The following is a 220,870-nucleotide window of genomic DNA, read 5'->3' as shown; positions in this document are numbered from 1 at the left end:
TGCCGGCCACGCTGGTCGCGAGGGGCAGGGCTGGGGCGATCGCGACGGTCGTGACCAGCGCGGCGGCGCCGACCGCGACGGCGACCGGGGTGGATGAGCGTCGGGGGATTCCGGATGGCGGCGTGCCGTGAAGTGGAAGAGGAGGAGGACGGTGACGCCGAAGAGCACGAACCAGACGACGTTGGTCTCGCCCAGCGTGACGATCATCGGCACGGCGCCGATGCTGCCGGTGAGCAGGGCGGCCAGCACCGCAGAGCGATGCGCCACCAGGTGATCCATCAGGATCGCGACGACGGCGAAGCCGACGCTCATGGCGGCCGCGAGTGCGGGCGAGGCGTCCAGGGGGCGGAGCCGAAGACGACCGCTTCGACCGCCGCCGCGCCGAGCGCTCCGAACAGGGCGATCGTCGTCGAGGTCGGGATGATCCCCAGGAAGGCGGTGTCACCGGCGATGAGCAGCGTCACGACGGCGACCGCGACCACGATCTGTCCGGCGAACGTGCCGACGTCGCGGAGCCAGGGGGCGCGTCGGCGCAGCAGGCGGCGCAGCAGCATTCCGGTACCGGCGACGGCGATCACGACGAGCAGGACGTCGAACGACCATGCGCCAGGAGAGATCACCGAGGTGTAGGGCCACATCGCCACCATGGTGGCCACGGCGGCCAGCGCGGCCGGGGCGACGACACCGTACCGTTCCTCGCGGTCGCGGTGCCATCGCGGCGACCCCACGGCGGGCGCTGCCGCTGCCGGTGCGGACTGCTCAGCGCGGAACATCGCCCACCCCGATCCGTGCCGAGACGGCCTCTTCCCAGGCCTCGGCGACGTCGGGCCCGAGCGGCACCACCGTCCAGCCGTGCGGAGACGACGCCTCGGCCGCTCCGGGGAGCAGCTCGGTGCTGAACAGCATCGGGGCAGCGGCGCCGGCCGGACGCAGCAGAGCGGCATCCTCTTCGTCGAGTCGGCCCGTGATGAAGACGAGCGGCCCGGGCGGGGAACCTCCGATCAGCGTCGCCAGGTCGCGGCTCTCGCCGCGGGGAGCGACCATCGCGAGGGCCACGAGCAGACCGTCGCGGTCGTCCTCATGCCCGCGCAGCGCCCCCAGCAGCATCCCGGCGCTGTCGATCACATCGACGCTGTAGCCCTCCGCTGCGAGATGCACGGCCGCGGAGGCGCACAGCGATACGGCTGCTTCGAACGCGGGGTCGGCGTCGGCGCCCGGCGCGTCCCAGTGGCGGCTGCTGCGGTCGAGCACGACGACGGCGTCGGGGCTGGACTCCTCTTCCTCCTGGCGCACCATGAGCTGGCCGCGGTGTGCGGTGGCCCGCCAGTGGATGCGACGCATCGAGTCGCCGGGGATGTAGCCGCGCGGCGACAGGTTGTCGCTGCCCTGCCCGAGCCGTGTCGACGAGGTGTGCGCCGTCCCGCCCGCCGCACCGACCCGCACGGCCAGGGGCGCCAGGGCGAAGACCTCCGGTACGACCGTGATGCTCCGCGTGTCGCCGAACGCCTGCTCGCGCTGCGCGAGCCCGAACGGATCGACGGTGCGCAGCAGCAGCGGACCCAGGGGCCAGACCCCACGGCGGACGCCGGTGATCGGATAGCTGAGCTGCCCGGTCTCGGAGGGGTACTCTCCGCCGGAGTCTCCCGAGACGGCCGGGGGCAGCACGTCGTGCCACAGTCCCCGCGGCACCCGCAGGGCCCGCAGTGAGCCGCACGGTCACCCGTGAGGTCTCCGACACCGTGAGCAGATCGGTGGATATCTGGCGGGTGACTTTTCCGGAGCGCCGGGGGAGACGGACGGCGAGGAGCGAGAACAGCGTCAGGGCGGCCAGCAGCACGCCGATGTACAGCAGGATGCGGGTGCCGAGGATGTTGGCCGCGATCAGGCAGCCGAGGGCGGCGATGAGCGCACCGGTTCCGCGGAGGGTGAGGGATCGGCGTCGTCGCATGGGGTCCTCGGTCAGGAGCGCGTGGCGACGGGCACCCGCACCCGTTCGACGATCTGGGTCAGCGCGGCCTCGACCGGCTGCGCCCCGGCGCGGTGGGCCCCGCGCGCCGGCAGTAGGCGATGCGCGAGCACGGGGATGAGCAGGGCGGTGATGTCGTCGGGGATGACGAAGTCGCGCCCGTCCAGGGCGGCCCAGACCTTCGCTGCTCTGATCAGCTGCAACGTCGCCCGCGGGCTCGCGCCGAGGTGCAGGTTCGGGTCGGAGCGTGTGGCCTGTGCGAGAGCGACCGTGTAGTCCTCGAGCGCGGGGGCGACGTGGACCGAGCGCGCCCACGCGATGAGCTGCGAGATGGACGCCGCATCGGCGACGGGCGACACGGCTGCGAGCGGATTCACGACATCGCGCTGCCGGAGCATGAGCGCCTCGGCAGCGGCATCCGGGTACCCCATGGAGATGCGCATCATGAACCTGTCGCGCTGCGCTTCGGGAAGAGCGTACGTGCCCTCCATCTCGAGCGGGTTCTGGGTCGCCACCACGAGGAAGGGCGTCGGGAGCATATGGGTCGCGCCGTCGACCGTGACCTGTCCCTCTTCCATCGCCTCGAGCAGCGCGGACTGCGTCTTGGGCGAGGAGCGGTTGATCTCGTCGGCGATCACGATGTGGGCGAACACCGCGCCGCGCTTGAACTCGAACTCCCGGTCGACCGGGTTGTACACCGAGACGCCGGTCACGTCACCGGGGAGCAGGTCGGGGGTGAACTGGATGCGGCGCACCGTCGCGTCCACGCTGGCGGCGAGGGCCCTGGCGAGCATCGTCTTGCCCACACCGGGGACGTCTTCGATCAGCAGGTGCCCCTCGGCGAGAAGGCACACGAGGGCGCTGCGCACGGCATCGGGCTTCCCGTCGATCACCTGACCGATGGAGCCGAGGATCGCAGACGTCTGCGCGGCGAAGGTGTCGGCGTCGATCATCACCGGGTTCAGGGGGGCGTTCTCTGGCATGCGTTCCCTCTCGCGTCGGCGCTGCGATGCGCGTTACTCGATCGTAACCCGGTGCGGCGGCCGCCGCTCTGGCAGGTTCCTTTGAGGTTCCGGGGCCGGACCGGGTGCTGTGCGAAAGCACCGGACGCATCGGGTTAGGATAGGAGACGGCTCTCCGCGTGGCGGCATCCAGGCCAATTCCCCCAGGGCGGAAACGCAGCAAGGGTAACCGGGCTCTGCTGGGTGCGCGGAGAGTCATTTTCTTTGCCCGGACGAGGGCGCGCGACACGCAGCTTCCTCCGGGGCGCACCTGCGACAATCGTCCGGTGACCGCCACCCCCACTCCGAGACCGGCGCATCCTCTCGGCCGATTCGCCTCGCCGGTGCTCCTGCTCGTCGCGATGTGGGGCGTGCAGTTCGCCGATGCGATCCTGCCGGGCTCTTTCACCGGTTTCGGACTGCGGTCGTGGGATGTGTCCGGTCTCGGGGGCATCGTGCTCGGTCCGCTCCTGCACGCGAACTGGCAGCACCTGATCGCCAACTCGGTGCCGTTCCTGGTGCTCGGGTGCCTGGTCGCGGTCGAGGGCGCCCGCCGATTCTGGGCCGTCACCGCGATCGTCGCGGTCGTCGGCGGCCTCGGCACCTGGATCGTCAATGCGCCGGGCACGCTGACGGTCGGCGCGTCGGGGCTGGTGTTCGGGTACTTCGGCTACGTCGTGATGCGCGTGTTCGCGCCGGGGCGTGTGGCACACCGCATCCTGTACGCCGTGATCGCCGTGGTCGTCGTCGCCCTCTACGGCGGCTCGATGATCGCCGGGGTGTTCGGCGTCGCGGAGGGGATCTCCTGGCAGGGGCACCTGTTCGGAGCGGTCGGCGGGGGCTCGCCGCGCTGATCGGCCGCCGCCCCCGCGTCGATCGTGGAGCGCCGGCACCATGACGACGGGACGCGCTGCTCCACGGGCGACGCGCGCCACCGGGGCGAAGAAGGGCGCAGCGAAGAAGCCGGCAGCGCGCCGCCGGAGCACCGCACGACGGAGGAGTCCGAGCGCACGGCAGCGGGCCGCGATCCGCGCGCGCCGCAGGAAGACCCTGCAGCGCGTGCTCTTGTCGATCGGCGCCGTCGCCGTGCTCGGCGGCCTGCTGGTGCTCATCCCGCGGGGGCTCGCGCACGATCCGGCACCCGTGTGCGTCGATGAGCCGCAGACGCTCCCTGAGGCGGGCATCGAGGGCTGGAGCGGCGCACAGCTCGACAACGCGGCGACCATCGTCCGCACGGCGGCGGCGCTCGGGTACTCCCGGGAGGGGCAGGTCCTCGGGGTGATGACGGCGATGGGCGAGAGCAGCCTCCGCAACATCGACTACGGCGACTGGGAGACGCGCGGGTTCACGAACCCCGACGGATCGCGTACGTCCAGCATCGGGCTGTTCCAACAGCAGGACTGGTGGGGGAGCGTCGAGCAGCGGATGGATCCCGCGACGGCGACGACCCTGTTCTTCGAACGGCTGGGGCGGGTGCCGGCCTGGCAGTCGATGGAACCCTCGCACGCGATCCACCGGGTGCAGGTCAACACCGATCGCGACTACTACGCGCGATTCCAGGCGGATGCGACGGCGGTCGTCGCCGCGCTCTCGGGGCCGTGCGAGTGACGGTCGAGCAATAGTCCCGGTGACGTCGGGTTGGGGCCGAGGCTGCCGCGCCTAAGCTGAAGCCGTGGCGCAGAGCATCTACATCACCTCGGCCGAAGGCCATACCGGCAAGTCCACGATCGCCCTCGGGGCGCTCGACGCCCTGATGCGCGTATCGCCGCGGGTCGGGGTGTTCCGCCCGATCGCGAGATCCGTCACCGATCGCGACGAGATCCTCGAGCTCATGCTCGCCCACGACGGCGTTCACCTCGACTACGAGGACTGCATCGGCGTGACCTACGACGACGTGCGAACCGACCCGGAGGCCGCGCTGGCGACCATCGTGGCGAGGTACAAGGCGGTCGAAGCGCAGTGCGACTCGGTCGTCATCATCGGGAGCGACTACACGGATGTCGCGAGTCCCGCCGAGCTCGGGTTCAACGCGAGGATCGCCGCGAACCTCGGCTCGCCCGTGCTCCTCGTGCTCAGCGGCCGCGACCAGCAGCGCCAGGCCGAGCAGCTCGGCACCACGACGGCTCGCTCCGCCGCTGCCGTCGCGCAGATCGCCGCGCTCGCCCTGCCCGAGCTCACGCAGGAACGTGCGGAGCTGTTCGCCGTGGCCGTGAACCGCGCAGACCCCGACGCCCTCGACGCCATCATCGAGACCGTCGGGGCCGCCCTCCCGCACGAGCGCACCCCGGTGTGGGCCATCCCGGAGGACCGCGCGCTGGTCGCCCCCTCGATCCGCGGCATCCTGGCCGCCGTCGACGGAACGCTGCTCAAGGGCGACGATGACCGGCTGACGCGAGAGGCGCTGACGATCGTCGTCGCGGGGATGTCGATGGTGAACGTGCTGCCGCGGCTCACGGAAGAAGCGGTCGTCGTGATTCCGGCGGATCGCACCGAGGTCCTTCTCGCCGCACTCCTGGCCGATTCGTCGGGGACGTTCCCGCGCATCGCCGGCATCATCCTCAACGGCCCCTTCCCCTTGCCGGAGCCGATCGTGAAGCTGCTCGACGGGTTCGCATCCTCGGTGCCGATCATCACGACCGACCTCGGCACCTACGACACGGCCGTGCGCGTCATGAGCACCCGTGGGCGCATCTCGGCCGACTCGCGCAGTCGCTACGACCGGGCGCTGGGCCTTTTCCAGGCGCACGTCGACATCGCCGAGTTCACGGAACAGCTCGGGCTCGCCGAGGCGCACGTCGTCACGCCGCTGATGTTCCAGTACGGGCTCATCGAGCGGGCCAGAGCCGACCGTCGTCGCATCGTGCTGCCGGAGGGAGAGGACGATCGCATCCTGCGCGCCGCTGCCACGGTGCTCGCGCGCGAGGTGGCCGACCTGACGATCCTCGGCGACGAGGCATCCGTCCGCGCGCGTGCCGCGGAGCTCGGCCTCGACATCGGCGCGGCGCAGGTGCTCAGCCCGACCGACCCTGAGCTGGTCGAGCGCTTCGCCGCCGAGTATGCGCGGCTGCGCGCACACAAGGGCATCACTCTCGCCCAGGCCGCGGACACCGTGACCGACGTGTCGTACTTCGGCACGATGATGGTGCACCTCGGGTTGGCCGACGGCATGGTGTCGGGCGCCGTGCACACGACCGCGCACACGATCCGGCCGTCGTTCGAGATCATCAAGACCAAGCCGGGCGTGAACGTGGTCTCCAGCGTCTTCCTGATGGCGCTCGCCGACCGGGTCCTCGTGTACGGCGACTGCGCGGTGATCCCCGACCCCACGAGCGAGCAGCTGGCTGACATCGCGATCTCGTCGGCGACGACCGCCCGCCAGTTCGGCATCGATCCGCGCGTGGCGATGCTGTCGTACTCGACAGGGAATCCGGGTCAGGCGCCGACGTCGACAAGGTCCGCGCCGCGACCGCCCTCGTCCGCGAGCGCGCGCCCGAACTGCCTGTCGAAGGCCCGATCCAGTACGACGCGGCGGCGGATGCCGCGGTCGCCAAGGCCAAGCTCCCCGACTCCGCCGTGGCGGGGAGGGCGACCGTCTTCGTCTTCCCGGACCTGAACACCGGCAACAACACCTACAAGGCCGTGCAGCGCTCCGCGGGAGCGGTCGCGATCGGACCCGTGCTGCAGGGACTCAACAAGCCCATCAACGACCTGTCCCGCGGCGCTCTCGTCGACGACATCGTCAACACGGTCGCGATCACGGCGATCCAGGCGCAGGGAGATGCGGCGTGAGTGCGATCCTCGTCATCAACAGCGGGTCCTCCTCGCTGAAGTACAGCCTGATCGACATCGAGCAGGAGGATCTCCTCGCGAGCGGACTGATCGAGCGCATCGGTCAGGAAGCGAGCCCGGTCGCCCACACCGTGCGGCCGGCGGGCGGGGCGGAGGCCGCGCCGACCATGCTCGACGCGACCTATCGGAGCGAGCGTCCGGTCCCCGATCACGCCACGGCGTTCGAGGTCATGCGGGAGCAGTTCGCCGAGCGCGGACCCTCGCTCGACGAACATCCTCCGGTCGCGGTCGGGCATCGCGTGGTCCACGGCGGGGCCCGCTTCTACGCGCCGACGCCGATCGACGCCGATGTGGAGCGGCAGATCGACGAGCTGGCGGTGCTCGCGCCGCTGCACAACCCCGCGAACCTGGCCGGGATCCGCGCGGCGCGCGCCGTGTTCGACCGGGTGCCGCATGTCGCGGTGTTCGACACGGCGTTCCACCAGACGCTCCCGCCCGCGGCATACACGTACGCGATCGACGCAGCGCTCGCCGCAGAGCACCGGGTGCGACGCTACGGCTTCCACGGCACCAGCCACCAGTACGTGAGCGAGGCGGCCGCAGGGTTCCTCGGCCGCGACCTCGCCGGGCTCAAGCAGATCGTGTTCCACCTCGGCAACGGCGCGTCCGTGACCGCCATCGACGGCGGTCGGTCGGTGGAGACCTCGATGGGACTCACCCCGCTGGAGGGACTCGTGATGGGGACCAGGTCGGGCGACATCGACCCCGCAGCGCTCGTGCACCTCTCGCGCCGTGCCGGCCTCTCGATCGACGACCTCGACGCGCTCCTGAACACGCGCAGCGGTCTGGCGGGCCTCGCCGGTCGCAGCGACATGCGCGACATCCTCGCGGGCATCGAGGCGGAAGACGACGCCGCGACACTCGCGTTCGATGTGTATGTGCATCGACTGCGCGCCTATGCGGGCGCGTACATCGCGCAGCTCGGGGGAGTGGACGTCATCTCCTTCACGGCCGGTGTCGGCGAGAATGCGGCCCCCGTGCGGGCGGCCGCCATGGCGACGCTCGGGTTCGCCGGCATCGAGATCGACCAGGCGAGGAACGAAGCCCGTGAGCGCGGCATCCGCCGGATCTCCTCCGACGCGTCGGCCGTGACGGTCCTCGTCGTGCCGACCGATGAGGAGCTGCAGATCGCACGCCAGACCGCTGCGATGCTCTGACCCTCCCGCGGGGTTACCCCATGGCGTGCGACCGCATTACGCTGGCACAGTGGCACGGAGAGGTGCCGGCCCGCTGATCGCCCTTCTCCCTGGAGGCTCTGTGCCAGAAGCACTGCCCGACCTGTTCCACGCCGACGGCGTGCTCTTCGATCTCGACGGCGTCCTCACCCCGACGGCCGAGGTCCACATGCGGGCGTGGCAGGCCGTGTTCGACGACGTGTTCGCGCGATGGGGCATCACCCCGCCGTACACCGATGCCGACTACTACGACTACGTCGACGGCAAGAAGCGCTACGACGGCGTCGCGAGTCTGCTGCGCAGCCGCAACGTCGAAGTGCCGTGGGGTCAGGTCGACGATGAGCCGTCGGCCGAGACGGTGTGCGGCATCGGCAACCGCAAGAACGCTGCGTTCGCGGCGTCGCTGCGCGGTCAGGGCATCGCCCCGTACCCCGGCTCGCTCGCGCTCGTCGAGAGCCTGCACGCCGCCGGCATCCCGCTGGGCGTCGTGTCGAGCTCCAAGAACGCCGAAGAGGTTCTGGGCGCCGCGGGCATCCGCTCCTTCTTCCGGATCGTCGTGGACGGGGTCGTCGCCGAGCGCGACGGTCTCGCATCCAAGCCCGCCGCCGACATGTTCGCCGCCGGAGCCGTCGCCCTCGGCGTCGACCCCTCGCGCTCCGTCGCCGTGGAAGACGCCACCTCGGGCGCCGCATCCGCCGCGGCAGCCGGCTTCGCTGATGTCGTCGGCGTCGACCGCGGCGCCGGTGCCGACGCCCTCCACTCGGCAGGCGCCACCGTGGTCGTCGACGACCTCGCCGTCCTCCTCCCCGCTTCCCGCACCGACATCCCGGAGACCGCATGATCGATCGCGACCGCTTCCCCGTCGACCCGTGGCGCCTGATCGACACGCACTACTCGGAGGAGGGCGTCGGCGAGACGCTGTTCTCCGTCGGCAACGGCTACCTCGGCCTTCGGGGCAATCACATCGAGGGTCGCGGCGCCCAGGAGCACGGCACGTTCATCAACGGGTTGCATGAGACCTGGCCGATTCGGCACGCCGAGCAGGCCTACGGCTTCGCGGAGGTCGGCCAGACGATCGTCAACGCCCCCGATGCCAAGGTCATGCGCGTGTACGTCGACGACGAACCGATCTCGCTCGACGACGCCGACGTGCGGGAGTACCGGCGCACCCTCGATCTGCGCACCGGCGTCCTGGAGCGCCATGTGGTGTGGGAGACGCCGTCGGGCAAGCGGGTGCGGATGCGCGACGAGCGCATCGTGAGCTTCGAGGAGCGCCACCTCGCCGTCCTCCGGCTCGAGGTCGTCGTGGAGAACTCCGACGCACCGGTCACGATCAGCTGTCAGCTGCTGAACCGGCAGGACGGCGCCGGGGTGTACGCGGGCACGCCGATCGGCACGAAGGCGGCGGCGTTCGACCCTCGCAAGGCCGAGAAGATCGCCGACCGCGTGCTGGAACCGGCCGAGCACTGGCAGGACGGATTGCGCTCCGCGCTGTCGTATCGCGTCGCGGATTCCGGGATGACGGTCGCCGTCGTCGCCGACCACATCGTCGAGACCGAGAACGCGTACAACGCCCGCACGCTCGTCGAGCCCGACATCGCGAAGAACGTGTTCCGCGTGCAGGCGAAGGCGGGCGTGCCGATCACGGTCACCAAGCTCGTGAGCTATCACACCTCGCGCGGCGTGCCTCCGCGGGAGCTCGTCGACCGCTGCCGTCGTTCGCTCGACCGGGCTGCCGACGAGGGCGTCGAGACGGTCTTCACGCGGCAGCGGGAGTGGCTCGACGCGTTCTGGGAGCGCAGCGATGTGCAGATCGGCGGGCGCGACGACCTGCAGCAGGCCACACGGTGGTGCCTGTTCCAGCTCGCGCAGGCATCCGCCCGTGCCGATGGCGCCGGCGTGCCGGCCAAGGGCGTGTCCGGCTCGGGCTACAGCGGCCACTACTTCTGGGACACCGAGATCTACGTGCTCCCCTTCCTCACCTACACCTCGCCCCGGTGGGCGTACAACGCGCTGCGCGCGCGGGTGAAGATGCTGCCGGCCGCTCGTCGTCGTGCCGCGCAGCTCAACGAGGCCGGGGCGCTCTTCCCATGGCGCACGATCAACGGCGAGGAGGCCTCGGCGTACTATGCCGCAGGCACCGCGCAGTACCACATCAACGCCGACATTAGCTTCGCACTGGGCAAGTACGTGCGCGCAACGGGCGACGAGGAGTTCCTCCGCCGCGAGGGTGCCGACATCGCGATCGAGACGGCGCGGCTGTGGGCGACGCTCGGCTTCTGGCGTGCGACACGCCTGGTGGAGGAGACGGATGCCGGTGACGGCATCGAGACGTTCCACATCCACGGCGTCACAGGGCCCGACGAGTACACGACCGTCGTGAACGACAACCTCTACACGAACGTCATGGCGCGCTACAACCTCCGCTACGCGGCCAAGGTCGTGCGCGAGATCCGGGAGAGCTACCCCGACGACTACGTGAAGCTGGTCGACCGCACCGGACTCGGCGTCGGCGAGGCCGAGGCGTGGGAGCGCGCGGCCGAGGCCATGTACATCCCCTACAGCGAGGGTCTGGGCATCCATCCGCAGGACTCGCTGTTCCTCGAACGGGAGGTGTGGGACCTCGCCAACACGCCTGCCGAGCAGCGGCCTCTGCTGCTGCACTTCCACCCGCTGGTCATCTACCGCTTCCAGGTGCTCAAGCAGGCGGATGTCGTGCTCGCGCTGTTCCTGCAGGGCAACCACTTCACGCCCGAGGAGAAGAAGGCGGACTTCGACTACTACGATCCGCTGACCACGGGCGACTCGACCCTGTCGGCGGTCGTCCAGTCGATCCTCGCCGCCGAGGTCGGCTACCAGGACCTCGCGCAGAAGTACTTCGAGCAGTCGCTGTTCGTCGACCTGCACGACCTGCACCACAACGCGGCGGACGGCGTGCACGTGGCTTCTGCGGGCGGGGTGTGGACCGCGCTGGTGTGCGGCTTCGGCGGCATGCGCGACTACGCGGGCGACCTGAGCTTCGACCCTCGGCTTCCTGCGGACTGGCCGTCGTTGTCGTTCCCGCTGCAGTGGCAGGGATCGACGCTCCAGGTGACCGTCACCAAGGACGAGCTGCGCGTGCAGGTGCGCAGCGGCCCCCTGTGCCGTTCAGCGTGCGCGACACCGCCTACTTCGCGACGGAGGAGGATGAGGTGGTCGTGCCGCTCGCCGACCAGGGCCCGCGCATCCCCGGACGCCCGACGCTGCGGCAGTTCGCCGACGCCCGCCGCGAGGACGGGACGCGCATGTCCGCATCCGTCCCCGTGATCACGACGGCGATCCCGGTGATCGAGCCGATCGACTGACCGCTCGGCCCGCCGAAGGTCGGTGGCACGCCTTAGGCTGTTGTAGTGACCACAGCCCTCTACCGCCGCTACCGACCCGAGACGTTCGGCGAGATGATCGGGCAGTCGCAGGTGACCGATCCGCTCATGACGGCGCTGCGCGGCGACCGGGTCGGCCACGCCTATCTGTTCTCCGGCCCCCGTGGCTGCGGCAAGACGACGTCGGCGCGCATCCTCGCGCGCTGCCTGAACTGCGCCGAGGGCCCGACCGACGTCCCGTGCGGCACCTGCCCGAGCTGTGTCGAGCTCTCCCGTGCGGGCGGCGGCTCCCTCGACGTTGTCGAGATCGATGCGGCCAGCCACAACGGCGTCGACGACGCGCGTGACCTGCGCGAGCGGGCGACCTTCGCACCCAGCCGCGACCGCTTCAAGATCTTCATCCTCGACGAGGCGCACATGGTCACCCCGCAGGGGTTCAACGCGCTGCTCAAGCTCGTCGAAGAGCCGCCGGAGCACGTCAAGTTCATCTTCGCGACGACCGAGCCCGAGAAGGTTCTCGGCACGATCCGCTCCCGCACTCACCACTACCCGTTCCGACTCGTGCCGCCTGCCGCGATGCTCGAGTACGTCGCCAAGCTGTGCGCCGAAGAGGGCGTGATCGTCGAGCAGGGTGTGCTGCCGCTCGTGGTCCGCGCCGGGGAGGATCCCCCGAGACACGCTCTCGCTGCTCGACCAGCTGATCGCCGGTTCCGATGCGCCGGCCGGTTCCGAGACCGTCACGGTCGGCTACGCCCGCGCCGTCTCCCCTCCTCGGGTACACGCACGCCGCCCTGCTCGACGAGATCGTCGACGCGCTCGCCGCGGGAGATGCGGCCTCCGCTTTCCCGGCCATCGACCGCGTCGTGCAGACCGGTCAGGACCCTCGCCGCTTCGTCGACGACCTGCTCGAGCGCCTGCGCGACCTCATCGTCATCGCCGCCGTCGGCGCGGGGGCCTCGGCCGTCCTGCGCGGCATCGCCGAAGACGACCTCGAGCGTATGCGCGGCCAGGCTCAGGCCTTCGGCTCCGCGCGGCTCTCGCGCACGGCCGATGTCGTCAGCGCCGCCCTCGACGACATGTCGGGTGCCACATCCCCGCGCCTGCACCTCGAGCTCATGGTGGCTCGAGTGCTCGCCGGGGCATCGGACGCTGCGGCCCCGGCTGCTGCGACCCCGGCTGTTGCGACCCCGGTGCTCGACGGTGGTGCCGCCCCGGCGCGTGCTGCCGCCGCTGCTGCGACAGCGGCTGCTCCGGCATCCGCTGCCGGCGCTGCTCCGGCTCCGGCGCCCGCTGCGGTCCCGGCACCTGCTGCGACGGACGCGGCACCTGCTGCTGCGCCGACACCTGCTCCTGGCCCGGCACCTGTCGCCGCTCCGGCACCTTCTGCCGCTCCTGCGGCCTCCCCTGCTGCGGATCAGGGGCAGCCCGCTGAGCGCTCCGAGACGCCGACCCCCGACCCCGTCGCGGAGCCGAGCGTCCCCCAGGGGCCGGTGACGTTCGAGCGCATCACCGCGTCGTGGCCTGCGGTGCTCACGCGCCTCGAGGGCATCAGCCGCACGTCGTGGCTGCTGGCGACCGCTGTGCAGCCGCTGGCCTACGTCACCGAGACCGAGGTGCTGACCCTCGGGTTCACGAGCCAGCACGACGTCGCGAAGTTCAAGGGCACGACACCGGGATCAGGGCCGTCCGACCACCTCCGCTCCGCGATCGAACATGAGCTCGGTGTGCGGGTCAAGTACCTCCCCGCGCCGATGCCGACCGGAGGTGCACCGCGGCAGTCCGCCGCCTCCGGACCCTCAGCGCCCGCCGATTCCGCTCCTGCATCGGAGCCTGCGTCAGCGGGGTCCTCCCTCCCGCGAGTCCGCGGCGCGTCGGCATCCCCGGTGACGGAATGGGCGGTGGCACCCATTCCCACGGCTCCCGCCGAAGCATCGAGCAGCCCGCCCGTTCCCTCGTCGCCGCTTCCGGTCGACGAGGAGCCGGAAGAGGTCGAGGCGGCGGCGTCGGCTCCGGTCCCGCCCTCCGACGGCGCGGTCGACAGCGACGAGCCCCCGCTCCCCGGAGACGACGAGGCGCCGGTGTTCGACGACGAGCCGCCGTACGACCCCTCGTATGAGCCGCCGCTGACATCTCGGCCGGCTCCCGAGCGTGCGGCTCCGCAGGCGCAGCGCGCGTCGGCCTCCGCACCGGTCGTCGTCGATCGTGCTCCCTCGGTCGGGGGAGTCCAGCGCTACGGGGAGGCCGTGATCCGCCAGGTGCTCGGCGCGACGTTCCTTCGCGAAGAGCCCTACGAGCCCCCCACGAGGTTCTCCTGATGTACGACGGCATCGTTCAAGAGCTGATCGACGAGTTCGGTCGGCTCCCCGGCATCGGTCCCAAGTCCGCGCAGCGGATCGCGTTCCACATCCTCCAGACGCCGACGTTCGACGTCGCGCGTCTCGCGGAGCTGCTCAGCGAGATCCGCACCAGGGTGCGGTTCTGCGAGATCTGCGGAAACGTCGCCGAACAGGAGCGCTGCGCGATCTGCCGAGACCCTCGACGCAGCCAGGCGCTGATCTGTGTCGTCGAAGACGCGAAAGACGTCGCGGCCATCGAACGGACGCGCGAGTTCCGCGGGCTCTATCACGTGCTCGGCGGCGCCATCAGCCCGATCGCGGGTATCGGGCCCGACGACCTTCGCATCGCCCAGCTCATGACGCGGCTGGCCGACGGCACCGTGCAAGAGGTGATCCTCGCCACGAACCCCAACCTCGAGGGTGAGGCGACCGCGAGCTACCTGAGCCGTCTGCTGACCACGATGCAGATCACGGTGTCACGGCTCGCGTCCGGGCTGCCTGTCGGCGGCGACCTCGAGTACGCCGACGAGGTCACACTCGGGCGGGCGTTCGAGGGCCGGCGCATCCTGTGACCCCGAACGCGGGCTTCTCGCGTCGCGGCTGGCTGCTGTTCGGGGCCATGGCCCTGCTCTGGGGCGTGCCGTATCTGTTCATCAGCGTCGCTGTGGAGTCGTTCTCGCCACCGGCGATCGTCGCGGGGCGCACGCTCATCGCGGCACTCCTGCTGCTGCCCTTCGCGATCCGGAGCGGGGCGCTGCGTGCGGCGCTGAAGCACTGGCCGTGGGTTCTGGCCTTCGGTGCGGTGGAGATGGCCGGACCGTTCCTGTTGCTCGGCCATGCCGAGATGACGCTCCCGTCCGGGATGACGGGTCTGCTCGTGGCGACCGTTCCGCTGTTCGCGGCGTTGATCGCTCTCGGTGGGGGCGACCGCGGGGTCCTCCGTCCCGCTCGAGGGATCGGCCTGCTCGTCGGGTTCATCGGCGTCGCGATCGTGGTGGCGGGTCCTGGGCTCTTCGGTGGAGAGGTCAGTCTGCTCGCCGCTGGTGAGGTTCTGCTGGTCGCCGTGCTCTACGCGATCGCCCCTTTCATCGTGGCGCGCAAGCTGAACGACGTTCCCTCGCTGGGCACCATCACCCTGTCGCTGCTGATGATCGGGGTGTTCTACCTGCCGTTCGGTGCGCTGACCCAACACCAGCTCCCCACGCTCCCGTCCATCGTCGCGCTCCTCGCTCTCGCGGTGATCTGCACGGCGGTGGCGTTCCTGGCGTTCTTCGCTCTCATCCGCGAGGTGGGGCCGGTCCGCGCCCCGCTGTTCACCTACGTCAACCCGGTGGTCGCGATCGTTCTCGGCGCGATCGTGCTCGCCGAACCCCTGACTCCGGGGCTGCTCATCGGGTTCCCGCTGATCATCATCGGATGCTGGTTCGCGGCCACCGGCGGGCGTCTCCGCCCTGTCGCCCCCCAGGCTCTCCCTCCCACCCCCTGATCGCCGCGCGCTCCCGCTCGGCACCGGCCGCATGCGTCACATGCACAACGGGGCATACGCCTGCTCCGTAGAATGAGCGTGGGCGGATCCGCCCGACATCCCAGGGAGTGAACGTGGCCCTCATCGTGCAGAAGTACGGCGGCTCGTCGGTCGCCGACGCAGAGAGCATCAAGCGCGTCGCCAAGCGCATCGTCGACACGCGCCGCGCCGGACACGACGTCGTCGTCGCGGTCAGCGCCATGGGCGACACGACCGACGAGCTGCTCGAACTCGCCAATGAGGTCGCGCCCATCCCCGCGCCGCGCGAGCTCGACATGCTCCTCTCCAGCGGGGAGCGCATCTCGATGGCGTTGCTGGCCATGGCGATCCACTCGATGGGATTCGAGGCGCGGTCGTTCACCGGCAGCCAGGCGGGCATGATCACCGACTCGCAGCACGGCGCGGCCCGCATCGTCGATGTCACTCCCATCCGTCTGCGCGAAGCGCTCGATGAGGGCGCGATCGTGATCGTCGCCGGATTCCAGGGTTTCAACCGCGACACCCGCGACATCACCACGCTCGGTCGCGGCGGCTCCGACACGACCGCCGTCGCCCTCGCGGCTGCGCTCGACGCCGACGTGTGCGAGATCTACAGCGATGTAGACGGCATCTTCACCGCTGACCCGCGCGTCATCCCGAAGGCGCAGAAGCTCGATCACGTCTCGAGCGAGGAGATGCTCGAGCTCGCGGCCAACGGCGCCAAGGTGCTGTACATCCGCGCCGTCGAGTACGCACGCCGTCACGGCGTCCTGATTCACGCTCGGTCGACGTTCTCGTCGGCCGAGGGCACGTACGTTCTGGGCGAGGGCATGAAGAACCCTCGCGAAGCCGAGGGAGCAGTCATGGAAGAACCGATCGTCGCCGGCGTCGCCACCGATTTCAGCCAGGCCAAGATCACGGTCGCCGGCGTGCCGGACGTTCCGGGCAAGGCCGCCGAGATCTTCAAGATCGTCGCCAAGTCCGGCGCCAACGTCGACATGATCGTGCAGAACGTGTCGGCCACCGGACGCACCGACATCTCCTTCACCGTGCCGAAGGCGGATGCCGCGGCAGCGCTCAAGGCCCTCGCGGGCGACCAGTCCGAGGTCGGCTTCCAGAACCTCATCCACGACGACCAGATCGGCAAGCTCTCGGTGGTCGGTGCGGGGATGCGCACGCACTCCGGCGTCTCGGCGACCCTGTTCGAGGCGCTGTCGGCCGGCGGCATCAACATCGAGATGATCTCCACGTCGGAGATCCGCATCTCGGTGGTGCTCCGCGACACCGACCTGACCGAAGCTGCGCGCACCGTGCACACCGCCTACGGCCTCGACGGCGAGGCGGAAGCGACCGTCCACGCCGGTACCGGTCGCTGATCCGACCCGTCGGATCCCGACGCTTCGCCGAGGAAGAGACGTTTCGCCGAGGGATTCTGTGAAACCCTCGGCGGATCGTCTTCCGCTCGGCGAATCGACTTCGAGTCCGGGAATCGTCTCCCCGGCATCCGACCGCGATAGACTCACCGAAACCCTGACACCGGCGCCAGGCGCAGCTTCCGCATCCCGACGCCGCGCCCGAAGCCTCGTACGCAGTACCGCACGACGCCAAGGAACATCATGACCCGCATCTCCGAATCAGGACTCTCCGTCGCCATCGTCGGCGCCACCGGCCAGGTGGGCACCGTGATGCGCGAGATTCTCGCCGAGCGGTCGTTCCCGATCCGCGATCTGCGCCTGTTCTCCTCGGCGCGCTCCGCAGGCACCGCGATCGAGTTCGGCGGCGCGACCGTGATCGTCGAAGACGTCGAGACGGCCGATGCCACGGGCATCGACATCGCCCTGTTCTCCGCCGGTGCCACCGCGAGCCGGGCCTACGCACCGCGCTTCGCCGCCGCCGGCGCCGTGGTCGTCGACAACTCCAGCGCGTGGCGGATGGACCCCGAGGTGCCGCTCGTGGTCAGCGAGGTCAACCCGCACGCGATCGACGATCGACCCAAGGGCATCATCGCCAACCCGAACTGCACCACGATGGCCGCGATGCCGGTGCTCAAGGTGCTCGATGCGGAGGCCGGCCTCGAACGTCTGATCGTGTCCACCTACCAGGCCGTGTCCGGCTCCGGTCTCGCCGGCGCCCAGGAGCTGCTCGGTCAGGTCGAGGGCGTCCTCGCGCAGGGCGACACCCTGCGCCTGGTGCACGACGGCTCCGCGATCGATTTCCCGGAGCCCGAGAAGTACGTGGCCCCGATCGCGTTCGACGTGATCCCGCTCGCCGGCAACCTCGTCGACGACGGCGACAACGAGACCGACGAGGAGAAGAAGCTCCGCAACGAGAGCCGCAAGATCCTCGAACTCCCTGATCTTCGTGTCGCGGGTACATGCGTGCGCGTCCCGGTCTTCACCGGCCATTCGCTCTCGATCCACGTCGAGTTCGCGCGCGACATCACGCCAGAGCGCGCTCGCGAGGTCTTGAGCGCGGCGCCCGGCGTCATGCTCGACGAGGTGCCGACGCCGCTGCAGGCCGCAGGCAAGGACCCGAGCTTCGTCGGCCGCATCCGCGCCGATCAGTCCGCGCCCGAGGGCAAGGGGCTCGTGCTCTTCGTCAGCAACGACAACCTCCGCAAGGGTGCAGCGCTGAATGCCGTGCAGATCGCCGAGGTGCTCGCGGAGCGTCTCGCGCCGGTGAGCTGAGTCCCGCGTTCCGATGCCGTCGCATGGTCTGCGGCGGCGCGCCCGCGAACTAGACTGGTTCGGTGACTGAAAACGTCGATGTCGTCCTGATCGGCGGTGGCATCATGAGCGCCACCCTGGGTACTCTGCTGCACGAGCTGCAGCCGGAGTGGAAGATCGTCGCGTTCGAGCGACTCTCGGATGTGGCCCAGGAGAGCTCGAACCCGTGGAACAACGCCGGCACGGGTCACGCCGCCCTGTGCGAACTGAACTACATGCCGCAGCAGGGCGATGCCCCGCTCGATCCCGCCAAGGCGGTGTCGATCAACGAGCAGTTCCAGCAGAGCCGTCAGTTCTGGTCGTCGCTGGTGGAGAAGGGTGTGCTCGACGCGCCGTCCACGTTCATCAACGCCACCCCGCACATGACGTTCGTGCGCGGCGAGAAAGACGTGGCCTACCTCAAGGCACGCTACGAGGTGCTCAAGGAGCAGCCGTTGTTCGCGGGCATCGAGTACAGCGAGGACTCCCGCGTCATCAACACCTGGGCGCCTCTGCTGATGCAGCATCGGCGCAAGGGTGAGCCGTTCGCCGCGACCCGGGTGCCGGCCGGAACCGACGTCGACTTCGGCGCGCTCACCCACCAGCTCTTCGACCACCTCACCGACTCCGGCGTCACGCTGCGCACGAACCACGAGGTGCGCAGCCTGAAGAAGCAGAAGGACGGCACCTGGCTGGTCAAGTACCGCAACAGCATCGGGCACACCCCGAACGAGGTCAGGGCGCGCTTCGTGTTCGTCGGCGCCGGTGGCTGGGCCCTCAAGCTGCTGCAGAACTCCGGCATCCCCGAGATCAAGGGCTACGGCGTCTTCCCTATCGGCGGCCAGTTCCTCAAGACGAGCAACCCGAAGATCGTCGCGCAGCACAAGGCGAAGGTCTACTCCCAGGCGTCGGTCGGCGCGCCGCCGATGTCGGTGCCGCACCTCGACACGCGTGTCGTCGACGGTGAGTCCTCGCTCATGTTCGGGCCGTTCGCGACGTTCAGCCCCAAGTTCCTGAAGAACGGCTCGATGCTCGACATCGTGTCGCAGGTGCGCGCGCACAACCTGCTGCCGATGCTGCAGGTCGCCGTCAAGAACCCCGACCTCATCACCTACCTGGTCGGCGAGCTGCTGAAGAATCACGCCAAGAAGGTCGACAGCCTGCGCACGTTCATGCCCACGGCGAAGGATGAGGACTGGACGCTCATCGACGCGGGACAACGTGCCCAGGTCATGAAGAAGGACCCGAAGAAGGGTGGCATCCTCCAGTTCGGCACCGAGGTCGTCGCGGCCTCCGACGGGTCGATCGCCGGTCTTCTCGGAGCCTCGCCCGGTGCATCGACGGCCGTGCCGATCATGCTCGATCTGCTCAAGAAGTGCTTCCCGGCGGAGTATCCCGGGTGGGAGCCCGAGCTTCGTGCGCTCATCCCCACCTTCGGCAAGAAGCTGAACGATGATGCGGCGCTGGCGGAGGAGTCGACCGAAGCGACCGCCGCGGCCCTCGGCATCAACGTCTGAGGTCGCACCGTGGCGAAGCTTTACTTCCGCTACGGCGCGATGAACTCGGGCAAATCGACCGCCCTGCTCCAGGCGGCGTACAACTATGAGGAGCGCGGGCAGCACGTGCTGCTGGCGAAGCCGGCGATCGACACCAAGGGCGCGTCGGAGATCGAGAGCAGGCTCGGCGTCACCCGCCCTGTCGACTTCCTGATCGCTCCCGGCGACGACGCGCGCGTGCTGTTCGCGGAGCACCGGCAGCGGTTGCAGCATGCGTCGGACGACGCGCTGCTCCCCGGGAGGCCGAGCGATGTGGCCTGTCTGCTCATCGACGAGGCGCAGTTCCTCACGCCGAGCCAGGTCGACGACCTCTTCCGTATCGCCGTGGAAGACGGTATCCCGGTCATGGCGTACGGCATCCGCAACGACTTCCTCACGCATGCGTTCCCCGGGTCCGCGCGTCTGCTGGCGATCGCGCACTCGCTGGAGGAGCTCAAGACGATCTGCCGTTGCGGGCGGAAGGCCGTGTTCAACGGCCGAGTCGTCGGCGGACGGTTCGTGTTCGACGGCGATCAGGTCGCGATCGACGAGGGTGCGGTCGGCACCGCGTCGCCGGAGCTGACCACCTACGAGTCGCTGTGCGGCACCTGTTACCTCGAGGAGTCCGGCGGCCGCCTGGGCTGACCCCTTCGACGTCGTCCGAGCGCATCCCGTCTGCGGGGTGCGCTCGTTTGCGTGGTCTGACCACACGCGGTACCCTGTGGTCAGACCACAGGAGGACGCATGGCCGACCAGCCGACGCGCGCATGGCAGCTCGTGCTCGAGCACATCGAGCGCGACCTCCACGACGGTCGCCTCGGGCCGGGTGACCGTCTCCCCTCGGAGCGCGATCTCGCCACCGCTCTCGGCGTCGGCCGATCGAGCGTGCGTGAGGCATTCCGCGTGCTCGAGGTCATGGGTCTCATCCGCACCGCGACCGGGTCGGGCCCACAGTCCGGCGCGATCGTCATCGCCACGCCGACCGGGGGCATGTCGGCCCTGCTCCGATTGCAGGTCGCCGCGAAGGGCTTCCCCCTCGACCATGTCGTGCGCACGCGTCTTGTGCTCGAAGACGCCGTCGTCGCCGAGATGGCCGCGGCCCCGCAGCGCGACACCGCGCATGCTCACCAGCTGCTCCAGGCGATGGACGCCCCGGAACTCGCGCCGGCGGAGTTCCTCGCGCTCGACGCCCAGCTGCATCTCTCCCTCGCCGAGGCGAGCGGCAACACGGTCATCGCCGCGATGATGGCCGGGCTGCGGTCCTCTATCGAGTCGTACGTGCAGGCGGGCGTCTCCGCGATCCCCGAGTGGGAGGCGATGGCAGCGAGCCTGCGTGCGGAGCATCGCGCACTGGTGTCCGCGATCGATGACGGCGATGTCGACGTCGCTCGGGCCCTCGTGCGCACGCACATCACCGGCTACTACACAGCTGCGGGCCTCACCCGCGACATCCCATCCCCGAACCGAGAGGCAGACCATGGTGCAGCGCCAGCTCCCCAACCCCGCTGAGCTCCTGGAGCTCATGAAGTTCAAGAAGCCCGAACTCGATGGCCGGAAGCGCCGCCTCGACGCCGCGCTCACGATCGGCGATCTGCGGACGATCGCCAAGCGCCGCACCCCGAAGGCGGCGTTCGACTACACCGACGGTGCGGCCGAAGGGGAGCTCTCCCTCACGCGGGCACGTCAGGCGTTCCAGGATGTGGAGTTCCACCCGGGGATCCTGCGCCCTGCGCCCGACGTCGACACGAGCGTGGAGATCCTCGGCGGTCCATCGGCGTTGCCGTTCGGCATCGCGCCGACGGGTTTCACCCGCCTGATGCAGACCGAGGGCGAGGTCGCCGGAGCCGGTGCGGCGGCGGCCGCCGGCATCCCGTTCACCCTCTCCACCCTCGGCACCACGTCGATCGAGGGCGTGAAGGCCGCCAACCCGCACGGACGCAACTGGTTCCAGCTCTACGTCATGCGTGATCGTGAGATCTCGTACGAGCTCACGCGTCGTGCCGCGGCTGCCGGCTTCGACACGCTCCAGTTCACCGTCGACACGCCCGTCGCCGGAGCCCGACTGCGCGACAAGCGCAACGGATTCAGCATCCCGCCGCAGCTCACGCTCGGCACGATCATCAACGCGATCCCGCGCCCCTGGTGGTGGTTCGACTTCCTCACGACGCCGAAGCTGGAGTTCGCCTCGCTCAGCACGACGGGCGGCACGGTCGGCGAGCTTCTGGACGCGGCGATGGACCCGACGATCAGCTATGACGACCTCGCGGTCATCCGCGACATCTGGCCAGGCAAGATCATCATCAAGGGCGTGCAGAACGTGGAGGACTCCGTCCGCTTGCGCGACGAGGGGGTCGACGGCATCGTGCTGTCGAACCACGGCGGCCGCCAGCTCGACCGCGCCCCCATCCCGTTCCACCTGCTGCCCGAGGTCCGCAAGGCGGTGGGCGACGACTTCACGGTCATGATCGACACCGGCATCATGAACGGCGCAGACGTCGTCGCGGCGGTCGCGCTCGGGGCGGACTTCACGCTGATCGGGCGCGCCTACCTCTACGGCCTGATGGCCGGCGGTCGTCAGGGCGTCGACCGGACGATCGCGATCCTGCGCAGCGAGATCGAGCGGACGATGCGCCTGCTGGGCGTGTCTTCCCTCGCCGAGCTCGAACCCGGTCACGTCACTCAGCTGACGCGCCTGGTCCCCGTCTCACGCGCGGCCTCCGAGGCTCACGTCCACTGAGCGTGAGACCCGGCGGTGGCCTCGTGGTCAGGACTGCGGGGCCACCGCTGGGGTGCGGGGTGGCAGCGGCACCAGCATGGACGTCGTCCGGCGATACTCGGCGTAGGCCGGGTACTTCGACGCCGTGATCGATTCGGTGAAGATCGTCGAACCGATGAACAGCAGGGTCAGCAGCGCCGGACCGATGATCGTGGGATTCACCGCACCGCCGATCACGCCTGCACCGCCTGCGACGGCAGCCGTCGCTCCGATCGCGTAGAACGCCCACCACTGTGCCTGTTCGAAGAAGAAGTTGGGGTGTCGGCTGTAGCGGAACAGCCCGGTGGTCGCGAACCCGGGTTCGAGGGTGCCACCGGCCTGCTTCTTGCGCTGATGGAATCGCCACTGCTGCTGGTCGGCGACGGTCTCACCGACCAGGAACGCCAGGAACGCGGCCACGAACACCGCGTCCCATACCGTGAGGGCGGAGGGGTTCTCCGCCGCGACCATCGCGGGGAGGGTGATCAGCACGAGCAGCGTCATCTGATAGACGATGATGAACAGCACGTTGAAGACCTGGAACTGCCACGGTCGCATGCGGCCGCGCAGGATCGCCCAGCGGTAGTCCTCCATGCCCGTGTAGCCGCCCTTGCGCGCGAAGTTGAATGTCAGGCGCGCCCCCCAGGCCGTGGCGAGCACGCCCATGATCACCACGCGGGCGGAACCCTCGCCGTCGGCGAAGGCGCCCACCACGAAGATCCAGACGTAGACGACGGGCACGATCGACCAGGCGCGGTCGACCCAGGACGTGTCTCGCGTGATCAGGGACAGGACCCAGCACACGGCGCTCGCGGCCGCGGCGACGACGATGACGATCAGCAGCGCATCCATGACGCCATGCTAGGGCCCCGCGATGCGCGCGGCGCGACATGGCGCGAGGTCAGAGCGTGCGGAGCAGCACCTCGAGCTTGTCGGCCGTATCCTCCCAGCCGTCCACCGCCACAGACGGCACCCCGATGGCCAGCACCGGGTAGTCGTTGCCGCCCTCGTCGAGGCGGTCGCCGTAGAACAGCATGTCGGTCAGGGCGATCCCCGTGTGCGCGGCGAGCTGCCGCATGCCGAACGCCTTGTCGATGCCGGCCTGGGTGATGTCGATCGACGTGGATCCCCCGAGCGCACTTCGAGTCCAGGAAGGCGGGCGGCGACGGCGTCGCGCAGAGCGCCGCGCTTGCTCCCCGTGGGGTCCCACTCGTGCTTGGCCTCGCGCGGGGCGCGCTGCCCCAGGGCCGAGAAGGTGATTTGCGAGCCGCGGTCCTCGAGGATCTCGCCCCAGGGCTCCGCCTCCCACAGCCCGAGACGCTCGGCCTCTTCGCGGAGCGCCGTCAGCGCGACCTGCTTCTCGTCATCGCTGAGGTCGTGCGCGTAGACCGACGTGAAGTCGGTGCCGTCGTGGCGGAGATAGCGCGTGCCGCAGGTGGGCAGCAGGTGCAGGCGTGCGAGAGCTGTGGCGTCCGCACCGCCGAGACGTGCGACGACCTGCGAACGGAACTGCGCCTCGTTGCCGCCCGAGATGATGGCGACGTCGACCGTGCGGAGGAGGGCGCGGAGAAGGTCGGCGATCCGCGGGTCGATCACACCCTTCGAGGGGGCGAGCGTGTCATCGAGGTCGAAGGCGACGAGTGCGGGCGCGTTCATGATGCCTCCAGCCTAGAAGGTGAATCCTGTGAGTCGCGTCGGGCGATCAGGACTGTGCAGAGCACCGCCAGCGCGACGCCCGCGACCGCTCCTGCGGAGTTGGCCAGGACGTCCGTCACGGTCGCCGCGCGGTGCGGCAATGCGACGCGCTGCGCGGTCTCGATCGCGACGGACAACACGGGGCCCGCCAGCAGGGCGAGCAGCCAGACGCGCCGGGGGAGCAGCACGAACGCCAGGATGCCGACCGGGACGAACACCAGGATGTTCGCGATGATCTCGAGACGTGTGAAGTCGAGCGAGGACCAGCCGAGGCGGTGGGCCACGCCAAGGACCACGTCGAGCAGGTTCGGCATCGTCTGCTCGATCCGCGACGGGGTGAGCGTGAGGGCGGCGAGACCGGCGAGGAACGGGACGGCCAGCACGAGTGCCCAGACTCGCGTGAAACGGCGCGGCGGGGGGAGCAGAGAGCCCATGCGTTCCCTTCGTGCGCGAACCCGATACAGAGAAGGCCGCCCCTGGGGGCGGCCTTCCGGTGTCACTGGTCGGGGTGACAGGATTTGAACCTGCGACCTCTTCGTCCCGAACGAAGCGCGCTACCAAGCTGCGCCACACCCCGTTTGCAACCCTCCGAGTCTACAGGGAAATGCTCTGCACGCCGAATCGAGGCGGGCGATCAGTTCCGTGCGGTCAGGGTGAGCAGCGTCGCCTCGGGGCGGCAGGCGAAACGGACAGGTGCGTAGATGGAGTGCCCGCACCCGGCGCTGACGTTGAGCGGCACGGAGCGGCCGTCGTGCGTCCAGGTGCTGAGCCCCTTCGCCTGCTTCAACGGGATGTCGCAGTTCGCCACGAGGGCGCCGTAGCCGGGGAGGCAGACCTGCCCGCCGTGGGTGTGCCCGCCCAGGATCGCGTCCGCGCCGAGGTCCGTGAATCCGTTGAGCACCCGCTGGTAGGGCGCATGCGTGACCCCCAGCATCGGAGTCGTGGCCTCCCGCTGCCCGAGGGCTGCGATCGCGGCGGGGAGCACGTCGAGGCGGTCCCAGTCCCGATGCGCGTCGTTCACGCCGAAGAGGTCGAGTGCGGCTCCGGCGATCGTGAGCCGCGCTGCAGCGTTGTTCAGATCGGTCCACCCGAGCTCGTCCGCGAAGTAGCGGTCCATCGCCTCGGTGTCGAGGTGCGCGGGCTCGTGATGCTTCTTCGACGGTCCGAGGAAGTACCGCAGAGGGTTCCTGGGGGAGGGAGCCGTGACATCGTTCGATCCGTGCACGAACACGCCGGGGATGCCGGCGAGCGGGTCGAACGCGCGGCGGATGCCGTCGAGACCGTTCACGTGCCCGAGGTTGTCGCCGGTGTTGACGACGAGATCGGGCTTCAGCGCGGCGAGCGAGCCCAGCCAGTCCTGCTTGCGGTGCTGCCACGGTGCCATGTGCGCGTCGGAGAGGTGCAGGATCCGCAGCGGCCTCGACCCCGCGGGAAGCGCGGGCGCGGTGACGTCGCGCACCGTGAAGAGGTAACGCTCGATGCCGATGCCCCAGACCGCCGCGGCCGCACCGACGGCCCCCACCGCGCCGAGCGCGATGAGGGCCGGGTGCGCCGTCCGGCCGGTGCCTACTGACACGTCACGGTGATGCCGGTGGTCTTACTCGTCGCCGTGCCCGGTGGGGGATTCGTGGACGCCACGACCGCGCTCGGAGGGTTGCAGGAGTTGTCGATGTCGATCGACGTGAACCCCGCGCTTCGGAGGGCCGCCGTCGCCTCGGTGGGCGATTTCCCGACCAGGTCCGCCGGCACGGTCGTGCCCTGACCGTTGCTCGGCGAGATGGTGATGGTCGCGCCACCCGCCGCCTGCCCGGACGGATCCTGAGCAGCGACGATGTTGGTCGGCTTGTCGCTCTCGACGGGCGCGCCGTTGGTGACCGAGAAGCCGCGGCTCTCCAGCGTCGATCTCGCCTCATCCATCGTCATGCCGACGACGTCCGGTACCTCGGTGACCACGCGACGCGTCAGGTTGCGGTCCGCGTCGGGGAACCTGTCGCCCCCGTACGCGGCGTTGGCGGCCGCCTGTGCAGCCCTGGCCAGCGGATACCGCATGGCGTTGAGCTGGTAGTTGCCCGCCCACTTCTGATAGATGTCGGCCTGGCCCTTCCAACGGCCCGCCCACACGGCGGTGGTGACCTTCGTGCTCGACTCGATCATCATCGTGGACCAGCGGTCGTGTGTTCCGGTCTTGCCGATGAGGGGCGTGCCGTCGTAGGGGTTCGCCTGGTTGCCGGTGCCGCCGTTCATCACACTTTGCAGGGCGTACGCCGCGGTCGCCGCGACCTCCTTGGAGATGACGCCCTCGGTGCACGCCGCCGCCGGCAGCTCTCGCTCCTTGCCGTCGGGGCCGACGACGCGGTCGATCGCTCGCGGCGTGCAGTACGTGCCACCGCTCGCCACCGTGGCGTAGGCGCCGGCCATGGCGATCGGCGAGATGTTCTTCGGGCCGAGCACGTCGTACGGCACGTTCTCGTCGGTGACCTTCTTGCCGTTGGCGAGTGTGACGCCCATGCGGTCGGCGACCTTGTTGATGTCGCAGATGTCGAGCTTCGACGCCATGGCGAAGTACCCGCTGTTGAGCGAGTTGCGCGTGAAGTTCATGACCGACCCCGTGGAGCCGCCGCCCCCACCGAAGTTGCCGATCTCCTTGGTGTTCGTCGACTGCGGAACGGTGCAGACGGGGATCTTCAGGTTGGTCTGCACGCGGCCGTTGAGCACCTCGTTGACGGAATGGCCCTTCTCGAGCCAGTCGATCAGGGTGAAGAGCTTGTACACCGATCCGACTTGGAAGCCGCCGGAATTGCCGTGCAACTGGTCACCCGCGAAGACGAGGGACGTCTTGGCGAGGTCGTCGGTCGGGGTCTCCACGAACTGCGTGTTCTGCGTCATCGAGAGGATGCGGCCGGTGCCGACCTCGATCGAGACCCCGGCGGCGCCGAAGTAGTTGTTGTCGTAGTTCGCGGGGACGATCTCGCCCATCGTGCGGGCGGCGTCGTTCTGGATGCGGAAGTCGAGCGACGTGTAGATCTTGAGCCCGCCGCGGCGCAGCAGATCGCGTCGATCCTGCTCCGTCGCCCCGAAGGCCTCGTCGTTCTCGACGATGGACTTCACGTACTGGCAGAAGTACGCGTTCGGGCCCGCGCCGCCGCAGCCCTGCGTCGGAACCTTGATCGCGGGCGTGATCGGAGCGGCCTTGGCCTCGTCGTACTGCGCCTGAGTGATCTTGCCGTCGGCGAGCATCCGGCCGAGCACGTAGTCGCGGCGATCCTTCGTCCCTGCGTACCCGTCGGCCTCGCTGTTCTGCGCGACACCTTCCTTGTTGGTCCAGGTGCCTTCCTTCTTGTCGATCCGGTACGTGTTCGGGTTCTGCACGATGCCGGCGAGGGTCGCGGCCTGTGCCACGGTCAGGTTCGCCGCCGTCGTCGAGAAGTAGTAGCGCGACGCGGCCTCGATGCCGTAGACGGTGCCGCCGAAGTTCGCGATGTTGAGGTAACCGAGAAGGATGTCGTTCTTCGAGTAGTCCTTCTCGATCTGGATGGCGTAGCGCATCTCCTGCAGCTTGCGCTCGATGCCGTCGGCGCCCGTCGCCTCGGTCGCATCCCGCCAGCACTGCTGCAGCTCTTCGGAATACGTGTCGGAGGTGGTGTCGACGTTCTGCTCGCACTCCTGGATGCGGACGTTCTTGACGAACTGCTGGCTGATCGTCGACGCGCCGCGACTGGAGGTTCCGCGGACGTTGTCGATCAGCGCCTTCATGGTGGCGCCCACGTTGACGCCGCCGTGGCTGTAGAAGCTCTTGTCCTCACTGGAGAGGATCGCGTCGTACAGCACAGGGGAGACCTGGTCGTACTTGACGGGGACGCGGTTCTGCTCGTAGAACGAGGCGAGGGCGATGTCCTTGCCGTCCTGATCGGTCGCGTAGATCGTGGACTGCTCCATGGGGTTGTCCACCTGCAGGACCTCGGGGAGCTCGTCGAAGAGCGTGAGCGCCTGGGCGCCGGCGAGTCCGGACATCGTCAAGACGGGGGTGACGCTGGCGGCGACCAGGAGTCCGGCGACGGCGCTCAGACCGACGAGCCCGACGAGACCGCCGAGGACGCCTCTCACCGTGCGATTCTTTTGGGGCATACGCTTGATCGTAGGGGAGTTCCCTGAATACCACCTTTGACGAGCCCGGCCCCGGATCAGGGTGTCGCGCCCCGATCGACAGGAGTGCCATGACCACGTGGGAGTACCTCACCACGCCGCTGCTGATCCACAACACCGCTGCGATCCTCAACAACTGGGGCAAGCAGGGCTGGGAGCTGGTGCAGGTCGTGCAGGGCCCCGAGGGAGGGCTCGTCGCCTACCTGAAGCGCCCCGTGACCACCGACGCCTCGGCGAACGCGGGACTCGCCGCCGCGGAGCAGGCTGCCCGCCAGTTCGAGGGAGGGCAGGCGTGAGCGTCGCCGCCCGGCTCGCCGAGCTCGGCATCGAGCTTCCCGCCGTCGCGGCACCTGTCGCGGCCTACGTCCCGGCCGTCGTCCACGGCGGGCTGGTCTACACCTCGGGTCAACTGCCCTTCGTCGACGGCACGCTGCCTGCTGTGGGCAAGGTGGGCACGCAGGTCTCGGCGGAAGACGCCAAGGCCTATGCGCGCACCTGTGCGCTGAACGCGCTCGCCGCGGCCGCCGACGCGGCGGGTGGCGTCGATCGCATCGCCGGTGTGCTCCGCGTCGGTGGATTCGTCGCCTCCGCTGCCGCATTCATCGGTCAGCCCGGCGTCGTCAACGGTGCGAGCGAGGTGCTCGGCGAGATCTTCGGCGACGCCGGACGCCACGCTCGCGCGGCCGTCGGAGTCGCCGAGCTTCCCCTCGGAAGCCCCGTCGAGGTCGAGGTGACCTTCATCCTCGCCTGACGCGCCGTGACGGCATCCGTGTCGATCGCGGAACGACGAACGCGCCTCCCCGTGTCGGGGAGGCGCGTTCGTCGTCTGCGGCGACGGACCTACTTCACCTGCGCCGAGATGATGCTCATCACCGCGGTGTCCGCGAGCGTCGTGGTGTCGCCGACCTCGCGCCCCTCGGCGACATCGCGCAGCAGACGTCGCATGATCTTCCCCGAGCGGGTCTTGGGCAGCTCGCCGACGATGTACACGTCGCGGGGACGGGCGATGGCGCCGATCTGCTCGCCGACCCACAGGCGCAGCTGCTGGGCGAGACCTGCGGGCTCGTGTTCTGCGAGGTAGCTCTCCTTGATGATGACGAAGGCGACGACGGCCTGGCCGGTCGTCTCGTCGGATGCGCCGACCACCGCGGCCTCGGCCGTCGCCTCGTGCGCTACCAGCGACGACTCGATCTCGGCGGTGGAGAGACGGTGCCCTGAGACGTTCATGACGTCGTCGACGCGGCCGAGCAGCCACAGGTCGCCGTCCTCGTCGAGGCGTGCTCCGTCGCCGGCGAAGTAGTAGCCCTGGTCCTCGAACTTCTCCCAATAGGTCTCGCGGTAGCGCTCCGGATCGCCCCAGATGCCACGCAGCATGCTCGGCCACGGCTCGGTGATCACCAGCAGTCCGCCGTTGCCGTTGCCCACCTCGACGCCCTGCTCGTCGACGACGTCGATCGAGATGCCGGGGAGGGGGACCTGTGCGGATCCGGGCTTGGTCTCGGTGACGCCGGGAAGTGCCGACACCATGATCGCGCCGGTCTCGGTCTGCCACCAGGTGTCGACGATCGGGGTCTTGCCGGCGCCGATCACCTCGCGGTACCACATCCATGCCTCGGGGTTGATGGGCTCGCCCACCGATCCCAGCAGACGCAAGGATGACAGGTCGAACTTCTTCGGGACGCTGCGGCCGATCTTCATGAACGAGCGGATGGCGGTCGGGGCGGTGTAGAAGATCGAGACCTTGTACTTCTCGATGATCTCCCACCAGCGTCCGGGGTGCGGCGTGTCCGGTGTGCCTTCGTAGAGGACCTGGGTCGCGCCGTTCGCCAGGGGGCCGTACGTGACGTAGCTGTGGCCGGTGATCCACCCGATGTCGGCTGTGCACCAGAACACATCGGTCTCCGGGTGCAGGTCGAACACGTACTTGTGGGAGTACGCGGCCTGGGTGAGATAGCCGCCGGAGGTGTGCAGGATGCCCTTGGGCTTCCCCGTGGTCCCCGAGGTGTAGAGGATGAAGAGCGGGTTCTCCGCGGGGAAGGCCTGCGCGGTGTGCTCGGCCGATGCCTCGGGCACCACATCGTGCCACCACAGGTCGCGGCCTTCGATCCAGTCGACGTCGTTCTCGCCGCGCTTGACGACCAGGACGTGCTCGACGGTCTGCTGCTCGCCCTCACCGCGGTCGGCCAGCGCCTGGTCGACCGCGGGCTTGAGCGCCGAGACGCGACCCTTGCGGTAGCCGCCGTCGGCGGTGATCACGAGCTTCGCTCCCGCGTCGTCGATGCGCGAGCGCAGACTGTCGGCGCTGAACCCGCCGAAGACGACCGAGTGGATGGCGCCGAGGCGCGCGACCGCGAGCATCGAGGCGATCGCCTCGGGGATCATCGGCAGATAGATCGCCACGCGGTCGCCCTGTCCGATGCCGAGTCCGGACAACACGTTCGCGACGCGCTTGACCTCGTCGGTGAGCTCCGCGTAGGTGATACGGCGGGAGTCGCCGGGCTCGCCCTCCCAGTGCAGGGCGACGCGATCGCCGTTGCCGGCTTCGACATGGCGGTCGAGGCAGTTGTAGGCGACGTTGATCTCGCCATCGTCGAACCACTTGGCGAACGGCGGGTTCGTCCAGTCGAGGACCTGTGTGAACGGCTTGTGCCAGTGCACGAGCTCACGGGACTGCTCGCCCCAGAAGGTCTCGCGATCAGTGGCAGCGCGCTCATACAGTGCGGGCGACGAGATGGTCTGGGCGACGAACTCCTCCGATGGCGCGAACCGCCGGGTCTCGTCGAGAAGGTGGTCGATCTGGCTGCTCATCGGCAGGCGCTCCTTTGCGGCATTCGGGTCGTTCGAGCGTGGTCGCGGGGGTGGTCGACCAGGTCACGGCGAATCTATCCTCGTGACTCGGGAGCGCATACTGCCGAAAGTCGGTAGTCGCGTCGGTTTTGTCAGGACGGTTGCCTTGCGTACACTCGACGACAGCCGAAATCTCATTCCGGCCTTGGCGTGCCCGATTCCCCCAATCGTGGTCCGCCGTGGGCGGCATCTCATTCCCCCCGTGAGATGCCGCCCATTCCGTTGGGAGCGCTCCCGCCTGTGCCCGCCCGCTCGCCCCGAATTCCTGCACCGGCTGTGGGGAGATGCGGCTTGTGCACAGTCCTCGAGCCATCGATGAGCGCCTGGAGACAGGGCTCATCGCCGCCGCCTAGCGTCGCGGTATGACAGATTCCTTCGTCATCCAGCCCAGGGAAGACTCGCGTGTCGCCCTCTCGACGGACGCCGCCTGCGAGCCGCTGCGCCTCGATCACGCCTTCGGTCCCCTTCGCGCTCACATCGACGAGACCGTCACCGACGTGTTCGTCAACGGAACATGCGGTCTGTTCGTCGATCGGGGGCATGGGGCCGAAGCCGTAGCCGGCTGGCGCGCATCGGAGCGGGAGGTCCGTGAGCTCGCCGTCGCCCTCGTCGGCCTCGGCGGCCGCCATCTCGACGATCAGGCGCCGTGCGTCGACGTTCGCCTGAACTCCGGAATCCGCGTGCACGCCGTCCTCGCACCCGTCGCGACCGCGGGAACCGCTCTGTCGATCCGCATCCCCAGGGTGCGCGCCGCGGATCTCGACGCTCTCGCGGCCCTCGGCGCGTTCGGAGCGCGCCAGCAGGCGTGGTTGCTCGACCTTGTCGCGAAGCGGGCGAACATCCTCATCACGGGCGGGACCGGAACCGGCAAGACCACGCTGCTCTCCGCACTGCTGTCGGCGGTGCCCCCGACCGAGCGCATCGTCACCATCGAAGACGTGGCCGAGCTGCGCCCTCGCCATCCGCATCACGTCGCACTCGAGGCGCGTCAGGCCAATTTGGAAGGCGCAGGAGGGATCTCCCTTTCCCGCCTCGTGCGGGAATCCCTCCGGATGCGGCCGGATCGGCTGGTGGTCGGCGAATGCCGAGGCGAAGAGGTCCGAGAACTGCTCACAGCGTTGAACACCGGGCATGACGGAGGGGCGGGCACGCTGCACGCCAGTGGACTCCGGGATGTTCCCGCTCGTCTCGAAGCACTCGGCGCCCTGGCGGGCATGGACGCCGTCGCACTCGCGCGTCAGTGCGTCAGTGCCTTCACCGTGGTGCTCCACCTCGACCGCGCTCCGGGCGGAGTTCGACGGATCCGAAACGCAGGACGCCTCGTGATCACCGGCGACCGGCTCGACATCCAGGAGGTGAGTCCATGGTGATCCGCCTGCGCGGAGGCGGGGAACGCTCGAGCGGGGGTGCTGACGTGGCTGCGTCCGTGCAGACGTTGGCGGTGCTTCTGCAGGCGGGAGCCGTGCCGCTGATCGCCTGGCGTCACGTCGCCGGAACCGGAGACCGGCACGCCGCTGCCGTGGTCGATCGGGTCGACCGTGGCGTCCCCCTTCTGCCGGCGATCGAGGCCGAGGGTGGCGCGTGGGTCGACCTGGCAGCGGCATGGGAGATCGCGACGACGGTCGGTGCTCCGCTCGCGGAAGTTCTCCGGATCATCGCCGAGTCGTTGCGAGACGCCTCCGCCGCCGACGACGACGTGCGCATCGCCCTCGCCGAGCCCGCGGGGACCGCACGACTGCTGCTCTGGATGCCCTTCGCCGGACTCGTCCTCGGCTTCGCTCTCGGGTTCGACACCCTCGGGGTCGTGATCGGGAATCCGCTCGGCGCCCTCTGCGTGATCGCCGGGCTCCTCCTCGTGCTCGCAGCACGTGTGTGGACGGGCCGGCTTCTGCGTCGCGCGCGACCGGCACCGGGAATCCCGGGCATGCAGGCGGAGCTGATGGCCGTGGCGCTCGCGGGCGGGGTATCCATCGACCGTGCGCGACGGCTGGTCGCCGAGAGTTCCGCATCCGTCGGAGCCGATCATCGGATCGACACCGTGCTCGATCTGTCGCGCGCCGCGGGCGTACCCGCTGCCGAACTCCTCAGGGCATCCGCCGCACAAGACCGCCACTCCGCCAGAGTGCAGGGGCGTCTGCGTGCGGCGAAACTCTCGACGCGGCTGTTGATCCCTCTGGGCGTGTGCACGTTGCCGGCGTTCCTGCTGCTCGGCGTTGCGCCTCTTCTGCTCAGCGTCCTGTCCTCGACACCCTTGCCGGTGTGACCGGCATCAGATCACCCGATGCGCAGGCATCCCAGAGAAAGAAGAACATCATGAAGAGCATTCCCCGATTGGACCGACGCCGTGCGGCAGGACTCTTCGGCGACGACACCGGCGCAGCGACCGCCGAGTACGCGATCACCACGATGGCTGCTGTGGCCTTCGCCGGTCTCCTTGTCGCGATCATGAGATCCGACGAGGTCCGCGGCATCCTGACCAACCTCGTGCGGCGAGCTCTGACGGTGTCGTGATGCGCGCGAGGGGAAGGTCCAGCGGTGGACGCCGATGCCGCGCGCTGTCGCGCATCGAGCCCGACGACCGCGAGCGCGGATCGGTCGCTGCCGAACTCGCGCTCGCGCTACCCGCGGTGGTGCTCGCGCTCCTGCTCGGAGCGGGCGCGCTCAGTGCGGCAGCGCGCCAGGTCGCCCTTCAAGACGCATCAGCCGACGCTGCTCGTCTCCTCGGGCGCGGTGAAGGGGCCGCGGCTGCCGCACGGGTGGTGAACGTGGCGGTCCCCGCGGCGCATGTCTCCTCCTCCCGTTCGGGCGACCTGGTCTGCGTCACCGCGACCACAGAGGCGATGATCGGCAGCCTCGTCCGGGTGCCGCAGCGAGCGTCGAGCTGTGCGCTCGACGGCGGCCTCTGATGGCGGGCACGGCGCTTGCCGCCGGCGTCCTCACGGTCGCCGCTGCGCTGTCCCTCGGGCTGGCGGCTGTCGGGGGAGCGTGCGTCACCGCGCAGCGGGTGGCAGGCGCCGCCGATGCCGCGGCGCTCGCGGCAGCCGATACCGCGAGCGGCGCCGTGCCGGGCACGGACGCGCCGTGCACGGTCGCGGGGCGGGTGGCGACGGCAGCAGGAGCCGCACTCACCGGCTGCACCCTCGAAGGCTTCGTGGCGACCGTGGAGGTCCAGGCGGCGTACGCTGGTCTCGCAGCCGTCTCCCGAGCCCGTGCCGGGCCACCCGAGGGATGATGACGGCCGTGCGACCTCGCTCACTGTGAACAACCCCACACAGTGGTGTGTATGGTGTGCTTCGAAGAAAGGACGCCCCTTGGCTGAAGGCAAGAAGCTCGTCATCGTCGAGTCCCCGACGAAGATGCGGTCTATTCAGGGATACCTCGGCGACGGCTACGAGGTGCTCAGCTCCGTCGGCCACATCCGCGATCTCGCCGACAAGAAGGACATCCCCGCCGACGACAAGCAGGCGTACGGGAAGTACTCGATCGACATCGAGAACGGCTTCGACCCCTACTACGTCGTCTCCGACCGCAAGACCAAGACCGTGGCCGAGCTCAAGCGCGCGCTCAAGAGTGCGGACGAACTCCTGCTCGCCACTGATGAGGACCGCGAGGGGGAGGCGATCGCCTGGCATCTGCTCGAGACGCTCAAGCCCAAGGTCCCCGTCAAGCGCATGGTCTTCCATGAGATCACGAAGGACGCGATCCAGGCTGCTGTGGGGAACACCCGCGAGCTCGACCACGACCTGGTCGATGCCCAGGAGACCCGACGCATCCTCGACCGGCTCTACGGCTGGGACGTGTCGCCCGTGCTCTGGTACAAGGTCAAGACCGGGATCTCCGCCGGCCGTGTGCAGTCCGCGGCGACCCGGCTCATCGTCGACCGCGAGCGCGAGCGCATGGCGTTCACGTCCGCGGAGTACTGGGACGTCGACGCCGCAGCGGCGGCGACGGGCACCTCGTTCAAGATCCGACTCGTCCGCGTCGACGGTGGTCAGCTCGCCCGTGGAACCGACTTCGACGACGACGGGAAGCTCAAGAAGGCCGTCGTCATCCTCGACGAGGCAGCGGCCACCGCGCTCGCCGAGGCCATCGACGCCGTCGGTGCCGGCACCGTCACCAAGGTCGAGGCCAAGCCGGGCACCCGCAGCCCGTACGCGCCGTTCACGACATCCACGATGCAGCAGGAGGCCGGCCGCAAGCTCTCCATGGGAGCGAAGCAGGCGATGGGTGTCGCCCAGCGGCTGTATGAGAAGGGGTACATCACCTATATGCGTACCGACTCCACGTCGCTGAGCACCCAGGCGGTGCAGGCGGCGCGGAGCCAGGCGGTGGCCCTCTACGGCGATGCGGCAGTGCCGCTGAAGCCGCGCGTCTACAAGTCGAAGAGCAAGAACGCCCAGGAGGCACACGAGGCGATCCGCCCCTCCGGTGACACCTTCCGCACACCGGCCTCGCTGTCGTCCGAGCTCGACCGTGACGAGCAGCGCCTCTACGACCTCATCTGGAAGCGGACGGTCGCCAGCCAGATGTCCGACGCGAAGTACGAGACCACCACGGTGACGATCGCCGTCGATGCCGCGGGTAAGAAGGCGGAGTTCACCGCGTCGGGAACCGTGTACACCTTCAAGGGCTTCCTCGAGGCGTACGAAGAAGGTCGCGACGAGAAGCGCAGCGATGCCGATGCTGCGGAGAACCAGTCGCTCCCCGCCGTGGCGGTCGGCGACGAGCTCGTGGTGTCGGATGCCGAGGCCAAGGGGCACCGCACCACGCCGAAGCCGCGATACACCGAGGCGTCCCTCGTGAAGGTGCTCGAGGAGAAGGGCATCGGGCGTCCGTCGACCTTCGCCTCGATCCCCGAGACCATCCTCGACCGCGGATACGCCGTCAAGCGCGGTCAGGCCCTCGTGCCGACGTGGCTCGCGTTCAGCGTGGTCCGACTGCTCGAGGAGCATTTCGCCGAGCTCGTGGACTACGACTTCACCGCAGCGCTCGAAGACGACCTCGACACGATCGCTCGCGGCGAGCAGAACCGCGTCGAATGGCTCAAGTCGTTCTACTTCGGCTCCGACTCCCACGTCGGACTCCGTCAGGTCGTCGACAACCTCGGCGAGATCGACGCACGTGCTCTGAATTCCACGCCGATCACCGACACGGCCACGCTTCGCTTCGGCAAGTACGGCCCCTACCTCGAGGTCGCCGACCCGGAGAACCCCGAGGCCAAGCCGCGCATCGTCAACGTGCCGGAAGATCTCGCCCCCGACGAGCTGACCGCCGAGAAGGCGCAGGAGCTCATCGACGCTCCGGTGGCCGGCGACCGGGTGCTGGGCGAGAACCCCGAGAACGGGAAGATCGTCGTGGTCAAGGACGGTCGGTTCGGACCGTACGTCCAGGAGAACGACCCGGTGTCCGAAGACGCCGCCGTCGACGAGGCGACCGGTGAGGTGGTCGAGGCGCCGAAGGCGAAGCGCGGCGCGAAGAAGAAGGACGCCGCTCCCAAGCCGCGCACGGCGTCGCTGTTCCGCTCGATGTCGGTCGACACGATCGAACTCGACACCGCGCTCAAGCTGCTCAGTCTGCCGCGCGTGGTGGGCGTCGACCCGGAGACCGGCGACGAGATCACGGCGCAGAACGGTCGGTTCGGACCGTACCTCAAGAAGGGCACCGACTCCCGCTCGCTCGAGAACGAGTCGCAGATCTTCGACGTCACGCTCGAGCAGGCGCTGGAGATCTACGCTCAGCCGAAGTACGGGGCAGGGCGACGCGCGTCCAGCGCGCTCGCCGAGTTCGACGCCGACCCCGTCAGCGGCAAGCCGATCCGCATCCGCGACGGGCGCTTCGGCGCGTACGTCACCGACGGGGAGACCAACGTGACGATCCCGCGCGGGCAGAAGGTCGAGGACATCACGTTCGAGATCGCGGTGCAGATGCTCGCGGACAAGCGGGCGAAGGGTCCGGCTCCGAAACGGGGCGCAGCGAAGAAGGCCCCGGCGAAGAAGGCCCCGGCGAAGAAGGCTGCGACCACGACGACCGCGAAGAAGCCCGCGGCCAAGAAGCCTGCGGCGAAGAAGACGACCGCGGCGACATCCGCTGCTCGGTCGGCGGCGGCGAAGAAGGCGGCGGCGACTCGGGCCGCGAACGCTGCGGCGAAGGCCGCAGAGAAGGCGGACTCGTGACCTCGGGTCACGGGGTGTGGATCACGCTCGAGGGCGGAGACGGGTCGGGCAAGACGACGCAGTCGAATCTGCTCGCCGAATGGCTCGAGGGCACCGGTCGCACCGTGGTGCGCACGCGCGAGCCCGGCGGTTCCGAGGTCGGGCACCTGATCCGCGACATCGTGCTGCACCATCGCGGTGACATCGCGCCGCGCGCGGAGGCGTTGCTGTACGCGGCAGACCGGGCGCACCATGTCGCGACGGTCGTGCGGCCGGCGCTCGACCGGGGCGAGATCGTCCTGCAGGATCGCTACCTCGACTCCTCCGTGGCATATCAGGGTGCGGGGCGCATCCTCGATGCGACCGAGATCCGCGAGCTGTCGCTGTGGGCGGCCGAAGGCGCACTCCCGGATCTGACCCTCCTGCTCGACCTGGACCCCGGCGCTGCTCGTGCGCGGCTCGACTCGGCCGACAAGCCGTTCGACCGGCTGGAGGCCGAGCAGGCGGAGTTCCACGGCCGCGTCCGAGACGCCTACCTCGCGCTCGCCGCAGCGGAACCCGACCGGTTCCTCGTGCTCGATGCCGCTGCGCCGGCGGAGGAGATCGCCACGCAGATCCGCGGACGAGTGGCCGCGCTGCTCGGCTGACATACGAGGCGGGCTGCGGTCCGTGGGCGCTCGTGCATGCGCGTCGGTGGTCACGATTAGGCTGAGTGCATGCCCCAGACTGTTCCCGCTCCGTTCCCGTGGGCGGATGTGTGGGGCCAGGACGCGGCCGTCGACACGCTCCGAACCGCGGCATCCGATCCTGCAGCGCTCTCGCACGCGTGGTTGATCACCGGTCCTCCCGGCTCGGGTCGTTCGACCCTCGCATATGCTTTCGCCGCAGCCCTCGTCGCCGATCACCCCGACGATGAAACCGTGATGCGTCAGGTGCTCGCGGGCACCCACCCCGATGTCACGGCTCTGCGCACCGACAAGGTCATCATCACGATCGCCGAGGCGCGCAGCCTGGTCGAGCGCTCCTACTTCGCGCCGTCGGCTGGTCGCTACCGGGTCATCGTGGTCGAAGATGCCGACCGCATGGTCGAACGCACCTCGAACGTGCTGCTGAAGGCGCTGGAAGAGCCGCCCGAGCAGACAGTGTGGATCTTGTGCGCGCCCAGCGAGGCCGATCTGCTGCCCACGATCCGCTCGCGGGTGCGTTCGCTGCGTCTGAGCGAGCCCGACGTGACCGACGTCGCCCGACTGATCAGTCTGCGCACCGGAGTCGACGAGAACGTCGCCGAACAGGCCGCTCGCCACGCTCAACGTCACATCGGCATGGCGCAGCGACTCGCGACCGACGACTCCGCTCGTCGGCGGCGCGACGAGACCCTGAGATCGGTCATCGCGGTGCGCGGGGTCGGCGATGCGGTCGAGGTCGCCGGGCGGATCATCCAGGCGGCGACCGAGGATGCGAAGTCTCTCACGGCCGAACGTGACGCGAACGAGAGGGCCTCGCTCCTGCGCACGATCGGGATCGCCGAGGGACAGGCGGTGCCCCCGGCATTGCGCACGCAACTGTCCGCTCTGGAAGACGATCAGAAGAAGCGCGCGACCCGTAGCCTGCGAGACGGCATCGATCGCGTGCTCACCGACCTGCAGTCCCTGTTCCGTGATGTCGTCATGCTCCAGTTCGGACGCGGGGACGATCTGATCAACAGCGAGCTGCGTTCCGAACTGGAGGGTCTCGCAGACGCCTGGTCGGAGACCCGTACGCTTGTCGTACTTGACCACCTTGCCGAGACGCGGCAGTCGTTGGAGCGCAACGTCGCTCCGCTGCTCGCCCTGGAGAGCTTGCTCGTGACGATCACGAGCGGGAGGAAACCGTGACGAACCGATCGACTTCCCGCTTCCGTCGCGCCGCTGCGGTGATCGCCGGTATCGCCGCAGCCTCCGTCGCGCTCTCCGGGTGCCTGTACGCGATGATCCCCGAGCAGACGTCTCGTCCGTCGACGACGAGCGCGCCCGACACCGAGGGTGTGTCCGAAGACCTGCTGCCCTTCTACTCGCAGGAACTCGAATGGACGGACTGCGGCCCCGGTTTCGACTGCACGGATGTCACGGCGCCGCTCGACTGGGAGAACCCGAGCGCCGGCGACATCACCCTGTCGGTGGTCCGGCATCGCGCCCAGGGGACCCCCGTCGGTTCGCTGCTGACCAACCCGGGCGGTCCGGGTGCGAGTGGCGTCGACCTCGTGCAGAACAACCTCACGTTCGCGGTCGGCGCCGACCTCATCGAGAACTACGACGTGATCGGGTTCGACCCGCGCGGCGTCGGCGCCTCCACCGCCGTGACCTGTTACGACGCCCCCGAGATGGACGAGTACCTCTACGGAATCCCTGCCGCGGCCCGTGGCACGGCGGAGTGGGAGGCCGAACTCCTCGAGGCGCACAAGGGCTTCGCCGAGGCGTGCGATGCGAACAGCGGCGGCATCCTGCCGTACATCACGACGGTCAACGCCGCTCGCGACATGGATCTGATCCGTGCCGTCCTCGGCGACACGCAGCTGAACTACCTCGGCTACTCGTACGGCACGTTCCTCGGCGCGACCTACGCGAAGCTCTACCCCGAGAAGGCCGGTCGTCTGGTGCTCGACGGTGCGATCGATCCCGCCGTCCCCGGGCTCGAGGTGGGTGCCACGCAGGCTCTCGGCTTCGAATCCGCACTGCGGGCCTACATGCAGGACTGCCTCGATTCCGGGGAGTGCCCGTTCAACGGCAGCGTCGACGAAGCGATGACCGACCTCGGGGCTCTGCTGGCGAGCGTCGACCGCACCCCGCTGAAGAACGGTGACGGCCGCCTGATGGGAGCCGACTCGTTGATGACGGGCATCATCGCCGCCCTGTACTCGCAGGACAACTGGGGATACCTCACGCAGGCGCTCGACGAGGCGCTCCAGGGCGACCCGGGTTCTGCCTTCTTCCTCGCCGACTTCTACAACGGTCGTGAGGACGGCGTCTACATCGACAACTCCACCGAGGCGTTCCGCGCGTACAACTGCATGGACTACCCGGTGGAAGACGACCCGGCAGCCGAAGCCGCTATCGACGACAAGATCGCCGAGGGGGCTCCCACCATCGCCCCCTACTGGAGCGGTCCGGACTCGTGCGAGGTGTGGCCGTACCCGCCGACCGGCACGCGCGGCGAGATCACCGCTGAGGGCGCTGGTCCCATCCTGGTGATCGGCACGACGAACGACCCCGCGACGCCGTACGAGTGGTCCGAGTCGCTTGCCGACCAGTTGGAGGAGGGTGTCCTCATCACTCGCGTCGGCGAAGGGCACACCGGTTACAACAAGGGCAACACCTGCGTGGACGACGCCGTGGAGGCGTTCCTGCTCGACGACGTGGTGCCCGAGGACGGCCTCCGCTGCGAGTGAGTCGGGCTCGATTCGCGAGCGGGCGCGAGACAGGGTAATATCGGTGATCGCGCCGCTCACGCGTCGCACGCCGCTTTAGCTCAGTCGGCAGAGCATTTCACTCGTAATGAAAAGGTCGTCAGTTCGATTCTGACAAGCGGCTCCGAAGGCCCCGTGATGCGAAGAACATCACGGGGCCTTTCCCGTCTCGTGCGGCGTACCCTCGACGTATGAGCAGAGCGCTTCTCATCGTCGACGTGCAGAACGACTTCACCGAGGGCGGCGCCCTCGCCGTCGCGGGAGGCGATGTCGTGGCTGCCGCGATCACGACCTTTCTCGCCTCGCATTCCGGGGAGTATCAGGTGATCATCGCGTCTCGTGACTGGCATGACGCCGAGGGTGACAACGGAGGCCACTTCGCGGAGGCGCCTGACTTCGTCGACACCTGGCCTGTGCACTGTGTCGCAGGCACGGAGGGCGCCGAGTACGATCCGCTGCTGGTGACCGAGGCCGTGACGCACCACGTCCGCAAGGGCCAGGGCAAGCCGGCGTATTCGATGTTCGAGGGGGAGACGCCCGAGGGGGAGACCGTCGGGGCGATCCTGAGTGCGGCAGGGGTGCTCAGCGCCGACGTCGTCGGCCTCGCGACCGACCACTGCGTCCGGGCATCGGCACTCGATGCCATCGCGCACGGCGTGCGCGTCCGGGTGCTCACCGACCTGGTCGCGGGCGTCGCTCCGGAACCCAGCGAAGCGGCACTCGCCGAACTCGTCCATGCCGGTGCGGAGCTGGTCGAGAGCGCCGACGCGTGACCCGCAGCGTCCTGCTGCTGCGAGCCGTGAACGTCAGCGGACGCAACAGCGTCCCCATGGCGCGCCTCCGGGAGGTCCTGGCGGCGGAGACCGACCTCGAAGACCTCTCGACCTACATCGCGAGCGGCAACATCATCTGCGCGACGCCCGCCCACCCGGATGCCGCGTGCGCAGCCGTGCGCGCCGCGATCCACAGCGAGTTCGGCGTCGACACCCCGGTCATCCATCGGACCAACGCGCAGCTCGTCGCATCCGAGGGCGAGCAGCCGTTCCCGGAAGGCGATGTGAAGTTCGTGCACGCGATGTTCCTCGAGGGGCCTCCGACGCCGGGCGCGGTGGAGGCCCTGGAGCAGCGACGTCGGCCAGCGGAGCGCCTCGCTCTGATCGGGAACGACCTGTGGATCGACTACGGACAGGGTGGCGTGCACTCCACGAGACTCACGAAGACCGTGCTCGATCGCGCTCTCGCCGTCGCGGGGACCGCCCGCAATCTCCGCACGACCCGCCGACTCATCGACCTGACCGGGTGAACCCTCGCGGCGCGGCGGCGAATCGTGGGTGCCGCGCAACGGCGAGATCGTGGAGGCGAGAGGTCAGCTGCGCGGGCGTCCGAGGTCCCCGCTCACGGCGACCGGCGGCGTGTGCGGATGCGCCTGCAGGTCGACGCGGCGGGAGCCGCATTCCCCGCAGCGCACGTAGAGGACGGTGCCGTCACTCGTGGGATGCCGTGACTCGGTGTACCACGCGTGTTCATGCGTCTCCGGGGTCAGCGGGACGCGGGGGATCGGGAGCGTGTCGAGGGAGCTCATGCATCCAGCGTGATGTAATGGTCTTATGCATCTCAACCCTTACGGCGAATATGCGGTACTGCTGGCGGCGTCTCTGGCCAACGACTGGCCGACCGACCGCGCGGGGATCGAGCAACGCACGCTCGAACTGGGCATGACGCAGACCTTCCCGCCCGCCGCAGACGATCACGCGAAGGTCAGGGCGGTCGTCGACGACTGGCTCGCCATCGTCGACGAACCCGACCCCGACGCGCGGGCCGTGCTGTTGAACGCGCAATTGGCGATCGCCGCCGCATACCCGCGACTGACCAACCACGACGGCGAGGGCTGGCACCTGCACTACCGCGACGACGTGCCCTCGCTGCCGTACGTGCTCCGCGCCATCATCAGCCTCGGTACTTCGCTGCACCTCGTCACGCGGGGGATGGGCAGGCTCGGGCGCTGCCAGGCCGCTCCGTGCACCAACGTCGTCGCCGACGTGACACGGAACGGCCGGCAGCGCTTCTGCTCCGTGCGCTGCGCCAACCGTGCTGCCGTGCGTCGCCACCGCGCCCGAGGCTGAGCGCCCGAGAGGACGATCTCCTCAGGCCGTCTGGCCGGAGTGCTTCCCCTCGCCGATCTCCTCCACGAGCTTCGCGTTGAAGGCGGGCAGATCGTCGGGAGTGCGGCTCGAGACCAGGCCCTCATCGACGACGACCTCTTCATCGACCCAGGTCGCGCCCGCATTGCGGAGATCGGTGGTCAGGCTGGGGTAGCTCGTGAGGGTGCGGCCGTCGACGACGCCGGCCTCGATCAGGATCCAGGCGCCGTGACAGATGACGCCGACGGGCTTGTGCTGCTCGAAGAACGAACGGGCCAGTGCGATCGACGGCTCGTCGAGGCGCAGGTGGTCGGCGTTGACGACACCGCCGGGGAGCACGAGCGCGTCGAACTGGTCGGCCGTCGTGTCGGCGGAGAGCAGATCGACGGCCTGCTCATGGCCGTTCTTGCCGGTGATCGCGGCTCCTGCGGGAGCGATCAGCGTCGCACTCGCGCCTTCGGCGGTGACCGCATCCCACGGGCTGGTGAGCTCGCTGTCCTCGAATCCGTCCGTCGCCAGGAATGCCACGCGGCTGCCGGTGAGAGTCATGGATCGTCCTTTCGTCGAGAGTCGTCCGCCGTTCGGGGACGCTTCGACTCTCTCGCGGGGGAACGCGGTGCGGAAGGGGGTGGTCGCTGCGCCACGGCGGTGATACAGGAGAACCGCGATGCGTCGGAGTGCGCGACCGCGAAACCGGTACCGGGTCGATAGCATCCAGACATGCGTCTTCGTCCTGCTCTCGTCCTTCTGCCGGCGCTCATCCTGCTCGCGGGCTGTGCTCCCGAGCCCGCACCGAGCCCCACGCCGGTCGAGACGTCGAACTCGCCGTCGCCGTCCCCTTCGCCGTCGTCGTCGTCTTCCGCGACGCCCGACCCTGTCGAGACGGGCGCAGAATTCACCGGCGCCGAGCTCGTCACGCTCTGCACGGACAAGACCAGGCCGCTCGCACCGGATGCGACGTACTTCAGCGACATGGCGACGACCGAGTACCTGGGAGAGAAGTCGCTCTGGTTCGTCGTGATCCCGAAGACGCTGGACGATCAGGACACGGTCGCGGTGTGCGCGATCGGCGGGACGCCGGACGCGCCGGTGTTCGAGCTCGAGGGCGAGTCGCTGCCGAGCGGTGTGGCGGAGATCCGCGATGAGCTCCTCGCGGGCACGCACGACGGCGAATCCTGAGACGGACGCCGCGAGGCGGCGTGTGCGGTGGGCCCCGTGGGGCTCGAACCCACGACCCGCGGATTAAAAGTCCGATGCTCTGCCGACTGAGCTAGAGGCCCCTGCGTCCAGTCTAGTGCGCACGACGAGGGGCCGTCAGCGATCCATGTCCGCCGACGGCCCCACTCCTTCACGGGGGATCCTCCCCCTGCTCCCCGCGAAGGGTGCCTACCGGGTCCTCCTCCCGGCCATCCCGTGCTTACTCAGCCGGGGGCATGAGGACCGTGTCGATCAGGTACACGGTCGCGTTCGCGGTCTGGACTCCACCGCAGACGATGTTGGCGTCGTTGACCATCCACTCGTCACCGCTGCCGGTGACCTCGAGGTCTGCACCCTGAACGGTCGTGTGCATGCCCTCGATGTCGGCGGGCTCGATCTGGCCGGGAACCACGTGGTACGTCAGGATCGAGCTGAGCGTCGCGCTGTCGGTCTTGAGCGCCTCGATGGTCGCCGGGTCGATCTTCGCGAAGGCGTCATCCACGGGTGCGAACACCGTGAACTCGTCGCCGTTGAGCGTGTCGACGAGGTTGACATCCGGGTTGAGCTGTCCGCTCACCGCGGCGACCAGCGTCGTCAGCAGCGGGTTGTTGGACGCGGCGACGGCGACGGGATCCTGGGACATGCCCTGGATCGATCCTGCGCCGTCCGGCACGGCGTCCGCGTACGCGGCGCATCCGGGACCGACGAGGTTCGCCGCCGGGTCCATCTCCATCGGCGTCGACTCCGACGTCTCCGGTGCCTTGGGCTCGGTGGACTCCTCCGTGGTGCTGCCGCTGCCCATCGAACAGGCGGAGAGCAGGAACGCGCTCGCCAGTCCGAGAGTGACTGCTGCGGTGACCTTCTTCTTGGTGCTGAACATGTCGAGCTCCTTCAGAACTGAGCCACGGCCTCTCCGTGGCGTCGAGTGCTGTTCGGAACCCCCTCCGGATCGGATGGGAGAAATCTCAGAAAAGTTCCGGAGCGCCCGGATCCAATCCGTTCACGCCCCCGGAGCGAACAGGTCCTGACAGAAGTGGGGACCTCATGGACCTGATCATCATCGGCCTGCTCGGCGGGCTCATCACCGGCATCTCGCCGTGCATCCTGCCCGTGCTTCCCGTGATCTTCCTCACCGGAGGCGCACAGTCCGCGAAGTACGACGACGAAGTGGTGCCGGCACGGCGGAGCAGACCGTACTTCGTGATCGCGGGCCTCGTGCTGAGCTTCACGCTCGTGACCCTGGGTGGCTCCCTGCTCCTCGGGCTGCTGAATCTGCCGCAGGACATCATCCGATGGGTCGGCATCGCGGTGCTCGTCATCATCGGAGTCGGTCTCATCGTGCCGAGGTTCCAGCACATCCTCGAGCGCCCGTTCCAGCGGTTCGGCCAGCGCGAGGTGAAGAACCGGGGGAGCGGCTTCGGGGTCGGACTCGCCCTCGGAGCGGTCTTCGTGCCGTGCGCCGGCCCGGTGCTGGCCGCCATCATCGTCGCAGGGTCCACCGGGCAGATCGGCATCGGAACCGTGCTGCTGACGGTGTCGTTCGCGATCGGGGTCGCCGTTCCCCTGCTGATCTTCGCGCTCGCGGGCCGCAGCGTCGTGGAGCGCATCCGCTCGTTCCGGTCGAAGGAGCGCGGGCTGCGCATCGCCGCGGGCATCGCCATGATCGCGCTCGCCGTCGGTCTGGTGTTCAACGTGCCGCAGGCACTGCAGCGGCTGCTGCCCGACTACACGGCTCCGCTGCAGGAGCAGATCGCCGATTCCGAACAGGTGCAGGACGCCCTCGATCTGGGCGGACTCGTGAACGAGGAGAACAAGGACCTCGACAAGTGCACCAACGGCGCCGAGGAACTCGAGTCCTGCGGGACCGCCCCCTCGATCAAGGGCATCCAGGAATGGCTCAACACCCCCGACGGGGAGGCCCTCGACCTGAAGGACCTGCGCGGCCAGGTGGTGCTGATCGACTTCTGGGCGTACTCGTGCATCAACTGCCAGCGGTCGATCCCGCACGTCGTCGCCTGGGATGAGACCTATCGCGATGCGGGTCTCCAGGTGATCGGCATCCACTCTCCGGAGTACGCCTTCGAGAAGAACCCGGGGAACGTGGCGGCCGGGGCACGCGATTTCGGCATCGAGTATCCCGTCGCCCTCGACAACAACCTGTCGACGTGGACGAACTACCGCAACCGGTACTGGCCTGCGCACTACCTGATCGACGCGGAGGGCACCGTCCGGCACATCTCCTTCGGTGAGGGCAACTACGCCGCAACCGAGTCCATGATCCGGGAGTTGCTGAAAGACGCCGATCCCGGGGTGCAGCTGCCGGCGGCCACCGATGTCGAGGATGACACCCCGGATGTGGGATCGACCACCAGGGAGACGTTCCTCGGCTCCTCGAAGGACGTGAACTACGGCGGAGACGGCGAGTACCGCCGGGGCACGAACACGTACGAATTCCCGAAGGATCAGCCGGCGGACAGCTTCGCGCTGGACGGCGACTGGACCATCGAGACGCAGTATGCGACGCCGGAGGGGGACGCGGGAGAGATCAGCCTCGAGTACCACGCCGCCGAAGTGCGGATCGTGGTGGCCGGGTCGGGCGACATCGTGGTCCGCCGCGACGACGGCTCGTCCGAGACCGTGGCGGTCGACGGGACTCCGCGGTCGTACGAACTCGTGAAGCAGGACGACATCGCCGAAGGCACGCTCACACTCGATGTGCCTCCCGGTGTCGAGGTCTATTCCTTCACGTTCGGGTGACGTCTGCGCGGGAACGGAGAGGAGATACGGCATGCTTGTGGAGATGGTCATCGACGGAATGGACGTCCCGGAGGACGGCGCGACGCAGGATGCTGTCGGCGACCTCCTCGTGCGCGTCGCCGGCGGTGACCAGGCTGCCTTCGCGGATCTCTACGATGCCCTCTCTCCCCGCGCGTTCGGCCTCATCCTCCGCGTCCTGGTGAACCGCGCACAGAGCGAAGAGGTGCTTCAGGAGGTCTTTCTGGAGATCTGGCAATCCGCTTCCCGCTTCGCTCCGAACAGAGGTCAGGGACGAGCATGGGTCATGACGATCGCGCATCGTCGGGCCGTCGACCGGGTGCGGGCTTCGCAGTCGAGCGCCGACCGTGATGTGCGCGCCGGGTTCAAGGACATCGGCGTGGCTCACGACAGCGTCGCAGAGCAGGTGGAATTGGGGATCGAAGGCGAGAAGGTCGTCGGCGCACTCTCGGAGCTTCCTGAGGTGCAGCGCGAAGCGCTCGTCCTGGCGTATTACGGCGGTTACAGTCAGAACGAGATCGCGGCCCTCGTGGGTGCGCCGCTGGGGACCATAAAGACACGGATGCGAGACGGGCTCACCCGACTGCGCACGGCGATGGGGGTGACGGCATGAACGAGAAGGACTTCGCAGAGCTCGCGGCAGGCGCCGCCCTGCACACGCTCACCGCAGAAGACGAGCGACGTTTCCGCGCTGCCCTCCTCGAGCACCCGGAGTGGCAGACGATCGTCGACGCGGACGCCGCATCGGCAGGCATGCTCGCCGAGACCACGGCGACCGTCGATCCTCCCGCGAGCATCCGGTCGGCGCTGCTCGCGCAGATCGCCCTGACGCCGCAGAACGAGGTCGCGGGACCGGATGACGCCGGACGGAGCGATGCCGCCGCCCCGGTGCGCACTTCGCCGGACGCGCCGTCCGCCGAAGACGTGCCGTCCGCCGGGTCCGCAGAGGTCGCGCACGACCCGACGCCGGCGAAACCGCGGCGGTGGGTGCGCGCGGTGTTCGCGCTCGCCGCATGCCTCGCCGTCCTGGTCGGGGTGGGAGTCGGCGCGGTCGCCCCTGAACGATCAGCTCAACCGTCCAGCGAGCGTCGTGGCGCTGCAGGAGATCGAGGCGGCGGGAGATGCCGAGCAGGCCACGGTCGCCCTCGACGACGGAGGAACCGCGACGGCGCACTGGTCGGCCTCGGTCGGCAAGGCGGTGCTCGTCGCAGACGGCATCCCGACACCGGCGGAGGGCGAGACCTACGAGCTCTGGTTCGTGCGCGGAGACGCTCCCGTCTCGGCCGGGGTGTTCGACGTCGACGGCGGAGACGCCACGGCGCTTCTCGCGGGTGATATGCAGGCGGGCGACGCCATCGCTGTGACCGTCGAGCAGGCCGGGGGATCGCCGACCGGGCAGCCCACCACAGACCCGGTGATCGTGATCCCCACGGCCTGAGTGTCGCCGATCGCGCGTACCCTGGAGGGATGCCCGAGCAGCACCACCGCCCTGTGCGTCGACCGACCGCCGCGTTCGAGAACATCGTCGGCGCGCACGATCCCGCCGAGGAGACGCGGGTCGCGCACGCCACCGCATCGGCTCTGCTGACCCGCGTGCGCGCAGACGAGAGCGGGGCGAGCGCAGAACGTCTCGTCGCCTTCACCGCCGAGCACGGCATAGACGAGATCGCCGAGTTGTGGTCGAAGGCGCCGTCGCGCACGCTGCCCGGCGCGCTGTGGCGTCTGTACGTGCTGCAGCTGGCGATCCACGCCGACCCTCGCACCGCAGCACTGCTCTACGACCGCGGGCGGGTCGAACTGCCCTCGGCCGACGTCGTGATCGCGGGTGCCCCGGTACCGGCGAGCCCGGACGAACTCGTCGCACTCATCGACACGATTCTGCGCGGGGCGTTCCGCGGCGACTTCGCGGTCGCGCTGGACCGCGCCGGGGCGTTCTGTCGGGTGCAGGCCTCGGGGGCCACGCACACGGCAGACGACTACGAGCAGACCGAACCGGCGCGTGCCAGCGAGCTGACCAGACGCGCTCTTCGACTGAGCAGCTATGCCCAGGACCTGACGGCGGCTGCGGTGCTGTGGCGCATGGGCGCCCTCGCCTGAGGCGTCGCGCCGCGGCGCGGAGGCGGCCCGGACAGAGAAAGACCGGGCCGCAAGAACGCCTCTCGGCGGAAGGCCGCTCGAAGCGGCAAAAAATGGAGCCCGGGGTTATGCGGCCCGGCCGTTCCATTGTAACGCGATGAGGCCCGAGGTATTCCCGCCCTCTAGGCTCGGACCATGACCGGGCGCTTCGCACTCATGATCGATCCCGTCGCTGCCGACGAGCAGCGCTCCGACTACGGCGACACCTTCACGCAGGTGGATGCGGCAGCGCCCGCGCTGAGCGTGGGAGAGCTGAGCACACAGCGCGGAGACGGCGTGTTCGAGTCGATCGGCGTCATCGACGGGCACGCGCAGGAGGTCGTTCCGCACCTGGAGCGCCTCGCGCACTCCGCCCGTCTGTGCGATCTGCCCGTTCCGAACCTCATGCAGTGGCGGCAGGCTGTCGAGCGTGCGGCCGCACAGCTCGGGGCGGGGGAGTCCGTGATCAAGCTGATCCTTAGTCGCGGTGTCGAGCACGGTCCCACGCCGACCGCATGGGTGACGGCTGCGCCCGCCGCCGACTTCTCGGCGGTACGCGCGAACGGGGTGCGCGTGGTCACGCTCGACCGCGGATACGACCTCGGGGCGGCCGAGCGGGCGCCGTGGCTGCTGCTGGGCGCCAAGACGCTGTCCTACGCGGTGAACATGGCCGCTCTGCGGGAGGCCCACCGCCGCGGCGCCGACGATGCGATCTTCCTCTCGAGCGACGGCTTCGTGCTCGAGGCGCCGACCGCATCGCTCATCCTCCGCTTCGGCGACCGCTTCGTGACCCCGGCGCCGAACGGCGGCATCCTGCACGGCACCACCCAGCTGAGCGTCTACGAGCACCTCGCGGCCCAGGGCTTCGAGACGGACTACGAACGCATCCCCGCGTCCGACCTGCCTCGCGCGGATGCCGCCTGGCTGGTATCCAGTGTGCGCCTCGCCGCGGCGATCACGGCGATCGACGGCGCCTCCCTCTCCGTGGACGTGTCGCTGACGGACGAGCTCAACGCCTACCTGCTCTCGCCCCGCGACTGAAGCCCGTACGCTCTGCGACCTCGCCGAGCGGGCCGGAGCTCTTCCGGCTCCGGCCCGCGGCGTTCACGCGTGCGGGGTGACGACAGCGCGTCCGCTGAGCTTTCCGTCGTGCAGATCGCGGTACGCGTCCAGCGCCTGGCTCATCGGGTAGGTCTTGATCTGCGGCGTGATCTTCCCGCTGCGGTACAGGTCGACGACCTCGTAGAGCTCCTCGATCGTCCCCCAGTAGGTGTTCGTCAGCTCCGCCTCGTACGGGTTGGTGTAGAAGCTCCAGTCGGTGGGGCCTCCGGCGACGCCGACGACCGTGATGCGACCGCGGCGAGCCACGACCTGCTGTGCGAGTTTGATCGTCGGCGTCACGCCGACGAAGTCGAACACCGCGTCGACGCCCTGACCCCCGTCGCCTCCCGGATCCGCTCCGCCTGTCCCTCGCCGCCCTCGATCGGGATGGCGCCCGACTTCTGCGCCTCGGCCATCGCCTCGGGCTTCATGTCGGTGGCGTAGATGTCGGCGCCCGTCAGGGCTGCGAGGATCTGGACGGCGATCTGCCCGAGTCCGCCGAGTCCGATCACCAGGGCGGACTTCCCGCCACCGGCCAGTTTCGGGAGGGCGAGCTTGATCGCGTGGTACGGCGTGAGCCCGGCATCGGAGAGCGGTGCCGCCGTGATGGGGTCCGCGTCTCCGAGCGGAACGAGGTTGCGCGCCGGAACCGTCATGTACTCGGCCATCCGCCGTCGCGGCCGAGGCCGGTGGCGAGGTAGGGCTGGGTCGCGGCGTTGTAGCAGTACGTGTCCTGTCCGCGGGAGCAGGCCGGACAGTGCTGGCAGCCGATCGGACCGTACGACAGGAAGGCGTCCCCCACCTTCACGCCGGTCACCCCGGGGCCGACCTCTTCGATCCACCCCGAGTTCTCGTGCCCGAGCGTGTAGGCCGGAGCGAGCTGCTCGCCCATGCTCTCGTCGAACTGCTCGAACACGGCCACATCGGAGTGGCACGCACCCGCACCGGCGATCTTGAGCAGCACCTCGCCGGGACCGGGGACAGGTCGCGGCACCTCCTCGATCGAGGGGAACGTCTTCCAAGCAGTGAACCGGACAGCCTTCATGGTGACTCCTTCTCAGAGCGCCGGGCCGACGCCTCGCTGCGAGGGACAGGGATCCGGCATGTGCGTTCCATCCAGCCTAGCCATCCGCACCGGCCGGGCAGCGGCCGCGTGTGCTGCCGAAAAGGGCGCCGCTTCCGGCACAGTGGTCACCCGAAGCGTCCGGAGACGTAGTCCTCCGTGGCCTGGACGCTCGGCGTCGTGAAGATGCTGGTCGTGTCGTCGTACTCGATGAGCTTGCCGGGCTTTCCGGTGCCGGCGATGTTGAAGAACGCGGTCTTGTCGGAGACACGGCTCGCCTGCTGCATGTTGTGCGTGACGATCACGATCGTGAACTCGTTCTTGAGCTCGCCGATCAGCTCCTCGATCGCATAGGTCGAGATGGGGTCGAGGGCAGAGCAGGGCTCGTCCATCAGCAGCACCTGCGGCGACACGGCGATGGCGCGAGCGATGCACAGACGCTGCTGCTGGCCGCCGGAGAGGCCGGAGCCCGGCTTGTCGAGGCGGTCCTTGACCTCGTTCCACAGGTTCGCGCCGGTGAGCGACTTCTCGACCAGGGCGTCCTGATCGCTCTTCGACATGCGGCTGTTGTTGAGCTTCACACCCGCGAGCACGTTCTCCTTGATCGACATCGTCGGGAACGGGTTCGGGCGCTGGAACACCATGCCCACCTGACGGCGCACGAGCACAGGGTCGATCCCGGGGCCGTAGAGGTCCTTGCCGTCGAGAAGCACCTCGCCCTCGACGCGGGCCCCGGGGATGACCTCGTGCATGCGGTTGAGCGTGCGCAGGAACGTGGACTTGCCGCAGCCGGAAGGGCCGATGAAGGCCGTGACGCTGCGCGGCTGGATGTCGAGGGAGACGCCCTCCACAGCGAGGAAGTCGCTGTAGTAGACGTTCAGGTCGTTGACTTCGATGCTCTTGGACACTGCTGTTCCTTGCTTGTCGGGTGAGGGCTCAGCGGCCGGTCTTGGGGGCGAAGATCTTCGCGACGAGGCGCGCGATCAGGTTGAGCAGCATGACGATGATGATGAGCGTCAGGGCGGCTGCCCATGCCCGCTCCACGTATGCCTCCGCGGGGATGCCCTGGTACGCGTACTGCGAGTACGTGAACACGGGGAGGGTCTGCATGCGGCCGCTGAAGAGGTTGTAGTTCATGGCGTCGGTGAAGCCGGCCGTGAGGAGCAGCGGGGCGGTCTCGCCGATCACGCGGGAGATGGCGAGCATCACACCCGTCGTGATGCCGGCGATCGAGGTCGGAAGGACCACCTTGACGATCGTGAGCCACTTCGGCACACCGAGGGCGTATGAGGCCTCACGCAGCTCGTTCGGGACGAGGCGCAGCATCTCCTCGGTCGACCGCACGACGACCGGGATCATGAGCACGGCGAGGGCCACGGACCCCGCGATGCCCATGCGGACGCCAGGGCCGAAGATGAGGGCGAACACCGCGTAGGCGAACAGACCGGCGACGATCGACGGGATGCCCGTCATCACGTCGACGAGGAACGTGATGGTGCGGGCCATGCGCCCGCCCTTGCCGTACTCGACCAGGTAGACCGCCGTCATCAGGCCGATCGGGATCGAGATGATCGCCGCGGCGAGCGTCACCAGCAGCGTGCCGATGATGGCGTGCAGGGCGCCTCCGCCCTCGCCGAGGACGCCGCGCATCGAGGACGAGAAGAACAGTCCGTCGAAGCGGGCGACGCCGTTGGCGACCACCGTGATGGCGACCGAGACGAGGGGCACCATCGCGATCGCGAACGCCGAGGTGACGATACCCGTGACCAGGCGGTCGAGCGCCTTCCGGGAGCCCTCGATGATGCGCGACATCACGTAGATGAGCACGAGGTAGATGACGGCGCCGAGGACCACGGAGCCCGCGATGTTGAGGTCGGTGCCGCTGGCCAGGGATTCCAGGGCGAACGGCGTGAAGCCGATCAGCAGCGAGACCGCGAGGAGCGCCCAGGGTGCCCAGCGGGGGAGGTGCCCCGAGCTGAGCGACAGGCTCGAAGGTGCGGCGCTGGCCGTGCGGGCCGATTCGGGGGCGGTAACGGTCATGTCAGTTCGCTCCCGAGAATTCCTTGCGGCGGTTCACGAACCAGCGTGCGAGAGCGTTCACCGCGAACGTCACGACGAACAGGATCAGACCGGTCGCGATGAGGATGTTGATGTTGACCTGATAGGCCTCGGGGAACGTCAGCGCGATGTTCGCTGCGATCGTGGAGGGGTTCGTCGAGGTGAGCAGTTCGAAGGTCACGGCCTTGCTCACCGAGAGGACCATCGCGACGGCCATGGTCTCTCCGAGTGCTCGGCCGAGGCCCAGCATGGAGGCGGAGACGATGCCGGAGCGGCCGAAGGGCAGCACGGCCATGCGCACCATCTCCCAGCGGGTGGCGCCGAGCGCGAGGGCCGCCTCTTCGTGGAGGCGAGGGGTCTGCAGGAAGATCTCGCGGCAGATGGCCGTGATGATCGGGACGACCATGACCGCGAGCACCATGGCGGCGGTGAGGATCGTGCGCCCGGTGGGTGAGACGACACCGCCGAAGAGCGGGATCCATGAGGCGTTCGTGTTCAGCCAGACGTAGATCGGCTGGACGGCCGGCGCCAGGACCAGGATGCCCCAGAGGCCGAACACGACCGAGGGGACGGCGGCCAGCAGGTCGACGATGTAACCCAGGCCCTGCGCGAGGCGGCGGGGGGCGTAGTGGGTGATGAAGAGCGCGACCCCGAGCGACAGCGGCACCGCGAGAAGCAGCGCGAGGAACGCGGCCCAGACGGTGCCGAAAAGCAGCGGGCCGACGTAGTCCCAGAAGTTGGTCTTGAGCAGGGAGGCATCTTCCGACGTTGCGGTGAATGCCGGTATGGACTGCACGATGAGGAAGATCGCGACCGCGGCCAGCGTGATCATGATCATGGATCCGGCGGCGACCGCCGTGCCGGAGAACCAGAGGTCGCCGGCGCGCTTCTTCGCGACGATGCGCGTCGACGCCGGCGAGGTCGTGGCTGTCATGGGAGCTGCTTCCTGCTCAGTGGAGATCGGGTGTCTGACGCGAGCAGACGGTCTCCGGGATGCCGCATGGCATCCCGGAGACCGTCACTGACTCACTTGATGAGGTCGATCGCAGCCTGGGCCTGCGTGCGCAGGTCGTCCGAGATCGGGGCGCTGCCCGCGTTGGTCGCGGCGACGTCCTGGCCCTCGGCGCTGATCGCCGTGGTGAAGAACGCCTTGGTCAGCGCGGCGATGTTCTCGTCCTCGTACTCGGCGCAGCCGATGAGGTAGCTGACGAGCAGCACCGGGTACGCGCCGTCGGCGGTCGTGGTGCGGTCGATCGCGAAGGCGAGGTCGCCGTCGGTGCGGCCGTCCTCGATCTTCGAGGCGTCGAGCGCGGCAGCGGCGCCCTCGGCCGAGTGCGGCACGAAGTTGTCGCCGACCTTGACGTTGACGGCCGAGAAGTCCGCGGCCTGCGAGGAGTCGATGTAGCCGATGAGGCCCTGTCCGCCCTTGACGGCGTTGGCGACGCCGGACGTCTTCTCCGCGGACTCGCCGCCGAGGTCGGCCGGCCACTCCTCGACGCTGCCTGCCGTCCACACGTCACCCGCGGTCTGCGCGAGGTAGTCGGTGAAGTTGCCGGTGGTGCCCGACTTGTCCGAGCGGTGCACGGGCGTGATGGCGAGGTCGGGGAGCGTGGCGTCGGGGTTGTCCTTCGCGATCGCCGGGTCGTTCCAGTTGGTGATCTTGCCGGCGAAGATCGACGCGATGGTCGCGGCGTCGAGGTTCAGTTCGTCCACGCCGTCGAGCGAGAAGACGATGGCGATCGGGGACACGTAGGCGGGGACCTCGATCAGGTCGGAGCCGTCGACGCACGCGCCGAAGCCGCCCGCGGCGATCTCGTCGGTCTTGAACGCACGGTCGGAACCGGCGAAGTTGACCGCGCCCTGCTGGAACGACTCACGGCCGCCGCCCGAACCCTGCGGGTCGTACTCGACCTGGGCGTCGGGGTTGGTCTTCTGGAACTCGGCGGTCCATGCCTGGATGGCGACCTGCTGCGACGACGCACCAGCGCCGACCAGGGAGCCGCTGACGGCGGCGACATCGGAGGTGGGAGCTTCGGTGGAACCGGTGCCGCCTTCGTTCGCGGCGCAGCCGGCGAGAGCGAGAGCGGCGACGGCGCCGATGGCGCCGATTCGTGCGATTCGGGAGATCTTCACTGTGGATCCTTCGATCTTGGATGGGTGGGGCCCGGTGCAGGGCACACAGTGACGCTATGGGCGACGGTTAACGAGACTCTCCCGAGCAGGTGAACGGCAGGTGAACGACGAGCGACTCTCTGGGGTGCTCCCGCGAGAATCCGGGGGTCGTCAGACCTTGGGGATGTGCGTCTCGATCGCGATGATGCCGGAGCCGGGATTCGTGGCCGAGAGGTGCACGACAGAGAAGGCGGCGGGTTCGAGGTCCGCCGCGCTTCCGAGGTAGGACCCGTGGAGGGTGCCGGTGGCCAGAGCGATCTCCGACAGCAGGCCGGGGAGCACGGGGCCGTGGCTGCACAGCACCGCCGGCTTCCCGGAGCGTACGCGTCGACCCACGACCGCGCGGAGATCGGCGGTGCCGTCCTCCCACGCATCCTGACTGATCTTCTCGGTCTTCACGGGCTTGCGCGCGAGTGCCTTGGCCAGCGGGGTGATGGTCTCCACGCAGCGGACGGCATCGCTGGTGACGATCTTGCGCACGCCGAAGGCGCGCAGCGGTCCGACGATGGACTTGGCCTGCGTACGTCCGCGCTCGGTCAGTGGTCGCGCCGCATCCGCACGGTCCCAACTCGATCGCGAGAGCGCCTTCGCATGCCGGAGCGCGATCACGGGGAAGGTGCGGAGCACGCCGTCGTCCACGAGGTTCGAGAAGAAGTCCAGGATCTCGAGATCCACGGGGTAGCTCAGACGCGAACGGGCCTTCTTGACGCTGACCCATTCGACCGCTGCGATCTCGCGGTTCGGCACGAACGTCGACGCGCGGATCGCCTCTTCCGTCGCCTCGGCTGCCCAGTAATGCACGATCTTCTGCTTCTGCGACGCCAGGTGATACCGACTCACACCGACCGGAACGCCGAGCGAGACCCGGATGCCGGTCTCCTCGTGCACCTCGCGCACGGCCGTCTCGGCGAGCATCTCGCCGGGATCGACCTTGCCCTTGGGCAGCGTGACGTCGCGGTACTTCGTGCGGTGGATGAGGAGGATCCGGAGCTTGCCGTCGACGATGCGCCAGACCACGGCACCCGCGGCGTACACGGCCTTCTCCGCCCACTTCGCCGTCGTGACGGCGTCTGGCGGGAGCTGCAGCTGCCGCCCGGTCATCGCACCGCCCGCGCGCGACGACGCCGCTGGATCAACCCCATGGTCTTATCCTGCAGGTCGATCAGGGGCTTCCCCTCCGCGTCGACGGCGTGGCGTTCCCAGACGCCGCCGGCGCCGAGGTGCCACGACGTGGTCCCTGCGTCCATGGCCAGGTCGAAGAACGTCTGCAGCTCCTTGAGGTGAGCGGGGTCGGTGACCCGCACGAGCGCCTCGACGCGGCGGTCGAGGTTGCGGTGCATCATGTCGGCGCTGCCGATGTACACCTGCGGGTCGCCGCCGTTCTCGAAGGCGAAGATGCGCGAATGCTCGAGGTACCGGCCGAGGATGCTGCGCACGGTGATGTTGTCGCTGATGCCCTCCAGGTCGGTGCGCAGACTGCAGATGCCGCGGACCCAGACGTCGACCTTCACTCCGGCCGCGCTGGCGCGGTAGAGCGCGTCGATGATCTCCTCGTCGACCATCGAGTTCACCTTGATGCGGATGTGCGCGGGGGTCCCGGCCTCCGCGTTCTTGCGTTCGGCGTCGATCTGCCGGATGAGTCCCTTGCGGAGGTGGAGCGGGGCGACGAGAAGCCGCTTGAATTTCTTCTCGATCGCGTAGCCGCTGAGCTCGTTGAACAGTCGCGTCAGGTCCTTCCCGACCTGTGCGTCGGCGGTGAACAGCCCGAAGTCTTCGTAGATGCGGCTGGTCTTGGGGTTGTAGTTGCCGGTGCCGACGTGTGAGTAGTGGCGCAGCATCCCGTCTTCCTCGCGGATCACGAGGGCGAGCTTGCAGTGCGTCTTGAGCCCGACGAGACCGTAGACCACGTGCACGCCGGCCTTCTCGAGCTTGCGCGCCCACACGATGTTGTTGGCCTCGTCGAACCGGGCCTTCACCTCGACGAGGGCGAGCACCTGCTTTCCGGCTTCGGCAGCGTCGATCAGAGCCTGCACGATGGGGCTGTCACCCGAGGTGCGGTACAGCGTCTGCTTGATCGCGAGCACGTGCGGGTCGCGTGCAGCCTGCTCGAGGAACGCCTGCACGCTGGTCGTGAACGACTCGTACGGGTGGTGCACGAGCACGTCCGACTTGCGGATCGCCTTGAAGATGTCGGCGCGCGTGCTCGAACCGGCGGGCTGGAACGCCACGGCGGTGGTGGGCAGATGGGGCGGGTAGCGCAGGTCGGGGCGGTCGATGCGCGAGAGGTCGAACAGGCCTCGGAGGTCGAGCGGACCAGGGAGGCGGTAGACCTCGAGGTCGGTGATGTCGAGTTCGCGGACCAGGAGATCCATCGTGACATCGTCCATGTCGTCGGTGATCTCGAGGCGGATCGGCGGACCGAAGCGGCGACGCAGCAGTTCGGCCTCGAGCGCCTGGATCAGGTTCTCGCTCTCGTCTTCCTCGATCTCGACGTCTTCGTTCCGGGTGAGGCGGAACGCGTGGTGGTCGAGCACCTCCATGCCCGGGAACAGGTCGCCGAGGTGGTTCGCGATGAGTTCCTCGAGGCGCAGGAAGCGCTTGATCTCGCCGCCACCGGGAACCTCCACGAAGCGGGGGAGCATCGGCGGAACCTTGAGACGTGCGAACTCCTGCCGGCCGGTGCGGGCGTTGCGGATGCGGATCGCGAGGTTCAGCGACAGGCCGGAGATGTACGGGAACGGGTGCGCAGGATCGACGGCGAGTGGCATGAGGACCGGGAACACCTGGGCCTGGAAATAGTCGGACAGCCCGGATCGCTCCTCGTCGGTGAGTTCGGACCAGTCGGTGATCTCGATGCCGGAATCGGCGAGGGCGGGGCGCACGAGGGTGTTCCACGCGTCGGCGTGGCGAAGCTGGAGCGCGTGCGCCTCGCGCGAGATGTCGGCGAGCGCGTCGACAGGGGAGCGGCCGATGTTCGTCGGCACGGCGAGACCCGTCATGATGCGTCGCTTGAGTCCGGCGACGCGCACCATGAAGAACTCGTCGAGGTTGCTGGCGAAGATCGCCAGGAAGTTCGCCCGCTCGAGCTCGGGCAGCGACGGATCCTCGGCGAGTTCCAGCACGCGCTGGTTGAACGCGAGCCAGCTCAGCTCGCGATCCAGGTAGCGATGGTCGGGAAGCTGGGAGTCGGGCGACTCGATGGCGTCGAAGTCGTCGTCTTCGGCGTCACCGAGGCCGGCGTCGGCGAGTGCGGGATCGATCATGGGGTACATCTAAGCACCGCCAGGTGACGCCCGTGTGAACGAGCGCTCCCTCTCACCGGGCCGCGACGACGCTGTCGTCCTCGTTGACGTTGAAGCGGTAGCCGACATTGCGCACGGTGCCGATGATCTGCTCCTGGTCGCCGAGCTTCGCCCTGAGCCGTCGTACGTGCACGTCGACCGTGCGGGTGCCGCCGAAGTAGTCGTAGCCCCAGACCTCGCTCAGCAGCTGCTCCCGCGTGAACACGCGTGAAGGGTGGGTGGCGAGGAAGTGCAGCAGCTGGAACTCCTTGTACGTGAGGTCCAACGGCCTGCCGCGCAGCTTCGCGGAGTAGGACTGCTCGTCGATCGTGACGCCGGATGCCTGCACGCGTGCGGGCTCGGCGACCTCGTCGCGTCGAGCCAGCGCCAACCGGAGACGCGCGTCGATCTCGGCGGGCCCCGCGGTCACGAGCAGCACGTCGTCGATCCCCCAGTCGCCGGAGAGGGCGCTCATGCCTCCCTCTGTGACGACGAGCAGCAGCGGCGCATCCTGACCTGTCGCGCGCAGAAGACGGCAGAGCGACTTCGCCGCGACCAGGTCGTGGCGCCCGTCGACCATGACGACGTCGTAGTCGGGGGCGTTGACCAGTTGCGCAGGCTCAGCCGGAATCTGGCGCGCCTTATGGCTCAGCAGCTCCAGAGCGGGCAGGACCTGCTCCGAGAGCGGAGCATTGGTCAGAACCAGGACCAGGGCCACGCGCACTCCTCACCGACGTGGGATCGACGCCGTGCCGCCATGATACCGGGAGCGGATGCGCAACAATGGTGTCATGACGGAACCAGCACTCGCACCGCGCAACGCGTTCGTCGGTGTGATCGTCGTGTGGGCGGCGGCGTTCGTCGCGACCGTGGCGATCGGGATCTTCGTGCCGGAGGAGTGGCGCGTCCCGTGGATGCTGGTCGGCTTCGGCGGTGTCGTGCTGCTGTCCTTCGCCGTGCAGCTCTGGTACGGGCGAACGCAGGGCTTCATCTTCCGCGTGGCGAGCAGCGTCGTCGGCGCTCTGCTGCTGATGGGCGTCATCTCCGTGGGCTTCGGCGTCGCCGCGCTGATCCCGACCTGACCTCGGCGCGGCGCGGTAAGGTGGATCGCATGGACCTCATGGCGCTCGAAATCTTCTTCATCGGCCTGCTGGGCCTCGCGAGCCTCGCTATCGTTTTCGTCTCGGCAGTGGTGCTCCGCAACCTCTTCCGCGGCCAGCGCTGACGCGATCGTGATCGAACTTCCCACCGACCTCCCCGCCGACCTCGCGCCGTTCGCGTGGTTGATCGGCGTGTGGGAGGGGACCGGAGTCATCGACTACCCCGTCGGCGACGAACGTCTGCAGGGCGAGTTCACGCACCGCGTCAGCTTCAGCCACGACGGCGGGCCCTTCCTGAACTATTCGGGCACGGCCACGTTCCTCTCCGAGGATGGCGCCCCGGCGACGGCACTGCTCGCAGAGACGGGCTTCTGGCGACTCGCCCGCCCTGCGACGGCCGCGGATCCCGGCCCGGCGCTGCTCCCGCCGACGGCGCCGGCTGTGCGACGCACGGTCGATGACGTCGAGACACTGCGCGCGCCGAGCGGCGGCTTCCCGATCGAGGTGTCCCTCGCGCACGCCGACGGCGCTCTGGAGCTGTACATCGGCGAGATCAACGGCCCCCGCATCGACATCGGCTCCGATGCCGTCGTCCGCAGTGCGGGGGCGAAGGTGCACACCGCGTCGTCGCGGATGTACGGACTCGTCGACGGGCATCTGCTGTGGGCGTGGGACATCGCCGCGCTCGGCACCCCGTTGCGCTCGCACGCGTCGGCGCGACTGGCGAAGGTGTGACGTGGGCGGTTTCGGCGCCCTGCACGGTGCGATCTCCGACGGCGAGGTGATCGCGCATTTCGGCGACGCCTTCCGCGAGCAGCGCCGTCTCGCCGAGGGTGCCGCGCTCGCGCCCCTGGGCGACCGCACGGTGATCGAGGTCGCCGGCCCCGAGCGGTTGATCTGGCTCGACTCGATCACCTCGCAGGCCGTCGGGCGCCTCGCGCCGGGTGAGAGCACCGAGCTGTTGGTGCTCGATCCGCAGGGACGCGTCGAGCACGCCGCCGGAGTGCTCGACGATGGGGCCTCGACCTGGCTCATCGCCGATGCAGGAGACGCCGAGGCGCTCGCCGCGTGGCTGACCCGCATGAAGTTCCGTACGCAGGCGACGGTCGATGTCCGCGCCGATCTCGAGCTGGTCGGCTTCCTGGACGCCGGCTCGATCGCAGCGACGGCCTCCGCAGCCGCGTTCGCCCCGAACGGCGTCCCTCTCGTGTGGGCGGATCCGTGGCAGCGGATCAGCGTCGGAGGACACCAGTACTCCGAGGTCGCCGAGCACCCCGGCGCCGACTACGCCTGGCGCGTCGCGGTGCTGACCGCTGCGTCGGCGGATGCTCTGGCGGCGGCAGTCGATCGCGATGCCCTCGCCGGGATCCTCGCCGCGGAGGCGCTGCGGATCGCCGCGTGGCGTCCGCGCTGGGCCGCCGAGGTCGACGATCGCTCGCTCCCTCACGAGTCGGACTGGATCCGCAGCGCGGTTCATCTGAACAAGGGGTGCTACCGCGGGCAGGAGACCGTCGCCAAGGTGCACAACCTCGGGCATCCGCCGCGTCGCCTCGCCGCCCTCCATCTCGACGGGAGCGATGCCGTGCTCCCGCAGCCGGGTGACCCGGTGTTCGCGGGGGACGACGAGGTGGGTCGCCTCACCTCCGTGGCCCGTCACCACGAGGACGGCCCCATCGCTCTGGCGATCCTGTCGCGGCGCGCACCGGTCGGCGATCTGGTAGTGCGGTCCGAGGGCGTCGACATCGCGGCGTCCCAGCAGGTCATCGTCCCCGCGGATGCGGGAGCCACAGCGGACATCCCGCGCCTGACCCGGCTCTCCCGGCGTCCCTCCGCACCGGACCCTCGCAGCTCCGGCGTCAGCTGAGGTCAGACGGAGCGGGGAGCGACCGCTTCCCAGGGCAGCGTGAGTTCGCCCAGGCGCCAGCGACTCCGCCCGCCGCGCACCGGCCACCCCTGATCGCGCAGGGCGGTCACCGCTGCGAGGAACCGCTGAGTGGCCCCGAACGTCGACAGCGGCGCCGCGCGATCCCATTCGCGATCGAGATCGACGAGCAGGGCGTGTATCCGCTCTCCGGTCACGTTGCGGTGGATCAGCGCCTTCGGCAGGCGTTCCGCGACGATGCTCGGCCGTTCGAGATCGGCGAGCCGCAGGGAGATCGTGAAGCGCAGGGGGACGGCGTGCGCGTCGACGTCGATCCAGCTCGAGACGCGGCCGATCTCGTCGCAGGTGCCCTCGAACAGGAGACCGCCGGGGCGAGCCTGCCCGCCATGCGGGACCAGGCATCGGGCACATCCTGCTCGTCGTACTGCCGCAGCACGTTCATGGCGCGGATGACGGCGGCTTCGCGTCCTGCGGGAAGCGGCACCTCGAACCCGCCGCGGGCGAACGACACCGGGAGGTCTGACGCGAACGGCGTGCGTCCAGCCCGCACCTCGGCCAACTGCGCGTCGGCGGTGGCCACTCGTGCGGTGTCGATCTCGAGGCCATGCACCTCGACGTCGTCCCGCACTCGCACGAGTCGAGTCGCGAGCTCGAAAACGGTGACGCCGCTCGCGCCGTAGCCGAGGTCGACGACCAGCGGGTCGGACGCGCGTCGCAGGGCGTCGCTCGCCGCGATCCAGCGATCGTTGCGCCGCAGTCGGTTCGTCCCCGTCGTGCCGCGGGTCGGCCGACCGAGGGGAGATGACGCCATGTCTCCATCCTCCCAGCATCCGGCTCGGTCACCGGGCCGTGCGCGGATAAACTGGCGGCATGACTGCGACGCGTACCCTCATCCTGCTCCGCCACGGCCGAAGCGAGTGGAACGAGCTCAACCTCTTCACCGGCTGGGTGGATGTCCGCCTCAACGAGCAGGGTGAGAAGGAGGCACGTCGCGGCGGAGAGCTGCTGGCCGAGTCCGGCATCCTCCCCGATGTGCTGCACACCTCGCTGCTGAGTCGTGCGATCCAGACCGCGAACATCGCCCTGGATGCTGCGGACCGCCTGTGGATCCCCGTCACCCGCTCCTGGCGTTTGAACGAGCGGCACTACGGGGCGCTGCAGGGCAAGGACAAGGCGCAGACGCTCGAGGAGTTCGGCCCGGAGCAGTTCCAGCTGTGGCGCCGCTCGTTCGACGTGCCGCCGCCTGTGCTCGACGACGAGAGCGAGTTCAGCCAGGTGAACGACGTCCGTTACGCGGACATCGACGGCGAGGTTCCCCGCACCGAGTCGCTCAAGCTCGTCATCGATCGTCTGCTTCCGTACTGGGAGAGCGCGATCGTCCCCGATCTCGAGGCAGGCAAGACCGTCCTCGTCACGGCGCACGGTAACTCGCTGCGCGGTCTCGTGAAGCACCTCGAGGGGATCAGCGACGACGCCATCGCCGAGCTCAACATCCCCACCGGCATCCCGCTGGTCTACGAACTGGATGAGAACAACATCCCCACCGGTCCCGGTCGCTACCTCGATCCCGAAGCCGCCGCCGCCGGTGCCGCCGCCGTGGCCGCTCAGGGCAAGAAGTAGGTCGTCTCCGGAAACGCCGGAAGCCCCCGATGCGAAGGCATCGGGGGCTTCCTCGTTCGCGCCGTGTGCGTCAGGCGTGTCCGAATTCCTGCTGCTCGAGTCCCTGCTGCTCCACGGCGAGGGGGATGTCCTCCTCCTCGACCGCCCAGTCGCCGGTCGCGAGGTAGACGACCTTCTTCGCGACCGCGACCGCGTGGTCGGCGAATCGCTCGTGGTAACGACTGGCGAGCGTGGCATCGACGGTCGCCGTCGCCTCGCCCTTCCAGTTGTCGCTGAGGACCTTCTCGAACACCGTGGCGTGCAGTTCGTCGACGTCGTCGTCCGCGTTGCGGATCGCATCCGCGAAGCGCAGGTCCTGCGTGCGCAGCAGCTCGGAGAGCGTGCGAGCCACCTCGACGTCGAGTTCGCCCATCTTCACGAACGTGCCCTTGAGGCCCTTGGGGATGGCGCGCTCTGGGAAGCGGAGGCGGGCGAGCTGAGCGATGTGCTCCGACATGTCGCCCATGCGCTCGAGCGAGGCGCTCACCCGGAGCGCCGTCACGACGATGCGCAGATCGCGGGCGACCGGCTGCTGGCGGGCGAGGATCTCGATCGCCTGCTCGTCGAGAGCGACGGCCAGTTCGTCGATCTTCGCGTCGTCGGCGATGACCTCCTCGGCGAGGGCGACGTCGCTGGTCGCGAAAGCTCTGGTCGCCTTGTCGATCGAGACCGTGACGAGGTCGGCGATCTCGACGAGACGGGACTGGAGGTCCTCGAGGGACTGGTGGAAGACTTCGCGCATGTTGGGGCGCAACCTTTCATTCGGATCTCGGCTGTGTCGTCAGCACGAGACGGCGGGTCGTCCGCACGAGAGCAGGTCTGTGCACCCGCACAGGCCCGAAGCGATTGTCTGCTTCGAAGGTTAACGAACGGTGCCCAGCACGTGAATAGTACTTCTCCGGTTCCCGCCAGGGCGCGGAAACCCGCCGGACGGACGGTGAACGCACTCTACGCTTATGACATGACCTTGCCGCAGCTCGCGCTGTCTTCGCTCGCCATCGGGCTGATCATCGGCGTCGGCCTCTCGCTGCTCGTGGCGTGGGCCTATCGCGCTCGGGCACGGGTGCAGGAGGAGACTTCGCTGGCGATTCCGGCCGGCATGACCGAGGTGCTGCACAGCATGGACGATGCGGCGGGGTGGTCGACTCCTCCGGACTCGTGCTCGCCGCGTCGCAGGCCGCGAGCCGCTTCGGCATCGACGTCGGGTCCACGCTCGACAACCCGGAGCTCCGACAGCTCGTCCGCGGGGTCAGGGCCGACGGCGGTACCGCAACGGAGTCGATGCGGATCACCCGGGGCGGTCTGAGCCTGGACCCTCGGCTCGTCTCCGCCCGCGCCAGCGCCATCGGCTCCCGCTTCGTGCTGCTGATCATCCGCGACGTGACCGAGCAGGAGCGGCTCGACCAGATGCGTCGTGACTTCGTGGCCAACACGAGCCACGAGCTGAAGACGCCGGTGGGGGCGGTGAGTCTGCTCGCCGAGGCCATCGAGTCCGCCGCGGACGACCCGGCCCAGGTGCGGATCTTCGCGGCACGGATCTCGGCTGAGGCGGGGCGTCTCGGCCAGCTGACGGGACGCATCATGAGCCTGTCCCGCCTCCAGGCGGAGGACGGCCTGACGAAGGTCGGGCCTGTCGCGATCGACGAGGTCATCGCCGCCTCCATCGAGGCGCACGTCGTGCAGGCCGATTCCGCGGGCGTCGACCTCGCCAGGGGCGGAGACCGCGGTGTCTGGGTGCGCGGCGATGCGCAGATCCTGATCGAAGCGGTCGGCAACCTGATAGCCAACGCCATCGTCTACTCGCCGCGCGGATCCCGCGTCGGCGTGGGGGTGCGCGCGGAAGACGGCGTGGTCGAGATCGCGGTGTCCGACCAGGGCATCGGCATCGCCGAGGCTGATCGCGAGCGGATCTTCGAACGCTTCTACCGGGCGGACGAAGCCCGTTCGAGGCGTACCGGCGGCACGGGGCTGGGACTGTCCATCGTCAAGCACGCCACACAGCGTCACGGTGGTGAGGTGCGACTGTGGTCCCGGCCGGGGCGCGGGTCCACCTTCACGGTCCGGCTTCCTCGCATCGACGCCCCCGAGTACGGCGATGCGGGCAAGAAGAGCAAGAAGAAGCGCGCGCGCAAGGCCGCCAAGGCCTCGGCGCGCGTTCGAAACGGAGAGAGAGCATGACCCGAATCCTTCTCGTCGAAGACGAGCCCGACCTCGCCGACCCGCTCGCGTATCTGCTGCGACGCGAAGGGTACGAGGTGGAGATCGCAGAGGACGGCCCCGGTGCGCTCACGGCGTTCCGGGAGCGCGGCGCCGACATCGTGCTGCTCGATCTGATGCTGCCGGGGATGCCGGGCACCGAGGTCTGTCGGCAGATCCGGTCGACGTCCGCCGTGCCCATCATCATGCTCACGGCCAAGGACTCGGAGGTCGACATCGTCGTGGGCCTCGAGCTCGGGGCCGACGACTACATCACGAAGCCGTACTCTTCTCGGGAGCTGCTCGCCCGGATGCGTGCGGTGCTCCGCAGGGTGGTGCAGGCCGACAGCGAGCTCGACGAGCGCGTGCTCGAGGGCGGGCGGGTCTCGCTCGACATCGACCGGCACACGGTCTCGGTCGCGGGCGCGCAGATCAACATGCCGCTCAAGGAGTTCGAGCTGCTCGAGGTCCTGATGCGCAACTCGGGGCGAGTGCTCACCCGCGGTCAGCTCATCGATCGGGTGTGGGGAAGCGACTACTTCGGCGATACGAAGACGCTCGACGTGCACATCAAGCGCATCCGGTCACGCATCGAGGAGAACCCCGGTGAGCCGGTGATGCTCGTCACCGTGCGCGGTCTGGGATACCGGTTCGAGGGCTGAATACGCAAGAGGCCGGCGCCCCGAGGGGTGCCGGCCTCTTGCCTGCGTCAGCGAGCGATCACTCGGCGGGCGCCGGAGCTGCCGTGTCGGTCGGAGTCGGCGTCGGCGTCGACGTGCGCACCGATTCCGAGGGCACGAGGTCGGAGTAGTAGGGGAGCGAGCCGTCGAGGACCGGGACCTCGGCCTTGACGCCCGTGGAGTCACCCGACTGGAAGTGCATCTCGACGGTCGCGCCGGGCTTCGTGTCGAGGTCGAGGATCCGCAACGGCTCCTCGTCGGCGCCGAGGCTCACGGTGCCGCCGCCCGGGACGGTGATGCTGAACGGCTCGCTGCCCGCGAGCGCGATCGTGAGCGTGGCGCTCTCCTCGGTGGGGTTGACGATCCCGGCGATGAAGTTGCCGATCGTGCCGTCGTCGTTCGCGATGATGAGAGCGTTTCGCACGTCGATGGGTCCGTCGGCATCCGAGATGTTCACGCCGTCGGACGCCGCGTACTCGGTCTTCGTCGACTGCGGGGTGATGAACGTGCACCCCGTCGCGCCGAGCAGAACGATGGCGCTGAGGGCTGCAGACGCAACAAGGCGCGATTTCACGGGTCCTCCTGAGGTCCGGCGGGATATCCGCATCCATTCTATGGGTAAGACGCGACCGCTCCCGGCCTGGGGAGCGCGAACCTTAGCGCATCTCCCCTGTGGTATCCTTGAGGTTGCCGAAAGGACACGTTTTTATGCTTTTTGAGGTTGGCGAAACCGTCGTCTATCCCCACCATGGCGCTGCGACCATCATCGAGGTCAAGGAGCGCATCATCAAGGGTGAGGCGAAGAAATATCTGAAGCTCAACGTCACCCAGGGCGATCTCATCATCGAGGTTCCTGCTGAGAATGTCGACCTGGTCGGCGTTCGCGACGTGATCGGAAAAGAAGGTCTCGATCATGTCTTCGAGGTGCTGCGTGCACCCTTCACCGAAGAGCCCACCAACTGGTCTCGTCGGTACAAGGCGAACCTCGAGAAGCTCGCCTCCGGAGACGTCATCAAGGTGAGCGAGGTCGTGCGCGACCTGTGGCGCCGCGATCAGGATCGCGGCCTGTCCGCGGGCGAGAAGCGGATGCTGGCGAAGGCTCGTCAGATCCTCATCTCCGAGCTCGCGCTGGCCGAGAAGACCGACGAGGACAAGGCGGGCGCACTGCTCGACGAGGTCCTCGCCTCCTGAGTCCTCTGCGAAGGGGCGGATGCTTCGGCATCCGCCCCTTCGGCGTTCCCGCCACGCGGTAGCGTGAGACGGTGACTCTGCTTCCCGTACCCGACATCGCGATCATCGTCGTCGCCGCCGGTTCCGGCACGCGCCTGGAGGCTGGCGCGCCGAAGGCCCTGGTCGGGATCGATGCGCACACGATCCTGCGCCATGCGCTCGACGGCGTCTTCGCGGCCGCTCCGGCCCAGGTGATCGTCGTGGCCCCGTCCGGCTATGAGGGGGACGCCCTCGCTGAACTCGAGGCCGCGGCGGGGGATCGGCGCGACCTCGGTCGTGTCGTCACGGGGGCGCCACCCGCCAGCAGTCCGTCGCGGCGGGACTCGCAACACTCTGGGGTGACGTGAAGACGGTGCTCGTGCACGACGCCGCTCGCGCCCTCACACCGCCGTCGCAGATCGACAAGGTCGCCCGATCAGTCACCGCCGACGACGGCGTGCTCCCCGTGCTCCCGGTCGTCGACACCCTCAAGAAGGTGGCAGACGGCGTCGTCGTGGCGGCCGTCGACCGCTCCGAGCTCGCCGCGGCGCAGACGCCTCAGGGATTCCCGCGCCGGCTGCTCGAAGCCGCCTACGCCGAGGCGCTCGCGTCCGGGATCGAGTACACCGACGACGCCGCCCTGTTCGCCGCAGCAGGCCACGCGGTGCGTCATATCCCCGGCTCGGAGCGCGCCTTCAAGATCACCACGCCGGACGACCTCGAGCGCGCCAGGCACCTGCTCGCCCCGGAGCGGCCGCGCCACGGGGCACCGCGCGTCGGCGTCGGCACCGATGTGCACGCCTTCGGCGGCGAGGGGAACCTCTGGCTCGCCGGACTCGAATGGCCGGGGAGCAGCCGCTCTCGGGGCACTCCGACGGCGATGCGGTCGCGCACGCGATCGTGGATGCGTTGCTGGGCGCCGCGGGACTCGGTGACATCGGAGAGCATTTCGGCACCTCTCACCCCGAATACGCAGGCGCGCACGCCGAGGTCTTCCTGGCGCGGACGCGCGAACGGCTCGTCGAAGCGGGCTTCGCGATCGGCAACGTCTCGGTCCAGTTCCAGGGCAACCGGCCGAAGTTCAGCCCGCGACGGGCGGAGGCGCAGTCCCGCCTCGCAGAGATACTCGGGGCGCCGGTGTCCATCACTGCCACGACCACCGACGGCCTCGGCTTCCCCGGCCGCTCGGAGGGCATCGCCGTCACCGCTGTCGCGATCGTCTTCCCGGTCTGACGCGATAGCGTGAAGACGACCCGAATGGGTTGCGTGATCACGCGGGCAGGACGGAAGGAGCCGGAGTGAAGATCCTCATCATCGGTGCGAGCGGGCACGTCGGTCGCGCGGCCGCATCGGCGCTCGACGGGCACGAGATCGTCGCCGCCTCGCGGAACGGGCAACCCTCGGTGGACGTGACCGACCCCCGCTCCATCGAGCGCCTGTTCGAGCAGGTCGGGGACGTCGACGCCGTCGTCGCCGCCGTCGGGAGCGTGCCGTTCGCACCGCTCTCCGAACTCGGCCGCGACGACTACGAGGCCGCGCTCCGGGGCAAGGTGCTCTCGCAACTCGACGTCGTCCGCATCGGAACGCGCTTCGTCCGCGATGGCGGCTCCTTCACGCTCACCTCCGGCATCCTCGCCCGCGAGCCGATCGCCACCGGAGCGGCGGCGTCCCTCGCCAACGGCGCTCTCGAGGCGTTCGTGCTCGGGGCGGCACCAGAGCTGCCCCGCGGCATCCGCATCAACGCCGTCAGCCCCTCGGTGCTCGAGGACGCACCCTCGTATCACTCCTCCTTCCCCGGCTTCGTGCCGGTCTCGTCGTACCGGGTCGGGATGGCCTACGCCAAGAGCGTCCTCGGGGTGCAGACCGGCGAGGTGCTGCCGGTCGACTGAGCCGGCGCGCCGACATGAGGCCGCTCGGCGCGCCCAGACTCGCGGAGACCGCGCCCGGTAGGCTTGAGCGGTGACTCTCCGCCTCTACGACACCCGCGCCGCGGTGTTGCGTGACTTCGTGCCTCTCGATCCCGAGAACATCACGATGTACGTGTGCGGACCCACGGTGCAGTCCGGGCCCCACATCGGTCACGTCAGGGCGGCACTCAGCTTCGATCTGCTGCGGCGCTGGCTCGAGCACCGCTACGGTCGCGTCACGTTCGTGCGCAATGTCACCGACATCGACGACAAGGTGCTCGCCAATGCGACGGACGCCGAGCCGTGGTGGGCGCTCGCCTACCGGATGGAGCAGGAGTTCACCGCGGCCTATGCGACCGTCGGCATCCTTCCGCCGACGTACGAGCCCCGAGCCACGGCTTCGGTCCCGCAGATGCAGGAGTTGATCGCAGTGCTGATCGACCGCGGTCATGCGTACCCGGCGCCGGACGGCTCCGGCGATGTGTACTTCGATGTGCGCTCCTGGTCCGAGTACGGTGCGCTCACGCACCAGTCGCTCGACGACATGGAGGCGGCGGAGGACGCGGATCCTCGGGGAAAGCGGAACCCGCAGGACTTCGCGCTGTGGAAGGGCGCCAAGGCCGATGAGCCGGCGGATGCGACCTGGCAGTCCCCCTGGGGCGCCGGGCGTCCCGGGTGGCACATCGAGTGCTCCGCCATGTCGAAGCGGTATCTCGGCGCGGAGTTCGACATCCACGGCGGCGGACTCGACCTGCGCTTTCCGCACCACGAGAACGAGCTCGCGCAGTCGACGGCGGCCGGCGACGGTTTCGCCCGATACTGGGTGCACAACGGACTCGTGACCGTCGACGGACAGAAGATGTCCAAATCGCTCGGCAACTTCACGCTGGCCGCCGACGTGCTTGCTCTGCAGGATGCACTGGTGGTGCGTTACGCGCTCGCCGCCGCGCACTACCGTTCGAGCCTCGACCTCAGCGAATCGTCGTGGACCGAGGCAGAGGCGGCTCTCGCGCGCATCGGAACGTTCATCGCCCGTGTCCGCCGTGCGCTGCCCGGTGCGCCGGACGAGACGCGGATCGGCGAGATCCCCGAGGCGTTCGCGGTCGCGATGGATGATGATCTCGGCGTTCCTCAGGCACTCGCCGTGCTGCATGAGACGGTGCGACGCGGCAACACGGCGATCGACGCCGGCGCGAACGACGCGGCCTGGGCCGCCTTCGTCCAGGTGGACGCGATGGTCCGGCTCCTCGGCTTCGACGAACTCATGTCCAGCGGGGGAGACCTCGCTGAACACCGCACTCTGGACGCCCTCGTCCAGACGATGATCACCCAGCGCGCGCAGGCACGCGCTGACAAGGACTGGGCGGCGGCGGATCGCATCCGAGACGCGATCGCCGCCGCAGGAATCACGCTGGAGGACACTCCGGCCGGAACTCATTGGAGTATCGATGGCTAAGCCACAGCGCCCCGGCGCGAGCAACGGCAAGAAGAAGGGCCCCACCAAGGGCACCGGTGGACTCGGGCGCAAGGCGCTCGAAGGGCGCGGACCGACCCCGAAGGCCGAGGACCGCGCCTGGCACCCGGCAGGCAAGCGCAAGGCCGCCGCCGAGCGCTATGCCGCGTCCGGAGGCAAGGGCAAGCCGGGGACGAGGCAGACATCCGGCGGAAACCCGAACCGCTCCGCCCGCGCGAAGGACAACACCACCGACACCGAGACGGTGACCGGGCGCAACTCGGTGCTCGAGGCGCTGCGGGCGAAGATCCCTGCCACGGCGTTCTACATCGCGCAGCGGGTCGAGATGGACGACCGCGTCAAGGAGATGCTGTCGATCGCCACGCACCGCGGCATCCCGGTGCTCGAGGTGACGCGCCAGGAACTCGACCGGATGGCCGGCTTCGACGGCGTGCACCAGGGAGTGGCCGTCAAGGTGCCGCCGTACGAGTACGCGCATCCGCAGGACCTCCTGGAGCAGGTCATCGACAACGGAGAGGTGCCGTTGTTCGTGGCGCTCGACGGGGTCACCGACCCGCGGAACCTCGGCGCGATCATCCGGTCGACCGCGGCATTCGGCGGACACGGCATCATCCTGCCGCAGCGGCGTTCCGCCGGCGTGAACTCCGCCGCGTGGAAGACGAGTGCCGGAGCCGCGGCCCGGATCCCGGTGGCGCTCGCGACGAACCTCACCACGCAGCTCAAGGAGTTCAAGAAGCAGGGTGTCTTCGTGCTGGGGCTCGACGGCGACGGCGACGTCTCGCTCCCCGACCTGCAGCTCGCCGACCGCCCTGTCGTGATCGTCGTGGGCTCGGAGGGCAAGGGGCTGTCGCGGCTCGTCACCGAGACGTGTGACCAGATCGTCTCGATCCCGATCTCGGCTGCGACCGAGTCCCTGAACGCGGGGATCGCCACCTCCGTCGCCCTGTACCAGGTGGCGACGGTACGCGCCCTCAAGAAGTAACGGCTCGAGGAAAGGCAGACCATGGCTCGCATCGTCGTACTCGGAGGTACCGGCTACGCCGGTCGTCACATCGTCGCGGAGGCGGTGAGTCGCGGCCATGCGGTGATCGCGATCTCGCGTTCGACGGCGGCCGATCCGGTGGCGGGAGCGGCCTACGTGCAGGGGTCCGCGCTCGACCTGGCGCCGTTGGCTGATGCCTTCGTGGGCGCGGATGCGGTGGTCTCCGCGCTTTCGCCGCGTGGTGACATGGAGGATCGTGCGCTCGAAGCTCTGTCGAACGTTGTCGACCGGCTCGTCGGGACCGAGACGCGTCTCGGCGTGGTCGGCGGTGCCGGTGGCAGCCTCGTCGCCCCGGGTGGGCCGCGGCTGTTCGACCAGGACTTCCCCGAGGAGTACAAGCACGAGGCACAGGTCGGTATCGATTCCCTCGCCCTCCTGGAGACGACGGATGCCGGACTCGACTGGTTCTTCATCCACCCCGCCGAGGTGTTCGGCCCGTGGGCGGAGGGCGAGCGCACCGGGCAGTACCGGGACGGCGGCGACGTGCTCGTCCGTGATGCCGACGGGAAGTCCTTCATCTCCGGTGCCGACTTCGCGGTCGCTGTGGTCGACGAGATCGAGCAGGGCAACCACCACCGCGAGCGTTTCACCGTCGGCTACTGACCCCGCAGGGTCTGACGGCGCCCCCGCTGACGTCGAGCGCGCGGCCTCGTGCCGCGTGGGTCAGACCAGGTCGCGCCAGTCGACGTCCTCGTCCTCGTCGGACACGGGCGTCACGCCGGTGACGACGGGCAGGCTCATGGTCTCGGTCGGTGGGCCCATGATGGTGGCCTCGTCGCGGCGATGGCGCAGCACCTCGTTGATGTAGCTCGTCAGCACCTCGGCCAGCGGGACGGAGCGTCCCTGAGCCTGCGACAGGTACCACCGGTGCTCGAGCACCTGATGGAAGACCTCGGCGGGCTCGAGCTTGGCCCGCAGCTCGTACGGGATCGCGCGCACGACGGGCTCGAACACGCGGGTGAGCCATTCGTGCGCGTACATCTCCTCGTCGGCCCACTGCTTCGTCGATCGGGCGCGGAACTCGTCGAGGTCGTTGAGCAGCCGCCGCGCCTGGTTCTCCTCCACGTCGAGGCCGGTCAGCCGGATGAGGCGGCGCTGGTGGTGACCTGCGTCCACCACCTTCGGTTGGATCTCCACGACTCGACCGTCTGCCGTCGTCGACAGCGACATCTCGTCGATGTCGAAGCCGAGCGCGTTGAGGCGCTCGACCCGTTCCGTGATGCGCCAGGTCTCGGCGGCCGAGAACGATTCCTGGGCGGTGAGCTCCGCCCACAGGGACCGGTACGAGGAGACGATGCCGTCGGCGATCGCGACGGCGTCGACGCCGTGCTCGAGGCGGCCGCCTGCGGCGAGGTCCATGATCTCTCCGGCGATGTTCGTGCGTGCCAGGTCGAGGTCGTAGGCGCGCTGCCCGTCTGTGAGGCCTTCTTCATGCAGCTCGCCGGTCTCGGCATCGACCAGGTAGGCGGCGAACGCGCCCGCATCGCGGCGGAACAGCGTGTTCGAGAGGGAGACATCACCCCAGTAGAAGCCGACGTTGTGCAGGCGCACCAGGAGCAGCGCGAGGGCATCGACGAGCCTGGTCGCGGTGTCAGGACGCAGCACGCGGGTGAACAGAGCCCGGTATGGCATCGAGAAGCGCAGGTGCGAGGTGACGAGGGCTGCCGGGAGAGGCTCGCCGTCGGCGTCAGTGCGTCCGGCGATCACCGCGACGCGGTCGACGCAGGGCACATCGAGGCGAGCGAGGTTGCCGAGCATGTCGTATTCCCGCTGCGCCATCTCCGCCGTGGTCTCCTTGACCGCGATCACGCGGCCGGACAGATCGGCGAAGCGCACGAGGTGGCGCGAGAGGCCCTTCGGGAGCGACACGATGTGCTCCGAGGGCCACTTGGCGAGCGAGGTCGACCAGGGCAGGGACAGCAGCCCCGGATCGATCTTGCTGGCGGTGATCCGCAGCGAATCCTGCATGGCGCTCCCGGGTCGTGGAGGGAAGGAAAACAGACGCGGCGCAGGTGACCGAAGTCAGCCTGCGCCGCGTCTGGTGTCCGATCAGGCGGAGACGACCGGCTTGTCGTTCAGGCGGTCGCCCGACTCGATGTCGAACGCGTGCACGTGGCCCGGGTTCGCCGCGAGCGTGACCGTCTCACCGGCGTTCGGGTGGTTGCGGCCGTCGACGCGGGCGACGATGTCGCTGCGCTTGCCATTGATCTCGGTGTGGCCGTACAGGTACCCGTCGGCGCCGAGCTCCTCGACCAGGTCGACGACCACCGGAAGGCCCTTGCCGTCGGCCGGGCCGACGGTGATGTCCTCGGGACGCACGCCGACCGTGACCTGGCTGCCGTTCGCGCGGCCGACGGTGTCGCGGTCGAGCGGGACGACCTCGGAGCCGAAGCGGATGCCGCCGTCGGCAAGGTCGGCCGCGAACAGGTTCATCGCGGGCGAGCCGATGAACCCGGCCACGAAGACGTTGTTCGGCTTCTCGTACAGGTCGCGCGGCGAGCCGACCTGCTGGAGCAGACCGTCCTTGAGGACCGCGATGCGGTCGCCCATGGTGAGGGCCTCGGTCTGGTCGTGCGTGACGTAGACGGTCGTGACGCCGAGTCGACGCTGCAGCGAAGCGATCTGCGTACGGGTCTGCACGCGGAGCTTGGCGTCGAGGTTCGACAGCGGCTCGTCCATGAGGAACACCTGGGGCTGACGCACGATGGCGCGGCCCATGGCGACGCGCTGACGCTGGCCGCCCGAGAGTGCCTTGGGCTTGCGGGTCAGGTAGGGCTCGAGGTCGAGGAGCTTGGCGGCCTCGAGGACGCGAGCGGCTCGCTCCTCCTTGCCGACGCCGGCGATCTTGAGCGCGAAGCCCATGTTCTCGGCGACGGTCATGTGCGGGTACAGCGCGTAGTTCTGGAAGACCATCGCGATGTCGCGGTCCTTCGGCGGGACGTCGGTCACGTCACGGTCGCCGATCAGGATGCGGCCCGCGTTGACCTCTTCGAGGCCGGCGAGCATGCGGAGCGACGTGGACTTACCGCAACCGGAGGGGCCGACGAGGACGAGGAACTCGCCGTCTCCGACCTCGAGGTTCAGCTTGTCGACGGCCGGACGGGTGCCGCCGGGGTACAGGCGGGTGGCCTCGTCGAAAGTCACAGATGCCATTGTGGTTTCTCCTTCACCGGCAGGTACGTGCCGGACGATCCGTAGTGATGAAGCGGCGGAGTGAACCGCCGTGACCCGTCATTGGGTCGGGATCAGTATGGCATGAACGACGGTACCTGGGTATTTCTCAGCCTGACTGGCTAGCATCGAACTCGGCCGCGCGCTGCGGCGATCGTCGCCGAGCGGCGGTCGGGGCCAACCCGGACCCCCTGAAGACTCACAAGAGGAACGATGTCGAGCGACGAAACGCCGAACGTCCCCACACCTCGCAATTCGCGCGAGGCCGTGCGGGAGAAGGCCCAGAGAGTGCACGCCCAGCAGTCGCGGGCGCGCCTCATGCGACGGATCATCATCGGTGCGGTGGCGATCGCGGCGGTGGGGGCGATCGGCACCGCTGTGACGCTTGCGGTGTCGGCGCAGGTCTCCAAGCCTCGTCTCACTCCCACGGGGATGCAGTCGGACGGCGTGGTCGTCACCGACATCGAGGCCTTCGCATCGTCGCAGGAGGTTCCTTCGACGCCTGATCCCGACGCGACGGATGCCGGTGCGACCGCAACGCCGGCGCCGACGCCGACGACGTCCGAGAAGGTCGACATCCACGTCTACGTGGACTATCTGTCGCCGGACGCGGGGAAGTTCGAGCGCGCCAACGCCCGCCAGCTCGCGGGCTGGATCACCGAGGGTGCGGTCACGGTCAGCTACCACCCGGTGGCGCTGCTCACCGCCAGCTCCAACGGCACCAAGTTCTCCCTCCGTTCCGCCGCGGCTGCGGCGTGCGTGGCGACGCACTCGCCCGAGCAGTTCTACGCGTTCAACCATGACCTGCTCGACGACCAGCCCGAAGTGGGCAGCGAGGGACTCTCGGACGAGGATCTCGCGAATCTCGCCCTCGCCGTCGGCGTCGACAATTCCAAGGCCGTCCGTTCGTGCATCGAAGACGGCGACTTCGTCGGCTGGGCCAAGGAGGCGACCACCAGGGCGCTGGAAGGACCGCTGGCCGGTTCGGACGACCTCGTGCTCTCGGCTGCGCCGATGATCGTGGCGAACGGCGAGGCGTACGTCGGGGCGCTGGACGACCCGGCGGAGTTCTCGCAGTTCGTGCTCAGTGTCGCCAGTGATGCCTCGCGCGAGACGCCGACCCCGACACCTTCTGCGTCTTCCACACCCGCCCCGTAGGTCGAACGCCGTCGATGCTGCCAGCTAAGCTGGGGGCGTCCGCCGACTTGGCGCAATTGGTAGCGCACCGTACTTGTAATACGGGGGTTACGGGTTCGAGTCCCGTAGTCGGCTCTCTGAGTCCTTACGAGAGTAAGGGACCGCGTGTTCCGACGCGGAGTTCGCCAAAAGGGTTCCAGCGGAAACCCAGCGAAAACGCCTGGGTTCCGCTGGCGCTATGCTCGCGGGCATGGGAACCGAGTATCTGCCGGGCATTCAGTCTTCGGGTGCGAAGAAGCCTCACCCGATCGCCTGGGTTGTGATGTCGGTGTGCCTCGTCTTGCTTGCCGTGGTGATCGGGATCTCAATCGCGAGTGGCGATGATGACGACTACGACGTGAACAACTCATCTGTGGCGATCAGGCACTGCGAGGACGCGATCAAGGAGCGGCTCAAGGCTCCCGCAACCGCTGAGTTCGTTTCGGCTGCTACAGGAAGCGGCACATGGACGGTGTCCGGGACCGTGGACGCCGAAAACAGCTTCGGCGCCAAGCTCCGTTCCACCTATCAGTGCAGCGTGGTCATCGACAGCGAGAAGGAAACCGTGAAGGTCCGAATCGATAGCTTCGAGTGACCCATGGTCACGCGTGAGCAGTGTCTTGAGGACCTCGCCGACTACCTCGCCGAGATCGCAGTCGCGGCGGCTATGGAAATCCACGTCGGGGACGGCGCATAGAATCGAACCTCTCGGCCGGAGGAAGGACATGACCGGCTATGGGGAACCCTGGGGCGACGCTCTCCGCGTACCGCGACATGCAGTCGCAGGCGCGATCGATCCTCGAGGCCGCGAAGCACGGGCCGCTGCAGTCGCTCACCGACCGTGAGATGGACATCCGCGGACAGCCGCTGACGATCTACCCGCACCCTCTCCAGCGCCGCGTGAAGGCATGGGTCAGGTTTGGCCCCGAGGCTGTGCGGGTCGATGCGAAGCTCGTGCGCTCGACACCGCTCGCGGCCGGCATCGAGTTCCGTGCCGAGGACCAGACGTTCCGCTGCTGGGTCTGGGGCAACGCCGTAACCCTCGCCGATGTCGACGGGCCGGCGTAGGGTCGCTGCCATGTGCGGTCGATTCGCGAACGATGCCAAGACGGACGAGCTGATCCGGGAGTACGTCGCTGATGGGGGCAAGCCGGAGGACTGGTGGAAGTCGTGGTCCGGTGCGTACTCGATCGCGCCGACCATGGACGCGCCGATCGTGCGCGACCGCGGCGAGGGCCGCATCCTCGAGCTCGTGCGCTGGGACTGGCAGAAGCCCGCCAACCGCCCCAAGGGCGCACCCATCATCAACGCCCGGATGGAGAAGCTCGCGACCGGGTTCTGGGCTCCGGCGTTCTCCGCCGCACGCTGCATCATCCCGATGCGCGGCTACTTCGAGTGGACCGGCGAGAAGGGCAACAAGACACCGCACTTCCTCCACGGCGACGGGCTACTCTCCGCGGCCGGCCTCACCTGGTCGATGGAGCTGGCGAACGGTGAGAAGTCCCGGTGCTTCGTGGTCATCACGCGTGAGGCGCGGGACGCCAGCGGGGAGGTCCACGACCGGATGCCCGCGTTCCTCACCCCCGACACGTGGGACGCATGGTTGACTCCCGAGAAGCTGACCGGAGATCGCAAGACCGAGACCCTCGCCATGCTCGAGCACACATCCGCCGACGTCGCCGCCACGGTCACCGAGCACATTGTCGACCGGAAGGTCAACAACTCGCGAACCGCCGACGCCAGCGACGCGTCGCTGATCGCACGCGCAGAATAGGGTCTGCCTATCTTCATCGGCTCCAAGCGCGGGTAGGTTGGCCAGTATGGGCCATGAGGACGCTTTCTACGTTGGGCAGTCTGCTCCATGGGATATCTCGACGGAGGTCGGCGAATGGCTCTTGGTCCAGCATGTCGCTGACCTTGAGGCAAGAAGCCGAACTGGGGCCAGCCGCTACGAAGTACTCGGGATTTCGGGGATCCTTCGCGCAATGCTCGTTGATGGGTCAGCGATTATCAATGTTGCGAGACGAAGGCTGGAGCTACCGCCTCCGCGCTTCCTTTTCACCCCGTATGCGCCCGAGGTCGCGCCCAACAGCCGTACCATGCTCGGTTTCGCGCACGTATCGAGCTTCGCCGTTCCCACTGTCGAGGGATCCCTCAAAGAGTTCTTACGTGCACCGGCGGCCACCTATGACGATGGGCCGGTGTCGGTCCTCGAGGTCATCAAGTTCTTCGCTCAGGTGCAGGGCGGGGTGCACCTCGGGGTCCCGAAGCTCCCGTTTGAAGTCCTCGCACACTCTGTTATCGGTCACATGGGAAACGATGTCGGACGGATGTGGATGAGGGCTCTCATCGCTATCGCCACCGTCACTGTGGATGCGGCTCGTCCGCTCGTGGATGCAATGGTGGCAGATCGACCCGAGCTCGCAGATGGCGCGTGGAGCGAGTCGCGCCGGGTGAGGGAGTCGATCGCCCCGGCAACGCGAAAGACCCCCACCCGGCCCGAAGGCTAGGTGGGGGTCATCGTGATTCGATGGCGCTGAGGGCGTAGGTTTCTGAACCATGGACTGGAGCGACGCGGGCCAAAGGCTTTTGACTCAAGCCAACGACACCAACCTTCGCGTGCACCTCGCGATGCCGTTCGCGGCAGGGTCACCATTCCAGCAGATAGCAGCTGGGCAGGAGCGGTTCGCTACGGACACGATAGCGCCGAACGCGATCACTGATGCGATCGCCTCCGCCGGGGCTTCGATCATCGCTGCACTTGACTGCCTTCGTGCGCTCGGCGCGTCAATGGTTGCCGGCGACCCGGTGTACGGGTTTGCGGCCGGCTCTCTAGTGCGCTCTGCGATCGAATCGCTCGGACGTGCGTGGTACCTCATTGAGCCGAATGATGCAGAGGAACTGCTGAGCCGATGGATGCGGCTCCGTCTGGCGAACTCAGAAAACGCCCTGAAGGAGAGAATCAAAAACCCCGACGACTTCGCGCGCGCCAAGGCCACACACGACCAACTCCTCGCCGCCGCAGCGCCCTTCGGGATATCGAAGAAGGACCGCGCGATCAGCTTCGGCCGTCTATTCATCGATGTCGTGGATATGGCTTTTGCCCGCATGAGGTCACTCGAAGGGCACAGCGGCAGCACCGAGTACTCGTTCCTCTCGTCGCTCGCCCACGGCGAAGACTCGGGGCACCACCAGATGTCGGAAGTCCTAGTGCGCGGAGGAGGGGCATACGGCCTCAACCTGGTCCAATTCGGCCTGTCCGGCGATGCTTATGCGCGCTGTTTGATTGTCCTGGTGCCCACGTACCTCAACGTCGTTGCTCACTACCTATTGGGCGCGGGAGCACAGAGACCCGAAGTTGAGGAGTGGTGGGCTACGGCGATGGAGGCGCTCAAACGTCCGGGAGCAACGCAACCACCTCATCCATCTGGATAACGACCTCCTCTACCCCCACAATCTCGACCAGCATGGCGGCGTCGTCGAGTTCAGCACCCTCAAGCCTCACCCGCGCGTCGCGTGGGTAGGCCATGAGGGCGCTGATGATCTCGCCGACGGTCATCATGCGATCACCCGAACCGTTGCGGCCGGTGCTGATGTGGCACTCTCACCGACGGTGGAGACGCGCACGTCGACGAACGGTGCGGACAGGCCGGTGATGGTCTGCCCCGGTTCGAGTGGTTCACCGCGGGTGGCGACGAGCCAGGAGCCGGTGCCGTTGGGTCGGTACTCGACGAGGTAGCCGATCGCTCGGGTGAGCGGCGGCGTCCAGGTGACGTCCACGTTCCCGGCGGAGTTGAACGCCGCGGCGACGTTCAGCGGCTGGTGCGGTGTCGAGTCGGCCAGGTTCGACGCTGCCCGTTCGATCGCGGTGTACATCCGCTTGCCGAGCTGCTCGACACCTGTGCGGTGGAAGTGCACGGTGTCGCCGACATCTGCTGATCCGCCGCCGCCGAGCGGGGCCGGCGCGTATGCCGATCCCACGAGACGCCGGGGCGTGTCCAGGTGCGCGAGCGCGACGGGTGCCAGGGTGGCATTCGCCGTCACGTACTCCGGGATCATCCCACCCACGATCGGGCCGATCGCATCCGGGATCGTCGCCCGGAAGTCGGCGACCAGCGCGTCGAGTGCGGCCTCGTACGCGGCACGGGAGGTGCCGGCGTCGCCTTCGCCCTGATGCCAGGCCCAGACCACCTGTGCGGCGGGGACACCGAAGAGGGTCTCCGCGGCGGCCTTCGCTGCGACCGCGGCGGCCTTCGCTGCCGGGTACAGGGACTCCGGGTCGCTGATGTTCCATGTGCCGGCGGTCGGCTTGGTGACGAGGCCGGTGCCGCCGACACCCGCGTTGACGATGACGACGCGAGCGCGCGGGTCTGCGCGGAGGATCTCGCGAGCCATGACCGTGAGCACGGAGAGGCCGGTCTGCTGCTGTCGCGAAGACAGCGGCACCGTCGCTGTGGTCAGCGAAGACGAGCCCCACTCCCACATGCGGATCCTGTTGTCGACCGGGTCGAGGAACGCGCTGAACGGGCGGCCGCGGCCTTCCATGTTCGACTGGCCGCAGCCGACGAGAACGATCACGCGGGAGACGTACTCGCCGCCGTCGGACCCGCCGCCGCCGCCACCGTCGATGCGCACCCACGAGGTGACCGCACCGGTAGTGAGGACCGTGCGCATCCAGATCGACTTCACACCGTCCGTCGTGTTCACAACGGCATACCGCTGCACGAGGAACGTTGCCGTCGGGTTGACTGCTTCGACGGTGAGGATGCCTGTTCCGCCCGCGACCGGGTAGTTCCGAGCGAGGGTCGCGGATCCCGTGGTCGACTGTCCGTACAGTCCGGGCGACGTGATTGTGTTCAGATCCTCGGTGGCAAGGCTGAGATGCGAGAAACCAACCCGCACCCATGCACCAACGCCCGCAGCGAGACGACGCTCCCACACAACGACTCGCGTCTCACCGGAGAGAACACGCGCCGCGCGCTGCACGACCGCCGTCGCCGTGGTGTTGACCTTGACGACTTCGATCGTCCACGTTCCACCAGCCATCGGGTAGTTCCGGGCAAGGGTCGCGTTCGCGGCAGTCGCCTGCCCGTACAGACCTGGTGCGGTCACCGCGTTCAGGTCTTCCAAGCCGAGTTGCTTCGACTCGATGATGCTGCGGGTCGCGATATCCGCGGTGACGGCGGCCGCCGCTGCTGCCTTCACGGTGCCGTCGCCTGCGATGATGTCCGCAGCGACGCCCTGCACACGCGCGTCGACGGCCGCCTGAGATGCGGCGCCCGGCTGGTTGATGTTCGCCGCGGTCGTCAGGTCTCCCGCAGCCTCGAACTCGCCGATCGGCAGCATGCCAGTCATCCGATCCCACCGTTCTCCGGTGCGTAGAGCACCGGCTTTGATCCAGAGATGTCGACGTAGAGGACGTTCGTCAGGCCGGGCGGGGGAGGACCGAACCCGTACATGACCATCCCCACGCTCGGAGGTGCGGTGGCGAGGATCAGGTCACTGAGGTTCCAGTTGCCCGCCGGGACATACAGTCCCTGGATGACGTCGAGTTCGCGCCCGCTGTCCCAGTCCGCGGTGACCGTGTACCGGGTAGGGGGCGTCGTCTCATCCGATGAGACGACCGTGACGCTGAATTCGCCTGTGCCGTCGTTGATCACCGCGTCGACGGGCTCCCGTGTGACGACGTGAGCGTCAGCGGTCGTCGCGTTCACGGGGCGGAACTTCAGACGCGGGAACCGTCCCTGAAATGGAGACAGACCCGCGTCCGTCAGCAGTCCGGTGATCGTGGACATTCACTCCTCCTTGAGGTCGCGGCGCAGTGTCCCGGGCGTCATGGCTTCCGCGACGACGAGTTGCTGACGGCCGTTGGCGAAGATCGCGATCGCCGCCGAGAGAGCAGTGAGGGCGAGCGACAGGCCGGTGAGGATCTGCGTGTTCGTCGCGTCATCGTAGAAGCCGAGGAGTACCAGGGACGGGGACACGACAGTGCCGAGGCCGTAGATGGTGGCGCGGACGATCGCCCAGCCCTGTGTCGCCCAGTCGGCGACGCGAACGTTGAGCAGGCTCAGGAACGAGGCGACAGCGCCGAGCACCGCACCGGAGATGATCAGCACCTGTTCCCAGGTGCCGTCCGTGCCGTAGCCGAACATGATGAACAACGGGGCGAGAGCGACCAGGAATGCCTGGATCAACTGTCGCCGTTCGGGGGTGAGGAATCGGGCGAGTGTGTTCATGATGCGGGTTCTCCTTCGGGTGTCTTCTGCGCAGGCATGCAGACGATCGCCTGCTGCTGCTGGGGGGTGTCGGTCTCGGTCGCGGATACAGAAATCCACGCGAGGGTGGCGGTGAACCCGTCTGGACAGGTGGGGCCGGGCGCTCCGGTGGCACCCTGTGGTCCCGCCGCGCCAGGCGGGCCCGCGGCACCCGCCGGTCCTGCAGGGCCCGTCGGACCCGGGACCGATGAGTCCGCACCGGGTGTTCCCGCAGGGCCGGGCTCACCTACCGGCGCGGTGCAGGTGCCCGCGGAGAAGCACCGTGAGATGCCATCGAGGACCTGCTCGGAAGAGGGGCCAGGGCCGCGCGCTCCGACGGGGCCGGGGATGCCGGCGACTCCCGCCGGTCCTGGCTCCCCCGTCACTGCTTCGGGCGCGCCCTGTGCGACGGCGGATGGCTCCGGCGCTTCGGGCTCCTCGCCCGTCGAGGCGGTGAACTCGTCATAGAGGCTCACGTACTCGTCCTGCCAGTGCAGCGCCTGATCTCGCCACGAGTCTCCACGGGAGCGCTCAAGCATCCACGCCGCGCCGAGGACGCCAGCGACGACGACGAGGAGGATGGTGAACATCGCCGATAGGCGGCGCCGTTCACGCACGGACGCCTTCAGCAGCGCATCGGTGTCAGTCATGCTTCTCCTCCGCGAGGATTCCGGTCTTCTCCGGCCAAGGTGGGTACTCGCCTCGTTCGACGCCGCTCATGAGCTGGGCTTCTCGGCGTTCCCATGCGAGGTCTTTGCGCTGGTAGCGCAGTAGGGCGGGTTCTAGGCTGTCGACGCGCTTTTCGAGGGTCTCGATGCGCTCCTGCTGTTGGTCGATCATCTGGTGCTCGAGCGACCCCTTCTTCGGGAACAGCGACGCGACTGCCGCGATAGCCCCGACGATGACCGCGACGACCCATCCGCCGATCGCGGTCAGGTCCGGCATCAGGCGCGGTGCGTCTCGACGGAGAGGCGGGAGGCCTCGTTCTGCGCGATTCGGTAGTCGGTGGGCTGCCGCTCCTGCGGCACATTCCCGTAGAAACGGCAGTGAGTCCGCGACCACGCGTCACCGATGTTCGGGTCCGTGGTGGCCATGAACCCGCGGTACGTGTTCACGACCCCCTTGGATGTCTTCTCGCTGCGGAAGCGGTTCTGCTGGCCCGCAACGAACTGCGGCAGGTCGAGGCCGATGCTCGGGTCCAGGAGGGACCATTCCTTCGAGGTCGGGTTCTTGATCACGGTGGGCATGTCGTCCTCCTCGGGCGGCAGTTCAGGCTCCGGTGCCGGAGCGGGTACGGGCTTGATCGGGGTCGCGGCGAAGGCCGGCACGGCCCAGATGTCGTTGAAGTCGCCGATGTGCCAGAGCTCCTGCGGGCTGACGAAGTCGACGGTGAACCCGGCGAGACGGCAGAGGGCCTTGAAGCGGGCCCAGCCGAGGTCACCCCAGTTGGCGACGTCGATCGCAGCGCAGGAGCGGCCCTGGTAGATGAGCCCGTGCGACGACCACCCGGGGACGGCGGCCCAGATCCCGAGGTCCTCGCGGTACTCGACCTGGATGTTGTAGGGCCGGTATGCGTTCCACCCGGGCGTGATGATCAGCCAGACCCGGTATTTCTCCCACGCTTGACGCTGGAGCCACCGCCACCGGGCGGCGGTGCCCGCGGGCAGGTAGTGCTTGTCGCCGAGCTTCACCATCATGGTGAGCGGGAACCGGCCGTTCGTATAGCTACCCATGAAACCTCCCGCGCACTTGTATGTATTTACGTTTGTGTGTACGGTTGTCGCATGGTCAAGCAACCGATGGTTCCGCGACAGGTGCGAGTGCCCGAGAAGCTCTGGAATACTGCGAAGGCTGCCGCCGAGCAGAATGACGAAACGATCAGCGACGTCATCCGACGCGCTCTCGAGACCTACATCCGGAGGAACCGATGAAGACCCGCATCGCGCTCGTAAGCGCCGTTCTCCTGCTCTCCCTTACGGGATGCGCAGGAGCCCCGGGTGGCTCATCGGATGCGGCGCCGGAGCCCTCGCAGAGTGACGCGCCGCTCGCCGCAGAGACTCCGACGCAGGCTCCGTCGGAAAGCTCGACTGCCAGCGAGGCCGACGAGAAGTTCCTCGCGTACGTACGTGAGGAACTTCTTGCCGAGACGCAAATCCCTGACGCCACAGACGAACAGCTCATCGCCGCCGGTCACGAAGCCTGCGAGCAGCTCGAGTCTGGTGTCGCCATGGAGGACGTGAGGGTGGTTGAAGGTGAGGACCCTCATCCGACCACCGGCGTGTACTACGACAGCGTTGCGATTCGAGGCGCGGCTCAGAAGACTTACTGCACCGATGCGGGCTAGACCAAGCGAAAGATCTGACCGCTAAAATTCACGATCGCGCCGACAAACCCTCCAGGTACCTCCGTCGCATTCATCGTGTCCATCCCGCTCGCATAGATTTGCCCGGACTGGACCCGGAACGACGTCCCGCCAACCTGCAGTTTCGCCTCCGCGTTGGAGACCTGGCACACCCCGTTACCTAGGTACACCTGGATGGATGAGCCGTCCGTGAAAACTTGGGCGCCGTTGGCGAACTCCACACGGCCGTTGTTGCCAGACGGGTTGAGCACCAGAGACGAGCCGACCTTGATCCTGCCCGCGTCGACAACGTTCAAATCGCCAGTGAGTTCGATGTCGCCTGACCATTCCGTCGTCGGCGCGGTCACCTGCCCCGGTCCGGACAGCTTCCAGGGGCCGGTCCAGTCGAACTCGCCGGCACCGGTGATGTCGCCGTCGATGATGATGTAGCCGGAATTGCGGATGATGATGCCGCCGCCGTCTTCGAAGACAGCTGAGCCGCCCTCGTAGAACCGGGCACCGCTGCGCCCGAACGCCGCTCGCGCGAGCGTGGCACGCGCGATGCTCTCGACCTTGCGCCAGAGCTCGTCGCCGCTCATCTTCAGCCCGATGTGCACGACTCCCATCAGGCTCCTCCCGTCGGCTGAAGAGACACCCGCTTGCGGTTGGATGCGGTCCCTCCCGCGACCTTCACGGCGCGGCGTTCGTGCCAGCCGTCGGCGATCCACGGCTCACCGTAGAAGTGCATCCACGCCGTGTCGCCGACGTCGATCGGGTGTGACGCGGGGACCGTCAAGTCCCACTGGAAGGTGGGTTGCCCGTACGTGACGAGGTCCTGGGCGGAAATCGCGGAAAGCTGTGAGGCTTCGGTGATCGTTCGCCGGTCGGTGATCCGATCCAAGAGCGGGTACGGGGAGGCGGTGTTCCGCTCCGACCGGATCAGCATGTCGACCTCAGAGCCCTCACCGTTGTTGCGGGCGTTGTTCGTGACCCTCGAGGCGTCCGACGACTCCTCGAAGTCAGCGACATCGGACTCCCGTGCGTTCACGAAAAACTCGTGCTGGACCCCCGAGCCCCACCCGTCACCGGCTCGCATGAGCCAGTCCCCGTCGCCGTTCGGAAGGATGCGGGGCTGCAGGTAGATGTCCAGGCCTTCGGCCATGAGCTTGTCCCAGACGTCGGCCACCTTCTCCTGGTGGTAGCCGTAGTACGGCCGGGTGACCTGCGTCCCGGTGGGGAACCCGGGAATCGTGACCGGGATGCGCATATCCGGCAGCGCGGGACCGGTACGCCCGCGCAGTAGCGCGAGTCCTGCGTGCTCCGCTCGACTGCCCGTGATCGTCGTGCTCCAACGCTCCATGTTCGGTGCGTTGTGGTCCCACGCTCCACGGCGGTTCGCGAGCGTCCACAGGTCGACGAGCTCGACGCCAATCTCGGTGCGGCTGCTCCGGTACGGGCGCCCGTTGACGTACCCCATGTACTCGATGGCACCGTCCCGCTCGAGGCGGATGATGCGTGCCATGTGCAGCAGAAGGTCGCGCAGCTGCGCCTTCGTGTGCGTGCCGTCGAGGGGGAACGTTGCCGAGCCGTCACCGCGAGCGGAAAGCAGGCGATCATACGTGTACGAGGAGACCGGCAGTTCGTCGATCGGCGCGCCGGTGAAGGCGTCAAGGGAGACCGCACGGAACACAGGGCCCCCTACAGGTCGATGTCGGTGACGCGGGTGATCAGCGTGAGGCTGTTGTTCACGGTGGCGGTCACGCCGGGGGGGCGCGTGGGGACCAGCCACGGTTCGAATACGGTCAGGGCGCGCAGTTGCCGGACGCCGCCGATGTAGAGGCCGCCCTTGCCGAGGTCGATCGTGTGTGGTGCGCCGCCTGTCACAGCTTTCGAAGTGACGATGCGACGCCCGCCGGGACCCGTGATCGTGTACCCGGTGGCGGAAGCGCCCGACACGATCAGGACCGGTGAGGACTCCTGGGTGCCCCACGTGACCGCGGGGGCGCCAGCGGGGAAGTCGTGCGGGTCACCGTACTTCCACGGGAGCGGGCACGTGACTTCCAACTCCCACGTGCCCTCTGGCGCGAAACCGTGAGGACGGTAGATGGCGCGAGTCACCTTCCCGTTCACCGACCAGGTGCCGTGCGAGTCCTGGATCGTGAGCTTGATGTCGCGAGACTGAAGACCCCGGAACTCGGCAGAAGCATGCTCCATGAGGATGTGATTCTGCGCGACGTGGAACCCGGCGAGGCCGACCTTCCGCTCCCGCATGTATCCCGGGAGGGAGAACACACCGTGGGTTCCGGGGCGGGCCAGCATCTCGAGGTCGACATCGGGGGACTCGGTCCACCCGCTCATGTCGACGAGATGCCAGCCCTCGCCCCGGAACTCATCACCCCAGGCTGTGAAGCCCTCGAAGTGGGCGATCGCTCCGGCTTCCATCAGCGGCCACCTCCGAATGCGTTCGCGACCCGCTGGTCGGCGTTCTGTCCGGCCTGCTGCACCTGAACGTCGATGTACTTGAGGATGTCGATCCCGCCCTTGGGGGAGAGGATGACCTGGACGGGTGCCGGCGCTGTGCTGACGACCGCACCGGCCGCGTAACCGCGCGCTCCTGCCGGGATGTAGGTCCCGCCGAGGATCCGCGCGGTTTCGTGCATGATCTGGTCGGATCGTGCACGCTTCGACATCGCGTGAGGGATGTACGACTCGCCCTCGGTCTCGTCCTCGGCCCAGATGCGGACGTCGCCGCCCTTCGCGATCTGCGCGACGTGGTGCTCCACGCCACCGTTCGCATACTGGACGACGTTTCCGTCGGCGTTCTTGAACCCGTTCGTGTTCAGATATCCGGCGAACGCGTCGTTCATCGCCTGCACCTGCGGGTTCAGCCAGACGTTGATGGTCTTCTGACCATTCCGGTTCACGAAATTGTCGATGTCGATCTGCGCCTGGGCGGTCTGAGCGATGACCTTCCACTCAGTCTCGTCCGGGATGTCCATGATCTGATCTGCGAGGTCCTCGGCCGCTTGACCGGACAATCCGAGATCGTTGATGCGGTCGAGGAGCGTCTGGCGGGAGTTCTCAAGGTTCGCCCGGTACGCCTCCGTGTTCCCATCGAGAGCGAACTGCGCCTCGGCGGCATCCCATGCGTCCTGCGCCAGGTCGACCAGCATGCGCCGGTTGTCGCGCCCTGTCTGCGTGGTCTCCTCGAGGCCGATCGCGTACCCCTCGACGCCGTCGCGAGCGTTCTTGATCGCCTCGTCGACCTCGGCGAGGGTGTCGCGGTAGTCCAGGTTCGCGGTGATCGCGTCCTGCCCGACACCGTTCGCCTCGTTGAGGAGGTCGAGCAGCTTGTCCAGATCCTGGCCGAGCTGCGCGGCACCCTCGGCGGCCTCGATGTACCCCTCCGCGGCGGACTGCGAGTCCTCGCTGCTCTCGCTGAGCAGCATGTTGAGGAGATCGGTCTCGTCGGCGGTCTCCCCGTTCTGGTTCGCCAGCCGGAGCAACTCCTCACGGAGAGCGGGCATCCGGTTGAGGAGCTCCTGCGCCTGCTCGTCAGTGAGGTCCTGCTCGTCGACGAGCTGACGGAATCCGTCCGCAGCGGCCGGAAGATCGGTGCCAGCGATCCCAGCGAGCGCCTCTCCATACCGGCCCAGCGCGTCGAACGCGTTGTCCGAAGCGGTGGAGGACTTCATCAGGCCCACGAACCAGTTGTCGGATGCCTCCGCGCCCTGGTCCAACAGTGCCGGCAGGTCACGCAGCACGCCCATCGTTGATTCATCGACCTGCGGGAAGAACTTGTTCTTCGCGATCGCTGATCCGAGCTTGTCCGCCGCGGAGGCGGTCCCGATGATCTTGTTCGTGATCTCTTCTTGTGCCGGGACGCCTTCCTCCATGACGCGGTTGTACGACGTCATCAGAGCGGTCGCTGCGACGATCGCGATGCCCCACGGGCCCCCGAGGAACGATGCAGCTCGCCCGAACGTGGAACGCACCGTCGCACCGGTGACGTTTAGCTGAGCGAGCGCGGCACGGAACGCGACAACCTTCGGGACAGCGATGAAGGCTGCACCCGCGGTGAGAGCGATGACGCCCACCATGAGCCCGCCCACCGTGATCGCCTGCTGGATCGGTGCCGGGAGCGCAGCGAACCCACTCGCGAGATCGCCGACGACCTCCGCTCCGTCAGCGAGTGCGGGGAGGAACACGGAGCCGAGATCGATCGCGGCGTCATTGATGCGGTTCCGCATGATGCCGAGCTTCGACTCGACCGTGTCGTACCGCTTCGCGGCTTCGTCAGTGAGGGCAGAGTTCTCGTCCCACGCTGTGTTCTGCAGGTCGAGGGAATCCGTGAGCAGGTCCCCGGCGGACTTCAACTGCAGGAGCACCCGCTGCTCCTCAGTCGACTTGAAACCGAGGTCGGTGAGCGTCTGGACGACGTTGCCGCCGGACGCTTCCACACCGTTCAGGCCGGTCGCGAACGCCCCCATGGCGCGGATCGGGTCGTTCTCGAACGCGGTGGCGAACTCCTGCGCGGACATCCCTGCAACGTCGGCGAAACCCTCGAGCTTGTCGCCACCGGTCTCGACCGCAGAGTACAGATCCTGAAGGATGCGGGACGCGACCCCGCCACCAAGCTCAGCGGTGACACCCATCGACGCGAGCGCGTTCGACAGGGCCAGCACTTCGCCTTCAGTGGCACCGACGAGCTTGCCGGATCCCGCGATGCGTTGCGCCATGGAGACGATCTCCGCCTCCGTAGAGGCACCGTCGTTGCCGAGCGCGACGATCGTGGAGCCGAGCCGGTCCACATCCTCGCCCGCGGTGCCCATGATGTTCATGAACTGGGCGAGCGACGTCGCGGCCTGGTCGGACGAGAGGTTCGTCGTCTCGCCCAGGTCGATCATCGTGCGCGTGAAGCCGACGACGTCCTTCGTCTTCACGCCGAGCTGACCGGCAGCCTCAGCGACCGCCGCGATCTCGTCGTGCGATGCGGGCAGCACTTCGCCGAGCCCACGGAGGCCCGTCTCGACCTCGGCGAGCACCTCAGGGGTGCCCTCGACGGTCTTCGTGACGCCCGCCCATGCGGACTCCCACCGGATCGCGGAGCGCACGGTGAGCGCAGTGGTGGCGACGATCGCGGCGCCCGCGGTGACGAGCACCTTGCCGACGTGGTCCTGCGCGTCGGCAAGGTCGCGCGCCTTCGCCGCGGCATCCTGCTGAGCCTTCGCCTGGCGGCGGGTCGACTCGCTGGTCTTGTCCTGCTTCTTGCCGAGGTCCTCGGTCTTGTCCGCCGCTGTCCTCGACGACTGTCCGAGCTTCGTGACCGAGCGGTCGTTACTCGCGAGATCCTGGTCGAAGACTCGGGCTCCCGCTGCCCTGATGCTGAATACGATCGCTCCGGCGTCGAACATCCGCAACCACCGTCCTTCGCAGCCATGAGGCGTCGGCGTCCATCAGCCGGTGCACGGCAGAGCGAACGAAATGCCATGTCCTCGTGTCGAGAGCGCGGTCCAGGTCGGAGATCAGGTGGTTCTGCGCGAGGTCGAGTTCGACTTCGCCGTACAGCTGCGGAAACGCGTGCGTCCAGATGTCGCGGGCAGTGGCACCCGTCAGTCGTTGCTCTGCTTCGGCTGCCTGTCGCGCGGCTGCCTCCCGGGCTTCACGCCACCCTGGGGGGAAGACGTACTCGGGGAAACGGCCTGTAGCCGGGTCAGCTCGTCCAATGCCGAACTGGGCGATGTCCGCGAGGGAGAGGCTCCCAAACGTGCGGTCAGCGCCCACAGGGCTTTTACCCCACCGGCGACGCCTTCACCGCCCTCGATGAACGCGGTGACGCCGGACAGGCCGAGCACGGTCTGCCAGAGGAACGCCGGCATGAGGATCGATTCAGCTTCCGCGGTGCGGAGCTCGTCCTGCAGGCGGTTGTAGTTGTGCTGCTCCCCGTCGGGGAGAGGCACAAACCGGTCGCCATCCTTCACCGCCCCGTCGAGGGCCATACGGAACGCGTCCGTCATCTCCTCGGCAGTGGCGCGGCCGACGGCGGCGAGGAGGTAGGTGGAGGTGATCTGCTCGCCGACCCGACCGGGGAGGGGCCGCACGATGTACGGTGCGACACCCTCCACGGTCAGATGCAGGTCGCGGCCGACCTCTGATGCGGTGACCATAGGAACCCTGCTTCCTGTGGTCAGGCCGCGGCGTACGGCAGCGGCTCGGATGCCCCGGCAGCAGTCGTGAGGATGATCGGCGCGGAACCGGCGACCGCGGCCGGGATCGCGATGACCACGGCGTTGTCGTCGACCGGGCGGATCTCGTCGACCTCGATGCCGTCGATCGTCGCGGAGATGGTGCCGAGGAGGTTGTAGCCGCGGACGACGATCAGGTCACCGGGGGCCTGACCCGCGGGGGACGCGGACTCGAGGATCGCTGCGCCGTCGCCGGTGATCGGGGAGATGATGCGCTCCACGACGCCGTCGTTCGTGAGGGTGAATGTCCAGCCGCCCTTGTCGGCGTACCCGGTGTTGAGGTCCGCGACAGCGACGGAGAACTTGCCCTCGAAGGCGGGCAGGCGGGGGTCGAGCGCGTCGAACCACTGGAACTCGCGCTTGTTGTCCTCGCCCTCGGCGTAGGCCGCGTTGAGCAGGTCGACGAGCCACGCCTGCGCGGCGACGAGCTGCTTCGTCTGCGGGTCGCGGACGCCCTCGACGGAGAACGACGGCGCGAAGTTGTAGCCGATGATGTCCTGCGACTGGCGGCCCTTCGTGCCGTACACCTCGCGCTGCACGGTGATCGGTGTCGGGTTGCCGGCCAGGTTGTTGATGTCGCCGGCGACGTTGATGAACACGCCGGCGACCTTCATGCGGAGGATCTTCTGGTGAGCGAGCGCGAGGGACCCCGCCGAGGGGACCGTCGTGTCGTAGAGGGTGTGATCGACCATGGGTCGTCTCCTTCGGTGGGTGGGTGCCGGGAGCTCCGGCGGCTCTACGGGCGGCGCCCGCGGAAGTAGTAGGTCGAGACCGCGGCGGAGCGGCCTTGCGAGTCGGGTTCGTGGTCGTCGCCGGAGAACTCCCACGCCCACGAGATGCCAAGAACCGCGGGCGTGTATTCCTTCTGGTCGAGGACGGCCCGGAGGTCCGCGGCCCAGTTGCGAGCGACGAGGACTGAGCCCTTCCGTCGCGTGTAGATCTGCGTCCGGTAGGTCATGTCGGCTCGGCCGTCGGGGATGGGACGGAGCGGCGTGAGGAGGGTGAACTCGTCGATGAGCGGCATAACGCCGTCGAGACGGATGCCGCGAGGCGGAATCACACCAGTGGTCGCGTAGACAGCGAGGCCGCGATCGTTGAGGAGCTGCGCGAGCGCGCGATTCAGGATGATCTCCGGTGCGTCAGCCATCGGACACCCCCATGCGGCGTGCAGTCTCGGCCCAGATCGCCTCAGAGCGCGCCGAGGGAGGGGACACGCGGTTGAACCACTCTGGGGAGCCCATACGGTCGGGGTCGATGGGAATGAAGCACTCGATGTCGTCGGCTGGGTCCCACATCGGGACGCCGCTGTCAGCCACCGCGGACCTCCTTGGCGATGATCGCGCCGAGCTCGCTCTTGTTCTCGACCATCGCCGTCTCGACCCACTTGCCTTGGGCGTTCGGGTTCGCGTCCGTCGAGAAGTCATACTCGGGGTGCTCGTGCAGACGGGCCGCCTGGGGGGCGTCCACGACGACCTGCGCGCCCTCGGTGGGGTTCGTGGCCGGCTCGACGTGGTGCGCGGCGCGCAGGTTGCCCTGATCCATGGGGGATAGGTCCACGGCGAGGGCGACGCCGCGCTCGGCGGCCTTGTTCTCACCGGCGACGAGCCGCTGCAGGATCTGCTCCGTGACGGTGCCGAAGTTGTTCGTCATCGAAACGTCTGCGCGAACACCCATGGCGGCCTCCTACTCGAGGTACAGCTCGACGTGGTTCGGGGTGCGGGCGTTGTACATGCCAAGGGCGGAGTCGATGACCTCAGACGTGCGCTCGCGGGGCGTGCCCGCGAAGACGGTGACGCGGGTCCGCGGCGGGTAGTCGTGCTCGGGGAGCAGCACGACCGTCGTGCGGGACACGATCTCCTGACCGGCAGACGGTGACGTCGCACGGCGGTCGACCTTGAGTGACGTCTTCTGCTCCGCGTACGCCGGGACGTTCGGGATCGGGTCGCCCCAAATGTCGCCCTCGGGGCCATCACCCACGAACGGGGTGACCGTCACCCGCTGCGGGAGGTGCTTCTTCCTCAGCCGAGGCATCAGTCCTCCTACGAGTGGTAGACGGCCGCCCTGAGGAGGCCCGCGTTCGCGAGGATGTCGATCGCCCGTTCGCCGATGCGGCTGACGAGCTTGTCGTGCCCGGTGCGGGCGTCGTTGTTCGATGAGGTGGTGCCGAGGGAGACCGAGAGTATCTTCACCGCGCCGGCGGACGCATCGACGCCGAGCGGGTCGTCGGTGCCGGCGGGCGACCAGTACTCGACGATCGCGCACGTCGCCTCAGCGAAAGCCTCGGTCCCGTCGGCGTCGGTGGGGTACCCGTCGTCGTCCACGTCGTAGCGGGCGAGGCGGGTCAGCTTCTCGACCTCGATGGAAGCCGATCGGAGTCGCTTCTCGAGCACGTCGGGGTCGCCGTCCCAGTCCTCCTCGGCATACTTCGTGTAGTCCGTGGGGGTGGCGTATACGCGCTGGGGCATGTCAGCCCTCGAGTGCCGGCATGGTGAAGCTGCCGTCGCCGTTGTCGACGCTGCCCGGAATCGGATCCGCGGGCAGCGCGGCAACGAGATCGACGAGCTCGCTGTGCGATGCCTTCGCCGGCACGTCCGCATCTTCCGGGAGCATCCCGCGTAGCTCGGCGCGGGTGAGCTTCTCGAGGTCGACGATGGGCTCGCCGATCGACTCCTGGAAGGGTGCCTCGATCTCGGGGTCCGCGGTGATCGTGTAGCCGTGCTGCAGCAGCGCACGCTCACGCTCGGGGTGCAACGACTCGACGATCGCGACGCCGTCGATGAACTCGACGCCCAGGTCGCGCTGACGGCCGAGCTGGGGGCGGGGGTGGTTGATGCGCATGATGGCCTCCTCAGCCGGTGGTGTGTTCGTGCTGGTCGACACGGCAGGATTCGAACCTGCGCCGTGGCTCTGCCTGCTGAGCTACGTGTCGGTGGTGCTCCCCGCACGACCGGAGCCGTGCGGGGAGCGGTGACGTCACTTGACCGGCAGGTCTGCCTGGTCCTTGACGGTCTTGTCCTTGGGGTCGGTGCTGTCGTTGACGAGCGCCTCTCCCTCGGGGGTGGTGACTCCCTTGTAGGGGGTGCCGCCGGGCTGGATCGCAGCCCAGATCTGGTCCTTCGTCTTCACGTCGGACTCGATGGTGATGCCGCGGTCCTTCGCGTATGCGAGGAGCTGCTTCACCGTCCACTTGTCGGACGGGTCGCCGAGCGGGTACTCCCGATCTGCGTCCTCGTCGACGTGGCCGGCGACCTCGTAGCCGTGACGCTCGAAGTAGGAGATCGCGCTCTCGTCGTCGGTGTGACCGACGCCGTTGCTGAACGCGACACCCACGACGATCCCGTCGAAGCCCTCGACGGGCGTCTTGATGGTCTTCTTCGCCATGATCCAGATCTCCTTACTGGACTCGGACGTTGCGGAGGACCGCAGCGGCCTTGGTGGACTTGAGGGCGACGGCGACGGGGCCGAGCTCCACCTCGCCCTTTTTCACGGCACCAGCGGTGGTGAAATCGGGGAGCCACGTCTGCACGAGCTGGCCGCCCGCGGTCGAGACGCCGTGGAACCCGTCCATGCCGATGCGGACCGCGTAGAGGTCCGTCAGGCCCGTGGTGGACACGGTCGCGACGGTGCGGGTCTCGATCGGGATGATCGGGTCGTTGGATCCGGCCTTCGCGCCCGGGTCCATGAAGACGATGTCGCCGTACTGCTCGCGAACGATCGGGCGGCCGTTGGGGCCGGCGAGGTTCTCGAGCGGGGAACGGACGTACATGTCTGCGCGGCGGGCGGCCGCGCGGATCTTGGCGAGTGCCTTCGCGTTGCCGAAGATCACGGTCGGCGCGCCGTCGAGGGATGACAGGAACTCGTCGATGACGTCGAGCGCGGCGTGCTGGGAGTCCGCCGTGGCGAAGCTGCGCCAGTCGGTGACGACTCCGGCGTTGATCTCGGTCGTCGAGCCGGTGAGGGCCTTGTCGAGACCGTCGAAGCCGTTCGCCTCGACCGCGGTGTCACCGTTGATCACGGCGTCCTGGAACTTCGTGACCGTGCTCTTCACGGTCTGCCGAAGGTTCAGGGCGACGGAACCGCTGGCGGCGGGGCCGATCTTGGCGAGGACACGGTCGACCTCGAACGATCCACCGAGCGGGGCGAGCGTGACGCTGACCTTCGTGGTGGTGACGTGCTCGGGCGTGTACTCGGTGTTGTAGGCGCGGAACGCTGCGGAGCGCTGCGTGGCCAGACGGCGGTAGCCGTAGTCCAGCGTTGCGCCTCCGCCGACGGGGTTCACCGCGTCGTCGAAGATCAGTTCGTCGAGGATCGCGGACTCCTTGCGGAACTCGTCGATCACCGCGACGTCGAGGTCTTCGACAGCGTTGCTCTTCGCCTCATTGAGGGTGACGGGCATGATTCATCTCCCTTCCGGGGAGCTAGCCACCGAGGCGCGCTTTCACGGCGCCTTCGATGGTCGGGGTGGTGGTGGGTGCAGCGCCGCCTTGATGCCCGCCACCGCTTGTGCCGGGGAGGGACGGTCCTGCCTTGAACGCCGAGTTCCTCTCGAGCGCGTCGGTGATCGCCTTGTCGACGGCCGCGGGGTCCGCGAGGTCGACAGCGGCGAAAGCTGTGGTGAACTCCTTCGAGTCCAGGAGAGCGGCGGCCTTCGCTCCGAGCTCGCCGGCGCGGAGGATGACCGTGTTCTCACGGCGAAGCTGATCGCGCTCCGCGGCGAGGGTGGTGTTCTCCTGCGCGCGCTCGGCGGCCAGTGTCTCTGCCGCTTCCTTCGCCTCGCGGTGCGTGCGCGCCTCGCCTCGCAGCTCGCGCACGTACTCGTCGGGATCTCCGCGGTACTGAACCGGGGCCACAGGTGCGGGAGCGGGCGCTGGCGCTGCGGGAGCCGCCGGGGCAGGTGCAGACACGGCGGGGGCGGCGGGGGCCGCGGGGGCGGGGGCGGGTGCTGCGGGTGCCGGTGCGACCGGGGACGCGGGCGCTGCGGCGGGCGGTGCGCCAGCGGGGTCGTCGGCGAAGCGGATGCCGCGCAGCTCGAACTGCGTCGGGCCGATCTGCGCCATGCCGTCGCGGTTGATCGCGACCGGGTGGCGGTACTTCGTGGGTGTTGCCATGGTGAGCCTCCTGCTCATCGGTGACCTCGACGCCCTGCGCGTGAGGAGAAAGACCGTGCCGTCGCTGTGCAGGGCCAACGACGGCACGGGGCATGAGGGCGAGCGCTCCACTAGGTTGAACTCGTGGATTATTCGGGGTGGGCCGCGCTAGCCGCGGGCGCGGTTTCGGCGGCAGTAGCGGTGTTTGCGTTCGTCAGCGGAGCGCGCGGCGGGACGCATCCGTCGACGGTGCAGCCGGTCACTCTCGATCAGAAGCTGGATCAACTTCGGCGCGCGGCAGCAGACCTGCGCGATATGGCCGCCGACGTAACTGCTGAGGCGGAGGCTCAGACAGTCATCGCCGAGACGGCGGCCGCGACTGCCGCGAAAAACCAAGAGCTCGCGAGCTTGACAGAAGGACAAGCGAAAGCGGTCGCGGCGATCCTCGATGAGGGCGCAGAGGGCCGACAGCGAGACAGCAAGAAGACGACGATCATCTGGGCAATCGTGTCGATCGTGGCTTCCAACATTGCGTCGGTGTTCCTGACGCTGTTCTTCTCGAGATGATCCCGGCGGGGGCAGGTCTGCCTAGCGCCGAAAGGTGGACGCAGTGATGAGCAGCCTTCGCGGGGAGCAGCACATGGAACCGATGCCGCGTTGACCCCTGCCGGGATGGTCTATGAGCGCCCGTCGGCGAAGTGCAGCTGTTCGCGGTAGGACTGGCGCTTCCGGCCGGTCCTACGTGCGAACTCGCGTAGCTCGGCCTGAGCGTCGGTGACATCGCGGGCGGCCTTCCGGCGCTCGATGTCGTCCATCGCTGTCGCTTCGCGGCGCTTCGCAGCGCGCACCTCGCGCTCGAGCTCCCGGTGCCGTGCTCGTTCCTTCTCGGCCGCCTCGTTGTACTCGAAGTCGGCCTGAGGGACGGACAGCCCGGGGAGGTAGACGGTGAGACGGTCGCGACAGTTGGGGTGACCCCACCCGGCGGCGCGTGCTTCCTCGACGGTGCCGTGGATCGTGATCGTGACCTCGCGGTCCTGCGTCGCGTGGGGGAGGACGATCGTGCCGGTGCTGCCGTCGGTGGAGAGGATCTTCCCGATCCACGGCGCGCACGCCCGGCACGCGTCGTACCCGCCCTGCACGGTGACAAGGTTTTGGCCCGCCTGCTGCATCCGCCACACACCGGCGTCGTTCCATGCGCGGGCGGTTGCGGTGCGGCCTGCCATTTCGGCGTACGCGCCGATCGTCCAGCGGCGGTCGGACTTGTCGACGAACCCGGTGATGCCGCGGTCGAGGAAACGCTGCACGGCCTGCCGCTGGTTGAGGACGTAGTTCTCGGCGCCGAGCAGCACGCGGGGTGCGGTCTCGGAGATCACCCGCTGGTAGACGTCTTGCGGGAAGCGGAGGATGCGCTGCTCGAGCGCTTCGAGTCGGGACGATAGGTCGAGGGTGAGCGCGCCGACAGCCTGCACTGACGAGCCGGGGAACACGCGACCGGGGATGCGGCGTGCGAGCTGCAGACGGGCCGCGGCTGCAGCCTCGCCTTCCTTCGCGGCGATGTCGATCAGCCACTCCGCGAGATCCTGCTCGCGGAGGTCGCGGACCACCTGGCGTGCGAGGCCCTGCAGGTCGCGGTACGCGCGCGCCCGCTCAATTGACAGCTCCTGCGAGATCCGCATCCGTGCGACCACGTCCGCAGCCTGGGCGTCAGCCTCCAGCATGATGATGCGGCGTGCACGGCGAGCGATCTCGGCGAGCATCACGTTCTCGGCGTCCGTGAACCGTTCCGCGAGCTCCCAGCCGAGGAGCTCGAGCAACTCATCAGCGGGGATTCCGTCGACGTCGGGCACATATGCGGCCACGATGCCCCCTTACGCTCTCCGTATGGAGCGAATCGAGATACACACGACCACCTCGGGTGCCGAAGAGCTCGCATACGTCACCGCGACTCTGTATGTCGATGACGGCGAGAACCTCGATCAGCAGGTATCCGAGTTGGAGGGCGATCTGTTCCGCGACCGCACGCTCTACGTCGGGTCCATCAGCACGCAGCCCGCTCTGCGTGGTCAGGGCTTCGCGACTCGATTGCTGGTCCACGCCATCGAGGTAGTCGGCGCGCGCACTGTGCAAGCGCACATTGTCAACGGCGAGGCCGATGCAGTCTTCGCGAAGGCACGAGCGCTAACGACTGACGTCGAGTTCGATCTCCCCTGATTCGGCTGCCGGGTCGGTGCCGTCGAAGGTGGCCGGGTCGGGGGACAGCCCACGCTCGGCGCGGATCGCCTTCACCTCAGGGTCGATCTTGTCGTCATCCCAATCGGGATTGGCACGTCGCACCTTCTGCTCGAGCGAGATCGCCGAAGCTGTCTCAAGGAGCGTCAGGGTGCGGGCGAGCTTCTCCGGGTCTTCCTGTGACACGTCGGGGAAGATCACGGATGGCTGGTCGTACCGGCCGCCGCCCTTTCCGGGGAACACGAGCCCGTCGATCTCGAGCGCCACGGATGCGGCACGAGAGATCGCGACCCGCTCCTGCAGGATCTTCTTGTCCCGCGTGCGCTCAGACGCCTTGTCCTTCGCGTCGACCTCCGTCGCGGTCTGCTGGCGCTCACCGGCGTAGTCGCCCCACGCCGACTGGGAGAACCCGGCCTTGCGGAGGATCTCCCGGTAGATGCCGAACGCCGTCTTCTCGTGCTCCTCGACGCGGATATCGAACTGCACCTTGTCGAACGCCATCTCGCCCGGCTTGCCAGGCATGTTCAGGCCAGCGAAGACTTCTCGGCCAGAGTCGAACGATGCACCCTGCCCGATGAGCCCGACATCGAGGGCTGCCTCGGGGACGAGGATCTTGCCGGCGCCGAGACGCAGGTCGCGCATCCACGAGGAGAATGTCTCGTCGAGCCAGTCGAACAGCGAGTGCAGCTGCGCGAAGTCGGAGCGTCCCGTCGAAGCGAGAACGCCCTTCTTACGCCAGGCCGCGGTCGGCATGTTCTTGTTGTAGACAGCGGTGAGGCGGTCAATGCCCGTAAGGATGCGGGAGTCCGCGTCGACGAGAGCGGCGTACGTCTCTGTCTCGGGGATCTCGGCCAGCGGCACGCGGCGGCCGAGGTTGTTCTCGGAGCCAGCGAAGAGCGCGTGTTCGATCGCACCGACGACGTGGTGCTCGAGGTGACGGTAGTAGACCGAGCCCTTCACGTACTCGGACCACATCGTGCACTCGACGAGACGCCCCATGCGGAACGTGGGAATGATGACGTCGGCCGCGGACGGCTCCAGCCAGACGTGATCGGCGACTTCCGTGTCCCAGCGGGTGACGAGCGCGACAGCGCCGAGAGCGGACTTGAGCTCGCCCATCTGGTTGAACGTCGCGTGCGCTTCGTCACCGTTTGCGATCAGGTCGAGGCGCGTCTGCGCCTTCCCGTCGCGGCGGAGCTTCGTCTCCCCGGGCGACTCGAGGCGCACCTCGGGCGGCTCAGCGAACACGAGATTCGATGCGAGCGCGGCGAGGTCCGCCGGGGCGGGGACGTGGAGGCGTGCACGGTTCTCGTTCGCTGGCACCGGGCGACCCCAGAACATGCGGGACGCGGCACCGACGAGACCACCATGCATCTGCTGCCCGTGGCGGACATGCGTTGAACGGGTCGCGCCCTCACGTCCGTACATCTTCGCGAGGGCGGCGGTGTCGCCCGTGTACCACGCGTCGTTCTCCGCGAACGACTTGTATGCGAAGTCCCACGGAGCGGGAAGCCAGGGGGTGTTCGGTTCGGGGATCGGCATGGCTCCCCTTCCGGTTGCATCAGGCGGCGAGCTGGGGCCGCCAGTAGTTCTCGGTCGAGTGGGTGATGTACCGGCCACCGTCGAGCGAGTGGTCGTCTTCCTTCACGACGACGTCCTCGCCGGCGTCGGTCGCTTTCGCGTCCCACCGGTACTCGGTGACCTCGGCGTTCCAGCCCTCGCAGCGATCGGTGACGATCATGTCGTCGTTGTCGAGGAGGTTCGCGATCGTCTTGATGCCCGGGAGGACATCGTTAACGGCAGGCCAGGGGGAGAGCCCGGTACCTCGGAGGTCCTGTTGCATCTGCATGTGCATGGATGCAGCGGCGGGGTCGAGCATGAGGAACCGTGGTGCGATGGTCAACGGGTACGGTGTGTGATCCTTCGGGAGCCATTCGCGGAACCGCTGCGACAGGGCGGCATCCGTGAGGCGGACGTCGCCGTGATCCTTCGGGTTGTACCGCCACTCGTCCATCAGCACGAGGCGTGAGTGGGGGACTGTGTGCCCGTACCGGTCGACCTTCGTCTCATCGGTCACGCCGAGCATCAGAGCCGCGGTCGTGTTCGTCGTGCCGTAGTCCATCCCGATACCCATGACATCGCGCAGGCGGGGCATGTCGTCGAAGCGGATGACGTGACGGGCGGGATCCCACATTGGGTAGACGGCGCCCTCGGCGTTCGTCCACTCGCCCTTGATCATCCGGTCGTAGAACACTCCGGAGAAGGACCGTTCCATGTCGGCGATGTACTCGGCAGGCAGGTTCGGGTTGTCCTTCATGGTGAAATGGAAGCTGACGAGGTTCTTCGCGGCGCCGGGGACGATCCAGTTCTTGCGGATCCAATGGTTGCGGGATGCGGGGTTCATCGTCGCGAGGAGACGTGCGCCCTCGACGCGGAGTCGGGAGACGAGCATGTTCCAGAACGCTTCGGGCAGCAGCGCGGCCTCGTCGACGTACGCGAGAGCAATCGTCGAGCCCTGGATGCGGCCCACGGCCTCGGTGTTGTGTGCCCCGATGACCATGACCTCGCGGCCCAGGATCCGCGCCGACGACGCGCCGGGCGTGTAGTGGATCTGAGAGGCGATGACCGTGCCGAAGATCGCGGTGTTCTGGAACAGGACGAACACGTTCTGGTAAACGGTCGTCATCGTCCGCCCGACGATCACAATGATCCCCGTACGGGGGGCCATGCGAACAGCGAGCAGGAACGCCCACAGGCTGATCACGGTCTTCCCGGAGGACACAGCACCGAACCACAGCGCGAGCTTGAACTTCGTCGCATCGACGAGGGACAAGATCTGCGCGCGGGATGCCGACCGCTCGATCTCGTCAAGCCTCATTCGGCGTCTCGCCTCGGTATATGTCCGCTGCCGTCCGGAATCCCTCGGCGAGAGTGTCGAGGACCCCGACAGCCTGCTCAAGGCCAGTGTCCGACTTCTCCACGATGCGGGTGAGCTTGTCGAACGTGATGCCGGCAGTCGTGATGATGTTCCGCTTCACCTCGACAGGCGCCGCTGCGAGCAGATGCTCGTTGTAGTCGTTGTCCTTGCCGCCGAAGTTGTACACCAGGTACTCGCCGTCGATGTCGTCCAGCATCGCCTCGGACGCCGCGAGCATCTTTTTCGCCAGACGGATACGACCAGCAGCGAGATCGACCTGGCGTGCCTCGGTCGCCCGTTTCGTCTCTGACCGGTCAAAGTCGCGATCGGCGGCGCGGCAGATGTTTGTGACGGAGCCGGCGCTGATGCCGACGCGGCGGGCGATTTCGTTGCGTGCGAGTCCTTGGGCGTGGAGTGCGAGGACTTGGGCCTTCTGGTCGTCGGAGATCGCCATGGTGGTTCACCTCGACTCGGGCCTCTTGCCCTGTGCGGGATGCGTCGATCGGACGCGGTCTGGTTGGGACGGCACTACGATTCAGGCATGACGAACGCGGAGTGGCGGCGAGAGCTCGAGAGTGCCGCGCGGAAGCAGAGGCGGGCGCTCGCGGTGTACGACCGTCTGCACATTCCAGTGGTCTGGCTCCGAAGTGTCGTCATTCTGGGGGCTTGTGCGTTCATCGCTGCGGTCATATCCGGGCAGGACTTTGTCGCCGAGGTCGCGGGGGCGCTGGGGGATTCAGCGGTCCTGGTTCCGGTGGGGCTGGCCGTGTGGCTCGCACTCGAGATTTGGATGGGGGTCGCGAAGCACCAGAGCGGCGCTGACGAATAGGGCGGTCAAGCTCATCGCGCAGGTTCGTCCTCGACGCGCGAGCCTTTACTGGCTACCTCATCGTGCGCAGCCTGTACGCGTTCGCGGTTGGCGCCTGGCCTGGCCGCTGTGGTTCTGGGATGCTGTGGGTGTCTCGTGCGCGGGCGCCTGACGGAGAGGATCACATGTCGGACATGACTGCGGTGCGGTTCGCGCAGGAGCGGCTCGATGCCGCGTCGCATGAGGCGTCGCGGTGTGCGTCGTATCTGGCGGAGATGATCGGGCGCGGTGCGCAGGACTCGAGCACGTTCGATGACGTGGTCGAGCAGTTAGATGCGGCTCAGCGGGCGGTAGAGCGCTGGCGGGCTGTGCGGGACGCTGCGGCGATCTCTCGGCCGATACCGTACGTGGGTCCGGCGACGGTGCGCTCTGAAGAGCCGCCGCTCGGGGCGTTCTGACGCAAGTGCAGAGTGTCGGCGGCAGCTTCTATGCTGACCGCTACCCGTGCGCAGGGCTCGGGGAATAGAAGGGCGGGAGCACATGGCAAGTTCGCAGGAGGCGCAGAACGCGATCCTTGACTCGGTGAAGAAGCTGGCCGACGAGGCCGCAGAGCGGGGTGGTGTTGCAGGAACCACAATGCTTCGGGATGCGGCATATGCCTATCGCGCCGTGATCGGTGGTCAGCAGCCTGGCGGGATCTTCGTAGACGGGAAGTGACCGAATGTGCGAAGCCCCGGCGTCCCCTCTCGAGGTGCCGGGGCTTCGCTCTGAGATGCTGTGGGGATGGAAGCAGCTGGATTGTGGATCGCGCTCGTTGCCGCATGCGCAACCCTCGCGGGTGCGGTGTTCACGTATGTGCAGGCGAGGGCGGCTACAGACACTCTGCGCGATGCTCGCGACGCGCGTGATGAGGCTCGCGAGGCGAGGGATGAGTCCGCGCGTCTCGCGGGTGAGGCGAATACCGCGTTTATCCGTCAGGCGGAGGCACAGGAGGAAGCGAATCGGATCAAGCGTGAGGAGATGACTCCAAAGGATTGGTCAGCCGGCGAGGTGGGCGAGTCGAAGTATCGGGTCTCGAACTCGTCGGGCGAGGCGCTTCTTGTGAGTGAGTTTGACGTCACCCCGGACGCCACGGCGAACCTGCTGACGATTGAGTCGAGCCATCAGGACGGCCGGTACGAGTACGGCGACACCTTCACGTTCTACGTGGCGCAGATCTGGGGACCATCCCCAGAGAAGCTCACCATCCGGTATCGCCGCGAATCTGACCCTGAAGACGACCAGCGCATCTTCCACATCTCGCTGTGACGATCGAAGCCCCAGTGTCCCCCGTGAGGCCGGGGCTTCGGTCTGGGCGGGAACCAGCGCGGTCTGGGATGCTGTGGGGATGACTGCTGATTGGTGGATGGTGTGGATCACGCTCGGGTCCGTGGTTGTCACCGGTTTCCTGGCCTGGCTGGCATACGCGAATGGCCGCAAGGCGACGCTGATCGCTGAGGAAGCATCGTTGCGGGACGAGGCGCATCGACAGCGAGAGGTCGATCAGCGTGAGCGTGAGGAGCGCGCCCAGGTTGCACTGGCGATGATGCGCTCGGTATCGGCGGCGGAGCAGTTCGCGAACCTCCAAGACCCGGGAAATTCCGTGGCTGTATGGCAGGAGACTGTGGCTGAGGTTGAGCAGGAGATGCATCGTACGCGGGCAGAGGCTCTGGCGCACGTGGAGCTGTACTCGACGACGAAGGAGGATGCTGAGCTGCGGCCGTGGATCGAGAGCGCGTTGCATGCTGTCGCATACCCCGGGGTTACCGTAGACGATCGCCTCCACGCGATGGACTACCTGTACTTCGTCCGCCGCGCGATTCGCCTGTGGAACGCGCGCGAGGTGACGGCCGGCTTGATCATCGTGGGCACGCTGCCGCCGGAGGCCGGGGTGGATGAGACTGGCGAAGCCCCGATGATCCTCGTGTGAGGGCCGGGGCTTCGTGCTGTGGACAGAGTCGTCCTGCTGTTTCCATCATGACGGCTTTGACGAATATCCGCATGTCTGGGTGCAATTCCCCCAGAATTAGATCGTGGCCCGAATTACGCAGACTCCCGACGACCTGAAGAATCATGTCGCAGAGCATCTTCAATTGCTTAGCGACTACGCCGGGCGGTACGACTCAGGCTCGCTGTCGTACGCCCGCCCAATGGCGACGAGTCTTCGGGTGCTATTGCATAACAGGGGTCAAAGCCACGCCTTGCTCGATCAGATCGACCGACTCGACCGAACGCGGTGGCTTGATACTGCCGGACAGGTGATCGAGACGAATCTCGCAGCGACGAGCAACCTCGTGGCTGCGCAGGTCACAGTTCTTGACGACCAGGGGAACACGGAGCTGGTCTGGGTGCCCATCCTGGATGACTTCAAGCACCGCACCAACCTGAGACAACGAACGAATTTCGGAGTGGGCCGGGCGCCGGCCGCCGGTCGATTCCTTGTGTTCGATGAGTGGTGGAGTATGCCGGTCTTCCGGGACGGTTTGCGGGTGGACTTCAGCCGCAAGGATCTCGTTCTCGTGGTCGCGAACCAGGACGGCGGTGCCCACGTTGACCCATCCGTAGACGAGGCCTATCACCGGTTGTCTCGTGGTAACTCTCTAGGTTGGTTGACGGGGGGTACTGACCAAGTGCCGGGACAGCCCCCCAAGACGAGTCCTGTCCCGGCCGCCATTCGCCAGATTGCGCACGAAGTCTTACGATCGCTACCGCGATCACTCTCGGTCGCCGTCTAGCGCTTGTTAGGTGATCCCTTCGGCCGCCCGCGCTTGACCTCCGTCTCGATGCGCTGCACGGCCTTCGACAGGACGATAGTGACGCCGCTGGTGTTCGTGCGGGAGGCGAGGCGCCCTGCGTCGATCCAGCGGTAGATCTGGCGGACGTCGCGGCCGGCGAGGAACGCGGCCTCCTTGACCGTGACCCACTCCTTCAGTTCAGTCATTCGCGATCCCTGCTCGCGTCGCGAGACAGCCCGACGGCCCTAATATCTGGGTATGCCGACAATCGCTACTACTCAGACGCCCTTCCCCGTCGAGCTCGTGAACGAGCCTGCGGCTTTCGACTTCGCGTCGGCGTTGAGTCTCGTGGCGCTCGCGGTCTCCGTGGCTGCCTTGCTTCACTCCTTCTACTCGGGTGGGCCACGGCTGCTCGTGGACTTCCATGTGGTCAAACAATACGAGTCGGACGGGTGGCATAACCGAGGCGTGATGCTCACCCTGTTTAACGTGGGTCGCCAGGCCCTTGCCGTGCCTCGTGTGGGTGTCGGTGAGCCGCGCGGCGAAGACGTCCGGCTGCTGGCTATTGGCAAGGAATCCCTGACGGGGACCACGAACCCGGGCTTTCCTCTCGTCGTTGAGCCGGGCCATTCGGTTCAACTTTGGATGGACGACGAGATCGAGGCTGGGCACGAAACGAAGGTGATCTATCTGACCCGGAATTGGCTTCTCCGGCCAACTCGGCGCGTCTGGCGAAAGAAGCTCACGGATGACCACGTGGTCGGCCCTTGGGAACACCCGTTGGCGAAATAAGCCGCGTCGGTCGAAGAGCCCTGACCGGCTGGTAACAGATGCGCCTTTCCGTAGCGAGGGGTGGGCGTCGCTCGTACTTATCACGCGCTCTGCTCCAGTTCTTCGTATTCGTCCTGGTTGAGGACGTGCCTGCATTCGTCGTTCGTGCACTTCACGGTCACGTGGCCCTCGTACCAGGCGGGCGGGTGCCAGATCATCTGCTGCTGGCATTCGGGACAGCGGACCCGGCGGATGCGGTGGGGGCGCTCCTCGACTTCGTGGGACCGGTAGGCGCGTTCTGCGGCGGCGGCGAACTGGATCGCGTCGGCGGCGCCCGCCTCGGTCTGCACCCACATCTCGGCGGTGTCGGGGCTCGAGCGGAGGAAACGGCGGCACTCGTCGAATGCGAGATACACGCCCGTGAGGTTCACGTGCCCTTCGGCGGTCGTGCGGACACCGGCGTTGTCGCGCTGGACGGCTTTCGTCAGGCCGAGGCGGCCGGCACGGATCGCGAACTCCGACCAGCGGGCGAGGGCGTGCTCGACGCGGTCGAAATGCGACGCACACAGGAACCCGCGCTCGGCTTGTCGAGGGAAGCAACCGCGGCAGTCGTCGTTCGCGCACGTCTCCAGGTGCACGTCGGAGGCCTTGCACGGTGCCACCGACGGGACACCGGGCCAGGCGGCGACGCAGAGGATCTGGTTCAGCATGAGCAGGCTCCGTTCAGTGCGATTTCCATAAAGCAGGTGGGGCAGACGGGACGGGGCTCCGGTTCGGACGCTGGCGCACAGTCGACGTGGACGAGAACCTGCTCGACGTACTCGACCTCGTCGCCCTCATGGATCCGGTCGCTGCATTCGTTCCCGCACACCCCGTTGTACTTCGCCCGGAAGCTCATGGTTCACCTGCCAGTAGAGTTCGGGGCATGCCAATCAATGTGACCGTCGAGATGCCGTTCGACTTTGTCGGAGCGGTGCTCGTGCCGTCCCTATCTGTCTTGGTCAGCGCTGGAATCGCGCTTTGGGCAGTCAGCCGTGAGCGAGTTCGAGCGGAGGAAGCCGCGCTTCGCGCCCAGGCTGCCGAGCTGATCAAGGCATTGAACGCGATTGGGCGGGCGTACGCAGTGCGGGACACCGCCGAGATGGACCGCGCAAATGCACGGTACGAACAGGAGGTCAACGCGTTCGGCGCCCACCTGCGGAGTCGTGATGTTCCGGTGGTGAAGTACATCAATGCAGTGGTCCACAGATCAGAAGACCAGCCGGATTCCTTCACATATCGCACGATGCTGTGGCTCGCAACAGCGATTGAGCTCTGGTTGCGAGGCGCTCTTCGAACGAAAGATTTCATCGACAACATGCCGTCCGGCCCGTCGGCATGGATCGACTTCATGGACCTCGGGGACCATGACGCAATCGTGCGAGGAATGCCTGCTCGGGGTGTCCCGGACATCGATACGGACATTGAAGACACGGCCTCAGCGTCGTAGAGGGGAAGAAAGCTACGAGTCTTAGAACGGCGTGTCATCGCCGAACCCTCCCGCCGTTGACCACGCGTCCATCTGAGCGGTGGGCGTCTGCCTCTGCTCTTCGGAGGCGGTCGGGCTAATGCGCCCGCCTTGCCCGCCAGCAGTGACCGCGCGGGTGACCTGCGCGGTCGCGTAGCGGAGCGAGGGGCCGATCTCGTCGACCTCCAGCTCGATCGCGGTGCGCTGGTTGCCCTCGCGGTCCTGGTAGGAGCGCTGACGCAGACGGCCCTGCGCGATGACGCGCATGCCCTTCGTCAGCGAGCCCGCCACGTGCTCGGCGAACTCGCGCCACACGGATGCACGGAGGAACAGCGCTTCGCCATCGACGTACTCGTTCTTCGCACGGTCGAAGTTCCGCGGGGTGCTCGCGATCGTGAAGTTCGCGACGGGGAGGCCGTTCTGCGTATATCGCAGCTCGGGGTCGGCAGTGAGGTTGCCGACGACGGTGATCACGGTTTCGCCAGCCATCAGCGCACCCCCTCGTACTGCACGCGCTTGGCGTCGTCTGCCCAGGTGTAGTTCCGGAATCGGTGCGTGTCGTGCTTGCCGCGGAGCTCGCAGTGCCAGTGCGAGTAGCCGCCCGTTCCATTCGGCGGGACCTCGTTGCAGGCGAAGGGCCTCTTGAGGTAGACCGCTGCGTGCAGGCCCTTGAAGTACAGCCACCGCCGAAGGCCGAACCACTCGCCCCGGGCGCGGCACTCCCAGAAGTCCCAGCGACGGAACAGCGCGAGCTCGCGGCGGCTCAGCCCGTAGTGAGCGATGCGCTCACCCCAGAAGCCGAGCTTGACCGTGCCACCCTCATCCTGCACGTCGAAGATCCGCCAGGACACGTCCTGACCTTCGGTCGCACGGACGTCGGCGTAGTGGTGCGTGGTGATAATGCGGCCGTGCGCCTCGTTCTCGTCTGCGAAGCGGTACCAGAGGTCCCGGCCGCGAGGGGCGTCGTAGCTACCGGTGCGGTAGTCGCCGACGAGGATCATCAGCCGGTGACCCCAGTCATACCAGCGGTGACGGTCGCCGATCATGGTCAGCACTCGGTGGGCGAGACTGCCGTCGCGTGTCTTGTACCGGAGACGGTTCGTCTTGGTGCGGAGCTTTTGAGCATTCATGATGCTCTCCTTTCTGCGCGTTCGCGCATGTTCTGTTCTCTGACTTCGTTCTCGTACTTCGCCGCCCACGCTTTCGCTGTGAAGTCGGAGACTCCGAGTTGGCGGGCGATCTCGGCCCACGACATGTTGAAGCGGCGGCCCGCGGCGATCTCCTCACCGGCGCTGGTCGTGTAGCCGCTCCGCAGACCCGAGCCCCGGCGGCGCCCGCCATGCTTCGGCGGGCTGAGCACCTGTGCGATCCGCTCTGCGATGCTGATGCCGCGTGCCTCCGCCTCCGCATTCAGGCGTCGGTACTCGTCGAGCGGGACGTTCACCCTCACGGGCAGGTAGCCATCCATCACGCCACCTCCGCCCGGTACTCGCAGCGGATGCACGTGCCGTCGCCGAGAAGCCTGTGCTTCCCGTCTGGGCAGATTGACCCAGGGACGACCGTGAACGGGATCGGCGCGGACTTCACCACCGGCGGGGCGAGCGTGTAGGCCATGCGGGCGTCGCCGCACGCCCGGCACGACTTCCCATCGGGGCCGTTGGGCTGATGCTTCGAGCAGAAGGGGGAGGGCGCCTCGCGCGCCCCCTCTACGTCAGTAGAGGGGAGGTCGGGTCGGGTCGGGTCGGGTCGGGTCGGGGGTTGCGAACTCACACCGTCTGTCACGGCGTCTGTCACGCGTGACTCACCCTGTGACCGTGAACGCTTCTGCTCCCGTGACTCCCGCGCCTTCCGCTGCCGATCGCGAGCATCCTCGCGGCGCTTCTTCACCGCCTCCGAAGTCTCCTGATACTCCGCCCAGTCATGGAAACGCCACCCGTCCGCCTCGGAAAGCCACAGCCCCACCTCGACGAGCTCGGACGCAGCCTCGGCCGTACCGACGAGCCGCAGCACGGGCCGCTTGATCACGCCGTCGGTGAGGTGCTGACACGAATACGCGCCCGCTCGCACCCATAGCGTCACCGCCGCATCCGACAGCGTCGCCGTCTTCGGGTGAGACCAGAACCCGTCATCGACCTTGAACCACGTCACGGTCGGGCCTCCCTTCACTGATGTGTCGCCGCTCGGTCGCGGAGACGAGATAGAACAGCTCGCCGTCGAGGTACTCCACCGGCGTATCGATGCACCGCTGCAGCGTCTGCGCGTTTGTGGCCGCCTTCTCGACCCGGAGGCCACGGCGAATGAGATCCGCACGGACGATGCCGCTCGCGTCCTCCGCGCGCCCGTTGCAGATCGAGCACGCCAGGGCGAGCACACGCGGGTCGTCGAGGACTTTGGATCCGCCCGAGCCGCGGTTCGCGCGGTGGTGTGGCACGTTCCCCTCGCCGAGACATCCGGGGAGCACGAGAAGGCAGAAGCCGCCGTCGCGCTCGCGGATCTGCTCGAACATCGCTGTGGTGGTCATCGCTTCTCCTCTCGATGGCAGTCACACGCCCTGTTCCGGGCGCACATGTACGGGGTCTTGCAGCACGACGGACGACACGGCATCCGGGGCTCGTGGGGCTGGGTATCCGGGGCGGCACCCGGTGGCAGGTTCTTCACGATCGGCTCCCCGCCTTCTTCTTCGGGACAGGGATGCCGCGGCGCTCCTGGTGCGCGGGGGACGTCTTCGAGCAGAGGCCGGCGGAGTCGAGGCGGTTGACCGTCTGACCGCACAGGCGACACTGCGGCCAGCCCTCGTGCATCATCTCAACGATGCGAAGACGCTCGAGCGTCACCTCACGGTTCGGCTCCCACACCTTCTCCTCGACTGAGATCAGCGCGTGGGCGATGTTTGCCTCGAGCGTGGCGATCATGCCGCATCCTCGATCAGCTCAGCCTCACGCTGCGCCTGCCACTGCTTCTCGAACTTCGCGAACGTGATCCGCGGGTGCGCCGCCCAGTGCTCGACGAGCTCCTCCGACGCGTACGCGAGAGCGCGCGTCTCGTTCCCCATGAACAGCGAGAACGGGTCGACACCCTTCTCCCGGCCACGAGCGTTCAGCATCGCGCCGTTCGTCGCCTCCTCGGCAGCCTCGTACTGCGCGTAGAGAGTGTCGTCGTACTCGGCGCGGCACTCGCGCCACGCGTTGAACGCATCACCGATGATGCTCATGGGGTCACTGCCGATACGATTCGGCTGTGAACTGCGACATCGCCGACGATTCGGGCCGGATCAGTGGGGTGCTTCTCTGCATCCTGGGAGAAATCCAGGACGCGAGTCCAACAACTTTCGAGACCTTTGCTCAGTTGCTCGTTCCTCTTCTCGCTGCGGTGGCTTCCTTCGCGGTTGCAATCTCGGCTAACCGATCCGCGAACAAGGCGACCGAGATCGCGAAGCAGGGCGTCGAAGCTGAGACGGCGCGCGGCGATCATGAGCGTGCTCACGCCGAGCGGGAGGTCGAGCGCGACTATCAGAAGCGACTCGACGAACGTCTGATTTACCTGATCGAGGCTCTCGGGCTCTACGGCGAGGCAGCCGATCAATGGGTGAGCGCTGTCGACGCTGTCGACATGCGCTGGAGCGGGCATCCCGACGAGGCGCCGTACCCCGATCGCCCTTCGACGGCCGTACTCGAGTCGTCCCTTCAAGCCGCAATGCTCGTGGCCCACGAAGAGGACCGGCTTTATCTGGCCCAGATCGACGGCCTCGTCCGGGACACACTCAAGAGCTCTTCGTTTTGGAAGACCGCGCGCAGGTGCAAGTTCCTGATGGCAGAAATTCGGAAGTGGCGAGACGGGTCTATATCCGGGCCGACATTTAGCGGGAAGCTCAAACGGCGCCGTAATCTGATCGCCGACGACACCGACTGCATAGATCAAATGCCCAAGCAAAAGCCCCGCCGGCGCCGGCGTAGACCTTCGGATAAGAGCAGCTCGACGCCGCAGCGATAGAGTGCGGGCATGACCGAAAACGTGCTGCCCGAGCTTCCTCGAACCATCGGCGACTCGGTGAATTTCAGCGGAGGTTCCTCGGGTCACCCCGTGACCATCACGCGGATCTCCGACGACACTTTCGAGGTTCTCTACGACCTGAATCCGTCGTACCGTGCGACGCTGAAGCAAGACGGCAGGGACTCGTTCTTCTTGAGCCCCGACCCGGGTGTAGCGGCAGTCGGCGGCGGATGGGACTCCTGGGCGTTCTTCCACGAGCACTTCTGACATCACGCTGCGGCACCTGTCTCGATCGCGCCGAGGCGCTGGCGTAGCCGCTCGAGGCCGCGGACCGTGACGCGCACCTGAGGGGCATCGAGGATGAGTTCGCTCGTGCGCGGGTGGTAGTGCGACTGCGGCTTCTCCGTCAGGTAGCCGTTGTCGACGGCGGACGCGTACGCGCGCCACTTCCCGTCGTGAGCACGGTGGATCCAGCGGATGCCGGCGAGCTGGTCGAACAGGCGCTGAGGGCCGGTCTTCACACCCGCCCGGGCGAGTATCTTCGCGGCATCAGCCACCGAGTAGTCGCCCTCAGCAGACGCGAGCTCATCCCACGCCTCAGCGCGAGGCGCGAGCGCGGTGATCTGCTGATCCTTCGACGCGATGATCCCCTGGGCGGTGACGAGCGCACGCGACATCAGCTGCTCGGGCGTCTCCACGACGTACGAGCCGGTGCGGCGGATCGACGGGAGCACTTCGTGCGTCACCCAGCGCTTGAACGCGCGCGCCTCGGGCTTCCGGCTCCCGAGGATGAGAGAGAACAACCCCGCCTCGCTGACGACGTTGATATCGCGACCCTCATTTGAAATGAGGGTGCGCTCATCGGCGTCGAGACGGGTCATCGCCTGAGTCGTGTTGCCGATTTCCAGTGCCGCGCACACGTCGACCGCGGAGAACCAGGGGTCGCCGTCGATGAGGATCGTGCGGACGTCGGCACCGTCGTAGTTGAAGACCTCGAGAGCGTTCATCGCTGTGCCTCCCGGTCTTCGGCCTGCTCCTCAGGGGTGCGAGCGCGCGGGCTCTGCTCCTGGACGACGACCGTCTCCGGTTCATCGTCGAGGCGGGTCACCTCGACCTCGTCGAGTCCCTTGAGGGTCTGCACCTTCGCCTCGTCGGCCTCGAGCGCATGGCCCAGGTCGGTCGACTTGGGGAGGTACTTCGCGAGCGCGCGGACGGCGGTCTTCTTGACCATCTCGTCCTCGTTGGTCTTCCACGGGGTGGAGTTCCAGTAGGAAGGGCGCCGGTCCATGACCTGTGTGCGGGTCAGGTACACCCACGTCGTCCCACCCGATGTCATGCGTGCCGTTGCGACGACACCGATCCACGGGCGGGTCTCTTCGAAGTCCTGCGGCACCCAGTCGTAGAACATGCCGCGCTCCGCGTTTGCACCGTAGGAGAACTGGTCACCCTGGCGGACGAGGAACGACTGCACGTTCATCACGAACTCGGAGCGCAGCGCGAGCTTGATGAGGCCCTGGTACCCGATGATCGGGAGGCAGATCTGACGTCCGCGGTCCTTCCGCGGGGTGAGGTAGAACTCGCCGAGCCCTGAACCGATCTCGAGCCGGAGCTGCGCGGCGAGCATGACACCACCGAGGAGCGTCTTCGGGTCGGCCTGCATGAGGTCGGGCGACTTCCCGATCTCGGAGAGGACGGCCCGGACGAACGCGGCCGAGTTCATGGCCCCGCCGAGCTGACGCTCGATCGCGGGAAGCTGCGCCTCGACGAGGTCCTTCATCGTCGGCTGGGACTTTGCCCCCGCAGCGGCCGTGGACAGGTCCTTCGTCACTTCGCCTGCTCCTTCTGCTTGACCGTCCGCATCACGCGGAACGGGGACCCCTGGGTCACGAACTGGTTGTGCAATTGCGGGTACGCCTCCCGGAACGACTTCTGGTCGAACCCGGCGCGGCCCTTCTGGTAACGGAAGGTGAGGACGTTGCGGCCGTCCTTCGTGACGGTGTCCGCGTCGCCCATCCACGCGCCGATCGCGACCTTGAGCGCGTCGGCTTCCGCGACCATCGATTCGGCGTCGGAGAGGAGCACCGCACGGCGTTCGATCGCCTCCAGCGCGGTGTCCGTGACCTCGATGGTCTTCCTCTCCTCGACGTCCATCTCGTTCAGCTCGGCGGTGGTCGACGGGTCCGGCGTCACTCCAGCGAGGACGTTGTCGTGCCAGAACGCACCGAGCGTCGGGAGAAGGTGGTCGCGGATGAACCGGTCATCGCGCGGCTCCCAGTAGTGGCGGAACTCACGCCCACCGATCCACACGACGACCAGTGCGCGCGGGTCACCAGACACTGCGAGCTCGGCCTGTACCTGCACGCGGATGTCGGTCGGCACGCCCTCGTCCCAGTGGTGGCCGGCGTACTGGTGCGCCGTCTTCATCTGGACCTTCACACCGTCCTCAGTGACCCGGTCGAACGTCGCGTGCAGGAAAGGGTGCTCGACGCTGCGTGCCATGAATCCCGTGAGAAGGCGAAGGCCGAGGCCGGAGAATCGTTCGACCCACTCGTGCATGATCGGTTCGGACGCGTGCCCGATGAAACCGAGCACGGGGTCGAACTCCCGGTCGAGACCCTGCTTCGCCTTGTACACGTCGAGCGGGGTGTTGCCGTACGCCGACATGTTCATGACTGCGGGGGCCTCCGACGCGCCGATGGAGCCGCGACGCTCCCGCAGCCACTCGTCGGTGTCGGGCTGGACGTCGATGATCGTGAAGCTCATGCGACGCCTCCGAGGTCTTCCTCTTCGGCGCGGTACAGGGCCTCTTCGGCCTCATCGCGGCGACGGGTCGCGTTGTCGAGCGCAGCCTCGGCGCGGATCACAGCGGAGCGGGCGGCGGAAAGTCGTTCACGGGCGGCATCAAGAGCGGACATCGGGGTCTGCCTTTCGAGAGTTGGGGTCGGACCTGGCGAACGCGCCGAAGGTCCAGCAGATGAAGAGGAAGAGGGGGGCGAAGATGCCGGCGAGGATGGTCGAGGGCCAGCCGTGCGGGGCGAAGAACAGACCGCCCAGGCAGATGACCGCCCAGAGGATCGCGACCCAGCGGAGGAGGATCAAGTGATCGCCTCCGTGAACTCGTGGCTGCATGAGGGGCGGGGGCACACCAGGTCCACGAACACGGGATCCGGACCGTCCACCACGAACGCGCTCACGTCGTGATCGCAGCCAGGGCAGGTGGTCGCGAGGAACGCGCCCTTGAATGGGTCGACATCGAGTGGCGTCCGGTCCTCGCGGATCCGCTTCGCCTCGCTGAGGTAGTCGGGCAGGATGTTGACCTGAGCCGCGGTGCTCACGCTGCGTCACCGCCGTCGTACGTCTCCTGAGCGGCCGCATGCCGTGCGTCGTCCCTGGCAATCTGCCTGCGGGACCGAGGTCGGTACTCACTGACCGCGTGGGGGAACGCCGTGCGCTCTCCGTTGTTCGGATTGAGGTAGGGGCGAGGGTCCGCGGTCGACTCGACCGGGGCAGCGGTCCCTGCCGTGCCCAGATCGGTCTTGCCGGGAGCCCCAGCCGGCTTCCCGGACCCCAGATCCGGAAGAGGGTGGACGCGCGACACGGCGCGTGCTGACACGGGCTTGACGTCGCCCGGTAGGATCTTCGTGAGCATCTGTGGTGCTCCTTTCATTTCGTGATTCGCCCCCGTTGCCGCGGGGGTGAATCTTTTTGGTCAGGCAGCGCTGCGCTCCGCGGCGGCAGCGATCCAGGCGTCAACGTCGGCCTCGTAGTACCGGACGCGACCGCGCAGAGTGAACGATTTCGGCCCGTCACCGCCGGTGCTACGCAGGTTGTATAGCGTCTGCACTGCGAGTCCGGTCTTCTCTGCCACCTGCTTGATGTCGAGAACCGCGGCACTCATGCTGCGTCCTGGCGCTCTCGGTCGCGGCGGCCGGTAGTCAGCTGACTTACGGAGACGCCAAGCCACTCGGCGATCTTGGGGAGTTCGTCGAGTTGATACTCGCGGTCACCGTCGTAGCGCTGTTTCGCGCCCCGATAGACCACGTCGAGCACTTCGGCGAGCTCGCGGACGGGCTTCTTCTGCCACCCCATTTCGGCGCGCACTTCGGCGGCGACTCTTTGGGGGAGGGGGAGTTCGGGTGTCATGGCTCCCATGGTGAACCTATCTCGGTTCACTGTCAAGTCATCTGCACCCATCAAGGTTCAGGAAGGTGGTAATTCCGCTTCCGCATAGACAAAATTGCACTTATATCGGTACAGTGATCGACATGAGCCCCAGAGATTCCGAGCCCGAGGTGTCATCCTTCGCCCGCAAGATTGCGGATGCGCTGGCAGCCGTCATCGAGGAGCAGAACATCTCCAAGCGTGAACTCGCGCGGCGGATCAACCGCTCGAACAACTACGTGGCGATGCGCTTCCGGCATGAAGCGGCGTTCACGTTGACCGACGTCGACGCAATCTGCAGCGCCCTCGGATTGAACGCAGGGTCGTTCATTGCCGGTGTGTCCGCGCCGTCGAACGTGACCGCGCTCAATGTCCGAGCTCGTCGGCAGGATCGAGCGCAGGACGACATGCTCGCCGTCGCGTCGGAGCGGACCGGAGAGGACGAGACCGACGAAGGGTACGAGGGGTAGTGGAAGAACTTCTGGAGATGGCGGATGCCATCGGAGTGACCGTTGAGTACGCCAAGCTGGAGAGCCGTGATGGGGAGTACAGGCACGATCTCAAGCGGATCCGTTTGCGCGACGAAATGACGTTTCGCAAAGAACGCTCAGTGCTCGCGCACGAGCTGGCGCACGCGATCTGGGAAGACGTCCCCTCGCGCTTCGGGCCCGTCAACGCGCGTCAGGAACGCCGAGCTGACGAGTGGGCGGCGTTGCGCCTAATCACTCTCGACGGCTATCGCGAGTCTGAGCAGCGCTGGGACGGTCACATTGCCGCTATGGCCTATGACCTCGCCGTCACGGTGGGGCTGGTGAAGGCGTTCCAGCGCATCCTCCACCGGATCGGCGATACCTCCTACGTCGCGCCTCGGATGGGTGTGGGCCAGTGGGTGCACAAGGTCGAGGTCTGAGATGGCCCGCCCACCTCTCGTGCTCGGCACGTGGGGGAAAATCAAGCGCGCGCAGCGCGGCGGGTCATGGATCGCCTACGCTCGGTTCCGCGACTACGACGGCGTCACGCGGCAAGTTGAGCGAGGCGGACACACCGGCGCGGCGGCGGAACGCGCGCTCCTCGCCGCGCTCCGCGACCGTGCACGCCTCCCGAACGAAGACCTCACACCCGAGACACGACTGAACCGAGTCATCGATGACTGGGACAAGCACCTTGACGACCGCGACCTCTCCGACGGAAGCCGTGTTACGTACCGGCGCCAGTTGAGGCACGTCAGGAAAGCCATGGGTTCCCTGCAACTCCGCGAGGTGACCGTGCAGGCGGTGGATCGCTTCCTCACGGCGCTGCAGGCGTCGTCGGGGCCGGAGACCGCGCGAATCACCCGAGTGGTGTTGTCGGGTGTCTGCCAGCGCGCCGTGAGGAAGGGCGCGATGGCTACGAACCCTGTGCGCGACGCCGACACTATCCCGCGGAAGAAGCCGGTCGTGGAGACGCTCGACGTCGAGGCGGTCGGCATCGTCCGATCGCAGCTGCGCGCGTGGGACGCTGGTCGGGACGCCCGCGGCCGCGCTCGTGTCACCGATCTCGCGGATCCCGTCGACATGATCGTCGGCACCGGTATCCGCACCGGTGAGTTGTTCGCTGTCCGATGGGAAGACCTCGAGCTGGACCTCGACGTTCCGCTGGTGCACGTTACCGGAACGGCCGTGCACAAGCCGAAGGTGGGACTCGTTCGCCAGCCCTATCCGAAGACCGAGGAGTCGAACCGATCGCTTCGGCTCCCGCAGTTCGTCGTCGAGATGCTGCTGCGCCGCCGCGTCGAGTCGACCAGCGAGTACGTGTTCGACTCGACCGCTGGAACCTTGCGCAGCCCCAACAATTTCCGCACCCAGTGGAGGACCTTCCGCGCGGCGAGCGGGTACGAGGACTGGGTCGTGCCGAAGACATTCCGGAAGGCCGTAGCGACCCTGGTGGCCACCGTGGCTGGCGACGATGTGGCCGGCGACCAGCTGGGTCACGTGAAGGGTTCGACTGTCACTCGGAAGAACTACATCAAGCGGCTACACCTGGGACCGGACGTCCGCGAGATCCTGGAACAGTTCGCGACCGATCCAGCACTTACCCAGCGAATTGAGAAGTAGAGCGGGGTAAGGACGAGGATCAGCGCGTAAGAACGACACTGCTGACTCCCAGGTCAGCGTAGATAACGGTAAGTCTCCAGAAATGCTGCCCGGGAAACGGGGGTTACGGGTTCGAGTCCCGTAGTCGGCTCTCTGAGTCCTCGCACGAGTGGGCACAGCTATGCTCTGCGCATGAGCGAATCGGTGGGGGAGTCCGGGGCCGAAGAGCGTCAGCTCTCGTCTGAGATCGGCGACGGCTGTCACGCGACCTCGGATATGCCGCTGACTCGTGACGACGCATGGGCCATGCCATGAGTGAGCCCGATGCCGAGCGCACACCGTCGTTGATCCAGCAGCGCCTCGCTCTGCAGCGACGGAAGACATGGGCGATCGTGCTCGCCGTTTTCTGGACCGTGAGTGCCGCCTGGTGGCTGAGTTCCGGGCTGCTGACGGAAATGCGTGACCTCGATGTGATGCGGGTGATCATCGGTGCGGTGAGCGTGATGTTGGCCATCGCGCAGGTGTTCACGCTCCGACATGTCCTGCGAGACGTGCGGGCCTTCGAAGCGCGCCACGGCACGGACGCCGGCCGCCAGTAGCTGAGGCATCCCATCGCGCCGCAGGTCGAGGAGGCCGATCTCCGCGGCCTTTTTGTGTATCGCCTTATAAGGTGATATGTTACTCACGTGTCGGTTTTCCTGGTGGTCGATGGATTCGCCAGGTCGGAGACGGCGCAGGTGGCCGCCACCCCGCCCGGCCACCTGCGCCCACCCCCTGTGTGCGAGGTTCCGGAGCACCCTGGGGAGGGCCCATCATGAGCAGCGCGCCGGCGACCGCGAGACCCGAATGGCAGCACGGATACCCGTACTCGAAGAAGCTCTCGCGCTCGGCCTATGAGCGCGAGAAGCGGCTGCTGCAGATCGAGCTCCTCAAGCTCCAGGCTCACGTCAAGCACTCGTCCGAACGCGTGCTCATCCTGTTCGAAGGGCGCGACGCCGCGGGCAAGGGGGGCGCGATCAAGCGTTTCATGGAGCACCTGAACCCGCGTGGCGCGCGGGTCGTCGCGCTCGACAAGCCGACCGACGCCGAGCGGACGCAGTGGTACTTCCAGCGCTATGTCGCACACCTGCCGTCGGGCGGGGAGATGGTGTTGATGGATCGATCCTGGTACAACCGCGCAGGTGTCGAACGCGTCATGGGGTACTGCTCCTCCGACGACTATCACGAGTTCATGCACACCGTTCCAGAGTTCGAGCGGATGCTGGTCGGGTCGGGCATCCGTCTCATCAAACTGTGGTTCTCGGTCGGAGAGGCAGAACAACGGCGGCGGTTCGCGCGACGCAGTGAAGACCCCGTCAAGCAGTGGAAGCTGAGCCCCACCGACCTCGCGAGCGTCGACCGATGGGCGGACTACACGAAGGCGAAGGAGGAGATGTTCTTCCACACCGACACTCCGGCCGACCCGTGGATCGTCATCAAGTCGAACGACAAGAAGCGCGCACGGCTCGAGGCGATGAGGTTCGTCCTCTCCCGCTTCGACTATCCGGGGAAGGACCCGATGGTGGCGCACGCTCCCGACGCGCGCCTGGTCGGCCGTCCATCGCAGATGTATGACGACGGTGAGACACCGGGCTGACGCGAGCGGCGGGCCGTCGCAACGGGGCGTCATCCGGGAATGCGGACACCGGGGTCGGCGGTTGTGAACGACATGACTCGCATCGGCAGCAGTGATCTCGACGTTCTCCCTCTTTCCCTCGGCGGCAACGTGTTCGGCTGGACCGCCGACCGCGACGCGTCTTTCGAGGTGCTCGACGCTTTCATCGACGGCGGCGGCGACTTCATCGACACGGCGGACTCCTACAGCGCCTGGGTTCCGGGAAACGAAGGCGGCGAGAGCGAGCGCATCATCGGCGCCTGGCTCGCCTCGCGCAAGCCGTCCGGGGTCGTCGTCGCGACGAAGGTGAGCCAGCACCCGGAGTTCCGCGGACTCTCCGCAGCAACGGTGCGGAAGGCGGCTGAGGCGTCCTTGCTCCGCTTGGGCGTCGATGAGATCGACCTGTACTACGCCCACTTCGACGACGAGACCGTTCCCCTCGAGGAGACGGTGGCGGCGTTCGGCGCGCTGGTCGCCGACGGCCTGGTCCGCCACATCGGCGTGTCGAACTACTCGGCTGACCGCATCAGGGAGTGGGTCGAGATCGCGCGTCGCACGGGAGCCGCCGTGCCGGTCGCCGTGCAGCCGCACTACAACCTCGTGCACCGCAACGAGGTCGAGGACGCGATCATCCCCGTCGCCGAGGAATTCGACCTCGGGCTCATCCCGTACTACTCGCTGGCGAGCGGCTTCCTGACCGGGAAGTACCGTTCGACGGACGCTGCGGGTCAGGATTCGCCTCGTGCGCAGGGCGCCGCGAAGTATGCGACGCCCGCCGGATTGCGGATCATCGACGCGCTCGAGGAGATCGGTGATGCGCACGGCGCGTCGATCGCCGCGACGTCGCTCGCATGGCTGCGCGCGCAGCCGACCGTCGTCGCCCCCATCGCGAGTGCGCGTACGGTCGAGCAGGTGCCCGACCTGCTCGCCGGAGCCCGCCTCGAACTCTCCGCCGACGAGGTGCAGCTCCTCGACCGCGTCTCGGAGTGGACTCCCACCCGCGCCTGACGCGTAAGGGTCGCTATCCCGCGAGACCGAGCCGGTGCGCCAGGATCACCGCGTGGATGCGGTCGCGGGCCCCGAGCTTCGCCAGCACACGACCGACGTGCGTCTTCACCGTCGACTCTCCCACGTAGAGCGTCTGCGCGATCTCGGCATTCGTCAGGCCGCGTCCGATCGCGAGGAAGACGTCACGCTCACGCTCCGTGAGCGATGCGAGCGCCGCGCTCTCCTCCGTGTCGGCGCTCGCGGAAGAGGTATCGAGCTGCGGGGTCACGTGATCCAGCAGCATCCTGGTGATCCGCGGCGAGAGCGCGGCATCCCCGCGGTGCACCGCGCGCACGGCGGAGATCATCTCGTGCCGCTGCGCATCCTTCAGGAGGAAGCCGCTCGCACCGGCACGGATCGCACCGAACGCATACTCGTCGAGGTCGAAAGTCGTCAGAACCAGCACCCTGGTGTGCGGGTGCTCTCGCACGATCGCCTCTGTGGCGGCGATGCCGTCGAGCTCCGGCATCCGGATGTCCATGAGCACCAGATCGGGAGCCAGCGCTCTGCTCTGGGCGATCGCGGCCTTCCCGTCTCCGGCCTCGCCGACGACCACGATGTCGGCCTCGGCTTCGAGCACCATGCGGAAGCCGACACGGATCAGCTCCTGGTCGTCCACCAGGAGCACCCTGATCGTCTCGGTCATCGTTCGTCCTCCGTCGCTCGTGCCTGGTGAGCGTTCCCCGCGATGGGCAGTTCGGCACGCAGAACCCATCGTCCGCCATCCGCGGGCGCGGAGCGCACCGTGCCCCGGACATGTGCGGCCCGCTCGGAGAGCCCGCGCACGCCGAAACCGTCGGAGCCTACTGCGCCGGAGACCCCGTCGTTGACGATCTCGATCGTCACCACGTCGACGGCATACTCCACGCACAGTGGCAGCCGACGCCGTCGGCGCGTGGCGCATGGCGTTGGTCACGCCTTCCTGGACGATCCGTCCGATCGCGTGTTCGACGGCGGGGAGACCTCCGCTTGGCCGATGATCGCCAGCGTGGCCGGGTATCCCGCCCGCTGCGCGGCCTCGATGGTGTCGCGAGGGAGGACGGGTTGCACGGGCGCCATCGGCAGGGGGAGTCTTCGTCGCGGAGCACGCCGAGCATGGACCGCATCTCGGTGAGCGCAGACCTGGCCGTCTCCGCTGCCGAGAGCGCGGCTCTGCGTGCCTGCTCGCGGTTCGGGGTCGCGGCTCCGCCTTCGGAGAGCGCGACGATCACGGTGAGCGAATGCGACACGATGTCGTGCATCTCGCGGGCGATGCGCGCGCGTTCGGATGCGGCAGCGAGCTGCGCCTGCTGATCGCGCTCGACCAGCAACTGGCGTGAGCGGTCGATCACGGCCGACAGATAGCGTTTGCGCCCGCCGACGTTGACGCCGACGAGCGTGCCGATCAGGCCCAGCACGACGTATCCGAGCGCGGTGTCGAGCCCATCCTGCAGAGTGATGGCGCCCGTCGCCATGAGCAGCGCGGCAAGACCGAGGAACCAGACGGCGCCGGTGCCGAAGCACGTCCACGCTGTGCGGGAGGACCGGTAGACCGCAAGACCGTAGCAGGCGACGAGCAGGAGGATGATGCCCCCGGAGAGCCCGGTGAACAGTCCGACGGTACCGAGGATCACCGCGGCGATGAACGGGGCGAGCGGTGCCCTTCGACGCCACAGCAGCGTGCTGCACGCGATCGCGACCATCGACAGGGTGGCGATGTTGATGGCGATGTACGTCGCCTCCGGCATCGACGAATCGGTGAGGCGTCCTGCCGGAGCGAGGGAGAGCAGGAGGCACAGCAGAGCGAGCAGCACATCGGCCAGCAGGGGATGTCGCGCCCAGAACCGTCGGAAGAGTCCAGGCGCACGCGGAAGCCGCAGCTCCTCGTCCTCACGGATCGAGTCGCTGCGGCTTCGCTTTCTGCTCACGCGCCGACTTTACGCGTCGCGTGTGCGCAGCACGGCCCAGGCCGCGACGGCTCCGCCGACCACCCAGCACGCGAGTGTGAGGAACGCGGACGGAGCGTCCAGCGCTGCATCGTCGCCGGGCAGGATCGCGCTCTGTGCAGCCGCCACGGGAAGGTAGTTCGCCGCATCGACGATCCACGCCCATGTCTCACCCGCGAACGTGAAGAAGTTCGCCACGATCGGCAGCACGAACAGGACGCCGACGGTCGCGGCGATCGCGCCAGCACCGGAGCGGAGGATGAACCCGAACGACACTCCGATCAGCGCGAAGACGGCCATGGCGAGCGAAGCCACGACGATCGGCAGGAACGACGCCGAGGGGTCGGACCAGTCGATGCTCTGGTCGCGCGGAGCGAAGACGAGCGAGACCGCGACCGCGGCGACGGCGAAGATCACCAGCGACGACAGGAACAGGAACACCGCGAGCACGATCGACTTCGCGGCGAGCACCGATCCGCGAATCGGGTTCGCCGTGAGGGTCGAACGGATCATCCCCGTGGAGTACTCGCCGGTGACCGAGATCGCGCCGATGATCCCGGCGAGGAGCATGGTGAACTGGATCGGCATGATGACGGCCTGGATCGGCTCGAATCCCGGCATGTCGATCGCCTGGGCGATGAGGACGGCGATCCCGATGGTGAGCGCCGCCGCGATCCCGATCGACCACCACGTCGAGCGCAGCGTGGCCAGCTTGATCCACTCCCCGCGGAGTGCACGCACGAACGTCAGTCGTCGGCCGGTGTCGATGCGGGGCCGTGAGGGAGCGACGGCCTGTGTCGCGGTCATGAGATCTCCTTGGTGCGGTACTCGACGGAATCGCCGGTGAGAGCGAGATAGGCGTCTTCGAGGGAGCCGGTGGTCGGGGTGAGCTCGTGCAGGGGGATGCCGCGGTCGGCAGCGAGGTCGCCGATGCGGGAGGCAGGCAGGCCCACGATGTCGAGGAGGTCCGGCGCGGAGCTCACGATCTCGACATCCGGACCGCCGACGGCCGCCGCGAGATCTGCCGGACGCGGAGTGCGCACCCGGACGGTGTTCCGTGTCCAGGAGCGCACGAGCTCCGACAACGGGGCGTCCGCGAGCACCCGGCCGCGTCCCATCACGATGACGTGATCCGCGGTCTGCGCCATCTCGCTCATCAAGTGGCTGGAGAGGAGGACCGTGCGCCCTTCGGACGCCGCGTGCCGTGCGAATTGGCGCACCCAGCGGACACCTTCGGGGTCGAGGCCGTTGACCGGTTCGTCGAGGATCAGCGTGTGAGGGTCTCCGAGGAGTGCCGACGCGATCCCGAGGCGCTGTCCCATGCCGAGGGAGAACTTGCCGGCGCGCTTGCGAGCGACCGACCCGATCCCAGCGATGTCGATGACCTCATCGACGCGAGAGGCGGGGATCCCGTGCGTCGCCGCCATCGCCCGCAGGTGATTGCGCGCGGTCCGCCCCGTGTGGACGGCCTTCGCGTCGAGGAGCACGCCGACCTCGGTCAGAGGTGCGCGGAGCTTGCGGTACTCGCGACCGGCGACCGCGGCGCGTCCCGATGTCGGCCGATCCAGGCCGACGATCATCCGCATCGTGGTCGACTTGCCGGCGCCGTTCGGACCGAGGAAACCCGTGACGCTGCCCGGGTGGACGGTGAAGGACACGTCATCGACGGCCGTCTTGTCTCCGAACCTCTTCGTGAGGCCTTCTGCTGTGATCATGTCGTCCACGCTACGGACCGCATCGGTGCTGCGCATCCGCCCCAGGTACCGTCTCTCGAGCCGAACATCCTCCCGGCGGCGGAGGTCGCGGTCAGTCGCGGGGGCGGGCGGTGACCCGCGCGGCCATCTCGTCGGAGGCGAGCACGGCCTCGTCGATGATCTCTCTGGTCGGCGGGGCGGTGAGCCAGTCGTGGCTCAACGACGTCGGGATCAGCAACGGCATCCGATCGTGCAGCTCTGCGAGGCGCTCCGGGGCCGGCCGCATGACGATCGAGTAGCACGTGTACCACTCGCCGTCTGCCGTGCGGCCGCGTTGGGTCACCGCCGCCATGCCGAAGAGCGTGCCGTCATCGATGATGAACTCGTTCCAGCGGCGGGAGGGCTTCTGCATCTCGTACCAGCTCGTCGCCGGGACGATGGCGCGCGACTTCGCGCCGCCCGGCCGCTCCTGCAGACGCTCCGACCGCGTGTTGATCGACGGGAACTTCGCAGGCTCGCCGTTCACCAGGAAACCCCACCACGCAGGTTCGAGCGTGGGCGCGCCATCGGGCTGGACGATCAGCGGGTTGAGATTGCGGAGGTTCCTGCCGGTCGGACGGATGGTCTCGCCGGCGTTCTCCTCTGCCCACGTGCGCAACCCTTCGAGCACCGCATCGTCGGCGGCGGCGAGGACTTCCGCATCGGTGAACCGAGGATCAAGACCGTAGCTCGCGCACATGCCGTCAGCGTAGCCGTGCGCACCGACATCCGCCGGTCCGGGAGGAGAGGGGCGCTCGGGTAGGGTCGACTGGTGCCCGATTCCCGTCGACTCCCCGCTCCGGTCGCACTCGGCGGGGCGGTCGCGATCGGGGTCATGACGGCCATTCAGGCGCGCATCAACGGAGTGCTCGGGGTCCGCGTCGACGACGGCATCGTGGCCGGGCTCCTCTCCTTCTCCGTCGGGCTTCTCGCGCTGGTCGCCGTGATCGCGTGCCTGCCTTCGGCGCGGCGCGGAGTCGGCCGCCTGTGGAGCGGGATCCGGCAGGGCTCGATCCCGTTCTGGATGCTGCTCGGCGGTGCCTGCGGCGCCCTCACCGTCTCCACGCAGGGGCTCACCGCGGGTGTCCTCGGCGTCTCCCTGTTCAGCGTCGGTGTCGTCGCGGGACAGACCCTGCACGGACTCGTCCTCGATCGCATCGGGTTCGGTCCGGCCGGCGTCGTAGCCGTCACGCCGGGGCGGGTGGCCGGTGGCGTGCTCGCGCTCGCCGCCGTCGGCATCTCCCTGTCCGGCGACGTGCTCGCATCCGCTCCGCTGTGGATGCTCCTGCTGCCGTTCGCCGCAGGAGTGGGCATCGCGTGGCAGGCGGCCACCAACGGTCGACTCGCGCAGCGCGTCCAGTCGCCGCTCGCAGCCACGCTGATGAGCTTCGTCGCCGGAACCGTCGTGCTCGTGCTGGCGGCGGGGACGAGCGTGGCCTTCCGCGGGATGCCCGAGGCCCTCCCCGCGGAGCCGTGGCTGTACCTCGGCGGCTTCCTCGGCGCGGCGTACATCCTGCTCGGGGCGTTCATCGTCGCCCACACCGGTGTGCTGTTGATGGGTCTGGGTTCGGTGCTCGGGCAGCTCGTCACCTCGGTCGTGATCGACCTGATCTGGCCTCCGGCCTCGGGCCCGGCGCTCTGGCAGGTCATCGCGATGGTCGCGGTGGCCGTCGCGTCCGTGATCGTCGCCGTCCCCCGCACGCGGCGGCGCTGACGGCTACGGCGTCTTCGTAGCCTTCTTGCCCGATTTCTTGGAACCCTTGCCCGCCTTCACGGATCCGGGCTTCGGCATCCGCGTGACCAGCTTCCGGGCGTCGACGGCTTTGCGGCGGCCCGGTCGCTTCCCGTCGGGCTTTCCCCCGACGTACAGCCACCCGAGGAGTTCTTCGTTCTTGCCCAGACCATGGGCCTTGGCCACTGCCTTCGCGCGGGTGTAATGCCCTGTGCGCCAGATGACGCCCCAGCCGGCCTCGTCGAGGAGCAGGCTCAGGGTGTGGGCGACGCCGGAGGCTACGGCCTCCTGCTCCCACCGCGGCACCTTCTCGCTCTTGCGATAGCTCGCGACGACCGCGATCAGCAGCGGCGCACGCAGCGGCTTCGACGACGGCGAGGCGTCGCCCTGCGCTGTGGCGATCGCCGCGCCGAGCACCTCGCGGTCTGCACCGCGCAGCTCGATGAGGCGCCACGGGCGCAGAGACGAGTGATCGGCGACGCGCCCCGCAGCGGTGACCAACGTCAGCAGCTCTTCGCGGCCCGGCGCCGTCTCGTCGACCTTCGACCAGGATTGACGCGCGCGGACGGCGTCGAGGGCGCTCACGAGGCGTCAGGCGTGAAGTTCAGTGCGATCGAGTTCATGCAGTAGCGATCGCCTGTCGGAGTGCCGAACCCGTCGGGGAAGACATGGCCGAGGTGCGACCCGCAGTTGGCACAACGGACCTCGGTGCGCACCATCCCGAGGCTGTCGTCCTCGATGAGTTCGACCGCGTCGGGGCGGATCGACTCGTAGAAGCTCGGCCAGCCGCATCCGGAGTCGAACTTCGTGCCGCTCTTGAAGAGTTCGGCGTTGCACGCTCCGCAGGTGTAGAGACCCGCCCGCTCCTCGTCGAGCAGCTCGCCCGTCCAGGCGCGCTCCGTCGCGGCCTGCCGCAGCACGGCGTACTGCTCGTCACCGAGCTCGTCGCGCCATTCGTCCTCGGTCTTGTCCACGCTGTACGACATGTGTCCTCCTCAGTCGCCTCCATTCTCCCTTGTCCGACGAGGTCTCGGGTCCTTCGCGTCAGAATGGACGGATGACGGAAGCAGTGCGGGAGCGCTACGCGCGATTCGCGCGGGACGAGGCGCCGGGCCGGAGCGCGGTGTATGCCCGATGGGCTGCGGGTGTCGCTGCGGACGAGGAGGTGCAGCGTGTGCTCGCCCGGATCCCGGAGACGAGACGGCAGCCGCCGCTCGTGTTCGCGGTGACGCGCCTGCTCGGCGCAACGCTGCAGGAGTACGACGACTGGCGCGGCTTCCTGCTGCAGAACGCCGACGAGGTCGTCGCGGAGTGCACGCGGCGCTCGCTGCAGACGAACGAGCCCCTCCGTCTGGCCCCGCTGCTGCCGCTGCTGTCGGAGGTCGAAGGGCCGATCGCGCTGCTCGAGCTCGGAGCGTCTGCCGGACTGTGCCTCTACCCCGATCGCTACTCGTATCGGTTCACCGACGCCGAAGGGCGGCTGCGCCTCGGCGTGGATCCCGCGGACGGGCCGTCGACCGTCGTGCTGGAGTCTCGGGTCACCGGACCACTGCCGCAGATCCGGATGCCGGAGATCGTCTGGAGAGCCGGCATCGATCTGCAGCCGCTCGATGCCGCCGACGAACGAGATCGCCGCTGGCTCCGCGGTCTCGTCTGGCCAGGGAGTCCGGGCGTGCGGAGCGCGTCGATGCCGCGCTCGACATCGTGGCATCGGACCCTCCGTTTCTCGTGCGCGGGGATGCGCGCGAGCGCATCGGCGCCCTCGTCGACGCGGCACCGCAGGGCGCGACCCTCGTCGTCACCACCCCCGGGGTGCTCGTGCACATCCCGAGAGCGGAGCGCAGCGCGCTGCTCGCCGACATCTCGCGACTGGACGCGCGGTGGATCACGATCGACCCGCCGGGCGTGACGGATGTCTGGTCCCCTCCGGTGGACGCGGAGAAGTGGCCGGGCTTCGTCGTCGCGATCGACGGACAGGTCCGCGCAGCCGCGGATCCGCTCGGACGATGGTGGGAGTGGCGAACCGCGATCCCGACGGTCGCGTCCTAATCTGGAGCCATGCTGGGAGACCTCACGGAGCGCGATCGCGCGATCCTCGCCCTGGAGGCGGCGTGGCCGCGCCACGGCGGGGCCAAGGAAGAGGCCATCCGCACGCAGTTGGGCATGAGCCCTGCCCGCTACTACCAACTGCTCGGACGGCTCATCGAGTCCGACGTCGCCCTGGAGTTCGACCCGATGCTGGTGCGCAGGCTCCGTCGGCTCCGCGACTCCCGGGCGTCCCGGCGTGCCGCCCGGATGCCCGGTTTCGTGGGCTGAGACCCTCTCCGGTGGCCGGGAGGGGCCGCCCCCGGCGCCGTGGAACGGGTTGACAGGAACGTGCCGCTAGCATCGAGGGGTGTCAAAGCCCACCCGAGATCGCTTCGATGACGTTCCCCGTTCCTCCGGACGAGTAGGAGCGCACCGAGCCGAAGCTCCGGGGATGAACGGCTGGGTGGTGCTGCTGTGGTCCTTCGTCGCCGCGCTCGTGCTCATCATCGCGGGCATCTTCGGTTCCCTCGTCGTGATGGGCCGCATCTCGCTCTTCCCCGAGGCTGGTCCGACCTCGGCCCCGACGCCCGTCGAGACCGGGATCGTCGACCCGAGCATCTCCGTGATGATCCTGAACGGGACACCGGACGAGGGCCTCGACACCCGGATGCGCGACACCCTCATCAACAACGGCTGGGCCGCTGACGACGTCTTCGCCGGCGACAGCTCGAGTCAGGACTTCGCCGCCACGACCGTGTTCTTCGTGGACGAGGCGGACGAGCTCGCGGCGATCGGGCTGGCGAATCTCCTCGGCGGCGCCGCCGTGCAGCAGAGCGATTACTACTCCGGTCAGACGGAGGACGGGGAGAAGCAGTTCACGGTCGTGATCGGGCTCGATCGATCGACGTCGGCGCCCGAGACGCCCACCGGGGAACCCGCGTCCTGACCTCCGGATGCCGCACGCATCGGGCGGCTTGCACTCGAAGGTGTCGAGTGCCAGAATGGCGTTAGCACTCTCTCACTCTGAGTGCTAAACCCAACGTCTACGTCCAGGAGGGACGAAAAAACTCATGGCAAAGATCATTGCTTTCGATGAGGAGGCCCGCCGCGGCCTCGAGCGCGGCCTCAACATCCTCGCCGACGCGGTCAAGGTGACCCTCGGCCCGCGCGGTCGCAACGTCGTCCTCGAGAAGAAGTGGGGCGCTCCCACGATCACGAACGACGGTGTCTCCATCGCCAAGGAGATCGAGCTGGACGACCCGTACGAGAAGATCGGCGCGGAGCTCGTCAAGGAGGTCGCAAAGAAGACCGACGACGTCGCCGGTGACGGCACCACGACCGCCACGGTCCTCGCTCAGGCGCTGGTCCGCGAAGGACTGCGCAACGTCGCAGCCGGCGCCGACCCCATCTCCCTCAAGCGCGGGATCGAGAAGGCTGTCGCCGCGATCACCGAGGAGCTCCTCTCGAGCGCCAAGGAGATCGACTCGAAGGAGCAGATCGCCGCGACCGCGTCCATCTCGGCAGCAGACACCGCGATCGGCGAGCTCATCGCCGAGGCGATCGACAAGGTCGGCAAGGAAGGCGTCGTCACCGTCGAGGAGTCGCAGACGTTCGGCACCGAGCTCGAGCTCACCGAGGGCATGCGCTTCGACAAGGGCTACCTGAACCCCTACTTCGTGACGGACCCGGAGCGCCAGGAGGCTGTCTTCGAAGACCCGTACATCCTCATCGCGAACCAGAAGGTCTCCAACATCAAGGACCTCCTGCCCATCGTCGACAAGGTGATCCAGGACGGCAAGGAGCTCGTCATCATCGCCGAGGACGTCGAGGGCGAGGCTCTCGCGACGCTCGTGCTGAACAAGCTCAAGGGCATCTTCAAGTCCGTCGCCGTCAAGGCTCCGGGCTTCGGTGACCGCCGCAAGGCGCAGCTGCAGGACATCGCGATCCTCACCGGTGGTCAGGTCATCACCGAAGAGGTCGGCCTCAAGCTGGAGAACGCCACGCTCGACCTCCTGGGCCGTGCGCGCAAGGTCATCGTCACCAAGGACGAGACCACGATCGTCGAGGGTGCCGGCGAGGCCGAGCAGATCGAGGGTCGCGTCACGCAGATCCGTCGCGAGATCGAGAACACCGACAGCGACTACGACCGTGAGAAGCTCCAGGAGCGTCTGGCCAAGCTCGCCGGTGGCGTCGCCGTCATCAAGGCGGGTGCCGCGACCGAGGTCGAGCTCAAGGAGCGCAAGCACCGCATCGAGGACGCCGTCCGCAACGCGAAGGCAGCGGTCGAGGAGGGCATCGTCCCCGGTGGTGGCGTCGCGCTCATCCAGTCGGGCACGAAGGCGCTCGACGGACTGTCGCTCACGGGCGACGAGGCGACCGGTGCGAACATCGTCCGCGTGGCGATCGAGGCTCCGCTCAAGCAGATCGCGCTGAACGCCGGTCTCGAGCCGGGTGTCGTGGCGAACAAGGTCTCCGAGCTCCCCGCGGGCCAGGGCCTCAACGCCGCAACGGGCGAGTACGTCGACATGTTCGGCGCCGGCATCATCGACCCGGCCAAGGTGACCCGCTCGGCGCTGCAGAACGCCGCGTCGATCGCCGCGCTGTTCCTCACCACCGAGGCCGTCGTCGCCGACAAGCCCGAGAAGGCCGCAGCTCCGGCTGGCGACCCCACGGGTGGCATGGACTTCTGATCCAGCACACATGACAGAACGCCCCCGGCTTCGGCCGGGGGCGTTCTGCGTTCACGGGGTGCGCGGGCTCAACGGAACAGACTGGCCGAGTAGTGGTCGGCGTCGGAGTACTGGGACGCCGCTGATCCGAGCGATGTGCCGATGGCATCGAGCACGTGCTCCACATGCAGTTGCGCCCCCTGCCACTGCTCGGCGCAGCCCTGGAACGCATTCGACGCGGTGCCGACCCAGGAGGTCTGCAGCTGGCGTAGTTGGGCCATGAGCGTGGCGGACTCGCTCTGCAGGCGCTCGATGGTCGCTCGGGTGGCGCCGTGTGCCGCGTGGACGGCCTCGGTGTCGACGGTGAAGACAGACATGGGAACTCCTTTTCCTGTGGAGTACCGACGTTAGGAGGGCGCGGAGGCTCGCAGCCGCGCACGGGGTCGGCCGGGCCACAGGCTGTGCACAACCGGCGTCACGGCGCCATCAGGGCAGGTCGAGTCGTTCCAGGGGCTGCGTGTCTTCGAGAAGGTGCTCGGGAGTCGCACGAGCCGGGGCGAGGGGAGGGTGACGGTGAAGGTCGCGCCGCCGCCGGGCGTCTCCGACACGTCGACGCCGCCGTGCAGGGCCTTCATGATCGACGCCACGATCGCGAGACCGAGACCGGAGCCTCCGGTCTCCCGCGCGCGCGAGGTGTCGGCCCGCCAGAACCGCTCGAAGATCTGCTCGCGGATCTGCGGCGGGATGCCCTCGCCGTGATCGACGATCGCGATGCTCCCCGTGCCCCGAACCCGGTCGGAGTCGACCACGATCTCTATCGGGCCGTCTTCGGGGGAGAATCTGCGGGCGTTGCCCAGGAGGTTCGTCACGACCTGTCGCACCTTGTTCTCCTCGCCGAGGACGATCGGAGGAGTGCGCACCGGGATGTCCGGTACCTCGCTGAAGTCGATCGTGGGAGACGGCTCCTGGTGCCGTGGGCGCCGACGCAAGCGGGAGAGGGCGGTGCGGGAGAGTCCGCGCGGAGGCGTGCTCGTCTGCTCCGGTCGTGGCGGAGGCGACTCACGGAGGGGAGGGGGTCATGGCCTCGATCGTGCGATCGATCACCGTGACGGTGCGGCCCGGCGCAGCGGCCCGGAGGTCGAGCGCCGCGTCACGGGCGATCGGACGGAGGTCGAGTGGCTCGATCTCCGGCTCGCGCTCCTCGTCGAGGCGCGCCAGCGCGAGCAGATCCTCGACGAGGACACCCATCCGGATGGCTTCCTTCTCGATGCGCTCCATGGCTCTCGCGGTGTCCTCCTCGCCCTTGATCGCGCCCATCCGGTACAACTCCGCATAGCCGCGCACACTCACCAGCGGCGTCCGCAACTCGTGGCTCGCATCACCGATGAACCGTCGCATGTGCTGCACGGTGCGGTCACGCTGTGCGAGGGACCGGTCGACGCGGTCGAGCATCGTGTTGATCGCCGCATTGAGGCGTCCGACCTCGGTCGTGGGCTCGAGGTCGGTCAGGCGCTGCCGGAAGTCGCCGGCGGCGATCGACATGGCTGTCGCCTCGACTTGACCCAGTCGGCGGAACGTGAGCGTGACGAGTCCGCGGGTCAGGAGCGCGGCGATGAGGATCGTGATCAGCGCGATGGAGATGTAGATGCCGAAGTACTGACTGATGATGCGGTCGGCGGGCGCGAGCGGCAGCGCCACCAACTGGATCCGCAGGGCGCCGCCCTCGGAGCCGACGACGGCGACCGCGCCGTGGAAGATCTCGCCGTCCGCCCCGGAATCTCGAGCGGGATCTGGTCGGTGTCTGCGGTCGCCTTCGCGAGCGAGTACTCCGCGGGGAACAGCGGCGCCTGGCCGGAGGTTCCGCGGGCCGTGGCTTGCAGCACCCCCGAGGCGTCGTAGATGGCGAACGAGAAGTCCCGCGGCTGCTCGTCGCGAGGCGTGTATGTCGCGACGCCGTCCACGACCGTGATGTCGAAGTAGCGTTCCGCGAGATCGCTCGAGACGAGTGCGGGAAGCTGCGCGTCGATGTTCGCGACCAGGGCGGTGCGGAGGATCGGAACCGTGCCGATGCCCGCGACGAGAAGTCCGAGTGCGAGCACCGCCACCGTGACGCCGGTGACCTTCGCCCGGAGGCTGATGCGTCGCCACCAGCTGGTGACCGCATCGGGCTTGTGCGCCATGCGGTCCTCTTCTCGGTGCGTCGAACGGCGCCGCGTGGGCGGCGTCTGCGGTGGTATGCCGGGGATCAGCCCGACTTGCCCACCTTGAGCATGTAGCCGAACCCGCGCTTGGTCTGGATCAGCGACTCCTCGGTGTGCGGATCGATCTTGCGTCGCAGGTACGAGATGTAGCTCTCGACGATGCCGGCGTCGCCGTTGAAGTCGTACTCCCACACGTGGTCGAGGATCTGCGCCTTCGACAGCACTCGGTTCGGGTTGAGCATGAGATAGCGCAGCAGCTTGAACTCGGTCGGGCTGAGTTCGATCGGCTCCTTGCCGACATGCACGTCGTGGGTGTCCTGATCCATCGACAGCTCGCCGGCACGGATGATCGACTCCTCGTCGGCCTGCATGGTGCGGCGCAGGATCGCCTGGGCCCTGGCGACGATCTCATCGAGGCTGAACGGCTTGGTCACGTAGTCGTCGCCGCCCGCGTTGAGCCCCTCGATCTTGTCCTCTGTCCCATCCTTGGCGGTCAGGAAGAGGATGGGTGCGGTGAACCCGGCGCCACGGAGGCGCTTGGTCACGCTGAATCCGTTCATGTCGGGGAGCATGACGTCGAGGATGATCAGGTCCGGCTCCTCCTCGAGGACGGCCGAGATCGTGGCGGCGCCGTTGGCCACCGTCTTCACCTGGAATCCGGCGAAGCTGAGACCCGTGGAGAGCAGGTCGCGGATGTTGGGTTCGTCGTCGACGACCAGGATGCGCGGAGCAGTCATGTCCCCATTATGGTGACTCCGGCCATGCGGATGCTGACTATTGTGCGGAACGGCGTCGAGTCGGCGATCCACCCGAGGTCGGATGTGATGCACAGGCAGACCGGGAAGGATCGAGGTATGAGCACCATCGAGGACGACTCCGCCGCCCCCGCATCCGCCGCCGTCGCGCCCCCTTCGGAGCAGGTCGAACGGTACGCGTTCCACCGACTGGCTCACGTGCGACCGCGCCACCGGTGGTGGAAGCCCCTCCTCACCGGAGTGGTCGGCGTCGCCCTGTATGTGGTGCTCCTGCTGCTTCTCGTCGTGCCGCTCGTCGTGGTCTCGGTGGTCGTGCCGTCGTGGGGCGTCGAGATGCAGGTGCTCCTCACCACGACGCAGTACTTCGACCTCGACCGGCCGTGGCTCCTGGTCGCCATGGTGCTGCCGCTGATCCTGATGATCCCCGCCCTGCTGCTGGCGTCGCGCATCGTCGAGGGACGCGGGATCGGCCTGTTGTCGTCGGTCTCGGGACGTCTGCGGATGCGGTGGCTCGGCAAGAGCCTGCTGCTGGCGTTCGGGGTGTTCGTCGTGTATTTCGCCGTCGTGCTCGGGTGGTCGGCCGCGACCGGCGACGGGCTCGTGGTCGACTTCTCCCACCGGGGTCTGTGGGTCATGCTGGCGCTGGTGCTGCTGTTGATCCCGCTCCAAGCCGCCGCCGAGGAATACGTCTTCCGCGGCTACCTGATGCAGCTGGTGGGCAGTTGGCTGCGGCATCCGGCCTTCGCCATCCTGCTTCCCGTGCCGATCTTCGTGCTGGGCCACGGATACGACGTCTGGGGCGCAGCGAGCGTCGGCGTGTTCGCGATCGTCGCGGCATGGCTGTCGTGGCGCACCGGGGGGTTGGAAGCCGCGATCTCGTTGCACATCGTGAACAACGTGCTCATCTTCGTGCTGGGGTCGGTCCAGCTCGTCGACGCGAACGCCACTTCGGGCACCCCGGTCGACCTGCTGGCCTCGACCCTCGCGATGATCGTCTACGCGCTTCTCGCCGACCGCTGGGCCCGGAGGCTCGGGATCGCACGCACCGCGACTCCGGTGCGTGCGCCCGTCGCCGTCGGTCCGACGTCTGGCGGGTCCCACGCGCTGGCGCGGACCCTGCACGGCTGAGTCGCGGGGGGCCCGGTGTCGGTCAGGCGGCGATCGCGTCCGAGTCCATGATCGTGTAGCTGTAGCCCTGCTCGGCGAGGAAGCGCTGACGGTTCTGGGCGTAGTCCTGGTCGATCGTGTCGCGGGCGACGAGGGTGTAGAAGCTCGCGGTGTGGCCCGACTGCTTCGGGCGCAGGAGACGCCCGAGTCGCTGAGCCTCTTCCTGACGCGAGCCGAAGGAGCCGGAGACCTGGATCGCGACCGACGCCTCAGGCAGGTCGATCGAGAAGTTCGCCACCTTCGACACGACGAGGAGGGAGATGTCACCCTCGCGGAACGCGCGGTACAGCTCTTCGCGCTCATCGACCGGGGTCGCGCCGGTGATCTGGGGGGCGTCGAGCGCGGCCGAGAGCGACTCGAGCTGGTCGAGGTACTGGCCGATGACGAGGATGCGCTCGCCCTCGTGCTTCGCGATGAGCTCGCGCACCGCCTGCACCTTGGCCGGAGCGGAGGCGGCGAGGCGGTAGCGTTCGTCGTCGGTCGCGGCGGCGTACTCGAGCCGGTCGCTCGGCGGCAGGTCGACGCGCACCTCGTAGCACGCGGCGGGCGAGATGAAGCCCTGCGCCTCGATCTGCTTCCACGGTGCGTCGAAGCGCTTCGGCCCGATCAGGCTGAACACATCGCCCTCGCGGCCGTCTTCGCGCACCAGCGTCGCGGTGAGTCCGATACGGCGGCGGGCCTGCAGGTCGGCGGTGAGTTTGAAGACCGGTGCCGGCAGCAGGTGCACCTCGTCGTACACGATCAGGCCCCAGTCGAGCGCGTCCAGCAGCGCCAGGTGGGCGTACTCGCCCTTCCGCTTCGCCGTGAGGATCTGGTACGTCGCGATCGTGACCGGCTTGACCTCCTTGGACTGGCCGGAGTACTCGCCGATCTCCTCGGGTGTCAGGCTCGTGCGCTTGAGCAGCTCGTCGCGCCACTGCCGAGCCGAGACGGTGTTCGTCACGAGGATCAGCGTGGTGGTCTTCGTGGCCGCCATCGCCCCGGCGCCCACGATCGTCTTCCCCGCGCCGCACGGGAGCACCACGACGCCCGAGCCGTCCTTCGAGAAGGCATCGACCGCATCCTGCTGGTACGGACGTATCTGCCAGCCGTCTTCGGCGAGCTCGATCTCGTGCGGGGTCCCCGGGGTGTACCCCGCGAGGTCTTCGGCGGGCCAGCCGATCTTCAGCAGCTCCTGCTTGATCTGTCCTCGTGCCCAGGCGTCGACGACGAACGTCTCCGGCGTCGGATGCCCGATCAGAAGCGGTTGGATCCGCTTGTTGTTCGCGACCTGCGCGAGCACGGCCGGGTCGGAGGAGCGCAGGAGCAGCGTCCCCTCGTCGTCTCGTTCGATCACGAGGCGGCCGTAGCGGTTCACGGTCTCGCGCAGATCGACGGCGACCGAAGGAGGAACAGGGAAGCGCGACCAGCGGTCGAGCGTCTCGAGCATGTCTTCCGCGGTATGCCCCGCGGCGCGGGCGTTCCAGAGTCCGAGCCGGGTGATCCGGTACGTGTGGATGTGCTCGGGGGCACGTTCCAGCTCGGCGAAGATCGCCAACTCGTGGCGGGCGCTCTCCGCGTCGGCATGGGCGACTTCGAGCAGCACGGTGCGATCGCTCTGGACGATCAGGGGGCCATCAGACATAGCTGATCAGTTTACCGGTCGTGCGAGGTACGGGGCCTATGGTGCGACGATCGTGGCCGCGAGGATGCTCGAGACCGGGAGAGTGCGCTCCACATCGGCCGCACGGTCGCGTCCGCGGAGACGACCGCCGCCCATCCCCGTGGCCTCGAGGAGGAGTTCGCGTGTCGAGCCGTCCGGCATGCCGACCGTGACCTGGAGCACGGACTTCGCGCGCACGGCAGCCTCGAGCTCGCGGTCGAGCCATGCGGCGTCGGCATCCGGCCCCTGGTGAGACCTCAGGCGCTCGATCAGGGGGTCAGATCCGAGGCGTCGTCGTGGGGTGGAGCCGCCGGCGGCGCGGGGTGCCTCTCCCGCACGAGCAGGGCTCCGTCGGCGCCGACCAGCGTCGCGGGGTACCGGGCGTCGGTGAGGGCCCAGTACACCGTCTCGCGGCTGACGCGTGTGGTGAGCGAGCCCACGTGCGCGGTGAGAGCGAGTGGGCGGAGGGACTGATCGACGGCCATCGCGTCGATCAGGTGCGAGTCGACGCTCTCGATCCGGGTTCGTCCCGTCTCCTCATCCGTCGACACGCGGACGAGACCGTGCCGCTGCGCCGTCTGTGAGAGCAGGTAGGCGAGAGGCTGCGGGATGCCGGTCAGCGACAGCCCACCGAGGAACTCCAGGATCGACGCTTCGGTCTCGCCGGCGACGAAGGCGTGCGCGACCGATTCGGCCGTGAAGCGATACGACGAGGCCTGGGCCGCCGACTCCCGTGCGGCGATCGTGCGCAGCCGCACGTCGAGCGCAGGCGCGAGGGGACCCGGCGCGATCGCAGTGAGATCGTTCTGCAGGAAGATCCGGTCGACCTCGGCAGGAAGAAGGCGCGCCAGGGCGCTCGTGTCCGTCGCGCCGCCCTCGCGCAGGCCGACCGCCCATTCGGGCTCGGTGCCGTCCTCAGCGATGAGTCCGAGCAAGCGGGCGGCATCGTGCAGCATGCGGGAGTGCTCCGACCACGCCGGATCCCAGGGGTGCGCACCGCTCCACGTCTCCGGCGGGATCCATCCGCCACTCGGCGATCGGACGCCGCGTGGCAGGGCGTCCCGATACGCGGTCGCCAGCACGCTCCATCGGGCGACGGCGGGGGAACGCAGCCACTCCTCGGCGGACTGACTCGTCCGCAGCCGGCGGTCCGCCATCACGGCGAGTCCGGCTTCCACCGCGATCGACACGAGAGTGTCGACGATCTCCGTCGGAACCCCCGCCTCGGCGAGCTGCCGTTTCTCCCCGGCGTTCACCCCGCCTCCGGTCAGCAGCGCGAACGGGCTCTCCCGCGCGATGAGGAGCAGATCTGCGAGTACCGACACCGTGGTGAACGCACGCTCCGCCGCGTGGGCCGCCGCGGTCTCGGAGGAGCGCGACACCGTCGACGAAGTCGTGGTGAGGGCGTCCGCCGAGCGCCCCGCGACGGCGGTGACGACGGGCGGGTACGGGGTGCCGTCGGGGCGGAGCAGGGCGAGCGCCGTCAGCCGCTCGCGCTGAGCGCCTGCTCCGCCACCCTGCGCGGCGTCGAGCAGAGACGCGGCCTCTGCGCCGGTGAGCGTCGGCAGCGCCTTCGCCAGCGACGCGGGGTCGAGCAGCGACTCCGCGGCATCGAAGAAGTCCTGCCATGCGGCATCCGGTCTCACGCGACGCGCGTGGAACAGGCGACGGAGCTCGTCATCGCTCGCCTCGGCCAGCCAGTCGGCCAGCGGTCGTGCGTGCGTGCTCATGCGCGGTGCCTCACGAACGCGAAGACGCTCGTCCCTTTCGGATGAAGCTCATCGTGAGAAGCACGATGATCATCAGGAAGGCGAGGGGGAGGCCCCAGTAGGGGATGGCCGCGATGAACGGCCACGCTCCCTCGCCGAAAGCGGCCTGGTCCATGCCGACCGCCGTGCCGATGATGATGGCGAAGAAGCACACCACCGATGCCGCGGCGATTCCGAGCGCGGTGAACGCCAGGATACGATCCAGCCGGCGGACGGGAACCTCCGGTTCGGAATTCTGCGTGCTCATCCGTCTCAGCCTACTCGCACCGGGGGCTTCGGCTCGGCGGGCCGCGCGACCGGTAGGCTGGAGGAGCGCGCACGAGCGCGGCATTGTTCTGCACACGACGATCTCAGCGAGGTTCTCCCATGCCCACCGGCAAGGTCAGGTTCTACGACGAAGACAAGGGTTTCGGCTTCATCGCCAGCGATGACGGCCAGGACGTCTTCCTGCACGCCTCTGCGATGCCTGCGGGCACCGCGGTGAAGGCGGGTGCGCGCGTGGAGTTCGGCGTGGCCGATGGAAAGCGCGGTCTGCAGGCGCTGTCGGTGCGTGTGCTCGAGGCGCCGCCCAGCCTGTCCAAGGCGAAGCGCAAGCCTGCCGATGACATGGCCATCATCGTCGAGGATCTGGTGAAGCTCCTCGACGGCATCGGCGGAGACCTTCGCCGCGGGCGCTACCCCTCATCCGGACACGGCCGCAAGATCGCTGCCGTCCTGCGCAAGGTCGCCGATGACCTCGAAGCCTGACGCCGACGCCCGTCTCATCGGCGCCCACGACCTCGCGCTGGCAGCACTGCGGGAGATCACTCCTGCCTCCAGCATCGGCCCCGCCGCCGGATACCTCCCCGAGGAGGACGGTTCGGTCTCATTGCGGTTCGAGAATCGTCTCGCCGGTTACCCCGGATGGTATTGGACGGTGACGGTCGCGCGGGTGGATGACGAAGACCCCACCGTTCTCGAAGTCGAACTCCTGCCGGGCGATGGTGCGCTTCTCGCACCGGAGTGGGTCCCGTGGGCCGAGCGTCTGGCCGAGTACAGGGCGCATCAGGCCGAACTCGCCGAGGCGGCCGCGGCTGCCGACGACGACACGGCCGCCGACGACGACGCGGTCGATGAACTCGTTGTCGACGACGATGACGACCTCGACGACGACGACCTGGACGATGACGGCGAGCCCGACATCCTGCACGCGGGCGATCTCGACGGTGTCGACATCGACGAGCTCGACGACTCGGAGCCGGACGACGAGTCCGACGATGACGAGTCCGACGATGACGAGTCCGACGACGACGAGTCCGACGACGACGAGTCCGACGACGACGCCGACGAGGCCGATCCCGACGACGAGGAGTGACCCCGGGCGCTCAGGCGCCCAGGTTCTCCAGCACGTAGTCGATCGCCCGGGTCAGCTGACGCACGTCGTCGGGCTCGATCGAGACGAAAGTCGCGACGCGCAGCTGATTGCGGCCGAGCTTGCGGTACGGCTCGGTGTCGACGATCCCGTTCGCCCGGAGCGTCTTGGCGATCGCCGCCGCATCGACGCTGTCGTCGAAGTCGATCGTCGCGACGACAGGCGAGCGGTGCGCGGGATCCGCGACGAACGGAGTCGCGACCGACGACGCCGCAGCCCAGTCGTACAGCACGGAGGAGGACTCCGACGTCCGTGCCGCCGCCCAGGCGAGGCCGCCGTTGTCGAGGATCCAGCGGAGCTGGCTGTCCAGGAGGTGCAGCGTCGTGAGCGCGGGGGTGTTGAGCGTCTGGTTGAGCCGCGAGTTGTCGACAGCGTTCTTCAGGCTGAGGAACTCGGGGATGTAGCGGCCGGACGCGGCGATCCGTTCGATGCGGTCGAGTGCGGCGGGAGAGACGACGGCGAACCAGAGCCCGCCGTCCGAACCGAGGTTCTTCTGCGGGGCGAAGTAGTAGACGTCGGCCTGTGCGGCGTCGAAGTCGATCCCGCCCGCCGCGCTGGTCGCGTCGATGACGGTGAGCGCGCCGTCCGCGGCGATGCGCTGGACGGGGGCGGCGACACCCGTCGAGGTCTCGTTGTGGGGCCACGCGTACACGTCGATGTCGGCGCCGACCTCTGCGGAGGTCAGCGAACCCGGCTCCGCCTTGCGCACGTCGGGTGCCTCGAGCCACGGCGCGCCGGCCGCGGCGGCGAACTTCCCGCCGAACTCCCCGAACACGAGGTTCTGGCTGCGACGCTCGATGAGGCCGAATGCAGCAGCGTCCCAGAACGCGGTCGAACCGCCGTTGCCCACGATGACCTCATAGCCCTCGGGGATCCGGAACAGCGTCGCGAGCTGCTCCCGCACGCTTCCGACGAGGTTCTTCACGGCGCCTGCCGGTGGGAGGTGCCGAGGATGGACGCCCCCGAGGCGAGCAGCGCGTCGAGCTGCGCGGGGCGCACCTTCGAGGGACCGCAGCCGAAGCGGCCGTCAGCGGGCAGGAGGTCTCGGGGAATCTCGATCGCCATGGGTTGATTCTAGGGTGCTCCCGGCATGTCGCCCGACGCGCGGCGGGGCCGATGTCCGCCCGGGAATGTAGGCTTGCCTAAGAACCTCGGAGGGCCTGCACATGACCGATCTGATCGACACCACGGAGATGTACCTCCGCACCATCCTCGAACTCGAGGAGGAGAACATCGTGCCGCTGCGCGCGCGCATCTCCGAGCGCCTCGGACACTCCGGCCCGACGGTCTCGCAGACCGTGGGGCGGATGGAGCGCGACGGTCTCGTCGTGGTCTCCGAGGATCGCACTCGAGCTCACCGATGCCGGTCGCCGCAAGGCCGTCGACGTGATGCGCAAGCACCGCCTCGCCGAGCGCCTGCTCTCCGACGTGATCGGCCTCGACTGGGCCTTCGTGCACGAAGAGGCCTGCCGGTGGGAGCACGTGATGAGCGAGCAGGTCGAGCGTCGCCTCGTGGAACTGCTCGGGCACCCGACGGAGTCGCCGTACGGCAATCCGATCCCCGGCCTCGACCAGCTCGGCGATCTGCCCGCGCGCACCTTCGACGAGGGGGTCATCGGTCTCGTGCAGCGGTTGAACGCGGCGGGCGAGCCGGTCGAGGGGACAGTGCGTCGGCTCGCCGAGCCGGCTCAGGTCGATCCCGAGCTGCTCGAACAGCTGCGCGATGCGGGCGTGGTGCCCGGCGCGCACGGCGATTTCCGCTTCAGCGAGGGGTACGTCCTGATCCAGATGGACGGGAAGGAAGACGGCCTCGAGCTCCCGGTCGAGCTCGCGTCGCACATCTTCCTGGTGGGCGAACCCGCCTGATCAGCTCCCTCGTTCCCGGAGCAGGGCGATGCGTCGTCCACGCTCCCGAGACGCCTCTCCGAGGATTGTCAGGTTCCTGGGGTGACATGATCGTTATCTTCCGGTAACCTCGGTCGAGTCGTCAGCGAAGAAGCCCGCGGGCGACACACCGCGAAGATCCGCCTTCCAGGCTCGTCGTCTTCACGGCAGGAATGCACAAAGTACCCGAGATACATTCGTGCCACGAGAGCAGAGTGCCGACGAGCCAGCGCAACCCGAACGCGCGAAGGCCCAGGAGGACCACGTTTTGGCCGCAGACATCGAACCGCCCGCGAAGAAGACATCTGAAGACCGAGTACCAGCCCGTCGAACGGGCGCGCGGGTGAACGCTCGCAAGGCTGTCAAGCCGCTCCGCTCGATCGCCATCTTCGGGGCCGTCGGTGCACTCGTCGCCGGAATCGCGCTCCCCGCGTTCGCTTCGCCCAAGCCGACCGAGGCCGCGACCACGACACTGCAGCAGCTCGCGGCGGTCGACGCGCAGTCGCTCGTCGTCGCTTCGCAGGCCACGGCGGCGCCGCTGAGCCGCGGAACATTCAGCGCCACGACGCCGGAGGAGATCGCGAAGAAGAAGGCGGAAGAAGCTGCGGCTGCTCGTGCGGCCGCTGCCTCCACGGCGTCGACGCAGCAGTTCAACTCCGCCGGCTACGCGCTCACCTCTCCCGGTTCCGGAGAGGTGCGCTATCCGCTTCCCATGGGCTCCTGGAACGTCAGCCGCACCATCGGCGGCGGCCACAACGGTGCCGACATGCTCGCTCCTGCCGGCACTCCGATCTATGCCGCTGCTGCCGGCGTCGTCCGCGCCTCCGCGGAGAGCATCGGCGGGTACGGCGTCTGCGTGATGCTCGACAGCGTCATCGGCGGACAGCGTGTCCAGACGACCTACGGACACATGCTCTACGGCTCCCGCCAGGTGCAGGTCGGCCAGACCGTCGCGGCAGGACAGCTCATCGGCTACGTCGGCAGCACCGGTCGTTCGACCGCGAACCACCTCCACTTCGAGGTCTGGATCAACGGCGGACTCGTCGAACCGATGTCCTGGCTGTCGGTCAACGCCGGCTGAGCACCGGACACGCCTTCCTCCATTCACCCGCCGTTTCGTCCCGCATGCAGCTGGATGGGTTAGCCTGATCCCGTTGTCGTACAGGTGGGAGAGGCTGATGGAGCGAATACCGACCATCCGAACCATGGATGCCCTCGGTCGTCACGTCCTTCTGCATAGCCCGCAGGGAAGCCACGGCGTTGCCGTGCGCGAAAGGCGCTGTCTCTAGACGGCGCCTTTTTTCGTCCCTCGCGATCGTTCTCCCTCGTGCACGGCCTCGTGTGAGTCGAGAGTGCCGGGAAGCCGTCCCGGCGGATCGAGAGGATGACGAATGCGCACACTGGTCCTGAATGCCGGATACGAGCCGCTCGCGATCGTGTCGTTCAAGAGAGCCCTGGTGCTCGTGATGAACGACAAGGCGACCGTGATCGAACGCGTGGAAGAAGACCCCGTCTGGGGGACCCACGGCGTGTACGATCGTCCGGCCGTCATCATCCTCGCCCGATATGTCCGGGTGCCGAGCAGCAGACGGGTCCCCGTGACGCGGCGGGGAGTTCTTCGGCGCGACAATCACCGCTGCGGTTACTGCGGCAAGGCGGCATCCACGATCGATCACGTCCTGCCGCGCTCACGGGGCGGGGCGGACTCGTGGGAGAACCTCGTCGCGTGCTGCCTCCGCTGCAACAACGTCAAGAGCAACCGCACTCCGCAGGAGATGCGCTGGCAGCTGCGGTTCACGCCGAGACCGCCGCACGGCACCGCGTGGACCGTGCGGGGCACCGAGCGCAGCGACCCGCGGTGGGAGCCCTACCTGGCCCTCGCGGCGTAGTCCGTGTTGCCGAGGGCGCACGTCCCGGTCCCGTAGACTGGGGCGCGCGCCCTCGTAGCTCAGCAGGATAGAGCAGCCCTCTCCTAAAGGGCAGGTCGCAGGTTCGAATCCTGTCGAGGGCACTCCCGTGCGGTCAACTCCGCGTGGCGCCGGCCGCCGACGTCAATCCTCTCCGCGCCGCCACAGCTTCGACGGCCACCAGATCGCCTTTCCGATGTCGTACGTCAGGGCGGGCACCAGCAGCGAGCGGACGACGAACGTGTCGAGCAGCACTCCGAACGCGACGATGAACGCGAGCTGCACGAGGAACAGGATCGGGATCACCGACAGCGCGGCGAAGGTCGCCGCGAGGACCAGACCTGCCGACGTGATCACGCCGCCCGTGATCGACAGTCCGCGAAGGATTCCCTCGCGCGTTCCGTGCGCCTTCGACTCCTCCCGCACGCGCGTCATCAGGAAGATGTTGTAGTCGATGCCGAGCGCGACGAGGAACACGAACCCGAAGAGCGGGACGGCGGGATCGGCGCCGGGGAACGCGAAGATGCCGTTGAAGACGAGGGCCGCGACACCCATCGCGGTCCCGAACGAGAGCACCGTCGTCAGGATGAGCAGCACGGGCGCCAGGATCGAGCGCAGCAACAGCATCAGGATCAGCATGATGACCACGAGGATCACGGGGATGATGAGGTTGCGATCGTGGATCGAAGCGTCGTTCGTGTCCACCGAAGTCGCGGTCACCCCGCCGACGAGCGCGTCGATGCCGTCGAGCTCGCCACGGAGTTCGCGGACGGTCGACGCTGCCTCCTCCGAATCCGCGGCATCGGTCAGGGTTCCCTGCAGGAGCACCTCGCCGTCGACCGTCGTCGGCGCGGGTGCCGGTGTGCCCGGTGCGCCGACCGCACCGATCCCGTCCTCCGTCACCGGTGCCGTTCCACTGGGGAGTCGGCGGCCGTGACCGCGACGCCATCGACGCCGTCGTTCGCGAGCAGCACGTCGGCGGCATCCTGCAGCCGATCCTCGTCGACGATCACGTACACAGGGCTGCCGGAGCCGCCGGGGAAGTGCTCGCCGAGCGCCACCTGGCCGTCACGGGCTTCGGAAGCTCCGAGCACCAGGTCGGACTGCGGCACGCCGTCGGCGCGGAGCTGGGTGATGCCTGCTGCGCCCACCAGCAGCACGATGGTCGTGAGGATCCAGATCACCCGGGGGCGACGCTTGATGAGTCCGGCCAGTCGTGCCCAGAGGCCCGTCGAACGCATGCCGTGCTCGGCGGCGACGACCTCGGGCTCGAAGTGCGGGCGGCGCGGCCAGAACACCGCGCGACCGAACAGCAGCAGCAGCGACGGCAGCAGGGTGAGTGCAGAGAGCATCGCGAACACGATCCCGATGGCCGCGACCGGCCCCAGGGTGCTGTTCGACTTGAGGTCGCTGAGCAGCAGGCACAGCAGCCCGGCGATCACCGTCCCCCCGGAGGCGACGATGGGTTCGACCGAACCCTTCCAGGCAGCCATGAGCGCCGTGCCCTTGTCCTGTGCGATGCGCAGCTCCTCTCGGAACCGGGCGACGAGGAGCAGCGCATAGTCCGTCGCCGCACCGATCACGAGGATGAACAGGATGCCCTGGGTCTGGCCGCTGAGCAGCAGCACCTCGAACTTCGCGAGCCACCAGACCACGAGGAGCGCGACGCAGAGCGCGAACAGGCTCGTCGAGAGCACCACGAGGGGAAGGAGGAACGAGCGGTACACGAGCACGAGGATGACGAGGACCGCCAGGAGTGCGACGCCGAGGAGGAGTCCGTCGATGCCGGCGAAGCCCGCGACCAGATCGGCGCTGAATCCCGCCGGGCCGGTGATGTACACGGTCACGCCGTCGGGCACGGCACCGCGCAGTTCGTCGCCGAGGGCCGCGATCGCATCCGCGAGCTCGGCATCGCCGTCGATCGGGATGAAGGCCTGGACAGCGCGTCCGTCTTCCGAAGGCAGCGCCGGCGAGACGTCATCTGCCACCCCCTCGACGTCGGGGGCGCCGGCGACGGCATCCGAGATCGCGTCGAGCTCGGACGCAGTGAGCTCCTCGTCGGACGTGAACACGGCGATCGCGGGGATCGCGTCGCTGTCGTTGAACTCGCCCAGCAGCGCCTGCACCTTGGTCGCATCGGCGGACTCGGGGAGATAGGTGGTCTGATCGTTCGAGGAGACCTCGTCGACCTTGCCGAACAGCGGCCCGCCGAGCGACGCTCCGACCAGCCACACGAGGATCAGCGCCACGGGGATCAGCACGCGCACCCAGGAGTGGCGTCGCGAGCGGTCCCTGGTCGGCGGGGTCGGCGGGAGATCGGGGCGGGACATCGGGGTTCCTTCCGGGGGTCGGGTGTGCGCGGTCATGAGACCCACGCGAGGATGAGGATCATCGTCGCGAGAAAGCCGGCGACGTAGTTCAGAGCGATGAAGCGCCGCCACGCGCGGTTGGTCGACGCGGACGTCTCATCCGTGACGTTCCACCACGGGGCGGCGTTGACGAGGTAGGGCACGGCGAGGATCGCGGCGAGCGGCCCGGGCCAGGGCGTCAGCAGCATGGCCGCTCCGGCGACGGTCCACAGGCCCAGCGAGAGGCGCACGGTGGTGCGAGCCCCGATGACCGTCGCGATCGAGGAGATCCCCCTCGCGGTCCGGCCCGATGTCCTGCACAGCCCCGAACGCGTGCGCGGCCATGCCCCAGAGGAAGAAGGCGCCGAGCGTCAGCACCGTCGCGGGGGTGACCGGGGCTCCGGCCAGCGCGAGACCGACGACCGCGGGGCTGACGAAGTGCGTGCTCGAGGTGAGCGAGTCCAGGAACGGCCGTTCCTTGAACCGCAGTACCGGTGCGGAGTAGGCGATCACGGCGAAGACGCTCACGGCCAGCCAGATCCACGAGGCCGGGTTGCCCACGACCGCGAGGTAGACGAGGAAGGGGATGTTCGTCAGCGCTGCCGCCCAGAGCGTCGCGCGATGGATGCGCGGCGACAGGAGCGCGCCCTCGATGCCGCCCTTGCGCGGGTTGGCCAGATCGGAGGCGTAGTCGAACACGTCGTTGATCCCGTACATCGCGAGGTTGTAGGGGATGAGGAAGTACACGGCGCCGATGACGAGCGTGAGGTCGACCTCGCGCGTGCTGAGGAGGTAGGCGGCCGCGAAGGGGAAGGCGGTGTTGATCCAGCTGATCGGGCGCGAGGAGAGCAGGATCTGCGCGAGGTCGCCGCCGAGTCCCTGGCGCCCGGACGTCGGCGCGCTCATGCGGAACCCTCCTCGGTGCGGAGCGTTTCGTCGCGGCGCGTGCGGCGGGAACGCAGAGCCGTCCACAGCGCCGGGAGCAGAAGCACGGCGGCGACCGGATAGGCGAAGTCCTCGATCGGCGCCAGGCCGATGTGCACGCCGGCGAGGTGATCGGGCGAGTAGTGGAACAGCCCCGACGCGATCATGACGGTGTCGAACACGGCTGTGAGCAGCAGCAGAGCGAGGGCGGTGAGGCCCAGCGCCGCGGCATCCGGGCGCCGCCGCGTGACGATGGCTGCGAGGGTGCCGCCGAGCGCGGCGACGGCCAGGAACGCGGTCGACAGGGCGAGATAGGTCATCGTCCCCCTCCTGTCTCGACCGACCGAGCGCGACGGTGCCCGAGGAGGCGGGCGGCACCGGTGTAGAGGACCATCGTGCACACCACGAGGAACGCCAGGAACACCGGTTCCTCGAGGGGAGTTCCGGTGCGAGCACGATGCCGGAGGCGATCGGGCCCTCGCCGCGGAAGAAGATCCCGCTCGCGATGCCCGCGACGTCCCACATGAGGAAGAAGACGACGCCCACGGCGGTCACGATCGCCGCCGTCACCGCGTCGCGCCAGAAGAACAGGCGGAACCGCCAGTCGAGCAGGAGCATGCAGCCGAGCGAGAGCAGCAGGGCCGTGAGGTAGATCGCACCCATCAGCGCTCCGCCGCCGCGCCGACCTTCGCGGGTTCCTCGAGGGGACCGGGGAGTGATCGCCGCGCACCCTCTTCAGCACGATCTCGGCGCTGATCAGGCACATCGGCACACCCACACCCGGTGCGGTCGTGCTGCCGGCGTAGAACAGGCCGCGAACGCGGCGAGAGGCGTTCTGCGCGCGGAACATCGCGCTCTGCGACAGGATGTGCGCGGGGCCGAGCATCCCGCCGCGCCACGAGCGGTAGTCGTCGCGGAAGTCCGCGGGGCCCCGGGTCTCTCGCACCACGATCCGCTCGCGGAGGTCGGGGATTCCCGCCCACTCGGCGATCTGCGCGATAGCGGCATCGGCGGTCCTCTCGATCGCCGGAGAACCGGAGCCGTCGGTGCCGCCCCCGCCGAGCTCGACGTCCGCGGGGACCGGGATCAGCACGAAGAGGTTCTCGTGATCGGCCGGGGCCGCCTCCGGATCGGTGGCGCTCGGCCGACAGACGTAGATCGACGCCGGGGAGGGGACGGACGGGGACGCGCCGAAAATGGCGTCGAAGTTCGCATCCCAATCGTCGGTGAAGAACAGCGAATGGTGCGGGAGCTGCGGCAAGGGGCCGCGAACCCCCAGCATCACCAGCACTCCACCGGGTCCACTCGTCCGCCGTGCCCACCATGATTCGGGGTACGACTGCAGGGCGGGGGGCAGAAGGGCGGTCTCGGTGTGATGCAGGTCGGCGGCCGAGACGACGATGTCGGCGCTCTCGAGATGCCGGTCGCCCGATCCGTCGCGCCACTCCACACCCGTCGCCGTCGGGGCGCCGTCGACATCCTCGGTGCGGATACCGACGACGTCGGCCCCGGTCACGATCCGTGTGCCCGCGTCGCGCGCGAGCGCCTCGATCCGCTCCACCACGTGCCAGAAGCCGCCCTGCGGGTAGCTGACGCCCTGATCGAGATCGAGCGCGCTCATCAAGTGGTACATCGCCGGAGCGGTGCGCGGGTCGGTGCCGAGGAAGACGGCGGGATACCCGAGGATCTGACGGACGACCGGGTGCCGGAAGCGGCGGGCCGCGAACGCCTGAAGCCGCGTGCCCAGCAGCGCCGAGAGACGGGGCAATGCGCGCAGAACGTCAGGAACGGCGAGAGACCGCATGCGGGTGAAAGGGTTGTAGAGGAAGTACTTCTGCGCCATCGTTCCGGCATCCTGCGCGGAGTCGAGATACGCATCGAGCGCGCTCGTCGAACCCGGCTCGAGGTTCTCGAAGAGTCTGGTGACCGCCTCGCGACCTGCGGGCACGGTCACCGGGTCGTCCCCGGACTCGGGGGAGCGGAAGACCCGATACCCCGGATCGAGCTGCACGAGGTCGAGCTGCGCGGCGGTCGAGGTGCCCATCATCGCGAAGAAGTGGTCGAAGACCTCGGGCATCAGGTACCACGACGGGCCGGAGTCGAACCGGAACCCGTCGCGCTCGATCGTGCCGGCTCGTCCGCCGACCCTGTCGTTCTTCTCCAGCACGACGACCTCGTGGCCGTCCTTGGCGAGGAGTCCGGCCGTCGCGAGGCCGGCGACGCCGGCTCCGATCACCACGACGCGGCTCATCGGTCGCGCTCCAGGGCCGTGATGATGAGCGCGCGGGAGGCGAGCGCGGCCTTGAGGGGGTCGGGAACGCGCACGCGCCGGCGGTAGAGCACCTCGACAGGGGTGCGCGCGACGCGACGGGTCAGAGCCGCGAACAGGGCCAGTGCGCTGCGGACGGCCGCACGGGCGTCCTTCGGCAGCAGCGGGATCGCTGCGCGGGCGTCGGCAAGCTGCCGCGTGATCGTCTCGACCCAGGCGTCACGCTCGGCGTCGGTCAGCCGCTCGGCTCCTCCCAGGTATCCGCGGTGCAGACGGTCGGTGTCGTCGGCCAGATCACGCAGGAAGTTCACGTTCTGGAACGCGGCTCCGAGCTGTCGGGCGCCGTGCCGGAGGGTCACGAGCTCATCCGGCGTGCGCTCGGCACCGCGCAGGAACACCTGGAGACACATGAGTCCGACGACCTCCGCCGAGCCGTGCACGTACATCGCGTGCGCGGCGGAGTCGTAGGCGGCGAAGTCGGAGTCCGCGGCGATGTCGGCACGCATGGACGCGAAGAACGGATCTGTCAGATCCTCTCCGATCGCGCATTCGCGAGCCGTCCGGGCGAACGCGTGGAGGATGAGGTCGCTGCTGTAACCGGTGCGCATCGAGCGGTGCGTCTCCGCGATGTACGAGTCGAGCGCTGCCGATTGGGCCGAGGCATCGAGACCGGCTTCTGCCGCGACCCCGTCGACGATCTCGTCGGCGATGCGCACCATCGCGTAGATGTTGCGGACGTGCTGGCGGTGGCGGCCGCCGAGAAGGCGGGTGGCCAGGCCGAAGGACGTCGAGTAGGTGCGGATCACGTCGGTCGTCGCGATCTCCGCCGTCCGGCTGAAGCGCTGCAGGGCGGCCCTGTCGGGGCCGCCTGAGGGAGTGGCGGTCATTCGCTGCGGCCCTCGATGCGAGAGGCGAGCTGGAGGATGGTTCGTGCGGCGGCGGTCGACAGGGTTCCCTCGGTCTCGGCCTCGGCGAGCACGGTCGATGCGGCGGTCAGCTGTTCCTGCACGAGGCCGCGGACGAAGTCCTCGGCGCCGCACTCACGCAGCCGATCGCGCATGTCGGCGGCGTCCGGCTCACTGAGCTCCGGTGTGCCGAAGCGGAGTTCGATGCTGGGCCAGTGCCCCGTCATCCTGGCGTAGGCGATGATCGCGGTCTCCTTGCCTTCACGGAGGTCCGAGAAGGGGTCCTTGCCATGCGCCTCCGCGTCGCCGAACACCGAGAGCAGGTCGTCCTGCAACTGGTACGCGAGTCCGAGATGGCGCCCGATCTCGGTCAGGTGCTCTTCCGCGGCCGGTGTGGCCTCCGCGAGCACGGCGGCCGCACGCAGGGGGAGCACGAAGGAATAGGTCGCCGTCTTGTAGGCGCTCGTGGCGAGGATGGTCCGCAGGTCGGGAGTGACCACCCCGTCGCTCAGAGCGACATCGGTGTGCTCGCCGGCGACGGTCTCGAAGATGGTCTGCTCCAGCAGGGCCAGCAGCCGCCGACGCGTGTCGGGGCTCGCTTCGGCGCGGGCGAACCCGAGCGTGGCGGATGCCAGCAGCAGATCTCCGAGCAGGATCGCGCTGGAGCGGGCCCAGTGCAGGACCGACTCGGCGGGGTCGGTGGCGTGCCGTTGCGCGAGTGCACCGATGAGGTTCGGGCGACGGCGGCGGAAGAGATCTCCGTCGATGACGTCGTCGTGCAGCAGGAAGGCGAAGTGGAGGAGCTCGACATCGACCGCGATGCCGATGGCACGGTGCGTCTCGACCTCTGTGAGTCCCGCCGGCGTCAGGGCGCGGAGGAGGTCGATGAACAGCCGCGGGCGGAGGAGCTTGCCGCCGGTCGCGTGCTCTGCGGCGGTCTGCCACAGTGCGACGAACTCCGCTCCGTACCGCTCGGCCGCCGTGGCACGCTCGGCGAACCGGTCGCGCAGGACCTCCTCGATCCGTGTTCCGAGGTCTTCGACCGTCACCGTGCCGGACATGGGTCAGACCTCGCCGAGACGGCGCAGCAGGGGAAGCTGCTCCACCAGCCACGGGCTGAAAGCGAAGGGTGCGGCGGCGACGGCTTCGATGAAGGGCGGGATCTCGACCCACGCCCACTCGGAAACCTCGTCCGGATCGGCGGTCGGTTCCGTCTCGACGACGGCGACGTGCACAGGACAGATCTCGTTCTCCACGATGCCGCTCGCATCGACGGCCCGGTAGCGGTAGTCGGGGAGCGCGAGGCGCACGTCGTCCAGCCGCAGACCCAGTTCGTCGACGGCACGTCGTCGAACCGCGTCCAGCATCTCCTCGCCAGGGCGCGGATGTCCGCAGAAGCTGTTCGTCCAGACGCCCGGCCAGGTGAGCTTCGACAGGGCGCGACGGGTGACGAGCAGTCGTCCGTCCCGATCGAGCACATAGCAGGAGAACGCGAGGTGGAGGGGAGTGTCGGTGGTGTGGACCTCGCTCTTCGCCAGGACGCCGACGGCGGTCCCGTCTTCGGCGAGGAGCGTCACGTCGTCCATGGCGTCCTCTCGTCGTTTAGCTAACCAAGTGAGTAATCAACTTAGCATGAAACTGTTCGTGTGTAACATGATCGCATGGACAGCGCGCGCGGCACCACCCCGCCCTCCGGCGCGCACGCGACGTCGGACGGGCTGAGCCACGCGGCCATCTACGACGTCGAATCCAGCGACCCGCGCAGTACGCTCATCGATCGCACGGGGTGCCTCCCGAAGACCTGCGGCAGATCGCGCGGCTGATGGAGGCGCTCGGCAATCTCAGAGACGCCGAGCAGCGGCTGTCCCAGGCCTCGCGTCGATACATGCAGCTGAACGAGACGGACATGCGCGCATTGCACTACCTGATCGTGTGCGCCAATCGCGAGCTGGTCGCCACGCCGAGCGGCATCGCCGGCCACCTCGGTGTCTCGACGGCGGCCACGACGAAACTCCTCGACCGGTTGGAGCGCGGCGGACACATCCAGCGCGCACCCCACCCCACGGACCGACGGGCGCTCGCGATCACGATCACCCCGGAGACCCGGCATGCGGCCATGGAGACGGTGGGGCGGCAGCAGGCGAAACGGTTCTACGCCGCAGCGAGACTGACGCCGGAGGAGCGGGACGTCGTGATCCGATTCCTCGCCGACATGACCGAGGAGATCACCCTGCGCGACGAGGCCTGGTTGCCGAAAGACGAAGGGTAGCGGCCCTCCTCCGCTCCGGCGTCTCTGTCAGTGCGCGGCGCGGTACGCCTCGAGCACCGGTGCAGGAATGCGGCCGCGTTCCGAGAGGCTGTAACCGTTCTCGTTCGCCCACGCACGGATCGCGGCGACTTCGGGATTGCGTGCCGGTCGTTTCCGAGGCGACGCCGAGCGTGCACTGTTCGACGAACGTGCGGTTCCCGCCGAGCCGGCACGTCGGCCCGCGGAGATATAAGGTTCGAGCGCGTTTCGCAATTCTTCCGCGTGCTCGGTATTGAGGTCGATCTCGTATGATGCCCCGTTGAGCGAGAAATGCACGGTTTCGCCTTCGCCGACCTCCAGGACGCTGCCATCGATATCGTCGACCAGCTGATGCACAATTCGTCTCGCCATGAAAAGGACTTTACTCCCCCGATCGGAATTGCGACAACCGCGAAATGCTCGACCCGTCGTAATTCGACACCGGCGATGTCTCAGGGGAGGAGACCGGCACGGCGGGCGCGCGTGACCGCCGCATGGCGCGTGGAGGCGTCGAGCTTCGACATCGCGGTGCCCAGATAGGCCTTCACGGTGCCCTCGCGAAGACCCAGTTGGGAGGCGATCTCCGCGTTGGTGGAGCCCAACGCGGCGCAGGCGAGCACGTCGGTCTCGCGGGGGAGAGGTGGACGGTCGATACCGCGCCCGTCGTCGCAGGCACCGCGTCGCCGGCCAACGTCAACAGGCGGCGCTCCACCTGGGAGATCCGCGCGCGGATGTCGGCGTCGTCGACGGACGCCGCGATGCTGCGCAGCTCGGCGAAGCTCTCGCGCAACTCCTCGCGCTGCGGAGGCGCGACGGTGTCGCCCGCGAGAAGTGTCGTCTGCAGGCGGCGCTGCACCTCGTCGCGGATGCGGAGCTCGTCGGCGACCGACTGCGCCACCTGCATCGCCGGTGCGGTCGTGACGCCGCCGATCTGCTCCTCGTCCCATGCTCCCGCATAGAGGACGCCGCGGGAGCGACCCTGCACCACGATGGGCAGCGCGAGCAGCGTGCGAAGGCCCTCGCCCAGGACGAACACGTCGTAATCGTGGGTGATCTGCTGCGACGACCCGTAGTCGCTGGTCATACGCGGGCGCAGTTCGATCATCGCGCGTCCCCCGAGACCGCGCTCCGGGCGGACGCGCAGGCCGTCAAGCGACCGGGTCCGTGCGCCCACGATGCTCGTGACGCTCACGACGCCCTCTTCGATGAGGCCGCCGAAGGCGACGGGAAAACGTGTACGCCTGGCGAGCTCGCGCACCGCGTTGGCGACGAGCTCGGCCTCGGATTCGAGGGTGACCGTTGCGCTCAAGACGACTACCTACTTCCGGGGGTGACGACGCCGTTCCCCGTTTCGTAGCGTCGACCCTACCACTCGCGCGACGGGCTCGTGCGAGGACCCTGACATGTGGCAAGGAGGCCCCATGAGCGACCAGACGCACGCAGAATCGGACGGCGCGATCGACTACATCGCCGTCGAGCAGTCCCCGAGATTCCTCGCATTGAAACGCACTCAGAGATCCTTCATCTTCCCTCTCGCCGCGTTCTTCCTCATCTGGTATTTCGTTTATGTGCTGCTCGCGGCATTCGCGACGGAATTCATGGGACAACGCGTCTGGGGCGATATCACCGTCGGACTGCTGTTCGGACTCGGACAGTTCGTCACCACGTTCGCGATCACCATGGCGTATGTGTCGTTCGCGAATCGGAAACTCGATCCGCTCTCGGCGGAGATCCGTGAAGACCTCGAGAAAGCGCAGGCGCAGGCATGAACGGCATCCGCACCGCGACCGAGACCGTCGAACTCGAGATCAACCCGGTCCTCAACATCTCCATCTTCCTGGCATTCGTCGCGGTGACGCTGTTCATCGTGATCCGTGCGAGCCGCAACAACAAGACCGCCGCCGATTACTATGCGGCCGGGCGGTCCTTCACCGGACCGCAGAACGGATTCGCGATCGCAGGAGACTACCTGTCCGCGGCCTCTTTCCTGGGTATCTGCGGTGCCATCGCGATCAACGGATACGACGGATTCCTCTACTCCATCGGATTCCTCGTCGCCTGGCTCGTGGCGCTGCTGCTGGTGGCCGAGCTCATGCGCAACACGGGGAAGTTCACGATGGCCGACGTGCTGTCGTTCCGGCTCAAGCAGCGGCCGGTGCGGATGGCGGCGGCGATCACGACCCTCGCGGTGTGCTTCTTCTACCTGCTCGCGCAGATGGCGGGCGCCGGCGGACTCGTATCGCTGCTGCTCGGCATCGACGGCCGCCTCGGCCAGTCGATCGTGATCGCAGTGGTCGGCGTGCTGATGATCGTGTACGTCCTCATCGGCGGGATGAAGGGCACGACATGGGTGCAGATCGTCAAGGCTTTCCTCCTCATCGGCGGCGCGCTCGCGATGACGATCTGGGTCCTCGCGATCAACGGCTTCAGCCTGAACACCCTTCTCGAAGCGGCGGTCGCGAACTCCGATAAAGGCGACGCGGTGCTGAAGCCCGGTCTGCAGTACGGTGCGAACCCGTGGGACTTCCTGTCACTGGGGATGGCGCTCGTGCTCGGCACCGCCGGACTGCCGCATGTCTTGATGCGCTTCTACACCGTGCCGACGGCGAAGGAGGCCCGGCGCTCTGTGGTGTGGGCCATCTGGCTCATCGGCGGGTTCTACCTCCTGACGCTCGTGCTCGGCTACGGCGCGGGTGCGCTCGTGGGCGCCGACGTCATCGCTGCCGCTCCCGGCGGGGTCAACTCCGCGGCGCCGCTCCTGGCGCTCGAGCTGGGTGGTCCGGTCCTCCTCGGCTTCATCTCGGCCGTCGCCTTCGCGACGATCCTGGCCGTGGTCGCCGGCCTGACCATCACGGCCGCGGCCTCGTTCGCGCACGACATCTACGCGAACGTGATCCAGAAGGGCAAGAAGGATGCGGCAGGCGAGCCGGTCGAGGCGGACCCGAACGGCGAGGTCCGTGTGGCGCGGCGCACCGTCATCGTGATCGGAATCCTCGCGATCATCGGCGGGATCGGTGCGCAGGGACAGAACATCGCGTTCCTCGTCGCGCTCGCGTTCGCCGTGGCCGCCTCCGCGAACCTGCCGACGATCCTGTACTCGCTGTTCTGGCGACGGTTCACGACCCGTGGTGCCGTGTGGAGCATGTACGGCGGGCTGGGGTCCGCCATCCTGCTGATCATCCTGTCGCCGGTGTTCTCCGGCACCCCGACCTCGATGATCCCCGGGATCGACATCGCCGTCTGGCCGTTGAACAACCCGGGGATCGTCTCGATCCCCCTCGGATTCCTCCTCGGGTGGCTCGGAACGATCACGAGCACACGCAAGGAGTCCCCGGAACTGGCCGCCGAGATGGAGGTGCGCTCACTGACCGGCTTCGGTGCCGAGAAAGCCGTCGATCACTGACATCGGGGATCGGCCCTGACCATGGGGTGGAACGTGGACCCGGCGGCCTACTCGCCGGGTCCACGTCTTCCGTCGGCGCGGATCAGGCGGCCTCGAGGTCGAGGAGGAACCGCTTGCGTTCGGGATGTGCGCCGTAGTGCCCGACCGATCCGTCCGAACGCACCACCCGGTGCACGGGCACGACGATCGAGAACGGTGTCAGTCGACAGGCGGTGCCGACGGCGCGTGCTGCCCCCGGTGACCCGCGAGCACGGCGACCTCGCCGTAGCTCATCGTCTCGCCCCACGGAATGCTGCATATCGTCTGCAGAGCGGTCAGGGCGAAGCCCTCGGCCAGGCGCCAGTCCAGGCGGAGATGCTCCTCGAAGCGGACCGGCTCGCCGTCGAAGTATTCGTCGAGAAGACGCGCGAGGTCGTCGGCGGCGCCGGGGTCGGGTTCGGGAACGGCGTGAAGCTGTCGAGAGACTCCCTCGAGAAGCCACGGTACCTGCGGGTCTTCGGATTCGGAGAGATCGAAGCGCACGATGCCCTCGTCGGAGAACACCGCGAGGGCATCGCCGAAAGGAGTCGGAGCGAAGTCGTAGCGGAAGGTCATGTCACCATCCTGACCGGAGGCGCCGACGGCCCGGCACGCTGATCCCGGGCCGGGTGGAGAACGTGAGCGGACCGACGGTCGGGCAGGAGGAGTGGCGAGAGCCCGTCCGGAGCGGAAATTCGGCGGAAACCCGCCCGGGATACGCTCCCTCGCCGGGTCGCGCGCCTAGGGTGTCAATGTGTGGCGACGTGAAGAGAAGTCTGCGGATGGCACAGCGGCCGACGCTGCTGTGTCGATCAGCGATCTGCACGAGACCGCGACCGGTGTCGAGATCGCACATGCCGCAGAGGCCGAGCGCACCAGGCTCAGGGCGGAGGCGGCGGACTTCGGCGGGCCGTCGCCCCTGGTCAGCTTCCGCGACGGGCCCGAGTCGGGCATCGACATCTCGAAGGCGCATCCGGGCAGCCTGCCGCAGTTCATCACCGGGAAGTCGACTCTCCTGTCGAACCTCTTCCGTGACGAGGTCGGACTGCGCACGGCACGGCTGGCCGCGGAGCGGATCACCGCGAAGAACACCGAGTTGCGCACCGTGCGGGGGATCGAGGCTGTGCACCTCGCCGTCGGCGTCGCTCGCTGGCGCATCGGCGGAGCGGGCTTCGCCGCGCCGGTGCTGTTGCGCCCCTGGCGATCCGCCGCCACCACTCCGACTTCGAGCTCAAGCTCCAGGGCGCCTTCGAGGTGAACCCCGAACTCGTCCGCATCGCCCGTGAGCACTTCGGTCTCTCGATCGATGCCGCCGCGCTCGCCGCCCTCGCGTATGACGGCGGCATCTTCAAGCCGCAGCCGGTCATCGACAGCCTGCGTGCGATGACGCGCTCGATCGACACGTTCTCGGTGGAGCCGCGTCTCGTGGTCTCGACCTTCGCGGACGTGTCGGGCGCGATGTCACGGGACGGCGGGAGCCTGGACCACGTCCTCCTGAACGCGCTCGGCGGCCACGTGGGCGACCGGGAACGCGTGACCGCACCGCGTGCGACCCCGCACCACACCGGCCCGGACGATCGCTCGCCGGCGTCGGACAATCTTCTCCTCGATGCCGACGCCGAGCAGGAAGCCGTGCTCGCCCGCGTCGCCGCAGGGCACTCTCTCACGGTCGCGACGCTCCCCGGCACCGGGGGACGCAGACTGTCATCAATGCGCTCGGGGAGCTGGTGCGCGGCGGGAAGCGGGTCCTGGTGGTCTCGGCACGTCGGTCGACTCTCGACGGTGTCCGCCACCGGCTCGCCGGCATCGGACTCGACAGTCTCGCCATCTCTCCCGCGAGCGTGCGGCGCGACCTGGTGAGGGCGATCGGCCGGAACGAGAAGGCCGTCGCGCCGAAGGTCGGCGATGTCGACGACGCCCTCGTGCGTCTACGCACCGTGCTCCGTGACTATCGACAGGCGCTCACGGCTCCTGTCGCCGGAATGGATGCCTCGGTCCTCGACGCGACCCGCCACCTCACGAGGCTCGCCTCGCTCCCGATCCCGCCGTCGACCACCGCGCGCCTCGGCACCGACGCGCTGCGTCGCCTCGCGGCAGATCGCAGCGAGGCTGCCCAGGCGCTCGCCCATGCCGCCCGACTCGGTGAGTTCCGTTTCGGCCCCGATGACTCGCCGTGGTACGGCGTCACATTCTCCAGCACCGAGGCGGCACGGGCCGCGCATGAGCTCGCCGGTCGACTGCATTCGAGCAGCGTTCCCGCCCTCCTCGAACGAGGCTACGAGCTCATCGCGCAGACGCACATGCGACCGTTCGCGACGATCGACGAGCTGGGGGAGTACCTGCGCCTGCTGCAGGGTATCCGTGACTCGCTCGATCGGTTCAGCCCCACCGTCTTCGAGCGGCCCCTCGGCGAACTCATCCAGGCGCACGGTTCGCGCCGTGATGCCCCTGGACTCTCGGGAGCCAACCGGCGGAGGCTGCGTCGTCTTGCGAAGGAGTACGTCCGTCCGGGCGTCCACGTGACCGAGATGCACGAGTCCCTGCTCCGGATCCAGGCGCAGCGCACGCAGTGGCAGCGCTGTGTCGAGGCCGGGGTCGCACCGGAGATCCCGCTCGGCCTCGCCGATGTATACGTGGCCTGGCAGCGTGTCCAGGCCGAGCTCGCCGAACTCGATGTCGCCCTCGGACGTCGTGAGCCCCTCGCCTCTCTCCCGGTCGCGCGCCTCGTCCGCACCCTGGCAGGACTCGCTGCCAAGTCCGACGTGTTCGAGAACCTCGTGGAACGCGCGCAGCTGCGCGATCGGCTGGCCCTCCTCGGCCTTGAGCCGCTTCTCGCCGAGCTGTCGGTGCGTCACGTCGCGGAGTCGCAGGTCGGAGAAGAACTCGAGTTCGCCTGGTGGCAGTCGCTCCTCGAGCGGGCGCTCCAGGACAACCGCGCCCTTCTCGGCGCGAACACCGCGGTCGTCGACCGGCTCGAACGCGACTTCCGGCTGGTCGATGAAGCGCACGCGGCGATGGCGGGTCCGCTCCTCGCCTGGCAGCTCGCGAATCAGTGGCGGATCGCGATCGTCGACGAGCCGCAGCAGTCGCAGCATCTCCGTCGTGCGCTGACGCAGCCGGGCGCGACCACGGCGCAGATCGTCAGCGCAGCCCCCACACTCGTCGACGTGCTCGCCCCCGTGTGGATCTCTTCGCCGTATCTCGTGCCTGAGATCCCGGAATCCGTGGAGTTCGACACCGTGCTCCTGGTGGATGCCGCAGCGATCAACCTCGCCGAGGCCGCGCCGGCCATCCGTCGAGCACGTCAGGTGGTCGCGTTCGGGGACCCGGTGACGCAGCGCCCGACGCCGTTCGACATCGCCGTTGACCCGGAGGAGTCCTGGGAGGCCGAGGTGCCGTTCGACGACGTGTCCGTCTTCGAACGGCTGTCCGAGCTCTTGCCCGTGATGACATTGACCCGCAGCTACCGGGCAGGCGGGGAAGACCTCGCGGAGCTGATCAACGACGCCTTCTACGGAGGCGAGATCGTCTCGCTGCCCTGGGCGGGCTCGTACCTGGGTCGCGGCAGCCTCTCCGTCGACTACGTGGAGGGCGGGACGGGAACGCCCGACCCTGTCTCCGGCGCCGTCGAGAGCCCGGATGCGGAGGTCGCCCGCGTCGTCACCCTCGTCGTCGAGCACGCCGTGCACCGCCCCGCCGAGTCGCTCATGGTCGTCACGGCCAGCGCCCGGCATGCGGAGCGTGTGCGTGCCGCCGTCACCTCGGCGTTCGCCGGTCGGTCCGATGTGGCCGACTTCGTCGGCCGCGACACGGCGGAGCCCTTCGCGGTGCTCACCCTCGAGGAGTCGGTGGCCGAGAGTCGTGACCGCGTGATCTTCTCGCTGGGCTTCGGACTCACCAAGCACGGCCGGGTCCTGAGCGACTTCGGCGATCTCTCGACGCCTGACGGCGAACGACTGCTCACGGTCGGCATGACGCGTGCGCGACGTTCCATGGTCCTGGTGTCGTCGATCCGCCCGTCCTCCTTCGACGACGGGCGCCTCGAGCACGGTGCAGCCACCCTCATGTCGATCCTCGGCGGCCTGGCTGCGCGCAGCAGGGACGCCCGACTGGAAGACCTCGCGGATCCCCTCACGCTGGCCTTGGCGCGAGAGTTGCGACGTCTCGGCGCCTCCGTGGATGTCGACTACCGCGGGTTGCTGCCGCTGGTCGCCCAGCATGCGGGCAAGGCGGTCGTGATCGAGTCCGACCCGGAGTCTCGCGGCGAGTCGCTGCGGGAGACCCTGCGGCTGCGCCCGCATGTGCTCCGTCGCCTCGGTTGGCACTACGTGCGCGTGCACGCCTTCGATCTCTACAGCGACCCGGCCACGGTGGCCACCCGCATCGCCGCCGTGCTCGGGATCTCCGACACCGCTCCGCGCGCGGAGAACGACACCCAGCCGATCGACATCGTCGACTCGCAGAATGACTGACGACTCCGAGTCCCCCTCACCGCGTCAGCGTGTGGTGCGGGTTCCCGGTTCGCGTCGCGCCCGCCTGACCCCGGTTCCCGGCAGCGATCCGGAGCCGGAGGCGAGCAGCGGCGACGAGTCGACACTGACGGTTCCTCCGCACCGGCCGAAGGGCCCGAAGGGGCCGAACGACGACCAGCTGCTCCAGGACGTCCCGCCGCATTACTGAGGCGTCGATGCGCACCTCCGCGCAGCGGAAGACGCACGGACCCTCGCGAGAGGACCGTGCGTCTTCCGGTGCGACGGAGCGAGAGCGTCAGGCTCCGCGCTGTGCCTTGAGCAGGTCGCGGATCTCGACGAGCAACTCGGCCTCGGTTGCTGCAGCCGGCTCTTCTTCCGGCTCTTCGGCCGGGGTGCCCTTGCGGGCCTCGACGTGCGCCTTGAACGTGTTCATCGGCAGGACGAAGACGAAGTACACGACGGCGGCCACGGCGAGGAAGCTGATGATCGCCGTGATCAGGTCGCCGATCGGGAACGTGACGGTCTCGCCGTAGATGTTCGGAACCTGGATGCCGAATTCGCCTGCGGCATCCGCCTTGAGGAACAACGAGATGAGCGGGTTGATGATGCTGTTCACGACGGCCGTGACGATCGCGGTGAACGCCGTGCCGATGACCACGGCGACAGCCAGGTCGATGACATTGCCGCGCAGCAGGAAGTCCTTGAAACCTTTGAGCATGGGAACCCCCAACGGATCTGGGCCTCAGGAAGAGGCCGGAGTCGACGCAGCAGCCGGCTTGGCGCTTGTCGTCGATTCCGCCTTCGATGATGCCGAAGCATCGGAGGAACCACCGGATTTGGCGCGCGAGTCCGTGCGATAGAAGCCGGATCCGTTGAAGGTCACGCCGATCGACCCGTACTGCTTGCGCAGTGTGCCCCCGCACTCGGGGCACACGGTCAGCGCGTCCTCGGCGAAGCTCTGCACGGCGTCGAACTGGTGCCCGCACGACGTGCAGGCATAGGCGTAGGTGGGCATGGGCGTCCTTGCGGTTCAGCGTCGCCGAGGCGACAGGGTGAGGGTCTGCGACGGGGTGACGACGCCGTTCACCGGCTGGTCGTGCACCTCTCGCGGAAGTTCGTCGAGTACCTCGGAATCATAGATGACCGCGTACACCGGAGGGCATTTCTCCATCGAGCCGATCGTCTTGTCGAAGTAGCCGCGTCCCCAGCCCATGCGCATGCCCGTGCGGTCGACGGCTGCGGCCGGGACGATCATCAGGTCCACGTCGTTCACCGCGATCGGGCCGAGCACCTCGCCCGTGGGCTCCGGCAGCCCGAACAGGCCCTCCGACACCTCGTCGTCGTCGGTGGCGACGGCCCAGTCGAGCAGTCCGTCCGCTCGTGTGACGGGGAGGAGCACGCGGATGCCGCGGCGCACCGCCCTCGTCACGAAGTCGCGGGTGCCCGGCTCCGTGGTCGTGGAGAGGAAGCACGAGATGGACCGTGCCCCGAGTTCGTCGATCAGCGCGTCGAGGCGCTCGCCGATCGCGGCGGCCGCGGCTTCGCGCTGGGGATCGGAGAGCAGCTGGCGTCGTTCGCGCAGCTCGGCGCGGAGCGCACGCTTGGCGTGTTCGACGTCATTCGACATGGCTCCGAGTCTAGGGCGACGCTCACCGCTAGGCTGGGAGGATGGCTGACCACAAGATCAAAGCCGTCATTCCCGCGGCAGGACTGGGGACGCGATTCCTCCCCGCGACGAAGGCGATGCCGAAAGAGATGCTTCCCGTCGTCGACAAGCCGGCGATCCAGTACGTCGTCGAAGAGGCGGCCGATGCGGGCATCGAAGACATCCTCGTCATCATCGGCCGCAACAAGAACGCGATCTCCAACCACTTCGACTCCGTGCCGGAGCTCGAGGTGAAGCTGATGGAGAAGGGCGACACCGGCCGTCTCGAGCGCGTCATGAAGTCCAGCGACCTCGCCGACATCCACTTCGTGCGTCAGGGCGAGCCGAAGGGACTCGGACACGCGGTGCTGCGTGCACGCACCCACGTCGGCGACAGCTCCTTCGCCGTCCTCCTCGGCGATGACCTCATCGACGAGCGCGACCCGCTGCTGACCGACATGATCGCCGAGCACGAGCGCACGGGAGCCGCGGTGATCGCGCTGATGGAGGTCGACCCCGACAGCATCCACATGTACGGCGCCGCTGCCGTCGAACCCCTCGAGGGATCGGACGCGGTCAGGGTGACGGGTCTGGTCGAGAAGCCCGCCAAGGAGGACGCTCCCTCCAACCTCGCGATCATCGGTCGCTACGTGCTCCCGGCGTCCGTGTTCGAGATCCTCGAGCGCACCGAGCCGGGCAAGGGTGGAGAGATCCAGCTCACCGATGCGCTGCAGGAGCTCGCGACCGCCCCCGACGGCCCCGGCGTCGTCGGCGTCATCTTCGGCGGACGCCGCTACGACACGGGTGACCGCGTCGACTACATCAAGGCGATCGTGCAGCTGGCGTCGGACCGCGACGACCTCGGCCCCGAGCTGCGGCCCTGGCTGAAGGAATTCGCGGAACGCCTCTAGGCGACCCTGCGAACGTCGAACGTCGGTGCGGCATGGATCTGGCGGCGGGAATGCGACACGGACCGATTGAACTGCGCCTCGTCCGCGCCAAGGACGCTCGGCCGCTGCAGCATGAGCTGCTCGCCAACCGATCGTGGCTCCAGCCATGGGAGGCGACGGTCCCGTACGGGTCCGTGTCGTTCGACATGAGGCTCAGCATCCGTCGCCTCCTGCAGCAGTACCGCGACGGTTCCGGGTACCCGTTCGTGATGGAGTACGACGGCGAGGTCGCCGGACAGCTCAACGTCTGGGGCGTCGCGCGCGGTTCCCTGTGCTCTGCGACCATCGGGTATTGGGTGAGCGAGCGGTTCGCCGGACGGGGGATCACCCCGACGGCGGTCGCGCTCGCCACGGACGCCTGCTTCACGGAGTACGGGCTGCACCGGATGGAGATCTGCATCCGGCCCGAGAACGCCGCGAGTCTGCGCATCGTGCAGAAGCTGGGGTTCCGCTACGAGGGGCTGCGTCGCCGGTACATCCACATCGACGGTGACTGGCGCGACCATTATGCGTTCGCGCTGACGAGAGAAGACGTGCCGCAGGGAGTGCTCGCGCGGTGGCTCAGCGGTCAGGTGCCTCCCGACGCCGCGACGGTGCCGCCCGCCGACCACATCGCCCTCTGACGCGGCTTTCTCGCACCGATCGGGACGGACTCGCCGCGACACGCGCCCCTCTGCACGGCCCAGCCCCCTCCCTGCCCTTAGCGTTGTCGATATGGACGGGCCGGTGCTGAGCGGGGGAGTGATCGTGCTCGTCGCCGTGCTCCTGTGGATGCTCTATCTGCTGCCGTCGTGGCGTGGACGATTCCAGTACAACGCCGCCGAACGCAACGCAGTGCGTCTGAATCAGGCCCTCCGCGTCCTCGCCGAGACGAGCGAGACTCCCGATGAGGTACGCATCGAGCTCAACGCGCGCAGCGCCCTCGCCCAGCAGAAGCTGGCGAAGCGCGTGCAGTCGGAGCGCGAGGCCGCGGAACTCGAGGCCCTGCGAGAAGAGCTCGCGGCGACCAGGGCCGATCCGGTGATCCGTCGTGCTCGCGCTCGTCGACGGGTCCGCGCCACGGCCACCACGACGCTCCTCGTCGGCGTCGCCCTCACGGGCCTCGGCGTCTGGCAGCTTCTCGCCGCGTCCTCGACCGTACTGCTGTGGATCGGCGGGGCACTCGTCGTGCTGGCGGGGGTCACCCTGCAGCGCATGGCCTCGGTCTCGCAGCGGGTCGCGCGTGCCACGCACGCCGTGACCGCACCCGCGGCACCGCGCGTCGCCCCCGAGCTGCACGACCAGGGCCCTGCGACGTGGACTCCGCGTCGACTTCCGGAGCCGCTGGTGTCGGTGGCCGGTTCCCGGGCCCAGGCCGCACAGGCTCAGATCGATGCACAGGATGAGCGCCGCAAGGCGGCGCGAGTCGCTGCTCTCCGCGAGCGTGCGGAGCAGATGGCGCCTCCCGCTCCCGCACAGCTCCCCGCCGCGCCGTCGCCGTACGCGCGGATGGGATTCGTCGACGACGCCGAGATCGAGGCGCACGTCCGCGAACTCCTCTCCCGTCGCGCTGCGGGCTGACCCGTGGCGACGCGAGCAGCTCGTCGATCGTGATAGCGTAGAACTCGTTCACGGGCCTATGGCGCAGTTGGTAGCGCGCCTCGTTCGCATCGAGGAGGTCAGGGGTTCGAATCCCCTTAGGTCCACAGAACACGGAAGCCCCCGGCCAGCGCCGGGGGCTTCCGTCGTCTCCGCCTCGAACCGCTGAGCGCCGGCGTTAGAGTGAGCTGTGCTGTCGCAGACGGAGAGCGTGTCGCTCGAGATCGACATCGCCACGGGCCGGCCTCGCGCGGCGCGATGAGCGAGGTGCTCGGGCGTCTGCGGGAGCAGATCCTCGACGGGACGTATCCCGTCGGATCCGGCCTTCCCAGCGAGGTGGTGAGCTGGCAGCCCTGCATGGGGTGTCGCGTCGCACGATCCGCACCGCGCTCGCCGCACTCGGCAGGCAGGGCCTCGTGGAGTCGCATCGGGGCTCGGGCTGGTTCGTCCAGCCCAGCCAGCCCCAGGGCTTCGACCGGATGCGGTCTTTCACGCAATGGGCGCGCAGCCGCGGGCGGGCTCCCGGCGGACTCGTCGTCGCGCGCGGCACGAGGACGGCGACGATGCGCGAAGCCCGGCTGCTGGCGGTCCGCACGGATGCTCAGGTGATGACCTTCACCCGGGTACGCACGCTCGACGGCCGACCCGTCATGGTCGAGCGCTCGACCTGGGCGCCGTGGGTGCTCCCGCACATCGCGGACGTCGCCGACGATATCGTCTCGACGACCCGAGTGCTCGCGGATGCCGGGATCGTGGTGTCGTCGGGCAACCACCGGATCGAGGCCGTGCCGGCCGGGACGGAGGACGCCCGTCTGCTCGGCGTCCGACGATCCAGCCCGCTCCTGCAGGTGCGACGTGAGACGTTCGCGACGAACGGGCGTCCCGTCGAATGCGCCGAGGACCGGTACGTCCCGCACACCATCTCGTTCGAGGCGCAGGCCTTCGGCGCCGCGGCGATCCCCGGCGACGACTGACCCGTCAGAGGTCGCCGCGCCCACTGTGCGCACCGGGTCGCCCGGTTCCTGCGGTCGACGATCCTCGACATCCGGGCGTCAGCCGTCGTTCACCCCGATGTCATGTTCCGGCGGTCGATTGGGAGCGTCCGAATTCTTCTCGTCTCACAGAGGATGCTCCGTGTCTCGTCGCAAACCGCCCACCCCGGATTCACTCGTCTCCCGTCGCGCCCTCGCGCGGCTCCTGCGTCCCGCTTCGATCGCTGTCATCGCTGCCTGCGTGCTCGTCCCCGCGATCCCCGCGGCCGCGGCCGCGGAGACGGCCGACCCGTCACCGTCGCCGAGCGCGATCGTCGCGCCGGACGACGACGCGACGCCCGCTGAGACCGGCGGCGTCATCATCCGCGTCGACGGCGAAGCTCCGGAGGGCGGCGAGGTGGGACGCGTCGTCGTCATGCCGGGCGCTTCCGCCAGCGATGTCGACGGTTCTGCGGACGAGCTCGTGGTCGCCGTGACCGACCCGGAGGGCGTCGTCACGATGCTCTCCGCCGATGATGCCGGTGAGTACCGGTTCACCCCGAGTGCGGCGGGCGACTACCTCGTCGCGTACTCCGTGAGCGACGCCACGGGGGGAGTGAGCGAGGAGACCCGCACGGTATCGGTCACAGGCGCGCCGGTGGAGCAGACCGCCGCCGCACCCCTCGTCAGTGCAGCACCGGCCGTCGAGGCCGATGGCCCGGACGTGCGATTCTCGGCGATCGGCGACATCCACGACAACTGGGGCGAGCTCGCAGAGGCGTACGACTTCTGGAAGCAGGAGAACGTGCAGACCGCCCTCTTCGTCGGCGACCTGACCAACAGCGCGACCCCCGAGGAATTCGACGGCCTGAAGCAGACGATGGATGCGAAGGCAGGCCTCGGCATCCCGGCGATCGCCTCCCTCGGCAACCACGACGTCGCGGGCATCTCGTCATACGACCTGTTCACGCAGGCGACGGGCGGACAGAAGCCGAACGCCGACTACACGGTCAACGGCTACCACGTCATCACGGTCTCGCCCGGCAGCGGCACGATCGATCCGGACACCGGCAAGCCCTCCGGGGCGAGCAGCGGCAACTACGCGTATGCCGCGGCCTGGCTGCAGCAGCGGCTGACGGCAGCGACCGCGGAAGACCCGACCAAGCCCGTGATGGTGCTGGTGCATCACCCCCTCCAGTGCACGCACTACGTCTCGAACGAGTGGTACGGCACCGGGCTGTCCAGCGGCTGCGGCGACGGGTTCCAGTCCGTGTTCGACGACTTCCCCCAGGCGGTCGTCTGGGGCGGACACATCCATACGCCGCAGAACATCCCGACCTCGATCTGGCAGGGACAGGAGAACCGCTCGGGCGAGCGGTCGACGCAGGGCTTCACCACGGTGAACGCACCGCCGCTCGCGTACTACGAGTTCGAGTCGGGTGTCGTCAACTCGAGTCCGACCAGCCGCGGCAACGACACCACACCCGACGACGCCGGCGACAACCGGCAGACCGCCATCGTGGAGATCACCGGCACCGTCGTGACGATCAAGAACTACGACCTGCTCGCGGATCAGTGGATCGACCAGACCTGGACCTGGGACGTCGCCGCCTCGGTGGACGAGACCAAGACCTACGACGAACGCTTCCCGTTCAACAACACCCTCCGCGCGAGCGAGTCCGCCGGTCCCGTCTGGGGGAGCGACGCCGCGGTGACCGTCGATGAGATCTCCGGCTCGAAGGCCATGGTGTCTTTCCCGCAGGCCACCCCCGCCCCGAACACGGTCGGTGACATCGTGCACAAGTACCGCTACCAGACGGTCGACCTCGCGACCGGTGCCGAGGTGAACTCCTTCCTGCAGTGGTCCGGGTTCTACAACCTGCCCATGCCGACCGACCGCAGGCACGAGGTGTGGAATCTCCTTCCCGGTCGCGAGTACGAGGTGCGAGTGACCCCGATCAACGCGTGGGGCAAGGAGGGGACTGCGCTCACGGCGCGGTTCACGAGCGGAGACTCCGGGGAGGGCGAGGCGCCCTTCGACCCGAGTGCTCTGACCTTCGACGACCTGCGTGCCGAGGTGCCGAGCGCCGATCTCCTGGACGTCGGCTTCGCTGACGGTGTCGCGACGGATGCGTCTCCGGCTGCTCGCCCATTGACGCCAGGAGCCGATACCCGCTTCGAGGATGACGCCGATGTGCAGGCACAGGTGGCTGTCGGGGCGGAGGGCGCAGCCACCGGCATCCGCACGCCGAAGTGGACCGACGACGAGTACGCCGCCCTCCAGGACGGGTTCACGCTCGATGCGACCTTCCGTCTCGACTCGATCTCCGGCAGCTACGTCGATGTGTTCGGAGGCATGCAGAGCGGCGGCATCGGTCTCGAAGCCGTCGGAACCAGCGCCACGACGTACGACCTGCAGTTCTGGTACGCCTCGCCCCGCCCCGTCGTGAGCCTGGAGTACGGGCAGTGGTACCACGTGACCGCCTGGTACGACGGCACCGACGCCCGGCTGTATGTGGACGGCATCCGCAAGACGGAGTCGGAGGGCGTGTCCTTCTCGGTGAAGCCGTCGTCGGCCGACGCCCGCTACATGGTGATCGGCGGAGACGCGAACCCCTCGGGCTCGCTCGACGACTCGACGATGGATGGTCGTGTCGCCGGCGTCGAGATCTACAGCGACCCGCTGTTCGACAAGGACGTGTACCGCGTGGCGATGCGGGAGCTGACCTCGCTCGACACGATGCCCCCGCTCCTGCGTGTCGACCCCGAGCCCGCGGGCGACGCTGTGGTCGGCACCGCGTACACCGCTCCGGCGGCCGAAGCCGTCGACAACTCCGGTCGTGTGACCGCGGCACTCGAGGTCACCGATCCGTCCGGCGCCCCGTCGCGCTCGGTGAGGGCTTCGCCGGGTCGCGCGCCTTCGCGGCCGCCGCCACGGGTGAGGGCTACACGTTCACCCCGACCGTCGCGGGGACCTACACGCTCACCTACGTCGCGACAGACGCGGCGGCTCGGCAGAACCAGGTGTCGTTCACCGTGACGGCGGCGACTTCCCCGGTGGGGAGAACCCCGGTGGGGAGAACCCCGGTGGGGGGAACCCCGGTGGGGAGAACCCGGGTGGTGGCGGGATCGCAGGTCCGGACTCGGGTTCGGGCGGCGCCTCCACGGATCCGCTGGCCACGACGGGTGGAATGCTGCCAACGCTCGCGGTCTTCGCCGGACTGCTGCTGCTCGCCGGCGGCGGCGTCCTGCTCCGGCGTCGTCTGCCGCGTCGCTCGGAGGACGTGGCGTGAGACCGCGCGGTCGAGGGCGCACCGCCACGAGCCGTCGACCGGCGGCGCGGACCGCGCTCGCCGGAGCCCTCGCCCTCGCCGGGGCCGTCGTCAGCGTGATGCTGTCGGCGGCCCCGGCCGCGGCCCACAGCTATTCCGCGACGGTCTATGCGGATGTCTCGGAGCCGGAACGCGGTGTGGTGCGGTCGGTGCTCGACATCGAGTACGTCCTGCTGGCGACCGACGGCGCGCGCGCGATGGGCGACGCCGCATTCGAACAGGAGGCGTACGCGGATGTGCAGGCCGAGGGGCGCGATCCGGCGAAGCTGACCCCTGCGGTGCTCGAAGATCACTCCGACACCGTGGAGGGGTACGTGCTGCCGCGGTTCTCCGTGGCAGTCGTGGACGACGGGAAGGCGGGTGAGCCCTGCCCGAACGAGATCGTCGCTCCCTTCGAGATCGTCCTCCGCGACGGAGTGCCGCACGCGCGCCTGGTGATCGAGGCCGACTGCTCGTCGATGGTCGATCCGATGCCCGTGCCGTACGAGATCAGCACGGCGCTGTTCCCCGGGACGGCTCCTGGCGGGATGACGACGACCATCGTCGACTACGACGTGCGCTCGGGCGCAGGCGTCGCCAGCCTCGACACGGACACGAACCCCACGATGGTCACGACGACCGACTGGGGATCGCGGATGGGGGAGTTCCTCGTCCTCGGTGCGGAGCACCTCCTGCTCGGACCGGACCATCTGCTGTTCCTGCTGGCCCTGATCGTCGGCTCCCGACGCCTCAGGGACATCGTGCTGGCGGCCACGGCATTCACCGTCGCCCATTCCCTGACCTTCATCCTCGCAGCGCTGGGGTTCGTGAGCATTCCGGCGGGGGTGGTCGAACCGGCCATCGCGCTGTCGATCGCCGTTGTCGCGCTGTGGGAGATGCGGCGCTTCCGTAGCGCCAGGCGAGCTGATGCTCAGACGATACGCGCCGACGGGGGCAGGGGAAGCGACGCGGCGGATGTCGACGATCCGGGAACGCCTCTCGTCGGCGGGACCGCGACCGCCGTCCGGGAACGGGCGCAGACGCGCACCGCCGTGGCGTCCCCTCGAGCGAGCGCGTCGTTCTCCCGGGGAGATCTCGTGCGCATTGCCGTGGTGTTCGCGTTCGGACTCATGCACGGCGTGGGATTCGCCGGCGCCTTGGGGATCGACGAGCCGTTCTCCTGGGACCTGCTGGGTGCGCTGCTGGTGTTCAACGCGGGGATCGAGCTCGCGCAGCTCCTGGTGATCGCTCTGGTCTTCCCGCTGTTCGTGGTGGCGCGCCGCCGCGTACCGTCGCTCGGGTTCTGGATCGCCGGTGTCGTCGCCGCGGTCGGGTTGTTCTGGTTCGTCGAGCGGCTGGTCGGAGCGGGCTGAGAGGAGGGTGCTTCGGCCCTCTCGAACGCGCCGGAGCACCCTCCGAACGCTCGACACGCCCGGGCGACGCCCGTGATTTGCCCGAACCCCGGAACCCACGTAAGTTATTACCTGTTCGCCCCAAACGGTTGAGCGGAGGTCCTCGGACCGGCTCCCGTCAAGCATCGAACACCTCCCGAATCCAGAACCGCTCCTCGGAGCGAAGAGGGTGAAGGAACTGCCTCGTTTCCACGAGCAGGTCGCCGGAAGGCGATTTGACAAAGGAAATGAGATCAGTAAGATAGAGAAGTTGCCCTGCGGGCCTGGCTGTGATGGCTGGGTCGTGGGAGCATCCGATCCTTGAGAACTCAACAGCGTGCACTTGTCAAATGCCAAATTATCCTCGTCTCCACTTCGGTGGGGGTGAGAATTCCTTTGGATCAAAGACCAATCCCTTTCGGGGGGTTGGCATTGGATGAAGTCAGCAATGAATTTGTCTCTTTGGTCAGCATCAAACTCGCTGCGTCACCGTTTTCCCGGTGGGGTATGCATTTCTTTTTTACGGAGAGTTTGATCCTGGCTCAGGATGAACGCTGGCGGCGTGCTTAACACATGCAAGTCGAACGGTGAACACGGAGCTTGCTCTGTGGGATCAGTGGCGAACGGGTGAGTAACACGTGAGCAACCTGCCCCTGACTCTGGGATAAGCGCTGGAAACGGCGTCTAATACTGGATATGTGACGTGATCGCATGGTCTGCGTCTGGAAAGAATTTCGGTTGGGGATGGGCTCGCGGCCTATCAGCTTGTTGGTGAGGTAATGGCTCACCAAGGCGTCGACGGGTAGCCGGCCTGAGAGGGTGACCGGCCACACTGGGACTGAGACACGGCCCAGACTCCTACGGGAGGCAGCAGTGGGGAATATTGCACAATGGGCGCAAGCCTGATGCAGCAACGCCGCGTGAGGGATGACGGCCTTCGGGTTGTAAACCTCTTTTAGCAGGGAAGAAGCGAAAGTGACGGTACCTGCAGAAAAAGCGCCGGCTAACTACGTGCCAGCAGCCGCGGTAATACGTAGGGCGCAAGCGTTATCCGGAATTATTGGGCGTAAAGAGCTCGTAGGCGGTTTGTCGCGTCTGCTGTGAAATCCCGAGGCTCAACCTCGGGCCTGCAGTGGGTACGGGCAGACTAGAGTGCGGTAGGGGAGATTGGAATTCCTGGTGTAGCGGTGGAATGCGCAGATATCAGGAGGAACACCGATGGCGAAGGCAGATCTCTGGGCCGTAACTGACGCTGAGGAGCGAAAGGGTGGGGAGCAAACAGGCTTAGATACCCTGGTAGTCCACCCCGTAAACGTTGGGAACTAGTTGTGGGGTCCATTCCACGGATTCCGTGACGCAGCTAACGCATTAAGTTCCCCGCCTGGGGAGTACGGCCGCAAGGCTAAAACTCAAAGGAATTGACGGGGACCCGCACAAGCGGCGGAGCATGCGGATTAATTCGATGCAACGCGAAGAACCTTACCAAGGCTTGACATATACGAGAACGGGCCAGAAATGGTCAACTCTTTGGACACTCGTAAACAGGTGGTGCATGGTTGTCGTCAGCTCGTGTCGTGAGATGTTGGGTTAAGTCCCGCAACGAGCGCAACCCTCGTTCTATGTTGCCAGCACGTAATGGTGGGAACTCATGGGATACTGCCGGGGTCAACTCGGAGGAAGGTGGGGATGACGTCAAATCATCATGCCCCTTATGTCTTGGGCTTCACGCATGCTACAATGGCCGGTACAAAGGGCTGCAATACCGCGAGGTGGAGCGAATCCCAAAAAGCCGGTCCCAGTTCGGATTGAGGTCTGCAACTCGACCTCATGAAGTCGGAGTCGCTAGTAATCGCAGATCAGCAACGCTGCGGTGAATACGTTCCCGGGTCTTGTACACACCGCCCGTCAAGTCATGAAAGTCGGTAACACCTGAAGCCGGTGGCCTAACCCTTGTGGAGGGAGCCGTCGAAGGTGGGATCGGTAATTAGGACTAAGTCGTAACAAGGTAGCCGTACCGGAAGGTGCGGCTGGATCACCTCCTTTCTAAGGAGCATCTGACACTTTCGGGTGTCCAGAACCCAGATCGAAGGCACATGTTCTTCGCTGGGAGCTCATGGGTGGAACATTTGACATGGTGTGAAGGATGTTGTTCTTCTCCAGTACGCCGCTTCGGTGGTTGGAACGGGGAGGGTGGCGGATGTCGCACTTGCACGCTGTTGGGTCCTGAGGGACCGGATGCGCACTGGCCTTCGGGTCGAGTGCACAGTCGGTTGCTCTGGGCCTTTCGTTGTTTCCCCGGTGGGGAAGCGGTGAGGGGTACCGCCCGTACTTTGAGAACTACACAGTGGACGCGAGCATCTTGCAACAGCCTTCGGGTTGTTGCACAAGATGATCTTAAAGATCATTAGTCAATTTCATTCCAGGCTTTCGAGTCTGGAGTCGATTCTGATTCAAACTCATGTGATTTCAAGTCTTTAAGAGCAAACGGTGGATGCCTTGGCATCTGGAGCCGAAGAAGGACGTAGCAATCTGCGATAAGCCTCGGGGAACTGATAAGCAAGTTTTGATCCGAGGGTGTCCGAATGGGGAAACCCCGCTGGGCGGCGTGCCGACCTAGTGACTCCCGCCTGAATATATAGGGCGGGTAGAGGGAACGTGGGGAAGTGAAACATCTCAGTACCCACAGGAAGAGAAAGCAACCGCGATTCCGTTAGTAGTGGCGAGCGAAACCGGATCAGGCTAAACCTAGCGTGTGTGATAGCCGGCAGGCGTTGCACGTTGGGGGTTGTGGGACTTTTCAGTCATCTCTGCCGAGGTGGCGGCGTTACAAGAAGGTATAGACGAACGGTCTTGAAAGGCCGGTCATAGAGGGTGCCAACCCCGTAGTCGAAATGCTTCTCTTGGCGCGAAGAGTATCCCAAGTAGCACGGGGCCCGTGAAATCCCGTGTGAATCTGTCAGGACCACCTGATAAGCCTAAATACTCCCAGATGACCGATAGCGGACAAGTACCGTGAGGGAAAGGTGAAAAGTACCCCGGGAGGGGAGTGAAATAGTACCTGAAACCGTTTGCTTACAAACCGTTGGAGCCTCCTTAGTAGGGGTGACAGCGTGCCTTTTGAAGAATGAGCCTGCGAGTTAGCGATATGTGGCGAGGTTAACCCGTGTGGGGTAGCCGTAGCGAAAGCGAGTCTGAATAGGGCGATTCAGTCGCATGTCCTAGACCCGAAGCGAAGTGATCTATCCATGGCCAGGTTGAAGCGACGGTAAGACGTCGTGGAGGACCGAACCCACTTAGGTTGAAAACTGAGGGGATGAGCTGTGGATAGGGGTGAAAGGCCAATCAAACTTCGTGATAGCTGGTTCTCTCCGAAATGCATTTAGGTGCAGCGTTGCGTGTTTCTTGCCGGAGGTAGAGCTACTGGATGGCCGATGGGCCCTACAAGGTTACTGACGTCAGCCAAACTCCGAATGCCGGTAAGTGAGAGCGCAGCAGTGAGACTGTGGGGGATAAGCTTCATAGTCGAGAGGGAAACAACCCAGACCACCAACTAAGGTCCCAAAGCGCGTGCTAAGTGGGAAAGGATGTGGAGTTGCTGTGACAACCAGGAGGTTGGCTTAGAAGCAGCCACCCTTGAAAGAGTGCGTAATAGCTCACTGGTCAAGTGATTCCGCGCCGACAATGTAACGGGGCTCAAGCACGCCACCGAAGTTGTGGCATTGACATTATTGGTAGGCCTTCGTGGTCCAGCCGTGTTGATGGGTAGGAGAGCGTCGTGTGGCCAGCGAAGCGGCGGTGTAAACCAGCCGTGGAGGCTACACGAGTGAGAATGCAGGCATGAGTAGCGAATGACGTGTGAGAAACACGTCCTCCGAAAGACCAAGGGTTCCAGGGTCAAGCTAATCTTCCCTGGGTAAGTCGGGACCTAAGGCGAGGCCGACAGGCGTAGTCGATGGACAACGGGTTGATATTCCCGTACCGGCGAAGAACCGCCCAAGCTAATCCAGTAGTGCTAAGTGTCTGAATCCCAGTGACTGATCCCTTCGGGGTGACGCTCTGGGCCTAGCGCACGACCCCATTCTGGTGCGGTTAGCGTATTAACAGGTGTGACGCAGGAAGGTAGCCCAAGCCAGGCGATGGTTGTCCTGGTGCAAGTGCGTAGGCCGAGTCGTAGGCAAATCCGCGATTCATTGAGGCTGAGACACGATGCGGATAAAAAGTGGGTGATCCTATGCTGCCAAGAAAAGCATCGACGCGAGGTTCTAGCCGCCCGTACCCCAAACCGACTCAGGTGGTCAGGTAGAGAATACCAAGGAGATCGAGAGAATCGTGGTTAAGGAACTCGGCAAAATGCCCCCGTAACTTCGGGAGAAGGGGGCCTTCGGCGTATAGGGATTTACTCCCGAAAGCGTTTGGAGGCCGCAGAGACTAGTGGGTAGCGACTGTTTACTAAAAACACAGGTCCGTGCCAAGTCGCAAGACGATGTATACGGACTGACGCCTGCCCGGTGCTGGAAGGTTAAGAGGACCGGTTAGCCGCAAGGCGAAGCTGAGAATTTAAGCCCCAGTAAACGGCGGTGGTAACTATAACCATCCTAAGGTAGCGAAATTCCTTGTCGGGTAAGTTCCGACCTGCACGAATGGCGTAACGACTTCCCAACTGTCTCAACCGCGAACTCGGCGAAATTGCATTACGAGTAAAGATGCTCGTTACGCGCAGCAGGACGGAAAGACCCCGTGACCTTTACTACAGCTTGGTATTGGTGTTCGGTGTGGCTTGTGTAGGATAGGTGGGAGACTTTGAAGCATGGACGCCAGTTCGTGTGGAGTCATTGTTGAAATACCACTCTGGTCACTCTGGATATCTAACTTCGAACCGTAATCCGGTTCAGGGACAGTGCCTGGTGGGTAGTTTAACTGGGGCGGTTGCCTCCCAAAAAGTAACGGAGGCGCCCAAAGGTTCCCTCAACCTGGTTGGCAATCAGGTGTCGAGTGTAAGTGCACAAGGGAGCTTGACTGTGAGACTGACAGGTCAAGCAGGGACGAAAGTCGGGACTAGTGATCCGGCAGTGGCTTGTGGAAGCGCTGTCGCTCAACGGATAAAAGGTACCTCGGGGATAACAGGCTGATCTTGCCCAAGAGTCCATATCGACGGCATGGTTTGGCACCTCGATGTCGGCTCGTCGCATCCTGGGGCTGGAGTAGGTCCCAAGGGTTGGGCTGTTCGCCCATTAAAGCGGTACGCGAGCTGGGTTTAGAACGTCGTGAGACAGTTCGGTCCCTATCCGCTGCGCGCGTAGGAAGTTTGAGAGGATCTGACCCTAGTACGAGAGGACCGGGTTGGACGAACCTCTGGTGTGTCAGTTGTTCCGCCAGGAGCACCGCTGATTAGCTACGTTCGGGATGGATAACCGCTGAAAGCATCTAAGCGGGAAGCCGGCCTCAAGATGAGACTTCCATACCTTCGGGTGAGAGGCTCCCAGCCAGACTACTGGGTTGATAGGCCAGATGTGGAAGTGCAGTAATGCATGCAGCTGACTGGTACTAATAAGCCGATGACTTGATAACACACCGTTTGTTGGTGCTACGCGTCCACTGAGTGGTTCTCGATGTACGGTCGAGAACCGCATAACAACAATGACTTTGTTATGTGTTTGATTGAAACATCAATAGTGTTTCGGCGGCCATAGCGTGAGGGAAACGCCCGGTTACATTCCGAACCCGGAAGCTAAGCCTCACAGCGCCGATGGTACTGCAGGGGGGACCCTGTGGGAGAGTAGGACACCGCCGGACTCCTTTTAAACAAAATGGCCACCCAACGCTGGGTGGCCATTTTGCGTTAACGCGCTGCTTCGCGGCGAACAGAACAAGAGCCATCCCACTAGGGGTGGCTCTTCTTCGTCGACGACGGTCCCGACATCGCATCGTCAGCGTTTCAGACGTACCTCGAGCATGGCCGCGCACTCCTGCACCGCAGCGGCAAGAAGCTCCTCGTCCAGATCAGTGCGCCCCCACGTCACCGCCACCGCCGCGACGGGCCAACCCGCAGCATCGAGCACCGCGGCCCCCACGCTGCGCAGCCCCTCGGCGATCTCACTGTTCTCCGTCGCATACCCCCGAGCTCGCACGTCTAGCAGCAGCTCCCGCAGCTCTCGTGGTGTCCGGGGTCCCACTCCGGTCCGGTCGGGGAACGCCGAGACATCCGGGTAAAGTGCCCGCACCTGTTCACGGGGGAGCGCCGCCAGCATCGCCCTGCCCGAGGCTGTGAGGTGTGCGGGAAGCCGCACACCCACATCGGTCACCAGCGCCGGGCGTCGAGGTGCACGCTCCTCGACGATGTACAGCACGTCCCCTCCGCTCATCACCGCGAGGTGCGCGCTCTCGCCCAAGCGATCCGACAGCGCGGCCACCAGCGGCCGGCCTCGTCGTGCCAGTGGCTGCTGGCGCGTGTACCCGCCCGCGAGCTCGAAGGCCGAGGTTCCCAGCCCCCAGCGTCGCTCTTCCCGCAGATGCAGCACGAATCCGTGAGCGGCGAGTGTCGTGAGCAGGTGGTACACCGTCGATCGCGGCAGCTCGAGTTCGCGCGCGATCGCCGACGCCGCCACCGGAGCAGGCCGGGCGGCGAGGTAGCTCAGGATGCGAAGCGTGTTCTCCGCGGCCGGCACCTGAGCCGCAGCTGTCTCGGGCTCCTTCGTCGGTTCGGGGTTGTCTGGGATCACAGACACAGCATCGCATGATCGGGTGCCGCGGGCGACATGTCGGGTGTGGAATCGAACCATGACCGAACTCGCCCCCGTGCTGGTCGGAGCGGCTCCGTTGTCGCCTGCCGATGTCGTCGCCGTCGCCCGCCACGATGCCCCCGTCCTGGTCGTCGCGGAAGCTCTCGCCCGTGTGGCCCAGACTCGCCGTGTGGTCGACGGCCTCGCCGCCGACCCTCGCCCGCACTACGGCGTGTCCACCGGGTTCGGCGCCCTCGCGACCACCTTCATCGCCCCCGAGCGCCGCCTGCAGCTCCAGGCCAGCCTGATCCGCTCGCACGCCGCGGGTACCGGCGCCGAGGTCGAGCGCGAGGTCGTTCGCGGCCTCCAGCTGCTGCGGCTGCAGACACTCGCGTCCGGACGCACCGGCGTGCGCCCGGTCGTCGTCGAGACCTACGCCGCCCTGCTCAACGAGGGCATCACTCCTGTCGTCCGCGAGTACGGATCGCTCGGCTGCTCGGGCGACCTCGCGCCCCTCGCGCACATCGCCCTCGCTGCGATGGGAGAGGGCGACGTGCGCGACGGCTCCGGAACCCTGCTCCCCGCGGCCGAGGCCCTCGCCGCCGCGGGCATCGAGCCGCTCACCCTCGTCGAGAAGGAGGGGCTCGCGCTCATCAACGGCACCGATGGCATGCTCGGCATGCTGGTGCTCGCGCTTCACGACCTCGAGACCCTTCTGCTCACCGCCGACCTCGCCGCCGCGATGTCGGTCGAGTCGCAGCTCGGAACCGACGCCGTGTTCGCCGCCGATCTGATGGCGCTGCGTGCGCAGACGGGGCAGGCCGAGTCCGCCGCGAACCTCCGCGCGTTCCTCGCGGACTCCCCGATGGTGGCCAGCCACAAGGGGCCGGACGACGGCAGGGTGCAGGATGCGTACTCGCTGCGGTGCTCGCCCCAGGTGCATGGCGCCGCACGTGACACCGCCGGCCACGCCGCGATGATCGCCGGGCGCGAACTCGCCAGCGTGATCGACAACCCGGTGATCACCCTGGACGGACGCATCGAATCGAATGGGAACTTCCACGGCGCGCCCGTGGCCGCCGTCCTCGACTTCCTCGCGATCTCGATCGCCGATGTGGCCTCGGTCTCGGGCGTCGCACGGACCGGGCGCTGGACCCGGCGCGCAGCCACGGCCTCCCGCCCTTCCTCGCCGATGAGGTCGGCGTCGACTCCGGCTTGATGATCGCGCAATATGCCGCGGCGGGGATCGTGTCCGAGCTCAAGCGGCTCGCGGTCCCCGCATCCGTCGACTCGATCCCGTCTTCGGCAATGCAAGAGGATCATGTCTCGATGGGCTGGGCGGCCGCGCGGAAGCTGCGCCGGGCGATCGACGGCCTCGGGCGCGTGCTCGCGATCGAGATCCTGACCGCGGCCCGCGCCCTCGATCTCCGTGCACCGCTGGAGGCGGGGCCCGTGACCGGCGCCGTGCGCGACCTGGTCCGCACCGTGGCGGCAGGCCCCGGTCCCGACCGTTTCCTCTCGCCGGAGATGGAAGCGGTCACCGCACTCGTCCAGTCGGGCGACGTCGCCCGTATCGCGAAGGAGCACATCGATGGTTGAGAACACCACAGCGGGTCCCCGCGTCGTCCGCGCCGCCCGTGGCAACGAGCGCACGGCGAAGAGCTGGGGCGCGGAAGCCGCCAAGCGCATGCTGATGAACAACCTCGACCCCGAGGTCGCGGAGCACCCGGAAGACCTGGTGGTCTACGGCGGCACGGGCAAGGCCGCCCGCAGCTGGGAGGCGTACGACGCGATCGTGCGCACCCTCGACGAGCTCGAGCCCGACGAGACGCTGCTCGTGCAGTCCGGCAAACCGGTCGGAGTGTTCCGCACGCACGAGTGGGCGCCGCGCGTGCTGATCGCCAACTCGAACCTGGTCGGGGACTGGGCGACCTGGCCGGAGTTCCGTCGGCTGGAAGAGCTCGGACTCATCATGTACGGGCAGATGACCGCGGGGTCGTGGATCTACATCGGCACACAGGGGATCCTGCAGGGCACCTACGAGACGTTCGCCGCCGTCGCTCGCTCGCTCGGACGGGACTCGCTGCGCGGCACCCTCACCCTCACCGGTGGTGCGGGTGGGATGGGGGAGCCCAGCCGCTCGCGGTGACCATGAACGACGGGGCGGTGCTCATCGTCGACGTCGATGAATCACGCCTGTCTCGTCGCGTCGAGCACGGCTACCTCGACGAGTACACGACCGACCTCGATGCGGCCGTCGCCAGGGTCATCGAGGCCAAGCGCGCCGGTACGGCCCTCTCCGTCGGCGTCGTCGGCAACGCGGCGGAGGTCTTCCCCGAGCTGCGGCGTCGGGGGTGCCGATCGACATCGTGACCGACCAGACCAGCGCCCACGACCCCCTCGCCTATCTCCCGCTCGGCATCGCGGTCGAGGACTGGAAGGCCGAGGCCGAGCGCGACGCCGAGGAATTCACGCGACGCTCCCGGGAGTCGATGGCCGCTCACGTCGAGGCGATGGTGGCCTTCCAGGATGCCGGTGCCGCGGTGTTCGACTACGGGAACTCGATCAGGGCCGAGGCGCAGCTCGGCGGCTACGACCGGGCGTTCGCGTTCCCCGGCTTCGTGCCGGCGTACATCCGCCCGCAGTTCGAAGAGGGACGGGGGCCGTTCCGGTGGGCGGCGCTCTCGGGAGACCCCGAGGACATCTTCAAGACCGACCGCGCGATCGCGGAGCTCTTCCCGGAGGATGCGGCTCTGCACCGTTGGCTCGAGAAGGCCGGCGAGAAGGTGCACTTCGAGGGACTGCCCGCCCGCATCTGCTGGCTCGGCTACAAGGAGCGCCACCTCGCGGGCCTCAGGTTCAACGAGATGGTCGCGTCGGGTGAGCTGTCGGCGCCGATCGTGATCGGACGCGACCACCTGGACTCTGGATCCGTCGCGTCGCCGTACCGGGAGACCGAGGCGATGAAGGACGGTTCCGACGCGATCGCGGACTGGCCGCTCCTGAACGCCCTGCTCAACACGGCATCCGGCGCCTCGTGGGTGTCGCTGCACCACGGCGGCGGAGTCGGCATCGGACGTTCGATCCACGCGGGACAGGTCACCGTCGCGGACGGGTCGGCCCTGGCCGCCGAGAAGCTCGAGCGCGTGCTCACGAACGACCCGGGCACCGGGGTGATGCGTCACGTGGACGCCGGGTACGAGCACGCCCGCGAGGTCGCCCGTGAGCGCGGCCTGCACATCCCCATGCTCTGACACACTCGAAGGATCTCGGACGAGAGGAGCGGCGATGCGCACGCTGATCACCGACATCGCGGAGTTGACCACCAACGTCGCCTCGGCCGGCGATCCCTGCGGCACGAAGGGCGATGCGGCCGTCCTGATCGACGACGGCCGCATCGCCTGGGTCGGGGCCTCCGCAGACGCACCGACGGCGGACGAGATCGTCGACGGCAGCGGTCGCGCCGTGATCCCCGGATTCGTCGACAGCCACAGCCACCTGGTCTTCGCCGGCGACAGAGCGGCGGAGTTCGAGGCGCGGATGGCCGGGCAGAAGTATGCGGCCGGCGGCATCCGCTCGACCGTCGCCGCCACCCGCGCGGCGAGCGACGAGGAGCTGCGGACCCGACTGCGGGGTTTCGTCGACGAGATGCTCGCGCAGGGGACGACCACCGTCGAGATCAAGAGCGGATACGGACTGAGCGTCGCCGACGAGGGGCGTCTCGTCCGGCTCGCCGCCGAGGTCACTCCCGAGGTGACGTTCCTCGGGGCGCATGTCGTGCCCGCCGAGTACGTCGACGCCCCCGACGCCTATGTCGACCTGGTGACCGGGCCCATGCTCGACGTCTGCGCGCCGCACGCGAAGTGGATCGACGTGTTCTGCGAGACCGGGGCGTTCACGGTTGCGCAGTCGCGGCGTGTGCTGGAGGCCGGCGTCGCCCGCGGGCTCGTGCCACGCGTGCACGCCAGCCAGCTCGGACCGGGCGAGGGCGTGCGGCTCGCCGTCGAGCTGGGCGCGGCATCCATCGATCACGGCACGTACCTGACGGATGCCGACGTCGAAGCGCTCGCCGGCTCGGCCACCGTGCTCACGCTGCTGCCCGGTGTCGAGTTCTCGACACGGCAGCCCTATCCCGACGCACGGCGTCTGATCGATGCGGGGGTGACCGTGGCTCTCGCGTGCGACACGAACCCCGGGTCGAGCTTCACCTCGTCGATGTCGTTCTGCATCGCCGTCGCCGTACGGGACATGGGCATGACCCCGGCGGAGGCGGTGTGGGCGGCGACCGCCGGTGGGGCGAGGGCACTACGCCGCGACGACATCGGTGTGATCGCTCCGGGCGCGAGGGCCGACCTCGTGCTGCTCGATGCGCCGACCCGCATCCATCTCGCGTACCGCCCCGGCGTGCCGCTCGTGCGTCGGGTGTGGAAGGACGGTCGGGCGATCGGCTGAGCTCGGCTCCGACACGGGAGCGGCCGTTCACCGCCGGACGGCCTCCTGCACGGAGCGCAACCTCGTCGCACGTTCTCCCGCGACGATCAGGAACCGCGACGCCACGTCGTGCTCGATGTCGTCCGCGAGTTCGAGCAGTGCCAGGTCCATCGCCTCGCGGAGCTCCGGGTCTTCGTCCGACGGCACGTGGATGGGATGCCGGGCGTCGAGCGGTACCAGCACGGCGAGGTCGATGGACGAGAGGGCGTCTGCGGCGATCTGCACCGCGCGGGGGATGAGGGCGCCGGAACTGCGGCCCAACGCCTCCAGCGCGATGAGGTAGGCGGCGAAGTCGAGGGGACTCCGTTCGGCGAGGAGATGCGCCTGATCCGCGTGCTCGTGAAGGCGGGTCGCGGAGATGCGCAGCTGACCGGCGAAGCTCGACTCGCCGGTCGCGTCGTCAGTCTCGCTCTCGAGGTCGTCGAAGGGGTCGCCCAGCACGAGGTACTCGGGGTGCGCGGCGTGGAAGTCCGAGATCAGGGTGCTCTTGCCGCTCGCGTGCGTTCCGGAGACGACGATCCTCATGAGCGTGCGGAGAGACCGGCGAGCAGCTCCAGCACGCACAGCGCGGCCAGCCGGACCGTGCGGGCGTCGTCGGCGTCGGCGGTCGCATCGACCTCGGCGAGGTCGGCGCTCACGACGCGGCTGTCGGCGGCGACGGCGCGGGTGAGCGCGCGCAGCTCCCACGCCTGCAGACCGCCCGGCACGCTCGCGGGGCACCCGGGGCGACGGATCGGTCGCAGACGTCGACGTCGATGTCGAGGTGGACGCGGGGATCCTGTCCGGCGCCGGCGATCTCGACGGCCTCGGCGACCACGTCGTCGATCCCGCGGCGGCGGAGCTCGTCGAGCGTGATGACCCTGATGCCCCACTCGGCCGCGCGGCGGGCGTAGGCCACCGAGTTCGCGAAGTCGGCGATGCCGATCTGCACGATCCTCGTCGTGTCGATCCGTGCGGTCGACAGCGCCGACGCGGCGGGGTCGTCTTCGACGAGGCGGCGCACCGGCGTGCCGTTCGAGATGCCGTCGCGCAGGTCGAAGTGCGCATCGAACGTGATCAGGCCGGTCGCTTCGGCTCCGAGCGCCACCGGGTACGTGAGCGAGTTGTCGCCGCCGAGTGCGACCACGAGTCGTGACGCAGCGGTGAGGTCGCGCACCCGCGCGATCACGCGCGCTTCGCCTGCGGCGCCGTCGGGGTCTGCTACGTCGCCCGCATCCGCGATGTGCAGAACGTCGCCGAGCTCGACCGCGGGCGGTCCCATCAGGGCGGTTCCGTAGCGGGGTAGGGCGTCACGGATCGCCGCCGGTGTGGCGTGTGCGCCGGTGGGCGAGAGCGAGGTGCGCCAGGTCGGCACTCCGAGCAGCACGGCATCGGCGGCACCCGCGAAGGCGGGCCAGGAGCCGGCGCGGGGCCAGAGCGGATCGTGGCTCAGCGGACGGGATGCGGGGGTCATATCAGACTCCGGGGATCAGGGCGTGGGCGACGGCGAAGATGGCGAGACCGGCGAGAGCGCCGACGAACGTGCCGTTCAAGCGGATGTACTGCAGGTCGCGTCCCACCATGAGCTCGATCTTCTCCGTGGTCTCGGCCGGGTCCCAGCGTTCGACGGTGTCCGTGATGATCGACGCGATGTCGTGGCGGTAGCGGTCGACCAGGAACACGGCCGCATCAGACACCCAGGTGTCGACGCGGTGCTGCAGGGCCGTGTCTGTCGTGAGGCGCTCGCCCACCTCCTGGAGGGCCTGGACGGCGCGACGGCGGAGTCCGCTCTCGGGGTCGGCGAGAGCGGTGAGCAGTCCGTTCTTCGCGGTGTTCCACGCCTCGGCTGCCAACGCCCCGACGCGGGGACTGTCGAACAGCGATGCCTTCGCGTTCTCGAGCTTCGCTCGCGTCACCGGGTCGTTCTGCAGGTTGTCCGCCAACCGTGCGAGGTAGCCGTCGACGGCGAGGCGGGCGGGATGACGCGGGGTCGGCCTGCACGGCATGCACGAACTTGACCGCCTCGTGGTAGACCGTGTCGTCGACGAAGCGATGCGCCAGTTTCGGCACCCAGCCGGGGAGCCGTCGCGAGACGAGCCCCGTGAACGACTCGGCGTTCGCGTCGAGCCAGCGTGCGATGCTGTCGGCGGCGAGGTCGACCGCCCCGTGGTGGGCGTCCGCCTCGACGATCTTCTCGAGCCAGGCACCGGCCGGCGGTCCCCACTCCGGGGTCACCAGGTGCTCGCGCGCGAGGTCGGTGATCAGGTCGCGCACGTCGTCGTCGCTCAAGGCGTTGAGCACCGCCGTCGCGATCGTGGCTCCCTCCGCCCCGACCCGCTCGGCGTGCGGAGCCTCGCGCAACCACTCGCCGGCGCGGAGGGCGATGTGCGTGCTCGACAGCTTGGTGCGGACGACGTCGCCCGCCAGGAAGTTGGTCTCGACGAACTCGCCGAGCGTGCGGCCGATCTCGTCCTTGCGGCTCGGGATGATCGCGGTGTGCGGGATGGGCAGTCCGAGCGGCCGACGGAAGAGCGCGGTCACCGCGAACCAGTCCGCCAGCGCACCGACCATGCCGCCCTCTGCGGCGGCGCGGACGTACGCCAACCAGTCGACACGCTGCTGGAACGCGAAGGCGAACACGAAGACGACGGCCATGAACACGAGCGCCCCGAGGGCGACGGCTTTCATGCGGCGCAGGGCACGAAGCCGTTCCTGGTCGGCGGGGGAGAGCTGCGTCATCGGTGTTCGCGGCATGACGTCATCCTTTCACGAGGCGAGTACCCTCGAGACGTGATCGAAGACATCAAGAAGCGTGCCCTGCACCGCACCAGCATCCTCGAGGGGCAGATGCGCGGGGTCGCGCGGATGATCGAGAACGAGGAGTACTGCATGGACATCATCACGCAGTCCCGCGCGATCCAGCGATCCCTCGAGTCGTTGAATCGGCTGCTGCTGGAGAACCACCTGCGCACGCACGTCACCCACATGTTCGACGAGGGCGGCGAGGAACGCGACAAGGCGGTGCTCGAGCTCCTCAAGGCGTTCGACTTCGACCGCAAGTAGACACGACGCAGCGCCCCGACGTGGACGTCGAGGCGCTGCGGGCGGGCTCACCTGCCGCCGTCGAACACTTCGTCCTCCATGGCGTCGTATCCCTCGGCCTGCGGGTCGCCGTGCGATCCGCCCGAGATGGCGTACTCCTCCTCGGGCGAGAGCACCAGGCGGTGGCGGAAGAAGAGTCCGAAGCCGAGCAGGATCACCACGTACACGATCGCGATGGCGATGATCGCCGGGCCGAACGTCGGGTTCAGCAGGAAGCCGACGAAGATGAGCGCGGCGATCACCAGTGCGAGTGCCGCACCGGGGATGCCCCACGGGCTGCGGTACGGGCGCTCGACGTCCGGGTACTTCTTCCGCAGGATCATGAACGACACCAGCTGGAGCCCGTAGGCGAGCACCGCGCCCCAGACGGCGATGTTCAACACGATCGCACCGGCGACGGTTCCTGCGCCCTCGGCGTCGACCGCCGCGAGGACGTCGAGGACGATGAGGGCGACGAAGCCGATGGCCGCGCCGATGACCAGGGCCACCCATGGCGTCTGCCGCGTGCCGGTGAGGGAGAGGAATCGCGGGTAGTAGCCGGCGCGCGAGAGGGAGTACATGTTGCGGCCGTAGGCGAACATGATGCCCTGCAGCGAGGCGAGCAGGCCGATCAGGGCGAAGAGCGCCAGCACCGCGGCGAGCTGGTCGCCGACGATCGCGCGGAAGCCGTCGAGCAGCGGCTCCCCGGCCGTGCCGGTCGCCTCTGCACCGATCACGCCGGTGTTGAGGAACAGCACCAGGAGACCGGTGACGATGAGGGTGCCACGGGCCCAGAACCCGGCCTTCGGGATGTCGCGCGTCGGGTTGTGCGATTCCTCCGCGGCGAGGGGCAGTTCTTCGATCCCCAGGAAGAACCACATCGCGAAGGGCAGGGCGAACAGGATCGGCAGCACGCCGTGCGGCAGGAACTCGGTCTGGCCGGGGTCGGGGGCGATGTCCCACAGTGCATCCCAGCTGAAGGCGCCGGAGAAGATCGCCATCAGCGAGAACACCACGATGATGCCGATCGAGATGATCGAGACGACGATCGCGAAGCGGAACGAGATCGCCGCTCCCGCCGAATTCAAGGCGATGAAGACGATGTAGAGGATGAGGTACCAGACCCACCCCGGCAGCTCGAGTCCCAGCAGCTCGCTGGTGATGCCGTTCGCATACGACGCCGAGAAGTAGACGATCACCGCCGTGGTCGCCACATACTCGATCGTCTCCGCTGCTCCCGTCACCAAGCCGCCCCACGGCCCCATCGCGGAGCGGGCGAACGAGTACGCGCCGCCGGTGTGCGGCATCATGGCCGCCATCTCGCCGATCGCGAAGATCATCCCGTAGTACATCAGCACGAGGATCACGAATGCGATGAGCATGCCGCCGAAGCCGGCGAAGTCGATGCCGAAGTTCCATCCGGAGAAGTCGCCGGAGATGACCGCGGCCACCGCGAGACCCCACAGGCCCCAGACGCCGGCCGAGCGCTTCAGGGTCCGTTTCTCGAAGTACTCGCTCCCGGCCCGTGTATAGGTCGCCCCAGCGACCTTGCGAGATTCATTGCTCTGCTCAGACATCCGCTCTCCGTTCGCATGCACACACAGGCGCCGGGTGCACCTTGGGCATGATTGTGGCAGTCAATGGTGGTTTCGTCTACCTTTAAACCGCGAGGTGATCTACTCTGAGGGCGAAGCCGGTCGGACGATCGCTTCACCACGACGACGGGAGCGAGAAGATGTCGGGAAACCTGAGCATCGAGCAGCTGGATGCCGGCATCGCCGCCGGCGAGATCGACACGGTGATCGTGGCCTTCGCCGATGCGCAGGGACGGCTGGTCGGCAAACGGGTCTCCGCCCGGCTCTTCCAGGAGGACATCCTGCATCACGGCGCCGAGGCCTGCGACTACCTGCTGTCGGTCGACGTCGACATGAACACGGTCGACGGCTACGCGATGTCGGGGTGGGACCGCGGGTACGGCGACATGGTGCTGCGGCCGGACGTGGCGACGCTGCGACGGATCCCGTGGCTCGCCGGCACCGCGCTCGTGATCGCCGACCTCGTGTGGGGGAACGGGGAGCCGGTCGGGCCCTCCCCGCGGGCCATCCTGGATCGTCAGCGCGACCGTCTCGCCGAGCGGGGCTGGATTGCGTTCTCGGGCACAGAGCTCGAGTTCATCGTTTTCGACAACACCTATCGCGACGCCTGGGCCCGCAAGTACGAGGGGCTGACCCCGTCGACCGACTACAACGTCGACTACAACCTGCTCGCCTCGACCAGGCTCGAGCCGCTGCTGCGCGACATCCGCAACAGTATGGACGGGGCGGGCTTGTACTGCGAAGGCGTGAAGGGGGAGTGCAACCTCGGCCAGCAGGAGATCGCGTTCCGCTACGCCGAAGTGCGCGAGACCGCCGACCAGCACGCGCTCTACAAGAACGGCGCGAAGGAGATCGCGGAGCAGCACGGGCAGGCACTCACCTTCATGGCCAAGTTCAACGAGCGGGAGGGCAACAGCTGCCACATCCACCTCTCGCTGCGCGCTGAGGACGGCACACCGGTCATGGCCGGCGACGGCGAGCACGGATTCAGCCCCGTCATGGAGCACTGGATCGCCGGCATCCTCGCCACCTTGCGCGAGTTCACCCTGCTCTACGCGCCCAACATCAACTCCTACAAGCGCTTCGCCAAGGGCAGCTTCGCCCCGACCGGGGTGGCCTGGGGCATCGACAACCGCACGTGCGCCCTGCGGGTGATCGGCTCGGGGTCGGGACTACGGGTCGAGAACCGGGTGCCGGGCGGCGACGTCAATCCGTACCTCGGCATCTCTGCCATCATCGCCGGTGGCCTGTACGGCATCGAGAACGAGCTTCCGCTGCCCGAGCGCTTCACCGGCAACGCGTACGAGGCCGGGGTCGAGCACCTGCCCACCACCCTCCGCGAGGCTGCGCAGCTGTTCAGCGCCTCGACCATCGCGCGCGAGGCGTTCGGCGACGATGTCGTGGACCACTACCTGAACCAGGCACGCATCGAGGTCGAGGCCTACGACGCCGCCGTCACCGATTGGGAGCGCATCCGTGGTTTCGAACGGCTCTGACCCCGCCCCGCTGATCGGCGTCACGACCTACCTCGAACGGGCGCAGCAGGGGGTGTGGGATGTGCGCGCCGCGTTCCTTCCCGAGCAGTACCTGACCGGGGTGACCGCGTCGGGCGGCATCGCCCTGCTGCTGCCCCCGCAGGACCCAGACGCGGCGGATGCGGCCATCGCGGGGATGGACGGGCTGATCCTCTCCGGGGGTGCCGACGTCGCGCCCGAGCTCTACGGCGCGGAGCGGCATCCGCTCACCGACCCCGCCCGCGTCGATCGCGATGCGTGGGAGCTCGCCCTGTTCCGGGCGGCGGAGCGGCGCCGGATGCCGGTGCTCGCGATCTGCCGTGGTCTGCAGCTCGTGAACGTGGCCCGCGGCGGGACGCTGCAGCAGCACCTGCCCGAGTCGCTCGGCACCGAGCGCTACCGCCTCGGAGGGGGTGTCTTCGCCGAGAACGACATCGAGGTGACGGACGACACGGCGTTGGCGGGGTCCTCGGCGCCGGCGACGCGCGCGTCCACAGCTACCACCATCAGGGCATCGACCGCCTCGGTGAGGGGCTGATCGCCGCGGCGCGTTCCGACGACGGGCTCGTCCAGGCGTTCGTCGACACGTCGGGCGGACACGTGGTCGGCATCCAGTGGCACCCGGAGGAGAACGCCGAGGACCGGCGCCTCTTCGAAGATCTCGTCTCACAGGCTCGCGTGTTCGCCGCGGGTCGGAAGGAGGGCGCCCGATGAGCGCGTTCACCGTCATCAACCCGTCGACCGGCACGGCGATCCGCGAGGTGGCACGCGCCGATGTCGCCGAGACCGATGCCGCCATCGCGCGTGCCGTCGCCGCACAGCGCCGGTGGGCGGCCCTCGCTCCGGTCGCCCGCGCCGATGCGCTCAGGGCCTTCGCCCGTGCCGTCGAGGGCGCGGCCGAGGAGCTGGCGCAGCTGGAGGTGCGCAACTCCGGGCATCCGATCGGCTCCGCGCGATGGGAGGCAGCGCACGTCGCCCAGGTGCTGAACTACTACTCCGCCGACCCCGAACGCCTGTCCGGGCGGCAGATCCCGGTGGCCGGCGGACTCGACGTCACCTTCCACGACCCGTATGGCGTGGTCGGTGTCATCGTGCCATGGAACTTCCCGATGACGATCGCGTCGTGGGCGTTCGCGCCCGCGCTCGCCGCGGGCAACGCCGTGGTGCTGAAGCCGGCGGAGTTGACCCCGCTCACGGCGATCCGTCTGGGCGAGCTCGCACGTGAGGCCGGTCTGCCCGAGGGACTGTTCGAAGTCGTCACGGGCTCCGGATCGGTCGTCGGCCAGCGCCTGGTCGAGCACCCCGACGTGCGCAAAGTCGTCTTCACCGGCTCGACCGAGGTGGGCATCGAGGTCGCGGCCGGGTGCGCGCGGGCGCTCAAGCCGGTCACGCTCGAACTCGGCGGTAAGAGCGCGAACATCGTCTTCGCCGACGCCGACCTCGAACAGGCGGCGGCAGGTGTCCCCGGCTCCGTGTTCGACAACGCCGGCCAGGACTGCTGCGCCCGCAGCCGACTGCTCGTGCAGCGCTCGGTCTACGACCGCTTCCTCGAACTCCTCGAGCCCGCCGTGGCCGCGTGGCGCGTCGGGGATCCTGGACGAGACGACACCGACATGGGACCCCTCATCTCGGCGGGGCACCGCGACACCGTCGCCTCGTTCCTCGACGGCGCCGACATCGCCTTCCGTGGCACGGCGCCCGAGGGGGACGGGTTCTGGTTCGCCCCGGCCGTGGTGCTCGCCGATCCCGCCGATCGGATCGCGCAGCAGGAGGTGTTCGGGCCCGTCGTCGCAGTGATGCCCTTCGAGGACGAAGCCGACGCGATCCGCCTGGCGAACGACACGATCTACGGCCTCGCCGGGTCGGTATGGACGCAGAACCTGAGCCGCGGCGTGCGCGTCGCGCGGGGTGTGCGCAGCGGGGTGCTCTCGGTGAACTCCCACTCCTCGGTGCGCTACGCCACCCCTTCGGCGGCATGAAGGCGTCGGGCCTCGGGCGGGAGCTCGGCCCGGACGCGGCCGAGCACTTCACCGAGACCAAGAACGTCTTCTTCGCGACCGACGACCTCTGATCGCCGCGCAACCCACCCCATCCGGAACGGAGAACCCTCATGAGCATCGACCTGACCCAACGACTCCGCGATCGCGTCGCCATCATCACCGGCGGTGCGAGCGGCATCGGGTTCGCCACCGCCAAGCGCTTCGCCGCCGAGGGAGCCTTCGTCGTGATCGCCGATGTCGACCCGACGACCGGTGAGGCGGCGGCGGCCGAGGTGGGCGGGGCGTTCCGTCCGGTCGACGTCGCCGATGAAGCGAAGGTGAACGCGTTGTTCGACGGCGTCGCGGAGGAGTTCGGGCGCATCGACATCGCGTTCAACAACGCGGGCATCTCTCCTGCCGATGATGACTCGATCGAGACCACGGAGCTCCCCGCATGGGACCGGGTGCAGGACGTCAATCTCAAGAGCGTGTACCTGTGCAGCCGCGCGGCGCTGCGGCACATGGTCCCCGCCGGACGCGGGTCGATCATCAACACCGCGTCGTTCGTGGCGCTGCTGGGGTCGGCGACTTCGCAGATCAGCTACACCGCGTCCAAGGGCGGGGTCCTCGCGATGTCGCGCGAGCTGGGTGTGCAGTTCGCCCGCCAGGGTGTGCGAGTGAACGCCCTGTGCCCCGGACCGGTGAACACGCCGCTGCTGCAGGAGCTGTTCGCCAAGGACCCGGAGCGCGCACGACGACGTCTCGTGCACGTGCCGATGGGACGATTCGCCGAGCCGGAGGAGCTCGCGGCCGCGGTCGCCTTCCTCGCCTCCGACGACTCCTCGTTCATCACCGCCAGCGCGTTCGTGGTCGACGGCGGCATCACCAACGCCTACGTCACGCCGCTGTGAGCGACCCCCACCTCGCTGTGACAGGGTGAAGGCATGAGCGAGCACTCCTCCGACGGCGACCTCGTCGAGGTGCGGAAGGCGGTCTACCGGCCGCTGCGGCGTGGCAACGCCCTCGAGGACGCGGTGGCCCGGCTCGTGCAGACGATCCGGCTCGGCGTGGTCGCGCCGGGGAGTCGCTGCCGCCGGAGCGCGAGCTCGCCGCCTCGTTCGGGGTCAGCCGAGACACCGTGCGGGAGGCGATCCGCGAACTCGCCGACACCGGCTACCTCCTGCCCCGCCGAGGTCGGTACGGCGGGACGTTCGTGGCTGATCCGCTCCCGCATCCGTCGGTGTCCTCGGCCGTCGCCCCCGAACACCTCGACGATGTCCTCGGACTCCGCCGCGTGCTCGAAGCCGGGTCTGCCAGAGCCGCCGCGAGTCGGACGCTCGACGCCGCCACCCGCGCCGACCTCTGGGCACGGCACGAGGCCGCGCTGCCGGCGGGACCCGAGGAGTACCGGCGCCTCGACACGCTGCTGCATCTGGCGATCGCGGAGGCCGCCGGCATCCCCTCGCTCGTCGCACTCGTGGCCGAGAACAGGGCCGACGTCAACGCCTGGCTCGACACGTTCCCGCTCATGCCGCGGAACATCCAGCACTCAGGAGAGCAGCACGAGAGCATCGTGTCGGCCATCCTGGCCGGACGCCCCGACGCCGCCGAGGCGGCGATGCGCGACCATCTGGCCGGGTCGGAGGCGCTGCTGCGGGGCTTCCTGATCTGACCTGGTCGGGGTCGGCACGCCCCTCGGGTCAGCGCGCGGCGGCCTCGTCCGTCACGGTCAGCGCCTCGTCGATCGCGGCGAGTCCGCGCACGAGCTCGTCCTCGTCGATCACCAGGGGTGGAGCGACGTGCACGCGGTTGAAGTGCGTGAAGGGCCAGACCCCCGCCTTCTTCGCGGCGGCCGCGAATGCTCCCATCGGCGCGGCGTCCGCCCCTGCGGCGTTGAACGGCACGAGCGGCTCGCGCGTCTCGGCGTCGCGGACCAGCTCGACCGCCCAGAACAGACCGAGGCCCCGCACATCGCCGACGCTCGGGTGCCTCTCGGCCCAGGAGCGCACGGTCGGCTCGACGATACGCGCGCCGAGATCCCGCACACGTTCGAGGATGCCGTCGCGGCGGAACACCTCGAACGTGGCGACGCCGGCCGCGCACGCGAGAGGGTGTCCGGAGTAGGTGAGTCCGCCCGCGAAGGGCATCGTGTCGAAGGCGCTCGCGATGCGGTCGGAGATCACCACACCGCCGAGCGGCACGTAGCCCGAGTTCACGCCCTTCGCGAAGGTGATCAGGTCGGGGCGGCCGTCGAACGCGTCGATGCCGAACCATTCGCCGAGCCGACCGAAGCCGACCATCACCTCGTCGGCGATGTACACGATGCCGTGACGGTCGCACAGCTCGCGCACGCCCTGCAGGTAGCCGGGCGGCGGCACGAGCACGCCGTTCGTCCCCACGACCGTCTCGATGATGATCGCCGCGATGGTCTGCGGACCCTCGAGCTGGATCGTCTGCTCCAGGTGCGCCAGTGCCCGCTCCGACTCCTGCTCCGGAGTCTCCGCGTGGAAGGGGGAGCGATACAGGTAAGGGCCGAAGAAGCGCACCGCTCCGGAGTCGACGGTGTCGTTCGCCCAGCGGCGCGGGTCGCCGGTCAGCGAGATCGCGGTCGAGGTGGAGCCGTGGTAGCTGCGGTACATCGAGAGCACCTTGCGGCGGCCGGTGAACTGGCGGGCCATGCGCACCGCGTACTCGTTGGCCTCGGCGCCGCCGTTGGTGAAGAACACCTTCTCCAGTCCGTCCGGCGCGACCTCGGCGATCAGGCGGGCCAGCTCGCCGCGCACATCGTTCGCGATGGACGGCTGGATCGTCGCGAGACGCCCCGCCTGCTGCTGGATCGCCGCGACGAGGTCGGGATGCTGGTGGCCGAGGTTGAGGTTCACGAGCTGGCTGGAGAAGTCGAGGTACGCGTTGCCTTGATAGTCCCAGAACGTCGAACCCTCGCCAGCGGCGACAGGCAGCGGATCGATCAGGGCCTGCGCGCTCCAGGAGTGGAAGACGTGCCCGCGGTCGTCCGCGCGCACCTGCGCCTCGGCGTCGGGGGCGGGCAGCGGGTGCGCGAACCCGTGTCGGTCGGTGTAGGTCGTCATGTCGTCTCCGCTCAGTGGTTGCTCGGGAAGCCGAGGTCGATCTGCGAGGGGTGTGGTCCGGCCAGCGGGTGGTGACGACCTTGGAGCGCGTGTAGAAGTGCACCGACTCCGGGCCGTAGATGTGCGAGTCGCCGAACAGCGAGTCCTTCCAGCCGCCGAACGAGTAGGCGCCGACGGGCACCGGGATCGGCACGTTGACGCCGACCATGCCGACCTCGATGTCGAACTCGTACTGGCGGGCGGTGCCGCCGTCGCGCGTGAAGATCGCCGTGCCGTTGCCGTAGGCGTTGGCGTTCACGAGGGCGACCGCGTCGGCGTAGGTGTCAACGCGGACGACCGACAGCACTGGGCCGAAGATCTCGTCGTCGTACACCTTCATGCCGGGGGCGACCTGGTCGATGAGGCTGACGCCGAGGAAGAAACCCTCGGAATCGAACTCCTTCGTGGTGCCGTCCACGACGACGGTCGCGCCCTCCGCTTCGGCTCCTGTCACGTACGAGGCGACCTTGTCGCGGTGCTCGCGCGTGATGAGCGGACCCATCTCGCTCGCGGCATCCGTGCCCGCGCCGATCGTGAGGCCGTCGATGCGGTCGGCGATCGCGGCGACGAGGTCGTCGGCCACCTCGCCCACGGCGACCAGCACCGAGACGGCCATGCAGCGCTCGCCGGCCGAGCCGTAGGCGGCGGAGACCGCGGCGTCGGCCGCGGCGTCGATGTCGGCATCCGGCATGACGACCATGTGATTCTTCGCGCCCCCGAGCGCCTGCACGCGCTTGCCGGCGGCGGACGCGCGCTGGTAGATCGAGCGGGCGATCGGGGTCGACCCGACGAAGCTGATCGCGGACACCTCAGGGGACTCGAGGAGGGCATCGACGGCCTCCTTGTCGCCGTTGACGACGTTGAGCACTCCGTCGGGCAGGCCCGCCGGCGAAGAGCTTCGCGATCCACACCGCCGCCGACGGGTCCTTCTCGCTCGGCTTGAGCACGACCGTGTTGCCGCAGGCGATGGCCGAGGCCACCATCCACAGCGGCACCATGACGGGGAAGTTGAAGGGCGTGATCGCCGCGACCACGCCGACCGGCTGCTTGACCGAATGCACGTCGACACCGCGCGCGACCTGCTCGCTGCGCTCTCCCTGAGCAGGTGCACGAGGCCGGCGGCGAACTCGACGTTCTCGATGCCGCGCGACACCTCGCCCGCAGCGTCGGAGAGCACCTTGCCGTGCTCGGAGGTGACGATCGCCGCGAGTTCCGGGGTGCGCTCCTTGAGCAGCTGACGCAAGCGGAAGAAGACGTCGGCGCGCTTGATCAGGCTCGTCTCGCGCCATGCGGGAAGCGCTGCTTCTGCGGCGGCGATCGCGGACTCCACCTCGGCGGCCGAGGCGAAGGCGACCTGCTTCGACACCCGGCCGGTTGCGGGGTCGAAGACCTGGCCGGTGCGGGCCGCCTCGGCGGCTTCCACTCCGTTGATGACGTGACGGACGATGTCCACGATTGTTCCTCCGGCTCGTGAAGAATGCGGTGTTCATACACTCTGACTGAGTGTCGAGTACGCTGATGTTTCTCCATGATCACAGAGCGTGAAGGTGTCCGAGGGTGTCAGAACGTCAGGACTTGACTGGAATCCGGACAGATCGTCCGGCCCGGACCGACGGATTGCTCACCGTGGCCGACGTGCTCGCCGATCCGGTGCTGCAGGGCGGCGCGCCGGAGGTGATCGTCGGAGGCGCCGCTCTCGACGTCGATGTGCGCTGGGTGCACGTCTCGGACAACGCGGGCGTCGCTCGTCTGCTCGATGGCGGCGAGCTGCTGCTCAGCACCGGAGCAGGGTGGCCGACGGCGGCCGACGCTCTGCGCGAGTTCGCCATGACGCTTCATCGCACGGGCGTCGCGGGCATCGTCGTCGAGCTCGGCTCCGGTCAGACGCGGGTTCCGGAAGCCCTCGCCGAGACGTGCAGAGAGGTCGGGCTCGCACTCATCGCCCTCTACAGGGAGATCAAGTTCGTCGCCGTGACCGAGTCGGTGCACAGGTCGCTGATCGCCGCCCAGACCGATGCACTGGGCGAGCGACAGCGCCTGCACGAACTCTTCACCGCGTTGAGCCTGCAGGGTGCGCCTGCCGATGTCATCGTCGCGGAGACAGCGCGTGCACTCGGCGCGCCCGTGATCCTGCAGAACCTCGCGCACGAGGTGATCGCCTATGAGACTCTGCGGACACCGGTGGCGCAGGCGCTCGGGCAGCTCGCCGACGCCGACCGCGTCCCGGTGCAGGCGCGCGGCGTGCGCTGGGGGACTCTCGTCGCCCTCTCGGGGCCGGCACATCCGGCTGGTCGGCTCACCGTGCTCGAGCAGGGGAGCGACGGCGCTCGCCTTCGGGTGCCTCGCGGATGGCGGCGACGCGGAATGGTCGCTGCTCGCCCAGCGGGGCATCATCGACGATCTGCTCGGCGCGCGCTTCGCGAGTCCGGAGGACATCGCCGCGCGCCTCGGGGCCGGTGGTTTCGCGCTGCGGGGCCGGCACTGTCACGGCATCGTCGCCCGCGGTGCGGAGTCGGCAGCGGAGCTCGCGGCCCGGGCGCAGCGCGCCGGAGCAGCGGTGGTCGCCGCGCGCGTGGGCGACGACGATGTCGCCCTCCTGTCACTCCCGTCATCCCTGCTGCTCAGCGATGCTCTGGCCGCGCGCATCGTCGGTCCCGCCCGCACGGTCTTCGTCGGTCCCGCCGCCGAAGACGTGCGGGGACTGCTCGCCTCGCTGCGAGCGGCGAGAGACCTCGCGGTGAGCGATCGCTCCGAGTCCGGACCGCGGGTGCGACGCGTGGATGACCGGCCGTTGGAGCGCTTCGTCGCGTCACTGCGCGACGACCAACGTCTGCTCGCGCACAGTGCGCGGATGCTGGCCCCGGTCGTGGCCTATGACGACGAGCGTCGCGGCGACCTGCTCGATGTGCTGTCCGCGCTCGTCGCCCATCCGGGCAATCGTTCCGCGGCGGCGGCCGCGAGTCACCTCTCGCGTTCGGTCTTCTACCAGCGCCTCGCGGTGATCGGCGAGATGCTCGAGGTCGACCTCGACGACGGGGAGACCCTCGCGGCGCTGCACCTGGCGCTGCTGGCGAGACGGAGCGCGGTTCCCGTCACCTGACCCGAGCCCCGCCTGCGCCCGCTGCGGTGCCCTGCCCGTCAGAGCACCGACTGCGCGCGCGTCAGCACATCGCGGAGGATCTGCTCGATCTCGCGGAACTCCGTCGGACCCACGGTGAGTGGAGGCGCGAGCTGGATGACGGGATCTCCACGGTCGTCGGCGCGGCAGTACAGACCCGCCTCGAACAGGGCGGGTGAGAGGAAGCCGCGCAGCAGCCGCTCCGACTCGGCGTCGTCGAAGGTCTCCTTCGTGGACTTGTCCTTGACGAGCTCGATGCCGAAGAAGTACCCGTCGCCGCGCACATCGCCGACGAGCGGCAGGTCGAGCAGCTTCTCGAGCTCGGTGCGGAACAGCGGGGAGTTCTCGCGCACGTGGGCGTTGAGCCCTTCCTCGTCGAAGATCGCCAGGTTCTCCAGGGCCACCGCAGCCGACACGGGGTGCCCGCCGAAGGTGTAGCCGTGCGGGAACGAGACGTCGCCCTTGGAGAACGGCTCGTACACGCGGTCGCTGACGATCGTGGCGCCGATGGGGGAGTACCCGCTCGTCATGCCCTTGGCGCACGTGATCATGTCGGGGACGTAGCCGAGACCGGTGCACGCGAACGTGTGTCCGAGCCGCCCGAACGCGCAGATCACCTCGTCCGAGACGAGCAGGACGTCGTGGCGGTCGCAGATCTCGCGCACGCGCGCGAAGTAGCCGGGAGGAGGCGGGAAGCACCCGCCGGAGTTCTGCACGGGTTCGAGGAAGACCGCGGCCACGGTGTCCGCCCCCTCGAACAGGATCATCTCTTCGATGCGGTCGGCGGCCCATCGACCGAAGGCTTCGAGGTCGTCAGCCGGGCCGCCCATCTCGGCCGCACGGTAGAAGTTCGTGTTCGGCACCCGGAAGCCGCCAGGCGTGACCGGCTCGAACATCGACTTCATCGCCGGGATCCCGGTGATCGCCAATGCTCCCTGCGGGGTGCCGTGGTACGCGACCGCTCGCGAGATGACCTTGTGCTTGGCGGGCTTCCCCTGCAGCTTCCAGTAGTGCTTGGCCAGCTTGAACGCGGTCTCGACCGCCTCGCCGCCGCCCGTGGAGAAGAAGACGCGGTTGAGGTCGCCGGGGGCCTCATCGGCGAGACGATCGGCGAGCTCGATCGCAGCCGGGTGCGCATACGACCAGAGCGGGAAGAACGACAGCTCCGACGCCTGCGCTGCCGCAGCCTCGGCGAGACGCCGCCGGCCATGGCCCGCATTCACCACGAAGAGGCCCGCGAGGCCGTCGAAGTACCCTTTGCCCTTCGCGTCCCAGATCCGGTGTCCCTCGCCTTTGACGATGATGGGCACACCCGACTCGGCCATGGTCGACTGTCGCGTGAAGTGCATCCAGAGATGGTCCTTCGCCATCGTCTGCAGTGCGGACTCGGACGGGATCGTGCGGGCGGTGCTCATCTGGTCCCCCAGTTGTAGAGCTGCTTCTGCAGCTTGGCGTAGATGAAGGTCTCGGTGGAGAGGACGCCGTCGATCGGTCGGATGACGTCGTTGATCAGGGCGAGCAGGTCGTCGTCGTCTTCGCAGACCACCTCGGCGAGCACGTCGAAGGACCCGACGGTGATGACCACGTAGTCGACCGCGTCGATCGCCGCGACGGCCTCCGCGACGCGCCGCGTGTCGCCGGACACGCGGATGCCGATCATCGCCTGTCGAGGGAACCCGAGTTGCATCGGATCCGTCACGGCGACGATCTGCATCACCCCGGACTCGGTCAGGCGCTGCACGCGCTGCCGCACGGCGGCCTCACTCAGGCCGACGACGCGTCCGATGTCGGAGTACGATCGACGACCGTCCTCCTGGAGCAGCTCGATGATGGTCTTGGAGATCGCGTCGAGCGAGGGATGCTTCTTCGGACCCATGATGCGATCCTCGCACCCGGGCCCGTGGTACGGCAACCGATTCCGCCGTGAAAACCGCGATCCTCGGCGGAATCAGCGGTGAAGACGGGTCACGTCTGGAGGGGACCCAGCAACGCCCCGGCCGCCGTGGAGTGCGCGGACTCGGGGTCGGAGGGGTGGAACGCGCCGGCGAGGACGTCTCGGTAGAGCCGCGACAACTCGTTGGCCGAGAAGTAGGAACCGCCGCCCGCGACGAGCATGGCGTCGTCGACGACCTGCTTGGCCATGGTGATCGCGCGGTGTTTGACGCCCGACAGCAGCGGGAACCAGCGGGCGCCGTTGTCGACCCGGTCGTCGACGTCTCGGGCGAGCTGGGCGATCTGCGGTGGCAGTGCGTCGTAGGCGATCGACATGTCGGCGATGCGCCAGCGGATGTCGGGGTCTTGACTGTACGCGAGGCCCGTCCTCTTCGAGTGTCGCTTCTGCGCGGTCGCCACGGCGAGTTCCAGTGCTCGCCGCGCGATGCCCGTGTACACGGAGGCGAGCAGGATCTCGAACACCGAGAAGATGCCGAAGACGATCGGGTCGGGGCTCGGTCCGGGGTCGATGCGTCGCACCACGTGTGCGGCATCCGCCGTGGCGCCGTTCAACCGGGTGGTCCTGCTCTGGGTGGCCCGCATGCCCAGCGTGTCCCAGTCGTCCGAGGTGGTCACGGCATCCGTGCGGTCGATGAACGCGAACACCAGCTTCGGCGCGTCGGCACTCGTGGTGTCGAGGCCGTGCAGGCCGAGTTTCGTCCACACCGGGGCGAGCGAGGTGAAGATCTTGGTGCCGGTGAACGAATAGCCCCCGTCGCCGTCCGGCACGGCCGCCGTGTCGCTGCCGAAGAGGACCAGGTCGTTGCCGCCTTCGCTGATGCCGAACGCGAAGACCTCGCCGGCGACCGCGCCGTCCTGGACGAACTCCAGGCCGGGTACGCCGCGGTCGGAGAACACCTTCGCGACGCCCGTCCACACCAGGTGCATGTTGATGGCCAGAGCCGTCGCGGGCGCCGCCCCCGCGAGACGCTGCTGCAGGATGGCGGCCTCGGCGAGCCCGAGGCCTGCACCGCCGCGTTCGGTCGGCACGAGGATCGACAGGTACCCGGCCGCGCGCAACTCGTCGAGGTCCGGCTGCGGAAAGGTGTTCTCGCGGTCGTGGATCGGTGCGCGTTCGCGGATCCGCGCGAGGAGATCGTCGGGAAGGTATGCGGTCGGGTCGAAGTCGCTCATGCCAGAGCCTCCAGAAGCTGTCGGATCGATTCGTCAGGGCGGTCGCGGTGCAGGGAGTGACCTGCTCCTTCGACGATGGACAGGGTGATCAGCGGGTTCGCGGCGAGTACCTCGCTCGCGAGGTCTCCCGTGAAGATGCTGTAGACGGCGGGGTCGGCGCCGATCACATGCGTGGGGACCGTCAGGCGGGCGGCCGCGTCGCGCACATCCCACGGCTGGTTCTGTGCACTGGTCTGCTCCACCGCCCAGGCGCTCGCCCGCCGCACCGCATCGATCTTCAACTCATGGTCCTGCGGGTGCCAGTGCGGATGCTCCTGCTGCACGACCTCGAGTCTCGTGTCGGCGAAGGCCCGCTCCTGGCTTCTGCGGACGATGGCCGCGTCGCGACCGTCGACGTGGATCGCCGGATCGATGAGCACGAGCCGACGGGCCCAGTCCGGTGCGGACGCCGCGGCGACGGTGCTCGCCGCGCCGCCGAGGGAGTGGCCGACCACGGCGTCCCAGGGGCCCGCGCCGTCAGGGCGGGTGGCGGCGAGGTCGTCACCGTATGCCGCGACCGTGTAATCGAGAGAACGCGGCGCATCGCCATGGCCACGCAGGTCGACCGCGGTCGCGTGCCAGCCCGCGCCGGCGAGGGCGTCGCCCATGCGCCACATCAGTGCGCCAGAGGACCCGAGACCGTGGACCAGGAGTGCCCGCCTGGCGGCAGACGGAGCACCCCACGAGAGGCGGGGCAGGGTGAGCGGTGCAGGCATGGCACCAGCCTACGACCGGGTGGCGGCCCTGGCCCCTGACGCTGTCCCCGTCAGTCGGAGCCGATCGCCGCCAACGGGGGCAGGTCGGCCGCGATCGTCAGCACGCGCTCCGCCGCGGCATGCCCGGCGGAGAGTCGCTCGGCGAGGCCGGCTCCGTCGAGGGTCGCGGCGAGGAAGCCGGACGCGAAGGCGTCCCCGGCGCCGACCGGCTCGACGACGTCGACGACGGGTGCCGGGACGAACACCGGCTCGGCGTCGCCGTCGAAGGCCGTCGCGCCGACGTCGCCGTCCTGACGACCAGCAGCGCGCAGTTCGGGAGGAAGGCACGGATGGCGGACGGCGTCGCCGTGCCCCAGATGCGCTCCGCCTCGTCGCGACCCACGAACGTGATGTCGGCGGCGTCCGCCAGGCGCGCGAGCGTCTCCGCCGCGTCTTCCCGGCTCCACAACGGACGGCGATCGTTCACGTCGAACGACACGAGGGCGCCGGCGGTGCGCGCATCGGCGAACAGTCGGTCGACCATGTCTCGGCACGACGCGGAGAGGGCGGGAGTGATCCCGGTGGTGTGCACGATGCGGACGCCCTCGAGCTGCGCGGTGCTCAGGAATCCCGGCTCCATGCGGGAGGCCGCCGATCCCCGACGGTAGTAGTAGACGGAGGAGGACTCGACCCCGGGGTCCTGAACATCACGCCGGTCGGGGCGGCGTCGTCGCGCTCGACCCACAGTTCGACTCCCCGACGTTCCAGCTCGGAGGCGACGCGGTCTCCGAGCGGGTCGCCTCCGAGGCGTGAAGCCCAGGCGACCCGGTGCCCGGTGGAGGCGACGCCGGCCGACACGTTGGATTCCGCACCCGCCAGTCCGATCGATGCCTGGGCGGCTGACGCGAGTCTGGCATCCGTCGGGGTGATCAGAGCCATGGTCTCGCCGATGCAGACGATCTCGGGGGCAGTGCGCAGAGAGGAGGAAGAGTTCATGAAGGGGTGACCGCCAGGGGTTCGGTGTCGGGATGCGGGCTCGCGTCGCGGTGACGCAGGTCGGGGAACGAACGGACGAAGACGATCGAGACGAGGAGTCCGGCCGCAGCGAAGATCGTGGCGGCGAGGTAGGCGCCACGCCAGTCGCTGACGTCGACGAGGAACCCGGCGACGGCGGAGCCCGCGGCCGCGCCGATCAGCTGGCCGGTGCCCGCCCATCCGAAGGCCTCGGCTGTCTCGCTGAACTTCACGCTGGCGGAGGTGATCGCGAACAGCACGGCGAGTGCGGGGGCGATGCCGATCCCGGCGAGGATCAGCGTCCCGCCCAGCCAGAAGACGTTCAGCATGACCATCGTCAATCCGAGGCCGATCGTGACGATGAGCAGGCGGCGCGCCATCGCCCACGGGCCGATCGGGATGTGCCCGAACGCCAACCCGCCGGCGAGGCTGCCCGCCGAGAACACCGCGAGCACGAGGCCGGCCGCGAGACTGCCGTGCTCGAAGGTCGCGACGACGCCGACCTCGACCGCCGAGCACGCTCCGATCAACAGGAAGCCGATCACTGTCGCCAGCATCACGGGTGGCTTGAGCACCACCGTGCCCAGCGCGTTGCGGCTGCGCGGGATGCGCACCCGGCCGACCTCGGGGGAGAGGATGAACCACGCGCCGCCGCCGACGAGGACCACGGCCACCAGCAGCAGCCCCTCCATGGTGCCGATCTGCGTGGAGACCAGTGTGATCACGACCGGGGCCAGCACCCAGATGATCTCCTGCAGCGAGGCGTCGAGTGAGAACAGGGGAGTGAGGTTCGAGGAGTTCACGAGCTTCGGGTAGATCGTACGGACCGCCGCCTGGATCGGAGGCGTCGACAGCCCCGCGATCATGCCGAGTGCCATGAAGCCCGGCACGGAGAGGGGGAGCACGGCGAGGCACAGCACGGCGACGACGCAGACCGAGAGAGTGAGCGTGAGCACGCGCCGCATGCCCCAGGCGCCCATCCACCGGCTGGTGATGGGACCGGCGACCGCCTGGCCGACACTGGTCGCCGCGAGGACCAGGCCCGCTGACCCGTAGGAGCCGGTCTGCTGCTCGACATGCAGCAGGATCGCCAGGGACATCATGCCGTTGGGGAATCGCGCGGTCAGCTGAGCCGCGATCATGCGCGCCACACCCGGCGTGCGAAGAAGATCCCGATATCCCGCCACCAGACAACGGTACCGGGCGCGGGTGCCGGTCGTCGAAGGGGCCGATCCGCGACACGCCCGCGACACGCCGAGGGACGATTTCCACAGGAATCCGAATGTCGGTGGGCCGACGTAACGTGCCCCCTGTGGATGGATCGCTCACAGGGGCTTCCCAGCCGCGATTTCCCGCGGTTCGAGTGCCTAGCGAAGGGGCCTCAGCCTGTGGAAGAAACGGTGGAGAACCTGTGTTGTATCTGTAGAGAACGGTGGATAACTACACGGATGTAACTACTACCCCTTGTGGTCGCCCCCAATGTCGGTCCCCATATGTAGTATTGAAGTCCCGGCAGGGGGTCTACCGGGAAACAGCCTGATGAGAAGCAGGCCAGAGATTTGAGGGGTTACGAAAAGATGTCGATCACGGTCTACACCAAGCCTTCCTGCGTTCAGTGCAACGCGACCTACCGTGCCCTGGATGCCAAGGGCATCGAGTACGAGGTCCTCGACCTTTCGGAAGACGCGACGGCGCTCGAGCAGGTCAAGGCGCTCGGCTACCTGCAGGCACCCGTCGTCGTGACCGACGAGGGCCACTGGTCGGGCTTCCGTCCCGACAAGATCGACGAGCTCGCCTCCCGTCTGGCGTGACACCCCATGAGCGCCGTCGCGACCGCAGCGCCGCTCCTGGTCTACTTCTCGAGCGTCTCGGGTAACACCGCACGATTCGTCGAGAAGCTCGGGTTTCCGGCCCGACGCATCCCCCTCCACCGAAATGAAGACGACCTCGTCATCGACGAGCCCTTCGTGCTGGTCACCCCCACCTATGGCGGGGGTGCGGGGCGCGGCGTCGAGAAGGGCGCCGTTCCCAAACAGGTGATCCGGTTCCTCAACGACGAGCGCAACCGGCGCCACATCCGCGGAGTGATCTCCGCGGGCAACACCAACTTCGGCGATGCCTTCTGCCTCGCCGGTGACATCATCAGCCGCAAGTGCCACGTGCCTCACTTGTATCGGCTCGAGATCTTCGGCACACAAGACGATGTGGATCGCGTGAGCGACGGATTGGAACGACGGTGGGAACTTCAGTGACCGAGACAGTGGCATTCAAGGCGAACCCCGCATACGAGGGCCTCGATTATCACGCGCTCAACGCGATGCTGAACCTGTACGACGCGAACGGGAAGATCCAGTTCGACGCCGACAAGCGCGCCGCGCGGGAGTACTTCCTGCAGCACGTGAACCAGAACACGGTGTTCTTCCACTCGCTCAAGGAGCGCCTGGACTACCTCGTGGAGAAGGAGTACTACGAGGGTGCCGTCATCGAGAAGTACTCGTTCGACTTCATCCAGAAGCTCAACGACCTGGCGTACTCGAAGAAGTTCCGCTTCGAGACCTTCCTCGGGGCGTTCAAGTACTACACGAGCTACACGCTGAAGACCTTCGACGGCAAGCGCTACCTGGAGCGCTTCGAGGACCGCGTCGTGATGACCGCGCTCGGCCTCGCCGACGGTGACGAGAAGCTCGCCGTCGCCCTCGTCGAAGAGATCATTTCCGGCCGTTTCCAGCCGGCGACCCCGACCTTCCTCAATGCGGGCAAGGCGCAGCGTGGCGAACTCGTCAGCTGCTTCCTGCTGCGCATCGAAGACAACATGGAGTCGATCGCCCGTGGCATCAACTCCGCCCTGCAGCTCTCCAAGCGCGGTGGCGGCGTGGCCCTGCTGCTGTCGAACATCCGCGAGTCGGGTGCACCGATCAAGCAGATCGAGAACCAGTCCTCGGGCATCATCCCCGTGATGAAGCTCCTCGAAGACAGCTTCAGCTACGCCAACCAGCTCGGTGCGCGCCAGGGCGCCGGCGCGGTGTACCTCAACGCGCACCACCCCGACATCATGCGCTTCCTCGACACCAAGCGTGAGAACGCCGACGAGAAGATCCGTATCAAGACGCTCTCGCTGGGCGTCGTGGTGCCCGACATCACGTTCGAGCTCGCCAAGAACGATGAGGACATGTACCTGTTCTCGCCGTACGACGTCGAGAAGGTGTACGGCGTGCCGTTCGGCGACATCTCGGTCACCGAGAAGTACCGCGAGATGGTCGACGACCCGCGCATCAAGAAGACGAAGATCAACGCGCGAGAGTTCTTCCAGACCGTCGCCGAGATCCAGTTCGAGTCCGGCTACCCGTACGTCATGTTCGAAGACACGGTGAACAAGGCCAACCCGATCAAGGGCCGGATCAACATGTCCAATCTCTGCAGCGAGATCCTGCAGGTGAACACGCCGACCACGTACAACGACGACCTGTCGTACGACAACATCGGCAAGGACATCTCCTGCAACCTCGGCTCGATGAACATCGCGCTGTCGATGGACGCCGACGACCTCGGCCAGACCGTCGAGACGGCGATCCGTGCCCTCACCGCGGTCAGCGACCAGAGCCACATCGGTTCGGTGCGCTCGATCGAAGACGGCAACGACCGCTCGCACGCGATCGGCCTCGGCCAGATGAACCTGCATGGTTACCTCGCCCGCGAGCACGTGTACTACGGTTCGGAAGAGGGCATCGACTTCACGAACATCTACTTCTACACGGTGTTGTTCCACGCGCTGCGGGCGTCGAACAACCTCGCCATCGAGCGCGGCACGACGTTCGACGGGTTCGAGGACTCGAAGTACGCGTCCGGCGAGTTCTTCGACAAGTACATCGACCAGGCCTGGGTGCCCGCGACCGAGAAGGTCAAGGAGCTCTTCACCGGCAAGCACATCCCCACGCAGGACGACTGGGCTGAGCTGAAGGCGTCGATCCAGAAGCACGGCATCTACAACCAGAACCTGCAGGCGGTTCCTCCGACCGGCTCGATCTCGTACATCAACAACTCGACGTCGTCGATCCACCCGATCGCGTCGAAGATCGAGATCCGCAAGGAAGGCAAGCTCGGCCGCGTCTACTACCCGGCGGCGTTCATGACGAACGACAACCTGGAGTACTACCAGGACGCATACGAGATCGGCTACGAGAAGGTCATCGACACGTACGCTGCGGCCACGCAGCACGTCGACCAGGGCCTGTCGCTGACGCTGTTCTTCAAGGACACCGCCACCACGCGTGACATCAACAAGGCGCAGATCTACGCATGGCGCAAGGGCATCAAGACGATCTACTACATCCGTCTGCGTCAGCTGGCGCTCGAGGGCACCGACATGGCCGAGTGCGTCTCGTGCATGCTCTGACCCGCCCCTGATCTCGAGAAACGACGAAGAAATGACTCCCGAAAGACTCAAGCTGGTCTCCAGCGTGCAGGCGATCAACTGGAACCGCATCCAGGACGACAAGGACCTCGAGGTCTGGAACCGTCTGGTGAACAACTTCTGGCTGCCGGAGAAGGTGCCGCTGTCGAACGACGTGCAGTCGTGGAACACGCTCACCCCCGACGAGCAGCTGCTCACCATGCGTGTCTTCACCGGCCTGACGCTGCTCGACACGATCCAGGGCACCGTCGGTGCGGTGTCGCTGATCCCCGACGCGATCACCCCTCACGAAGAGGCCGTGTACACGAACATCGCGTTCATGGAGTCGGTGCACGCGAAGAGCTATTCCTCGATCTTCTCGACGCTCGCGTCGACGAAGGAGATCGACGAGGCGTTCCGGTGGTCCACCGAGAATCCGAACCTTCAGAAGAAGGCGCAGATCATCATGGACTACTACCAGGGAGACGACCCCCTCAAGCGCAAGGTGGCCTCCACCCTGCTGGAGTCCTTCCTGTTCTACTCGGGCTTCTACCTGCCGATCTACTGGTCGTCGAAGGCGAAGCTGACGAACACCGCCGACCTCATCCGCCTCATCATCCGTGACGAGGCCGTGCACGGCTACTACATCGGCTACAAGTTCCAGAAGGGCCTCGAGAACGAGACCCAGGAGCGTCGCGACGAGCTCAAGGACTACACGTTCTCGCTCATGTACGAGCTCTACGACAACGAGGTGCAGTACACGCAAGACCTCTACGACGGTGTCGGGCTGACCGAAGACGTCAAGAAGTTCCTGCACTACAACGCCAACAAGGCCCTGATGAACCTCGGCTACGAGGCGATGTTCCCCTCCAGCGTCACGAACGTGAACCCGGCGATCCTGTCGGCGCTGTCGCCCAACGCCGACGAGAACCACGACTTCTTCTCGGGGTCGGGTTCGTCGTACGTCATCGGCAAGGCCGAGGCCACGGAAGACGACGACTGGGACTTCTGAGGTCGTTGTCATTCCCGAAGCATGTGGGCGCGAAAGCCGTCCTCAACCGAGAGCAGCTGAACGAAGGGGACGCTTCACCCCGATCTCATATAGTTCATCCAAGCTGATGAGTGCGTCGAGGTCAGAAATAAGGGCCTGGTCGCCGCCGCCTGCGCGCAAGAACTGGGCAAGCGTCAGCCACGCGACGTACATCGACTTCGAGTCGGAGTCGCGCAGGAGTTTCTCGAACGGTTTCGGTCGCTTTGGGGATGCTGCGGAGGGACGCATCCACAGGCGCGAGTGATGAGCCACGAGATTTCGGAGCACAATAAGGCTAGTGAGTTGCGTCTGGAAGACCTGATTGCTGACTTCGAATCCGCGTGCAACGTCCTTCCAAAGCCACCGGGCGCCGTCGTCGACCACAGGAGCGGTCTCCGTGATCACTCGCTCCAAGAGCCCTAGCGTCCAGCCATCGACAGTCGACCAGATCGGCAAGGTCTGCATCGCGGACAATCGCTCATCGTCGGTTAGGCATGTGGGGTTCTCCGTCCACTTACGTCCGATGTTATGAGCGTGCTTTTCGAAGGCCCCGAGGACGAAGGGTTCCCGCGACCGGCTGATCTGGTCACGCAGGATGACATGCACAGGGGTCGCTGACGCGTTCATTACCTGGAAGTGAGACGCCTCCAGGAAGCATGCGCGGTCGGGGAATAGTGAGCAGTGTGCCTCAACGAGGGCTGCGCGAAGACGCCATTCCACGTCGCGGATCGCTGCGAACAGGCGAGTGGAGACGCTGTGGTCGATTTCCACCATGCGGATGACGCGGTCGATACGATCATCGCCCTGAACGAGTCCCTCTCGGCGGAGTTTCCGGAAGTTGCGGGCGTAGCCGAGGAAGTAGTGGAAGTTGGTCCGAGCGATGAACTCGCGAGCATGGTCGCTCAGCGAGTGTTCGTTTACATAACCACGGTCGACGAGATACGCCGCGCGTTCGTCGAGCGTGAGAAAGCGTCGGTCAGTGCTCATCATGCCGCCTCGCAAAAAAAGGACCCCCGCAGTGCGCATCGTTGAGAGGCGGCGGGGGGACTGGTGATTTCAGTCTAGAGGGAGCCACAGACATCACTCAAGTCGACGACGTTCGTCGATGCGGCATCGCACCGCGCGTAGTGATATTGAAACGCCGAGCGTCGTCTCGTCATCGCCGTCCGCTGGAGCCCACGAGATCCTCCCGCCCGTCGCACACGCTCAGCGCGGGGATGGTTCCGACCTGCGTGGTTCCCGTCGCAGCAAACACATTTCCCGAAAATGAAATAAGATGAATAGCGTTTGCGGCGTAGGCGTAGGCGTAGGCGGAGTGCGGCTGAAGGTCAGAGGCACGGTGCGAACCTGCCTTGCGTGAGTCGGCTGACCCTCCCGTTGCACTGTCTAGGACACAGGTTGCGGATCGCCTGGGTTCCACCTAGGCGAAGCAATCCGGAGCATCTCAGTTTTGGAGTTTGAGGTGTCCCGCACGAGCTCCGGCGACCGTACCATCGACCGAGAAACGGGGTAGCCGGCAATGCCTATCGGCGCGTCCCAGGTGGACTTCGCAACCTTCACCGGAACTGTCGCCTTTCACCATGTCGTGCAAGGTGCCAAGGTAGTGGCCGCCGGGAAGGCTAACGACCCTGCGAAACGGTGCGGGCCGACGTCGAGCCGATAGAAGCTCCCCGGAGAGTAGACCGTGGGCATAGGCCATGTCGGGCGCTCCCGGGGAGGCGGAGTAGGAGTGCCGGCTGCTTCATGGGGGCTCCAGACGAGGCCCTATGTGCCAGTGGTGACACCCACGGTCGTGGCCGTCGCCTTCCGTCCCGGATGTCCGCACCTGCCGTTAGCCTGTGAGCATGACAGTCCTTCAGCCGGAGATGGTCACTCGACTGAGCATTCTCTCCATCGCAGCCGAGATGGCGGCCCGCACCTCCAACGGTGATGTCGGCGGTCGTGCGCTCCTTGACGCGCTCCCCGGGTCGCTCGGCGTGACGGCCGGCGCGCTCGACGACCATGTGAAGCTCATGGAGCAACAAGATCTCGTGAAAGGGATCTTCACGATGGGTGGTCTGGCGGCGGTCTTCGTGCGCCCTAGGGGGAAAGATCTGGCCGCGCAGTTCGAGCGTGACAGGCGAGACCCTGTCGACCGGCTGCTAGCGCTCGAAGACGACTATCTGCGGTGGCTGTACACGCGTGTCGAGATCGAAGGTGTTGTCCCCGTCGCCCGCGACTTCCTCGATGCAAAGTTCGGGTATCTCGGAATCGCGTACACCGAGGGCGAAGTAGAGAAGGCGACCTCGCGCCTGCACGCGAAAGACCTCCTCGAGCCGGGAAGTCTCGACATGACGGAGACGGGGCGGAAGACAGTAGAGCACAAGCGCTCGGTGCGCGACCTCGACCGCGTGGCCACCGTAAGCCATGTCACCACCCACATCACAGACAGCACCAATGTCTCCGTCGGCAGTTCGAACGTCACTCAAACGGCGACGATCCAGGCGTCCTGGGCTGATGAGGTGACGCGACTGCTAGAGATAGTGGGGCAGTCGATGGCGGCGCTTCCCGACAAGGTCGGTGACGCCATCGCACCGCTGGTGGAGGATGCTCGTGAAGGCGTCGCCGCTGAGGAGAAGTCACGGGTGAAGCGAGCGCTAAGTAGCATCGCAGGGTTCCTGAACGACACCGCCGCGGGAGCGCTCGGCGGACACCTGGCGACCCAGATTCCGCAGGTAATGGCGCTGCTCTGACAGCCTTCACAGCGTCAGCGGCTTGACGTGGCATGCGACGATCCGGGCGACAGGCGTCGGACCGGCCTTGGATAACTTGGCCATGCCGCCCCCAGGTCTCTCGCGCCGGACGCAGGGGAGCTATAGACGCGACGGCTTCAAGGTCACGAGCCAAGGCAAGGTGACCGACACGGTATCGACGCAGAAGGAAGCGGAGGCGCGTGCGAAGGCCCAAGTGTCCGGTGCGGGCGGAGGTCAGGTCTACATCCATCGTCGCGACGGGACGATCCGGGACGCCGACACGGTGTACCCGGGGAACCAGTCTTCCGCGAGAGACACCAAGCACTGATTGCGTCGCCCGTGATCCGCGACTTGGGTAACGCTACGTTCGGTCCGTGAATCTGGGACAGTGTCAATCATGTCCCTCAGCGAACTGATTTCTACGACTGCGTTAGCCCTTTCCGCGGTCGCCATCTTCATTACACTGGCATGGCGACAGCGCCCGTTCATTCGCGTGGAGTTCAGCGATCTGAAGGACAACAGCGAGACATCGCAACCACGGTGGCGCATCCGTGTATCCAATCGAGGCAACGGCGAGGCCTGGGACGTTCGGATCCGAGTCTTGCCAGGTGATGGCTTGGACGAAGTATGGACGATTGGGACGCTGAAGCCCGATGAGTCGCACGACCAAGAGTTCATGGTCACCCCTTTCGTCGACCTAGGGGAAGGTAGCGGTATCTGGGCAGACGGCAAAGTCGACCCACGCTCGTTAAAGGCGGTGGTGCGGTGGCGTGCGCTGCCATTCATTCGCTGGTATCGACGAAAGACGGTTCGCGTGGGAACGCAGACCGAGAACCTCGTGTGGTATCGAGAGGAGTAGCTATTTGGTCGCGCGCTAGTTGGGTGCGCTGGGAAACAGGGTGTAGTGGGTCCTGAAAGCGGCTTCGAGCTGTGGCCGCAAACTCGACAGGTACCGCTTCCCAACCGCGCTCAACGGAAGCGCGCTGCCTTGGCTCGCGAGACGAGAGGCCACGATCTTGTGCCCCACGCCGTTCGGGAGTCCAAGGTGGCTCTTGGCGTAGTCGTCGACGGCCCTCGCAACGGTCACCTTCGTCGCGAGGTCTTTCAAAGGGATCGACTTTCCTTGCTCGGCCAGCACCTCGTTCACGGTCTCGACGTAAGTCGCGCGGTCGATGAGGTCTTCTATGGCCTTACCCTTGGGCAGTTGAAAGATGTGACTTCGCGGAACACCTTCAGCTTCAAGCTGCCTCTTCTTGATGTCGCCTGATCCATCTCCGTCGACCAAGAATGTCGTGATGAGCGCGACGGAACTGATGGCTCTCGGTGCCGAAAGATTGGAGAGCCCGAAGGCAACCTGGAAGTCGAGCTGAGACCCGTCGGTCGCGTTGCGCAAGAGGGTGGGAAGCAAGATCATTTCGCTGACTCCCTCCGCGAGCACCGCGCGGCGGAAGGCCGAGAAGGCGGCTGCCTCAGCGCCCATCGCGAACAACAGGTGCGAGAAGCCCGGATGTTCATTCGTCCAGAAGTTGTTCGAGAGGATGCTCGTCCCGGGGTCATCGGGATTGCGTGAGACCACCCGGATCCCGGTCCCCAGATCGAGGGGTAGACATCCGGGCGAGTGCGTCGTGTAGAGCACTTTGTGAACTCTGAGCTCGTGGGTAAGCACGCGCACGAGGTCTGCTTGAGCGTCGTAGTGGAGGTTTCGCTCTGCCTCGTCGACGAGGAGTACCGGTGGGACATCGAGGTTGGCGGCGAGAAGGAAGCAGACGAGTCCGAGGAAGGTTCTTAGGCCATCGCTGCGCTCAGCAATCGGTGTGACCACATAGTCGGGGCTATCCAGCTCCAGAATGTTGACCTCCAACACGCCGCCCTGGTTGAGTCTCAACTGGACGGTGAGTTCGGACTGCGTCCACATCGGCTGGAGTCGCGCGCGGAGTGTTTCGTTCATACGATGCTCCAGCGTCCGCATGGTGGCCGGGTCGCCGCCAGTCGTGGCAGACCAGATGTCTTCCACGCTGGTCCCCGCGACGCTGACGAGGTTCACTAAGGGAGACGGAGGATTCTCTCGCAGCGATGTGTCTTCAAGATGGTAAGACTCAGATAGCTCTCGGTCATTGTCTCCGAACAGGAGGAACTTCGGCACGCGTTGTTTGAGGGCTGCGCGGATCGTGTCCTTCGGGTGCGCACGCTCGCCTGACACTGCAGCGGCCCGGAGTGCGGTTGCTGCGTTCTCGCTGGCTGTGCGCAGCGCGGTAAGACCTCGCGGTTTGGAGTCCTGCTGGTCGATCTCGTTCGCAAGAGTGGTGAGAACATCGGCCGCGACACGTAATGGTGCGACGCGTTGCGCGGTCCAGACCGAGTCCGATGGGTCGAGGGAATGCTCTGCCGCTTCGATAGCGTCGTTCGGGTCATCGATCTCGAGGTCCTCGAGAACGTCATACGCGGCCTCCATCCGACTGGCCGCTTTGGCGAGCAGCTTCGAGGCGAGCTCGAATGGGCGAGGATTCCGCTTCACGGTCGATTCGATGCCGGTGGTCTGCTGGCCGTTCTTCTGACGATTGAGTCGGAACTGAGTGACTGTCTTGAGAGAGACAGGGCGGTCAGTGTCCAGATCTAGCTGTCTCAACGCTTCGATGTCATCGGCTTCAACACGGTAGTAGGCGCGGACGACCAGTGCGTCGTCCGCCGGACGCTGGCGTCGATTCTGATCCCGGATTGGCAGTGCAGGATCCTCAGACTCGTCAGTGAGCCAGGCAAGTCCTCGCAGAACGCTGGTCTTTCCTGCTTCGTTTGGTCCGATGAACGCGATGGTCTGGCCGTCCACATTGCAGGATGTCTGGTCGAGCCGCTTGAACCCGTTGAACTCGATCTTCGACAACTGCATGCCACATCCCCCAGCCGTTTGTGGCTTTATATTGGCACACCAGCTCGTCGGAGAGGCGAGTTTGAAGTGCAGGTGCGCTCCGCCGGGCGCGCCCGCGCGCTCTGATATCTCGCTCGACGGCCGACCGGGGGCTTGGGGAAACGCCTCTAACTACCTGCTGGAGTTGAATCCCTCCGACAATTGCGACGCATCAGTGGGCACGAGCCGCGTGGATTCGATGTAGTTGAAACGCCTTGAGTATCGCGGCTCCAAGACTGTGCCAACTTCTGCGACGCATCTTGGAGTTGGCGGCCCGCACTGTCTTCAGCGTTCCCTTGAGCCAGGTGCTACATATCTACGCCAGGATTGTCGACGCGGCACAGTCGCTGTAGATCCGCGGGGCGCACGGTCACGCAGAGTCGGTCAGATCGCGGTGAAGCCACCATCGATGAGGTGGTTGCTTCCCGTGATCATGGCGGCGTCGTCGCTGGCGAGGAAGGCGATGAGCGCGGCGACCTCCTCGGGCTGCGCGAACCGGCCGACGGGAATGTCCCGCTTGGCCTTCTCGCCCTTCTCGCCGGCCCACGCCGCTTTTCCGAGAGGCGTCTCCACGACGGTGGGGGAGACGGCGTTCACGGTGATGCCGTGGCGTGCCCACTCCAGGGAGAGCACTCGGGTGAGTCCCAGCACCGCGGCCTTGCTGGCGCAGTAGGCCGCGTGCTGGTCGAGGCCGATCACCGCGGCTTGCGAGGCGAGGTTGATGATGCGCCCGTAACCGGCTTCGAGCATGACGCGGCCGGCGGCCTGAGCCATGTAGAAGGTGCCGCCGAGGTTGACGTCCACCGTGAGCCGCCACCTGTCGGGAGTGACGTCGACGGCCGGGTCGAGGAGCGCGAGGCCCGCTGAGTTCACCAGGATGTGCGGAACTCCCACGGTCTCGACCGTCTGCGCGATCGCCGCGGTCGCGGCCGCCGGATCGGTGAGGTCCGTCACGATGCCGAGGTGTTCTGCGCCGGGGAGTGCATCGACCAAGACGGCGATTCTTTGGTCGATGTCGACTCCGACGATTCGTGCGCCGCGCTCGGCGAGGTGATGCGCGACGGTGTAACCGATGCCGCTCGCGGCCCCGGTGACGACGGCGATCCTGCCCGCGAATGTCGATTCCATGATCACTTCTCCTCGAGTTCTTCGATGACGATGTGCGGATACGCCGCGCGCCCGTCGGCTGCGACGCCCACATCGACGACCACGATGACCCCGGGGGCGTTGCAGAGCGTTGTCATGACGCGTCCTCGCGGCTCTGTCCCGGTAGGCCCTCGTACGCGATGTCGCCGGCGGCGACGTTCTCGTCGACGAGCGCGGGAAGCGCCTTGAGGAATTTCGTGCGTCCGGTCACCACGTTCTTCTTCGCGGCGTCGACGTTGCCGGAGTCGATCGCCGGCATGACGTAGATCGGGTTCTGATCGACTTCTTCGCCGCGGACGGTCTTGGCGGCGACAGCGAGGCCGGACGCGAGTTCCACGGTTCCGTGCTGCAACGAGGTGCCGATCATGTCGCCGGCCGCGACGGCGTCGAGCCCGTCTTCGATGCCGTCGATGCCGACGACCTTCACGCCGGAGAGGCCCGCTTCTCGGAGCGCTTGAATGGCTCCGAGCGCCATGTCGTCGTTCTGCGAGATGACGCCGTCGATGTCGTCGCCGAACGCGGAGATCCAGTTCTTCATCTTGTTGACGGCTTCGTCTCGCTTCCAGTTCGCGGTGTCCTCCGCGAGGACGTGGAGTCCGGTGTTCTCATCGAGAATCGCGTGGATGCCTTCGCCCCGGTCGAGTTGCGGCGAGGATCCGAGCGGGCCCTCGAAGACGACGACGTTGCCCTTGCCGCCGAGGGCCTCGACCATCTGCTGAGCCTCCTGCTTCCCTGCGGCCACGTCGTCGGGCTGGACGCTGGCGTCGACATCGACACCGGCGAGCGAGGTGTTGACGGCGATGACGGGGATGTGCGCGGCTTTGGCGGCCTTGACCTGCGGGGACAGCGAGTCGGCCTGCACCGGAACGATGATGATGGCGTCGACGCCTGCGGTCACGTACTGATCCACCTGGTCGGCCTGGGTGGAGACGTCGCCTCCGGCGGAATTCCACTCCAGATGGATGTGGTTGGCGTCGGCGTAGGCCTCCATCCCCTCCTTGCCCTGGGTGATGAACGACGACATGTCGTAGACGGTGACGCCGACGGTGATGGTGTCGCCTCCCGCATCGGGGTCGCCGCTGCCGCACCCGGTCAGGGCGGTCAATGTCGCCGCGATGGCCACCGTGCCGGCGATCGTGGTCCTGAGTGTGCGCTTCATGTGTGTTCCTTCGTCGTCGAGGCATGCTGCATGGGTCCGCCAGTGAGATGTCGCTCCGGGGAGGCGACACCAGACGATAGTCAGCTGTTTGCAGAATGCAACGACCCCCGCTCATATGAGCAGGACACGGATCTGAGCGGACGAGTGCCGAGTGCACGCCGAGTGAAGCGGCCCGCACCTCCGGCTGCCTCAGCACCCCGCGAGCGACGACCGCGCGGCACGGCAGGTGGTCGAACTCCCCGGCCTCGTGCGTGCGCGGAGGTGTGATCCGCCGCCTCGGCGCCCCCGGCCCCGGGGCGGCGGACCCCGAGCCGCGCTGCCCTTCCGGCTGCGGCCCAGCAGGGATCCCTCCCCGTCCTCCGACAGTAGGCGCCACGGCGATCGGACGCGCGGGGGTTGTGGCATGCGGAGGGGAGAAGGTATAACGCGTGGTCTAGCTCATCCGGTCCCGTCGATCAAGCCCCCGTGCGGCTCGTCCAGCGCGGCGTAGCATCGGTGCTCCGAGCGGGGGTCCCCAGTTCCCGTCTCGGCTGCCGGCGGCCACCGGTCACCCCTACCAGGTGGCCGCCGGTCCCCGGTGGCGTGGATCCGGATGGCCTCGGGACCGCGCGTCGAGCCCGCCGCCGGGTCGATGCAGGTCGGTCCGTTCTAGACTCATGCCGATGACCGAAGAGACCGCCGCCGACGCCCGCGTGCGACGGTCCGTGACCCGAACACTCGTCGTGTATCCGCTGCTGGGCGGGGCTGTGCTGCTGCTCGCGGCCATCGCCGTCACGCTCGCGGGCGATGACCTCGGCTTCTTCCCCTTCCTGTTCATGCTGGTGAGCGGGTTGTGCTTCGGTTTCGCTTTCGTGAATGCGACCCTCGGGATGGTTCCGGCACGCAACGGCGCGATCCTGCACGTGGCCGTGGCGGTCGTCCTCGGGGCTCTGGTCGCCTTCGTCGTCGAGTTCGGCGGTGACCTTCTCGAACCGCTTCCGGAATCCGTGCGCGGAGTCGCCGTGGTCCTGCAGATGGCGGCGATCCCGGCGGTCGGATGGATCTGGCTCGGTGTGATCGGCCGCATCACGGACCTGTTCTCTCGCAGAGACGCGAAGAAGCGCCCGGCACCCGTCACACCTGCGTGGGAGCGCGACGAGAGCGGCGACGGTTCGATCGTGCATTTTCCCGGCCTCGAACTGCGTATGCGCGTGCTCACCCAGGCGATCGTCGCGATCGTCGTGGTCGTCGGCGCCTTCGCCGTCGTGCTGCTGATCGCGTTCGATGACATCGTGATGCGGATGGGAGCGCGGATCGCGATCATTCTGATGGGCGTCGTGCTCGGTCTTCCGGCGTACCTGCTCTTCGCGGCCATCCTTCGACGTCGCACGGCGTCGTGCTCCGTGGCGTTCGGCGACGACGAACTGCGGGTGAGGGTCGATGCCGTGCTGCATACGATCCCGTATCGCGAGATGGAGTACCTGCGCTGGCGCACCCGCAGCGACTACGCGCGGATCGAGGTGCGGGGAGCGGGGGCCGATCTCTCCCTGATCGCGGGTCTCGCGAAGCCCCCGCGCGGACTCACCGCAGAGCTTCCGGCGCTGCCTCGCCGCGTGTTCCGCCGCTTCGAGCTGGTGGGACTCGCCGCCGAGAAGAAGCGTCGTGACGAGGTCGTCACCTTCCGCCGTGCGGTGGGGGCCGCTACCCGACCGGGTACTCCTGCGCTTTGAGCGCACGCGCGAGGTGGGCCGCGTTCTTCGCGGCCGTGCTCATCGCCGACGCGACCTTCTCGGGGGTCTGGTCGAGATCCTTGTAGTCGGTCGTGTGCATCGCCTCGCCGTTCCAGTACACCGAGCCCTGGGCGGGGATGGTGAAGCCGACATCGTTCAACGACTGGAACAGGATCGCCGCGATGTGATGCGCACCGTCCTCGTTCCCGACGATCCCCGCGACGGCGACCTTGTCGAAGAGCGTCGGGCGTCCTCGGGCGTCGGTCTCGCTCAGCTCTGCGTCGAGCCGCTCGAGGACCCGTTGAGCGACGCTCGAATGCTGGCCCATCCAGGTCGGCGTGACGAACACGAGGATGTCCGCATCGAGGACGCGTCGTCGGACGCTCGGCCACTGGTCGTCGCCGCCCATGTCCTTGTCGACTCCGGGGCTCACCGTGAGGTCCACCGCGCGCACCAGCTCTCCCGTGACGCCGTGCCCGGAGAGGGCATCGAGCAACTGGGTCGCGAGGAGGTCGGAGCTGGACGATGCGGGTGACGGCTTGAGCGTGCACGAGATGGCGACCGCGGTCAGTGGTGTCTTCATCGTCCGAGCACAGCAGAGGAGGAGTCGGCGGCACAGGGGGTTTCCGCGTCCGGGCTATCCTGGTAGACGGCACCGACGACAGGAGATCCCGTGATCCTCAGCTTCCTCTTCTTCATGATCCTCTTCCTCGGAGGATTCTGGCTGATGGGCACCTCATTCGAGCTGCCGGACTACAACGCCTTCGCCTTCTGCGGCGGCCTCCTGCTGGTGACCCTCGCGCTGGCGTTCATCCTGCGTGAGCGCGGTTCGGCCACCCGCCGGTCGAAGAACTGGTCGGGCAACCCCACCGAGTGATCCGCTGCGGACGGGTCACCGTCGTCGGGCGAGCCGTGCTTCGAGGTTCGCTCTGACCGCGGGCCACTCCGGCTCGATGATCGAGTACTCGACGCTGTCGCGCAGTGCGCCGTTGCGGTAGCGGCTCATGGCGCGCATGACGCCGTCCTGCTTGGCCCCGAGGCGTTCGATCGCCGTGCGCGACTGGAAGTTCACCCACTGCGTCGTGAGGCCGACGCGGAACACGCCGAGAGTCTCGAACGCGTGCCGCAGCAGGAGCAGCTTCGACTCGGCGTTCGTGCCGGAGCCGTGGGCGGACGGCCGGTTCCAGGTGAACCCGATGTGCAGGCGGGGGACATCCGCCACGAGGTCGTAGAACGACGTGAGGCCGAGGACGCGCCCGCTCGCGTCGAACGCGGTGAAGGGCACCATCTCGCCCTTGTCGATCAGGGCGATGCGCCGATCGACCTCGGCCGCCACTCCGTCAGGAGCGGGGACCGAGGTGTACCACGCGGTCTTCCACAGATCGCCCTCCTGCACGGCATCGATCAGTCCGTCGACGTGGGAGCGTTCGAGGGGGCGGAGCTCGACGAGCTCTCCGGTGAGGGTGACGGGCACGGGATCGACGAGGAAGGCCATGACCATATTCAACCAGCGTGGGGACCCGTTCTTCGCTGCGGACTAGGCGACCGCCATCGTGACCGCGCCCTGGCGCAACAGCCGCTGATAGGCGGTGACCAGCTCTATCGTGACACCCAACTCGAAGGCCAGACTCGCCAGGTGGGGGCCGCGGAGCTCTTCGGCCTCGGCGTAGGCGCGCGCCGAGATGAGCTGGCGCGCGGCCCACTCGTCGGCTTGGCGCTCCTGGTGAGAGCGGACAGCCGCGACCGGCGTCGGCACGTGACCGAGGTGTGCGTGGCCGAGCTCATGAGCGAGGACGCTTCGTGTCGTGCGCACACTCATGCCGGGGCTCAGTCGGATCGTCGCCGTCGCGGGGTCGAAGCCGCCGCGTGTGCGGCCGGGGCGCTCGATCACGCGGACGTGCTGTTCGTCGGCAAGACGCAGGAGGTGCTGCACGGCTCCTCCTCGCGGTCGTCTCCGCGGGTCACCGCGGACTCTCGATCAGTCGTAGAGGTCGTCCGAGTCGGCGTCGTGACGGACGGAGGAGTCGAAGGCGACCTCGCGGTTATCTTCGCGTGGGCCGGCGACATCGGGGGTGCGTCGGATCGGAGTGACACGTGCGGTGCTCACGCCGTCGGCACTGAGCCGCTCCTCGGCGCGGGCGAACAGCACGTGCGGTTCGACGTCGAGGGCAGCGCATACCGAGTACACGACCGGCACGGGAATCGCGCGCTTGCCGGTGACGTAGTTGTCGAGCGCGCTGCGGGCGATCCCGATCGTCCGCGCCATCGCTGCGATGCTGCTGCGGGACGCGGCGATCTCGGCTCGCAGCTGTCGTCCGACCGCATCGTTGAACTCCTCGGCAGGTGTCTTCATCCGGATCACGATAGCAGCGCCCCGACTCCAGAATGCTGCCATTATAATCCATTCGACCTCGTTGCGTGTCCATGTGGGGCGGTAATGTGTGCGTATGGGGACGGAACTGCGTCATTTGGTGGCATCGACGGTGGAGGGGGCCCGGATCCACGCCGGTGTGTCCTTCCCCTGCCTGTCAGAGCTGACCGGCATCGCCCCCGGGCAGCTCGCCGACCTGCTGGACGGTCGAGCGGATTTCACGCTCGTCGACCTCGCGGGCATCGCCGCTGCCCTCGACCTCCCGGTGACCGCGCTGCTCCCCGCCGCGATGCCGGACGGCGGCTGACTCGGTCCCGCGGGGGTAGCGTGGTCGGCATGAAGACCGTGCCGTTCGGATCAGCCACCGCCCCCGCCGTCATCGCCGGCATGATGCGCATCGACGACAAGGACGATGCGCACATCCGGACCCTGTATGCCGCCGCACGCGACGCCGGCATCGACTTCTTCGACCACGCCGACATCTACGGCGGCAGCATGCACCACTGCGAGGCCCGCTTCGCCGATGCGCTCCGGCTGAGCACCGCGGAACGCGACGAGATCGTGCTGCAGACCAAGTGCGGCATCGTTCCGGCGCACGGGATGTTCGACTTCTCGTACGACCACATCGTGGCTCAGGTCGACGGGTCCCTCGCGGCGCTGCGCACCGACCGTCTCGACGTACTGCTGCTGCACCGCCCCGACATCCTCGTCGAACCCGAAGAGGTCGCCAGGGCTTTCGACGACCTGGAAGCTGCGGGCAAGGTGAGGGCGTTCGGCGTCTCCAACCACACGCCTCGACAGATCGATCTGCTCCGCACCGCCGTCGAACAGCCTCTGGTCGCCAACCAGCTGCAGCTGTCGATGACCCACGCGCCGCTCCTCGCGCAGCCGGTCGCGGCGAACATGGCGGCTCAGGAGCAGAGCGTGGTCCGCGACGGCGGCGGCCTGGTGGATTACTGCCGCATCAACGGGATCACGATCCAGGCCTGGTCGCCGTTCCAGGACGGCTTCTCGCACGGGGTCTTCCTGGGCAACCCCGAGTATGCAGAGCTGAACGCCGTGATCGACCGGCTCGCCGCCTCCTACGCGGTGACGCCGATCGCGATCGCGACCGCCTGGATCACGCGTCACCCGGCCGGCATGCAGGTGGTGCTCGGGACCACCACTCCGCAGCGGGTGCAGGATGCGGCAGCCGGCGCAGACATCGAACTCACGCGTCCGGAATGGTATGAACTCTTCCGCGCCGCCGGACATCTTCTCCCGTAGGCGACGCCGCGCGCCGCGTCGTCTACCCTGATCTCATGCCGTTCCTGTTCTCGATCCTCGTCATCGCTCTGATGATCGGCGCGCTGATCGACATCATCACGCGCGACAGTGCGCTGGTGAAGCACCTGCCGAAGATGGTGTGGATCATCATCGTGATCCTGCTCCCGCTGATCGGCAGCCTGTTGTGGTTCGCGATCGGCCGGGAGTACGGAGAGAGCGGCGTCCCGATCCCGCGGATGCGTCGAGCCGAACGTCCGATGCCCCGGACCGACGTGCGCCCTGCGCCGCCGACCGACACGCGCACGACCGAGCAGCAGATCGCAGACCTCGACCGGGAGATCGAGGAGTGGCGCCTGCGCGAGGAGATCGAACGCCGCCGACGCGACGGCGACGCCTCGACGGGCCCTGCAGGCGCAGCCTCCTAGGCCGCGTCGCGGCGATCGAAGGACTCGCGGATCGCGCCTTCCAGTTCCGGGTGATGGAAGGTGAACCCGGCGGCGGTAAGCTTCTCCGGCAGCACCCACCGGCTCTTCAGGACCAGTTCGGTCTCGGTGCGGATGCCGATCGCGCCGAGCTCCAGCATCCACCGCGGCAACGGCGGACCGAACGGAACCCCGAGGGCGCGTCGTACCGTCGCCATGAATTCGACGTTGTCGACGGGGTGCGGCGACGCGGCGTTCACAGGGCCCTCGAGAGCGGGCGTCTGCTCGAGGAAGTCGATGATGCGGGGGACGTCGTCGATGTGCACCCAGCTGAACCGTTGATGCCCGTGACGTGCACGGAAATGATGGGCGGTACCTGCCAGACGACGGGCTGCGCCCACCGGCCAGCGCCCGTCGTACTGCGGCCCGCCGAGTCCGAGTCTGGCCAGGGTCTTCAGCGGCTCCAGCACGCCACCGTGACCGAGGACGATCGCCGTGCGGAGTGCGACGCGACGTGTCGCGGGCAGGTCGTCGGCGAACAGCGCCCTCTCCCACGCCTTCGCGACCTCGACCGAGAACCCCGTGCCGATCTCGCCGGTCGACTCGGTCATCGGGCGATCCTCGGCATGTCGGTAGATCGTCGCCGTCGAGGAGTTCACCCACAGCGCGGGCGGTGCGCTCGCGCGCGCGATCGCGGTGCTCAGCGATGCGGTGGTGTCGGTGCGTGATCGGAAGATCTCCGCCCGGTTCTCGGGCGTGTAGCGGCAGTTGACGCTCTTGCCGGCGAGTCCGATGACCAGTGCCGCTCCGTCGACCGCGCGGTCGATCTCGACCTGGTCGCCCCAGCGGACGTCGGCGCCGGAGCGCGAGATCGTGACGACCTCGCGGCCCTCCGCCCGGAACCGGGGAACCAGGAAGCGCCCCATGAACCCGGTGGCCCCGCCGATGACGACCCTGCCGGCGCTCATGTGCTCCGCTCCTTCCCTCCGGTGTGCTCGATGCGGTAGCGGAAGTCGCCGCGGTACTCGTACAGGCGTCCGAGCACAGGGGCATCGACCGTGAGGGCCACGCGCTGCCGCTCTTCGGTGTCGTCGAAGCGCTCGATCAGGCGGACGACCGGTGCGAGCGCAGGCGGGATGCGCAGGCGGAGTCGTCCGAGACGCACGCCGACCGCCCGGCTGGTGAGACGGAGCGCGCCCTCATGCACCTCGACGTCGAAGCAGGCGGCGAGGAAACCGGGCTCGCCGAGCTCGTCCACGACGCGCCCGTGACGTGTGAGCGCGACCGCATCGCGCATGACCCAGGGCCCTCCCGCGAAGTAGAAGGTGCGCTCGCTGATGGCGCGCGACGCGATTGTGCGGTTCTCGACGCGGAACGGCACGTCGCGCTCCCACCGAGCGGCGAGCACACCGCGGCGTTCGAGCAGGCGCAGCAGCGGCCACAGCCAGCGGCGCGGCGTGCCCACCCGCTGGAAGACGCCCTCACCGACGCCGACGGCGCCCTCCGGGATCGCCTCGAAGTACGCGCGGAGCCGCGGGTGCAGGTCGCTGATGCGCGCGCCGAGCGCCCTGGCATACGGGGACTGCGGCACGGACGTCACCATTCGAGCCTAGCTCGGGGTCATGGGCGCTCGGCCCGGTGCTCCGGATGCTCCGGCACAGGGCGCAGCAGGCGGTCGAGGAGCGCGAGCGCCTCGTGCTGCGGTGCCGTCTCATCGAGCAGCCATTGGGTCTGCAGGCCGTCGGAGGCGGCGACCACCAACGCGGCGACGGCGTCCGGATCGACATCGGTCCGGATGCGACCGTCGTCCTGCTGCTGCCGCACGGTGTCGGCGAGCCGGTCGCGAAGGCGTGCGAACCGACCGGTGGCGAAGGTGCGAGCCGCCGGGTGGCCCTCTTCGAGGGCGGACGCGACGAGCGTGGAGTACAGCTGCACGAGACCGGGGACGGAACGGTTGATGCGGGCCGACTCGATCATCATCTCCACGGGAGTCACCTCCTCGGAGGGGGCCTCCGGCTGTCGTCCTGGCGCGTTGCTCTCTTCGTACACCGCGACGAGGAGCTCTTCGAGGGAGCCGAAGTAGTGGGTGAGGGCGGCATGGGTGACCCCGACCTCCCGCGCGATGGAACGGAGACTCGTGCGATCGGAACCCCGCTCGGCGAAGACCTCGATCGCGCGATCGAGGATCTCCTGTCGCCGTGCGATGCCCTTGGCGTAGGCGCCCCGCTGGCGGGGATGCTCGAGCTG

General features: G+C 67.8%; 223 protein-coding genes, 7 tRNA genes, 3 rRNA genes, 1 other RNA gene and 25 pseudogenes (2 of these 259 cut by a window edge). 127 read left to right on the top strand and 132 right to left on the bottom strand.

Features of this window, described 5'->3' with window-relative positions:
* The 4 genes from K1X59_RS15290 to K1X59_RS15280 all read right to left on the bottom strand — a co-directional run.
* Window positions 1-109, bottom strand: partial view of a DUF3488 and transglutaminase-like domain-containing protein gene (locus tag K1X59_RS15290; protein WP_258567230.1) — the 5' end (the start) only. The gene continues 1,493 nt to the left of window position 1, outside the view; only the first 109 of its 1,602 coding nucleotides appear in the window; it begins with the start codon at window positions 107-109; its stop codon lies beyond the left edge, outside the window.
* A 199-nt stretch (window positions 110-308) separates the two neighbouring features.
* A complete protein-coding gene (locus K1X59_RS21700; protein ID WP_244632069.1) occupies window positions 309-773 on the bottom strand; it encodes a hypothetical protein in 465 nt (154 codons plus the stop codon).
* Window positions 760-1,665, bottom strand: coding sequence for a DUF58 domain-containing protein (locus K1X59_RS15285; RefSeq protein ID WP_258566873.1), 906 nt, complete (start codon window positions 1,663-1,665; stop codon window positions 760-762). The genes K1X59_RS21700 and K1X59_RS15285 overlap by 14 nt, the downstream gene beginning before the upstream one ends.
* A gap of 294 nt (window positions 1,666-1,959) precedes the next feature.
* Complete coding sequence (locus K1X59_RS15280; protein ID WP_183150700.1) at window positions 1,960-2,949, bottom strand: MoxR family ATPase; 990 nt, start codon at window positions 2,947-2,949, stop codon at window positions 1,960-1,962.
* 145 nt (window positions 2,950-3,094) lie between these two features.
* On the opposite strand from K1X59_RS15280, the gene ffs reads away from it, so the two are divergent.
* The 16 genes and pseudogenes from ffs to K1X59_RS15200 all read left to right on the top strand — a co-directional run bounded on the left by ffs (window position 3,095) and on the right by K1X59_RS15200 (window position 22,170).
* An RNA gene (gene ffs / locus K1X59_RS15275) (signal recognition particle sRNA small type) lies at window positions 3,095-3,191 on the top strand.
* 63 nt (window positions 3,192-3,254) lie between these two features.
* On the top strand, window positions 3,255-3,821 hold the full coding sequence (locus K1X59_RS15270) for a rhomboid family intramembrane serine protease (protein WP_258566872.1): 567 nt from the start codon (window positions 3,255-3,257) through the stop codon (window positions 3,819-3,821).
* Between the two features lie 40 nt (window positions 3,822-3,861).
* Entirely contained in the window at window positions 3,862-4,575 is a 714-nt protein-coding gene (locus K1X59_RS15265; RefSeq protein WP_183150699.1) for a hypothetical protein, read from the top strand.
* Window positions 4,576-4,639: 64 nt separating this feature from the next.
* Window positions 4,640-6,756: pseudogene (gene pta / locus K1X59_RS15260) on the top strand (phosphate acetyltransferase).
* Entirely contained in the window at window positions 6,753-7,973 is a 1,221-nt protein-coding gene (locus tag K1X59_RS15255; RefSeq protein ID WP_220173551.1) for an acetate/propionate family kinase, read from the top strand. The pseudogene pta and the gene K1X59_RS15255 overlap by 4 nt, the downstream one beginning before the upstream one ends.
* A 100-nt stretch (window positions 7,974-8,073) precedes the next feature.
* Window positions 8,074-8,832, top strand: coding sequence for an HAD-IA family hydrolase (locus K1X59_RS15250; RefSeq protein ID WP_183150698.1), 759 nt, complete (start codon window positions 8,074-8,076; stop codon window positions 8,830-8,832).
* Window positions 8,829-11,335, top strand: a pseudogene (locus tag K1X59_RS15245) (glycoside hydrolase family 65 protein). The gene K1X59_RS15250 and the pseudogene K1X59_RS15245 overlap by 4 nt, the downstream one beginning before the upstream one ends.
* Before the next feature lie 45 nt (window positions 11,336-11,380).
* Window positions 11,381-13,668: pseudogene (locus tag K1X59_RS15240) on the top strand (DNA polymerase III subunit gamma and tau).
* A complete protein-coding gene (gene recR / locus K1X59_RS15235; RefSeq protein WP_183150697.1) occupies window positions 13,668-14,261 on the top strand; it encodes a recombination mediator RecR in 594 nt (197 codons plus the stop codon). Before K1X59_RS15240 ends, recR begins: the two are co-directional and overlap by 1 nt.
* Window positions 14,258-15,175 carry a DMT family transporter gene (locus K1X59_RS15230; RefSeq protein WP_220173550.1) on the top strand — a complete coding sequence of 306 codons (918 nt, stop codon included), beginning with the start codon at window positions 14,258-14,260 and terminating at the stop codon, window positions 15,173-15,175. Before recR ends, K1X59_RS15230 begins: the two co-directional genes overlap by 4 nt.
* Before the next feature lie 113 nt (window positions 15,176-15,288).
* A complete protein-coding gene (locus K1X59_RS15225; protein ID WP_183150696.1) occupies window positions 15,289-16,569 on the top strand; it encodes an aspartate kinase in 1,281 nt (426 codons plus the stop codon).
* Between the two features lie 240 nt (window positions 16,570-16,809).
* The gene (locus K1X59_RS15220) at window positions 16,810-17,880 is read left to right on the top strand and encodes an aspartate-semialdehyde dehydrogenase (protein ID WP_183150695.1); all 1,071 of its coding nucleotides are present in this window, start codon (window positions 16,810-16,812) and stop codon (window positions 17,878-17,880) included.
* A gap of 62 nt (window positions 17,881-17,942) precedes the next feature.
* The gene (locus tag K1X59_RS15215) at window positions 17,943-19,415 is read left to right on the top strand and encodes a malate:quinone oxidoreductase (protein ID WP_183150694.1); all 1,473 of its coding nucleotides are present in this window, start codon (window positions 17,943-17,945) and stop codon (window positions 19,413-19,415) included.
* Between the two features lie 9 nt (window positions 19,416-19,424).
* Window positions 19,425-20,078, top strand: coding sequence for a thymidine kinase (locus K1X59_RS15210; protein ID WP_183150693.1), 654 nt, complete (start codon window positions 19,425-19,427; stop codon window positions 20,076-20,078).
* 99 nt (window positions 20,079-20,177) lie between these two features.
* Complete coding sequence (locus tag K1X59_RS15205; protein ID WP_220173549.1) at window positions 20,178-20,942, top strand: FadR/GntR family transcriptional regulator; 765 nt, start codon at window positions 20,178-20,180, stop codon at window positions 20,940-20,942.
* Window positions 20,911-22,170, top strand: coding sequence for an alpha-hydroxy acid oxidase (locus tag K1X59_RS15200; protein WP_183150692.1), 1,260 nt, complete (start codon window positions 20,911-20,913; stop codon window positions 22,168-22,170). Before K1X59_RS15205 ends, K1X59_RS15200 begins: the two co-directional genes overlap by 32 nt.
* A gap of 27 nt (window positions 22,171-22,197) precedes the next feature.
* Here the strand turns inward: K1X59_RS15200 and K1X59_RS15195 are convergent, their stop codons facing one another.
* From K1X59_RS15195 to K1X59_RS15170, 6 genes and pseudogenes are all read right to left on the bottom strand, one after another.
* Entirely contained in the window at window positions 22,198-23,040 is an 843-nt protein-coding gene (locus tag K1X59_RS15195) for a DUF1295 domain-containing protein (protein WP_183150691.1), read from the bottom strand.
* A 49-nt stretch (window positions 23,041-23,089) separates the two neighbouring features.
* Window positions 23,090-23,844: pseudogene (locus K1X59_RS15190) on the bottom strand (HAD-IIB family hydrolase).
* Entirely contained in the window at window positions 23,841-24,317 is a 477-nt protein-coding gene (locus K1X59_RS15185) for a VanZ family protein (protein ID WP_183150690.1), read from the bottom strand. The pseudogene K1X59_RS15190 and the gene K1X59_RS15185 overlap by 4 nt, the downstream one beginning before the upstream one ends.
* A gap of 66 nt (window positions 24,318-24,383) precedes the next feature.
* A tRNA-Pro gene (locus tag K1X59_RS15180) sits at window positions 24,384-24,460 on the bottom strand.
* Between the two features lie 57 nt (window positions 24,461-24,517).
* Window positions 24,518-25,459 (bottom strand): metallophosphoesterase, encoded by a 942-nt coding sequence (locus K1X59_RS15175; RefSeq protein ID WP_183150689.1) that lies wholly within the window; start codon window positions 25,457-25,459, stop codon window positions 24,518-24,520.
* A complete protein-coding gene (locus tag K1X59_RS15170; RefSeq protein ID WP_220173548.1) occupies window positions 25,450-28,008 on the bottom strand; it encodes a penicillin-binding protein in 2,559 nt (852 codons plus the stop codon). The genes K1X59_RS15175 and K1X59_RS15170 overlap by 10 nt, the downstream gene beginning before the upstream one ends.
* A gap of 89 nt (window positions 28,009-28,097) precedes the next feature.
* Between K1X59_RS15170 and K1X59_RS15165 the strand changes: the two genes are divergently transcribed.
* Together K1X59_RS15165 and K1X59_RS15160 are read left to right on the top strand one after the other, a co-directional pair.
* Entirely contained in the window at window positions 28,098-28,322 is a 225-nt protein-coding gene (locus K1X59_RS15165) for a hypothetical protein (RefSeq protein ID WP_183150688.1), read from the top strand.
* The gene (locus K1X59_RS15160; protein WP_220173547.1) at window positions 28,319-28,777 is read left to right on the top strand and encodes a RidA family protein; all 459 of its coding nucleotides are present in this window, start codon (window positions 28,319-28,321) and stop codon (window positions 28,775-28,777) included. Before K1X59_RS15165 ends, K1X59_RS15160 begins: the two co-directional genes overlap by 4 nt.
* A gap of 89 nt (window positions 28,778-28,866) precedes the next feature.
* On the opposite strand, the gene acs is transcribed toward K1X59_RS15160, so the two are convergent.
* Window positions 28,867-30,834 (bottom strand): acetate--CoA ligase, encoded by a 1,968-nt coding sequence (gene acs / locus K1X59_RS15155; RefSeq protein ID WP_220173546.1) that lies wholly within the window; start codon window positions 30,832-30,834, stop codon window positions 28,867-28,869.
* Window positions 30,835-31,235: 401 nt separating this feature from the next.
* Between acs and K1X59_RS15150 the strand changes: the two genes are divergently transcribed.
* The 12 genes from K1X59_RS15150 to K1X59_RS15095 all read left to right on the top strand — a co-directional run bounded on the left by K1X59_RS15150 (window position 31,236) and on the right by K1X59_RS15095 (window position 41,770).
* Entirely contained in the window at window positions 31,236-32,243 is a 1,008-nt protein-coding gene (locus tag K1X59_RS15150; protein ID WP_183150686.1) for a TadA family conjugal transfer-associated ATPase, read from the top strand.
* Between the two features lie 44 nt (window positions 32,244-32,287).
* The gene (locus K1X59_RS15145; RefSeq protein ID WP_258566871.1) at window positions 32,288-33,136 is read left to right on the top strand and encodes a type II secretion system F family protein; all 849 of its coding nucleotides are present in this window, start codon (window positions 32,288-32,290) and stop codon (window positions 33,134-33,136) included.
* A 50-nt stretch (window positions 33,137-33,186) separates the two neighbouring features.
* Window positions 33,187-33,384, top strand: coding sequence for a DUF4244 domain-containing protein (locus K1X59_RS15140; protein ID WP_183150685.1), 198 nt, complete (start codon window positions 33,187-33,189; stop codon window positions 33,382-33,384).
* Window positions 33,384-33,779 (top strand): TadE family type IV pilus minor pilin, encoded by a 396-nt coding sequence (locus tag K1X59_RS15135; RefSeq protein WP_220173544.1) that lies wholly within the window; start codon window positions 33,384-33,386, stop codon window positions 33,777-33,779. Before K1X59_RS15140 ends, K1X59_RS15135 begins: the two co-directional genes overlap by 1 nt.
* Window positions 33,779-34,105: a helicase gene (locus K1X59_RS15130; RefSeq protein WP_220173543.1), complete on the top strand. Its 327-nt coding sequence runs from the start codon at window positions 33,779-33,781 to the stop codon at window positions 34,103-34,105. The genes K1X59_RS15135 and K1X59_RS15130 overlap by 1 nt, the downstream gene beginning before the upstream one ends.
* Window positions 34,106-34,184: 79 nt before the next feature.
* Window positions 34,185-37,046, top strand: a complete 2,862-nt coding sequence (gene topA / locus K1X59_RS15125; RefSeq protein ID WP_183150684.1) for a type I DNA topoisomerase — start codon at window positions 34,185-34,187, stop codon at window positions 37,044-37,046.
* Complete coding sequence (tmk, locus tag K1X59_RS15120) at window positions 37,043-37,672, top strand: dTMP kinase (protein WP_183150683.1); 630 nt, start codon at window positions 37,043-37,045, stop codon at window positions 37,670-37,672. Before topA ends, tmk begins: the two co-directional genes overlap by 4 nt.
* 69 nt (window positions 37,673-37,741) lie before the next feature.
* Entirely contained in the window at window positions 37,742-38,899 is a 1,158-nt protein-coding gene (locus K1X59_RS15115; RefSeq protein WP_183150682.1) for a DNA polymerase III subunit delta', read from the top strand.
* Window positions 38,896-40,449, top strand: a complete 1,554-nt coding sequence (locus K1X59_RS15110) for an alpha/beta hydrolase (RefSeq protein ID WP_183150681.1) — start codon at window positions 38,896-38,898, stop codon at window positions 40,447-40,449. The genes K1X59_RS15115 and K1X59_RS15110 overlap by 4 nt, the downstream gene beginning before the upstream one ends.
* 69 nt (window positions 40,450-40,518) lie before the next feature.
* Window positions 40,519-40,591, top strand: a tRNA-Thr gene (locus K1X59_RS15105).
* 67 nt (window positions 40,592-40,658) lie between these two features.
* Window positions 40,659-41,240, top strand: a complete 582-nt coding sequence (locus tag K1X59_RS15100; RefSeq protein WP_183150680.1) for an isochorismatase family protein — start codon at window positions 40,659-40,661, stop codon at window positions 41,238-41,240.
* Window positions 41,237-41,770 (top strand): DUF1697 domain-containing protein, encoded by a 534-nt coding sequence (locus K1X59_RS15095; RefSeq protein WP_220173542.1) that lies wholly within the window; start codon window positions 41,237-41,239, stop codon window positions 41,768-41,770. The genes K1X59_RS15100 and K1X59_RS15095 overlap by 4 nt, the downstream gene beginning before the upstream one ends.
* Window positions 41,771-41,833: 63 nt before the next feature.
* Here the strand turns inward: K1X59_RS15095 and K1X59_RS15090 are convergent, their stop codons facing one another.
* Window positions 41,834-42,049: a hypothetical protein gene (locus K1X59_RS15090; RefSeq protein WP_183150679.1), complete on the bottom strand. Its 216-nt coding sequence runs from the start codon at window positions 42,047-42,049 to the stop codon at window positions 41,834-41,836.
* A 25-nt stretch (window positions 42,050-42,074) separates the two neighbouring features.
* On the opposite strand from K1X59_RS15090, the gene K1X59_RS15085 reads away from it, so the two are divergent.
* Window positions 42,075-42,590 (top strand): CGNR zinc finger domain-containing protein, encoded by a 516-nt coding sequence (locus K1X59_RS15085; protein ID WP_183150678.1) that lies wholly within the window; start codon window positions 42,075-42,077, stop codon window positions 42,588-42,590.
* A 21-nt stretch (window positions 42,591-42,611) separates the two neighbouring features.
* Here the strand turns inward: K1X59_RS15085 and K1X59_RS15080 are convergent, their stop codons facing one another.
* Complete coding sequence (locus K1X59_RS15080; protein ID WP_183150677.1) at window positions 42,612-43,157, bottom strand: type 1 glutamine amidotransferase domain-containing protein; 546 nt, start codon at window positions 43,155-43,157, stop codon at window positions 42,612-42,614.
* A gap of 171 nt (window positions 43,158-43,328) precedes the next feature.
* Between K1X59_RS15080 and K1X59_RS15075 the strand changes: the two genes are divergently transcribed.
* A complete protein-coding gene (locus K1X59_RS15075; RefSeq protein WP_183150676.1) occupies window positions 43,329-43,787 on the top strand; it encodes a hypothetical protein in 459 nt (152 codons plus the stop codon).
* A gap of 28 nt (window positions 43,788-43,815) precedes the next feature.
* Here the strand turns inward: K1X59_RS15075 and K1X59_RS15070 are convergent.
* Both K1X59_RS15070 and K1X59_RS15065 read right to left on the bottom strand, forming a co-directional pair.
* A tRNA-Lys gene (locus K1X59_RS15070) sits at window positions 43,816-43,888 on the bottom strand.
* Window positions 43,889-44,025: 137 nt separating this feature from the next.
* Window positions 44,026-44,685, bottom strand: coding sequence for a fasciclin domain-containing protein (locus tag K1X59_RS15065; protein ID WP_183150675.1), 660 nt, complete (start codon window positions 44,683-44,685; stop codon window positions 44,026-44,028).
* A 164-nt stretch (window positions 44,686-44,849) separates the two neighbouring features.
* On the opposite strand from K1X59_RS15065, the gene K1X59_RS15060 reads away from it, so the two are divergent.
* From K1X59_RS15060 to K1X59_RS15040, 5 genes are all read left to right on the top strand, one after another.
* Entirely contained in the window at window positions 44,850-46,562 is a 1,713-nt protein-coding gene (locus K1X59_RS15060; protein WP_183150674.1) for a cytochrome c biogenesis protein DipZ, read from the top strand.
* A gap of 31 nt (window positions 46,563-46,593) precedes the next feature.
* Window positions 46,594-47,193, top strand: a complete 600-nt coding sequence (gene sigK, locus K1X59_RS15055; RefSeq protein ID WP_183150673.1) for an ECF RNA polymerase sigma factor SigK — start codon at window positions 46,594-46,596, stop codon at window positions 47,191-47,193.
* Window positions 47,194-47,670: 477 nt separating this feature from the next.
* Window positions 47,671-48,018, top strand: coding sequence for an anti-sigma factor (locus K1X59_RS21695; RefSeq protein ID WP_258566870.1), 348 nt, complete (start codon window positions 47,671-47,673; stop codon window positions 48,016-48,018).
* 29 nt (window positions 48,019-48,047) lie between these two features.
* The gene (locus tag K1X59_RS15045; protein ID WP_220173541.1) at window positions 48,048-48,677 is read left to right on the top strand and encodes a DNA-directed RNA polymerase subunit beta; all 630 of its coding nucleotides are present in this window, start codon (window positions 48,048-48,050) and stop codon (window positions 48,675-48,677) included.
* A 174-nt stretch (window positions 48,678-48,851) separates the two neighbouring features.
* Entirely contained in the window at window positions 48,852-49,736 is an 885-nt protein-coding gene (locus tag K1X59_RS15040; RefSeq protein WP_183150671.1) for an aminodeoxychorismate lyase, read from the top strand.
* Window positions 49,737-49,799: 63 nt separating this feature from the next.
* Here K1X59_RS15040 and K1X59_RS15035 read toward each other — a convergent pair.
* From K1X59_RS15035 to K1X59_RS15000, 8 genes and pseudogenes are all read right to left on the bottom strand, one after another.
* Window positions 49,800-50,841 (bottom strand): annotated as a pseudogene (locus K1X59_RS15035) (NAD(P)-dependent alcohol dehydrogenase).
* 146 nt (window positions 50,842-50,987) lie between these two features.
* Entirely contained in the window at window positions 50,988-51,767 is a 780-nt protein-coding gene (gene pstB, locus K1X59_RS15030; protein WP_028503355.1) for a phosphate ABC transporter ATP-binding protein PstB, read from the bottom strand.
* A gap of 28 nt (window positions 51,768-51,795) precedes the next feature.
* Window positions 51,796-52,899 carry a phosphate ABC transporter permease PstA gene (pstA, locus tag K1X59_RS15025; RefSeq protein ID WP_183150670.1) on the bottom strand — a complete coding sequence of 368 codons (1,104 nt, stop codon included), beginning with the start codon at window positions 52,897-52,899 and terminating at the stop codon, window positions 51,796-51,798.
* A 1-nt stretch (window position 52,900) separates the two neighbouring features.
* Window positions 52,901-53,851 carry a phosphate ABC transporter permease subunit PstC gene (gene pstC, locus K1X59_RS15020; RefSeq protein ID WP_183150669.1) on the bottom strand — a complete coding sequence of 317 codons (951 nt, stop codon included), beginning with the start codon at window positions 53,849-53,851 and terminating at the stop codon, window positions 52,901-52,903.
* Window positions 53,852-53,943: 92 nt separating this feature from the next.
* Window positions 53,944-55,050 (bottom strand): phosphate ABC transporter substrate-binding protein PstS, encoded by a 1,107-nt coding sequence (gene pstS, locus K1X59_RS15015; protein ID WP_183150668.1) that lies wholly within the window; start codon window positions 55,048-55,050, stop codon window positions 53,944-53,946.
* 150 nt (window positions 55,051-55,200) lie between these two features.
* Window positions 55,201-56,190: an NUDIX hydrolase gene (locus K1X59_RS15010; protein WP_183150667.1), complete on the bottom strand. Its 990-nt coding sequence runs from the start codon at window positions 56,188-56,190 to the stop codon at window positions 55,201-55,203.
* Window positions 56,187-58,352 (bottom strand): RNA degradosome polyphosphate kinase, encoded by a 2,166-nt coding sequence (locus K1X59_RS15005; protein WP_183150666.1) that lies wholly within the window; start codon window positions 58,350-58,352, stop codon window positions 56,187-56,189. The genes K1X59_RS15010 and K1X59_RS15005 overlap by 4 nt, the downstream gene beginning before the upstream one ends.
* A gap of 52 nt (window positions 58,353-58,404) precedes the next feature.
* The gene (locus K1X59_RS15000) at window positions 58,405-59,088 is read right to left on the bottom strand and encodes a response regulator transcription factor (protein WP_183150665.1); all 684 of its coding nucleotides are present in this window, start codon (window positions 59,086-59,088) and stop codon (window positions 58,405-58,407) included.
* Between the two features lie 73 nt (window positions 59,089-59,161).
* On the opposite strand from K1X59_RS15000, the gene K1X59_RS14995 reads away from it, so the two are divergent.
* From K1X59_RS14995 to K1X59_RS14985, 3 genes are all read left to right on the top strand, one after another.
* The gene (locus K1X59_RS14995) at window positions 59,162-59,452 is read left to right on the top strand and encodes a hypothetical protein (protein ID WP_183150664.1); all 291 of its coding nucleotides are present in this window, start codon (window positions 59,162-59,164) and stop codon (window positions 59,450-59,452) included.
* A gap of 150 nt (window positions 59,453-59,602) precedes the next feature.
* Window positions 59,603-60,205: an FABP family protein gene (locus tag K1X59_RS14990; protein ID WP_183150663.1), complete on the top strand. Its 603-nt coding sequence runs from the start codon at window positions 59,603-59,605 to the stop codon at window positions 60,203-60,205.
* 1 nt (window position 60,206) lies between these two features.
* Window positions 60,207-61,334 carry a folate-binding protein YgfZ gene (locus K1X59_RS14985; protein ID WP_183150662.1) on the top strand — a complete coding sequence of 376 codons (1,128 nt, stop codon included), beginning with the start codon at window positions 60,207-60,209 and terminating at the stop codon, window positions 61,332-61,334.
* A 2-nt stretch (window positions 61,335-61,336) separates the two neighbouring features.
* On the opposite strand, the pseudogene K1X59_RS14980 reads toward K1X59_RS14985, so the two are convergent.
* Window positions 61,337-62,163, bottom strand: a pseudogene (locus K1X59_RS14980) (class I SAM-dependent methyltransferase).
* A gap of 59 nt (window positions 62,164-62,222) precedes the next feature.
* Between K1X59_RS14980 and K1X59_RS14975 the strand changes: the two are divergent.
* Entirely contained in the window at window positions 62,223-62,972 is a 750-nt protein-coding gene (locus K1X59_RS14975) for a phosphoglyceromutase (protein WP_183150661.1), read from the top strand.
* A gap of 70 nt (window positions 62,973-63,042) precedes the next feature.
* On the opposite strand, the gene phoU is transcribed toward K1X59_RS14975, so the two are convergent.
* Window positions 63,043-63,753, bottom strand: a complete 711-nt coding sequence (gene phoU / locus K1X59_RS14970) for a phosphate signaling complex protein PhoU (protein ID WP_183150660.1) — start codon at window positions 63,751-63,753, stop codon at window positions 63,043-63,045.
* 219 nt (window positions 63,754-63,972) lie between these two features.
* On the opposite strand from phoU, the pseudogene K1X59_RS14965 reads away from it, so the two are divergent.
* Window positions 63,973-65,189: pseudogene (locus K1X59_RS14965) on the top strand (sensor histidine kinase).
* Window positions 65,186-65,869, top strand: coding sequence for a response regulator transcription factor (locus K1X59_RS14960; RefSeq protein ID WP_183150659.1), 684 nt, complete (start codon window positions 65,186-65,188; stop codon window positions 65,867-65,869). Before K1X59_RS14965 ends, K1X59_RS14960 begins: the two are co-directional and overlap by 4 nt.
* Before the next feature lie 58 nt (window positions 65,870-65,927).
* Here the strand turns inward: K1X59_RS14960 and K1X59_RS14955 are convergent, their stop codons facing one another.
* Window positions 65,928-66,461, bottom strand: a complete 534-nt coding sequence (locus tag K1X59_RS14955) for a DNA modification methylase (RefSeq protein ID WP_183150658.1) — start codon at window positions 66,459-66,461, stop codon at window positions 65,928-65,930.
* Window positions 66,462-66,595: 134 nt separating this feature from the next.
* Between K1X59_RS14955 and K1X59_RS14950 the strand changes: the two genes are divergently transcribed.
* From K1X59_RS14950 to K1X59_RS14925, 6 genes and pseudogenes are all read left to right on the top strand, one after another.
* A complete protein-coding gene (locus K1X59_RS14950) occupies window positions 66,596-67,078 on the top strand; it encodes a CarD family transcriptional regulator (protein WP_017201416.1) in 483 nt (160 codons plus the stop codon).
* A 71-nt stretch (window positions 67,079-67,149) separates the two neighbouring features.
* Window positions 67,150-68,329 (top strand): annotated as a pseudogene (ispD, locus tag K1X59_RS14945) (2-C-methyl-D-erythritol 4-phosphate cytidylyltransferase).
* Between the two features lie 65 nt (window positions 68,330-68,394).
* Window positions 68,395-68,985, top strand: coding sequence for a short chain dehydrogenase (locus K1X59_RS14940; protein WP_183150656.1), 591 nt, complete (start codon window positions 68,395-68,397; stop codon window positions 68,983-68,985).
* A 70-nt stretch (window positions 68,986-69,055) separates the two neighbouring features.
* A complete protein-coding gene (cysS, locus tag K1X59_RS14935) occupies window positions 69,056-70,459 on the top strand; it encodes a cysteine--tRNA ligase (RefSeq protein ID WP_220173540.1) in 1,404 nt (467 codons plus the stop codon).
* Entirely contained in the window at window positions 70,452-71,459 is a 1,008-nt protein-coding gene (rlmB, locus tag K1X59_RS14930) for a 23S rRNA (guanosine(2251)-2'-O)-methyltransferase RlmB (RefSeq protein WP_183150655.1), read from the top strand. Before cysS ends, rlmB begins: the two co-directional genes overlap by 8 nt.
* A gap of 21 nt (window positions 71,460-71,480) precedes the next feature.
* On the top strand, window positions 71,481-72,122 hold the full coding sequence (locus tag K1X59_RS14925; protein ID WP_183150654.1) for an NAD(P)-dependent oxidoreductase: 642 nt from the start codon (window positions 71,481-71,483) through the stop codon (window positions 72,120-72,122).
* 60 nt (window positions 72,123-72,182) lie between these two features.
* Here the strand turns inward: K1X59_RS14925 and K1X59_RS14920 are convergent, their stop codons facing one another.
* Both K1X59_RS14920 and K1X59_RS14915 read right to left on the bottom strand, forming a co-directional pair.
* Window positions 72,183-73,487 carry a DUF4032 domain-containing protein gene (locus tag K1X59_RS14920; protein WP_183150653.1) on the bottom strand — a complete coding sequence of 435 codons (1,305 nt, stop codon included), beginning with the start codon at window positions 73,485-73,487 and terminating at the stop codon, window positions 72,183-72,185.
* Window positions 73,488-73,568: 81 nt separating this feature from the next.
* Entirely contained in the window at window positions 73,569-74,672 is a 1,104-nt protein-coding gene (locus tag K1X59_RS14915) for an ABC transporter ATP-binding protein (protein ID WP_183150652.1), read from the bottom strand.
* A 231-nt stretch (window positions 74,673-74,903) separates the two neighbouring features.
* Between K1X59_RS14915 and K1X59_RS14910 the strand changes: the two genes are divergently transcribed.
* The 7 genes from K1X59_RS14910 to K1X59_RS14880 all read left to right on the top strand — a co-directional run bounded on the left by K1X59_RS14910 (window position 74,904) and on the right by K1X59_RS14880 (window position 79,301).
* Entirely contained in the window at window positions 74,904-75,848 is a 945-nt protein-coding gene (locus K1X59_RS14910) for a thioredoxin domain-containing protein (protein ID WP_183150651.1), read from the top strand.
* Between the two features lie 41 nt (window positions 75,849-75,889).
* Window positions 75,890-75,962: transfer RNA gene (locus tag K1X59_RS14905), tRNA-Thr, on the top strand.
* Between the two features lie 115 nt (window positions 75,963-76,077).
* Window positions 76,078-76,461 (top strand): hypothetical protein, encoded by a 384-nt coding sequence (locus K1X59_RS14900; protein ID WP_220173539.1) that lies wholly within the window; start codon window positions 76,078-76,080, stop codon window positions 76,459-76,461.
* Between the two features lie 140 nt (window positions 76,462-76,601).
* Entirely contained in the window at window positions 76,602-76,934 is a 333-nt protein-coding gene (locus K1X59_RS14895) for a hypothetical protein (protein WP_244632060.1), read from the top strand.
* Window positions 76,935-76,944: 10 nt separating this feature from the next.
* Window positions 76,945-77,640, top strand: a complete 696-nt coding sequence (locus K1X59_RS14890) for an SOS response-associated peptidase (protein WP_183150649.1) — start codon at window positions 76,945-76,947, stop codon at window positions 77,638-77,640.
* A gap of 325 nt (window positions 77,641-77,965) precedes the next feature.
* Complete coding sequence (locus K1X59_RS14885) at window positions 77,966-78,376, top strand: hypothetical protein (protein ID WP_183150648.1); 411 nt, start codon at window positions 77,966-77,968, stop codon at window positions 78,374-78,376.
* Window positions 78,377-78,425: 49 nt separating this feature from the next.
* The gene (locus K1X59_RS14880; protein ID WP_183150647.1) at window positions 78,426-79,301 is read left to right on the top strand and encodes a hypothetical protein; all 876 of its coding nucleotides are present in this window, start codon (window positions 78,426-78,428) and stop codon (window positions 79,299-79,301) included.
* Here the strand turns inward: K1X59_RS14880 and K1X59_RS14875 are convergent.
* From K1X59_RS14875 to K1X59_RS14845, 7 genes are read right to left on the bottom strand one after another with little or no spacing between them, the layout of a single operon-like run.
* Window positions 79,258-79,428: a hypothetical protein gene (locus K1X59_RS14875; RefSeq protein WP_183150646.1), complete on the bottom strand. Its 171-nt coding sequence runs from the start codon at window positions 79,426-79,428 to the stop codon at window positions 79,258-79,260. The two genes, K1X59_RS14880 and K1X59_RS14875, sit on opposite strands and share 44 nt — an antisense overlap.
* Window positions 79,425-81,221: a sialate O-acetylesterase gene (locus K1X59_RS14870; RefSeq protein ID WP_183150645.1), complete on the bottom strand. Its 1,797-nt coding sequence runs from the start codon at window positions 81,219-81,221 to the stop codon at window positions 79,425-79,427. The genes K1X59_RS14875 and K1X59_RS14870 overlap by 4 nt, the downstream gene beginning before the upstream one ends.
* Entirely contained in the window at window positions 81,218-81,661 is a 444-nt protein-coding gene (locus tag K1X59_RS14865) for a hypothetical protein (RefSeq protein WP_183150644.1), read from the bottom strand. The genes K1X59_RS14870 and K1X59_RS14865 overlap by 4 nt, the downstream gene beginning before the upstream one ends.
* Window positions 81,662-82,102, bottom strand: a complete 441-nt coding sequence (locus K1X59_RS14860; RefSeq protein ID WP_183150643.1) for a hypothetical protein — start codon at window positions 82,100-82,102, stop codon at window positions 81,662-81,664.
* Complete coding sequence (locus tag K1X59_RS14855; RefSeq protein WP_220173538.1) at window positions 82,099-82,770, bottom strand: hypothetical protein; 672 nt, start codon at window positions 82,768-82,770, stop codon at window positions 82,099-82,101. The genes K1X59_RS14860 and K1X59_RS14855 overlap by 4 nt, the downstream gene beginning before the upstream one ends.
* Window positions 82,763-83,065 (bottom strand): hypothetical protein, encoded by a 303-nt coding sequence (locus K1X59_RS14850; RefSeq protein WP_183150642.1) that lies wholly within the window; start codon window positions 83,063-83,065, stop codon window positions 82,763-82,765. Before K1X59_RS14850 ends, K1X59_RS14855 begins: the two co-directional genes overlap by 8 nt.
* Complete coding sequence (locus K1X59_RS14845) at window positions 83,065-83,853, bottom strand: hypothetical protein (RefSeq protein WP_183150641.1); 789 nt, start codon at window positions 83,851-83,853, stop codon at window positions 83,065-83,067. The genes K1X59_RS14850 and K1X59_RS14845 overlap by 1 nt, the downstream gene beginning before the upstream one ends.
* 194 nt (window positions 83,854-84,047) lie before the next feature.
* On the opposite strand from K1X59_RS14845, the gene K1X59_RS14840 reads away from it, so the two are divergent.
* Entirely contained in the window at window positions 84,048-84,464 is a 417-nt protein-coding gene (locus K1X59_RS14840) for a DUF732 domain-containing protein (protein WP_183150640.1), read from the top strand.
* Here K1X59_RS14840 and K1X59_RS14835 read toward each other — a convergent pair.
* From K1X59_RS14835 to K1X59_RS14765, 15 genes are all read right to left on the bottom strand, one after another.
* Window positions 84,461-85,087, bottom strand: a complete 627-nt coding sequence (locus K1X59_RS14835) for a hypothetical protein (RefSeq protein ID WP_183150639.1) — start codon at window positions 85,085-85,087, stop codon at window positions 84,461-84,463. The genes K1X59_RS14840 and K1X59_RS14835 overlap by 4 nt on opposite strands.
* Complete coding sequence (locus K1X59_RS14830) at window positions 85,087-86,151, bottom strand: hypothetical protein (RefSeq protein WP_183150638.1); 1,065 nt, start codon at window positions 86,149-86,151, stop codon at window positions 85,087-85,089. Before K1X59_RS14830 ends, K1X59_RS14835 begins: the two co-directional genes overlap by 1 nt.
* A gap of 8 nt (window positions 86,152-86,159) precedes the next feature.
* Window positions 86,160-86,903 carry a hypothetical protein gene (locus K1X59_RS14825; RefSeq protein ID WP_183150637.1) on the bottom strand — a complete coding sequence of 248 codons (744 nt, stop codon included), beginning with the start codon at window positions 86,901-86,903 and terminating at the stop codon, window positions 86,160-86,162.
* Window positions 86,903-89,875 carry a phage tail tape measure protein gene (locus K1X59_RS14820; protein WP_183150636.1) on the bottom strand — a complete coding sequence of 991 codons (2,973 nt, stop codon included), beginning with the start codon at window positions 89,873-89,875 and terminating at the stop codon, window positions 86,903-86,905. Before K1X59_RS14820 ends, K1X59_RS14825 begins: the two co-directional genes overlap by 1 nt.
* A gap of 198 nt (window positions 89,876-90,073) precedes the next feature.
* The gene (locus tag K1X59_RS14815) at window positions 90,074-90,628 is read right to left on the bottom strand and encodes a hypothetical protein (RefSeq protein WP_183150635.1); all 555 of its coding nucleotides are present in this window, start codon (window positions 90,626-90,628) and stop codon (window positions 90,074-90,076) included.
* Between the two features lie 20 nt (window positions 90,629-90,648).
* Window positions 90,649-91,398, bottom strand: a complete 750-nt coding sequence (locus tag K1X59_RS14810) for a phage tail tube protein (RefSeq protein ID WP_183150634.1) — start codon at window positions 91,396-91,398, stop codon at window positions 90,649-90,651.
* Between the two features lie 44 nt (window positions 91,399-91,442).
* Window positions 91,443-91,853 (bottom strand): hypothetical protein, encoded by a 411-nt coding sequence (locus K1X59_RS14805; protein ID WP_183150633.1) that lies wholly within the window; start codon window positions 91,851-91,853, stop codon window positions 91,443-91,445.
* A gap of 161 nt (window positions 91,854-92,014) precedes the next feature.
* The gene (locus K1X59_RS14800; protein WP_183150632.1) at window positions 92,015-92,380 is read right to left on the bottom strand and encodes a hypothetical protein; all 366 of its coding nucleotides are present in this window, start codon (window positions 92,378-92,380) and stop codon (window positions 92,015-92,017) included.
* A 9-nt stretch (window positions 92,381-92,389) separates the two neighbouring features.
* On the bottom strand, window positions 92,390-92,737 hold the full coding sequence (locus K1X59_RS14795) for a hypothetical protein (RefSeq protein WP_183150631.1): 348 nt from the start codon (window positions 92,735-92,737) through the stop codon (window positions 92,390-92,392).
* A gap of 8 nt (window positions 92,738-92,745) precedes the next feature.
* Window positions 92,746-93,171: a hypothetical protein gene (locus tag K1X59_RS14790; RefSeq protein ID WP_183150630.1), complete on the bottom strand. Its 426-nt coding sequence runs from the start codon at window positions 93,169-93,171 to the stop codon at window positions 92,746-92,748.
* A gap of 1 nt (window position 93,172) precedes the next feature.
* Window positions 93,173-93,586 (bottom strand): hypothetical protein, encoded by a 414-nt coding sequence (locus K1X59_RS14785; protein WP_210274181.1) that lies wholly within the window; start codon window positions 93,584-93,586, stop codon window positions 93,173-93,175.
* Window positions 93,577-93,635 (bottom strand) — tRNA-OTHER (locus K1X59_RS14780). Before K1X59_RS14780 ends, K1X59_RS14785 begins: the two co-directional genes overlap by 10 nt.
* Window positions 93,636-93,679: 44 nt before the next feature.
* On the bottom strand, window positions 93,680-94,087 hold the full coding sequence (locus K1X59_RS14775; RefSeq protein ID WP_183150628.1) for a hypothetical protein: 408 nt from the start codon (window positions 94,085-94,087) through the stop codon (window positions 93,680-93,682).
* Between the two features lie 13 nt (window positions 94,088-94,100).
* Entirely contained in the window at window positions 94,101-95,102 is a 1,002-nt protein-coding gene (locus K1X59_RS14770; RefSeq protein ID WP_183150627.1) for a major capsid protein, read from the bottom strand.
* 22 nt (window positions 95,103-95,124) lie between these two features.
* Window positions 95,125-95,814 (bottom strand): hypothetical protein, encoded by a 690-nt coding sequence (locus K1X59_RS14765; RefSeq protein WP_183150626.1) that lies wholly within the window; start codon window positions 95,812-95,814, stop codon window positions 95,125-95,127.
* Between the two features lie 123 nt (window positions 95,815-95,937).
* Here K1X59_RS14765 and K1X59_RS14760 point away from each other — a divergent pair, with 123 nt between their 5' ends.
* Window positions 95,938-96,360 (top strand): hypothetical protein, encoded by a 423-nt coding sequence (locus tag K1X59_RS14760; RefSeq protein WP_183150625.1) that lies wholly within the window; start codon window positions 95,938-95,940, stop codon window positions 96,358-96,360.
* Between the two features lie 110 nt (window positions 96,361-96,470).
* On the opposite strand, the gene K1X59_RS14755 is transcribed toward K1X59_RS14760, so the two are convergent.
* Complete coding sequence (locus K1X59_RS14755; protein ID WP_183150624.1) at window positions 96,471-97,652, bottom strand: phage minor capsid protein; 1,182 nt, start codon at window positions 97,650-97,652, stop codon at window positions 96,471-96,473.
* A gap of 22 nt (window positions 97,653-97,674) precedes the next feature.
* Here K1X59_RS14755 and K1X59_RS14750 point away from each other — a divergent pair, with 22 nt between their 5' ends.
* On the top strand, window positions 97,675-98,004 hold the full coding sequence (locus K1X59_RS14750; protein WP_183150623.1) for a GNAT family N-acetyltransferase: 330 nt from the start codon (window positions 97,675-97,677) through the stop codon (window positions 98,002-98,004).
* Here K1X59_RS14750 and K1X59_RS14745 read toward each other — a convergent pair.
* From K1X59_RS14745 to K1X59_RS14735, 3 genes are read right to left on the bottom strand one after another with little or no spacing between them, the layout of a single operon-like run.
* A complete protein-coding gene (locus K1X59_RS14745; RefSeq protein WP_183150622.1) occupies window positions 97,972-99,564 on the bottom strand; it encodes a hypothetical protein in 1,593 nt (530 codons plus the stop codon). The two genes, K1X59_RS14750 and K1X59_RS14745, sit on opposite strands and share 33 nt — an antisense overlap.
* A 19-nt stretch (window positions 99,565-99,583) precedes the next feature.
* Entirely contained in the window at window positions 99,584-100,900 is a 1,317-nt protein-coding gene (locus K1X59_RS14740; RefSeq protein WP_183150621.1) for a PBSX family phage terminase large subunit, read from the bottom strand.
* The gene (locus K1X59_RS14735) at window positions 100,890-101,393 is read right to left on the bottom strand and encodes a hypothetical protein (protein WP_183150620.1); all 504 of its coding nucleotides are present in this window, start codon (window positions 101,391-101,393) and stop codon (window positions 100,890-100,892) included. Before K1X59_RS14735 ends, K1X59_RS14740 begins: the two co-directional genes overlap by 11 nt.
* A gap of 87 nt (window positions 101,394-101,480) precedes the next feature.
* Here K1X59_RS14735 and K1X59_RS14730 point away from each other — a divergent pair, with 87 nt between their 5' ends.
* The 5 genes from K1X59_RS14730 to K1X59_RS14710 all read left to right on the top strand — a co-directional run bounded on the left by K1X59_RS14730 (window position 101,481) and on the right by K1X59_RS14710 (window position 103,716).
* Window positions 101,481-101,768, top strand: a complete 288-nt coding sequence (locus K1X59_RS14730; protein WP_183150619.1) for a hypothetical protein — start codon at window positions 101,481-101,483, stop codon at window positions 101,766-101,768.
* Between the two features lie 164 nt (window positions 101,769-101,932).
* On the top strand, window positions 101,933-102,205 hold the full coding sequence (locus K1X59_RS14725) for a hypothetical protein (RefSeq protein WP_183150618.1): 273 nt from the start codon (window positions 101,933-101,935) through the stop codon (window positions 102,203-102,205).
* Window positions 102,206-102,287: 82 nt separating this feature from the next.
* On the top strand, window positions 102,288-102,464 hold the full coding sequence (locus K1X59_RS14720; protein WP_183150617.1) for a hypothetical protein: 177 nt from the start codon (window positions 102,288-102,290) through the stop codon (window positions 102,462-102,464).
* 81 nt (window positions 102,465-102,545) lie between these two features.
* The gene (locus K1X59_RS14715; protein ID WP_183150616.1) at window positions 102,546-103,055 is read left to right on the top strand and encodes a hypothetical protein; all 510 of its coding nucleotides are present in this window, start codon (window positions 102,546-102,548) and stop codon (window positions 103,053-103,055) included.
* Window positions 103,056-103,134: 79 nt separating this feature from the next.
* On the top strand, window positions 103,135-103,716 hold the full coding sequence (locus K1X59_RS14710; protein ID WP_220173537.1) for a hypothetical protein: 582 nt from the start codon (window positions 103,135-103,137) through the stop codon (window positions 103,714-103,716).
* 241 nt (window positions 103,717-103,957) lie between these two features.
* Here K1X59_RS14710 and K1X59_RS14705 read toward each other — a convergent pair whose 3' ends face one another.
* Together K1X59_RS14705 and K1X59_RS14700 are read right to left on the bottom strand one after the other, a co-directional pair.
* The gene (locus K1X59_RS14705) at window positions 103,958-104,335 is read right to left on the bottom strand and encodes a hypothetical protein (RefSeq protein WP_183150614.1); all 378 of its coding nucleotides are present in this window, start codon (window positions 104,333-104,335) and stop codon (window positions 103,958-103,960) included.
* Between the two features lie 182 nt (window positions 104,336-104,517).
* Window positions 104,518-104,727 carry a hypothetical protein gene (locus K1X59_RS14700; RefSeq protein ID WP_183150613.1) on the bottom strand — a complete coding sequence of 70 codons (210 nt, stop codon included), beginning with the start codon at window positions 104,725-104,727 and terminating at the stop codon, window positions 104,518-104,520.
* Window positions 104,728-104,779: 52 nt separating this feature from the next.
* Between K1X59_RS14700 and K1X59_RS14695 the strand changes: the two genes are divergently transcribed.
* Window positions 104,780-105,313 (top strand): hypothetical protein, encoded by a 534-nt coding sequence (locus tag K1X59_RS14695; protein ID WP_210274180.1) that lies wholly within the window; start codon window positions 104,780-104,782, stop codon window positions 105,311-105,313.
* Between the two features lie 80 nt (window positions 105,314-105,393).
* Here K1X59_RS14695 and K1X59_RS14690 read toward each other — a convergent pair whose 3' ends face one another.
* Entirely contained in the window at window positions 105,394-106,002 is a 609-nt protein-coding gene (locus K1X59_RS14690) for a hypothetical protein (RefSeq protein WP_183150611.1), read from the bottom strand.
* Between the two features lie 86 nt (window positions 106,003-106,088).
* Here K1X59_RS14690 and K1X59_RS14685 point away from each other — a divergent pair, with 86 nt between their 5' ends.
* On the top strand, window positions 106,089-106,781 hold the full coding sequence (locus K1X59_RS14685) for a hypothetical protein (RefSeq protein WP_183150610.1): 693 nt from the start codon (window positions 106,089-106,091) through the stop codon (window positions 106,779-106,781).
* 21 nt (window positions 106,782-106,802) lie between these two features.
* Here K1X59_RS14685 and K1X59_RS14680 read toward each other — a convergent pair whose 3' ends face one another.
* From K1X59_RS14680 to K1X59_RS14650, 7 genes are all read right to left on the bottom strand, one after another.
* Window positions 106,803-107,288, bottom strand: a complete 486-nt coding sequence (locus K1X59_RS14680; protein ID WP_183150609.1) for a single-stranded DNA-binding protein — start codon at window positions 107,286-107,288, stop codon at window positions 106,803-106,805.
* A complete protein-coding gene (locus K1X59_RS14675) occupies window positions 107,288-107,929 on the bottom strand; it encodes a hypothetical protein (RefSeq protein WP_183150608.1) in 642 nt (213 codons plus the stop codon). The genes K1X59_RS14680 and K1X59_RS14675 overlap by 1 nt, the downstream gene beginning before the upstream one ends.
* Window positions 107,926-108,267 (bottom strand): hypothetical protein, encoded by a 342-nt coding sequence (locus tag K1X59_RS14670; RefSeq protein ID WP_183150607.1) that lies wholly within the window; start codon window positions 108,265-108,267, stop codon window positions 107,926-107,928. Before K1X59_RS14670 ends, K1X59_RS14675 begins: the two co-directional genes overlap by 4 nt.
* A complete protein-coding gene (locus tag K1X59_RS14665) occupies window positions 108,267-108,947 on the bottom strand; it encodes a hypothetical protein (RefSeq protein WP_183150606.1) in 681 nt (226 codons plus the stop codon). The genes K1X59_RS14670 and K1X59_RS14665 overlap by 1 nt, the downstream gene beginning before the upstream one ends.
* On the bottom strand, window positions 108,925-109,320 hold the full coding sequence (locus tag K1X59_RS14660; RefSeq protein ID WP_202045289.1) for a hypothetical protein: 396 nt from the start codon (window positions 109,318-109,320) through the stop codon (window positions 108,925-108,927). The genes K1X59_RS14665 and K1X59_RS14660 overlap by 23 nt, the downstream gene beginning before the upstream one ends.
* A 133-nt stretch (window positions 109,321-109,453) precedes the next feature.
* Window positions 109,454-109,711, bottom strand: coding sequence for a hypothetical protein (locus K1X59_RS14655; RefSeq protein ID WP_183150605.1), 258 nt, complete (start codon window positions 109,709-109,711; stop codon window positions 109,454-109,456).
* Window positions 109,708-110,010, bottom strand: a complete 303-nt coding sequence (locus K1X59_RS14650; protein ID WP_183150604.1) for a hypothetical protein — start codon at window positions 110,008-110,010, stop codon at window positions 109,708-109,710. The genes K1X59_RS14655 and K1X59_RS14650 overlap by 4 nt, the downstream gene beginning before the upstream one ends.
* Before the next feature lie 26 nt (window positions 110,011-110,036).
* Between K1X59_RS14650 and K1X59_RS14645 the strand changes: the two genes are divergently transcribed.
* Both K1X59_RS14645 and K1X59_RS14640 read left to right on the top strand, forming a co-directional pair.
* A complete protein-coding gene (locus K1X59_RS14645; protein WP_183150603.1) occupies window positions 110,037-110,789 on the top strand; it encodes a hypothetical protein in 753 nt (250 codons plus the stop codon).
* A 9-nt stretch (window positions 110,790-110,798) separates the two neighbouring features.
* Window positions 110,799-111,056, top strand: a complete 258-nt coding sequence (locus K1X59_RS14640; protein WP_183150602.1) for a hypothetical protein — start codon at window positions 110,799-110,801, stop codon at window positions 111,054-111,056.
* 2 nt (window positions 111,057-111,058) lie between these two features.
* On the opposite strand, the gene K1X59_RS14635 is transcribed toward K1X59_RS14640, so the two are convergent.
* From K1X59_RS14635 to K1X59_RS14595, 9 genes are read right to left on the bottom strand one after another with little or no spacing between them, the layout of a single operon-like run.
* Complete coding sequence (locus tag K1X59_RS14635; RefSeq protein ID WP_183150601.1) at window positions 111,059-111,796, bottom strand: phage antirepressor KilAC domain-containing protein; 738 nt, start codon at window positions 111,794-111,796, stop codon at window positions 111,059-111,061.
* Window positions 111,793-112,617, bottom strand: a complete 825-nt coding sequence (locus tag K1X59_RS14630; protein ID WP_183150600.1) for a recombinase RecT — start codon at window positions 112,615-112,617, stop codon at window positions 111,793-111,795. The genes K1X59_RS14635 and K1X59_RS14630 overlap by 4 nt, the downstream gene beginning before the upstream one ends.
* Window positions 112,614-113,552: a YqaJ viral recombinase family protein gene (locus K1X59_RS14625; protein WP_183150599.1), complete on the bottom strand. Its 939-nt coding sequence runs from the start codon at window positions 113,550-113,552 to the stop codon at window positions 112,614-112,616. The genes K1X59_RS14630 and K1X59_RS14625 overlap by 4 nt, the downstream gene beginning before the upstream one ends.
* A complete protein-coding gene (locus K1X59_RS14620; RefSeq protein WP_183150598.1) occupies window positions 113,549-113,704 on the bottom strand; it encodes a hypothetical protein in 156 nt (51 codons plus the stop codon). The genes K1X59_RS14625 and K1X59_RS14620 overlap by 4 nt, the downstream gene beginning before the upstream one ends.
* Complete coding sequence (locus tag K1X59_RS14615; protein ID WP_183150597.1) at window positions 113,691-113,888, bottom strand: hypothetical protein; 198 nt, start codon at window positions 113,886-113,888, stop codon at window positions 113,691-113,693. The genes K1X59_RS14620 and K1X59_RS14615 overlap by 14 nt, the downstream gene beginning before the upstream one ends.
* Window positions 113,885-114,124 (bottom strand): hypothetical protein, encoded by a 240-nt coding sequence (locus tag K1X59_RS14610; protein WP_183150596.1) that lies wholly within the window; start codon window positions 114,122-114,124, stop codon window positions 113,885-113,887. The genes K1X59_RS14615 and K1X59_RS14610 overlap by 4 nt, the downstream gene beginning before the upstream one ends.
* Window positions 114,121-114,438, bottom strand: coding sequence for a hypothetical protein (locus K1X59_RS14605; protein ID WP_183150595.1), 318 nt, complete (start codon window positions 114,436-114,438; stop codon window positions 114,121-114,123). The genes K1X59_RS14610 and K1X59_RS14605 overlap by 4 nt, the downstream gene beginning before the upstream one ends.
* A 60-nt stretch (window positions 114,439-114,498) precedes the next feature.
* Complete coding sequence (locus tag K1X59_RS14600; RefSeq protein ID WP_183150594.1) at window positions 114,499-114,687, bottom strand: AlpA family transcriptional regulator; 189 nt, start codon at window positions 114,685-114,687, stop codon at window positions 114,499-114,501.
* Window positions 114,684-114,932, bottom strand: a complete 249-nt coding sequence (locus tag K1X59_RS14595) for a hypothetical protein (RefSeq protein WP_210274179.1) — start codon at window positions 114,930-114,932, stop codon at window positions 114,684-114,686. Before K1X59_RS14595 ends, K1X59_RS14600 begins: the two co-directional genes overlap by 4 nt.
* Window positions 114,933-115,054: 122 nt before the next feature.
* Here K1X59_RS14595 and K1X59_RS14590 point away from each other — a divergent pair, with 122 nt between their 5' ends.
* From K1X59_RS14590 to K1X59_RS14565, 7 genes are all read left to right on the top strand, one after another.
* On the top strand, window positions 115,055-115,420 hold the full coding sequence (locus K1X59_RS14590) for a helix-turn-helix transcriptional regulator (protein WP_220173536.1): 366 nt from the start codon (window positions 115,055-115,057) through the stop codon (window positions 115,418-115,420).
* Entirely contained in the window at window positions 115,420-115,860 is a 441-nt protein-coding gene (locus tag K1X59_RS14585) for an ImmA/IrrE family metallo-endopeptidase (RefSeq protein ID WP_183150591.1), read from the top strand. The genes K1X59_RS14590 and K1X59_RS14585 overlap by 1 nt, the downstream gene beginning before the upstream one ends.
* 19 nt (window positions 115,861-115,879) lie before the next feature.
* Window positions 115,880-117,043: a tyrosine recombinase XerC gene (gene xerC, locus K1X59_RS14580; RefSeq protein ID WP_220173535.1), complete on the top strand. Its 1,164-nt coding sequence runs from the start codon at window positions 115,880-115,882 to the stop codon at window positions 117,041-117,043.
* 171 nt (window positions 117,044-117,214) lie between these two features.
* Window positions 117,215-117,337 carry a hypothetical protein gene (locus K1X59_RS21690; protein WP_258566869.1) on the top strand — a complete coding sequence of 41 codons (123 nt, stop codon included), beginning with the start codon at window positions 117,215-117,217 and terminating at the stop codon, window positions 117,335-117,337.
* Window positions 117,334-117,621 (top strand): hypothetical protein, encoded by a 288-nt coding sequence (locus tag K1X59_RS14575; protein WP_183150589.1) that lies wholly within the window; start codon window positions 117,334-117,336, stop codon window positions 117,619-117,621. Before K1X59_RS21690 ends, K1X59_RS14575 begins: the two co-directional genes overlap by 4 nt.
* A gap of 215 nt (window positions 117,622-117,836) precedes the next feature.
* The gene (ppk2, locus tag K1X59_RS14570) at window positions 117,837-118,658 is read left to right on the top strand and encodes a polyphosphate kinase 2 (RefSeq protein ID WP_183150588.1); all 822 of its coding nucleotides are present in this window, start codon (window positions 117,837-117,839) and stop codon (window positions 118,656-118,658) included.
* Between the two features lie 72 nt (window positions 118,659-118,730).
* Window positions 118,731-119,684, top strand: coding sequence for an aldo/keto reductase (locus K1X59_RS14565; protein ID WP_183150587.1), 954 nt, complete (start codon window positions 118,731-118,733; stop codon window positions 119,682-119,684).
* Between the two features lie 13 nt (window positions 119,685-119,697).
* On the opposite strand, the gene K1X59_RS14560 is transcribed toward K1X59_RS14565, so the two are convergent.
* The 6 genes from K1X59_RS14560 to K1X59_RS14540 all read right to left on the bottom strand — a co-directional run bounded on the left by K1X59_RS14560 (window position 119,698) and on the right by K1X59_RS14540 (window position 124,081).
* The gene (locus K1X59_RS14560) at window positions 119,698-120,369 is read right to left on the bottom strand and encodes a response regulator transcription factor (protein ID WP_183150586.1); all 672 of its coding nucleotides are present in this window, start codon (window positions 120,367-120,369) and stop codon (window positions 119,698-119,700) included.
* Window positions 120,366-120,572 (bottom strand): hypothetical protein, encoded by a 207-nt coding sequence (locus tag K1X59_RS21685; RefSeq protein WP_258566868.1) that lies wholly within the window; start codon window positions 120,570-120,572, stop codon window positions 120,366-120,368. Before K1X59_RS21685 ends, K1X59_RS14560 begins: the two co-directional genes overlap by 4 nt.
* Entirely contained in the window at window positions 120,566-121,630 is a 1,065-nt protein-coding gene (locus K1X59_RS14555) for a sensor histidine kinase (RefSeq protein ID WP_258566867.1), read from the bottom strand. The genes K1X59_RS21685 and K1X59_RS14555 overlap by 7 nt, the downstream gene beginning before the upstream one ends.
* 9 nt (window positions 121,631-121,639) lie before the next feature.
* Window positions 121,640-122,455, bottom strand: coding sequence for an ABC transporter permease (locus K1X59_RS14550; RefSeq protein ID WP_183150585.1), 816 nt, complete (start codon window positions 122,453-122,455; stop codon window positions 121,640-121,642).
* The gene (locus K1X59_RS14545) at window positions 122,452-123,363 is read right to left on the bottom strand and encodes an ABC transporter ATP-binding protein (protein WP_183150584.1); all 912 of its coding nucleotides are present in this window, start codon (window positions 123,361-123,363) and stop codon (window positions 122,452-122,454) included. Before K1X59_RS14545 ends, K1X59_RS14550 begins: the two co-directional genes overlap by 4 nt.
* Window positions 123,364-123,454: 91 nt before the next feature.
* A complete protein-coding gene (locus K1X59_RS14540; protein ID WP_183150583.1) occupies window positions 123,455-124,081 on the bottom strand; it encodes an SOS response-associated peptidase family protein in 627 nt (208 codons plus the stop codon).
* Window positions 124,082-124,153: 72 nt separating this feature from the next.
* Between K1X59_RS14540 and K1X59_RS14535 the strand changes: the two genes are divergently transcribed.
* Window positions 124,154-125,095: a DMT family transporter gene (locus K1X59_RS14535; protein ID WP_258566866.1), complete on the top strand. Its 942-nt coding sequence runs from the start codon at window positions 124,154-124,156 to the stop codon at window positions 125,093-125,095.
* 3 nt (window positions 125,096-125,098) lie between these two features.
* Here K1X59_RS14535 and K1X59_RS14530 read toward each other — a convergent pair whose 3' ends face one another.
* Together K1X59_RS14530 and msrB are read right to left on the bottom strand one after the other, a co-directional pair.
* Window positions 125,099-125,698: a nitroreductase family protein gene (locus K1X59_RS14530; protein WP_183150582.1), complete on the bottom strand. Its 600-nt coding sequence runs from the start codon at window positions 125,696-125,698 to the stop codon at window positions 125,099-125,101.
* A complete protein-coding gene (msrB, locus tag K1X59_RS14525) occupies window positions 125,695-126,099 on the bottom strand; it encodes a peptide-methionine (R)-S-oxide reductase MsrB (RefSeq protein WP_183150581.1) in 405 nt (134 codons plus the stop codon). The genes K1X59_RS14530 and msrB overlap by 4 nt, the downstream gene beginning before the upstream one ends.
* 71 nt (window positions 126,100-126,170) lie before the next feature.
* Between msrB and K1X59_RS14520 the strand changes: the two are divergent.
* The 4 genes and pseudogenes from K1X59_RS14520 (at window position 126,171) to groL (ending at window position 129,831) form a co-directional block, all read left to right on the top strand.
* Window positions 126,171-127,162: pseudogene (locus tag K1X59_RS14520) on the top strand (DUF2332 family protein).
* A 9-nt stretch (window positions 127,163-127,171) separates the two neighbouring features.
* Window positions 127,172-127,429 carry a DUF3263 domain-containing protein gene (locus K1X59_RS14515; RefSeq protein ID WP_183150580.1) on the top strand — a complete coding sequence of 86 codons (258 nt, stop codon included), beginning with the start codon at window positions 127,172-127,174 and terminating at the stop codon, window positions 127,427-127,429.
* 163 nt (window positions 127,430-127,592) lie between these two features.
* On the top strand, window positions 127,593-128,087 hold the full coding sequence (locus K1X59_RS14510; protein ID WP_183150579.1) for a LytR C-terminal domain-containing protein: 495 nt from the start codon (window positions 127,593-127,595) through the stop codon (window positions 128,085-128,087).
* A 124-nt stretch (window positions 128,088-128,211) separates the two neighbouring features.
* On the top strand, window positions 128,212-129,831 hold the full coding sequence (gene groL / locus K1X59_RS14505; protein WP_183150578.1) for a chaperonin GroEL: 1,620 nt from the start codon (window positions 128,212-128,214) through the stop codon (window positions 129,829-129,831).
* Window positions 129,832-129,899: 68 nt separating this feature from the next.
* Here the strand turns inward: groL and K1X59_RS14500 are convergent, their stop codons facing one another.
* From K1X59_RS14500 to K1X59_RS14480, 5 genes are all read right to left on the bottom strand, one after another.
* The gene (locus K1X59_RS14500) at window positions 129,900-130,187 is read right to left on the bottom strand and encodes a WXG100 family type VII secretion target (protein WP_183150577.1); all 288 of its coding nucleotides are present in this window, start codon (window positions 130,185-130,187) and stop codon (window positions 129,900-129,902) included.
* A gap of 30 nt (window positions 130,188-130,217) precedes the next feature.
* Window positions 130,218-130,730 carry a cell wall metabolism sensor histidine kinase WalK gene (locus K1X59_RS14495; protein ID WP_258566865.1) on the bottom strand — a complete coding sequence of 171 codons (513 nt, stop codon included), beginning with the start codon at window positions 130,728-130,730 and terminating at the stop codon, window positions 130,218-130,220.
* A gap of 139 nt (window positions 130,731-130,869) precedes the next feature.
* Window positions 130,870-131,508 carry a histidine kinase dimerization/phospho-acceptor domain-containing protein gene (locus K1X59_RS14490; protein WP_220173533.1) on the bottom strand — a complete coding sequence of 213 codons (639 nt, stop codon included), beginning with the start codon at window positions 131,506-131,508 and terminating at the stop codon, window positions 130,870-130,872.
* On the bottom strand, window positions 131,436-131,990 hold the full coding sequence (locus tag K1X59_RS14485; protein ID WP_220173532.1) for a hypothetical protein: 555 nt from the start codon (window positions 131,988-131,990) through the stop codon (window positions 131,436-131,438). Before K1X59_RS14485 ends, K1X59_RS14490 begins: the two co-directional genes overlap by 73 nt.
* Window positions 131,991-132,055: 65 nt before the next feature.
* Window positions 132,056-132,748: a response regulator transcription factor gene (locus tag K1X59_RS14480; protein ID WP_183150575.1), complete on the bottom strand. Its 693-nt coding sequence runs from the start codon at window positions 132,746-132,748 to the stop codon at window positions 132,056-132,058.
* A gap of 117 nt (window positions 132,749-132,865) precedes the next feature.
* Here K1X59_RS14480 and K1X59_RS14475 point away from each other — a divergent pair, with 117 nt between their 5' ends.
* On the top strand, window positions 132,866-133,894 hold the full coding sequence (locus K1X59_RS14475; RefSeq protein ID WP_183150574.1) for a CPBP family intramembrane glutamic endopeptidase: 1,029 nt from the start codon (window positions 132,866-132,868) through the stop codon (window positions 133,892-133,894).
* A 22-nt stretch (window positions 133,895-133,916) separates the two neighbouring features.
* Here the strand turns inward: K1X59_RS14475 and K1X59_RS14470 are convergent, their stop codons facing one another.
* From K1X59_RS14470 to K1X59_RS14455, 4 genes are all read right to left on the bottom strand, one after another.
* Complete coding sequence (locus K1X59_RS14470) at window positions 133,917-135,557, bottom strand: DNA repair helicase XPB (RefSeq protein WP_183150573.1); 1,641 nt, start codon at window positions 135,555-135,557, stop codon at window positions 133,917-133,919.
* Window positions 135,558-135,593: 36 nt separating this feature from the next.
* On the bottom strand, window positions 135,594-135,773 hold the full coding sequence (locus K1X59_RS14465; protein ID WP_183150572.1) for a hypothetical protein: 180 nt from the start codon (window positions 135,771-135,773) through the stop codon (window positions 135,594-135,596).
* A gap of 71 nt (window positions 135,774-135,844) precedes the next feature.
* Entirely contained in the window at window positions 135,845-137,305 is a 1,461-nt protein-coding gene (locus tag K1X59_RS14460) for a helicase-associated domain-containing protein (RefSeq protein WP_220173531.1), read from the bottom strand.
* Window positions 137,306-137,315: 10 nt separating this feature from the next.
* Window positions 137,316-137,591 carry a multidrug ABC transporter ATPase gene (locus tag K1X59_RS14455; protein ID WP_183150569.1) on the bottom strand — a complete coding sequence of 92 codons (276 nt, stop codon included), beginning with the start codon at window positions 137,589-137,591 and terminating at the stop codon, window positions 137,316-137,318.
* A gap of 119 nt (window positions 137,592-137,710) precedes the next feature.
* Between K1X59_RS14455 and K1X59_RS14450 the strand changes: the two genes are divergently transcribed.
* Window positions 137,711-138,091, top strand: coding sequence for a cold-shock protein (locus tag K1X59_RS14450; protein ID WP_050722660.1), 381 nt, complete (start codon window positions 137,711-137,713; stop codon window positions 138,089-138,091).
* Window positions 138,075-138,698: a DUF3027 domain-containing protein gene (locus K1X59_RS14445; protein ID WP_183150568.1), complete on the top strand. Its 624-nt coding sequence runs from the start codon at window positions 138,075-138,077 to the stop codon at window positions 138,696-138,698. Before K1X59_RS14450 ends, K1X59_RS14445 begins: the two co-directional genes overlap by 17 nt.
* Before the next feature lie 10 nt (window positions 138,699-138,708).
* On the opposite strand, the pseudogene serC reads toward K1X59_RS14445, so the two are convergent.
* A pseudogene (serC, locus tag K1X59_RS14440) lies at window positions 138,709-139,820 on the bottom strand (phosphoserine transaminase).
* A 101-nt stretch (window positions 139,821-139,921) separates the two neighbouring features.
* Here serC and K1X59_RS14435 point away from each other — a divergent pair.
* From K1X59_RS14435 to K1X59_RS14420, 4 genes and pseudogenes are all read left to right on the top strand, one after another.
* Window positions 139,922-140,621, top strand: a pseudogene (locus tag K1X59_RS14435) (iron dependent repressor, metal binding and dimerization domain protein).
* A 361-nt stretch (window positions 140,622-140,982) separates the two neighbouring features.
* Complete coding sequence (locus K1X59_RS14430) at window positions 140,983-141,720, top strand: M23 family metallopeptidase (RefSeq protein WP_183150565.1); 738 nt, start codon at window positions 140,983-140,985, stop codon at window positions 141,718-141,720.
* Between the two features lie 310 nt (window positions 141,721-142,030).
* Window positions 142,031-142,528 (top strand): HNH endonuclease, encoded by a 498-nt coding sequence (locus K1X59_RS14425; RefSeq protein ID WP_220173530.1) that lies wholly within the window; start codon window positions 142,031-142,033, stop codon window positions 142,526-142,528.
* Window positions 142,529-142,576: 48 nt separating this feature from the next.
* Window positions 142,577-142,650: transfer RNA gene (locus K1X59_RS14420), tRNA-Arg, on the top strand.
* A gap of 40 nt (window positions 142,651-142,690) precedes the next feature.
* Here the strand turns inward: K1X59_RS14420 and K1X59_RS14415 are convergent.
* The 7 genes and pseudogenes from K1X59_RS14415 to idi all read right to left on the bottom strand — a co-directional run bounded on the left by K1X59_RS14415 (window position 142,691) and on the right by idi (window position 150,578).
* Window positions 142,691-144,876 (bottom strand): annotated as a pseudogene (locus K1X59_RS14415) (MMPL family transporter).
* Window positions 144,877-144,908: 32 nt separating this feature from the next.
* Window positions 144,909-145,800 (bottom strand): annotated as a pseudogene (locus tag K1X59_RS14410) (prenyltransferase).
* Window positions 145,797-146,138, bottom strand: a complete 342-nt coding sequence (locus K1X59_RS14405; RefSeq protein WP_183152852.1) for a lycopene cyclase domain-containing protein — start codon at window positions 146,136-146,138, stop codon at window positions 145,797-145,799. The pseudogene K1X59_RS14410 and the gene K1X59_RS14405 overlap by 4 nt, the downstream one beginning before the upstream one ends.
* A 383-nt stretch (window positions 146,139-146,521) precedes the next feature.
* A pseudogene (gene crtI / locus K1X59_RS14400) lies at window positions 146,522-148,069 on the bottom strand (phytoene desaturase family protein); the annotation flags it as partial.
* The gene (locus K1X59_RS14395) at window positions 148,066-148,974 is read right to left on the bottom strand and encodes a squalene/phytoene synthase family protein (RefSeq protein ID WP_183150564.1); all 909 of its coding nucleotides are present in this window, start codon (window positions 148,972-148,974) and stop codon (window positions 148,066-148,068) included. The pseudogene crtI and the gene K1X59_RS14395, both read right to left, overlap by 4 nt.
* A complete protein-coding gene (locus K1X59_RS14390; RefSeq protein ID WP_220173528.1) occupies window positions 148,971-150,053 on the bottom strand; it encodes a polyprenyl synthetase family protein in 1,083 nt (360 codons plus the stop codon). The genes K1X59_RS14395 and K1X59_RS14390 overlap by 4 nt, the downstream gene beginning before the upstream one ends.
* A 3-nt stretch (window positions 150,054-150,056) precedes the next feature.
* Window positions 150,057-150,578 carry an isopentenyl-diphosphate Delta-isomerase gene (gene idi / locus K1X59_RS14385; RefSeq protein ID WP_183150563.1) on the bottom strand — a complete coding sequence of 174 codons (522 nt, stop codon included), beginning with the start codon at window positions 150,576-150,578 and terminating at the stop codon, window positions 150,057-150,059.
* 75 nt (window positions 150,579-150,653) lie between these two features.
* On the opposite strand from idi, the gene K1X59_RS22515 reads away from it, so the two are divergent.
* Window positions 150,654-150,815, top strand: coding sequence for a hypothetical protein (locus tag K1X59_RS22515; RefSeq protein ID WP_309491586.1), 162 nt, complete (start codon window positions 150,654-150,656; stop codon window positions 150,813-150,815).
* A complete protein-coding gene (locus K1X59_RS14380) occupies window positions 150,779-151,261 on the top strand; it encodes a MarR family transcriptional regulator (protein WP_309491585.1) in 483 nt (160 codons plus the stop codon). Before K1X59_RS22515 ends, K1X59_RS14380 begins: the two co-directional genes overlap by 37 nt.
* Before the next feature lie 27 nt (window positions 151,262-151,288).
* Here the strand turns inward: K1X59_RS14380 and K1X59_RS14375 are convergent, their stop codons facing one another.
* The 3 genes from K1X59_RS14375 to K1X59_RS14370 all read right to left on the bottom strand — a co-directional run bounded on the left by K1X59_RS14375 (window position 151,289) and on the right by K1X59_RS14370 (window position 152,588).
* Window positions 151,289-151,651 (bottom strand): Lsr2 family protein, encoded by a 363-nt coding sequence (locus K1X59_RS14375; RefSeq protein WP_183150562.1) that lies wholly within the window; start codon window positions 151,649-151,651, stop codon window positions 151,289-151,291.
* A gap of 80 nt (window positions 151,652-151,731) precedes the next feature.
* Window positions 151,732-151,899 carry a response regulator transcription factor gene (locus K1X59_RS21680; RefSeq protein WP_244632053.1) on the bottom strand — a complete coding sequence of 56 codons (168 nt, stop codon included), beginning with the start codon at window positions 151,897-151,899 and terminating at the stop codon, window positions 151,732-151,734.
* Entirely contained in the window at window positions 151,824-152,588 is a 765-nt protein-coding gene (locus tag K1X59_RS14370; RefSeq protein ID WP_244632052.1) for a GAF domain-containing protein, read from the bottom strand. The genes K1X59_RS21680 and K1X59_RS14370 overlap by 76 nt, the downstream gene beginning before the upstream one ends.
* A gap of 112 nt (window positions 152,589-152,700) precedes the next feature.
* Between K1X59_RS14370 and K1X59_RS14365 the strand changes: the two genes are divergently transcribed.
* Together K1X59_RS14365 and K1X59_RS14360 are read left to right on the top strand one after the other, a co-directional pair.
* A complete protein-coding gene (locus K1X59_RS14365; protein ID WP_183150561.1) occupies window positions 152,701-153,048 on the top strand; it encodes a DUF485 domain-containing protein in 348 nt (115 codons plus the stop codon).
* Entirely contained in the window at window positions 153,045-154,682 is a 1,638-nt protein-coding gene (locus K1X59_RS14360; RefSeq protein WP_183150560.1) for a cation acetate symporter, read from the top strand. Before K1X59_RS14365 ends, K1X59_RS14360 begins: the two co-directional genes overlap by 4 nt.
* A gap of 82 nt (window positions 154,683-154,764) precedes the next feature.
* Here K1X59_RS14360 and K1X59_RS21675 read toward each other — a convergent pair whose 3' ends face one another.
* Window positions 154,765-154,980, bottom strand: a complete 216-nt coding sequence (locus tag K1X59_RS21675) for a methylated-DNA--[protein]-cysteine S-methyltransferase (RefSeq protein ID WP_244632051.1) — start codon at window positions 154,978-154,980, stop codon at window positions 154,765-154,767.
* Entirely contained in the window at window positions 154,881-155,276 is a 396-nt protein-coding gene (locus K1X59_RS14355; RefSeq protein WP_258567265.1) for a methylated-DNA--[protein]-cysteine S-methyltransferase, read from the bottom strand. Before K1X59_RS14355 ends, K1X59_RS21675 begins: the two co-directional genes overlap by 100 nt.
* 229 nt (window positions 155,277-155,505) lie before the next feature.
* Here K1X59_RS14355 and K1X59_RS14350 point away from each other — a divergent pair.
* Window positions 155,506-159,172 (top strand): annotated as a pseudogene (locus tag K1X59_RS14350) (AAA family ATPase).
* Window positions 159,165-159,380: a hypothetical protein gene (locus tag K1X59_RS14345; RefSeq protein ID WP_183150559.1), complete on the top strand. Its 216-nt coding sequence runs from the start codon at window positions 159,165-159,167 to the stop codon at window positions 159,378-159,380. The pseudogene K1X59_RS14350 and the gene K1X59_RS14345 overlap by 8 nt, the downstream one beginning before the upstream one ends.
* Before the next feature lie 87 nt (window positions 159,381-159,467).
* Here the strand turns inward: K1X59_RS14345 and mscL are convergent, their stop codons facing one another.
* The 3 genes from mscL to K1X59_RS14330 are packed head-to-tail and all read right to left on the bottom strand — an operon-like array spanning window position 159,468 to window position 160,799.
* Window positions 159,468-159,890 (bottom strand): large conductance mechanosensitive channel protein MscL, encoded by a 423-nt coding sequence (mscL, locus tag K1X59_RS14340; protein WP_183150558.1) that lies wholly within the window; start codon window positions 159,888-159,890, stop codon window positions 159,468-159,470.
* A 24-nt stretch (window positions 159,891-159,914) separates the two neighbouring features.
* Complete coding sequence (locus K1X59_RS14335; protein WP_183150557.1) at window positions 159,915-160,187, bottom strand: FmdB family zinc ribbon protein; 273 nt, start codon at window positions 160,185-160,187, stop codon at window positions 159,915-159,917.
* 15 nt (window positions 160,188-160,202) lie between these two features.
* Window positions 160,203-160,799 (bottom strand): 5-formyltetrahydrofolate cyclo-ligase, encoded by a 597-nt coding sequence (locus K1X59_RS14330; RefSeq protein ID WP_220173527.1) that lies wholly within the window; start codon window positions 160,797-160,799, stop codon window positions 160,203-160,205.
* 41 nt (window positions 160,800-160,840) lie between these two features.
* On the opposite strand from K1X59_RS14330, the gene galU reads away from it, so the two are divergent.
* The 11 genes from galU to rrf all read left to right on the top strand — a co-directional run bounded on the left by galU (window position 160,841) and on the right by rrf (window position 174,811).
* Window positions 160,841-161,728, top strand: coding sequence for a UTP--glucose-1-phosphate uridylyltransferase GalU (gene galU / locus K1X59_RS14325; protein WP_183150556.1), 888 nt, complete (start codon window positions 160,841-160,843; stop codon window positions 161,726-161,728).
* A 50-nt stretch (window positions 161,729-161,778) separates the two neighbouring features.
* Window positions 161,779-162,390, top strand: a complete 612-nt coding sequence (locus tag K1X59_RS14320; RefSeq protein ID WP_258566861.1) for a GNAT family N-acetyltransferase — start codon at window positions 161,779-161,781, stop codon at window positions 162,388-162,390.
* A 91-nt stretch (window positions 162,391-162,481) separates the two neighbouring features.
* Window positions 162,482-163,327 carry a hypothetical protein gene (locus K1X59_RS14315; protein ID WP_183150554.1) on the top strand — a complete coding sequence of 282 codons (846 nt, stop codon included), beginning with the start codon at window positions 162,482-162,484 and terminating at the stop codon, window positions 163,325-163,327.
* A gap of 52 nt (window positions 163,328-163,379) precedes the next feature.
* Window positions 163,380-163,452 (top strand) — tRNA-Ala (locus K1X59_RS14310).
* A gap of 81 nt (window positions 163,453-163,533) precedes the next feature.
* Window positions 163,534-164,319, top strand: a complete 786-nt coding sequence (locus K1X59_RS14305; protein ID WP_309491659.1) for a GntR family transcriptional regulator — start codon at window positions 163,534-163,536, stop codon at window positions 164,317-164,319.
* Window positions 164,320-164,479: 160 nt separating this feature from the next.
* The gene (locus tag K1X59_RS14300; protein ID WP_220173525.1) at window positions 164,480-167,356 is read left to right on the top strand and encodes a LamG-like jellyroll fold domain-containing protein; all 2,877 of its coding nucleotides are present in this window, start codon (window positions 164,480-164,482) and stop codon (window positions 167,354-167,356) included.
* A 151-nt stretch (window positions 167,357-167,507) separates the two neighbouring features.
* A complete protein-coding gene (locus K1X59_RS14295; RefSeq protein ID WP_220173524.1) occupies window positions 167,508-167,609 on the top strand; it encodes an LPXTG cell wall anchor domain-containing protein in 102 nt (33 codons plus the stop codon).
* Complete coding sequence (locus tag K1X59_RS14290) at window positions 167,606-169,000, top strand: HupE/UreJ family protein (RefSeq protein WP_258566860.1); 1,395 nt, start codon at window positions 167,606-167,608, stop codon at window positions 168,998-169,000. Before K1X59_RS14295 ends, K1X59_RS14290 begins: the two co-directional genes overlap by 4 nt.
* Before the next feature lie 537 nt (window positions 169,001-169,537).
* Window positions 169,538-171,061: ribosomal RNA gene (locus K1X59_RS14285) — 16S ribosomal RNA — on the top strand.
* Window positions 171,062-171,482: 421 nt separating this feature from the next.
* Window positions 171,483-174,586 (top strand): 23S ribosomal RNA (locus tag K1X59_RS14280).
* Window positions 174,587-174,694: 108 nt separating this feature from the next.
* Window positions 174,695-174,811 (top strand): 5S ribosomal RNA (gene rrf / locus K1X59_RS14275).
* The 16S, 23S and 5S rRNA genes sit together here, the layout of an rRNA operon.
* Window positions 174,812-174,945: 134 nt before the next feature.
* On the opposite strand, the gene K1X59_RS14270 is transcribed toward rrf, so the two are convergent.
* Window positions 174,946-175,743 (bottom strand): IclR family transcriptional regulator, encoded by a 798-nt coding sequence (locus K1X59_RS14270; RefSeq protein ID WP_396652549.1) that lies wholly within the window; start codon window positions 175,741-175,743, stop codon window positions 174,946-174,948.
* A gap of 52 nt (window positions 175,744-175,795) precedes the next feature.
* On the opposite strand from K1X59_RS14270, the pseudogene hutH reads away from it, so the two are divergent.
* From hutH to hutI, 3 genes and pseudogenes are all read left to right on the top strand, one after another.
* A pseudogene (gene hutH, locus K1X59_RS14265) lies at window positions 175,796-177,336 on the top strand (histidine ammonia-lyase).
* Window positions 177,329-178,991, top strand: a pseudogene (hutU, locus tag K1X59_RS14260) (urocanate hydratase). Before hutH ends, hutU begins: the two co-directional pseudogenes overlap by 8 nt.
* Window positions 178,992-179,025: 34 nt before the next feature.
* Window positions 179,026-180,189, top strand: a complete 1,164-nt coding sequence (hutI, locus tag K1X59_RS14255) for an imidazolonepropionase (RefSeq protein WP_220173523.1) — start codon at window positions 179,026-179,028, stop codon at window positions 180,187-180,189.
* A gap of 27 nt (window positions 180,190-180,216) precedes the next feature.
* Here the strand turns inward: hutI and K1X59_RS14250 are convergent, their stop codons facing one another.
* The 3 genes and pseudogenes from K1X59_RS14250 to K1X59_RS14240 form a co-directional block, all read right to left on the bottom strand.
* Window positions 180,217-180,753 (bottom strand): AAA family ATPase, encoded by a 537-nt coding sequence (locus tag K1X59_RS14250; RefSeq protein WP_183150550.1) that lies wholly within the window; start codon window positions 180,751-180,753, stop codon window positions 180,217-180,219.
* Window positions 180,750-181,681, bottom strand: a pseudogene (locus tag K1X59_RS14245) (arginase family protein). Before K1X59_RS14245 ends, K1X59_RS14250 begins: the two are co-directional and overlap by 4 nt.
* Before the next feature lies 1 nt (window position 181,682).
* Window positions 181,683-182,961 (bottom strand): annotated as a pseudogene (locus tag K1X59_RS14240) (DUF445 domain-containing protein).
* Between the two features lie 36 nt (window positions 182,962-182,997).
* Between K1X59_RS14240 and K1X59_RS14235 the strand changes: the two are divergent.
* On the top strand, window positions 182,998-183,270 hold the full coding sequence (locus K1X59_RS14235) for a metal-sensitive transcriptional regulator (protein ID WP_017202671.1): 273 nt from the start codon (window positions 182,998-183,000) through the stop codon (window positions 183,268-183,270).
* A 47-nt stretch (window positions 183,271-183,317) separates the two neighbouring features.
* Here K1X59_RS14235 and K1X59_RS14230 read toward each other — a convergent pair whose 3' ends face one another.
* Window positions 183,318-184,865, bottom strand: a complete 1,548-nt coding sequence (locus K1X59_RS14230; protein WP_183150548.1) for an amino acid permease — start codon at window positions 184,863-184,865, stop codon at window positions 183,318-183,320.
* A gap of 158 nt (window positions 184,866-185,023) precedes the next feature.
* Here K1X59_RS14230 and K1X59_RS14225 point away from each other — a divergent pair, with 158 nt between their 5' ends.
* From K1X59_RS14225 to K1X59_RS14205, 5 genes and pseudogenes are all read left to right on the top strand, one after another.
* On the top strand, window positions 185,024-186,379 hold the full coding sequence (locus K1X59_RS14225; RefSeq protein ID WP_183150547.1) for a glutamine synthetase family protein: 1,356 nt from the start codon (window positions 185,024-185,026) through the stop codon (window positions 186,377-186,379).
* A pseudogene (locus tag K1X59_RS14220) lies at window positions 186,360-187,111 on the top strand (gamma-glutamyl-gamma-aminobutyrate hydrolase family protein). Before K1X59_RS14225 ends, K1X59_RS14220 begins: the two are co-directional and overlap by 20 nt.
* Window positions 187,108-188,468: pseudogene (locus tag K1X59_RS14215) on the top strand (aldehyde dehydrogenase family protein). Before K1X59_RS14220 ends, K1X59_RS14215 begins: the two co-directional pseudogenes overlap by 4 nt.
* A 39-nt stretch (window positions 188,469-188,507) precedes the next feature.
* Window positions 188,508-189,287: a 3-oxoacyl-ACP reductase gene (locus tag K1X59_RS14210; RefSeq protein ID WP_220173522.1), complete on the top strand. Its 780-nt coding sequence runs from the start codon at window positions 188,508-188,510 to the stop codon at window positions 189,285-189,287.
* Between the two features lie 33 nt (window positions 189,288-189,320).
* A pseudogene (locus K1X59_RS14205) lies at window positions 189,321-190,048 on the top strand (FadR/GntR family transcriptional regulator).
* Window positions 190,049-190,076: 28 nt separating this feature from the next.
* On the opposite strand, the gene K1X59_RS14200 reads toward K1X59_RS14205, so the two are convergent.
* Together K1X59_RS14200 and K1X59_RS14195 are read right to left on the bottom strand one after the other, a co-directional pair.
* Window positions 190,077-191,465, bottom strand: a complete 1,389-nt coding sequence (locus tag K1X59_RS14200) for an aspartate aminotransferase family protein (RefSeq protein WP_220173521.1) — start codon at window positions 191,463-191,465, stop codon at window positions 190,077-190,079.
* 11 nt (window positions 191,466-191,476) lie between these two features.
* Window positions 191,477-192,957: pseudogene (locus K1X59_RS14195) on the bottom strand (CoA-acylating methylmalonate-semialdehyde dehydrogenase).
* A gap of 104 nt (window positions 192,958-193,061) precedes the next feature.
* Between K1X59_RS14195 and K1X59_RS21660 the strand changes: the two are divergent.
* Together K1X59_RS21660 and K1X59_RS21655 are read left to right on the top strand one after the other, a co-directional pair.
* Window positions 193,062-193,439: pseudogene (locus K1X59_RS21660) on the top strand (PucR family transcriptional regulator ligand-binding domain-containing protein); the annotation flags it as partial.
* Between the two features lie 226 nt (window positions 193,440-193,665).
* Entirely contained in the window at window positions 193,666-194,604 is a 939-nt protein-coding gene (locus K1X59_RS21655) for a helix-turn-helix domain-containing protein (protein WP_258566859.1), read from the top strand.
* Window positions 194,605-194,642: 38 nt separating this feature from the next.
* Here K1X59_RS21655 and K1X59_RS14185 read toward each other — a convergent pair whose 3' ends face one another.
* The 8 genes and pseudogenes from K1X59_RS14185 to K1X59_RS14160 form a co-directional block, all read right to left on the bottom strand.
* Window positions 194,643-196,037 carry an aspartate aminotransferase family protein gene (locus K1X59_RS14185; RefSeq protein WP_220173520.1) on the bottom strand — a complete coding sequence of 465 codons (1,395 nt, stop codon included), beginning with the start codon at window positions 196,035-196,037 and terminating at the stop codon, window positions 194,643-194,645.
* Window positions 196,034-196,498: an Lrp/AsnC family transcriptional regulator gene (locus tag K1X59_RS14180; RefSeq protein ID WP_183150543.1), complete on the bottom strand. Its 465-nt coding sequence runs from the start codon at window positions 196,496-196,498 to the stop codon at window positions 196,034-196,036. Before K1X59_RS14180 ends, K1X59_RS14185 begins: the two co-directional genes overlap by 4 nt.
* Before the next feature lie 89 nt (window positions 196,499-196,587).
* Window positions 196,588-197,748, bottom strand: coding sequence for an acyl-CoA dehydrogenase family protein (locus tag K1X59_RS14175; RefSeq protein WP_220173519.1), 1,161 nt, complete (start codon window positions 197,746-197,748; stop codon window positions 196,588-196,590).
* Window positions 197,745-198,503: an alpha/beta fold hydrolase gene (locus tag K1X59_RS14170; protein ID WP_183150542.1), complete on the bottom strand. Its 759-nt coding sequence runs from the start codon at window positions 198,501-198,503 to the stop codon at window positions 197,745-197,747. The genes K1X59_RS14175 and K1X59_RS14170 overlap by 4 nt, the downstream gene beginning before the upstream one ends.
* A 50-nt stretch (window positions 198,504-198,553) precedes the next feature.
* A complete protein-coding gene (locus K1X59_RS21650; protein ID WP_258566858.1) occupies window positions 198,554-198,748 on the bottom strand; it encodes a PfkB family carbohydrate kinase in 195 nt (64 codons plus the stop codon).
* A gap of 128 nt (window positions 198,749-198,876) precedes the next feature.
* Window positions 198,877-199,122: pseudogene (locus tag K1X59_RS21645) on the bottom strand (sugar kinase); the annotation flags it as partial.
* The gene (locus K1X59_RS21640; RefSeq protein WP_258566857.1) at window positions 199,104-199,478 is read right to left on the bottom strand and encodes a PfkB family carbohydrate kinase; all 375 of its coding nucleotides are present in this window, start codon (window positions 199,476-199,478) and stop codon (window positions 199,104-199,106) included. The pseudogene K1X59_RS21645 and the gene K1X59_RS21640, both read right to left, overlap by 19 nt.
* On the bottom strand, window positions 199,475-200,683 hold the full coding sequence (locus K1X59_RS14160; RefSeq protein ID WP_220173518.1) for an MFS transporter: 1,209 nt from the start codon (window positions 200,681-200,683) through the stop codon (window positions 199,475-199,477). Before K1X59_RS14160 ends, K1X59_RS21640 begins: the two co-directional genes overlap by 4 nt.
* Before the next feature lie 390 nt (window positions 200,684-201,073).
* Between K1X59_RS14160 and nrdH the strand changes: the two genes are divergently transcribed.
* Genes nrdH through nrdF form a run of 4 tightly spaced genes read left to right on the top strand, consistent with a single transcriptional unit; the run spans window position 201,074 to window position 204,898 of the window.
* Window positions 201,074-201,307 (top strand): glutaredoxin-like protein NrdH, encoded by a 234-nt coding sequence (gene nrdH, locus K1X59_RS14155; protein ID WP_220173517.1) that lies wholly within the window; start codon window positions 201,074-201,076, stop codon window positions 201,305-201,307.
* Window positions 201,308-201,313: 6 nt separating this feature from the next.
* Window positions 201,314-201,748 (top strand): class Ib ribonucleoside-diphosphate reductase assembly flavoprotein NrdI, encoded by a 435-nt coding sequence (nrdI, locus tag K1X59_RS14150; RefSeq protein WP_220173516.1) that lies wholly within the window; start codon window positions 201,314-201,316, stop codon window positions 201,746-201,748.
* Window positions 201,745-203,889, top strand: a complete 2,145-nt coding sequence (nrdE, locus tag K1X59_RS14145) for a class 1b ribonucleoside-diphosphate reductase subunit alpha (protein WP_258566856.1) — start codon at window positions 201,745-201,747, stop codon at window positions 203,887-203,889. The genes nrdI and nrdE overlap by 4 nt, the downstream gene beginning before the upstream one ends.
* A 31-nt stretch (window positions 203,890-203,920) precedes the next feature.
* Window positions 203,921-204,898 (top strand): class 1b ribonucleoside-diphosphate reductase subunit beta, encoded by a 978-nt coding sequence (nrdF, locus tag K1X59_RS14140; RefSeq protein WP_017828866.1) that lies wholly within the window; start codon window positions 203,921-203,923, stop codon window positions 204,896-204,898.
* 42 nt (window positions 204,899-204,940) lie between these two features.
* Here the strand turns inward: nrdF and K1X59_RS14135 are convergent, their stop codons facing one another.
* Window positions 204,941-205,906: an Abi family protein gene (locus K1X59_RS14135; RefSeq protein WP_220173515.1), complete on the bottom strand. Its 966-nt coding sequence runs from the start codon at window positions 205,904-205,906 to the stop codon at window positions 204,941-204,943.
* A gap of 854 nt (window positions 205,907-206,760) precedes the next feature.
* Between K1X59_RS14135 and K1X59_RS14130 the strand changes: the two genes are divergently transcribed.
* The 3 genes from K1X59_RS14130 to K1X59_RS14120 all read left to right on the top strand — a co-directional run bounded on the left by K1X59_RS14130 (window position 206,761) and on the right by K1X59_RS14120 (window position 208,507).
* Complete coding sequence (locus K1X59_RS14130) at window positions 206,761-207,648, top strand: hypothetical protein (protein ID WP_183150541.1); 888 nt, start codon at window positions 206,761-206,763, stop codon at window positions 207,646-207,648.
* An 82-nt stretch (window positions 207,649-207,730) separates the two neighbouring features.
* Window positions 207,731-207,976 (top strand): DUF2188 domain-containing protein, encoded by a 246-nt coding sequence (locus K1X59_RS14125; protein ID WP_183152848.1) that lies wholly within the window; start codon window positions 207,731-207,733, stop codon window positions 207,974-207,976.
* A gap of 69 nt (window positions 207,977-208,045) precedes the next feature.
* Window positions 208,046-208,507, top strand: coding sequence for a hypothetical protein (locus tag K1X59_RS14120; protein WP_220173514.1), 462 nt, complete (start codon window positions 208,046-208,048; stop codon window positions 208,505-208,507).
* 15 nt (window positions 208,508-208,522) lie between these two features.
* Here the strand turns inward: K1X59_RS14120 and K1X59_RS14115 are convergent, their stop codons facing one another.
* From K1X59_RS14115 to K1X59_RS14105, 3 genes are all read right to left on the bottom strand, one after another.
* Window positions 208,523-210,532 carry an AAA family ATPase gene (locus K1X59_RS14115; RefSeq protein WP_220173513.1) on the bottom strand — a complete coding sequence of 670 codons (2,010 nt, stop codon included), beginning with the start codon at window positions 210,530-210,532 and terminating at the stop codon, window positions 208,523-208,525.
* Window positions 210,533-210,934: 402 nt separating this feature from the next.
* Window positions 210,935-211,678 (bottom strand): GolD/DthD family dehydrogenase, encoded by a 744-nt coding sequence (locus tag K1X59_RS14110; protein ID WP_220173512.1) that lies wholly within the window; start codon window positions 211,676-211,678, stop codon window positions 210,935-210,937.
* Window positions 211,679-211,790: 112 nt separating this feature from the next.
* Window positions 211,791-212,855 carry a substrate-binding domain-containing protein gene (locus K1X59_RS14105; protein ID WP_183150539.1) on the bottom strand — a complete coding sequence of 355 codons (1,065 nt, stop codon included), beginning with the start codon at window positions 212,853-212,855 and terminating at the stop codon, window positions 211,791-211,793.
* Between the two features lie 662 nt (window positions 212,856-213,517).
* Here K1X59_RS14105 and K1X59_RS14100 point away from each other — a divergent pair.
* Window positions 213,518-214,564, top strand: a complete 1,047-nt coding sequence (locus K1X59_RS14100) for a hypothetical protein (RefSeq protein ID WP_183150538.1) — start codon at window positions 213,518-213,520, stop codon at window positions 214,562-214,564.
* Here the strand turns inward: K1X59_RS14100 and K1X59_RS14095 are convergent.
* Window positions 214,536-215,147, bottom strand: a complete 612-nt coding sequence (locus K1X59_RS14095; protein ID WP_183150537.1) for a flavodoxin family protein — start codon at window positions 215,145-215,147, stop codon at window positions 214,536-214,538. The genes K1X59_RS14100 and K1X59_RS14095 overlap by 29 nt on opposite strands.
* A 90-nt stretch (window positions 215,148-215,237) precedes the next feature.
* Here K1X59_RS14095 and K1X59_RS14090 point away from each other — a divergent pair, with 90 nt between their 5' ends.
* Window positions 215,238-215,441, top strand: a complete 204-nt coding sequence (locus K1X59_RS14090) for a hypothetical protein (protein ID WP_183150536.1) — start codon at window positions 215,238-215,240, stop codon at window positions 215,439-215,441.
* Window positions 215,442-215,456: 15 nt separating this feature from the next.
* Here the strand turns inward: K1X59_RS14090 and K1X59_RS14085 are convergent, their stop codons facing one another.
* From K1X59_RS14085 to K1X59_RS14075, 3 genes are read right to left on the bottom strand one after another with little or no spacing between them, the layout of a single operon-like run.
* A complete protein-coding gene (locus K1X59_RS14085; RefSeq protein WP_183150535.1) occupies window positions 215,457-216,059 on the bottom strand; it encodes a GNAT family N-acetyltransferase in 603 nt (200 codons plus the stop codon).
* Window positions 216,060-216,101: 42 nt separating this feature from the next.
* Window positions 216,102-216,497 (bottom strand): ImmA/IrrE family metallo-endopeptidase, encoded by a 396-nt coding sequence (locus tag K1X59_RS14080; RefSeq protein WP_183150534.1) that lies wholly within the window; start codon window positions 216,495-216,497, stop codon window positions 216,102-216,104.
* Window positions 216,498-216,542: 45 nt separating this feature from the next.
* Window positions 216,543-216,917, bottom strand: coding sequence for a helix-turn-helix domain-containing protein (locus tag K1X59_RS14075; RefSeq protein WP_244632044.1), 375 nt, complete (start codon window positions 216,915-216,917; stop codon window positions 216,543-216,545).
* Window positions 216,918-217,011: 94 nt separating this feature from the next.
* Here K1X59_RS14075 and K1X59_RS14070 point away from each other — a divergent pair, with 94 nt between their 5' ends.
* Genes K1X59_RS14070 through K1X59_RS14060 form a run of 3 tightly spaced genes read left to right on the top strand, consistent with a single transcriptional unit; the run spans window position 217,012 to window position 218,626 of the window.
* Complete coding sequence (locus K1X59_RS14070) at window positions 217,012-217,242, top strand: XRE family transcriptional regulator (protein ID WP_244632043.1); 231 nt, start codon at window positions 217,012-217,014, stop codon at window positions 217,240-217,242.
* 29 nt (window positions 217,243-217,271) lie between these two features.
* On the top strand, window positions 217,272-218,201 hold the full coding sequence (locus K1X59_RS14065; protein ID WP_220173511.1) for an aldo/keto reductase family oxidoreductase: 930 nt from the start codon (window positions 217,272-217,274) through the stop codon (window positions 218,199-218,201).
* Window positions 218,202-218,236: 35 nt separating this feature from the next.
* Window positions 218,237-218,626, top strand: a complete 390-nt coding sequence (locus K1X59_RS14060) for a PLDc N-terminal domain-containing protein (protein ID WP_183150533.1) — start codon at window positions 218,237-218,239, stop codon at window positions 218,624-218,626.
* Here K1X59_RS14060 and K1X59_RS14055 read toward each other — a convergent pair.
* The 3 genes in view from K1X59_RS14055 to K1X59_RS14045 are tightly spaced (at most 29 nt apart) and all read right to left on the bottom strand, a layout consistent with a single transcriptional unit that may run on beyond the window.
* Window positions 218,623-219,591, bottom strand: coding sequence for an epimerase (locus K1X59_RS14055; protein ID WP_183150532.1), 969 nt, complete (start codon window positions 219,589-219,591; stop codon window positions 218,623-218,625). The genes K1X59_RS14060 and K1X59_RS14055 overlap by 4 nt on opposite strands.
* Window positions 219,588-220,214, bottom strand: coding sequence for a DUF4166 domain-containing protein (locus K1X59_RS14050; RefSeq protein WP_258566855.1), 627 nt, complete (start codon window positions 220,212-220,214; stop codon window positions 219,588-219,590). The genes K1X59_RS14055 and K1X59_RS14050 overlap by 4 nt, the downstream gene beginning before the upstream one ends.
* 29 nt (window positions 220,215-220,243) lie before the next feature.
* Window positions 220,244-220,870, bottom strand: partial view of a TetR/AcrR family transcriptional regulator gene (locus tag K1X59_RS14045; protein ID WP_183150530.1) — the 3' portion only. 21 nt of this gene lie beyond the right edge of the window; only the last 627 of its 648 coding nucleotides appear in the window; its start codon lies beyond the right edge, outside the window — the gene reads right to left on this strand; it ends in the stop codon at window positions 220,244-220,246.

Source organism: Microbacterium sp. Se5.02b (genome assembly GCF_019464375.1).
In the GTDB taxonomy this organism is placed as follows: domain Bacteria; phylum Actinomycetota; class Actinomycetes; order Actinomycetales; family Microbacteriaceae; genus Microbacterium.
Note: the sequence above shows the minus strand (reverse complement) of the source record. Positions and strands in the feature narration are given on the sequence as shown.

Bases quoted from the DNA above. Each gene is read 5' to 3' on its own strand.
- K1X59_RS14295 (WP_220173524.1), top strand. From the start codon at position 167,508: ATGCTGCCAACGCTCGCGGTCTTCGCCGGACTGCTGCTGCTCGCCGGC.
- K1X59_RS15265 (WP_183150699.1), top strand. From the start codon at position 3,862: ATGACGACGGGACGCGCTGCTCCACGGGCGACGCGCGCCACCGGGGCG.
- K1X59_RS14100 (WP_183150538.1), top strand. From the start codon at position 213,518: ATGACCGAAGAGACCGCCGCCGACGCCCGCGTGCGACGGTCCGTGACC.
- K1X59_RS14795 (WP_183150631.1), bottom strand. From the start codon at position 92,737: ATGCCTCGGCTGAGGAAGAAGCACCTCCCGCAGCGGGTGACGGTCACC.
- K1X59_RS21655 (WP_258566859.1), top strand. From the start codon at position 193,666: ATGAGACTCTGCGGACACCGGTGGCGCAGGCGCTCGGGCAGCTCGCCG.
- K1X59_RS21690 (WP_258566869.1), top strand. From the start codon at position 117,215: ATGAGCGAATCGGTGGGGGAGTCCGGGGCCGAAGAGCGTCAGCTCTCG.
- K1X59_RS15045 (WP_220173541.1), top strand. From the start codon at position 48,048: ATGCCCGAGCAGCACCACCGCCCTGTGCGTCGACCGACCGCCGCGTTC.
- phoU (WP_183150660.1), bottom strand. From the start codon at position 63,753: ATGCGCGAAGTCTTCCACCAGTCCCTCGAGGACCTCCAGTCCCGTCTC.
- nrdH (WP_220173517.1), top strand. From the start codon at position 201,074: ATGTCGATCACGGTCTACACCAAGCCTTCCTGCGTTCAGTGCAACGCG.
- K1X59_RS14225 (WP_183150547.1), top strand. From the start codon at position 185,024: ATGTCGGGAAACCTGAGCATCGAGCAGCTGGATGCCGGCATCGCCGCC.
- K1X59_RS14770 (WP_183150627.1), bottom strand. From the start codon at position 95,102: ATGCCCGTCACCCTCAATGAGGCGAAGAGCAACGCTGTCGAAGACCTC.
- recR (WP_183150697.1), top strand. From the start codon at position 13,668: ATGTACGACGGCATCGTTCAAGAGCTGATCGACGAGTTCGGTCGGCTC.
- K1X59_RS14900 (WP_220173539.1), top strand. From the start codon at position 76,078: ATGGGAACCGAGTATCTGCCGGGCATTCAGTCTTCGGGTGCGAAGAAG.
- K1X59_RS15100 (WP_183150680.1), top strand. From the start codon at position 40,659: ATGAGCAGAGCGCTTCTCATCGTCGACGTGCAGAACGACTTCACCGAG.
- K1X59_RS14110 (WP_220173512.1), bottom strand. From the start codon at position 211,678: ATGGAATCGACATTCGCGGGCAGGATCGCCGTCGTCACCGGGGCCGCG.
- K1X59_RS14840 (WP_183150640.1), top strand. From the start codon at position 84,048: ATGAAGACCCGCATCGCGCTCGTAAGCGCCGTTCTCCTGCTCTCCCTT.
- K1X59_RS14545 (WP_183150584.1), bottom strand. From the start codon at position 123,363: ATGATCACAGCAGAAGGCCTCACGAAGAGGTTCGGAGACAAGACGGCC.
- K1X59_RS14330 (WP_220173527.1), bottom strand. From the start codon at position 160,799: ATGTCGAATGACGTCGAACACGCCAAGCGTGCGCTCCGCGCCGAGCTG.
- idi (WP_183150563.1), bottom strand. From the start codon at position 150,578: ATGGACGACGTGACGCTCCTCGCCGAAGACGGGACCGCCGTCGGCGTC.
- K1X59_RS14065 (WP_220173511.1), top strand. From the start codon at position 217,272: ATGAAGACCGTGCCGTTCGGATCAGCCACCGCCCCCGCCGTCATCGCC.
- K1X59_RS14595 (WP_210274179.1), bottom strand. From the start codon at position 114,932: ATGACACCCGAACTCCCCCTCCCCCAAAGAGTCGCCGCCGAAGTGCGC.
- K1X59_RS14115 (WP_220173513.1), bottom strand. From the start codon at position 210,532: ATGCAGTTGTCGAAGATCGAGTTCAACGGGTTCAAGCGGCTCGACCAG.
- K1X59_RS14450 (WP_050722660.1), top strand. From the start codon at position 137,711: ATGCCCACCGGCAAGGTCAGGTTCTACGACGAAGACAAGGGTTTCGGC.
- K1X59_RS14565 (WP_183150587.1), top strand. From the start codon at position 118,731: ATGACTCGCATCGGCAGCAGTGATCTCGACGTTCTCCCTCTTTCCCTC.
- K1X59_RS14345 (WP_183150559.1), top strand. From the start codon at position 159,165: ATGACTGACGACTCCGAGTCCCCCTCACCGCGTCAGCGTGTGGTGCGG.
- K1X59_RS14820 (WP_183150636.1), bottom strand. From the start codon at position 89,875: ATGTTCGACGCCGGAGCGATCGTATTCAGCATCAGGGCAGCGGGAGCC.
- K1X59_RS14860 (WP_183150643.1), bottom strand. From the start codon at position 82,102: ATGAACACACTCGCCCGATTCCTCACCCCCGAACGGCGACAGTTGATC.
- K1X59_RS14805 (WP_183150633.1), bottom strand. From the start codon at position 91,853: ATGGCTGACGCACCGGAGATCATCCTGAATCGCGCGCTCGCGCAGCTC.
- K1X59_RS14390 (WP_220173528.1), bottom strand. From the start codon at position 150,053: ATGTCCGGCACGGTGACGGTCGAAGACCTCGGAACACGGATCGAGGAG.
- acs (WP_220173546.1), bottom strand. From the start codon at position 30,834: ATGAGCAGCCAGATCGACCACCTTCTCGACGAGACCCGGCGGTTCGCG.
- K1X59_RS14915 (WP_183150652.1), bottom strand. From the start codon at position 74,672: ATGGCATCTGTGACTTTCGACGAGGCCACCCGCCTGTACCCCGGCGGC.
- K1X59_RS14710 (WP_220173537.1), top strand. From the start codon at position 103,135: ATGACTGCTGATTGGTGGATGGTGTGGATCACGCTCGGGTCCGTGGTT.
- K1X59_RS14890 (WP_183150649.1), top strand. From the start codon at position 76,945: ATGTGCGGTCGATTCGCGAACGATGCCAAGACGGACGAGCTGATCCGG.
- K1X59_RS15115 (WP_183150682.1), top strand. From the start codon at position 37,742: ATGCCCCAGACTGTTCCCGCTCCGTTCCCGTGGGCGGATGTGTGGGGC.
- K1X59_RS14405 (WP_183152852.1), bottom strand. From the start codon at position 146,138: ATGACCTATCTCGCCCTGTCGACCGCGTTCCTGGCCGTCGCCGCGCTC.
- K1X59_RS14445 (WP_183150568.1), top strand. From the start codon at position 138,075: ATGACCTCGAAGCCTGACGCCGACGCCCGTCTCATCGGCGCCCACGAC.
- K1X59_RS14655 (WP_183150605.1), bottom strand. From the start codon at position 109,711: ATGATCGCCACGCTCGAGGCAAACATCGCCCACGCGCTGATCTCAGTC.
- K1X59_RS15065 (WP_183150675.1), bottom strand. From the start codon at position 44,685: ATGTTCAGCACCAAGAAGAAGGTCACCGCAGCAGTCACTCTCGGACTG.
- K1X59_RS14835 (WP_183150639.1), bottom strand. From the start codon at position 85,087: ATGGGAGTCGTGCACATCGGGCTGAAGATGAGCGGCGACGAGCTCTGG.
- K1X59_RS15150 (WP_183150686.1), top strand. From the start codon at position 31,236: ATGACAGATTCCTTCGTCATCCAGCCCAGGGAAGACTCGCGTGTCGCC.
- K1X59_RS14690 (WP_183150611.1), bottom strand. From the start codon at position 106,002: ATGCTGAACCAGATCCTCTGCGTCGCCGCCTGGCCCGGTGTCCCGTCG.
- K1X59_RS14455 (WP_183150569.1), bottom strand. From the start codon at position 137,591: ATGAGCACGCAGAATTCCGAACCGGAGGTTCCCGTCCGCCGGCTGGAT.
- msrB (WP_183150581.1), bottom strand. From the start codon at position 126,099: ATGTCGTACAGCGTGGACAAGACCGAGGACGAATGGCGCGACGAGCTC.
- K1X59_RS14975 (WP_183150661.1), top strand. From the start codon at position 62,223: ATGACTGCGACGCGTACCCTCATCCTGCTCCGCCACGGCCGAAGCGAG.
- K1X59_RS14560 (WP_183150586.1), bottom strand. From the start codon at position 120,369: ATGACCGAGACGATCAGGGTGCTCCTGGTGGACGACCAGGAGCTGATC.
- K1X59_RS21640 (WP_258566857.1), bottom strand. From the start codon at position 199,478: ATGAACTCTTCCTCCTCTCTGCGCACTGCCCCCGAGATCGTCTGCATC.
- K1X59_RS14075 (WP_244632044.1), bottom strand. From the start codon at position 216,917: ATGAAGACACCTGCCGAGGAGTTCAACGATGCGGTCGGACGACAGCTG.
- pstA (WP_183150670.1), bottom strand. From the start codon at position 52,899: ATGACCGTTACCGCCCCCGAATCGGCCCGCACGGCCAGCGCCGCACCT.
- K1X59_RS14790 (WP_183150630.1), bottom strand. From the start codon at position 93,171: ATGCCCCAGCGCGTATACGCCACCCCCACGGACTACACGAAGTATGCC.
- K1X59_RS14175 (WP_220173519.1), bottom strand. From the start codon at position 197,748: ATGAGCGACTTCGACCCGACCGCATACCTTCCCGACGATCTCCTCGCG.
- K1X59_RS14875 (WP_183150646.1), bottom strand. From the start codon at position 79,428: ATGATGACCGTCGGCGAGATCATCAGCGCCCTCATGGCCTACCCACGC.
- K1X59_RS14510 (WP_183150579.1), top strand. From the start codon at position 127,593: ATGAACGGCTGGGTGGTGCTGCTGTGGTCCTTCGTCGCCGCGCTCGTG.
- K1X59_RS14135 (WP_220173515.1), bottom strand. From the start codon at position 205,906: ATGATGAGCACTGACCGACGCTTTCTCACGCTCGACGAACGCGCGGCG.
- galU (WP_183150556.1), top strand. From the start codon at position 160,841: ATGGCTGACCACAAGATCAAAGCCGTCATTCCCGCGGCAGGACTGGGG.
- K1X59_RS14895 (WP_244632060.1), top strand. From the start codon at position 76,602: ATGGGGAACCCTGGGGCGACGCTCTCCGCGTACCGCGACATGCAGTCG.
- K1X59_RS14675 (WP_183150608.1), bottom strand. From the start codon at position 107,929: ATGAATGCTCAAAAGCTCCGCACCAAGACGAACCGTCTCCGGTACAAG.
- K1X59_RS14825 (WP_183150637.1), bottom strand. From the start codon at position 86,903: ATGGAAGCCGGAGCGATCGCCCACTTCGAGGGCTTCACAGCCTGGGGT.
- K1X59_RS14910 (WP_183150651.1), top strand. From the start codon at position 74,904: ATGTCGAGCGACGAAACGCCGAACGTCCCCACACCTCGCAATTCGCGC.
- K1X59_RS14775 (WP_183150628.1), bottom strand. From the start codon at position 94,087: ATGGCGAAGAAGACCATCAAGACGCCCGTCGAGGGCTTCGACGGGATC.
- K1X59_RS14515 (WP_183150580.1), top strand. From the start codon at position 127,172: ATGCTGGGAGACCTCACGGAGCGCGATCGCGCGATCCTCGCCCTGGAG.
- K1X59_RS14210 (WP_220173522.1), top strand. From the start codon at position 188,508: ATGAGCATCGACCTGACCCAACGACTCCGCGATCGCGTCGCCATCATC.
- K1X59_RS14600 (WP_183150594.1), bottom strand. From the start codon at position 114,687: ATGAGTGCCGCGGTTCTCGACATCAAGCAGGTGGCAGAGAAGACCGGA.
- K1X59_RS15075 (WP_183150676.1), top strand. From the start codon at position 43,329: ATGCGTCTTCGTCCTGCTCTCGTCCTTCTGCCGGCGCTCATCCTGCTC.
- K1X59_RS14060 (WP_183150533.1), top strand. From the start codon at position 218,237: ATGCCGTTCCTGTTCTCGATCCTCGTCATCGCTCTGATGATCGGCGCG.
- K1X59_RS14315 (WP_183150554.1), top strand. From the start codon at position 162,482: ATGGACGGGCCGGTGCTGAGCGGGGGAGTGATCGTGCTCGTCGCCGTG.
- K1X59_RS14355 (WP_258567265.1), bottom strand. From the start codon at position 155,276: ATGACCTTCCGCTACGACTTCGCTCCGACTCCTTTCGGCGATGCCCTC.
- K1X59_RS14620 (WP_183150598.1), bottom strand. From the start codon at position 113,704: ATGTCCGCTCTTGATGCCGCCCGTGAACGACTTTCCGCCGCCCGCTCC.
- K1X59_RS14425 (WP_220173530.1), top strand. From the start codon at position 142,031: ATGCGCACACTGGTCCTGAATGCCGGATACGAGCCGCTCGCGATCGTG.
- K1X59_RS15010 (WP_183150667.1), bottom strand. From the start codon at position 56,190: ATGACCGGGCGGCAGCTGCAGCTCCCGCCAGACGCCGTCACGACGGCG.
- K1X59_RS15040 (WP_183150671.1), top strand. From the start codon at position 48,852: ATGACCGGGCGCTTCGCACTCATGATCGATCCCGTCGCTGCCGACGAG.
- K1X59_RS14230 (WP_183150548.1), bottom strand. From the start codon at position 184,865: ATGTCTGAGCAGAGCAATGAATCTCGCAAGGTCGCTGGGGCGACCTAT.
- K1X59_RS14745 (WP_183150622.1), bottom strand. From the start codon at position 99,564: ATGCCGATCCCCGAACCGAACACCCCCTGGCTTCCCGCTCCGTGGGAC.
- K1X59_RS14470 (WP_183150573.1), bottom strand. From the start codon at position 135,557: ATGTCTGATGGCCCCCTGATCGTCCAGAGCGATCGCACCGTGCTGCTC.
- K1X59_RS14320 (WP_258566861.1), top strand. From the start codon at position 161,779: ATGCGACACGGACCGATTGAACTGCGCCTCGTCCGCGCCAAGGACGCT.
- K1X59_RS14845 (WP_183150641.1), bottom strand. From the start codon at position 83,853: ATGGGTAGCTATACGAACGGCCGGTTCCCGCTCACCATGATGGTGAAG.
- K1X59_RS14250 (WP_183150550.1), bottom strand. From the start codon at position 180,753: ATGAGGATCGTCGTCTCCGGAACGCACGCGAGCGGCAAGAGCACCCTG.
- K1X59_RS14485 (WP_220173532.1), bottom strand. From the start codon at position 131,990: ATGGCGCACAAGCCCGATGCGGTCACCAGCTGGTGGCGACGCATCAGC.
- K1X59_RS14375 (WP_183150562.1), bottom strand. From the start codon at position 151,651: ATGGCGAGACGAATTGTGCATCAGCTGGTCGACGATATCGATGGCAGC.
- K1X59_RS22515 (WP_309491586.1), top strand. From the start codon at position 150,654: ATGGACAGCGCGCGCGGCACCACCCCGCCCTCCGGCGCGCACGCGACG.
- K1X59_RS14540 (WP_183150583.1), bottom strand. From the start codon at position 124,081: ATGTGCGCGAGCTACGGTCTTGATCCTCGGTTCACCGATGCGGAAGTC.
- K1X59_RS14650 (WP_183150604.1), bottom strand. From the start codon at position 110,010: ATGAGCATCATCGGTGATGCGTTCAACGCGTGGCGCGAGTGCCGCGCC.
- K1X59_RS15165 (WP_183150688.1), top strand. From the start codon at position 28,098: ATGACCACGTGGGAGTACCTCACCACGCCGCTGCTGATCCACAACACC.
- K1X59_RS14885 (WP_183150648.1), top strand. From the start codon at position 77,966: ATGCTCGGTTTCGCGCACGTATCGAGCTTCGCCGTTCCCACTGTCGAG.
- K1X59_RS14730 (WP_183150619.1), top strand. From the start codon at position 101,481: ATGACGAACGCGGAGTGGCGGCGAGAGCTCGAGAGTGCCGCGCGGAAG.
- K1X59_RS14740 (WP_183150621.1), bottom strand. From the start codon at position 100,900: ATGAGGCTTGACGAGATCGAGCGGTCGGCATCCCGCGCGCAGATCTTG.
- K1X59_RS14670 (WP_183150607.1), bottom strand. From the start codon at position 108,267: ATGGATGGCTACCTGCCCGTGAGGGTGAACGTCCCGCTCGACGAGTAC.
- pstC (WP_183150669.1), bottom strand. From the start codon at position 53,851: ATGACAGCCACGACCTCGCCGGCGTCGACGCGCATCGTCGCGAAGAAG.
- K1X59_RS14865 (WP_183150644.1), bottom strand. From the start codon at position 81,661: ATGTCCACGATCACCGGACTGCTGACGGACGCGGGTCTGTCTCCATTT.
- K1X59_RS14950 (WP_017201416.1), top strand. From the start codon at position 66,596: ATGCTTTTTGAGGTTGGCGAAACCGTCGTCTATCCCCACCATGGCGCT.
- K1X59_RS14855 (WP_220173538.1), bottom strand. From the start codon at position 82,770: ATGACTGACACCGATGCGCTGCTGAAGGCGTCCGTGCGTGAACGGCGC.
- K1X59_RS14725 (WP_183150618.1), top strand. From the start codon at position 101,933: ATGTCGGACATGACTGCGGTGCGGTTCGCGCAGGAGCGGCTCGATGCC.
- K1X59_RS21675 (WP_244632051.1), bottom strand. From the start codon at position 154,980: ATGCAGCATTCCGTGGGGCGAGACGATGAGCTACGGCGAGGTCGCCGT.
- nrdI (WP_220173516.1), top strand. From the start codon at position 201,314: ATGAGCGCCGTCGCGACCGCAGCGCCGCTCCTGGTCTACTTCTCGAGC.
- K1X59_RS14640 (WP_183150602.1), top strand. From the start codon at position 110,799: ATGACCGAAAACGTGCTGCCCGAGCTTCCTCGAACCATCGGCGACTCG.
- K1X59_RS14365 (WP_183150561.1), top strand. From the start codon at position 152,701: ATGAGCGACCAGACGCACGCAGAATCGGACGGCGCGATCGACTACATC.
- sigK (WP_183150673.1), top strand. From the start codon at position 46,594: ATGCTTGTGGAGATGGTCATCGACGGAATGGACGTCCCGGAGGACGGC.
- K1X59_RS14200 (WP_220173521.1), bottom strand. From the start codon at position 191,465: ATGACGACCTACACCGACCGACACGGGTTCGCGCACCCGCTGCCCGCC.
- K1X59_RS14125 (WP_183152848.1), top strand. From the start codon at position 207,731: ATGCCGCCCCCAGGTCTCTCGCGCCGGACGCAGGGGAGCTATAGACGC.
- K1X59_RS14870 (WP_183150645.1), bottom strand. From the start codon at position 81,221: ATGACTGGCATGCTGCCGATCGGCGAGTTCGAGGCTGCGGGAGACCTG.
- K1X59_RS14550 (WP_183150585.1), bottom strand. From the start codon at position 122,455: ATGACCGCGACACAGGCCGTCGCTCCCTCACGGCCCCGCATCGACACC.
- K1X59_RS14480 (WP_183150575.1), bottom strand. From the start codon at position 132,748: ATGACTGCTCCGCGCATCCTGGTCGTCGACGACGAACCCAACATCCGC.
- K1X59_RS14095 (WP_183150537.1), bottom strand. From the start codon at position 215,147: ATGAAGACACCACTGACCGCGGTCGCCATCTCGTGCACGCTCAAGCCG.
- K1X59_RS14460 (WP_220173531.1), bottom strand. From the start codon at position 137,305: ATGAGCACGCACGCACGACCGCTGGCCGACTGGCTGGCCGAGGCGAGC.
- nrdF (WP_017828866.1), top strand. From the start codon at position 203,921: ATGACTCCCGAAAGACTCAAGCTGGTCTCCAGCGTGCAGGCGATCAAC.
- K1X59_RS14635 (WP_183150601.1), bottom strand. From the start codon at position 111,796: ATGAACGCTCTCGAGGTCTTCAACTACGACGGTGCCGACGTCCGCACG.
- K1X59_RS15005 (WP_183150666.1), bottom strand. From the start codon at position 58,352: ATGATCGATCCCGCACTCGCCGACGCCGGCCTCGGTGACGCCGAAGAC.
- K1X59_RS15135 (WP_220173544.1), top strand. From the start codon at position 33,384: ATGCGCGCGAGGGGAAGGTCCAGCGGTGGACGCCGATGCCGCGCGCTG.
- K1X59_RS14105 (WP_183150539.1), bottom strand. From the start codon at position 212,855: ATGAAGCGCACACTCAGGACCACGATCGCCGGCACGGTGGCCATCGCG.
- K1X59_RS14680 (WP_183150609.1), bottom strand. From the start codon at position 107,288: ATGGCTGGCGAAACCGTGATCACCGTCGTCGGCAACCTCACTGCCGAC.
- K1X59_RS14070 (WP_244632043.1), top strand. From the start codon at position 217,012: ATGGGGACGGAACTGCGTCATTTGGTGGCATCGACGGTGGAGGGGGCC.
- K1X59_RS15220 (WP_183150695.1), top strand. From the start codon at position 16,810: ATGACCCGCATCTCCGAATCAGGACTCTCCGTCGCCATCGTCGGCGCC.
- K1X59_RS14735 (WP_183150620.1), bottom strand. From the start codon at position 101,393: ATGGCGATCTCCGACGACCAGAAGGCCCAAGTCCTCGCACTCCACGCC.
- K1X59_RS14180 (WP_183150543.1), bottom strand. From the start codon at position 196,498: ATGGGTCCGAAGAAGCATCCCTCGCTCGACGCGATCTCCAAGACCATC.
- K1X59_RS15090 (WP_183150679.1), bottom strand. From the start codon at position 42,049: ATGAGCTCCCTCGACACGCTCCCGATCCCCCGCGTCCCGCTGACCCCG.
- K1X59_RS14395 (WP_183150564.1), bottom strand. From the start codon at position 148,974: ATGACCGCCACTCCCTCAGGCGGCCCCGACAGGGCCGCCCTGCAGCGC.
- K1X59_RS15140 (WP_183150685.1), top strand. From the start codon at position 33,187: ATGAAGAGCATTCCCCGATTGGACCGACGCCGTGCGGCAGGACTCTTC.
- K1X59_RS15200 (WP_183150692.1), top strand. From the start codon at position 20,911: ATGGTGCAGCGCCAGCTCCCCAACCCCGCTGAGCTCCTGGAGCTCATG.
- rlmB (WP_183150655.1), top strand. From the start codon at position 70,452: ATGGCTAAGCCACAGCGCCCCGGCGCGAGCAACGGCAAGAAGAAGGGC.
- K1X59_RS14960 (WP_183150659.1), top strand. From the start codon at position 65,186: ATGACCCGAATCCTTCTCGTCGAAGACGAGCCCGACCTCGCCGACCCG.
- K1X59_RS14130 (WP_183150541.1), top strand. From the start codon at position 206,761: ATGACAGTCCTTCAGCCGGAGATGGTCACTCGACTGAGCATTCTCTCC.
- K1X59_RS14880 (WP_183150647.1), top strand. From the start codon at position 78,426: ATGGACTGGAGCGACGCGGGCCAAAGGCTTTTGACTCAAGCCAACGAC.
- K1X59_RS15195 (WP_183150691.1), bottom strand. From the start codon at position 23,040: ATGGATGCGCTGCTGATCGTCATCGTCGTCGCCGCGGCCGCGAGCGCC.
- K1X59_RS14575 (WP_183150589.1), top strand. From the start codon at position 117,334: ATGAGTGAGCCCGATGCCGAGCGCACACCGTCGTTGATCCAGCAGCGC.
- K1X59_RS14360 (WP_183150560.1), top strand. From the start codon at position 153,045: ATGAACGGCATCCGCACCGCGACCGAGACCGTCGAACTCGAGATCAAC.
- K1X59_RS14500 (WP_183150577.1), bottom strand. From the start codon at position 130,187: ATGTCTGTCTTCACCGTCGACACCGAGGCCGTCCACGCGGCACACGGC.
- mscL (WP_183150558.1), bottom strand. From the start codon at position 159,890: ATGCTCAAAGGTTTCAAGGACTTCCTGCTGCGCGGCAATGTCATCGAC.
- K1X59_RS14995 (WP_183150664.1), top strand. From the start codon at position 59,162: ATGACGGAACCAGCACTCGCACCGCGCAACGCGTTCGTCGGTGTGATC.
- K1X59_RS14185 (WP_220173520.1), bottom strand. From the start codon at position 196,037: ATGAGCACCGCCCGCACGATCCCGTCCGAGTCCGCACTGCAGACGATG.
- K1X59_RS14590 (WP_220173536.1), top strand. From the start codon at position 115,055: ATGAGCCCCAGAGATTCCGAGCCCGAGGTGTCATCCTTCGCCCGCAAG.
- K1X59_RS14810 (WP_183150634.1), bottom strand. From the start codon at position 91,398: ATGGTCGATCACACCCTCTACGACACGACGGTCCCCTCGGCGGGGTCC.
- K1X59_RS14695 (WP_210274180.1), top strand. From the start codon at position 104,780: ATGCCGACAATCGCTACTACTCAGACGCCCTTCCCCGTCGAGCTCGTG.
- groL (WP_183150578.1), top strand. From the start codon at position 128,212: ATGGCAAAGATCATTGCTTTCGATGAGGAGGCCCGCCGCGGCCTCGAG.
- K1X59_RS14625 (WP_183150599.1), bottom strand. From the start codon at position 113,552: ATGAGCTTCACGATCATCGACGTCCAGCCCGACACCGACGAGTGGCTG.
- K1X59_RS14605 (WP_183150595.1), bottom strand. From the start codon at position 114,438: ATGCTCACGAAGATCCTACCGGGCGACGTCAAGCCCGTGTCAGCACGC.
- K1X59_RS14720 (WP_183150617.1), top strand. From the start codon at position 102,288: ATGGCAAGTTCGCAGGAGGCGCAGAACGCGATCCTTGACTCGGTGAAG.
- K1X59_RS14850 (WP_183150642.1), bottom strand. From the start codon at position 83,065: ATGCCGGACCTGACCGCGATCGGCGGATGGGTCGTCGCGGTCATCGTC.
- K1X59_RS14815 (WP_183150635.1), bottom strand. From the start codon at position 90,628: ATGGTCACCGCATCAGAGGTCGGCCGCGACCTGCATCTGACCGTGGAG.
- K1X59_RS14085 (WP_183150535.1), bottom strand. From the start codon at position 216,059: ATGGCCTTCCTCGTCGATCCCGTGCCCGTCACCCTCACCGGAGAGCTC.
- K1X59_RS15185 (WP_183150690.1), bottom strand. From the start codon at position 24,317: ATGGGCTCTCTGCTCCCCCCGCCGCGCCGTTTCACGCGAGTCTGGGCA.
- K1X59_RS15085 (WP_183150678.1), top strand. From the start codon at position 42,075: ATGCATCTCAACCCTTACGGCGAATATGCGGTACTGCTGGCGGCGTCT.
- K1X59_RS14475 (WP_183150574.1), top strand. From the start codon at position 132,866: ATGAGCACCATCGAGGACGACTCCGCCGCCCCCGCATCCGCCGCCGTC.
- K1X59_RS15280 (WP_183150700.1), bottom strand. From the start codon at position 2,949: ATGCCAGAGAACGCCCCCCTGAACCCGGTGATGATCGACGCCGACACC.
- hutI (WP_220173523.1), top strand. From the start codon at position 179,026: ATGCGCACGCTGATCACCGACATCGCGGAGTTGACCACCAACGTCGCC.
- K1X59_RS14170 (WP_183150542.1), bottom strand. From the start codon at position 198,503: ATGCCTGCACCGCTCACCCTGCCCCGCCTCTCGTGGGGTGCTCCGTCT.
- K1X59_RS14765 (WP_183150626.1), bottom strand. From the start codon at position 95,814: ATGGCAACACCCACGAAGTACCGCCACCCGGTCGCGATCAACCGCGAC.
- K1X59_RS15060 (WP_183150674.1), top strand. From the start codon at position 44,850: ATGGACCTGATCATCATCGGCCTGCTCGGCGGGCTCATCACCGGCATC.
- K1X59_RS15080 (WP_183150677.1), bottom strand. From the start codon at position 43,157: ATGACTCTCACCGGCAGCCGCGTGGCATTCCTGGCGACGGACGGATTC.
- K1X59_RS15130 (WP_220173543.1), top strand. From the start codon at position 33,779: ATGGCGGGCACGGCGCTTGCCGCCGGCGTCCTCACGGTCGCCGCTGCG.
- K1X59_RS15205 (WP_220173549.1), top strand. From the start codon at position 20,178: ATGGCCGACCAGCCGACGCGCGCATGGCAGCTCGTGCTCGAGCACATC.
- K1X59_RS14120 (WP_220173514.1), top strand. From the start codon at position 208,046: ATGTCCCTCAGCGAACTGATTTCTACGACTGCGTTAGCCCTTTCCGCG.
- K1X59_RS14335 (WP_183150557.1), bottom strand. From the start codon at position 160,187: ATGCCCACCTACGCCTATGCCTGCACGTCGTGCGGGCACCAGTTCGAC.
- K1X59_RS14750 (WP_183150623.1), top strand. From the start codon at position 97,675: ATGGAGCGAATCGAGATACACACGACCACCTCGGGTGCCGAAGAGCTC.
- K1X59_RS21700 (WP_244632069.1), bottom strand. From the start codon at position 773: ATGTTCCGCGCTGAGCAGTCCGCACCGGCAGCGGCAGCGCCCGCCGTG.
- K1X59_RS15170 (WP_220173548.1), bottom strand. From the start codon at position 28,008: ATGCCCCAAAAGAATCGCACGGTGAGAGGCGTCCTCGGCGGTCTCGTC.
- K1X59_RS14920 (WP_183150653.1), bottom strand. From the start codon at position 73,487: ATGCAGGATTCGCTGCGGATCACCGCCAGCAAGATCGATCCGGGGCTG.
- K1X59_RS14800 (WP_183150632.1), bottom strand. From the start codon at position 92,380: ATGGGTGTTCGCGCAGACGTTTCGATGACGAACAACTTCGGCACCGTC.
- K1X59_RS14055 (WP_183150532.1), bottom strand. From the start codon at position 219,591: ATGAGCGCCGGCAGGGTCGTCATCGGCGGGGCCACCGGGTTCATGGGG.
- K1X59_RS14700 (WP_183150613.1), bottom strand. From the start codon at position 104,727: ATGACTGAACTGAAGGAGTGGGTCACGGTCAAGGAGGCCGCGTTCCTC.
- ppk2 (WP_183150588.1), top strand. From the start codon at position 117,837: ATGAGCAGCGCGCCGGCGACCGCGAGACCCGAATGGCAGCACGGATAC.
- K1X59_RS14925 (WP_183150654.1), top strand. From the start codon at position 71,481: ATGGCTCGCATCGTCGTACTCGGAGGTACCGGCTACGCCGGTCGTCAC.
- K1X59_RS14660 (WP_202045289.1), bottom strand. From the start codon at position 109,320: ATGACCACCACAGCGATGTTCGAGCAGATCCGCGAGCGCGACGGCGGC.